This window comes from Massilia putida, from assembly GCF_001941825.1.
GTDB lineage: Bacteria > Pseudomonadota > Gammaproteobacteria > Burkholderiales > Burkholderiaceae_D > Telluria > Telluria putida.
In genome coordinates, this window is the sequence record NZ_CP019038.1 from 516037 (window position 1) to 746722 (window position 230686).

Sequence of the window (230686 nt, forward strand, 5' to 3'; positions counted from 1 at the left end):
CCATGGCGATGGGCGTCGTGGCCGATTTCGGTCCCAGCGAGCGCGCCAGCTCGGGCGATGCGCCCATCAGCACGGCGATGCCGACGGCGCTGACGATCGCGGTCACGCAGCCGGACAGCAGCGCGCACGCGAGGGGAAACAGGCCGCGGCGCAAGCGCGGCACCTGGCGCGCGAGCGGCACCGCGAGGGCGACGGTCGCGGGGCCGAGCAGGAAGTGAACGAACTGCGCGCCGGCGAAATAGCGCTGATACGACATGCCGCTGGCCGCCAGCACGAGGCTCACGAGCGCGATCGCGATGGCGACGGGGTTCGCCAGCGGCGAAAAGCCGCAGCGCGCATACACCCATTGCGCGAACACGTAGGCGCACAACGTGATCGTGAGGCCCAGCAGCGGCGACGCGGACAGGTAGACCCAGAAGTGGGTGAGTTCTTCGAAGTTAAACATCGCCGCCCTCCTTCTTCTCGTGCGCGGGCGTGAGCGCCTGCAGCACGAGCGCCGTGACGGCCAGGGTCAGCACCGTGCTGCCGACGACGGCCGCGCAGATCGCCAGCCAGTGCCCGCTGCCGCTGGCCGCCGCCACGATGATGCCGACGCCGGCCGGCACGAACAGCAGCGACAAATGCTTCAGCAACTCGTTCGCGCCCGCCTCCACCGTCTCGTGCAGGCGCGGGAACGCGACGAGCGCCGCGAGCAGCAACAGCATGCCGGCGACGGGTCCGGGCACCGGCACCCCGAACAGGAACACGAGACCTTCCCCGAGACACTGGAAGACGAGTAATACGGCAAGCGCGAGCAGCAAGAGACCTCCGACGAATGGCATGCGGCCACGAGCGGGCCGCGAGACCGAAGGATAACAGTTATGGCTTGCCCCGCGTCGGCTGCACGAGGGCGTGGGCGGCCGGTACCGGCTCGCCCGGGGCCACGTTCCGGCCGTCAGGCTTTCGTAGCCGCAGCGCTCAAGCCGCCGCCAGGACCTTCAGCGGCGCCGGCGCGGCGATGGCCGGACGCACCGGCGCCGCGGCCGCGCCGTCCAGGCGGAACTGGCCCACGAGGGACACGAGCAGGTCGGCCTGGCGGTGCAGGCTGTCGGCCGCGGCGGCCGCCTCTTCGACGAGGGCGGCGTTCTGCTGCGTCGTTCCGTCCATTTGCGAGATGGTCTGGTTGATCTGGCCGATGCCCGTGCTCTGCTCCACGCTGGCCGCGGTGATCTCGGCCACGATGTCGCTCACGCGGCGCACGCTGGCGACGACGTCGGCCATCGTGCGGCCCGCATCCTGCACGAGCGCGCTGCCCGCCTCCACCTTGCCGGACGCGTCGCCGATCAGGGACTTGATCTCCTTCGCGGCCGCGGCGCTGCGCTGCGCCAGGCCGCGCACCTCGGAAGCGACGACGGCGAAGCCGCGTCCCTGTTCGCCGGCGCGCGCCGCTTCGACGGCCGCGTTGAGCGCGAGGATATTGGTCTGGAACGCGATGCTGTCGATCACGCCGATGATGTCGACGACCTTGCGCGACGCCGTGTCGATCGCGGCCATCGTCTCGACGACTTCGGCCACGACGGTGCCGCCGCGGCGGGCGGTCTCCGACGCGGACAGCGCGAGCTGGTTGGCCTGGCGCGCGTTGTCGGCGTTCTGCCTGACGGTGGACGTCAGTTCCTCCATCGACGCCGCCGTCTCTTCCAGCGAACCGGCCTGCTGCTCCGTGCGGCTCGACAGGTTCATATTGCCGTGGCTGATCTCGACGCTCGCTGCGGCGACGCTGCCCGCGCTCTCGCGCACCTGCACGAGCACGTCCTGGATCTTGGTGACGAAGCCGTTGAAGCCGGCGGCGATCATCGCCAGTTCGTCGCGGCCGCGCGCGTCGAGGCGGGCGTTCAGGTCGGCGTTGCCGCTGGCGAGGTCCGTCATCGCGGCGCCGAGGATGCGCAGCGGACGCGTGAGGCGGCGCTGCACCGCGACCATCACGACGGCCGCGAGGATGGCGCAGATCAGCGACGCGGACAACGAATAGCCGATCAGCTGGCGCGCGCTGGCCGTCGCCACGCTATGCGGGAACGAGAGTTTGACGGCCCACGGCGCGATGTCGGGATGCAGGCGCAGCGGCTGGATCAGGTGTTCGATGCCGGCGGCGTCGACGTATTCATAGGTCTGCCCCGCGCGCACGGCCGCCAGCGCCGCCGGCGGCAGGTCGTCGGCCTTCTTGCCGTTCTTCGCCGCGTCCGGATGGCTCGCATACAGGCCGCCGTTCGAGATCAGCGCCAGCCGGCCGCCGTCGAGCACCTTGATGGCGCCGAGGATCTCGCCCAGGTGCGTCAGCTGGAAGTCGGCGCTGGCCGTGCCGCGGAACTCGCCCTTGACGAGGATGGGCGCGACGAGCGACGCCATCATGATGTCCTTGCCGTTGACGGGATACGAATACGGCTCCGTGAAGAACGCCTTGCGCGTGTTTTTCGGCACGTCGTACCAGTCGTTGGCACCGGGCGTGGTGGGCCACACGATCGGTTCCACGTGCATGGTGCCGTCGGCGTTGCGGGTGTAGTAAGGCATGTAGCGGCCGGTGGCGTCGTACTCCGGCGCCTTGCCGGCATAGTCGGCATCGTTGCCGTCCAGCGCGTTCGGCTCCCACGTCACGGCGCCGCCGATGAAGTCGTTCGACGTACGCACCGTCGCCTGGGTCATGGCGGCGATCTGCGGGCGGGCGGGCGCGATGTCCGCCTCGCGCAGCGCGCTCAGGGCGGCGGCGAGGTTCGTCACGGCGCCGAGCTTCGATCCGAGCTGCGCCTGCACGGCGGCGGCGGCTTCGCGCGCGGACGTGCGCGCCAGGCGCATGCTCGCGTCTTCGGCGTTGGCGCTGCTGCGCACGGCGATGACGCCGGACGTGACCGCGAGGCTCAGCACGACGAGCGTGGTGGCCGTCGCGCAGATCTTCGCCGTCAGGGACAGCGACGACAGGGGGTTACGACTCATGGAAGCTCCTCGGGTCAGAATTTGCGGGTCAGCGACAGCACGACGGCGCGGCGCGCCACGTTGGACACGGCCAGGCGGCCGTCGGCGCGCGGCACGCCCGTCGTGTAGCGGTCGTAGACGCCCGTCGCGCCGATCGCGCGGGTGTAGTTCAGGGCGGCGGTCCAGCCGTCTTCGAGCTGGTGCGTCAGGCCGGCCTTGAGGTCGCGCCAGTCCCAGATGCCGTTGCCGCTGCCGGCGACGCGGCCGTCGCCGGCGTGCAGGTTCAGGGTGAGGCTCCTGGTCAGCGGCTGGTCGGCGCCGACGTCCAGGTAGCCCGTGCCGCGCGCGTCCTGGATGCCGAAGAAGTCGCGGCTGAACGTGTAGTTGTAGCGGGCGTACAGTGTCTTCCAGGTGATGCCGGCGGACAGTTCGCCGTAGTCGAACGCCGTATCCGTCGCGCTGACGCGGGCGCCGGGGTATTTGTACCAGTAGACCATCGTGGACCAGCCGACCGGCCCGGCCGCGCCGGTATAGCCGCCGTACAGATCCCATTCGACGGTGCCGTTCTCGATGAAGCGGTCGCTGACGTTGATGACGGAGGTGCCCGCCGACCAGCCGCTCGGGTGGACATAGTCGATGGCGGCCATCGCGGCCGGCCTGCCCCACGTCTGGCGGATGCCGCGCGAGACGTATTGCGAGCTGACGGACACGGTCTTGCTGAACGGGTTGTCCGCCACGGGCGCCTCCGCCGTCAGCGGTGCGTCGGACACGGCGTCAACGGCATGCGCGAACGGGGCGGCGGCCAGCAGCAGGAGGGGCAACGGGGCAAGGCGCCGGGTCGGCCACACGGCCGGTCGGTGTCGGGTGCTCATGGTCTCAGGAATCGGTTGTAACCGGCGGTCGCCATCGCGCGGATGGGACTGCCCTGGTCGGTGGTTGAATGGCGGTCGGTTTTGATGCCGTACGGAAATTCTAGTGCCGACTCAGCTGCTTTTGGTTACAAATCGAAGGGAAATTCTGCGGGAAACCCGAGAGTGAGACATGCACGCAACACTCGGATATCAGTCTGGAAATGAAGCGCACGGGCGTGCGGGAAAATCTCTTAACACCTTGAAAATAATGAGGTTTCTTCGATGCGCCTGGCGGGCTCGGAGAGCGCGCCCTACGGCGGCGATACGTGGGATGGCCACCGTGCCGGTCACAATCGGGAATGCATAGGGTGGGCACTCTGTGCCCACCATGCCGGTCAAAATTACGCCGCGGTTTTCAGTGCCCCGCGTTTCAACTGGTCACGTTCGATCGACTCGAACAGCGCCTTGAAGTTACCTTCGCCAAAGCCCTCGTCACCCTTGCGCTGGATAAATTCGAAGAACACGGGCCCGAGCTGGGTCTCCGAGAAGATCTGCAGCAGCAGCCGCTGGTTGCCGTCGTCGGTCGTGCCATCGACGAGAATGCCGCGCGCCTTCAGCGCTTCGATGTCCTGGCCGTGGCCCGGGATACGGCCTTCCAGCATCTCGTAGTACGTGGCCGGCGGTGCGCTCATCAGCGGGACGCCGGCGGCGCGCAGGCCGTCGACCGTCGCGAAGATGTCGTCCGTCAGCAGCGCGATGTGCTGGATGCCTTCGCCGTTGTACTTGAGCAGGAATTCCTCGATCTGGCCGCCGCCCGCCTTGCCTTCCTCGTTCAGCGGGATGCGGATCTTGCCGTCCGGCGCCGTCATCGCCTTCGACGTCAGGCCCGTGTACTCGCCCTTGATGTCGAAGTAGCGGATCTCGCGGAAGTTGAACAGCTTCTCGTAGAACCCGGCCCAGTAACTCATGCGGCCGCGGTAGACGTTGTGCGTCAGGTGGTCGATGATCTTCAGGCCGTGGCCCTGCGGATGGCGTTCGGTGCCCTCGATCCATTCGAAGTCGATGTCGTAGATGGACTTGCCGTCCTCGAAACGGTCGATCAGGTACAGCGGCGCGCCGCCGATGCCCTTGATGGCGGGCAGGCGGAGTTCCATGGGACCGGTCGGAATGTCCATCGGCTGGGCGCCCAGTTCCAGCGCGCGCGCATAGGCCTTGTGCGCGTTCTGGACGCGGAAGGCCATGCCGCAGGCCGACGGGCCGTGCTCGGCGGCGAAATAGTAGGCCGCGCTCTTGGGCTCGTTGTTGACGATGAAGTTGATGTCGCCCTGGCGGTACAGTACGACGTCCTTCGAGCGGTGCACGGCCACTTTCGTGAAGCCCAGCGTCTCGAACACGGGTTCCAGCACACCTGGCGTGGGCGATGCGAACTCCACGAATTCGAAGCCCATCAGCCCCATCGGATTGTCAAACAGGTCGGCCATTGTCTATTCCTCTTTTCATTAAAATGTTCGCTCCTCCAGGCGTGCCCGCCTGTCTACTCGGCGAACACGTCGGCAATCAGTCCCCGCAGCCACTGGATGCCGGGATCGTGGTTGAAGCGCCGGTGCCAGAAGACGTTGGTCTGCAACGTCGGCAGGGCGAGCGGCGGCTCGATCCACTTGAGGCCGAAGGGACTTGCTGCGCTTTCGGCCAGTTTCTGCGGCACCGTCACCACCAGCTCGCTCGTGCTGACGATGTAGGGCACCGCGGTGAAATGCGGGACCCTGAACCGGGCACCGGCCGTCACCCCGGCCTTTTCCAGTAATCCATTGATGCGGTCGTAAGGACTCTGGGCCGCATCGACGATCAGGTGCGGCGCCGCCACGAAGCGCGCCAGGTCCACCTTGCCCTTCGCCAGCGGATGGTCCTTGCGGAACATGCTCACGAAGCGCTGCCGGAACAACGCCCTGTGATACAGCGCTTCCGACACATCCTCGAACGCGCCGATGGCGAGATCGACCCTGCCCGTCTCCATGTCGTCCTTCAACGTCAGCCCGTTCGCGCGGATCGAGGCGATTTCCACGTTGGGCGCGTTTGATCGGCAACGCTCGATCAGCACCGGCATGAAATACACCTCGCCCACGTCCGTCATCGCCAAAGTAAAACGGCGGCCGCTCGTGGCCGGGTCGAAACGGCTGCGCTGCGACAAGGCCAGTGCCACCTGGGCCATCGCGGCGCCGATCGGCTCGGCCATCTGCTGCGCGAGCGGCGTGGGCTGCATGCCGTGCGCCGTGCGCACGAACAGCTCGTCGCCGAAGGTGCGCCGCAGGCGCGCCAGCGCATTGCTCACGGCCGATTGCGTCAGGCCCAGACGCCTTGCGGCGGCCGAGATCTGGCGTTCGCGGTAGACCTCCTGAAATACGGACAACAGATTCAGGTCGATGCTAGAGGGTTCGATCATGCACGAGATAGTGTTATTGATACTCTAAATAGTCTACATTTTTGTATTCATCTCGTAAAACTGCACGCACTCCTCTACAGTGTCGTAAACACCACGGATTCTGGAGACACCCTTGACTGCTTCAACTGACGGCTACATGTCCGGCTTCGGCAACGAGTTCGCGACGGAGGCCCTGCCCGGCGCCCTGCCGGCGCACCGCAATTCGCCGCAGCGCGTCGCCTACGGTCTGTATGCCGAGCAACTCTCCGGGACGGCGTTCACGGCCCCGCGCGGCCACAACCGCCGCTCCTGGCTGTACCGCATCCGGCCGGCCGCGATGCACGGCGCGTTCGAACCGATGGGCAACGGCCGCATTGCCGCCGGCTTCGAGGGCGTCGCGCCGTCGCCCAACCAGATGCGGTGGAGCCCGCTACCCATGCCCGACGCGCCCACCGACTTCATCGACGGTCTCGTGACGATGGCGGGCAACGGCGCGCCGGGCGCGATGTCCGGCTGCGCGATCCACGTGTACGCCGCGAACCGGGCCATGCGCGGCCGCTATTTTTACTCCGCCGACGGTGAGATGCTGATCGTGCCGCAGCAGGGGCGCCTGGGCCTGGCGACGGAATTCGGCCGCGTCGACGTGGCGCCGCACGAGATCGCCGTGATCCCGCGCGGCGTGCGTTTCGCCGTCGACCTGCCGGATGGAGAAGCGCGCGGCTATGTCTGCGAAAATTTCGGCGCCCTGCTCCGCCTGCCGGACCTCGGCCCGATCGGCTCGAACGGCCTGGCCAACCCGCGCGATTTCCTCACGCCCGTGGCACGCTATGAAGACGTCGAAGGCGATTTTGAACTGGTCGCGAAATTCGGCGGCAACCTGTGGCGGGCGGGCATTTCGCACTCGCCGCTGGACGTGGTCGCCTGGCACGGCAACTATGCGCCGTACAAATACGACCTGCGCCACTTCAACACGATCGGTTCGATCAGCTACGACCACCCGGACCCGTCGATCTTCCTCGTGTTGCAGGCGCCGTCCGACACACCGGGTGTGGACACGCTCGATTTCGTCATCTTCCCGCCCCGCTGGCTGGTTGGCGAGGATACGTTCCGTCCGCCCTGGTTCCACCGCAATGTCGCGAGCGAATTCATGGGCCTCGTGCATGGTGCCTACGATGCAAAGGCGGAAGGCTTCGTGCCGGGCGGCGCCAGCCTGCACAACTGCATGAGCGGCCACGGCCCGGACGCGGCCACCTTCGACAAGGCCACCAGCGCCGACACGAGCCGGCCGCACAAGGTCACGGACACGATGGCGTTCATGTTCGAGACGCGCACGCCGCTGGTCGCGACGCCGTATGCGCTGCGGTCGCCCCAGCTGCAGGGCGATTACCAGGCGTGCTGGGCGGGGATTGCGAAGCATTTCAATCCGGCACAGCGATAACGTCATTCCCGCGAACGCGGGAATAATGCCCCCGGCATTATTCCCTCCATACTGCGCCGCAGAATTCGGAACAGTTCTGCAACGCTTCACGATATGGGCTTCGGTGAATCGGCATGGGTTCCCGCTTTCGCGGCGACGACGGTGCCTTGTCTCGTGCGACCAACCCCGAATCCCTCATGCGATCATCAACCCGCCGGCTGGCGGCGCGGGCCGTCCCGGCAGAGTCCGGGACACGCATGGTCGACGTCGTCATCATCCTCGCCCTCATCCTGCTCAACGGCGTGTTCGCCATGTCCGAGCTCGCCATCGTCTCGGCCAAGCGGCTGCGGCTGGACAAGATGAAGGCCGAGGGCAGCGCGGGCGCCGGCAGCGCGCTCGACCTGCACGAAGACCCGAGCCGGTTCCTGTCCACGGTGCAGGTCGGCATCACCCTCATCAGCATCTTCAACGGCGCATTCGGCGAGGCGTCGCTGACCGCGCGCCTGACGCCCCGGCTGGCCGCGCTCGGCGTGGCGGGCGGCTATGCGCGGCCCGTGTCGCTTGCCATCGTCGTGTTCGGCATCACCTTCGTCTCGATCGTGCTGGGCGAACTGGTGCCCAAGCGCATCGCGATCCTGTACCCGGAACAGCTGGCGGCGGCGACCGCGCGTCCGCTGCACATCCTGTCGCGCCTCGCGCACCCGTTCGTGCGGCTGCTCGCGGTGACGACGGACGGCATCATGCGCCTGCTCGGCATGCGCCACCAGAAGGACGAGACGCCGACCGAGGAGGAAGTGACGGGCATGATCAAGGAAAGCGCGGACGCCGGCGTGTTCGAGAAGGCGGAATACGACATCGCCGCGCGCGCTCTGCGTCTCGACGACTGGCACCTGCGCGCGCTGATGACGCCGCGCGTCGACCTGGAATTTCTCGACCTCGACCAGCCCCTCGAACGCAATCTGGCGCGCATCGCGGAGTCGCCGTACAGCCGCTTCCCCGTCTACCGGGGCGACCGCTCGCAGGTGCTCGGCATCGTGCGCGCGCGCAATCTGTTCGGCCAGGCCATCCGCGGGCAGTCGCTGGAAGGCATCGACATCGGCGCGGCCGTGGAACCGATCCTGTACGTGCCGGAATCGAGCAGTGCCATCGACCTGCTGGAACAGCTCAAGCAGAGCCGCGCGGAACTGGCCATGATCGTCGACGAATACGGCGACATCCAGGGCATGGTCACGCTGACGGACGTGATGAGCGCCCTCGTCGGCGACGTCACGCCGCCCGTGGACCACGGCCAGCCGGACGCCGTGCGGCGCGAGGACGGCAGCTGGTTCGTGGACGGCGGCATGGTCCTCGACCGCTTCCGCCACCTCACCGGCACCGCCATCCGCTTCCCGGACGAGGACAGCGGCGTCTACCACACGCTGGCCGGCTTCATGCTGTACCAGCTCGCCGTGATCCCCCGTGCGGGCGACCGGCTCGAGTGGGAGGGCTGGCGGTTCGAAGTCGTCGACATGGACGGCAACCGCATAGACCGCCTGCTCGTCAGCCGCGCCTGATGGCGGCGGAACCTCGGGTGCGCGGCGCGTGCCCACCACATCAAAGGAGGAATCATGATCATTCACCGTATCTGCGCCGGCCTCGCCTGCTTCCTGCTGGCCTCGGGCGTCGCCGCCCAGCACACGCGACCGGAAACCACGCCCGCCGGCCAGCCGAAGGCGCCCGACACGCGCGCGCTCGAGGTCGGCGCGAAGATTTTGCAGGGCAATGCGCCGTTGGCCGGCTTCGACATCTACCTGAACGGTTTTCACCCGATGAAAGACCATCCGGACATGCAGGTCGAGGCGCACCACTTCTGCCGTCAGGTCAACGAAGACCTCGCACAATGCGCGCTGTTCGACGGCAATACGCGCACGGCGAACCTGACCGGCATCGAATACATCATCTCGGAAAAGCTGTTCGGCACGCTGCCGGCCGGGGAGCGGCAGTACTGGCACCCGCACAACGGCGAAATCCTCAGCGGCCAGCTGGTCGCGCCGGGCCTGCCCGAAGCGGCGGAACACGCGCTGATGAAGAAAAAGATCAACAGCTACGGCAAGACCTGGCACCTGTGGAACACGGGCTTCAACGGCAAGCCGGGCGACAGCCTGCCGCTGGGCCCGCCGATGCTGGCCTGGTCATTCAGCCGCGACGGCGAGCTGCTGCCCAGCTTGCTGGACGAGCGCGATACCCGCATGAAGGTGCACACGGGCGCCAGGCGCAAGGCGCGGGCCGACCTCAAGCCCCTGACGCATCCCCAGGCCGGCGTCGACGCGCTGAAGGGCAAATTCCCGCAGGCGACGCAAGACATCCCCGGCGTCGTCGACAGCGCTGCGCCATCGCGGTAGATTGGGGGTGCCAAGGAGGACACATCATGCGCATCGACTGGCTCCACTTCACGCCCTGGGCGTCAACCGCGGGCGGCATTCTCATCGGCCTCGCGACGGCCCTGCTGCTGCTCGCGAACGGCCGCGTCGCGGGCATCAGCGGCATCCTCGGCGGCTTGCTGCGGCCCGCGCGCGGCGACGTCGCGTGGCGCGTGGCCTTCATCGCCGGGTTGTTCCTCGCGCCCATCGTCTGGCTGACCATGCGCGCGATGCCGCCGGCGCAGATCGACCATTCGCCCGCGCTGCTCGCCGCCGGCGGCCTGCTCGTCGGGATCGGCACCCGCTTCGGTTCCGGCTGCACGAGCGGCCACGGCGTGTGCGGCATCGCGCGGTTGTCGCCGCGGTCGCTGCTGGCCACGGCATGCTTCATGGCGGCCGGCTTCGTCACCGTCTTCGTCGTGCGCCACGTGCTGGGGAGCGCGCCATGAACGTCGTCACCGCCTTTCTCGCCGGGCTGCTGTTCGGCGCCGGGCTGATCCTGTCCGGCATGAGCAATCCGGCCAAGGTGCTCGCCTTCCTCGACGTGGCCGGCACCTGGGACCCGTCGCTGCTGTTCGTGATGGTGGGCGCGATCGTCATTGCCGCCCTCGCCTTCCGCTTCGCGCGCACGCGCGTGCGGCCCCTGTTCGGCAGTGCGATCCACGTGCCGGGCGCGGGCCGCATCGACATGCCGCTGGTGCTGGGCAGCGTGACGTTCGGCGTGGGCTGGGGACTCGTCGGATATTGCCCCGGCCCGGCGCTGACGGCACTCGCCGTCGGCGGCCGCTCGACGCTGCTGTTCGTTGCGGCAATGGTGGCCGGTATGGCAATATTCGAGGTGGCCGAGCGTATCCGCGCCGGCATCGGGGCACATCGCGGCGCTACCCGCGCCACGACCGGCCCGCCAGGAGACTGAATGCAAACCAATCCGATCCAGCTGTTCGACACGGAATCATCGACCTATACCTACATCGTCGCGGGCCCGGGCAGCGATGCCGCCGTCATCATCGACCCGGTCGACCACCATTGCGAACGCGACCTCGCCCACATCGCGCGCCTGGGACTGCGGCTCGCCTACATCCTCGAGACGCACGTGCACGCCGACCACGTGACGTCGGCCGGGCGCCTGCGCCAGCTGACCGGTGCCCACACGGCCGTGCCGCGCGGATGCGACGTGCCGCCGGCCGAAGTGCAGCTCCAAGATGGCGACGTCATCCGCTTCGGCGACGGCGAGACGATCGCCGTGATGCACACGCCGGGCCACACGGCCGGCCACATGTCCTACGTCTGGCGCGGCAACGTGTTCACGGGCGATACGCTCCTCATCGACGGCTGCGGCCGCACCGATTTCCAGGGCGGCAGTTCGGCCGCGCTGTACGACAGCATCACGCAAAAGCTGTTCGCGCTGCCCGATGCGACGCGCGTATGGCCCGCGCACGACTACAAGGGCCAGGCCGTGTCGACCATCCGCTGGGAAAAGGCGCATAACGCGCGGGTCGTCGGACGCAGCCGGGAGGAATTCATCGCATTGATGGACAACCTGCACCTGCCGCAGCCGAAGCTGATCGACATCGCCGTGCCCGCGAACCGCAATCTCGGCTTGCCGCACGGCGGCTGAGGCGGTCGGATTCGCCGCGCCGCCGTTGCCGGCGCCGTTCCTGACGCAAAGTAAAGTCGCCCGGACGGTCACAGCCACGGCCGTTTCCATTAAAATCCTTGTCTTTTAGCAAGCGGACACCATGGCCTCCGACCAGACCCAACTCCACCGCGGCCTCAAGAGCCGGCACATCCAGCTGATGGCCCTCGGCGGCGCCATCGGCACGGGCCTCTTCCTCGGCGTCGCGGAGACGGTCCGCCTGGCCGGTCCATCCGTGCTGCTCGGTTACGCGATCGCGGGCCTGGTCGCGTTCCTGATCATGCGCCAGCTGTCCGAGATGATGGTCGACGAACCTGTCGCCGGCTCGTTCGGCCATTTCGCCGACAAATATTGCGGCCGCTTCGCCGGCTTCGTCTCCGGCTGGAATTACTGGGTGCTGTACGTGCTCGTCAGCATGGCCGAGCTGTCCGCCGTCGGCATCTATGTGCAGTACTGGTTCCCGAACGTGCCGACGTGGGTGTCGGCGCTCGGCTGCTTCCTGCTCGCGAACGGCATCAGCCTCATCAACGTGCGCGCGTTCGGCGAGAGCGAGTTCTGGTTTTCCGTGATCAAGGTGGCGGCCATCGTCGCGATGATCGTCTACGGCGTGTTCCTGCTCGCGAGCGGCGGCGCGGGACCGCAGGCGTCCGTCGCCAACCTGTGGACGCACGGCGGCTTCTTCGCCCACGGCATCCAGGGCCTCGTGATGTCGATGGCCATCATCATGTTTTCGTTCGGCGGGCTGGAAGTCATCGGCATCACGGCGGCCGAGGCGGCCGATCCGTCCCGGTCGATTCCGCGCGCGACGAACCAGACGCTGTGGCGCATCCTCGTCTTCTACGTCGGCTCGCTGGCCGTGCTGCTGTCGCTGTACCCGTGGGACAAGATCGTGCCCGGCGCGAGCCCGTTCGTCCTGATCTTCAAGGCGCTGGACGCCGGCGTCGTCGCGCACGTGCTGAATCTCGTCGTGCTGACGGCCGCGCTGTCGGTCTACAACAGCTGCGTGTATTCCAACAGCCGCATGCTGTACGGCCTCGCCGTGCAGGGTCATGCGCCGCGCGCGCTGCTGCGCGTGAACGCGCGCGGGGTGCCGCTGGCGTCGCTGGCCGTGTCGGCCGTCGCCACCGCGCTGTGCGTGGGCGTCAACTATGCCGTGCCGGGCAAGGCGCTGGGCCTGTTGATGGGGCTTGCCGTGGCCGGCATGCTGATCAACTGGGCCATGATCAGCTGGTCGCACCTGCGCTTCCGCGCCGCCAAGCAGGCGGGCGGCCAGCCGACGGCCTTCCCGAGCCCGCTTTACCCGCTCACGAACTGGGCCTGCCTGCTGTATCTCGGCGGGATCGTGGCGATCATGTACGCGACGCCGGAGCTGCGCGTGTCCGTGTGGATGATCCCCGCGTGGCTGGTCGTGCTGGCCGTCGGTTACCGCCTGGCCGAGGGCCGGCGCGCGCGCCTCGCCCGCGTCGTTTCCTGACGCCTTTCATGGATGCTACACTCGGCCCATTGCCAAAGCGACGACTTGCGAGCCGAGCATGGAACAACAAGAATTTCTCGACACCCTCAGGGCGGAAGGCTATGCGGAGCCGGTGCTGGTCCGGCGCGAACCGGACGGCCGCCTCGACGACCACGCGCATCCGTTCGAAGCGAAGGCGCTGATCCTGAAAGGCGAGATCCGCATCCACGCGGGCGGCGAAATCAAGATCTACCGCGCCGGCGACGTGTTCCACCTGCGCCGCGACGAACCGCACCGCGAGAGCTACGGGCCGGACGGCGTCGACTATCTGTCCGGCCGCCGCTAGGCGCCGGCACGCCCCTCCGCCAGCACCAGCACGGGTTGCGCGCCGGGCGCGCGGAACACGATGGCGAAGCAGTCGAACCAGTCCTGCGGATCGGGGCAGCCGTCGGTCAGCATGGCGCGGTAGTCGTCTTCCGATTCATAGGAATACAGCACGATGACCTCGCCGGCCACGGGGCCGAACCACGCTTCGTCGTCCGCGCGCGGGCGCACGCCGTCGCCGTGGTGGCCGTTCCAGCCGTGCTGCGCCGGATCGAACAACAGCACCTCGCGCCCGCACACGGGACACGCGGCATGGACGGGCGCGACGGGCGCCGCCACCGTCTTGCGCCCGAACAGGCCGCGCCGTTCCTGGCGCCGCGCGGTGCGCAGCCTCAGTTCCCAACTGCCGCACGGGCAGCCGAGCCGGCGCGCGAGGAAGTCCGGGCCGTGCCGCAGCCCGCGCACGGCGGGTACCGCGACGTTGGCCAGCATGAACGGCGCCAGGTTGGCGGGGATGCGTGCACCGAGCAGGGCGAGCAGGTCGGACACCGCAGCCTCCGGGTTCAGAAGTACTTGGATAGATAGTACACGCCGGAGTCCGGAAACACAGTGGCCACACGCTTGCCCGCGAGCCGCGGCAGCAGCTGCGCGATGCCGGCCGCGACGCAGCCGCTCGATCCGCCGGCCAGGATCCCCTCTTTCGCCGCGAGGCGCCGGCACCAGTCCAGCGCATCGTCGTCCGCGACCTGCACGACATCGTCCACGACGCCCGGGTCGAAGCTGCGCGCCGCCTGGCGCTTGCCCACGCCTTCGACGATGGTCGCGAACGGTCCGTCGGCGGGCTTGTCGGTGACGACCCTGCGATACGCGGAGTTGCGGGGCTCGACGCCCAGCACGATCAGATCCGGCTTCTGCTCCTTGAGGTAGCGGCCGATGCCGGAGATGGTGCCGCCCGAGCCGATGCCGCACACGAACACGTCGATCTGCCCGGCCATCTGCCGCCACAGCTCCGGCCCGGTGTCGCGATAGTGCGCCTCGCGGTTCAGCGCCGAACGGTACTGGTCGAGGTGGTGCACGTTGTCGCCCTGGGCCAGGCGCTCGGCCACGGCGTGGTACCCGTCGGCGGGGTTCAGGCCGTCGTCCGGCGCGCACAGATGCACCTCGGCCCCGTAGGCGCGGATGCGCTTGATCTTTTCGACGCTCGTCGTCCGCGGGACGGTCACATCGCATTGCAGGCCGAGCACGGCGCTGGCCATCGCGAGCGCGGCGCCGGTGTTGCCGGATGAGCTTTCGACGACGCGCGCCGTGTCCGGCGGCAGGCTGTTCAGCATGTACCGCACCATGCGGTCCTTGATGCTGCCGCCCGGGTTCATGTACTCCAGCTTCGCCACCACGTCCATGCCGGGGAAAAGGCGGCCCAGCCTGACCACGGGGGTGTTGCCGATCGCGTCCATCACGGAAGATTTGACTTGGGATTCCACGCCGCTCCTTTCACTGAGATTGCCGCTGAGAAAGACTAGCACAACAATCCATTCGATGGCGTCGGATTGGAGCGTGCTTATGCGGCCCGGGTGAGCTACCTACCTTAACCGGGTAGCGGCCGTTACTGCAAGACATCCCGACGTGCGTGTTGGTTCATGACCGCAACCGTGGTCCTTGTGACAATGTGCGTATTTACCCTGCATACGAGATGGTGCGCAACCGCGCGGCCGCGCCCGAACAGCGCTTCGCCGAAGCCGTCGCCGACGCGCTCTACGAAAGCCATCCGTACGAACTGCGCGCGCCGAACGAGAAAGACCTGAACAAGATCGACCTGGACCGCAGTCTCGCCGTGTACCGCCGGCGCTTCGCCAGCGCCAAGGGCATGACGTTCATCGTCGTCGGCGATTTCGATCCGGCGGTGGCCGACGTGCAGAAGACGGCACGGCGGTATCTCGACAAGGACAACTATGTCCAGGTCGTGCTGGTACCGGAAGCGAAGCTGAAGACGGCCGGCAAGTGAGCCAAAAGCCGTGATAACTGCATTTCAAATGCAGCTTTGGTAGAATGGCGGGCATGTCCTCCCCCGCCATCACCGAATCGTCGATCATCCAGCTGGTCGACACGTTTTATGCGCGCGTGCGCGACGACGCCGTGCTGTCCCCCGTGTTCGAAGCGAAACTCGCGGGCCGCTGGCACGAGCACATGCCGCGCATGTACGCGTTCTGGACCAAGGTCTTGCTGGGCACGGGCGAATTCAACGGCAATGTGTTCGGCAAGCACATGGCGCTGTCGGGCATCGAGACCGAACACTTCATCCGCTGGCTCACGCTGTTCCGGTTGACGGCCGTCGACGTGTTCGGCGTGGACGGCGCGGGCGAAGCGCTGGCGGTCGCGCAGCGCATCGCCTCCAGCCTGCAACTCGGCTTCTTCGGCGATATCCGCGTCTGATTCAAGCCTGCTTTACGTGGTCGCGGCGGTCAGCCACGGCGGCCAGCAGCGCCTGTTTCAGCTGCAGGTCGGTGAACGGCTTCGTCAGCACGCGGGCCGTCACGTCCGCCATGCCCGCCACCAGATTGCCGTAGCCGGACGCGAACACGATGGCGACGTCCGGATGGTCGGCGACGATGCGCCGCGCCAGCGTCAGGCCGTCCTGGTCGGGCAGGCTGTAGTCGACGACGGCGGCGTCATAGCGGTCGCGCGCCAGCATGTCGATCGCGTCGCGTGCCGTCGGGGCCTCGTCGGTCAGGAACCCGGCCGCCACGAGGATCGCGCGATACAGTTCGCGGGCCTGGGCATCGTCTTCCACGAGCAGTACGCGCAGGCCGCCCGTCTGGCGGGCTTCCGGCACGACGACCGCCGGCACGGGCGCCTGCGCGGGCGCCTGTCCGGCGAGTAGTTGGCGCACCTTGCCCGCCAGTTTTTCGCGCCGGTAGGGCTTGGACAGCAGCTCCACGCCCGGATCGAGGCGGCCGCCGTGGATGATCGCGTTCTGCGTGTAGCCGGACGTGTACAGCACCTTCAGGTCGGGCAGCAACGCCTTGGCCTGGCGCACCATCTCCGTGCTTTTGAGTTTGCCGGGCATGACGACGTCCGTGAACAGCAGGTCGCAGCGCACGCCCGCCTTCAGCACGGCCAGCGCCATCTCCGCATTGTCGGCACGCAGCACCTGGTAGCCCAGTTCGGACAGCATGCCGACGACGGTGGCCTGGACGTTCGGGTCGTCCTCGACGACGAGGATCGTCTCCGTGCCGCCGCGGACCTCGCCCGCCACCGGCTCGGGCAGCGTCTGTTCGGCTTCCAGCGTACGCGGGAAATAGGCCTTGATCGTCGTCCCGTGCCCCAGTTCGCTGTAGATGCGGAAATGGCCGCCGCTCTGCTTGACGAAGCCGAACGCCATCGACAGGCCCAGGCCCGTGCCCTGCCCTTCGCCCTTGGTCGTGAAGAACGGCTCGATGGCACGCTCGCGCACCTCGGGCGACATGCCCGTGCCCGTGTCCGAGATCGCGAGCAGCACGTACTGGCCCGGCGGCACCTCGTGCGCCGCGCTCACATACGTATCGTCGAGCATGGTGTTGGACAGTTCGACCGTCAGCTTGCCGCCGCCCGGCATCGCGTCGCGCGCATTGATGGCGAGGTTCAGCACCACGTTTTCCAGCTGGTGCGGATCGAGCGTCGCGTTCCACAGCGAGGCCGAGACGACGGTCTCCACCTCGACGTGCTCGCCGACGGCGCGCCGCACGAGCTCCTCCACGTTGCGCACGATGCGGCCCGGGTTCAGCACGTAGGGCTGCAGCGGCTGGCGGCGCGCGAACGCCAGCAACTGCGACGACAGCTTGGCGCCGCGGTCGACGGCGCCCAGGGCCATCTGCAGATGGCGCTGGGCGGTCGGCATGCCGATGATGGCGCCGCCCAGCAGTTGCAGGCTGCCGCCGATGACCTGCAGGATGTTGTTGAAGTCGTGGGCGACGCCGCCCGTCAGCTTGCCGACGGCTTCCAGCCGCTGCGCGTGCTGCAGCGCGTGGCGCGCCTCTTCCAGTTGCACGCGCTGGGTGACGTCGCGCGTGATTTTCGCAAAGCCGACCAGGCGGCCGTCGGCGTCGCGGATCGCATCCACGACGACGTCGGCGTGGAAGCGCGAGCCGTCCTTGCGCACGCGCACGCCCTCGCCGTGGTAGCGGCCGTGCTCGCGCGCGGTCGCCAGCACGTGGTCCGGCAGGCCGGCGTGCCGGTCTTCCTCGGTATAGAAACGGCTGAAGTGGGTGCCGACCACCTCGTCCGCCGTAAATCCCTTGATGTTGCGCGCCCCCGCGTTCCAGGTGGTGACGAGGCCTTCCGGCGACAGCATGTAGATGGCGTAGTCGATCACGCTGTCGACCAGCATCCGGAATTGCTCCTCGCTGCGCCGCAGCGCTTCGCGCGCGAGCTTCTTGTCGCTGATGTCGCGCGTGATCTTGGCGAAGCCGAGCAGCCGGCCGTCGTCGTCGAGGATCGTGTCGATGACCACCGATGCCCAGAAATGGCTGCCGTCCTTGCGCACGCGCCACCCCTCCGATTCGTACCGTCCGGTTTCCAATGCCGTGGCGAGCGCGCGTTCCGGCAGGCCCGCGGCGCGGTCCGCGGGCGTGTAGAACCGCGAAAAGTGCTCGCCGAGGATCTCGGCTTCCGTGTAACCCTTGAAGCGGCGGGCACCGGCGTTCCAGCTGGCAACGGTGCCGTCCGGGTTGAGCATGTAGATCGCGTAGTCCGCGACGCGCTCGATCAGCAATTGCATCCGGCGCTGGGTGGTGAAATCGGTCATGAGGGCCAAAGGTCAAATTCGGGTTGTGTTCAGTATAACATTGTGGAAATTTTCATGCACCATATGAAACGTTTATAGCTGAGCTGACAACGTTGCATGTCCATCATGACTTGCCGGAGCGGCAATCCCGCGGGTCCGCTACAATCCCGATGTCGACGATCACCATGGAGAACGCTATGTCGGGTTACAGCATCAATATCGAAGAACGTACGCTAGCCGGAAACAATTTCCGTGAAGTGCTTTACACGACACAGCGCAGCCAGCTGGTCATCATGACCCTGCAACCCGGCGAAGAGATCGGCCTCGAGAAGCACGAAGGCCACGATCAGTTCATCCGGGTGGAGGCGGGACAGGGCGTCGCCATCCTGGACGGCGACAAGCACCCGCTCGAAGACGGCGTGGCCGTCGTCATCCCGGCCGGCACGGAGCACAACGTCATCAACACGTCCGCCAGCGAACCCATGCGCCTGTACACGCTGTACACGCCGCCCGAGCATCCCGACGGCATCGTCCACGCGACCAAGGCCGAGGCCGACGAGTACGAACGGCAGCACGGCCACTGACAGCCCGCGCGCTACCCCTTGCAGGCCAGGCCGTAGCGCGTCATCGTACACGCGCGCTCGATACACTGGCGCTCGTCGTAGCCGTGGGCGCGGCATTGCATCAGCGTTTCCTCGCGGCGCTGGCGCGGCGACGGCGTGGCGGCGACGGGTGGCTCCTCCCGCGCCTGCGCGCGGCGGGCCTTCGCCGCGGCGCGCTTGCGCGCGGACGATGCCGGACGGGACGTGCGCCGGGGCGGATTGACGTCGACCGGCACCACGGTCCTGCTGGCGTCGTCGGGCGGTGGCGTCTCCGCGGCCGGCGCGGGCGCGGGCACTGCCGCTGCGGCGATTTCCGGTTCAGGCAGCGGCTTCACGGTCTCGGCCGCGACGGGCGCTGTCGGCGCCGGCGCCGCCGGCACGGCGGCCGCGGAGCCCGTGGGGAATGCCTGCGCGCCGCTCGCCGCAACCGGTGCCGGCGATGTGTTCGCCACGACGACGAGCGCGCCGTCGACACGGTTTTCTTCATACAGCCACAAGCCGCCCGCCGCGATGGCCGCCAGCAGGCCCCCGGCGATACTCCACGTCACGAGGCGGCGTTTCCACACGCTACCCCACGCCGGCGTGCCGTCGCGGGCCGCGTCGTCGCGCAGGCGCGCGGCCAGCCAGTCGGCTTCGGCTTCGGCCTCGGGCCGGCCCGGACGCGGGATCGTACCCGGGCCGGATCCGGGATCGATACGTGACTCGGGGGCGGCAGGGCCGGAAGGACGCGGCGGCGGCACGTGACGGGGGCGCGCCTGCTCGCCGGGCACCGTCGCCTCGTCGGTGGGCGGCGGAGCTGGTGGCCGCTGCTGCGGCGGCGTCGGACGATGTTGCGCCGCCCGCTCGGCCCAGGCTTCGATCGCGACGCCGAGGCCGCGCGCCGGCGTGTCCGGGGCGCGCTGCATGGCGCCCGGATCGGCCCGTTGTACGGCGGCGCCGGCCAGGTCCCGCCGGGCGCCGGGACCATGCCAGACGGCCGGTCGCGGCGGCCGGGCGGGCGCCGGCGGCGGATCCGCTGACTTCGGCGCCGCCTCCGCGGGCTTCGGCGCCGCCTCGGCCGAGCCGCTTTCCTGGAAGTCTTGCAACAGTTGGGTCTTCATGGTGCGGTGCGCAATCCGGGTAACCGGATGGGCAGTGTACCGAATCCCGACCGAGCGCGGAGCGCGCCTGAACCTACAGGGTCACGGCGACCTTCAACTCCGCCTCCCGCACGGCCGGCAGCGGGACGTCCAGCACGCGGCGCTTGGCGTCCCAGCGGAACGCCACCGGCTTGCCGCCGGCCCAAACGGCGCGCGGACGCGCACCGACATTGTGCACCTTGAGGTCGAAGGTGCGGGCCGTGGGCGCCGCGGCGGCGCCCGTCTCGGGCGCGATCGTCAGGTCGAGCCGGCCGTCGGCCAGGCGGCTCGAGAAGCGCACCAGTTCGTACCTGCCCGACTCGTAGGCGTGCGCCGTGCGGCCGTCGTCGTCGTACAGATGGCCTTCCGACCTGGCGACGCCCGCATCGTGCCAGTAGTGCAGATCGAGCTTCGCCGTCGAATAATCGCGCGTGCTCTGCACCGGCTGCGCGAGCGGGATGAAGGCGCCGGCGCGCACGAACGTCGGGATGCGGTCCGGGCGCGTGGCCACCGTCTCGACGATGCCGCCGCGGTGCGGTTCGTCCGTATAAAAATCGAACCAGACGCTGCCCCTGCGGGGGAACACGACTTCCTTGCGCGCGGCGCCCGGCTCCGTGACGGGCGCGACGAGGAAGTCCGGGCCCCACAGATAGGTCGACGCCACGCCGCTCGTGGGCAGCATGTCGTCGTCCGGATCCTCGAACAGGACGGGCCGCATCATCGGCATGCCCGTGCGGCTGTCGTCGAAGGCGGCCGTGTAGTTATACGGCAGCATCGCGTAGCGCAGCCGGATCGCGTCGCGCGCCAGCGCCTTCACGGCCGGCGTGCGGAACACGGCTTCGGACGGCACCTCTTCCTGCGCGTGCGGACGGAAGATGGGCTGGAACACGCCGTACTGCAGCCAGCGCACGTACAACTCGTCGTCCAGCACGGGGCTCGCGAAGCCGCCCAGGTCGGAGTGCATGTACGCCTGGCCCTGCATGCCCATCTGCAGCGCGATCTCCATCTGCGATTGCAGGCCGTCCCACCCGCGGTGCACGTCGCCCGACCACGGGATCATGCCGAAGCGCTGCGACCCCGAGTAGCCCGAGCGCATCAGGATGAACGGCCGCTCCTGCGGATAGTCGCGCGCATAGCCGTCCGCGATCAGGTGCGCCCATTCGTGGCCGTAGATATTGTGGACCTGGTCCGCGGTCCCGGTCGCATGATGCGCGCCGGACGGATGCATTTCCGGCTCGCCCAGATCGCCCCACCAGCCGGCGACGCCGCCCGCCTTGAGGTCCTTGTAGATGTTCCAGAACCAGTCGCGCGCCTGCGGCTTGAAGACATCGACGAGCCCCGTGTTCCCGAAGAAGAAATCGAACGTGAACGGCTTGCCGGCGGCATCGGTCGCGAGCACGCCCTGCTGCACGGCCTCCTGCCAGCGTTTGGACGTCGTCAGTACGAACGGTTCCGTGATCACGACGGTGTTGACGCCCTTCTTTCGAAAGTCGGCCATCATCGCCTCCGGGTGCGGGAAGCTGTCGCGGTCCCACGCGAGATTGCCCATCGTGCCCTTGACCGTCTTGCCGAACCAGTACAGGTCGAGCACGACGGCGTCCAGCGGGATGCCGTCCGCGATGAACTTGTCGACGACGGCCCGCGTCTCGCTTTCCGTGTGGTAGCCGAAGCGGCTGGCGAAATTGCCGAATGCCCAGCGTGGGGGCAGCGGCTGGCGGCCCGTCAGACGGGTCGTCCCGTCCATCACCTGCGCCCAGTCGTCGCCCGCGATCACCTGATAGGTCTTGCGGCCCCCCATCACCTCGTAGCGCAGGGTGCCGTCCTTGCGGCTGTCGAAATCGAGCCAGCCGGCCTGCGGATTATCGAAGTGCAGCGCGTATTTGTGCGACGACAGCGCCATCGGGATGCCGTACCCCATCTGGTCGGCGTGGTTGCCGAAGCCGTACGACGCCTTGTTGTACAGGCGCAGGCGCTGGCCGCGGCGGTTCATGCCGACGGCGCGTGATCCGGCGCCGTACAGCGCTTCATCGCCCTCCAGCGCGAATTCGATACTGTCCAGGTCCCCTACGTGGCCGTAACCGTGCTTTTCCGCGACGAGCGGCTTGCCCTTGTACTCGTAACGGATGCGGAACGGCGACTTCTCGACCGTCACCGTGATGCCGTCCGTGACGAGCCGGATGCGGCCGTCCGCTTCCTGCACCGTGGCTATCACCTGGCCGGGCTTCAGCACGACGGCGTGCGAGGCCGGGTCGAACGACTCGCCGCGCGGCACGAAACTCGTCTCGACGATGTTGGCGTCGTACGGGCGGATGAGGTAGCGGCCGTCGCTGGTGGCGATGTCCAGCGTGCCGTTGTCGTTGCGGTAGCCGAGGAAGGCGCGGTCGGCATTCTGCGCGTGGGCCGGCAAGCCGGCGATCAGACACAGGGCGAGCACGGCGTGGCGGATGGGTTTCATGGTCTCCCGTCGTTGTCATTGTTGGAATGAAGGAATTTTAACCTGTTCACGTAGAAAAGCTACAACCAACCGAACAAAACGCCGGGATGGCCCGATATTGCGTGTAGTTTGACTACTTTGGCACTGCCGTGCGGCGGCCGCGACATTCTGGCGTCAGAATAGCGGGAACGACAACCCATGAGAGACCCCATGCGCATCGCCACCTTCAACGTCAACGGCATCAACAGCCGTCTCCCCGCCCTGCTGCAATGGCTGGAAGAAACGCAGCCGGACGTCGCCTGCCTGCAGGAACTCAAGGCACCGCAGGACAAATTTCCGGAGATGGAGATCCGCGCGGCCGGCTATTGCCCTATTTGGCACGGCCAGAAAAGCTGGAACGGCGTGGCGATCCTCGCGCGCGGCGTGGAGCCGCAGGAGATGCAGCGCGGCCTGCCGGGCGATCCCGACGACGAGCAGAGCCGCTACATCGAAGCGGTGGTGAACGGCATCCTCGTCGTCTGCCTGTATCTGCCGAACGGGAACCCGGCGCCCGGTCCCAAATTCGAGTACAAGCTGCGCTGGTTCGAGCGCCTGCACGTGCGCGCGCAAGCGTTGATCGCGACGGGCGCGCCGGTCGTCATCGCGGGCGACTACAACGTGATGCCGACGGAACTCGACGTCTACAAGCCCGAGCGCTGGCTCGACGACGCGCTGTTCCGCCCGGAGACGCGGGCAGCGTACCGGCGCCTGCTCGACCAGGGCTGGACGGATGCCGTGCGCGCCATGCATCCGGACGAAGTCATCTACACGTTCTGGGATTATTTCCGTGACGCGTACGGCCGCAACGCCGGCCTGCGCATCGACCACCTGCTCTTGAGCCCGGCACTGGCGCCGAAGCTGCGGGCGGCGGGGGTCGACCGCGACGTGCGCGGGCGTCCGAAACCGAGCGACCACGCACCCACGTGGATCGAACTGGACTGGCCGGAACTGGCGTGACCGTCAGGCCGTCTTGCGGCGTACGGGCGCCCGGCCCAGCACCATGCCGAGGCGCAGCGCGCTGTCGGTGACGATCTCGATGTCGGGCGTGTACCCGTCCTCGATCCAGCGCAGCGCGATGTGGATCACCCCGCCGACGATGCCCGCTTCCAGCAACGGATCGGCCGGCACGCCGGGCGGCACGACGAGCTTGCCGACCTGTTCGCCGATGGCGCGCAAGGCGCTGTCGAACGCCTTGTCGACGGCCCGGCTGACGCCGCGTATCTCGACGAGGAACACACGCGCCGAGCGCGGTTCGCGCTGCAGCGCCGCGAAATAGGTGTGCAGCATGGCGCGGGCCCGCGCGACGCGGCTGCGGCCGGCCTGGCGTGCCGCTTCCGTGATCTCGCCCAGCACGCTGTACGTGACGGCGTTGAACGACGCGATCAGCAGTTCTTCGCTGTTGGCGAACGATTCGTAAAAATACCGTTCGGTGAGTCCGGCCGATTCGCAGACGGCCTTGACGGTGGAGTGGCGATAGCCGCGCTCGCCATAGACGGCGACGGCCGCCGCGATCAACTGGGAACGCCGCTGGGCGCGCCGTTCGTCCTGCGGAATACCACGATAGGGTCGGGCAGATTGTAAAGATTCTGGAGGCATTCTTCTATTTTCTCACAGAACATTCCGCACTGAATTGTGACAATATTAGGTGTCAATATTAAATCAAAAACCCGACCCGACACCGAAAAAGCGACCAAGCGATGATCTACGTCCTGTCCATCCTGGCCGTCGTGGCCGTGCTCGTGCTGCTGACTTTCCTGTTCACCGTCTACATGGCGCGCAAGGTCGAAGCGCTGCTGCCGCCGACGGGCCGCTTCGTCGACGTGCCCGGCGCGCGCCTGCACGTGCGCGAATTCGGCAGCGGCGATCCCGGCGCGCCCGCCATCCTGCTCGTGCACGGCCTCGCGGCCCAGCTCGAGCACTTCACGTACGGCGTGACGTGCCGCCTCTCCAGCCGGTACCGGATCGTCGCGGTCGACCGGCCGGGTTCCGGTTTCTCGACGCGCGGGCCGGGCACGGCGGCCGACCTGAATACGCAGGCCCGCATTCTCGCCGCGCTGATCGACCGGCTGCAACTGGAGCGGCCGCTCGTCGTCGGCCATTCGCTGGGCGGCGCGCTGGCCCTCGCGCTCGCGCTGGACCATCCGCACCGCGTAGGCGCACTGGCCCTGATCGCGCCGCTGACGCACATGCAGGAACACGTGCCGCCCGTATTCGAGGGCCTGACGATCCTGTCGCCCGTGTGGCGCAACTTCGTCGCCTGGACCTTGGCGGTTCCCGCCTTGATCAAGAACAGCCGTGCGACGTTGGACCAGGTGTTCGGGCCGGAGCCCGTGCCGCACGATTTCGCCACGCGCGGCGGCGGCCTCCTCGGCCTGCGGCCGGGCGCCTTCCTGTCCGCGTCGGACGATTTGCGCTCCCTGCCCGACTGCCTGCCCGCGCAGCAGGCGCGCTACGGCGAACTGGAGATGCCCGTGACCATCCTGTACGGCAAGGACGACCGCATCCTCGACCCGCGCGCGCACGGCCAGGCGCTCGCCGACAAGGTGCGCGGCGCGCGCCTGGAACTGATCGAGGGCGGCCACATGCTGCCGGTGACGAACCCGGAGGCGACCGCCGCCTTCATCATGGCTCCCGCGGACGGTCAGACGGCCAGCACCGCCATCAGCGCGGCGAGGTCGTAGGGCTTGCGCAGCACGAGGGCGTCGGGCCAGTTGTTGACTTCCCCGCTGCCCGTCGCGAACACGATGCGGATGCCGGGCGCCAGGGTGCGCGCCTGCGCGGCCAGCAGGTCGCCCGACATGCCCGGCAGCTGCACGTCCGTGATGAGCATGTCGGATGCCGCCGAGACCAGCGCCAGCCCCTGCTCCGCGTCGACGGCTTCGAGCACGTCGTGCCCCAGGTGGCGCAGCAGCGCGGCCGTCGAATCGCGGATCTCGTCCTCGTCTTCCACCAGCACGATGCGCAGCCGGCCGCCGTCGCGCGATCCCGCCGGCGCCGGCACGGCCGGCGCGTCGTCGGCGTGGACGCGGTTGCGCTGGTTCGCCAGCACCTGGCGGATGCGCCGCGCGAGGCTTTCGCGCGTGTACGGCTTGCCCAGCAATTCGACGCCGGGATCGAGGCGGCCGCCGTGCACGATGGCGTTTTCCGTGTACCCGGACGTGAACAGCACGGCCAGGTTCGGCAGGCGTTCGCGCGCCATGCGCGCCAGCTCCGGGCTGCGCAACGTGCCGGGCATGACGACGTCCGTGAACAGCACGTCGATAGGCACGCCCGATTCCACGACGGCCAGGGCGCTCGCCGCATCGGACGCCTTCAGCACGCGGTAGCCGAGCGCCGTCAGCATCTCGACGACGGTGGTGCGTACGGCTTCGTCGTCCTCCGCCACCAGGATCGTCTCGGTGCCGCCGACGGCCGGCTGCTGCGCGTCCGTCGGTCCCAGGAATTCCTCGGCCGCCGTCGTGCGCGGCAGGTACAGCTTGACGGTCGTGCCCTGCCCCGGTTCGCTGTAGATCTTGACGTGGCCGCCGGACTGCTTCACGAAGCCGTACACCATCGACAGGCCGAGGCCCGTCCCCTTGCCTTCGGCCTTCGTCGAAAAGAACGGTTCGAACGCCTGGCGCAGCACGTCGGGCGTCATGCCGGCGCCGGTGTCCGTCACGGCCAGCATCACGTACTGGCCCGGCGCCACGTCCGCATGCGTGCGGCAATACAGGTCGTCCAGGATCGCGTTGTGGGCTTCGATCGTCAGCTTGCCCGCGCCATGCATCGCGTCGCGCGCATTGATCGCGAGATTGAGCACCGCGTTCTCGACCTGTGCGACGTCGACGGCGGTGTTCCACAAGCCGCCCGAGATCACGAGCTCCACCTCGATCTCTTCGCCAAGCGCGCGCCGCAGCATGTCTTCCATGCCCGTCACGACGCGGCTGACCTTGACGACTTTCGGCTCCAGCGGCTGGCGGCGGCCGAACGCGAGCAGGTAGCTGGCCAGCTTCGCGCCCTTTTCCACGGCGGAGCGCGCGTTGCCGATCCAGCGTTGCGGTTCCGCGCCGCCGGTGTGCATTTCGAGCAGTTGCAGGTTGCCCGAGATGATCTGCAGGAGATTGTTGAAATCGTGCGCGACGCCGCCCGTCAGCTTGCCGATCGTCTCCATCTTCTGCGACTGCTGCAACGCCAGTTCCGTGCGGCGGATCTGCTCCGCCTGTTCGCGGTCGGCCGTGATGTCGCGCCCGATCGCGTGGATGAACTCGGCGTCCGGCGCGGCCGTCCACGACAACACGCACCAGCTGCCGTCCTTGCGCCGGTAACGGTTCTCGAACTTGTAGACGTAGCAGCCTTCGCCCAGCGACGCCATCTGCGCTTTGGTCGCGGCCTGGTCGTCCGGGTGGACCAGCTGCAGGAAGTTCTTGCCGACGATGTCGTGCTCGGACCAGCCCAGCAGTGACCCGAACGACGGACTCACGGCTTCGATGACGCCGTCGAAACCGGCGACCAGCATGACGTCGCGCGACAGCCGCCACATGCGGTCGCGCTCCTTCGTCCGCCGCGCGACCGTCGATTCCAGGTCGGCGTTGAGGCTCGCGAGGCGCTCGGCGTTGACCTTCTGGTCTTCGATGTCGACGCTGGTACCAATCCAGCGCACGACCTCGCCGTCCGCATCGCGCAGCGGCACCGCGCGCGACAGGTGCCAGCGGTACGCGCCGTCCGCGCGGCGCAGGCGGAATTCCGCATCGTAGCCGGTCCCGGACGCCACGGCGGCGCCCCAGCGCGCCTGCACGGCCGCCAAATCGTCGGGATGCACGGTGGACGTCCACCCGGCACCCGCCAGGCCGTGGTGATCCACGCCGCTGTACGCGTACACGTGGGCGTTGAACCAATCCAGCTGGCCGCACCGCGTGGCCGTCCACACCTGGTTCGGCATCGCCTCGGCGAACGTACGGAATTTTTCCTCGCTGTCGCGCAGCGCGCGCTCGGCCTCGACGCGCTCGGTGACGTCGCTGCCCTGCACGAATATGCCGAACACCGAACCGTCCTCGCGCTTGACGGGCTGGTAGACGAAGTCGACGTAGTGCAGCCTGCGGTCGCCGTCCGCCGCGGCAAGCCACAAGGGACTGGCCGTCGCCGAGTACGCCTTCCCGGTGAGATAGACCTGGTCGAGGATCGCGATCACGCCCTGCGGCACCGTTTCCGGCATCGCCTCGCGGATCGGCTTGCCGATCAGTTCGCGCTGCGCGGCCAGCGTGCGGTAAGCGCCATTCGCGGACTGGATGACGTGATCGAAGCCCGCCAGCTGGGCCATGAAGCCGGGCGCCTGCTCGAACATGGCCTGCAGCCGGCCATGCTCGCCGCTGAGCCAGCGCTCGGCGCGCACCTTGGCGGTCGTCTCGACGACGATGGCGATGACGCCCACGACGACGCCGCCGGCGTCGACGATGGGCGAGTAATCGAGGTTCATCCACACCTGCTCCGGCTTGCCGCTGCGGTGCAGGGTGAGTTCCTGGTCGCGGTACGACAAGGTGCCGCCGGCCAGGCCGACTTTCATCACGTTGTCGTTGAACTCGGCCACCTCGGGCCAGCCTTCGCGCACCCGCGAGCCGAGCAGGCGCGGATGGCGGCCGCCGGCGAAGCCCGAGTAGGCATCGTTGTAGATCATGACGCCGTCCTCGCCCCACAAGGTAACGATGGGTACCGGCGAGCGCAGGATCAGTTCGACGGTCGTGCGCAGCACATCGGGCCAGCGCTCGATGGCGCCGAGGCTCGTGGCGCTCCAGTCGTGGCCGTCGATGATCGCGCCCAGCAGGCCGCCGCCCGCGCTAAATGTCCTGACCGCAGCCGCCTGGTTCAACATCTTGTCAATATGTCCACTTGGGTTATCGAGCCCGCAATTCTAATCGCGTTCGCATTCCTGGTGGAACACGATTCGCGAGGGGCGCCCCGCTTGTCCGAATCGGCCCCCGTTCGCTGCGCCGCATGCTAAGGTCCGGGCCTGATGCGGCAAAGCCCGCGCGCGGCGATCCCGCGCCGGCATGCTGCAAGGCAGCACGAAAATTCCTCGCGCAAGCTGTCGTGCGCTGTCTTGGCGGAATTATCATGTTGCTGCCGCACACACCTTACCAAGGGGGAAGCGTTTATGAGCCAGAGTCAACCTCTGTCGCTGCATGTCCCGGAGCCTACCGGCCGCCCGGGTTGCAAGACCGATTTTTCGTACCTCGACATCCACCCGGCCGGGTCGACGCCCCGGCCACCGGTCGACGTCCGCTACCAGGACACCGCGGAGCTCGCCGCCGGCATGATCCGCGTGCTGGACGACGACGATGACGCCGTGGGTCCCTGGGACCCGGGACTGGGCCGGGACACCCTGCGCTTCGGCCTGCGCACGATGATGAAGACGCGTATCTTCGATGCGCGCATGGTCATCGCGCAGCGCCAGAAGAAGCTCTCGTTCTACATGACGTCGCTCGGTGAGGAAGCCATCGGCAGCGCCCATGCCCTCGCGCTGCGGGATGGCGACATGTGCTTTCCGACCTACCGCCAGCAAAGCCTCCTGATGGCGCGCGAATACCCGCTCGTCGACATGGTGTGCCAGCTGCTGTCGAACGAAGCGGACCCGATGAAGGGACGCCAGCTGCCCGTCATGTATTCCGTGAAGGCGAAGGGGTTCTTCACCATCTCGGGCAACCTGGCCACGCAGATCCCGCAGGCCGTCGGCTGGGCCATGGCGTCCGCGATCAAGGGCGACACGAAGATCGCGTCCGGCTGGATCGGCGACGGCGCCACGGCCGAAAGCGATTTTCACACCGGCCTCACGTTCGCCCACGTGTACCGGGCGCCCGTGATCCTCAACGTCGTGAACAACCAGTGGGCGATCTCCACGTTCCAGGCCATCGCGGGCGGCGAGAGCGTCAGCTTCGCCGCGCGCGGCGTCGGCGCCGGCATCGCGTCGCTGCGCGTGGACGGCAACGACTTCCTCGCGGTGTATGCGGCGTCCTGCTGGGCGGCGGAACGGGCGCGCAACAACCTCGGTCCGACACTCATCGAATGGGTGACGTACCGCGCCGGCCCGCACTCGACGTCGGACGACCCGTCGCGCTACCGCCCCGCCGACGAATGGACCTACTTCCCGCTGGGCGACCCGATCGCGCGCCTGCGCCGCCACCTGACCAAGAAAGGATGGTGGTCGGACGCGGAACACGAGGCCCTGCAGGCCGAGCTGGAAGCGGAAGTCGTGGCCGCGCAGAAGGAGGCGGAACGCCACGGCACGCTGATCGACGGCCGCGTGCCGAGCGCCGCGTCGATGTTCGAGGACGTCTACAAGGAGATGCCCGAACACCTGCGCCGTCAACGCCAACAACTGGGGGTGTAGCGTGAAACGAGACATCGACAACGACATCACCACGACCCCGATGACCATGATCCAGGCCCTCCGTTCGGCCATGGACGTCATGCTCGGGCGCGACGACAACGTCGTCATCTACGGCCAGGACGTCGGCTATTTCGGCGGCGTGTTCCGCGTCACCGACGGCCTGCAGGCGAAGTACGGCACGAACCGCTGCTTCGATGCGCCGATCTCGGAAGGCGGCATCGTGGGCACGGCCGTCGGCATGGCGGCGTACGGCCTGCGGCCCGTCGTCGAAATCCAGTTCGCCGACTACTTTTATCCGGCCACCGACCAGATCGTGTCGGAGGCGGCGCGCCTGCGCTACCGCTCCGCCGGCGATTTCACGGCACCGCTGACGATCCGCATGCCTTGCGGCGGCGGCATCTACGGCGGCCAGACGCACAGCCAGAGCCCGGAAGCGTTCTTCACGCACGTGTGCGGCCTGCGCACGGTGATGCCGTCGAACCCGTACGATGCGAAGGGCCTCTTGATCGCGGCGATCGAGAACGACGACCCGGTCATCTTCCTGGAACCGAAGCGGCTGTACAACGGCCCGTTCGACGGCCGCCACGACCGCCCCGTCGTATCGTGGTCCAAGCATCCGAAGGGCGAAGTCCCGGAAGGCTATTACACGGTCCCGCTGGACAAGGCCGCGGTGTTCCGCGCAGGCAGCGACCTCACGGTGCTCACGTACGGCACCATGGTATGGGTGTCGGAAGCGGCCGCCATGGAAACCGGCATCGACGCCGAGATCATCGACCTGCGCACCCTGTGGCCGCTGGACCTGGAGACGGTGGTGGCATCCGTCAGGAAGACGGGCCGCTGCGTGGTCGTGCACGAGGCGACGCGCACGAGCGGCTTCGGCGCGGAGCTGGCCGCGCTCGTGCAGGAGCACTGCTTCTACCACCTGGAGGCGCCCATCGAACGCGTGACCGGCTGGGACACGCCGTATCCGCACGCGCAGGAATGGGCGTATTTTCCGGGGCCAAGCCGCGTGGGCGCGGCATTCAAGCGAGCGATGGAGGCCTGAGGATGGGACATCATGTGATCAAGATGCCGGACCTGGGCGAAGGCATCGCGGAAGTGGAAGTCGTCGCGTGGCGCGTGCAGCCGGGCGACACCGTCGTCGAGGACCAGGTCCTGGCCGACGTCATGACGGACAAGGCGACCGTCGAGATTCCGTCGCCGGTGCACGGCACGGTCGTGGCCCTCGGCGGCAAGGTCGGCGAATCGCTGGCCGTCGGGGCGGAGCTGATCCGGCTCGACGTCGAAGGCGCGGGCAACGCGCCGGCGGCCGCGCAACCGGCGCCCGCGGCCGACGAACCGGCCGACGTGCCGCACGGCTTCGTGCCGGAGCCGCCGCGCGTGGCGGAAGCGGCGGCGAGCGTCGCGGAGGCGCCGGCCGTCGCGGCGCCCCCGCAGCGCCCCGCACCCGCACCCGCACCCGCACGAACACCGGCGCCTGCCCCGCGTCCGCCCGGTGAAAAACCGCTGGCCGCGCCCGCCGTGCGCAAGCGTGCCTGGGACCTCGGCATCGAACTGCAATACGTGGCCGGCAGCGGTCCGGCGGGACGCATCACGCACGCCGATCTGGATGCGTACCTCGCCGGCCATCGCCGCGGCCACGCGGCGGCCGCGGACGAACGCTATGCGCAACTGGAGGGCGAGGAAGCGATTCCCCTGATCGGCCTGCGCCGCAAGATCGCCGAGAAGATGCAGCTGGCGAAGCGCCGGATACCGCACTTCACGTATGTCGAGGAAGTCGACGTGACGGAGCTGGAGGCCTTGCGCGGCCAGCTGAACGCGCGCTATGGCGAGGAACGGGGCAAGCTCACGTTGCTGCCGCTCTTGATGCGCGCCGTCGTCCTCGCCGTGCGCAAGTTCCCGGAAGTGAACGCGCGCTACGACGACGAGGCGAACGTGGTCACGCGGTATCAACCCGTCCACATCGGCATCGCGACGCAGACGGACGCCGGCCTGATGGTGCCCGTCGTGCACCATGCGGAGGCGCGCGATCCGTGGTCCAGCGCGACCGAGATCGCGCGCCTGGCCGACGCGGCCCGCCACGGCAAGGCGGCGCGCGACGAGCTGTCCGGCTCGACGATCACGATCACGAGCCTCGGCGCGCTGGGCGGCATCGTCAGCACGCCGGTCATCAACCATCCGGAAGTGGCCATCGTGGGCGTGAACCGCATCGTCGACCGGCCCGTCATCCGGAACGGCGGCATGGTGGCGCGCAAGCTGATGAATCTGTCGTCGTCGTTCGACCACCGCGTCATCGACGGGATGGTGGCGGCCGAATTCATCCAGACGATCCGCGGCTACCTCGAGTCGCCGGCTACCCTGTTCGTGGAGTGAACGCATGGCGATCAATATCGAAAACACGACGCTGCTCGTCATCGGCGGCGGCCCGGGCGGCTATGTCGCGGCGATCCGCGCCGGCCAGCTCGGCATTCCGACCGTGCTCGTCGAAGGGGCGGACCTGGGCGGCACGTGCCTGAACATCGGCTGCATCCCGTCCAAGGCCCTGATTCACGCGGCGGACGCGTTCCACCAGGCCGCGAGTCATGCGCACGACTCGCCGCTCGGCATCCGCGCGGGCGCGCCGACCATCGACATCAACCGCACGGTCGCGTGGAAGGACGGCATCGTCAAACGGCTGACGGGCGGCGTCGGCGCGCTGCTGAAAAAGAACGGCGTGAAGGTCGTGCAAGGCTGGGCGCGCATCGTGGACGGCAAGACGGTCGAAGTGGGCGATCTGCGCATCCGCTGCGAGCACCTGCTGCTGGCGACCGGATCGGCGCCCGTGGAACTGCCGTTCCTGCCGTTCGGCGGTCATGTCGTGTCGTCGACGGAAGCGCTGGCCCCGGCGACGCTGCCCGAACACCTGGTGGTCGTCGGTGCGGGCTATATCGGACTGGAACTCGGCATCGCCTACCGCAAGCTGGGCGCGCGCGTGACGGTCGTGGAAGCGGCCGGCCGCGTGCTGCCCGCCTACGACGATGAACTCGTGAAGCCCGTCGCGACGAGCCTCGAGCGTCTGGGCATCGACGTCCACCTGGAGGCCAGCGTGATGGGCCTGACGGACGACGGCAGCGGTGTGCGCATGAAGAACGGCGGCGGTGACGAGGCCGTGCTGGCGGCGGACCGCGTGCTCGTCGCCGTCGGCCGCCGTCCGCGCACGGAAGGGTATGGCCTGGAAAGCCTGCTGCTCGACATGAACGGGCGTTTCGTACGCATCGACAACCAGTGCCGCACGTCGATGCGCAACGTGTGGGCGATCGGCGACCTGACGGGCGAACCGATGCTCGCGCACCGTGCCATGGCCCAGGGCGAGATGGTGGCCGAACTCATTGCCGGCAAGCGCCGCCACTTCGCGCCGGCCGCAATTCCCGCCGTCTGCTTCACGGATCCGGAAGTGGTCGTCGTCGGCATGACGCCGCAGGAGGCCGCCGACCTGGGGAGCGACTGCATCGCGGCGAGCTTCCCGTTCGCCGCGAACGGCCGCGCGATGACGCTCGCGTCGACGGATGGTTTCGTGCGTGTCGTCGCGCGCAAGGACAACCACGTCATCGTCGGCTGGCAGGCCGTGGGCGGCGCCGTGTCCGAGCTGTCGACGGCGTTCGTGCAATCCATCGAGATGGGCGCGCAGCTCGAGGACGTGGCGGGCACCATCCACGCGCATCCGACCTTGGGCGAAGCCGTGCAGGAAGCGGCGCTGCGCGCGCTGGGACAGGCGCTGCACATTTGAATGATGGCACGAGCCCACACGACCTGATGAATAGACGCACGGGCGAAACCGCGTCGCCCCCGACGCGATGCCGCCCGTGCCGCGCACCAGGCCGCTGGCACGCCCCCGATCCCGGACCAGGCCCGGGCCTTGCTACTTCGTTACCTGCGCTTGGTGGCGCCGCCCTGCTCCGCGTCGCTGTCCGACTGGCGGCTGCCCGCGTTGCCGGTGCTTAAGCTGCCGATGCCGCCGAGCCCCGTCTGCAGTTCGCCCGCTTCCTCGCCGACATAGCCTTCGCCGTCGCGTTCCGCGTCGTTGCTCAGCAGGTCGTCCGTGCGGCCTTTTTGCAGATTGCCGCCCGTATCCGATTGCGCATTGGTGCCCGTGCCGCCGACGCCCAGCGTGCCGGCCGCGCTCGAGCCGTCCTTCGTCACCTGATCGTAGTTGCGCCCTTTGGCGTCCTTGCCTTCGCTCTGCATGGACATGGGATTCTCCATTCGTTCGCGTTGACGACCATCTTAATCCTCTGGATCCTCCGGGCTATAGGCATGCACGCGGCTGGCTTGTAGGACATGTCGGGCGAGAATGCGTGCAGGATATGCTATAAAAGTGTGTTGCAATCATTAAAAGACGCATGAACGAACCGAACATCCTGGTGGTCTTCGCCCACCCGGCGCCGCACCGCTCGCCGGTCCACCGAAGCCTGGCCGAGACGGCGCGCGCGCTGCCCGGCGTCGAGTTGCGCGACCTGTACGAGCTGTATCCCGACTTCGACATCGACGGCGAGCGCGAACGCGAATTGCTGCGCGCGGCCCACCTGCTCGTCTTCCTGCACCCGTTCCGCTGGTACGGCATGCCTGCGCTCGTGAAAGAATGGATGGACGTCCTGCTGCAGCCGGGCTGGGCATATAACGACGACAACCACACGGGCGAATGCGCGCTGCGCGGCAAAAGCTTCTGGCTCGTCACGACGACGGGCAGCGGGCCGGACGCTTACCAGCCCGGCGGCCTGCACGGCCGCCCGTTCACGGACTTTCTCGCGCCGTACGAGGCGACGGCCGCGCTGTGCGGCATGGACTGGATCGCGCCGCTCGTCATGCACGGATCGGCCCAGGCGACGCCGGAAGCCGTCGACGCCCTCGCGGCCGAGTTCCGGCGCCGCCTCGAAGGATACGCGGGTCTGGCGAACGCCGCCGCGGAGGAGCGTGCGCATGGAACATAACCTCCTGCAAAACGCGGTCGTCTACCTCGGCGCCGCCGTGCTGGTCGTGCCGCTGGCGAAACGCCTGGGCATGGGCGCCGTGCTGGGCTACCTGGTGGCCGGCATCCTGATCGGGCCCTTCGGCCTGCGCTTCGTCGCGGACGGCGAAGACGCCCTGCACTTCGCCGAATTCGGCGTCGTGCTGCTGCTGTTCCTGATCGGCCTCGAACTGGAGCCGAGCCGGCTGTGGGCGCTGCGGCGCCCGATCTTCGGCTGGGGCGGCGCGCAGGTCGCGGGCGTCGCGGCCGGCCTGTTCGGCGCGGCGCTGCTGGCCGGGATCGATTGGAAAGTCGCGCTGATCGCGGGCCTCGGCCTGTCGTTGTCGTCGACGGCGATCGCCCTCGCCTCGCTGGAGGAACGCAACCTGATGCCGACGCCGGCCGGCCAGGCCGGCTTCGCGATATTGCTGTTCCAGGACATCGCCGCGATCCCGATGATCGCCATCGTGCCGCTGCTGGGCGTGCCGGAATCGGCGGGCGGCGGAGGCAATGCGTGGATCGCCGCGCTGAAAGTCGCGGGCGTCCTCGCAGGCCTCGTCGTCGCGGGCCGGTTCCTCATCCGCCCGCTGCTGCGCATCATCGCGAAGACCGACACGCGCGAGATCTTCACGGCATTCGCGCTGCTGCTCGTCATCGCGATCTCGCTGCTGATGCAGTGGGTGGGCATGTCGATGGCCCTCGGCGCCTTCATGGCCGGCGTGCTGCTCGCCGATTCCGAATACCGCCACGCGCTCGAGACCGACCTGGAACCGTTCAAGGGCCTGCTGCTCGGGCTGTTCTTCATCGCGGTCGGCATGTCGGTCGACTTCGCCGTGTTCCTTGCCCAACCGGGCCTCGTGCTGGGCCTCGTCGCCGCCTTCCTCGTGATCAAGGTCGCGGTGCTGTACGGCCTGTCGCGCGGCCTGGACATCGCGCGCGGCCAGCACCTGCAGTTCGCGCTGCTGCTCGCCCAGGGCGGCGAATTCGCGTTCGTCGTGTTCGGCGCCGCGGCCACCGCGCGCGTCTTCTCGCCGGACGTCGCGTCCATCCTCGTGGTGGTCGTCGCACTGTCGATGGTCGTGACGCCGCTCGCGCTGATGGCCTTCGACCGCCTCGCGGCCGCGCGCGAATGCGCGGGCGGCAAGCGCGAGGCCGACCGCATCGAGCCGAACGAAGACCACGTGATCGTCGCCGGTTTCGGCCGCTTCGGCCAGATCGTCGGCCGCTTCCTGCATGCGAACCACGTGCGTCTGACGGTGCTCGACCACGACCCGGACCAGATCGAGGTGCTGCGCCATTTCGGCTTCAAGGTCTTTTACGGCGACGCGACGCGGCCCGACCTGCTACGCGCGGCGGGCGCCGCGAAGGCGCGCGCCGTCGTCGTCGCCATCGACGATATCGAGGACAGCTTGAAACTCGTCGACGCCGTGCGCCGCGAGTATCCCGACCTGCCCGTGTTTGCCCGCGCCCGCAACGTGACGCATTACTACCAGCTGATGGACCGCGGCGTGGAGCTCATCGAACGCGAGACGTTCGAGGCGGCGCTGCGGCTGGGCCGCTCCGTGATGACGGCGGGCCTCGGCCAGAGCGCGTACGCGACGCGCCAGGCGGCCCTGAAGTTCAGGCGCTACAATAAGCAGACGCTCGACGCGGTCTACCCGTATTACAAGGACCGGGAGGCGTTCGTGTCGATGGCCAAGCGGGCGCGCGAAGAGCTGGAAGCGATGATTTCGCGGGACCGCAAGGCGTTCGACGAAGAAACCGGCAGCGACTGGGATTGATGCAGGGTGGGCGGCTCCGCCGTTCACGCATTCGAACCACGTATGAATCGCCGCGCGGGCTTACATGCGACGCCTGGGCGCGTGGACGGACGAGCCGTCCACCCTACGGGGCTGCCTGATCGGTCCACGTCGGGCCGGGCGTGGATGGCGTGTCGCCGTTCCAATCCAGCCGGTCGATGCACATGCGCCGCGCCGTCTGCGCCAGATCCCAAGCGTGGTACACGATCCACGTCGTGCTGCCGTCGGGCGACACGGTGAACGAGTTATGGCCCGGCCCCAGCAGGGTGCCGCCCTTCGGCGTGCGCATCAGCAGGGCTTCGTGGCCGCCCTCGGGCCGCGCGTACGGTCCCAGCGGATGGTCCGCGACGACCCAGCTGACGCCGTAATTGTCGCGCTCCCACGCGCCGCCGCTGTAGAAGCAGTAGCAGCGGCCGTCGTGCTGCAGCACGGCCGCGCCCTCCACCGTGTGCCAGTCGTACACGGCCCCGTACATGTTGCGGCCCTTGCGGAACACATGCCAGTCCTCGTGCGGGCGCACGACGACGCGCGGCTCGCCCGCGAGGGTCGTCATGTCGACGAGGCGGTCGACGACGATGCCCGTGCCGACGCGGTAATCGCCTTCCGTTTCGAGAAAGTCGACGCAATAGAACAGATACCACTGGCCGTCGTCCGCACGGAACGGGTGGGCGTCGATGGCGAATGGCCGGTCGGGCACGAGCAGCTTGCCGCTGTCGGCGAACGGCCCGGCCGGGTGGTTTGCCACGGCCACGCGCAGCTTCTGGTCCGTGCCCTCCGCGGCCGAGCCGGCCGAGTAATACATGTAGACCCGTCCGTCGTGGCTCGCCACTTCCGGGGCCCAGTAATGGGATTCGCCGATCGGCAGCAGCGCGTGGCCCAGCGGTTCCCAATCGACGAGATCCGCCGAGCGCAGCACCGGCACCTGCAGCCCGTCCGGCGCGCCCGGCCCCGTGCCATACGCGTAGTAGATGCCGTCGTGACGGAGCACGAACGGGTCCGCGAACACGTCGGGATACACCGGGTTGCGGTACGTCTTCATCGTCATAACGAGAACCGCAGGCCGAGACCGTACGTGGTCGGGTTGTAGCGGATGTCGCGCGGGATCATCGGCGACTGCAGGTAGCTCTCGTACTTCTCGTGCGTCAGGTTGATCGCGTCTAACTGCAGCGACACGTTCTTGCTGAAGGCGTACGACACGCTCAGGTCGACATACGTGCTGGCCTTGACGATGCGGTCCATATTGAAGCGCGGCTCGGCGATCTGCTCGACGTAGTCGCCGCGGTGCGTGGCCGTCAAGCGTCCCGTGATGCCGTTCCCCTCGTACAGCAGCGCGAAGTTGTAGTTCTTCTTCGCGACGTTCGTCAGCGCCGTCGTGCGGTATGCGGTGCTCGTGGGCGAAACGAGCGTCTGGTTGTCGCCGTCGATCCAGGTGTAGTTGAACTGGGCGCCGAGATTGCTCCACGGGCCGGGCAGGAAGTCGAAGAATTTCTGGACGCCGAATTCGGCGCCGCGCAAGGTGCCCGTGCCGGAATTTTGCGGACGCGTCACGCGATAATTCTGTCCGCCGATGACTTCGTTCGATTCCATGTTCTGCAGATAGCCATTGATATCGCGGTGGAACAGCGCGATCTGCGCGTAGCCGTTTTTCGGGAAGTAGTATTCGAGCGTGGCGTCCGTGTTGATGGAGCGCGTGGGCCGCAGGTTCGGGTTGCCGGCCGAGCCGGTGCCCGGCGCGTTGACGGTCGGCGGAATCAAGGACAGGGCCGGGTTCAGCGACACGAAGTCGGGCCGCGTGATCGTCTTGCCGACGGAAAGGTGCGATTGCAGGTTCTCGCGCCAGCCGGCGACGGCAGCAAAGCTCGGCAGGAAGTTGTTCTCCGTCGAGCTGACCGCGATCGGTGTCACCACGTCGCCGATGCGGCTGTTGCCGTTCAGGTTGCGGGCCACGCGGACATAGCGCCCGCCGACCGTGCCGGACAGGTCCACGTCGCCCGCCTTCGTCTTCCAGCGCGCGGCCAGGTAGACGGTATTCGTGCTTTCGCGCTGTTCGAAGGTGCGGGTCGGATCGATCGCCACGCGGCCCGGCGCGGCGCCGTAGAACGCGCGCACGGCGTCGGCCTGGTCGATCAGGAAGTCGCGCGACGGCGTGAGCCACGGGCCGCCCAGGCGGTCCAGGCCCGGCACCATCGCTTCGAAACCGGGGCCGAACGCGTCGACGGGATTGGCGCGCACCGCGCCCGAGATATCGCTGTGGCCTTCCGCGCCGTGGAAGCTGGCCAGGTGGTTCGACAGGCGCAGGCCGGCGTCGATGCCCGAGAAGAAACCGTCGCCCAGCCGGTACGACGCGTCGCCGCGCCACTGCACCTGCTCGCCCTTCGAAATGCCCCAGTTCTGCACCATCCCGCGCAGCACGAACGCGCGCGGGTCGCGCAAGGCGTTGGGGCTCGCGGGCGTGCTCACGCTCGCATAGCCGCCGTGGCCGTCGGCGCCATAGGTGTAGACGCCGACGCTGGCGCCCGGGATTTGCTGGTCGACGATCACCGTGTCGTTCACGAAGGTCGACTTCGTCCAGCCGAAGTTTGAGCTGGCCTTCCACGGACCCTCGCGATAATTCAGGCCCAGGTTCAGGAAGTGCGTCGTCGTGTGTTCCTTCACGCCCCACGTCGACGTGGCCGTGTACGGGTCCCAGTCGTACGGCCCGCCGAACTGCTTGGCTTGCGCGTACGCCGACTGGATCGGGCACACCACGCCTTCCGGCGTGTTGCAGTAAGCGCCTTGCGGCGCCATCTGCACGTTGTACAGCGTCGGCGTCCACGTCGTGATGGCGAGGATGTAGTCGACCGCGCTGCGCGCGCGGTAGCCCGTGCCGAGGTATTGCACGTTCGCTTCCAGGGTTGGATTCACCTTCCATTGCAGGGCGCCGTGGATGCTGCCCCGGTCGCGGTCGCCCGCGTTGTAGATGCCGCCGACGTTCGGCAGTTCGCCCAGGCGGGCGCCCGGCGTGAGCGGCGCGAGAGGGCCGTCGTTCAAGCGGGTGCCGACGCCGTTCGCATCGACGGAGTGGACACGGTCGGGCCGGTCCACCCACTGCACCGGATAGCCCCAGTGCTCGCGGTTGAACGCGACGTCGAACAGGGCACCGATCTCGCCATAGCTCGTGTTCCAGCGGTTGCTGACCGAGAAGCCGCCGCCCGGATTGTTCTTCGTGCCCGTCGCACTGGACCCCGTCACCTTCTGGCGGCGGTCTTCCACATAACCCGTCAGGCTCAAGCCCTTCAGGTCGAACGGCTGGCGCAGCCGGACGTCGATGCCGCCCGCGATGCCGCCTTCCAGCTGGTTCGGCGTCGCCGTCTTGTACACGTCCAGGCCGCCGATCGATTGCACCGGCAGGTCCTGGTACTGCAGCCGGCGGCCGTTCCCCGTGAAGTACTCCATGCCGTTCAACGTCGTCGTGACGTCCGGGAGGCCGCGGATGATGACCTGGCTCGTCTCGCCGCGGTCGCGACCGACCTGCACGCCCGCGATGCGCTGCAGGGCGTCGCCAGCGGCGCGGTCCGGGAATTTGCCGATGTCTTCCGCGTTGATCGAGTCGACGACCTGCACGGAATCGCGCTTGATCGCCTCGGCGCTGCGGATGCTGCTGCGCAGGCCGGTGACGGTGACCTGCTGGACCTGGGTCGCCGGCGTTGCCTGATCGTCATTGGTCTGCGCTTGGACGGCGTGTGCGCACAGCGCAAGGATGCCCGCGCACACGGGCCGGAGCTGGAACGTGGTCATGCGTATCTCCTCATTATTAGTAATAAGTTTTATCAGGAAGCTAACGCAAAAAACGGCGGACCGACGCACGCTTGAACCCGCTTTTCGGGGCGTTTCAGATCCGTGGCGGAGCGACGGAATCCCGCGCCACCAGAGGGCATTCCATCTTGATGACGGGTCTGGAGGTGAGATTCGTGCGCACTTGCGCGATGAGAGAATCGGCCGCCCAGCGGCCCATTTCGTAGTTTGGTAACAACACTGTGGTCAGCGGCGGGCGCGTGTAGCGTGCGATATCCTGGTCGTCATAGCCGACGATGGACAGGTCGCGCGGCACCGTCAGGTTGCGTTCCCGGGCGGCATCCAGCGCGCCGATCGCCATCAGGTCGTTGGCGCAGAACAACGCGGTGGGGCGCTGCGGCAAGTCGAGCAGGCCCAGCGCGTGTTCGTAGCCGGCCGCCACCTGCCAGTCGCCGGCGCGGACGAGGACGGGGTCGAACGGGATGTCCGCCGTCGACAGCGCCTGCCGGTACCCCTTCAGGCGCTCGGCCGCCGCCTCGATCCAGTGCTCGCCGTTGATGAAGCCGATGCGGCTGTGGCCGTTTTCGATCAGGTGCATCGTCGCCGTGTAGCCGCCCAGCAGCTCGCTGGGCACGACGGACGCGCGGGCGCGGTCGCGCGTGTGGCAGTTCAGCAGGACGACGGGCGTGCCGGACAGCGCCGCCGGCACCGTCACGGCGCGCGTGAAAATCGTGGAATAGATCACGCCCAGCAGCCCGGGATGGCCGAGCATGCGGGCGAACACGGCCGCTTCCAGCTCGGGATCGCCGCGCGTGGCGAACACGGCGACGAGGCAGTCATGCTCCCAGGCGGCGTCCTTGGCGCCGTCGATGGTCTGCATGGCGTGCGGACTCGTCGTCAATTCGTCCGTCAGGTAGACGATCAGGTTGCGCGTTTGCGCCACGCTTGCTCCCTGGTGCGCGTGGCGCTCGACCGGGTAGCCGAGCTCGCGCGCGATCCGCAGCACGGTGTCCCGCGTGACCTTCGACACCTTCGCGCCGCTCATGTGATTGATGACCAGCGAGACCGTCGACTGCGACACGCCGGCCAGCTTGGCGATGTCGGTCATCGTGGGACGGCGGGTGCGGGGCGGCCGGGTCATGGGCGATCTTGTTGGCAAATTTATATCGACAGCACAACATTATCACTAATTATTACCGGCCGCCAGCACGGCGCGGCCGCTAGTCCGTGACCTCGAAGGCGACGTCGAGCACGTCGAGTTTGTACGGCCGATCGCCGCCGGCCCCGCCATGCCCGGCCGCGCCCTGTTCGAGCCGCGCCCGCACCTGCGCAAGGTAGTCGGCGCGCGCCTTGCGCAAGACGTAATCGCGGAAGTTGGCCTGCTCGAGTTCGCGCCAGGCCGCTTGCCGGGCGGTGTCCGAACGCGCCCGGGCCGCCTCGAACGAGGCATCGGTGATGACGGCGTCCGCCGCCGTCATCAATTCATAGCCATACGTGCGCATGTAGTCGCGCGCCAGCGTTTCGATCACGCGGATGTCGTCGAGGCTCAGCTGCTGCTTGAATTTATCCGCGTTGGCCGGGATCGGCGCGAAGCAGTTCGACGCCCACAGGGCCGACAACCTGGAAATCTTGCGCGCTTCCGGCGAATGCGCCACGTCGAGCATCTCCGGCAGAAACTCGATGCCGATGAAACCGCACACGCTTTTCAAGGTCGCCTCCTGGTCGCCCAGGAAATCCTCATAGCGGATCGTCAGGACCCGGTCCGGATAACGCGCCAGCAGGCTCGCCGCCGCGTCGTGGGCCTGGACCCAGGTACGGGCGTTGAGCGTGCTGTCGAAGTCGTGGATGATCGCGCGGTTCATCGATGCCACCTGGCCGCGCGGATCGCGCACGACGTTCAGGAACAGCATGTCCGGGAACAGGCGCATCAATTCGTCGGCGTAGTGGACGCTGTCGAGCGACTTGTCCATGACGATCTTCGCGCCCGTCCGCTCGCCCGCGCGCAGCAGCAGTTCCCATACGATGCGGTGCACGCTGCGCGGCTCGTGCCGCAGCTGCTCGAAGATCTCGACCGGGTCGTACACCATGTCCGGCCATTTGACCATGCTGACCGCCTGCAGCCCGACCACGTCGACGACCAGCCTGAAATAGGCGCGGTCGTCCTCCAGGTCGCCGTACAGGGGCACCAGCGGCATGAAGTCGACGATGTGCAACGGATACGGCGAGTGAAATTCGGGATTGAAGTTCATCCGCAGCCGCAGCGCGTGGCTGCCGCAGCGGCGCAGCGGCATCATCAGCAGCGGGCGGGGCCGCTTATTCACGTTTGCCGTGTTCGAATCCATGCTATCTCCTCAGAGTAGAAAAAAACCGATCGCGCCGCACAGCGGCACGACCCAGAATGCTTCGATGCGCCAGCGCAGCATCAGCGCGAGCGCCAGCGCGAACAACACGGGCGACAGCCAGACCGGCGCCGCCATCCTCCCGATGGCGAATGCCGCCGCGATCACCATGCCGGCGCCGGCCGCGCGCACGCCGCGCAGCGCCGACCGGACCGCGCCCGACGCGCAGCAGCGCTGCAGCCCGTGTGCGCAACCGACCATCAGCACCGCCGTCGGCGTGAACACGCCCACGGTCGCCGCGACCGCGCCGGCCGGGCCGCCCACCTTCAGGCCGATGAACGCGGCAGCGATCAGCACCGGACCCGGCGTAAGCTGCGTCAGCGCGATCGCGTCGGCGAATTCGCGCGCCGTTACCCAGCCATAGGTGTCGACCACGGCATGCTGCAGGACGGGAATGGAGACGTACCCGCCACCGAACATCAGCAGGCTCATGCCGCCGAAGGCCGCCAGCAACTTGACCGGCACGGCGGCCTGCGCGGCGAACAAGGGCACGAGCACCACCGGCGTCGCGAGCAGGACGCCGGCCCCGCCGCGCGCGCCCGGGGTCGCGGGCGCACCGCCGGCTTCGCGGAACCAGAGGCGCCCGATCAGCGCCGAGGCTACGACCACGGCCAGCGTCGCCGACAGGCCGGGCCACGTCAGCAGCAGGATGAGCGCGCCCGCGGCCAGCAACGCCTCGCGCCAGCCGGCCACCGCGGCGCGGCACATGCGCCAGCCGGCGGCCAGGACGACGGCGGCGACGGCGGGCATGATCCCCATGAACAGCCGGTCCGCCTGCGGCAGCCGGCCCCAGCGAAAATACAAGGTCGCCAGCAACACCATGAACGCGAAGGCCGGCAGCACGGCGGCGCACACGCTGACGCATGCGCCCGCCGCGCCGCGCAGGCGGTAGCCGACATACGCGACCGTGTTGATCGCCACCGGACCGGGCAGGACCGAAGCGAGCGTGACGCCGTCGAGCACGTCCTGGTCCGTCAGCAGGCCGCGTCGTGTCACGACGGCGTGCTGCAGCGCCGACACCATCGACATATAGCCGCCGAAGCTGGTGCAGCCCACCCGCAGGAACAGCGCGCACAAGGACGCGAGCGACGGCGCACCCGCCTCAGCCCGCATGCGCCCGCCGTCCGCAGCCGGCGAAATAATCGGCGAACGCGTGCACGAAACGGTCGACGTCGGCCGCGGGCAGCCGGTTGATGCCGGCGGCCGCGCGGCGCCCGCCGCCGGCGAAACGCTCGCACAGTACGTGCGCCGCGTGCGTCGCCGGCTCGCCCGACCGCACGCTGACGACGTACGTCCCGTCCGGGCATGGCGTCAGCACGGCGAACGCGCTCTCGCCGCCCGTGGCCGCGAGCCGGTTGGCGAAGGTCCCCGACACCCGCCGCGACCAGCAGGCATCGGGCAATACATAGACTGCGCCGCAGGGCCACTGCGCGTATGGCCGCAGGTCGTCCATGCGCGCGGCGTCGTCGCGATAGCCCTCGACCAGCATGCGGTACTGGTCGGAGGCGTCGATGAACTCGAACGGGTCCGCGTATGGGCGCAGCGCCAGGTACAGGGCGTCCGGCGCCAGGTGCAGGTCGTCGACGCACTCCCCGTAGGCGTTATAGTTCAGGACCGTGCCCAGTTCCGCGATGGCCGCGATCTGCGCCTCGCACCAGCCCATGGCCTGTGCCAGGCTGCGCGCCGGCCCCGCCAGGTTGTCGCCGAAAGCGGCGGCGATTGCCCACGGCCGGTAGCGGCCCGCGAGATGGCGGTCGACCAGCAGGCTGGTGCACACGGTCGGCGCGTCGTCCCAATACACGCACAGGCGCGGATGGGCGAACGCCTGGCGGGCGGAGTGGTGGTCGAACCAGGTCACGTGGGCGCCGGCGTCGAGGAGGCGCCGCAGAGGCGCCGCGTTCGCATCGATGGCGATGTCGAACACCGTCACCTCGGCGCCGGCGCCGCAGGCGATCCTCTCCAGCAACGCCACGTCCCGCTTGACGCCGGTGACGAGGGTGCTCTCGCCCGGATGGGCCAGGCGCCATTGATGCTGGGCGCAGATGCCGTCGGCATCGCCGTTGAAAACGTCGAAACGCGCGATCCCCATGGCTACCCCAGGCGCCGGGCAAGGTGGTCGTACAGCGCGCGCGTCGCTTCTTCGATCGACATCCGGCTTGTGTCGACCGTGATATCGGGATGTTCGGGCGGTTCGTAGGGCGCGGACACGCCGGTGAAATTCGCGATCTCGCCGGCGCGCGCGCGCGCATACAGGCCCTTGGGGTCGCGCGCCTCGCACACCGTCATGGAGGTGCTGACGTGGGCCTCCACGAAGCGGTCCGGGCCGATGATCTCGCGCGCCGCCTGGCGGTCCGCGCACAACGGCGAGATGAACGCGGTCACGACGAACAGGCCGGCTTCGTTCATCAGGCGGGCCACCTCGGCCGTACGGCGGATATTCTCGCGCCGGTCGTGGGCCGAAAAGCCCAGGTCGCGGTTGAGACGGTGCCGCACGTTGTCGCCGTCGAGCACGAAACTCGGGTGTCCCCGCTCCAGCAGCAGATGTTCCAGTTCGTAGGCCAGCGTCGACTTGCCTGCCCCGGACAAGCCGGTCAACCAGATCGTCGCCGGCTCCTGGCCGAAATACCGCCGCCGATGCACCGCGGTCACTTTGCCGGGATGCCAGTAAATATGCGGCGTCGCCAGTCCGTGCCCGCCCTTCACTTCTGCCTCGTGTACCGCCACCTCATTGCTCATCACCACTCCTGTGAATTGCCGATCTCAGGCTGCCAGAAACTTCTCAGTCGATCGCCACGCGATGCGCGGCACCGTCCGGCCGGCTTAACCGACCTTCCTGCGCTCGCTGCGCCGCACCGGGTGCACCGCGGCGCCGCGGCTGGACGGCAGTCGCACCACCGGCGCAAGCGGCGGTTCGGCGCGCGTCGTCACGCCATGCGCGGCACCGCGCTCGGCGGCGGAAAGCAGGAATACACTGACCACGTGGGCCAGGTGGTCGGCCTGCTCCGTCATCGACTGGGCGGCGGCGGCCGCCTCTTCGACCAGGGAGGCGTTCTGCTGGGTGACGGTGTCCATCTGCGTGATGGCCTGGTTGACCTGGTCGATGCCCGACGCCTGCTCGTCGCTCGCCGCCACGATCTCGGACATGATGTCGGTCACGCGCTTGATGCTGTCCACCACTTCATGCATGGTCGCGCCGGCCTCCTCGACGAGTTTGTTGCCGGAATCGACCTTGTCGACCGAGTCGGAAATCAGGGCCTTGATTTCCTTGGCGGCCGCCGCGGAACGCTGGGCAAGGTTGCGCACCTCGGTCGCGACGACGGCGAAACCGCGCCCCTGTTCGCCGGCCCGTGCCGCCTCGACGGCGGCATTCAGGGCCAGGATATTGGTCTGGAACGCGATGCCGTCGATGACGCCGATGATTTCGACGATCTTCTGCGCCGACTGGTTGATCGCGCCCATCGTGTGGACCACCTGCGACACGACGTTTCCGCCCTTCTCGGCGACGTGGGATGCCGACACCGCCAGGTTGTTCGCCTGACGCGCATTGTCGGCGTTCTGCTTGACGGCCGACGTCATTTCCTCCATCGACGACGCGGTCTCCTCGAGCGAGCTGGCCTGCTGCTCCGTGCGCGCGGACAGGTCCAAGTTGCCGGCTGCGATCTGGGCCGAGGCGGTCGCGATGGTGTCGGTACCGGTGCGCACCTGGCTGACGATACGCGCCAGGCTGTCGCGCATCGACCGCATGGCATACATGAGGCTGGAGTCATCGTGCGGATGGGTGTCGATCTCGACCGCCAGGTCGCCGGCCGCGATCTGGCCGGCGACCCGCACCGCTTCCGTCGGTTCGCCGCCGAGCTGGCGCAGCAGGCCTCGCGAGATCAGCCAGGCCGCCAGGCCGCCGGTCGCCAATGCCAGCACGCCGAACGTGATCATCAAGGTCCGGGCGGATCGATAGGCATTGTCCGCATCGCTCAACGCCACATCGTTCAGTTGTTGCTCGAACGCGGCCAGCTCGCGCAGCAGCGCCCACCACTTCTTTTGCACGGGGCGGAATTCGAAACGCACCAGTTGGTACGCCTCGTCCTTCTTGCCGTCGAGCGCGAGCTGGACGGCGCGCGGATAAAAGGACGCGGCCAGCGCCGCCTGCTCGCCGATCTGCTTCAGCAGTTCCTTCTCCTTGTCCGTCGTGGAGGGAATCGACGAGAACATGGTGTCCAGGTCCCGCGCGGCGTTGGCGTACTTCTTCGACTGTTCGCCGACGCGATCGATCTCCATCTGGACTTCCTTCTTGTTGGCGCTGTCGAGGAGAATGAGATTGCGCAGCGCGAGCGCCCGTTCCGTGACCGTCAGGTCCATCACCGAAGCCAGGCGGGCCTCGACGTTGTTGATCTTGGTGATATCGTCGGCCTGGGACTTGATGAATGCCATCCGGTTCAGGCCAAGCACCGAGACGACGACGAGCAGGACGGACATCAGGCCGAAACCGATGCCGAGGCGGCTGGAGACGCGCAACTGGTTGATGTTCATGCGGCGCCCGCCTTAAAAAAACCTATCGGAAACGCAGCCCTTCCATTGCCTGAATGTCCCAGCATGTGACCTCCTTATGAGTTTTTCGATTTAGCTGATCATATAATTTAATAGTTCCTTTCGGCAATTATTTTGTTCAGTAACTTTGTAATTATGTTGTCGTTGCATCCATACACTCAGAGGCGCTGCGGTCCGCTCCCCTGCTCCGACAACTGGTCCAGCGGATTGCGCAGCTTGCACGCCTCGATCGACAGGCAGCCGCAGCCGATGCAATCGTCCAACTGGTCGCGCAGGCGCGTCAGCTGCGCGATGCGTTCGTCGAGCTCGCGCCGCCACAGACTGGAGAGCCGGGTCCAGTCGGCCTTGGTGGGCGTGCGTTCTTCCGGCAGCGATGCCAGCGCGTTGCCGATCGCCGCCAGCGGGATGCCGATGCGCTGCGCGACCTTGATGACGGCCACGCGGCGCAGCACGTCGCGCGCATAGCGCCGCTGCCCGCCGCTGCTCCGCACGCTCGCGATCAAGCCTTTCGATTCATAGAAATGGAGAGCCGACACGGCCACGCCCGCGCGCCGTGCGACCTCCCCCACCGTCAGATGCCGCCCGATGTCGGCCGGATCCAGTTTTCCCATTCGCCCCCCTTGACCTCAAGTGAAGTTGAGGTTCTACACTGCTTTCCATCGACACGCAAGTGAACGCAACCACGAGGAGAGCCGCATGAACGACACCCTGAGCACCATCGAGACGAACAAGGCATTGGTGAAAACGTTGTACGAGGATTGCATCAACGGGCGCGACCTGGACCGGCTGGAAACGCTGATCGCGCCCGATTTCCTGGGCGCGCGCGGCGAACGGGGCCCGCGCGAATTCCGCGCGACGATTGAAGCCGTGCTGACCGGTTTTCCCGGCGTGCGTTTCGAGTTGCACGACCTGATCGGCGAAGCGGACCGGGTGGCGGCCCGCTGGACCTTCCGCGCCGTGCACGGCGGCCGCTTCGTCGGCATCAAGCCGAGCCTCGCCGAAGTGACGCAGGAAGGGAATGTGATCTACCAGATCCGCGGCGGGAAGATCGTGCGCGCCTGGCTGCAGGCGGATCGGCTGGGCGTGCTGCAGCAGATCGGCGCGGTGCCGCGCACGTTCGCGGAGGCGAGCGGGCAGCGGCCGATCTGAACGTCGTTCCCGCGGAGGCGGGAACCCATACTGACTACCAGAATTCGGTAAATCTGCAGCGTTACGGCGTGCTTTGCAAAACGACTTCGAGAGCTCAGCATGGGGCCCCGCCAAAGCGGACGGCCAGTCCGGGGACGGCGTCTAGGAAGCCGCCACCCGCTCCCGCAGCGCCGGCAACGCCGCCCCGTGCTCGTCGAACAGCCAGGCCCGCGCCGGATCGAAACGCAGCCGCACGGCCGCCCCCGGTGCCGGCAGCGGCACGTCGGGCGGGCACTTGGCCGACACCATGCCCTCCACGCCGTCGACCTGGACATACGCCAGCGTCACGTCGCCCAGGTATTCGACGAGCGCCAGGCGGCCCGGAATGCCTGTGTCCCCGTCCGTCGCGAGGCGCAGGTGTTCGGGCCGCACACCCAGCGTCAGGCGCGCGTCGGCCGCGGCCTGGCTCGCGTCCGACGCCACCTGGGCCATGCCGCCGCCCGGCACGCGCACGGTCGCGAGGCCGCCCGTGTGGCCCGCCAGGGTCGCGGGAAAGGCGTTCATGCGGGGCGAGCCGAGGAAGCCCGCCACGAACAGGTTGGCCGGCCGCTCGTACAGTTCCAGCGGCGTGCCGACCTGCTCGATGCGCCCGCCGTTGAACACGACGATCTTCTGCCCCAGCGTCATGGCCTCGACCTGGTCGTGCGTCACATAGATCATCGTGGCCTGCAATTCCTTGTGCAGACGCGCCAGTTCGACGCGCGTCTGGGCGCGCAGCGCGGCGTCCAGGTTCGACAGCGGTTCGTCGAACAGGAACACCTCGGGCTTGCGCACGATGGCGCGGCCGATCGCGACACGCTGCCGCTGGCCGCCGGACAGCGCCTTCGGCTTGCGGTCCAGCAGGTGATCGATCTGCAGGATCTGCGCCGCGTGCCGCACGCGCTGGGCGATCTCCGGCTTCGGCACCTTCGCGAGCTTCAGGGCGAACCCCATGTTCTCCGCGACCGTCATGTGCGGATACAGCGCATAGCTCTGGAACACCATCGCGATGCCGCGCCGGGCCGGCTCGACGGTATTGCTGACGACGCCCCCGAGTTCCAGGGTGCCGTCCGTGATGTCTTCCAGGCCCGCGATCATGCGCAGCAGCGTCGACTTGCCGCAGCCGGAGGGCCCGACGAAGACGACGAACTGGCCATCCTCGATGTCCAGGTCGACGCCCTTGATGACGGGGTTGTCGCCATACGTCTTGCGGATGCCGCGCAGCCTCACCGATGCCATAACGTCTCCCTGCTCCTTATCCTTTCAATCCGCTCGCCGCGAGGAAGCCCTGCGTCACGCGGCGCTGGAACAGCACGTACGCGAGGGCAACCGGCAAGGCGCCGAGCACCGCCGCCGCCATCAACTGCGCATAGCGTACACCGAACGCGTCGTAGGTCTGCGTCAGTCCGAGAGGGATCGTCATCATGTCGTTCGACGTGACGATGATGAACGGCCAGAGAAAATTATTCCACGCCGCGATGAACGTCACGATCGCCATCGCCCACACGATGTTGCCGGATATCGGCCGATACACGCTCCACAGTACACGCAGCGGGCCCGCGCCGTCCATCACGGCGGCTTCGCGGAAGTCGGCCGGAATCGCGTCGAAGAACTGCTTGAACACATAGATCACGACCGGCGAGACGACCTGCGGCAGCACGATGCCGGCATACGAGTTGACGAGCCCCAGCTGGTGCATCGTGCGGAACAGCGGCACGAGCAGCGCCTCGAACGGCAGGAGGAAGCCCAGCATGGCGATGCCGAAGACGATGCCGCGGCCGCGAAAGCGCAGCTGCGAGAACGCGTATGCGGAGGTCAGGCTGATCGCCATCGTCACGACCGTCACCAGCAGCGCGACGACGAAGCTGTTGAACAGCCAGCGCACGACGTTGCCGGCGCCCAGCGTCTTGCGGTAGGCGTCCAGCGTCCAGTGCTGCGGCAGCCAGTGGAAGCTGGCGGACACGGTCTCCAGCTCCGGCCGCAGCGACGTGGAGAGCGCCCACAGCAGCGGGAATGCCCACAACGCCGCGAGCAGGATGGCGCACAGCGCGCCGGCAATCGTCCAGAACGAGGCCTTCATGCATCCCTCCCCGCCAGCCACTTGACGATCCACGCCTGCAGCAGCGACAGCAGGATGACGATGGCGACGAACGCCATCGCGACGGCCGCCGCATAGCCGGCATCGCTCTGCGTGAACGCCGTCTCGTACATATAGTGCAGTGCGACGCGGGTCGTGTTGAACGGACCGCCGCTCGTGAGGATATAGGTCTGGCCGAAGACTTTCAACGAGGCGATCAGCTGCAGGATCACGGCGGTCGACACCACGGGCCGCAGCGCTGGCCACGTGATCGTGCGGAACAACGTGAAGCCGCGGGCGCCGTCCAGCGCGGCCGCTTCGTACAGCTCGGCCGGGATATTGCGCAGGCCGGCGAGGAACAACAGCATGTTGAAGCCGACCGTCCACCAGATCGTGCCGATGGCGACGGCCGGCAGCGCCAAGTAGGGGTCGGCGAGCCACGCGCGCTGGCCGCCGAGGATGTGGTTGACGACGCCGGACGACGGCTGCAGCATCCAGTCCGCGATCAGGGTCATCACGGAGATCGGCAGCACGAACGGCAGGAAGAACGTGCCCTGCAGCCAGCCCCGCGCGCCGGTGAACCGGTCGACGAGCATGGCCATCAACAGGCCGAGGGCGCACAGCGGGATCACCGTCAGCAGAGAAAAGTAGAACGTGTTGCCGACCGAGTCCCAGAACGACGGGTCGTGCAGCAGGGTGTGATAGTTGTCCAGGCCGACGAAGGCGCTCGTGCGCGTCAGGCTGCTTTCCGTGAGGCTGAGCCAGAACGTTTCCAGCGCAGGCAGGAAGAAAAACAGGCCGAAGGCCACGAGGAATGGTGCCAGCAACAGCCAGGCCGGGAGCGTGTCGTCCCTCGCCGTCGTGGGACGGGTGTCGGGAGCAAGGATGGTATCGTCGCGCTGCATGCGGGCCTCAATAGCGCGGCGGACGCTTGCGCACGAGGCGCGCCGCCTCCGTCTCGAACCGGTGCACGGCCTGCGCCGGCGTCAGGTAGCCGTACAGCGCGGCCGGCAGGAATTTCGACGCGATCGCTTCCAGCGGCCCCGCCGCCCCCATGTACCAGCCGTCCGGGTCGTACACGACGTCGTTCGCGGCTTGTGCATACATCGCGTTCGGCATCAGGCTGCGCGCCCGCTCGGATTCGGCCACCGGCCGATACGCCGGGATGTGGCCGCCCTCCGCCCACCCCAGCGAATGCTTGCTGACGTACGCCACGAAGCGCAGCACGGCCCGCACTTTTTCCGGCGACGGCTCGTGGCCGGGATTCGCGGGCAGCGCGAATCCGTGCGAATCGGCCCACGTCGACGCGTTCGCGTACAGCCGCGGCAGCGGCACGATGCCGTAGTCGAAACCGAGCGTGCCCGCCTTCGTCGCACGCACCAGTTCCGGCACTTCCCACACGCCGTTCAGCATGAACGCGGCGTTGCCTCCCATGAACTGGCTCGTCGATGCGGGGTAGTCGAGGCCCGATTGCGCGTAACCCTTCGTGAACCAGTCGCCGATCCGCGCCAGCGTGGCGGCGCCGGCCGGGCCGTACGTGAAGCGGCCGTCCCTGATGATCGTGACGTTCTGCTGCGCCAGCATCGACAGCCACAAACGCCAGATCGCGTACGAACTCTGGCTGCTTTCCATCGTCAGGCCGCGCCGGCCCGTGCGTTCCGTGGCGGCGCGGAACGCGTCCGTCAGCGCGTCGACGCCTTCGATGGCTTTCAGTTTGCCGTCGGCGTCGAGCAGCCCCGCCTTGCCGGCGAGCGTCTTGTTGTAATACAGGACGAGCGGGTGCACGTCCAGCGGCACGGCGTACGTCCTGCCCTCGTACTGGGCCTTGGCCCACTGGCGCGGCAGGTAGTCGTCGCCGCGCAGGCCCGCGGTCGCCAGCTCGCCGGGCGAGATCGGCCGCAGCACGCCGCCGCCGGCCAGGTTGACGATGCGCGACAGGTGGATGGTCGCCACGTCCGGCCCGGCCCCCACGACGGAGGCCGTGATCAGCTTCGTATAAAAGGGTTCGCCCCACTTGAGGGTCGTGCTGACCACGCGCATGTCGTGCTGGCTGGCGTTGAAGTCGTCGACCAGCGCCCGCATGCGCGCGCCGTCGCCGCCCGAGAGCAGCGTCCACATCCTGACTTCGACCTGCGCCCGCGCGGGCGCGCCTACGCCCGCCAGCACGAGGAACAGGATCGCGACCAGCGCGGCGGCGCGCGGAAATCCGCGTCGCGCCACGTTGTCTCCTTGTCGTTGTACACAGTGTCAATACCCGCAGGGTGGGCACCCTGTGTCCACCCTACAGCGCGGTCAGGCGGCTTTACGCCGGGCGCGCGCTCCGGGAGCGCCCCGCCCGCGCCGTTCGAAGCCCGGAGGACCCGCGGACGGTCCCGGCTCCGTCGGCGGCACTTCCGGCTCCGTCGCTTGCGGGGGCTGGCGCTCTCCCGGATAGGCTAGCACTTCTGCCGTTTCTCCGACGCGCGTCCACTCGACGGGGAAATCGGGCCCGCGCCTGGCGCGCCAGCGCTGGCTGTGGCCGAGCGGGTCGAGCACCCAATCCTGCAGGTGCGCCTGCGGCCCGCGCGTGGCCTGGGCCAGCGCTTCGATGGGTGCTTTCGGAATGCGGTCTTCCGTCAGCAGGCCGTTCTTTTCGAGGAAGGTGTCGGTGAGCTGCGTGTAGCAGAAGCCGGACAGCGGCCGGCAGGCGTGGACGGCCGCCATCAGCTGCTGGTAACGGGCCAGCAATTCCTTGCCGTCCTTGGCGACGGAATATCCCCAGCCCGCCTCCTCGCCGGGTTTCATCATGGCAATGCCGCCGAATTCGGACAGGAACAGCGGACGGCCCAGCCCCGTGTAGCCGTCGATGACGAGGCGGCGCCGGTCGGGCTGCACATGTTCCAGCGTGTAGGCGACGGCGTCGCGGCTGCCGTAGCGTTCCAGCAGCACGGCCGGGTCCTGCTCGTAGTCGTGCACGCAGACGAGGTCCCCGCACGGCATCTCCCAGCCGTCGTTGCCGACGACGGGCCGCGTGCCGTCCAGCGCCCGCGTCATGTGGTACAGGGCGCGCACGAAGTCGACCTGGCGCCGGTCGTTCATCAGTTCCGGCACGCCCCACGATTCATTGGTCGGCACCCACGCGACGATGCACGGGTGCGAGATGTCGCGTTCGACGAGTTCCTTCCACTCTTCCATCACGCCGTGGATCGTCGCGCTGGAAAAACCGTACGCGGACGGCATCTCGCCCCACACGCACAGGCCCAGCACGTCGCACCAGTACAGCCAGCGCGGGTCCTCGGACTTCTGGTGCTTGCGTACGCCGTTGAAGCCGAGGCGCTTGATGAGCAGGACGTCGTGGCGCAGCTGGTCGCTCGACGCCACCATCAGGCTGTCCGGCCAATAACCCTGGTCGAGCACCATGCGCAGGAAGTAAGGCCGGCTGTTGAGCACGAAGCGGTCGCCCTCCACGCTCACCGTGCGCAGCGCCGTGTAGCTCTGCACGCTGTCGATGAGGGTCCCGTCGGCCGCACGGATCTCGATTTCCGCATCGATCAGCTGCGGACTTTCCGGGCTCCACATCCACAGGCCGCGGGCGTCGTCGATGCCGGGGTCGGGCAGCTGGAAGATGCGCGACAGGCGCGGCCCGGTCAGCAGGCAGCGGTCGTTGACGAGCAGCCGCTCGCCCAGCTTGAGCGTGACGTTGGCCATGCCGCCCGCCGGCACGTGGGCGATGTCGGCATCGAGGCGGATCTGCCAGGCGGCGACGTCGGCCGTCCAGCGCAGCTGCGCCACATGGGCGCGCGCGACTTTTTCGATCCACACGGTGCGCCAGATGCCGCTCGTGCGCGGATACCAGATCTTGTGCGGCTCCGCCTCCCAATCCATCTTGCCGCGCGCCTTGTGCATGTCCTGCGGGTCGTCCTCGGCCTGCACGGCGATCTCCAGGATCGAGCCGTCCAGGTGGCGCGTGACGTCGAGCGAAAACGGGCTGTGGCCGCCGCGGTGCTCGACGGCGAAGCGGCCGTTGACCCAGACGCGGGCGCGGTAGTTGACGGCGCCGAAGTGCAGCATCAGCCGTTCCTCGGGCCCCGGGACGAGGCCGGGGTCCAGCGAAATCTGGCGCTTGTACCAGATGCGCCGGCGGAAGCCGCGGTCGTGCAGGCCGCTGGCGCGCGCTTCGGGTGGATACGGGACGACGATCGTGCGGTCGAATGGCACCTCGGCCGGGTCGACATACGCCGCGGCATCGTCGAGCATGGCCTGCCAGGGGCCGTCGAGGCTGCGCCAGGCGGCGCGCCGCAATTGTGGGCGGGGATATTCCACGTTTGCGCTCCTTCTTCTGCTTACGACCTACTCTATGAGCCGTCGATCGCGCTGGCAAGGGCTTTCACGCGCCGTTACAAAGCGCTTACAAAGGCGTCGCGTCAGTGAGACAAGCGGGACACGGACACCCGCCCGAACACCGCGCGATGTCCGGCGCCGCCCATGGCCACCAGGCCCAGGCGCGCCTCGCGGCCGAGGCGGTGCGTCCACGTCCCGCCGCCGACCCACACCTGGCCGTCGCGGCTCGAATATGCCGTATAACGTTCTTCCCCCCCGACCCGGTGGACATCGAGCCGCAGCCACGTCGTCGCGCCCGGCGTGCCCACGACCGTGTTGCCATAGCGCGGATAGTCCGCCGGCACGGGCGCCAGTTCTTTCGCGAATTCGACCTGGTGCAGGCCGCCGTGCGCCATCTCGACCAGCTTCACGTAATTGTCGTCGTCGCGCATCACCACGAAACCGGCCTGCACGGCGGTGGCGCAGCAATCGTCCGGGACGTCGAGCTTCACCACGGCCTCGATCCGGTAGTCGCCATCGGGCAGCGGCGCCTGCAGGACGCTCGCCGTGTTCGTGTCCACGTGCAGGTCGGCGGCCGCCGTCGCCAGCGTCAGGCCCCGCGGGCCGGGCGACCAGGCGTCCGCGGCGGGCGGGCGCAGCCACGTCCAGCGCTCGTCCAGCTTCGTGCCGGCGAACGTATCCGTCCACAGCGGCCGCGCCGGTTCCGCCGGCGGCGGCGCGAGGGCCGGCAGGCGCGGATGCGCATCCATGGTCGTGGACGGCGCGGGACGCGGCTCGTCGCTGGGGGCCCCGCGGGCCACGGGCCAGCCGTCCACCCAGTCGATGCGGTCAAGCAGCGCGAGGCGCCGCGTCAGCTTGTCGCGCGCGCTGAAGAACGGTTCCTTCACGTCGATGCCGTGGTAGATCGTCCACCACTGCCCGGCCGCGTCGGGAAAGACGGTGTTGTGGCCCACGCCGACCCAGCGGTTGCCGTTCTGGAACAAGACAGGGGTGCCGCCCGCGCGGCTCGCCGCCATGTCCTGGCCGAGGCGGTCGAGGAACGGCCCGGCCGGCGTCCGCGCCCGGCCCGCGTACACGGCGTAACCCGTCAGGGGGCCGTTGCAGCAATCCGTCGTGGAGGCGAACAGATACCACCACCCGCCATGCTTGACGACTTCCGCGCCTTCGTAGCGCCCGGCGGCGCCCACCTTGCGCGGCGTGCCCTCGGCGGCCAGGCCGTCGCGGCGCAACGGCTGCACCCACACGCCGCCGCCGTAGCTGCCGTAATAAATCCATTTGCGGCCGCCGTCCTCGACGACCTTGGGATCGAACGTCCACTGGAAATCGCAGCCCGGCCCGGCGCGGCGCGGCGGCACGACCGGCGTCGCCGCCGGGACCCAAGGCCCGGCCGGACTCTCGGCCACGGCCACGCCGATGGCGCTGTCCTTGTCACAGCCGGCTTGCGGACTGTGCGCGTCGGCCACGTCCGTCACCGTGAAATACAGGAAGTAATGGCCGTCCATGTATTCCGGTTCCGGGGCCCACAGGCCGGATGTCGGCGCCGCCAGGCCGGCCGGGCGGTCGGCGAACGCGTCGCCCACATAGTTCCAGTGCACGAGGTCCGTCGAGCGGTAGATGGCGATCATGTGGAAGTGCCACCGGCCCTTCTCGCCGTCCTGCGGCCGCTCGTTCTTGCTGACGGGGTCGCTCGTACAATACAGATACCACGTCGGTATTTTCGCGCGCGGGTCGCGCAGCACGGCCGGGTCGGCGCAGTTCTGGGCGGGCTCGCCGTTCGCCAGCTGGACGGGCAGCGGGTTACGATAGGTCGGCGCGGCCCATGCCGTCGCGGCCAGCCAGAGCGTGACGGCCAGCGTCCCGAGATTCCGTCGCAATCCCATCGTCCCCTCCTCGATTTTTGGCGCCGAGCTTACCCCAAGCCGCTCCGGCGGGCTGCACGGTTGACGATCAGTGTCCGGCCGTCTTCGAGAACAGATTCATCACGAGCACGCCGGCGAGGATCAGCGCGATGCCGGCCAGCGCGGCCCCGTCGAGTTTTTGCTCGTACAAGATCCAGCCGGCCGCCGTGATCAGGACGATGCCGACGCCCGACCAGACCGCATACGCGACCCCGAGCGGGATCGTGCGCAGCGTGAGCGACAGAAAATAGAACGCGAGGCCGTAGCCGACGACGACGACGGCGGCGGGCCCGGGTCGGGTGAAGCCGGCGCTGGCCTTCAGCGCCGTGGTGGCGACGGTTTCCGACAAAATGGCGATGCCCAAGCAAATCCAGTTATTCATTTGATCTCCTTGCCCCGGATTATGAACATGGCCGTCGCTTCGTGCCAACTGGAACTGCCTGCCCCGGGCACCGGAACGTGCGCTCTGGTATCATGACGCCTGTTTCCGCTTCGAGATCCGCACGCATACGATGCATATCAGGATGTCCATCCGCACGGCCGCAATCCTGGCCAGCGCACTGTTGAGCACGGGCGTGGCCGAAGCGAAGGACGCGACCTTGCGCCCCTGGACCGCAGCCCAACCGACGCCGGCCCTCCAACTCACGGGCCTGGACGGCCAGCCGTGGGCTCTCGCAAGGCTGCGCGGCAAGATCGTCGTCGTGAATTTCTGGGCCACCTGGTGCGGACCCTGCGTCGACGAATTGCCCGTGCTGGGTGCGCTGGCCGGGCGCGACGGCGTCGCGGTCGTCGGCGTGAATTACAAGGAACCGCTGGACACGATCGAACGTTTCACGACCGCCCATCCGCTGCCGTATCCCGTGCTGCGCGATCGCACGGGCGAGGCGTTCAAGCGCTGGACGCCGGGCGTGATGCCGACGACGATCCTCGTCGACCGCGCGGGCCGCGCGCGCTGGCGCACGGTGGGCGAGATTCCGGCCGACGACACCCGGCTGCGCGCCGCCATCGACGGCCTGCTGGCCGAACCGCAGACGAAACGAACGAACAAACGAGACTAGAGACCGAGGGATACACGCCATGCAAGACACCAGCCTGAAAACCGCCCGCCGCGCGCTGCTGAAAGCGGCCGGCGGCCTCGCACTGACTGCCGCCCTGCCCCGCACCTTGCTGGCGGCGGAAGAGCAGGAACGCCATTTCGACCCGCGTCCGGGCGACTGGAAAAGTTACGAGGTGGTGACGAAGGTGGCCCTGCAGCGCGCGGCCGGTCCGTCGACCGTGTGGATTCCGCTGCCGTCCATCGACACCGACTGGCAGCGCAGCCTGTCGAACAACTGGTCCGGCAACGCCACCCGCGCCCACGTCGACAGCGACCCGCACTACGGCGCGCGCTTCCTCGTCGCCGAATTCGACGGCAATGCGCCGCCGGTGCTGGAAGTCGTGTCGCGCATCCAGACCCGCGACCGCGCGGAAAACTGGAAAACCCGCACGCCGGGCAAGGAGGACGCCGACGACCTGCGCGTGTGGCTGCAGCCGACCGACCTGCTGCCGCTGGACGGCATCGTCAAGAAGACGTCGCTGACGATCACCAAGGGCGCGCGCACGGACGAAGAAAAGGTCCAGCGCATCTACGACTGGATCGTACTGAACACGTTCCGCGAGCCGAAAGTGAAAGGCTGCGGCACGGGCGACATCAAGACCATGCTGGAGACGGGTAACTTCGGCGGCAAGTGCGCCGACCTGAACGGCCTGTTCGTGGGCCTGTGCCGCGCGTCAGGCGTGCCGGCGCGCGACGTCTACGGCATCCGCATCGCGCCGAGCAGCTTCGGCTACAAGGAACTGGGCGGCAAGCCGCAATCGCTGCAGGGCGCCCAGCACTGCCGTTCGGAGGTCTACCTGAAGCAGCACGGCTGGGTCGCGATGGACCCGGCGGACGTGGCCAAGGTCATGCGCCAGGAAACGCCGAACTGGATCAAGGACCCGGACAACCCCGTCGTCGCCCCCGTCAAGCGCGCGCTGTTCGGCGGCTGGGAAGGCAACTGGATGGGCTATAACTTCGCCCACGACGTGCGCCTGCCCGGCTCCGTCGCGGGCAAGGTCGGCTTCCTGATGTACCCGCAGGCGCAGTGCCGCGGGGAAGCGTACGATTCGCTCGATCCGGAAGCGTTCAAGTACACCATCACGTCGCGCGCGATCTGACCCTCTATGCCCACGCTCGCCCGTCAACCTCTCGAACCCGCGGAACGCAAGGCCGGCCGGCTGATCGCCGTCGCCGTGCTGGCATCGCTGCTCGCGTCCACGTGCTGCGTGGTGCCGCTCGTGCTCGTGCTGGTCGGCGTGACGGGTGCGTGGATGGCCAATCTGCAGGCCTTGAAACCGGTCACGCCGTATGCGATCGCGCTGACGCTCGGCGCGCTGGCGTGGGCCGGCTGGCTCGTGTTCCGCCCGGCCCGCGCCTGCGACATCGCGGACGGCGACTGCGCCACGACGCGTCCGCTGATGCGCCGCGTGTTCATCGCCTGCGCCCTGTTCGTCGCGCTGTTGCTCGGCTTTCCGCTGATCGCCCCATTGTTCTATTGAGGACCGCCACCATGACACTCACCCGCACCCTCGCCCTTCTTGCAATGGCCGCCGCCGCGCCGCTGGCGTTGGCCAAGCAGCAGACCGTATCGCTCAACGTCCCGACGATGGACTGCGCCACCTGCCCCATCACCATCAAGACGGCGCTGGCCAAGGTGCCGGGCGTGTCGAAGGTGAAGGTCAGCTACGAGAAGCGCGAAGCCGTCATCGTCTACGACGACGCGCAGGCCACCGTCGCCGATCTGAAGAAGGCGACGGAGGACGTCGGCTATCCGGCGATGCTCAAGACCTCGAAGTGCCCCCCCGGGGCTCGGTGAGGAACACCAGCAGCACCGCCCCGATCAATCCCATCCCCACGGCGCACGCGGCATGCCAGCCGCCGTGCGCGAAGCTCCACGCGCCCAGCGCCGACCCCGTCGCGCCGCCCAGGAAGAACGTCGCCATGTACAAGCCGTTGACGCGGCCGCGCACCTCGGCGCCCAGCGCGTAGATCGCCCGCTGGCCCAGCACGAGATTGCCCGACACGGCGAAGTCCAGCGCGATGGCGGCCGCCACCAGCAGGCCCAGACTCAGCTTGCCTCCGCCCGCCGCACCCAGCGTCGGCACGAAGGACAGCAGGCCGAGGAGCATGCAGAACGCCGTCGCGGGGCGGGTCCAGCCGCGGTCCGCCACGCGGCCCGAGATGGGCGCCGCGATCGTGCCCGCGACGCCGGCCAGCGCGAACCAGGCGATGTCGCGCTGGTTCATGCCGTAGGCCGGGCTGGCCAGCAGCAGAGGCACGACGGTCCAGAACACGCTGAACGCGCCGAACATGCCGGCCTGGTAGATCGCGCGGCGGCGCAGCACCGGCAGGTCGCGCACGAGGCCCCGCATCGATGCCAGCAGGGCCACATATCCCAAGGTCGAATGCGGGCGGCGCGTGGGCAGCAGCATGCGCAGCACGATCCCCAGCACCACCATCAGCACGGCAGACAGCGCGTACACGCCCTGCCACGACCACACGTGGGTGATGAAACTGGCGACCGGACGCGCCAGCATGATGCCGAACATCAGGCCGCTGACGATATTGCCGACCACGCGGCCGCGCACGTGTTCGGGCGCCATGTGCGACGCGTACGGCACGAGCACCTGCACGGCGACGGCCGCGAAGCCGATCAGCAGCGAACACGCGAGGAACGCGGGCACCGGATGACCGAGGCCCGGGACGATGGGTGCCGCCACGAGCGCCACCACCAGCACGGCGACGAGCGCCAGCACGAGCCGGCGGTTTTCCAGCAGGTCGCCCAGCGGCACGACGAGCAGCAGGCCGGCGCAATAGCCGAGCTGCGTGAGCGTGACGAGCAGGCCCGCGGCGCCGGCCGGCAAGCCGATGGCCTCGCGGATCGGGCCGACGAGCGGCTGGACGTAATACAGGTTCGCGACGATCAGGCCGCAGGCGGCCGCGATCAGGAGCATCAGCCACGTCGGCATATCGGCATGGGGCGCGCCGTCATGGCGCGCGCCGTCATGCCGCGGACGGTCGCGCACCTGGGTGGGCAAAGGCGGTGGGGTCAAACTCGTGCTCCGGTCAAAGCGACAAGTGTAACGCGCGGCGGCGATCCTTGCCGGACGGGGCTCAGGGTGCATCCATCCAGTCAAATTCCCAGCTCCACGGCATGTCGTCGGGACCGAGCGCCTGCCGCCCCAGCTCCGGATACAGGCGCTCCGCGCGCACGTCGTTCGACAGCATCACGACACAACGCTGGCCGGTCTCCAGGCACAGCACGAAGTCGGCCGTCGTGTCGTCGTGGCCGCCCTTGAACCAGCCGGGGCCCGACCGGTCCTCGAACGTGACGACGCCCAGGCCCGCCGCCAGCTTCTGCGGCCACTCGGTCTCAAAGCCGGCCAGCGTGGGGAACTGGTGGCGCGACGTGATCGGCAGCCAGCCCGTCGAGAACGCGGCGCGCGTGTCCGGACGGAGGCCGTCGCCGCGCATGATGCCGGCCCACAGCTTCGCCTGGTCGGCGATCGTCGTGTCCATCGAGCCGGCCGCGCGCACCCGGTAGCGCCGTTCGTGCGGCTGCATCACGCCGTCGAAGCCATAGCCGTCCGCCACGTTCTCCGCGAACTCGGGGCGCCAGTGCATGCTCGTGTGGCGCATGCCGAAGCGGTCGAACACGCGGCGCTGCATCTCTTCCCCGACATCCAGCCCGAGCCCGCGTTCGACGATCAGCTGCAGCAGCATATAGCCCTCGCCCGAATAGGCGTAGCGCGTGCCCGGATCGAAGTGGATGCGCAGACGGCCGTCCGGTTCCAGCCAGCGGAAGTTGGCGAAGCCGCCGCCATGCGCGAGCAGCATGCGCGGCGTGATCGCCTGCCAGCGCGGATCGCCCGCCAGGTCGGAGAAGTCGAAGGGACGCTCGTGGTACGCGGGCAGCGGATGCGGGAGCAGCCTCGCGACGGGCGCATCCAGGTCCAGTTTTCCTTCATCCGCCAGCTGCAGCAGCATGTAGGCGAACGCCGTCTTCGTGAGCGACGCGCCGGTCATCACCGTGTCGGGCGCCAGCGGCTGGCCGAGGGCGGCGTTGCGCGTGCCGTACACCTTCACTTTCGCGACCTGCCCGTTCTCGATGGTCGCCAGCGCCAGGCCTTGCACCTGTTCGCGCCGCATGATGCGCTGGATCTCGGGATCGGACAGCGACTGCAGCGGCCGCAGCGGCGGCGCGCAGCCCGCCATCGTCAACACCGTCACACCCGCCGCCAACCACGTCCCGAACCGCATGCGTCGCTCCACTCCCTGTCCGGCACCGCCCCGCGCGGCGCCGCAGCCCGCCATCATGCCATGGGAGCGCTAACTTCGTCATGACAATATGTATATGAGGATCAACGCGCGCGCTTGTACACGCGCACGTAGTCGACGAGCATCTGCTGCGGGAACGACGTCGTGGCGTCCGGATTGCCGGGCCAGCCGCCGCCCACGGCCAGGTTGAGGATCACGAAGAACGGATGTTCGAACACCCAGTCGCCGGTGGCGGTGTCGGCCCGCGCCGTGTGGTACAGGATGCCGTCGCGGTACCAGCGGATCTCGCGCGGCTCCCATTCGACGGCGTAAATATGGAAGTCGTCGGCGTAGGTGCCTTTGTCGAGCACCTGCGGCTTGCCGATGGCCTTGTCGCCGCTGTAGCCGGGGCCGTGCAGGGTGCCGTGGACGATAGCCGGCTCGCGGCCGATGTTTTCCATGATGTCGATCTCGCCGCAGCGCGGCCAGCCGACCTGGCCGACGTTCGCGCCGAGCAGCCAGAACGCGGGCCACATGCCCTGCCCGCGCGGTATCCTGATGCGGGCCTCGTAGCGCCCGTACATGCGCTCGATTCTGCCCGCCGTCTTGATGCGCGCGGACGTGTAATGCCGCCCGCCGTAGTCCTCGCGGCGCGCCTCGATGACGAGGTTGCCGCCGTCGACGCGCACGTTTTCCGGCCGCGCCGTATAAAACTCCAGTTCCTGGTTGCCCCAGCCGTTGCCGCCCGTCTCGGCGACCCATTTGGATTTGTCCAGCACGGGGCCGTCGAATTCGTCGCTCCAGTCCAGTACCCAGCCGGGCGGCTGCGTGGGCAGTTGCGTGGGCGCCTGCGCGGCGGCCGGATTCGAGAGGCACAGGCAGGCGGACAGGATTGTCGCGATCCGGAGCATGGCCATCGGTTCTCCTTCGACAAGTGTATGCAGCTTGGAAACGGTTCCAGCCAGTTTCCAATATAGCACCGCCGATTTTTCGATGTCAAACGGGCGCCGCTGCGTAGTGTGCTGTTTCGGCCACGAACTACTGAATATTCCGTTGACAATTGTTTTTCTGAACATAAGATTCCAGCACAATATGGAAACGTTTCCACGCAAATGGAAAACAAGGAGGAGCGACGGATTGGAAGACAGCCAGTGCAGAAGCGGTGAATAACAGAGAGAAAAACAGAGGAGATCCAATGCATTACCCCAAGGCAAACCAAAGACTGATGAGCCTGGCTGTGGCGAGCGCCTGCGCCGCCCTCGTCCCGGCCCATGCCCAGACCACAGCGGCCGACGACACCCGCGGCGGCGACATCCCCACCACGGCCGTCCAGCAAGTCGTCGTGACCGGCCTGCGCCAGTCGCTGGCCTCGTCGCTGAACCTGAAGCGCCAGTCGGACGGTATCGTCGACGGCATCGTCGCCGAGGATATCGGCAAATTCCCCGACACGAACCTGGCCGAATCGCTGCAGCGCATCTCCGGCGTCTCGATCGACCGCGTGAACGGCGAAGGCCAGAAGATCACCGTGCGCGGCGTGGGCCCCGACTTCAACATGGTGCTGCTGAACGGCCGGCAGATGCCGACGTCGAACCTGGGCGACCTGAACGGCCGCTCGTTCGACTTCTCGAACCTGGCGTCGGAAGCGATCTCGCAGCTGCAGGTCTACAAGACGAGCCGCGCCGAGACCCCGACGGGCGGCATCGGCGCCACCGTCAACGTGATCACGGCGCGTCCGCTGGACAAGCTGGGCACGTATTCCAGCATCGGCATCAAGGCCGTGCACGACACGTCCAACAACAACCTGCCGGGCGACGTCAAGGCCAGCAGCTCGACGACGCCGGAATTCTCGGGCATCTATTCGACGACGTCGAAGGACGGCCACTGGGGCCTGGGCGTGTCGGCCAGCTACCAGGAGCGCAATCTGGGCTTCAACCAGGCGTCCGTCGGTAACGGCTGGCGCGGTCCGTTCCGCGGCGACGAGAACAACTGGGGCACGATCCCGAACGCCGGCACCGCGGGCGCGGCCAACGTCGTCAACCACCCGAAGGCCACCGACATCTACGAAGTCCCGCAGAACCTGAACTACAGCATGACGGGCGTGAAGCGCCAGCGCACCAACGGCCAGCTGACCTTGCAGTGGGCGCCGGTCAAGGAACTGACGACCACCCTCGACTACACGTACTCGGAAAACAAGCTGCAGACGAAGCGCAACGACGTCTCGGCATGGTTCAACTTCGGCCCGTCGGCGTCGACGTGGACCAACGGCCCGGTCGCCGCGCCGCTCGTCTACACGGAATTCATCCCCGCCGGGAACAGCGACATCGCGATGGGCGGCGCCAATTTCGCCACCAAGACCCAGAACAAGTCGATCGGGTTCAACACCCAGTGGCGCGCGACGAAGGACCTGAAATTCGAACTGGACGCGCACCATTCGACCGCGGAATCGAAGGCGGACAGCCCGTTCGGCTCCAGCAATACGCTCGGCACCGCGAGCTTTTCCCGCGGCGACACGACGGCCGACTTTTCGCAGGAATTCCCCGTCCTGTCGATCAAGGGCGCGGACTTCGTGAACGCGCCGCAGCAGGTCACGGGCTCCGTGTTCCAGAACGGCTACATGAAGGGTGAAGTGTCGCAGGCCCAGTTCAAGGGCCGCCTGCGCATGCTGGATTCGTCGAACCTGAACTTCGGCCTGGGCGCCATCAACGTCAAGAACCGCTCCGCGTTCTCGACCCAGCAGCGCGACGCGTGGACCGGCGCGACGAAGCCGTCCGACTACCCGAGCAGCCTGTGGCACGCCGACACCGTGCGCCAGTATTTCGACCAGCTGGCCGGCAGCCAGAACCCGAACCTGTTCAACCGCTTCTACACGTTCAACTTCGCCCAGGTGCGGGACGTCGTGTCCAAGGCTTCGGGCATGCCCGAGATGTACCTGCCGAAGAACACGTTCGACACCGACCAGCGCACCGAGGAAAAGTCGAAGAACCTGTACCTGCAGTTCAACACGGACTGGGACACGGCGATGCCGATGCACACCGCGATCGGCGTGCGCTACGAAAAGACGGACGTCGTCTCCACGGCACTCGTGCCCACGGCGACCTCGATCACGATGGTGTCCGCGAACGAATTCCCCGTGCAGTTCGGCGCGCCGTCGTTCACGACGCTGACCGGCAAGTACCACAACCTGCTGCCGTCGATCGACTGGGACATGGACCTGCGCGACGACATGAAGGTGCGCGCGAGCTATGGCGAGACGATCGGCCGTCCGCGCTACGACCAGATCGCCGGCGGCCAGATCCTGAATACGCTGGCGCGCGTCGACGGCGGCACGGGCTCCCAGGGCAACCCGGCGCTGAAGCCCGTCAAGTCGAAGAACTTCGACCTGTCGTGGGAGTGGTACTACGGGAAGGACAGCTTCTTCTCGGTCAACGCCTTCTATAAAGACCTGGAAAACTACGCGGGCCAGTCGAAGCTCGACGCCACGCCGTTCAACCTGCACACGCCCGTCGGCGGCGCGCTGTGGAACGAGGCGGCGGCATCCGGCTGCGGCGCCGACACCGCCTGCATCCGCAACTACATCTTCACGCACCATCCGACGGCGCCGGGCGTGACGGTGACGGGCAAGGACAGCAGCGGCAACCCGACCGGCTCCATCGTCGGCCAGCCGGGCGACCCGATCGCGCACTTCCAGATCACGTCGTTCTCGAACCAGAAGAAGGCGAGCCTGAACGGCCTGGAACTCAACCTCCAGCACATGTTCGGCAGCACCGGCTTCGGCATCTCGGCGAACTATACGTACGTGCACTCGGGTCTGCGCTACGACAACGCCAGCGTGGGCGAGCAGTTCGCACTGGTCGGCCTGTCGAACTCCGCCAACCTCGTCGGCATCTACGAGAACGACAAGTGGAACGTGCGCGCGGCCTACAACTGGCGCGGCGAGTTCCTGTCCTCGACGTTCGACGGGGCCGGTCCGAACCCGAACTACGTGGAGCCGTACGGTCAGCTCGACCTGTCGGTGGGCTACAATCTGACGTCGAAACTGAGCCTGCAGTTCGAAGGCATCAACCTGACGAACGAGACGAGCCGCGTCCACGGCCGCACCTCGCATCAGGCGTTGTATGTGACGCAGTCGGGGCCGCGTTATATGCTGGGCGCGCGCTACAAGTTCTAAAATAACCGTCGTTCCCGCGCAGGCGGGAACCCATGCTGATATATCGAAGCCGACTCGCAGAGACATCGCGGTATCTCCAGAGTACGGAATCTTTGCCTCGGTATGGGTTCCCGCTTTCACGGGAACGACGTACGGCCAGCCTTCCGTAATCGGTTTCAGCGGATAAAAAGTTGTTCCAAATACAGCGCTTCAGGTAGACTCATGCGGCCCACCGGAAAAAAGGAAGCTGTGATGAGTAAACCCATCGAACACGTCGTGGTGGTCGGCGGCGGCTCCGCCGGCTGGCTGACGGCGGCCGTCCTCGCCGCCGAACATCCACGCCTTTCCGTCACCCTCGTCGAATCGCCGGGCGTGCCGCCCATCGGTGTCGGCGAAGGCACGTGGCCGTCCATGCGCGACACCCTGCAGCGCATCGGCGTGTCCGAAGCCGCGTTCTTCCGCGAATGCGACGCCGCCTTCAAGCAGGGTTCGCGCTTCGACCGCTGGGTCGACGGCAGCGACGATGACGTCTATTTCCACCCGTTTTCCCTCCCCCAGGGCTATGGCGAGGCCAATCTGGCGGCGGCGTGGCAGCACGGCCACCATGACATCCCGTTCGCGGATCTCGTGAGCTACCAGCCGCACCTGTGCGTGCAAGGCCGCGCGCCGAAACAGCCGCAGACGCCGGAATACGCGGGCGTGGCCAACTACGGCTACCACCTGGACGCCGGCAAATTCGGCGTCTTTTTGCAAAAACACTGCATCGACAACCTGCGCGTGCGCCACGTGCCGGCCCACGTCGACGACATCGTGGCGACGAGCGACGGCGACATCGCGGCGTTGCGCACGCGCGAGGCCGGCGCGATCGAAGGCGATCTGTTCGTCGATTGCACCGGCATGGCGTCGCTGCTGCTGGGCCGCCACTACGGCGTGCCGTTCGTGTCGCGGCGCGACGTGCTGTTCAACGACCGCGCGCTGGCCGTGCAAGTGCCCTACCCCGCACCCGACACGCCGATCGCGTCGCAGACCACGTCCACGGCGCAGGCCTGCGGCTGGATCTGGGACATCGGCCTGCCGTCGCGGCGCGGCGTCGGCCACGTGTATTCCAGCGCCCATTGCAGCGACGACGAGGCGGAAGCGGCGCTGCGCGCCTACCTGGGCGACACGGAGATCCCGGCGCCGCGCAAGATCGCGTTCGACCCTGGCTACCGCGCCCGCTTCTGGGAACGCAACGTCGTCGCCATCGGGTTGTCCGCGGGGTTCATCGAGCCGCTGGAAGCGTCCGCGCTCGCGCTGGTGGAACTGTCCGCGGCCTGGCTGGCCGACGACCTGCCCGCCACGCGCGCGCAGATGGCCCCGATCGCCGCACGCTTCAACGAGGCCTTTACCTACCGTTGGGAACGCATCATCGACTTCCTCAAGCTGCACTACGTGCTGTCGAAGCGCACCGATTCCGGCTACTGGCTGGATCACCGCGCCGGGCACACGCAGCCGGCGCGCCTGCGCGAACTGCTCGCGCTGTGGCGCACGCGCACGCCGTCGCGGCGCGATTTTCCGCGCATCGAGGAGATCTTCCCGTCGGCCAGCTGGCAGTACGTCCTGTACGGGATGGGCTTCCGGCCCGAATTGACGGCGCGCGCCTCCGATCTGCCTGCGGCTGCGTCCCAATATTTCCGCGAGGCCGCGCGGCTGACCGCCCGCATGCTGCCGCTGCTGCCCGCGAACCGCGAGATGCTCGACCACATCCGCCAGTACGGCATGCCGCGCTGACCGCTGCGCCGGCACGCACCCGACAATAACGACAAACGAGAGACAAGCAAAGATGCCCAACCATGCCCCCCTGAACAACGTCGACCACAAGAACCTGCGCATCGTCACCACCCGCGGCGCGGCCTATGGCGACGCCGTGATGTCCGCACTGACCTTCCCGGCCGAATTCCGGGACCTGGCCGCGTGCTACCCCATCGTCTTCGCGCAGGACGGCAACGGCGGCTACGATGCCATCGCCCTGCTCGGGTTCGAACAAGGCGAGAACCTGTTCCTGGGCCCGGACGGCTGGGACGCGCCGACGATTCCGCTGACCGTCGAGCGCCAGCCCTTCATGATCGGCCGCGGCGGCGAGGAGCTGTCCGTCCACATCGACCTGGACAGCCCGCGCGTGCGCGACGGCGGCATCGAGGGCGAGGCGCTGTTCCTCACCTACGGCGGCACGAGCGAGTACCTGGAGCGCATCACCTCCGTGCTGCGCACCATCCACGAAGGCCTGGCGGCGTCGCGCGCGTTCGTCGCGGCGCTCGTCGAACTGGAACTGATCGAATCGTTCGTGCTCGACGTGGAACTGGACGACGGCTCGCAGAACCGCCTGGCCGGCTTCTACACGATCAATGAAGACCGCCTGGCGCAGCTGTCGGCCGACCAGCTCGCGCGCCTGCACCGCGACGGCTATCTGCAGGCGATCTATATGGCGGTGGCGTCGCTGTCCCAGTTCCGCGGCCTGATCCAACGGAAGAACCGCGCCAATGACAGCCAGCGTTAAATACGTGCGCGAAGTGGCGGCGGTCGACGGCCGCCTGCCGGACGAGATGCTGCGCGCGACGCGCCCTTACATCGTGCGCGGCCTCGCGGCTGGCTGGCCGCTCGTGCGCGCCGGCCGCGCATCGGCGGAAAGCGCGGAAGCCTATCTGCGCGGGTTTTATCGTGACGCGACCGTGAATGCGATGCTTGGTCCGCCGCAGATCGGCGGCCGCTTCTTCTACAACGACACGATCACCGGCTTCAACTTCCACAACGTGCGCGCCCGGCTCGACCAGGTGCTCGACGAACTGGCCGCCCATCGCGCGCGGCCGGACCCCGGCGCGATCTATGTCGGCTCGACGTCGATCGACGGCGCCCTGCCCGGCCTGCGCGCCGCCAACGACGTCGACCTGGACGGCCGCGACGCGCTCGCCAGCATCTGGATCGGCAACCGCACGGTCGTCGCCACGCACTACGACCTGCCGGACAACCTGGCCGTCGTGGCCGTCGGCGAGCGCCGCTTCACGCTGTTCCCGCCGGACCAGCTGAAGAACCTCTACGTCGGCCCGCTCGATTTCAACCCGGCCGGCCAGGCCATCAGCCTCGTCGACGTGCGCAACCCGGACCTCGACCGCTTTCCACGCTATGCCGAAGCGATGCAGCACGCCGAAGTGGCCGAAATGGGGCCGGGCGACGCGCTGTTCATTCCGTCGATGTGGTGGCACCACGTGGAAGCGCTGTCCGCGTTCAACGTGCTCGTGAACTACTGGTGGCGCCAGTCGCCGGACTACATGGACACGCCGACGAACGCGCTGATGCTCGCGATCCTGACGATGCGCGAACTGCCGCCCGAGCAGCGCCGCGCGTGGCAGGAAATCTTCCGCCACTACATCTTCGAGCCGGATCCCGCGAACCTCGCGCACCTGCCGGAGAATGCGCGCTATGCGCTGTCGCCGCTCGACGACGACGGGGCGCGCGTGCTGCGCGGCCAGCTGCTGCGCCGCATTAACAGGTAAATAAGCGATAAAGCCAGGAGGAGACATGGACAACAATAACCAACAGGACCGCGGCCGCCCGATCCGCCGCGTCGTGATCGCCGGCGGCGGCACCGCCGGCTGGATGGCCGCGGCGGCGCTGTCGCGCACCCTCGGCAAGGTCCTCGACATCAAGCTCGTCGAATCCGACGACATCGGCACCGTCGGCGTGGGCGAAGCGACGATTCCCAGCCTCGTGCACTTCCACCGCCTGCTGGACATCGGCGAACAGGAATTCATGGCCGCCACACAGGCCACCTTTAAATTGGGCATCAGCTTCGAAGGCTGGCGCGCGCGCGGCGAGGATTACATCCACTCGTTCGGCATGACGGGCACGGACCACTGGACGGCCGGCTTCCAGCACTTCTGGCTCAAGGGCCGCGACCGCGGCCTGGCCGGCGACTACGGCGACTACTGCCTGGAACTGGTCGCGTCGCGGGAGCATCGCTTCGGCCACCTGCCCAACCAGGGCATCAACTACGCCTACCACCTGGACGCGACGCGCTACGCCCGCTACCTGCGCCGCTTCTCCGAACATTTTGGCACGCAGCGCATCGAAGCGAAGATCGCCAGCGTCGACACCGATCCCGCCACGGGCCACATCACCGCGCTCGTACTGGACTCGGGCACGCGCATCGAGGGCGACCTGTTCATCGACTGCACCGGCTTCCGCTCGCTGCTGCTCGGCCAGACGATGGGCGTCGAGTACGAGGACTGGTCGCAATGGCTGTTCAACGACAGCGCGATCGCCGTGCAGACGGAATCGACCGGTCCGGCCATCCCGCTGACGCGTTCCATGGCCCACGACTGGGGCTGGCAATGGCGCATCCCGCTGCAGCACCGCACCGGCAACGGCATCGTGTTCTCCAGCCGCCACATCGGCGAAGACATGGCGCGCGCGGCGCTGCTCGGCAACGTCGAAGGAAAAGTCCTGACGGAGCCGCGCGTGATCCGCTTCAAGCCCGGCCAGCGCAAGCAGGTCTGGGCCGGCAACTGCATCGGCCTCGGTCTGGCGAGCGGCTTCCTGGAACCGATCGAGTCGACCAGTATCCACCTGATCCAGCGCGGTATCGTGCGCCTCTTGCAGGCGTTCCCGTCGCACGGCATCCAGCAGTCCGACATCGACGAGTTCAACGCCCAGAGCGCGGACGACATCCGCACGATCCGCGACTTCATCATCCTGCACTACAAAGTCACCAACCGCCGCGACTCGCCCTACTGGATCGACGCCGCGTTGATGCCCGTGCCGGACAGCCTGCAGCACCGCATCGACCTGTTCCGCGACGGCGGCCGCGTGTTCCGCGACGGGAACGAGCTGTTCGCGGAGAACTCGTGGGTGCAGGTGATGCTGGGCCAGGGCCTCACGCCCGAGCGCTGGCACCCGAGCGCGGACCTGATGGGCATTGAGGAACTGCGCGGCTTCCTGGACGGCATCCGGAACGGCGTGCGCCGCACTGTGTCGCAGCTGCCGCCGCACCAGCAATACGTGGAGCGCTACTGCCCGGCCGGCAAGCCATAATCCTGCAGGCCCCCGCCGGCCTGGCGCCGGCGGCCGCGCACGAGCGTGCGCAAATCGAATAGATAACGCTCGCAACCTTGCCACTTTGAGAATTTCTTTCTCAAAGGTCTAACCAGACTGTCACAGCCGTTTCACAGATCGTTGCTCGACAGCATCAGTCGGAACCTCGCCGCAGGATTCATCGTGACAACTGCGGAGGCTCGTCGCTAAGATTTAGAACGTTTCCAGCGGGCAAATCGGTCAATCCCGAAGCGCGCTGTGCGTTCCCGGCCGCCCCGTGCGCAACAGTTTCAGGGCCTGAACCTGAGTCTGCCGATGAGCCCGAACGGTTACTTCGTGACGGCCAAGAACCCGAACTCGCAATACCTCGTCGAGGCGAATCGCTGTTCGGCGCCGGCAACAGCTCGGTCGGTTTCGGACTATCTCACCACGCTCCTGAACATTAACCCCGATAAGCAAATCAAGCGCCCGGGCGACGCCAACTACGAGGCGAAACTCGGGCGCGATCCACGCCCGACGTGACGACGGCGGCCGGGCAACCGGCCGCCGTTTCGTTATGCGTCCCGGTATCAGCCGTGCCCCATGTGCTCGTACAGGATCAGGCAACCGATCGCGATCAGCACGACGCCGCCGGCGAGTTCCGCGCGCTTGCCCACCAGCTTGCCCAGGACGCGTCCCACCATCACGCCCAGCGTCACCATGATGAACGTCGAGAAGCCAATGGCGCCGGCGACCGTGAGGATGTTCGCGTCGATGAACGCCAGGCCCACGCCCACGGCCAGCGCATCGATGCTGGGGTAAATAGGGAAATCGGAAAAAATCGGGCGCTAAGCGTGCCACCCGAGTGGATTAAGCGACATGTCCAGTTAGGCTATACCCTAACCTGATGTCAGCTAAACTTACCGATTGACGTCAGGATAGGATGGTTAACTAAATTAGTTGACATATGCCTTCAACGGTCATAGAGTCTTTCCTGACACATCTTTGTTCAGGAGGCTTATTTTGCCAGGTCAACGCATCGGTTATGTCCGGGTCAGTAGTTTCGATCAAAACGCGGAGCGTCAGCTTGATCAGGTCCAGGTCGACAAGCTCTTCACGGACAAAGCCTCGGGCAAGGACACGCATCGGCCGCAACTGGAAGCACTTCTGTCGTTCGCACGCGAAGGCGACACGGTAGTCGTGCATAGCATGGACCGCTTGGCGCGCAACCTGGACGATCTACGCCGGCTAGTACAGACGTTGACCAAGCGCGGAATCCGAATCGAATTCGTCAAAGAATGCCTGAGCTTTACCGGCGAAGACTCCCCGATGGCAAACTTGCTGCTGTCAGTCATGGGAGCGTTTGCGGAGTTCGAGCGCGCCTTGATCGGCGAGCGGCAACGGGAAGGTATCGCTCTAGCCAAGCAACGTGGCGCGTATCGCGGCCGCAAAAAGGCGCTAGCAGCCGAACAGGTTGTCGAGCTGCGTCGTCGCGTCGGCGCCGGCGAGCAAAAAGCAACGGTCGCGCGCGCGTTCGGCATCAGCCGTGAGACGCTGTACCAATATCTGAAAGTGGCAATGCCGCCGGCTTAACCCGGCTCTCCCTGTTCCACTGCACCTCAAACCCAATATTGCAGCCGCCCTTGCTATGACAACACGTTTATCAAATTCCGCACAGGGGGGCAACGCAGGTTCGCCGATCTCTGGCAATGCTGTAATACGGCCCCTCCAGACGTCAGAAGCTCTTTTAGCGTCAGCGCTCGACACAATAGATCTGTGTGTCGCCATCCTCATCGGGCCCGAGTTGCGCTACCTTCACACCAATCAAGCATACCGGCAACTGGCTCCCACAGAAGACATGCTTGGGCGCCAGTTACGTGAAGTATTTGCCGACGTCGTTTCCAACGGTGTAGAGGCGGGAATGCAAGAAGTACTGAAGACCGGAAAGCCGTGGCATATTGCCCAGTTCTCGATGCCGGTGCCCGACGATGCGGATGCGGTTTGGGTCGGCCGCGTGGAGCGACTTCCTTTGCAGCCGGAATTCCCTGCGGCGATCACAGTATGGATGCAAAACGTGACGCGCAGCGTGCAAACAGAAATGGCGTTGCGCCAGGATGTCGCACTGATGCGCGCAATCAGCGAGACATCGACCGATGTGATGTTCGCAAAGGATTGCCATGGACGCATGCGGTTTGCCAACCCCGCCGCGCTGGAGCTGATCGGCAAGCCCCTCGACCGTGTACTGGGCCGAACCGATGCGGAGTTCTTGGAAGACCAGTTCGCCGCGCAGTCGGTCATGAACAATGATCGGCGCGTCATGGATAGCAACATGGCCGAAGAGGTCGAGGAAGAGGTGCCGCTTCCCGATGGTACCAAGCGCGTGTGGCTCTCGCAAAAGCGGCCTTATCACGACGAGTCCGGACGTGTTACCGGGTTGCTGGGAATCTCGCGTGACATCACTGAGCGCAAGCAAGCGGAAGCCAAACTGCAGGAGGCCCACGATACGTTGCAGGGCGTCCTGAACAGCATCAGCGATGGGCTGGCGATTCTGGACCGGAACTGGTGTTACACCTATTTGAGCGAAACTGGCGCCAAAATGCTCGGCATAAAAGCCGAAGACCTGCTGGGCAAATGCCTTTGGAATCTCTACCCGCACGCGGGGAATTCTTTATTCGGCCGGGAATGCCGCCGTGCGATGAACACGGGTGTGGCAACCCATTTCGAAGAGTACTATCCCGAGCCGCTGAACATGTGGGTGGAGTGTCACTGCTATCCCTCGCCCGCCGGCCTGTCCGTCTATTTTCGGGACGTGACGGACCGCCGCCGCGCGCAGGACGCTGCTGCCGAAAGCGAGCGGCGGATCAATGCGCTGTTGGAAGCCAGTCCGGTAGGTTTGGCGTATAGCGCTCCGGGCGGAAAAGTCTTGGTTATGAATAGCGAAGCACAGCGCATCTGGGGTAATCCTCCAATGCCCGAGCGTATCGACGACTATGCACAGTGGAAGGGCTGGTTCGCCGATGACTCAGCGCGCCTCGGAGAGCCGGTGGGGCCACACGAGTGGCCAACCGCGCGGGCGCTGGCAGGCGAGACGGTGATCGATGAAGTGCTGGAGATTGAACCGTTTGACCCGCCCGGTACACGCCGCACGATCATGTTCCGATCGGCGCCGATCCATGGGGTTGACGGCGCAGTGACCGGAGCAGTCACCGCACAAATGGATATCACCGAACAAGTTTCCATTCGCACTGCCGTTGCTGAAGCCGACCGCCGCATACGACAACTGGCAAATACCATTCCCCAGCTGGCATGGATGGCCAACGCAGATGGATACATCCATTGGTACAACGAGCGTTGGTATGCCTATACCGGCACGACCCCGGCCGAGATGGAAGGGTGGGGCTGGCAAAGCGTACACGACCCCGTTGGATTGCCGAAGGTCATCGAACTGTGGACGCACTCCATTGCAACCGGCATACGGTTCGAAATGACGTTTCCGCTCAGAGGTCACGACGGCGTTTACCGGCCGTTCTATACCTTGGTCGAACCGCTGCGGGACGCGAGCGGCACGGTTGTGCAGTGGTTCGGTACGAATACTGACGTCTCGGCGCTGCAAAAAACCCAGGAAGAGCTGCAGGAAGCAAATCGACGCAAAGATGAATTTCTTGCGATGCTGGCACACGAACTGCGCAATCCGCTGGCACCAATCAGCACGGCGGCACAACTACTGCGGCTCAAAGCAGACGATCCCAAGCGCGTCGCCTTATCCTGCGAGATCATCGGGCGACAAGTCCATCACATGACAGAGTTGATTGATGACCTACTTGACGTATCGCGGGTAACTCGAGGATTGATTGAACTGGACAAACAGCCGGTCGATATCAAATCGGTCATCGGTAACGCAGTGGAACAAACGAGACCATTGATCGAGTCGCGCGAACACACACTCTCTATTCAGTTGGGCTCGCTTCATGCGACGGTACTGGGAGACCCCGTTCGTTTGGTCCAGGTGATATCGAATGTCATGAACAACGCGGCCAAGTACACGTCTCAAGGGGGCGGATTGCCCTGAGAGTTGCAGCCAGTGACACGGAAGTCGAGATTACCGTCGAAGATAACGGTATCGGAATAGAACCCCGACTCCTGCCCCAGATCTTTGAGCTGTTTACGCAGGGACAACGTACGCCAGACCGTGCGCAAGGCGGACTCGGCCTGGGCTTGTCCCTTGTCAGAAGTTTGGTCGAGCTGCACGGCGGCCGCGTCACAGCCCACAGCGATGGCCCAGGCTGCGGCAGCACCTTCAAAATTAGACTGCCAATCAGTCATGAAAAAATCGCCCGAAAAGGCGAGCACGTTCCGCATCCGGCAATTGCAAGTCGGCCACTCACCGTCATGATCGTCGACGACAACACCGATGCGGCCCTATTGCTACGTGAAGTGCTCGCCGCGGATGGTCATCAGGTAGCGATGTTTGGGGAGCCAACTACCGCACTGGAGTATGCACTTGTCCATAAACCGAAGGCATGCATTCTAGATATTGGACTGCCTGGAATGGACGGGTATGAGCTGGCGCGACGACTGCGTGCTATTTCCACGATGGCTGGTGCTACGTTGGTCGCGCTGACTGGATATGGCCAGTCGCATGACAAGGTCCTGTCGGAGGCGGCTGGCTTCGACTACCACTTCGTCAAGCCAGTGGATATCAGTGAACTCAAGGCCGTTTTTAGCCGAATTCGATAGTACCCTGCCAAGGTGAGCGGCGTTGTGGAATGGAAAACATACGCCGCTCAGGAGTCGCTATCGATAAGCCGGTGAGGGCGTTATCGTACAGTCGAAATGTCGGAACGGCTTGGTTAAGTTCAGTGCGTCATCCTGAGTTTGGCCACTGCTGCGAGCGGTTTGCGCAATGTTGCAGCGTCGGCCGAGGAGGCGGCCGCCAAATACCCGTGTGCGTAAGCGGCTTGGCGCGCGACCTGAGCATTGCTTCCATTAAACTGGTCGAGCAGATGTTCTGCGACCGCTATGTCGTTGAGTAAACCTAGGCGATCCTGAAGCTTGGAAAGATGCGTCACGTAGGGTTTAACATGTTTTCGAGGTAGCAACTCCTCGAAGAACTCTGCTGCGTAACGTGCCTTCTTGGCAGCGATGCGTGTGCTATGTCGGGCATGCGGGTCCGCTGTGTCCAACGCCTTGATCCGTTTGGCGAGGCGTTTTTCAGCCTTGCGCAGAAGTGGTGAGGCAGCTTTTTTCACGCGCTCACCGAGTGGTGATTCATGAGGAAGCGCGCCCTTGATCCGCCATTGCTGGCCATACAGCCAACCGTTGAGTTCAAGCATAACGCGGGTGAATTGAGGCGAACGCAATGCTTTGACGAGAAGCTTGTGCGCTTCGGTGCTTTTTGTCTTCGCTGCTTCGCGTAGCGCGTCAGCATCGAAACCAGGAATATGGTTCAGTGTCGAGTCCGCCAAAACGTCCCAGTCCCGAGTCGTGCCGAGTTCGCCGGCAAGCCAGTCGACGTCATCACGGAGTGCTGGCGGCAGAGGCGCAAGTTCCTCGAACATGTTCAGGAGCGCCCGCAGGCGCCGCAAACCTACTCGCATCTGATGCAAGCTTTCAACATTCTGTTTCAAAACGCCCGGCAAGTTCGTCTCGATCTGCTGAAGGCAGTTCAAGGCGATGGCTTGGAAGGCATCTTCAAGCGTCATTTTCTGGAACAGGTGTACTGGGGCTGCCTTGTAGATCCGTATTGCTTCGTTGTCGAGCATGGCATAGCCAAGCGCGGCCTTGCTATCGTTCGACATCTGCAATGGCACGTCGTGGTGGAGCTCCAGTGCCAAGTCAAAGAGCCGTGCGGGGTTCCCATCCTTGAGCTCGAGCTCGAGCTCCGAGATGGCCGTATGCTGCTTTCCACAAGCAATATCGCCGGCGTCAAGTGCACACTCCAGTTGTTCCCCGGTCGGCAGCGCAATGTTCCAGGTCGTACGGTGCGTAGTGTTCTGGAACACCGGTTGCAAGTGCTGCGTGACTTCTTTCGACGCCAGCAGTTTCGCGATGCGCGCCTGCTTTATCTGGCGGACAAGAAGACCTGGATTTGGCGCCCCGTCGGGCAGCTCGCATTCCCACTCGCCACGCTCATGCAGAGCGGCCGACGCGGTCGCGGCAGTTTTGACGGTTTGTATCCATTTTTCGTTATCTCTACGTACACGGAGCATCAGTCCGTGCTTCCACAGGTTGCGTTGCGGTGTATCGTAATAGGTATCGATCAGATGATGCTCCACAGGTGCTTCGCGCGAGTGCGCCTGGAGCATCGGGTGACTGCGCAGGCGTTCCAGGTCCGCCGCAGGGACTTTTAGCTTGAGTTCGGTTTCCATCGTAGCTCCTTTCTACTCAATAAAACATAATGAGAGAAGAAACGGCGCACGGTCGGTCTGCGCGCACACAAAAGGGCGCATTTGTTGCTCTATGCCTCGCTACTAATGTACTTTCGAATCGGCGCGAACGAAACTCTTAGTGCCTCAGTTCCGGCGGCTCATTCGAGTCGGCTTGCAGCTGCTGGCTGATCTGCTCAATCGCAGCAATGAGATTGTTATCGATCTGGAAGTGCAGCAAGCCCGACTCTGCGGATAACGCATGGCCATTGAGAAAGCTACCGATAGGAGCCCCTTCCAGGGACGGCATGCGCCAATGTGCCACATCGACTTCTTCCAGCGCGTTCATGACGTCGCGGTCGGACACACCGTGCCAGACCGCGTCTGCCGTTTCGGTGCTCAGCGCACTGATGAGCTCGGAAAGCGGAATCATGGTCGCGTGGCCACGCAGAGCGACAGGTGTCGCCCAAATGAGCGTTACTACCAGATGCCTGGTGCGCGCGGTTAAGCGGGCATCTTCGGCCAGCAGGTGTAACGCGCGCATGCAATACTTGTTTTCCATTGCAGTTTTCCTTCTACGCCGATTGCTGGCGATGCGCCAACGCCAGATCTCTCAGCATCGCCTGTTTTTTCGCTTGATGGGCCTGCATCCGCTTCAAAATATCGTCGAGCGTCCTGAGCGCGGCAACGATATGAGGCCCCTTGTTGAGCATGACGCATTCGGCGCGATCACTCATCGCGGCGTCAGTGATTTCAGCCCGTGACGGCCTGCCTTCCTTCGCCAGGGATTCGAGCACTTGTGTAGCCCAAATGACTGGCACATGGGATGCTTCGGATATCCAAAGTATCTCTTCCTGGATTTCAGCCAAGCGTTCGAAACCGGTCTCCACAGCTAGGTCGCCCCTGGCAATCATCACGCCGCAACTGGACGAATGCATGGCGGTCAGCAGCATGTCCGGCAAGTTCTCGAAGCCACGGCGGGTCTCGATCTTCAGCACAATGGCAGGCTGTCGATCGCCTAGTTTCGCCAGGTGGTTCTGCAGTTCTTCCACATCGCTTGCCCGGTTCGCAAACGACAGCTCGACAATGTCAGCATGCTCTGCAATGAAGGGCAGGTCGTCAATGTCCTTTGACGTCAAGGCCGCAAGCTTCAACTCGCTGTCGGGCAAGTTGATCCCTTTGTCGGCACGCAGCTTTTCTCCACCCGGCCGAGCGCATTTGATGCGCACGACCATGGCGTCCTTTTCGACCTTTTCGATGATCCCGCCGATCTTGCCGTCGTCAAACCAGATCGTCTCTCCAGCTCGTACATCGTCGAAGACCGCCGGCAGCGTGCAGCCGATCCTTGCCGGAACGCTGCATTGTCCCATGCTGTCGACGCTGGCGGGACGCCCGGGGATCAGTTCGCGCGTCAGCATTAGCACGTCGCCGTCGCGCAAGCGAATCACTTGTTCTGTAGAGGGCAATGCGCCGACCCGGGCGGTCTTCGCCTTGCCTTTATGACCCTTGCGGCGGTGTCGCAAGATGGTTTCTGGAACGATATACACCGTCTTGTCTGATTCGAGCCAGCAACCCATGTCGGTAACCTCGGCGACTATCAAGAAACGCCGCGCGCCACGCGCATCGGTTAGCGTGACGTGGTCGTCCTTGTGAAGCCCGGCCAGCCACTTCTCCGGCACGTCCACGCATGCGTCTGCGTCGGCAGGTGCTTTTCGGGCGTCGACATTCGCAGCGATCCAGAGCCGAGCAGGGGCCACGACGCGTCCCAGGACATCGCGTTCCGGACGTATGCGCAGCACCTGCGGCCCGGGCTCCACGGGACCGGTCCGAAGTTTCGGGCCGGCCAAGTCCATCGCAACCTTGCAGGTGCGCCCCAAAGCCTTTTCGGCACGTCGCAGGTTGTCGATGATGCGCGACCAGGTCGCTGTGTCGTCGTATGCGCAGTTAATGCGGATGCAGCCCATGCCCTGCTCGAGCAATTGATGGACAAGTTCAGCGTCGTCCGCCGCCGTGCTGGGCATGGTGACCATGATGCGAACGTTGCGGCCATTCGGACGTGGACCCAGAAGCTGGTCGGCATGTTCGTCGAGGATGCGACTGCCGGCAGAAAATTCAATGTAGTGGTCGCTCTCCGGGACGGGCTCGGCAGAGTGCATGAGACGCCGCAACAAGCTCAGAACGGCGTCGACTGTCGCCAGCACATGCGCTTCCGCCCGGCCCAGGGATGACAGGCCAAGCGTTGCAAGCCGTTGCTGCAGCGGACGCAGGTCGCGCCGGCGCAGAGCCAGGTAATGCAGCAAGTTGCGTGCGCTGGCCTGGTAATGAGGCTGGACTTCGGCGATCCGGTGCTGGGCGTGAAGAGTTTCAGCGACGATGTCCGCGCGGATCGACTCCAGCTCCCTCAGGAGGACGGCGACGGCCTCGCCGCTGCCGGCACGTTCAATATCGTCGTCAGCCAAACCCACCCCCTCTGCCTGTGCGCACCTGGACTACGCGCAAGCCTTCAATATTGGTGCCAGTGCTCGCGCCGACCGGACTATGGCTGTCGCAACACCGTCTTGGCGCTGCAGACGGCAGGTATGCTAGTTCGGCTTTGTGACCTTGGCATGACGCGCTTGTGCGCGTGTATCCAGCCGCTCCGCTAGTGGGAGCACTGTCCCGACACCGGAGATGCACATGCTTCCCGATCCTCTGCACGCACACTTCCGTCTGACAGAACCCGAGTGATGACGGCACCGCTCATGCCTCGTGCTTTGAGGTATTCGATCGCACCGACCGTTCCCAGGGATGTCTGTAAGCGAATGCTTTCTTTAACGATATCTTTTCGTTGTGGTTGCCGCGGCGGGGCCGACGTCGTACGGCGTTCCATTTGCAATGTTTCCATAACACCCTCTCAAGAGTTGAATTTCGCTTGGTGGTAGCTGGGGCAAAGCTTGCGGCGAAGCGCAAGTGTTGCCCGCTAATCTAACAGCAAGCGGAAAGAGTTGAAACAGGGTGCAGCTTGTTGATGGCTAGGAAAAGACCTACGTTTGAATCTGCCAGCGATAGCGCGGCAATAGTAAGCGATCACGCGGCGGCGCGTGTACGTAGCCCGCTAATGTCATGCAGACCAGACCGCAGCGGATCATCCGCAAACATTCCCTTCCAGACCCGTGGCGTGAGCTGATGCACCAATGACGCCGGATGCTGGCCGACACGCTGCAGCACGTCCACGAAATAGTCGTAAGGATTGATATCGTGTAGCCGGCAGGTCGCCAGCAGGCTTTGAACGATGCCGACGTGCTTGGCGCCCAGCTCGGTCCAGCTGAACAGCCAGTTCTTCTTCCCCATCGGGATAACTCTCAGGGCGCGCTCGAGGTGGTTCGTGTCGATCGATACCTCCGGGTCATCCAGGTAGACCGACAGGCCGACCCGGCGCTCACGGATATACGCCAGCGCACCGAGAAAGGGACTGCTCGGCAGGAATCCCTGTTTGTCGAACTGTTCGTCGATCCAGGTGAAGAAGCGCTCGAGGACAGGTTTCGACTGTTTCTGTCGGCGTGTGAGCTTGGCTTGTCCCGTCAGGCCATCGTCGCGAATGTGCTGTTCGACCTTGTAGAGACCGGCGATCGCATGCAGTGCCTGGTCGGCCTGCACCGGCTCGATATCCTTGGCATCAAAGATTTTACGGCGTGCGTGTGCCCAGCACTGCGCGTGTGTGATCCCGGTCTTCTTCGCGTAATGCTCATAGGCGCTGTAGCCATCGCTTTGCAAGACGGCGCCATTTGGCCGCTGCAGGCCAAGCGTGGTCTCGACGTGCTTGGCCGCCCGGCTGGGGTAGTACAGGAAGCAGATTTCATCCTGCTCGCCCACGACGGGCCAGAAATACGCTGCCTTCATCTTTCCTGGGCCGGCACGCCCCGCCTTGATCGGCGTTTCGTCCATCGCGATCACGCGCGAGCGCCGCACCGACTCCAGCTGGGCGTTGAAGATCGGCTCGATCAGCGATACCGCGGCCGGCATCAGCTTCGTGATCCATGCACGGCTGACGTTGATGCCCGAATCCTGCAGTTTGACGTGCTGGCGGTACAGCGGCTGGTGATAGGCGAACTTATCGATGATCATGCCGGCGATGAAGCTGACGTCGGCGCGGCAACCGTCCAGTACGCCGACCGGAGCCAGAGAGCACGACAGCGCTCCATCAGCACGAAGCTTGATGACCGGGCGCACGTACTTGAGGATGACGTAGCTGCCGGGACGCTGGGCCAGGCGGTAGCTGACCTTTTCGCCGATCACCTCGAAGTCTGCCGGGTCCAGTCCTGCCGTCTCGTCATTGGCAACGGCGATGACCTGGACCGGCACCTTCGACTCGTCAAAGAACAGGGCCGCGTCATCGGTGCCATCGATGAGATTGCTGTTCTTCTTCCCGGGTACGCGCTCGTGCGCCGCGATCCTGGTCTTTTTGGCCGGCGCCGCCGCGTCATCGGGAACGACGTCGAACGCCTCTCCCAGAGTGCCCTGGACGCCGTCCGGTTCCGGCATCCGACGCTCGCTCTTCTGCCCGAAGATCTGCCGCTGAAACCACGCCACCTGACGGCGCAGCCGGATGATTTCACGCTCTTTCGCGTCGAGCAAAGCGCTCATCTGCGGCATGGTCAACCCCACTGCTGAACTGGCAGTGTCAGAGGCGGGATGTTGGTCGGAGGGCATAGCAATATTATAAAGTTTTCGCAGGGTGAACTCGCTGGTTTTGGGTGCCGGTGCCAGGCTTTTTGTAGCGCTTACGCACCTGTTTCGGCTCGATCCCTTCGAGCAGTAACTTCAGTCCCGTCCAGTCCATTTCGCAGCTTTTAACGTCGGCCCAGTTGCTGACCAGACGGCCTTGCTCGAGACGCTTGGCCCACACGCACAGGCCGCTGCGGTCGAAGTACAGGACGCGGATCTGGGTCGCTCGGCGGTTGATGAACGCGAACAGGTTTCCGGAGAGCGGATCCTGATGCATGACATGTTTCGCCAGCGCGTAGAGACCGTCGAATGACAGGCGCATGTTGACCGGCTGCCCGTATAGGAATACCCGTACCTGGCCTTCCGGGAAGAACATCAGCGCCTCGTGATCGTTAGGACGGTGCCGCCGCCGAGATCGATTCTGATGTCGATTCCAGCAGTCGGCGTCGACACCGATGCAGGCGGATGTACCATAGCCGTGACACCGGACGTGTTCGCGATGGTACCGAGGTCAATGAATGCTGCTGGCTGTCCGGGAGTGGCCGCGTGCCTGCTGGCGGCGGCCAGCTTTGACCGCCAGATATGGAAGCTGGCCGTCGACACCGATTCATCCCGGCAGAACGCAGCGATGGTCTTGCCGCTTTGCGCATGCCGAAGCAATCGGCTACGCCAGGCGGCTTCCTTCGAGATGTGAGACTCCAGCTTGTCCATGTCCGGCTCCGTGTTGTTGAACTCGGAGGGGATTGTGCCGGCTTGAGAAATCGGAAGATATAACGCCGCTCAGGAACCGCTTACCTGCCAAGTTCCCAAATGCCGACTGTGCGAGATGCGTGAGCGGACGTTCGAGCAACGGCGGTGGCACGTTCGCGGAGTTCGAGCCGGCCCGGCTAGTTCCCAAAGCCAAGCTCGCCCGAGGACTCGACGCCTTTCGGGAGACCGCATATCAGTGTGTTTCAAGGCGGTGGCATTTTCTTAACCCGGGCTTCCGTTCCACTGCACCTCAACCTTCAAATATCGGGCTCTGCGTGACTCCAACTATGAGCAATAGTGCTTAGCGCCCGATTTTTTCCGATTTCCCTAATTACCCCATGCTGGTCGCGACGCCCGTCACGGCGAGCAGCCAGAACGAGTGGGAGGTCGGTTTGTCGTCCTCGTCGTCGTCCGCGCCGGACAAGCCTTCGCGCATCATGCGCAGGCCCAGGAGTCCCAGCAACGTGAACGCGATCCAGTGGTCCCACGCTTCGACGTACGGCGCGGCCCAATGGCCGAGGGCCCAGCCGATCACGGGCGTGATGCCTTCGATGACGCCGAAGATCGCGCCCGTGCGCAGGGCCTCGCGAAGATGGGGACGTTGCAGCGCGGCGCCCTTGCCGACGGCGACGGCGAATGCGTCGGTGGACATGGCAAGTGCGAGTGCGGCGGTGGCGAGGAAATTCATTACGGTTCCAGTCGGGCGGATGACGATGGCATGCCGGCGCGGCCCGATGAACGCGCAGACATACCAAAGGTCTTGCCAACCGAAACGGCTACCCGTACCACGACGGCGAACGGCACCTGGCCGATGATCGTCGAGTGTGTTGATACGGGATCTTCCGCGCGGGCGGAAGCAGGCTACTCCCCAATGGGATGCCGGCATTCTACCGAAAATGTGGCCGGAAGGCCAGCGTCAGGCCGGGCCGCCGGCCTGGCGATGCAGGTTGGCGTATCGGAGCCCGAAGAACAAAATGAAGCCGTAGCACGCGGCCGGCACGAAGAACGACGGCTGGACGCCGATGCGGTCCGCCAGCATGCCCTGCAAGAACGGCACGATCGCGCCGCCCACGATGGCCATGCAGAGGATGCCGGAGCCCTGTCCCGTGTGGCGTCCCAAGCCGTGCAAGGCCATGCTGAAGATCGTGGGGAACATGATCGAGTTGCACAGGCCGACGGCGAGGATCGCCCACATCGCGGCCCGGCCTTCGCCGAGGATGGCCGCCAGCACGAGCACGATGGCGGCGAGCGCATTGAACGCGAGCGCCTTGCCCGGGCTGACGACACGCATCACGCCGAAGCCGATGAAGCGCCCGATCAGCGCTCCGCCCCAGTACACGCTGACGTAGCCGGCCGCCTGCGCCGCCGGCATCCCGGCGACCCGCGCTTCGCCCAGGAAGTTGACGAGGAAGCTGCCGATACTGACTTCTCCGCCCACGTACAGGAAAATCGCAACCGCGCCCAGCACGAGGTGGCGGTAGGCGAGCGCCGAACCGGAGGCCGCAGCCGTGTCGCCCTCCGCATGGTCGATGCGCGGCAGCCGGGCCAGCGCGAACAGCACGGCCAGGATCGCGAGCGCCGCCGCCAGCGCCAGGTAGGGGCCCTGTACCGTGGCCGCTTCTTGCGCGCGGTGCGCGGCCCGTCCGGCCGCGTCCAGCTTTGCCACCTGGTCGGCCGTCAGGCTGCCGGCCCCGGCCAGGATCAACGCGCCGCCGACCAGCGGGCCGACCGTCGTGCCGAGCGAGTTGAGGGCTTGCGTGAACGTCAGGCGGCTCGACGCCGTGGCCGGGGGACCGAGCACCGTCACGTATGGATTCGCGGCCACCTGCAGGATCGTGATGCCGGCCGCGAGCACGAAGAACGCGAACAGGAACAGCCCGTAGCCGCCCTGCGCGGCCGGATAGAACAGCGCGCAGCCGGCGGCCGCGATCAGGAGGCCCGTGACGGCGCCCTTCTGGTAGCCGAGGCGGCGGATCAGCGCGCCGGCCGGCAGCGACACGATGAAATAGGCGCCGAAGAAGCAGAACTGCACGAGCATCGCCTGCAGATAATTCAGCGTATAGATCGCCTTCAGATGCGGGATCAGCACGTCGTTCAGCGATGTGAGCAGGCCCCACATGAAGAACAGGATCGTGACGATGACGAGCGGTCCGGTGTTCGCCGCCGCGGCGGCGGGTGCGGCCGCCAGCGGCGCGGTGCCGGGCGTATTGGGTGCGGATGCCATGGTGTCTCCTCGTTATGGTTGTCGTGTCGCGGCGTCGAGCATGACGGCGCCGCCGCGCAGCGCGGGATAGGGTTCGGTGACGAGCCAGGTCGGAATGCGTGCCAGGTAGGGCCGCAGCCGGCCCTTGCCTTCGAAGCGGGCGCGGAATGCGGACGCGTGGAACAGGGACCCCAGCCGCGGCACGATGCCGCCGCCGATATACATGCCGCCCGTCGCGCCCAACGTCAACGCGACGTTGCCCGCCACGCTGCCCAGCATTGCGCAGAATACGTCGACCGTGGCGCGGCAGGCCGCGCTCGTGCCGTCCAGCGCCCGCGCCGTGATCGCGGCGGCGGCCAGGCGCTCGCCGGACAGGACGCGGTGGATCGCTTCCAGGCCCGGCCCGGACAACAGGCGTTCGGCCGACACATGGCCGTGTTCTTCCCACAACGCGTCCAGGACGTCCACCTCCTGGCGCGTGACGGGCGCGAAGCTGGCGTGGCCGCCCTCGCCCGCCAGCGCGATCCAGCGCGTGCCGCCGGGTCCCGGCGCGGGGACGACGCCGGACACACCGAGACCGGTGCCGGGGCCGATCAGGCCGATGGGCCGGCCGGGCGTCGCGGCGATGTCGCCGCCGATTCGCTCGCGTCCGGCCTCGTCGAGATGCGGCAAAGCCATCGCCAGCGCGGCGAAATCGTTCACGACCAGGAGCGTGTCGAGCGCCCGCGCGTCGCGCAGCGCCGCAATCGAAAAGCACCAGTGGTGATTCGTCATCCGCACGAAGTCGCCTTCGACCGGGTTGGCGATGGCGACGGCCGCATGGCGGATGGCGTCCGTCGCATGGCCGCGTGCCCCGGCCCGGGCCAGGTACGCATCCATCGCGGCGCCGATGTCGTCGTAATCGCGGCACGCCAGGACCTCGACGTCCGCGAAGTCGCTGCCTTCGGCCTGCAGCGCGAAGCGGGCATTGGTGCCGCCGATATCGGCCAGCAGCCGGTAAGCGGTCATTGCAGTTCCTCGCACGCGATGGCGTCGGCCGCGGTCGTCACGTCGATGTTGCCGAAGGCGGCGGCGAACGGAGCGTCGCTCGTCACGCTGAACGGCGTATCGACGTGTGCCAGGTCGGCGCGGAAGCACGCGAGCGGAATCGCCACCGATTGCCGGCCTTTTCCGGCCAGGCGCGCAAACAACCTGGTCGCATCGAGCGGCGTGCCGCACGCATTTGCGCCGCAGGCCAGCGCGATCGTCACCTTGCCGGCGGGTGCCTGCTGAACGACCGTATCGAAACGCAGGCCCCCCTTGACCGCCAGCGCGGCCGGCAGCGCAAGCGGCTTGGCGCCGTGCGCCTCGAACGTCGCGGGGCCCGTCCACGTGACGAGTTTCGCGTCCTGCTGCGTCTTGATCTGGGCGGTGCCGACCGCGATCCCGGGCAGCCGCGTCGTCGCATTCAGGTCGGCGCCGAGCGGCTGCACCGCCGTGCCGCTGCGGATGCGCATGGGGAAGCTGGCCCGGTCCGCGTGCCCGAAGATGGGGACAATGCGCGGGACCGTGTCGGCGGCGCTGCAGCCGCCGGCGGGGTAACTCGCGTCCAGCAGGCCGATGTGCGAACGCTCGCCGCGCCTGAGGCCATAGCCGTAGGCGAACAGCGGCGCATAACCGGCGTCCCCCACGTTCAGCGGCGTCTGGCACACGGACTTCGGCCACGAGAACGACAGCTTGCCCGTGAAGTCATAGGGCTTTGCTCCCTCGCCGGCGACGAGCAGGTCGGACACGCCCTTCCCTTCCGTGCCCGGCAGCCAGGCCGCGATGAACGTGTCGGACAGGTTCAGCAAATCGTTGACCCACAGCGGGCGACCGGACAGGAACACGGTCACGACCGGCTTGCCCTTGCCGTGCACTTTCTGCAGCACGGCGAGGTCCTCCGGGTAGCGGCTGGAATGACGCAACGTCCCCGATGGCACGATATCGCCGTCCCCTTCCGCATACGGGCCCTCGCCGATCACGGCGATCACGATATCGAATTGGGACGGATCGACATGCGCCGCGTCCGCGCTGTACGTGACGTTCGCGCCGGCCGCCTTCAGGCCCGCGAGGATCGTGTCGGCCTTCGGAAAATCGGCATTCGTGTTCGCGGTGCCCTGCCACGTCAGCGCCCAGCCGCCCGTCTGGTTGGCCATGCTGTCGGCGGCCTTGCCGACGACCAGAATGCGTCGGGGCGCGCCCGCCTTGGACACCGCCAGCGGCAGCGCCGGCCCCTCGTTCTTGAGCAGCACGAGCGATTCGCGCACGGCCCGGCGTCCAAGTTCTTTCGCCAGCAGCGCGTCGTCCTTGCCGGCCCACGCGGACTGCGACAGCCGCTTGCCGAACACGCCGGCCCGCAGCTTCACGCGCACGATGCGGCTGACGGCATCGTCGATGCGCGCCATCGGAATCCGGCCCGCTTCGACGTCCTGGATCGTGTTGGCGATGAACGCCTTCCAATCGTTCGGCACCATCACCATGTCGATGCCGGCATTGATGGCCTGGGCGCAGGCGTCGTTGCGGCAGCCCGGCACTTCGCCGATGCCGTTCCAGTCCGTGACGACGAAGCCGTCGAAGCCCATCTTGTCCTTGAGGATATCGGTGAGCATGTACCGGCTGCCGTGCACCTTGCCGTAGTCGCGGCCTGCCGCGACGTCGTTCCAGGAATTGAACGATGCCATGACGGTCTGCGCGCCGGCCTCGATCCCGGCGTAGTACCCCTGCGCGTGGATGTTCATCATGTCGCGCTCGCCGACCTTCGCGACGCCCGTGTTGACGCCGAATTCCGTGCCGCCGTCCGCCATGTAGTGCTTGATGCTGGCGATGACGTTGGCGTCGTCCGTAAGCTGCCCCTGCAGCCCCGTCACGTACGGCCCGGCCAGGCGTTTCACCAGTTGCGGGTCCTCCGAAAAGCTTTCGTAGGTGCGGCCCCAGCGATCGTCGCGCACGACGGCGACGGTGGGCCCGAACACCCACGCGATGCCGGTCGCACGTACGGCCTTGCCCGTCGCCGCGCCGATGGCTTGCACCAGTCCCGCATCGCGCGTGGCGCCCAGGCCGATATTGTGCGGGAACATGGTGGCGCCGTAGACGTTGTTGTGACCGTGGACGGCGTCCGTGCCCCAGATCATCGGCACCTTGATCGCCATGTCGGTCGCCATCGACGCGTCGTAGAACTCGTCCACCAGCTTCAGCCAGTCCGCAGCATGCGCGTGCTTGTCGTTGTGCGGCCAGCTGCCGCCGCCGTTCAGCACGGAGCCGAGGTAGTACGACCGTACGTCGTCGGGCGTCACCGATTTGATTTCGGCCTGCGTCATCTGGCCGATCTTTTGCGCGAGCGTCATCTTGCCGACGATCTCGCGCACGCGCGCCTCGAGCACGGGATCCGGCGCGATCGCGCTTCGCAGGTGTGGCCACGATTCCAGTTGCGGTGCGTCCGGTGCCGCTGCGGTGCCGCCGGCGGCCAGCGCCAACGCGCAGGCGACGGCCAGGCGCATGGTGCGGTTGATGTTCATGCGGGTGTCTCCAGGGGTCATGTCGTTATGGTGAAAGTGCGATTGGAAAGGTTTCCAATCGCGTCCGCAGATATTGAATGCAAACGACCGCGCTGTCAATCACCCGTTTGCGTTCAGGCGCCGTGCAGGAACTTCCGATACCATTTCGCGCTGTCCTTCAGCCGCCGCTGCTGCGTGGCGTAGTCCACGTGCACGAGGCCGAAGCGGCGCAGATAGCCTTCCGCCCATTCGAAATTGTCCAGCAGGCTCCACGCGAAATAGCCTTTCACCGGCACGCCGTCGTCCACGGCCTGGCGCAGTGCGGCCAGGTGGCGCATCAGGTAGCGGCGCCGTTCGACGTCGCGCACCTCGCCATCGCCTTCTACGACGTCGTCGTAGCACGAGCCGTTCTCCGTCACGTACAACGGCCCCGGGCGGTAATCGCCGGCGATCCGCGCGAGCAGCTCCGACAGGCCCTGCGGCGCCACCGGCCAGCCCATCGCCGTCGTCTCGCCTCGCGCCGGCAGGATGCGCGTGCCGAGCGGCCCGTGGCCGGGGTCGTCCGCGACGGTCTCCGGGAAGTAGTAATTCACGCCGAGGAAGTCGGTCGGCGCGGCGATGGCCTCGAGGTCGCCCGGCAGCACGACGGGCGCCGCATTTCCCACCTGCGCCAGCGTGGCCGCCGGATACCCGCGGCCATACAGCGGATCGAGGAACCAGCGGTAGCGCAGGCCGTCGTGGCGCTCCATCGCGGCGACGTCGCGCGCCGCATCGCTGGCGGGCCGCAGCGGGTGCAGGCTGAGGGATATGCCGACCTGCGCATCCGGCACGTTGGCGCGGATGACGGGCACCGCCTTGCCGTGCGACAGCAGCACGTGGTGCGCCACCTGCAGCGCGGTGCCCAGGTCCTGGATGCCCGGCGCGTGCCAGCCTTCGTAATTGCCGATGATGGCCGTACACCACGGCTCGTTATGGGTGATCCAGTGCTTCACGCGGTCGCCCAGGCGGCGCGTCATCGCGTCGGCCAGTTCGAGGAAGGCGTCGACCGTGCCGCGGTCGGCCCAGCCGCCGCGGTCCTGCAGCCATTGCGGCAGGTCCCAGTGGTAGAGCGTGGCCCACGGCTGCAGGCCCCTTTCCAGCATGCCGTCGACAAGGCGCGTATAAAAGTCGAGCCCCTTCTCGTTCGGCCGCTTGCCCGTGCCGTCGAAGATGCGCGGCCACGCGATCGAGAAGCGGTAGGCGTTCAGGCCCAGGTCGCGGCCGATGTCCAGGTCTTCCGGCCAGCGGTGGTAATGGTCGCAGGCCACCTGCCCTGACGAGCCGTCGCGGATCTTGCCGGGCGTGGCGGCGAAACGGTCCCAGATCGACTCGACCCGGCCGTCGGCGCTGCCGGCGCCCTCGATCTGGTACGACGAGGTGGCACAGCCCCACAGGAAATCGGGGCCGAAGTCGGCGCGCTTCGGTGCATGCGGCTCGGGGCCGTCGCCGGCCGGTGAAAAGTCGTTGGTGGTCATTGTCCTCTGTCTCGTTCTCAGTGAAATTGGAAAGCTTTCCAGCGTCGCCGCAAAAAAAGGCGCGCAAACGGCGGCGCGCCGGTCGTCATCGGTTCGGTGTCATGCGGCCTTGCGCCTCCTGCCGGAGGCCGTCGCCAGCGACGCGCGCAAGGTGACGCTGACGGGGAATTCGCGCGTGACGGGACGGCGCATGTCGTAGCACAGATTGAGCAAGGCATTGATGCCGTTCTGCGTCATCTCGCGCCACGGCATGTGCACGGACGTCAGGCGCGGCGCGGAGAAGGCGGCGCTGGGCGTATCGTCGTAGCCGAGCACGGACAGGTCGTGCGGCACGCGGATGCCCGCCTCCTGGAAGTACGACAGCGCGCCGACCGCCATCTCGTCGTTCGCGCAGAACAGCGCCGTGCACGGATGGCTTGAATCGAGCAGCTGCTTGGCCGCGGCCCAGCCGCCCGCGGGCGAAAAGTCGCTCTCCAGCCGCCACACTTTCGCGGGATCGATGCCGTTGTCGCGCAGCTCGCTCATGAAGCCGTCGATGCGGGCGCGGTTGTCCTCCAGCTGGCGCGGGCCTTCGACGACGGCGATCTTGCGATGCTTGTGGTCCAGCAGCGCGCGCGCCGCGAGACGGCCGCCGAGCGTATGGTCGACGGTGAAGCACTGGTCCGGCATCGATTCGAAATGGTGGTTCAGCGCGACCAGCTGTCCCGCCTTGGCACCCAGCGCGGCGAGGTCGTCCTCCAGCAACGCGCTCGTCATCACGACGAGGCCGTCGCACCCGCGCTCGACGAGGAAGTCGATGCCCTCGATGGCCTGGCGGCGCTCGTCGCCGAGGCCCACGCCGAACGCGAGCACCATGTGCACGCCGGCGGCGCGCAGTTCCGTGTCGATGATCTGCAGGATGGGCGTGTAGAACGTCCCGCTCAGCACGGGGATGTACACGCCGACCATGCGGCTCGTGCCGGACAGCAGCGCGCGCGCCGCATGCGACGGCCGGAAACCCAGCTCGTCGATCGCCTTTTTCACGCGCGCCAGCGTCGCCGGGGACACCGAGCCCTTCCCGCTCACCACGCGCGATGCGGTGCCGAGGCCCACGCCGGCCAGCTTCGCTACGTCCTTGATAGTCGCCACAACCTCTTCCTCAATACTTAGTGAACGTCGAAAAACCTACTGCGCGTTGCGGATTTGACTTGCGCCGCTCGCTGTACGCCCGTACAGCTGCGTTTCCCGATCAAATCTGCTGCCGTTCGCGACGGTTTTTCGAGGCCACTGATGTTTCGCCGGTGCCGCCGGAGCGGCGCGGCCTAAGGATACTGTATTTGCGCCCGTCACAGGCGATTTCCCGACTGCGGGTCGAACAGCGACACCCGCGCCGCGTCGATGGCGAACGACACCCGGTCGCCGGGCGCCCAGCGGCGCGCGTCGTGCACGAGGCTGGCCAGCAGCGCCTTCCCGCAGCGCAGCCAGACCACCTGGTGGTTGCCCATCGGTTCGACGAGCGTCACCTCGCCCGCCAGGCCGCCGTCCGCGCGGATGTCGATGTGCTCGGGCCGTACGCCCAGCACCGCCGGCTGCGCGGCCGGACGCGCCTCGTGCGCGGGCGCGAGCTCGATGCCGTCGGCGCGGAAGCGCCCGTCCGCATCGAGTACACCGTCCACGAACGCCATCGCCGGCGCGCCCAGGAAGCCCGCGACGAAACGATTCGCCGGGCGCTCGTACACGTCCAGCGGCGTGCCGATCTGCTGGATCGTGCCTTTCTCCATCACGACGATGCGGCTCGCGAGCGTCATCGCCTCCACCTGGTCGTGCGTCACGTAGATCATCGTCGACCCGAGGGTCTGGTGCAGCAGTTTCAGTTCGCGCCTCAGCTCCGCGCGCAGCTTGGCGTCCAGGTTCGACAGCGGTTCGTCGAACAGGAACACCTGCGCTTCGCGCACGAGCGCTCGCCCGATCGCGACGCGCTGGCGCTGCCCGCCGGACAGCTGCGCGGGCTTGCGGCGCAGGAGCGCATCCAGCTGCAGCATGGCGGCGGCACGGTCCACGCGGCGGCGGATTTCCGCTTTCGGCGTGCCGGCGATACGCAGGCCGAACGACATATTGTCCTCGACCGTCATCGTCGGATACAGCGCGTACGACTGGAACACCATGCCGATGCCGCGCTCGCTCGGATCGAGATCCGTCATGTCGCGCCCGCCGATCTCGATGGCGCCGGACTCGCTGTCGACGAGGCCCGCGATGCTGTGCAACAGCGTGGACTTGCCGCAGCCCGAGGGCCCGAGCAGGACCAGGAATTCGCCCGGCTCAACGCACAGGTCGAGGTCGCGGATGATGGGCTTGCCGCCCAGGACGATGTTCAGTTTGCGCAGCGAGACGTTGGCCATCCCTTATCCTTTCACGGCGCCGGCAGCGATGCCGCGCACGAACCAGCGGCCCGAGAAAAAGTACAGTGCAAGCGGCACGAGCGCCGTCAGGATCGTCGCCGCCATGTTCACGTTGTACTGCCGGGTGCCGGTCGTCGTGTTGATCACGTTGTTCAGCTGGACCATCATCGGCATGTTGTCGCGTCCCGCGAACACGAGGCCGAGGATGTAGTCGTTCCACACGCCCGTCACCTGCATGATCGCGGCGACGACGAGCACCGGCAGCGACATCGGCAGCATCACCTGCAAAAAGATGCGCCAGAACCCGCCGCCGTCGATGCGCGCGGCCTGGAACAGCTCGTGCGGCACGTTGCAGTAGTAATTCCGGAACAGCAGCGTCATGACGGGCATGCCGAAGACCAGGTGCACGAGCACGATCGCGGGAAGCGAGCCGAAGATGCCGGCCAGCGCCATCACGCGCACGAGCGGGTAGATCATCACCTGGACGGGAACGAACGCGCCGGCCATCAGGATCCCGAACAGGACGTTCGCGCCGCGCGGGCGCCAGAACGACAGCGCGTAACCGTTCACGGCGCCCAGCAGGATGGGCAGCACGGTCGAAGGCACGGTGATCGCGACGGAATTCCAGAAGCCCGTGCGCACGCCGTCGCACGCGGCGCCCGTGCACACGCCGCTCCACGCGAGGCGCCACGGTTCGAGCGTGAGCGCATGCGGCAGCGCGAAGATGCCGCCCTGGCGGATCTCGTCCATCGTCTTCAGCGACGTCACGATCATCACGTACAGCGGCAGCAGGAAGAACAGCGCGGCACCGAGCAGGAACACGTACAAACCGATGCGCGCGGGCGTCGAACGGCGGCGCGCGCGCCGGGCCGACGCCGGGTGCGCGGCGGCGGGCGTGGTGGCCGGGAGCGGCGGGACGATCGTCTGCGGATTCATGCGGCCTCCTTGCGGCTGCGGGCATAGGCATACGGCGCCAGCAGCGCCAGCACCGGGACGAGCAGCACGATCGCGCCCGCCGAAGCGAGGCCCACGTTCGAGCGCAGGAACAGGTGATCCATGATGAACTTGGCCGGCACTTCGCTGGCGATGCCGGGACCGCCCTGCGTCATCGCGACGACGGCGTCGTACAGCTTCGCCACGGCGGTCGCGAGCAGCAGCAGGACGGTGGCAACGGTCGGCCACAGCATCGGCAGGATGATCTGGGCGTACACGCGCCACGCGGGAATGCCGTCCAGCCGGGCCGCCTTCCAGATCTCCGGGTCGACGCCGCGCAGGCCGGCCAGCATCAGCGCCATGACGAGCCCGGAGGCCTGCCACACGGTGGCGATGACGACCGTGTAGATCGCATGGTCCTGTGACACGATCCAGTCGAGGCGGAAGTGTTCGAAGCCGAGCGCGCGGATGGCGCCATCGAGGCCGTCGCCCGGTGTGAGCAGCCATTGCCAGACGAGGCCCGTCGCGACGAACGACATCGCGTAGGGGTACAGGAAAATCGTGCGGAACACGCCCTCGCCTTTCACATGCTGGTCGATGAACACGGCCAGCAGAAAGCCGATCGCGAGGCTCGCGAGCACGAACAAGGCACCGTACGCCGCCAGGTTGTGCAGCGACAGCATCCAGCGCTCGTTGTCGAACAGGCGGTGGTATTGCGCGAGGCCGATGAAATGCCCGGACGGGAACGTGCGCGAACCGGTCAGCGAGATATAAAACGTCCACAGGCCGGCGCCGAGATAGCCGAGGCTTGCTACGACCGCCATCGGCAGCAGCGCGGCATATGGTGTGACCCTGGATCGGGAGCGGATCGTCATGTCAGTAGCGCAGCGCCGATGCGATGCTGTTCTGTGCCCGTTCGACAGGCATGTTCGTGTTCCAGAAGGCGGTCAGCACGTCCTGCAGCGCGCCGTTCTGGTCCGGCGTGAGATAGACCTCGGCGACGCCGACCGGCCGTTGCGGATCGCGCAGGATCGCCATGCCCTTACGCGCGCACGCGTCGAAGCGGCTGTCGTCCGCATCCAGCCGCACGGGAATCGATCCTTTCAGCTTGTTGAACGCGAGCTGCACGGCGGACCGGTCGACGACGTCGGCCAGCAGCTTCTGGGCGCGCAGCGCCGCCGGGTCGTCCGTTTTCGGGAACACGAAGACGTCGCCCTGGATCAGGTAAGGACTGTCGGCACCGAGTCCCGGCAGGCAGCCGAACTGGCGGCCCGGGGACTGCCCGGCCGCGATGAATTCTCCCTTGGCCCAGTCGCCCATGATCTGCACGCCCGCCTTGCCGCTGATGACCAGCGCCGTCGCGTCGTTCCAGTTGCGGCCCGGCGACGCCGGGTCGACGTAAGCCTGCAGGCGCTTGTATGCGACCAGCACCTTGCGGAACGAGTCGGAGCGGATGGCGCCCTGGTCGCGGTCGCGGATCACTTTCAAGTACAGGTCCCGGCCGCCGACGTTCGACAGCACCATCGAGAACAGCAGGATCTCCTGCCACGCCTGGCCGCCGTGCGCGAGCGGGATCAGTCCCGCCGCCTTGAGCTTGTCGAGGTCGGCGAACAGCTCGTCCATGCTGGCCGGCTCGCGCGCGATGCCGGCCTTGGCGAAGGCGGATTTCGAGTACCAGATCCACGTCTGCATGTGGATGTTCATCGGCACGGCGTACCAGTGGCCGCGCACCTTGATCACGTCGATGATGGGCGCCGGCAGCACCTGGTCCCAGTGGTCGCGCCGGGCGATGTCGTCGACGGGATTGAGCAGGTCTTCCTCGATGATGTCGAGGAACTGCTTGGACGTGTTGAACTGCGCCGCGGTGGGCGGATTGCCGCCGATGATGCGGTTGATGGTGACGGCGCGCGACTGGTCGCCGCCGGCGATCGCGGAGTCGACCCAGGTGCCGCCGGCGGCGCGGTAGGCCTGCTCGACCTGCTTCACGGCGGCCGATTCGCCGCCGGACGTCCACCAGTGGATCACCTCGGCCCTGGGACCGGCGTGCGCGGCTACCGCGGACGCGCACAACCAGGCGCCGAGCAGCCACCTGCGGGTTCCGTACATGCTGTCTCCGTTATGGCGTCCTGGCGGGGCCGGCGCCTGTTTTATACGGTCATGCCTTCGTGTGGAAACGTTCCCATGGCCGTTGCCCGACTATAGCACCCGGGAAAAATCACTGTCAAACACAACGCGAGAATTGTCCTACAGGCGCGGGGTCCCGGCGAGGGGATTTGTAATAAAACAACGCGCGTTCAGCTGCCGTCCTCGCACCGGACCAACGCTTCCCTCAGCATCTCGAACAATGTGCGCGCCGCCGGCGCCATGCTGTGATTGCGCTTGCTGATCAGGCCCAGGGTCCGGTGAATGGCCGGGTTCACGAGCGGCACGCCGACGATCGTGTCCGGCCGTCCGGGCAGCACGGACAATCCCGGCACTGCCGCCACGCCCATGCCCGCCTCGACGAGAGCAAGGACGCCGGACACGTGGTTCACCTCGCACAGGATGGCCGGATGCTTTTCGACGCCGGCCAGCGCGGCGTCGATGACGCTGCGGTTGCCGCTCGACTTGGCCACCGAGATATAGCGTTCGTTGATCGTCTCTTTCCAGCTCAGTGACGCGCGCCCCGCCAGCGGATGGTCGCTCCGCATCGCCAGCACGTAGTTCTCAACGTAGATCGGTTCGAACACGATGTCCGGGTCGGCCGCGCCCGTGAAATTGATGCCGAAGTCCGCCTCCCCGGCCAGCACCAGGTTCAGCACGTCCTGCGCGCTCTCGTCGTGCACGCGCACGCGGATGCGCGGGAAGCGTTCGCTGAAGCGGGTCAGCACCTCGGGCAGGAAATGCCAGACGGCGGACGGCACGCAGGCCAGCGTCACCGAGCCGGTGCGCAGCAGGGCGAGGTCGGCGACACCCAGCACGGCGTCTTCCAGGCCGTCGAGCGCCGTGCGGACATTCACGAGGAACGCCTGCCCCACGTTGGTCAGCTGCACGCGGCGCGTGGTGCGCTCGAACAGTTTGACGCCCAGGCCCTCTTCCAGCTTGTCGATGCGGCGGCTCAGCGCCGATTGGGACAGGAACAGGTCGGCGGCCGCCTGGCGGAAACTGGCGCGTTCGGCGACGGCGACGAACGCCTGCAAGTCGTGCAGGTCGTAATTGATGCGCATCGTGCATTAATACGCTGGAAAATTGCAATTATCAAATTATGCCATTTGTTGGATCATGCATCCACTTCACCCATTGCCTCGTCAAGAAGGCATCCCATAAGGAGACAACGTGCGCCATTCCTGCGCCCTCACCGCATTGCTCGTCGCGAGCGGCACCTGCCCGGCCCAGACCGGCATCGACCTGTACGGCATCGTCGACGTCGGCCTGCGCGCCGCCGGCGGCCTCAACGCCAACAACGCACCAACCCCATCGGGCCACACCATCGCCGTCAACAGCGGCATCGACCAGACCAGCCGCTGGGGCATCAAGGGCCAGGAATCGCTGGGCGGGGCATGGCGCGCCGTGTTCCGGCTCGAAGGCGGCATCAACGCGGATACCGGCGCCCAGGCCAAGAGCGACCGCCTGTTCGACCGCCTGGCCTGGGCCGGCCTTGATTCCCCGTACGGCCAGCTCGCGCTCGGCCGCCAGCCCAACCTCCTGTCCGACGCGCTCATCACCGTCGACCCGCTCGGCAAACGCTTCGCGTCCTTCAACCCGAACATCAACGTCGCGGGATTGAGCAACACCGCGTTCGGCACGCATGCATTCGGACGGCAATACGGCCCGAGCGGCTACGCGGACAATTTCTACCGCCTCGACAACACGGTCAAGTACACCGCGAACGCCGGCCCCTGGCAGGCACGCGCCGCGTACTCGGCGGGCGAAGTGGCGGGCGATTCGTCGGCCTCGAGCAGCCACGGCGTCGCGCTGGCCTACCAGCAGCCCGACTGGGTCGTCTCGGGCGCGACCTCGCAGTTCCGCAGCCGCGACGGCCTGCCGCTCGATGCGTGGACGCTCGGCGCGGCTGCGAAGGCGGGCGCCTGGCAGTTCAAGGCCAACGCGGCCCGCAACAAGGCCGACACGGGGCCCGGCAAGACGGTCACCCAGCGCGTGCTGTCCGCCGGCGTGAGCCGCCAGGCCGCGCGCGACGTGCTCGTCACCACCGCGTTGTACAGCGTGCGGCGCGAGGCGACGGGTTTCGTCGACGACGGCTTCGACCGCGCCTTCCTGTTCGTCGAAAAGATGCTGGCGCCGCGCACGACCGCCTATGCCGAAGCCGATGTCACGGCCTGGCGCGGCGACGCCGCCGGCAAGACCGCGTCCCGCGCGAACGACCGCCACGGCACCGGCCTCACGCTCGGCCTGATGCAAAAATTCTGACTACACAAGGAGACCACATGCGACCACTTCCCCCGAACATCAAGGCACTGGCGGCCTGCGCCGCCCTCATGCTGGCCGCCTCGGCCCACGCCGCCGACCTGCGGGTCGTCAGCTCGGGCGGCTTCGCCCAGGCCTACAAGGACCTGTCCGGCCAATACGAACGCGCCAGCGGCGACCACCTGGTTTCCGCATGGGGCCCGTCGATGGGCGCCACGAAGAACGCCATTCCCGCCCGCCTTGCGCGCGGCGAACCGATCGACGTCGTCATCATGGTGGGCGACGCGCTCGACAAGCTGATGGCCGAGGGGCGCCTGGAACCGGGCAGCAAGGTGGTCCTCGCCAACTCCCCGATCGCCTGCGCCGTCCGCCACGGGGCCCCGCTGCCCGACATCAGCACCGTCGACGGCCTGCGCCAGGCCTTCCTGCACGCGAACCACGTGGCGTATTCGGACAGCGCAAGCGGCGAATACATCCGGCGCCAGCTGCTGGACAAACTCGGCATCCGCCAGCAGATGGAAGGCAAGGCGGCGCAGATCCCCGCGACGCCGGTGGGCGAGATCATCGCGCACGGGGAAGCCGATTTCGGCTGCCAGCAACGGAGCGAACTGAAACCGGTGCGGGGCATCGACATCGTCGGCCTGATCCCGCAGGAAGTCCAGCTCAAGACGCAGTTTTCCGGCGCCGTCGTACGCGGCGCCGCCCACGCGGACGCGGGACGCGCGCTGCTGCGTTTCCTGGCGGCGCCCGCCAACGCGGCCGCCATCGAGGCGACCGGCCTGGAACCGGTCACGGCTCCGCACTGATCCACATACTCCCTTGAGGTCATCATGACTATTCACTCCACCGCCTCCGCGGCCCCCGCGACGCCCGCCGCCTCCCCGGCAGGACGCGCCCAGTCCAAGCTCGGCACCGTCATCCGTGTCACGAGCGGGAACTTCATCGAAATGTATGATTTTTTCCTGTTCGGCTTTTACGCCCACCAGATCGCGGCCGCGTTCTTCCCGACGACGAGCGAATACGCCGCGCTGATGATGACCTTTGCGACCTTCGGCGCCGGCTTTTTCATGCGGCCGCTGGGCGCCATCTTTCTGGGCAGCTATATCGACCGCATCGGCCGCCGCAAGGGCCTCGTGCTGACGCTGGGGATCATGGCGTCGGGCACGGCGCTGATCGCGTTCGTGCCCGGCTATGCGACCATCGGCCTCGCGGCACCGCTGCTCGTGCTGATCGGCCGCTTGCTGCAGGGCTTTTCCGCGGGCGTGGAACTGGGCGGCGTCTCGGTCTACCTGTCTGAGATGGCCACGCCGGGCAACAAGGGGTTTTACGTGAGCTGGCAATCGGCCAGCCAGCAGCTCGCCGTCATCTTCTCCGCGGCGCTCGGCTATGGCCTCAATCACGCGATGTCCAAGGACGTCATCGCCGACTGGGGCTGGCGCATCCCGTTCTTCATCGGCTGCTCGATCATTCCCGTGGTGTTCTACATCCGCCGCTCGCTGCAGGAGACGCAAGCGTACCTGGCGCAGAAGTCCCACCCGACGTTCCGCCAGATGATGCGCACGATGGCCGCGAACTGGCCCCTCGTCGTGGTCGGCGCGATGCTGGTGGTGATGACGACGGTCGCGTTCTACCTGATCACGGTGTACACGCCCACGTTCGGCAAGAGCGTGCTCAAACTGAGCACCGAGGACAGCCTGCTCGTCACCTTGATCATCGGACTGTCGAACTTCATCTGGCTGCCCGTCATGGGCGCCGTCTCTGACCGCATCGGCCGCTGGCCCGTGATGGCCGTCTGCTCGGCGCTGGCGGCGGTGACGGCGTATCCGGCCCTGTCCTGGCTGATCGCGCATCCGAGCTTCGGCAACATGGTGCTGATCGAGCTGTGGCTGTCCTTCCTGTACGGCAGCTATAACGGCGCCACCATCGTCGCGCTGACGGAGATCATTCCGGTCCAGGTGCGCACCACCGGGTTCTCGCTGGCCTACAGCCTCGCGACCGCGCTGTTCGGCGGCATGACGCCCCTGCTGTCCACGTGGCTCATCGAGGCCACCGGCGACAAGGCGGCCCCCGGCTACTGGATGGCCTGTGCCGGCGCGATCAGCCTCGTGGCCACATTCCTGGTGTACCGCGGCATCGTCAAGGAGCGTGTCCCGGCCGGCGCCTGAACGTATAATGCCGCGGTGATCCCTACCGCAACCCCCTCTCCCGCGCCGGCGGCACAGCCGGACGACCGTGCACGGAAAGCCGCCGCCGTGCGCGGCGTCGCGTCGGTCGCCGCGATGCGCGACGCGATCCGTGACGCGTCACGGAAACTGACAATCCCATCCGCCGTCGCGCGATTCAAGACGCTCGACCGCGCCGCATTCCGGGCACAGGCTGAACGCGGCCTGCCGTTCATGATCACGGGGCTGGTCGGCCGCTGGCCCCTTTGCACCGTCACCCCGGGCATGCTGCGCGAGCGCTTCGGCGACGTCGGCGTGCGCGCCCGCGTGGGCGACTACATCAACACGGCATTCGCTCCCGACCGCGCGATGCGCGACATGGCGATGCGCGACTATCTCGACCTGGTGGCGGCCGGCACGGACGCGCTGCCGCCCTACGTCGGCAACCTGGAAATCAACGAGTTGAACGGGATGTGCCACTGGCCCGGCTATTTCAGCAAGATGGGCCCGCCCCGCTTCTGGCTCGGTCCCGCGGGCACGGTGACGCCTCTGCATTGCGACTACGACGACAATATCTTCGCGCAGGTGTGGGGCGCGAAGCGGATCTTCCTGGCGCCGGCCCACCACGACGAATTCCTGTACACGCGCGAGGCCAACCCGGTGCTGCATGGCTCGCCGTTCGACCCCGAGCACCCGGATTTCGACACCTACCCCCTCGCGCGCCGGGCGACGCTCATCGAATGCACCGTGAACCCGGGCGAGATGCTGTATGTGCCCGCCGGCTGGTATCACCAGGTGCGGGCGCTGACGTTTTCCTTGTCCGTCAACCGCTGGGCCAGGGCGATGCCGCTCGCCTTGAAGGGCGATCCGGGGCTCAGGGCTGCAGGCGATACCCCACCGCCGTCTCCGTGAGCAGGTGGCGCGGCTGCGCCGGATCGTCTTCCAGCTTCTGGCGCAGATGCCCCATGTAGATGCGCACGTAATGGCCGTTGTCCGCGTTCGACGGCCCCCACACTTCGCGCAGCAGCTGCGGCGCCGTGACGACGCGGCCCAGGTTCGCGAGCAGCACCGACAGTAGCTTGTATTCCGTCGGCGTCAGGTGCACGGCCTGGCCGTCGCGCTGGACCGTGCGCTTGTGCAGGTCCACTTCGACCTTCCCGAACACGATGCGCGCCGACGGCTCGCCGCCGGCCTTGTGCTGGCGCCGCAGCGCCGCGCGCACGCGCGCGAGCAGTTCGCCGATGCCGAACGGCTTCGTCAGGTAGTCGTCGGCGCCGGCGTCCAGCGCCGTGATCTTGTCCGCCTCGTCGATGCGCGCGGACAGCACGATGATCGGGACCGGGCTCCAGCCGCGCACGTCGCGAATCAGCTGCAGGCCGTCGCCGTCGGGCAGGCCGAGGTCGAGGATGATGAGGTCGGGCGTGCGCGTGCCGGCGTCGATCAGGCCGCGCTTGAGGGTCTCGGACTGGTGCACTTGCCAGCCCTCGCCTTCCAGGGCCATGCGGACGAAGCGGCGGATTTGCGGTTCGTCCTCGACGATGAGGGCGACGGGTGCGGCGGATTCAATGCTCATGCTGGCGGGTAGGGGTGTCGTGGGATTCGGGGTCGAGATGTTCGAGCTCGCCTTCAAGCAGCGGCGGCGGTTCGCCCAGCGGCAGGCTGAATTCGAAGCAGGCGCCGGCGTGTTCCTGGTTCCAGGCCCGCATCCGGCCGCCGTGGGCGTCGACGATGGCGCGGCAGATGGCCAGGCCCAGGCCGACGCCGGAGATCGACGATTCCTGCTGGCCGCGCACGAATTTTTCGAACAGCGCGTCCTCCTGCCCGGCCGGCAGACCGGGGCCGTCGTCGCACACCGCGACGCGCAGCTCGCCGTCTTCCGTGCGCGCCGCGATCGTCACCGTCGCATGCGGCGCCGTGTACTTGCCCGCGTTTTCCAGCAGATTGCACAGCACGCGTTCGAGCAGCGTGGCGTCGAAGCGGACCAGCGGCAGGCCGCGCGGGATGCGCGTCTCGACCGTGCGCGTCCCCAGCTGCCAGCGGCAGGCGCGCAGCGCGCTGCCGATCGTCTCCTCGACGAGCTGCCACTGCAGATTGAGCTTCACGCCGCCGCTCTGGATGCGCGCCATGTCGAGCAGGTTGGCCACGAGGGTGCTCATGCGCCTGGCCTCGTCGCGCAAGGCATTCGCGAGTTCCATCTGCGCGGCGCCCAAGGACGGGCGGGACAGCGTCAGCGATTCGGACAGGCCCACGAGCCCCGTCAACGGCGTGCGCAGGTCGTGCGACAGCGCGGCCAGCAGCGAGTTGCGCAGGCGTTCGCCCTCCATGCGCACGACGGCGTCCTGCGCCACGTCCACATAATGCACACGCTCCAGTGCGATGGCGGCCAACGCCGCGAACGCGTCCAGCAGCTCGCGCCGCTCCGGCACGAGCAGCGCTGCGACGTCGGGCACCCGCACGGCCAGCACGCCGCGCGAACGCATCGGCGCCAGCAGCGGCAGGTAGAGGAATGGATTGCTGGGCAGCGTGGCCGTGCCCACGCCGGCGGGCGCCGCATGATCGAACGCCCACTGCGCCGCCGCCATGTCCAGCACGCTCAACACGGGCGCGCGCGGTTCCTCGCCGGCGGGAGGCTCGGGCCAGCGCAGGCGCCCGGCGTCGTCCGGCAGCAGGATCGCGGCGCGGGCGTCGAAGCTGCGCGCGAGGAAACGGCGGGTGATCTCGAACACCTGCTCCGTCTGCAGCGCGACGGACAGCGCACGGGCGAATTCGTACAGCGCGCGGGTACGGGCCTCGCGCCCGATGGCGGCCTGCGCCTGCTCGCGCAGGTCCGACGTCAGGCGCGCCGTGATCCAGCCGACAGCCAGCATCACGGTCAACGCGACGGTGTATTTGAATTCGCTGACGTCGTATTGGCGGCGCGGCGCCGCCAATACGAGGGCGCAAAAACCGACGAGCGTCGCCGTGATCGCCGGTCCGCGTCCGAGCCGGATGGCGACGAGCACCACCGTCAGCAGGAACAACATCGCGACGTTGGCGACGTCCAGCAGCGGCAGCAACGGCAGCGCGACGAGCGCCGTGCCCAGGCTGGCGCCGGCGGCGGCCAGGTAGCGGCGCGGCGCCGGCGCGCCGTCCGGGTGCACATCCGGAACGGGGCCCGCGGACGGTGCGGCCGAGCCTGACGCCGGCACCGCGACGTCGACGAGATCCAATCGAGGGGCCGCCTGCGTCAAGCGGCGCGCATAAGCGGCGACGGCGATGGCCGCGTCGCGCCCTTCCAGCACGGCCGTGACGGCGCCCTGGGCGTGCGCCTGGCGCAGCAATTCGAGCGTGCGCAGACGCGCCGACTCGCCGCGGCGCCGCGTCTGCGCGTTTTCGACGAGCACAGCGTGCCATGGCGCCTTGGCGAGCGCCGCCAGCCGCGCCGCCGCGGCGACGGTGCGCTCGTCGGAGGCATCAGCGCGGAGCACGGCGCACATGGCGCCACAGCCGGATGATGTCGTCGATTCGGAACTCTGCATGCCTGGATGGTAAGCGATCGCCCGTAAAAGCGGCATAAAAATCGAACGCATTTACGCCGCGTTTACACGGGCCGGGGGAGCATTTACGACAATTTTCGGTGCGCCGGCCTATCGTGACAACCTCGTTCCACCACCTGCACGCATCCATGGCATCCACACTTTCGAACTTGCGCACCGCCCTGCTCGGCCGGCCCCTCGACCCGCTGCGCCAGGACACCCGCCACTCCCTCACGCTCGCCGCCTTCCTCGCCTGGGTCGGCCTCGGTGCCGACGGCCTGTCGTCGTCGGCGTACGGCCCGGAGGAAGCCTTCAAGGCGCTGGGCGGCCACGCCCACTTCGGCCTGTATCTCGCGCTGGCCACGGCGGCCACCGTGTTCGTCATCGCGTTCGCCTACAACCAGGTGATCGAACTGTTCCCGACCGGTGGCGGCGGCTACCGCATCGCCACCGTCCTGCTCGGACCGCATGCCGGCCTCGTTTCCGGCGCCGCCCTCGTCGTCGACTACGTGCTGACGGTCGCGATCTCCATCGCGGGCGGCGTCGACGCGCTGTTTTCGCTGCTGCCGCTGGCGTTCCAGGGCTGGAAGCTGGGGACGGAGCTGGGCCTCGTCGTCGTCCTGCTGTGGCTGAACCTGCGCGGCGTGAAGGAATCGATCCGGGTGCTGCTGCCGATCTTCCTCGGCTTCGTCGCCACGCACTTCATCTTGATCGTGTACGGCGTGGGCGTGCAGTCCGGGCATATCCCGGTCCTGCTGCCGGACACGCTGCACGAGACGACGAGCCTCGCCGGCCAGACGTCGTGGGTCTTCACGCTGGCCCTCCTGCTGAAGGCGTATTCGCTGGGCGGCGGGACGTACACGGGCATCGAAGCCGTGTCGAACAACGTGAACTCGCTCGCCGAGCCGCGCGTGCGCACGGGCCGCATGACGATGCTGTACATGGCGTGCAGCCTGGCCTTCACGGCCGGCGGCATCATCCTGCTGTACCTGTTGTGGAACGCGACGCCGCAGGACGGCCAGACGCTGAACGCCGTCGCGTTCCGCGCCATCCTCCAGCATGCCGGCCTCGATGGCACCGCGCTCGGCGTGGTGCTGGGCGCGACCCTGGCCTGCGAGGCGGGCCTGCTCCTCGTCGCCGCGAACACCGGCTTCCTGGGCGGCCCGGCCGTGCTGGCCAACATGGCGCAGGATTCGTGGGTGCCGCACCAGTTCCGTTACCTGTCCAGCCGCCTCGTCACGCAGAACGGCGTGCTGCTGCTCGGCGTGGCGGCCGCGCTCGTGCTGCTGGCCAGCGGCGGCCGGGTGGACCTGATCGTCGTCCTGTACAGCATCAACGTGTTCCTCACGTTCAGCCTGTCGCTGCTGGGCCTGTGCCGCTACTGGCTGCGCCACCGCGGCGACACGGGCTGGCTGCGCCGCCTGCTGCTGTCGCTGTGCGGCCTCGCCGTCACCGCCAGCATCCTGATCGTCACGATCGTCGAAAAATTCACGGAAGGCGGCTGGGTGACGATCGTGCTCACCGGCCTGGTCGTCGCGCTGTGCCTCGCCGTGCGCGGCCATTACGCGGACACGCGCAAGCGCATCGACGACGTCGACCGCGTGTTCGCCGCCCAGCCGCAGGGCTCGTGCACTGACACGCCGGCGCCGCACCCGGCGGCGCCGACGGCCGTGTTCATCGTCGGCAGTTCGCGCGGCGGCGGCCTGCATGCGCTGCTGTGGGTGCAACGCATGTTCCCCGGCCATTTCAAGAACGTCGTGTTCGTGTCGGCCCGCACCGTCGACGCGCACGCCTACGGCGGCGACGGCGAGATCGACATCCTGAAAGCGAAGGCCGAGGCCACCCTCGACGATTTCGTGGCGTTCTGCCGCAGCCACGGCATCCCGGCCACGTCGCGCGTCGGTTTCGGGACGGACGCCGTCGCGACGTTGACGGACATGTGCCGCGACCTGGCCCGCGAATTCCCGCACGCCGTGTTCTTCACGAGCCGCCTGGTGTTCCAGCGCGATAACCTGTTCACCAGGCTGCTGCACAACCAGGCGGCACTGGCCATCCAGCGCCGCCTGCATTTCGACGGCCTGCAGATGATCATCCTGCCGATGAAAGTGTAGGGCGGGCACCGTCATTCAGGCCCCGGCCCGAATGAACCCGCGCCTCACGCCGGCGCCGGGTTGGCGTCTCAGCCGAACAGCTTCAGCGCCGTCTTCGCCACCAGCTCGCCCTGGTGGCGCGCGCCGTCCAGCTCATTCTTGCTGGGCTGGCGCTGGCCCTGGCCGCCCGCGATCGTGCTGGCGCCGTACGGGCTGCAGCCGGTGATCTCGTCCAGGGTCATCTGGCCCGCGAAGCTGTACGGCAGGCCCACGACGACCATCCCGAAGTGCAGCAGGTTCGTGACGATCGAGAACAGGGTCGTCTCCTGGCCGCCGTGCTGCGTGGCCGACGACGTGAACGCGGCGCCCACCTTGCCGTTCAACGCGCCCTTCGCCCACAGCCCGCCCGTCTGGTCGAGGAACGCCGCCATCTGCGACGGCATGCGGCCGTAGCGCGTGGGCGCGCCGATCACGATGGCGTCGTAGTCCGCCAGTTCGTTCACGGTGGCGACGGGAGCCGGCTGGTCCAGTTTGAAGTGACCGTTGCGCGCGACCTCGTCCGGCACCGTCTCCGGCACCCGCTTGACGTCGACGGTCGCGCCGGCCGCGCGCGCGCCCTCCGCCAGTGCGTTCGCCATCTGTTCGATGTGTCCATACGTCGAGTAATACAGCACGAGTACTTTTGCCATGCCCGCTCCTTCCGTGGTCAAACGCGGCGCCAACGGCTGGCGCCCTGCCGTCCCTTGCCGGTCCGGCAAGGACCCGGACATGCTACCGCAACACGGCCGATCGCGCGCTTCATGCGCACGCGTGCTCGTCCAGCAGGCGGTAGGGCGACGCGCGCGCCCAGTCGAGCAGCTGGGCGGCCGGCATCGGCGCGGCCACATAAAAGCCTTGCGCCTCGTCGCAGCCCAGCGCCTGCAGCGCATCCCAGATGCGGGCATTGCTGACGCCTTCCGCCACGACGCGCATCCCGAGGTCGTGCGCCAGGTGCACGGTGGACTTGACGATGGACGCCGCGCGGCCGTCCTCGATCATCTGCATCGTGAAGCCGTGGTCGATCTTGATGACGTCCACGGGCAAACGGCTCAGGTAACTCAGCGACGAATAGCCGGTGCCGAAATCGTCGATGTAGAGCTTGAAACCCATGCCGGACAGGCGTTCCAGTTCGGCGATGCTCTCGGCCGGATTCTGCATCAGGCTGCTCTCCGTCATTTCCAGTCCGATCAGCCCCGCGCACGAGCCGTGCAGCTCGAGCAGCTCGCGCAGGTGTTCGGACAGCGACAGCGCCGCGATGTCGCGCGCCGACAGGTTCACGGCGATGGGCAGCCGTACGCCCAGCGCGCGCCACGCCTCGCACTGCGTGACCGCGGTCGCCAACATGTGCTGGGTCAGCAAGTGGATCAGGTCCGTGGCCTCGATCAGCGGCATGAAGGTCTCCGGCCCGATGCACCCCTTCTCCGGGTGGACCCAGCGCACGAGCGCCTCCGCGCCGACGATCTCGCCCCCGTCCATCGTCACCTTCGGCTGGCAGAACAGCTGGATCTGGCCGGACTCGATGGCGGCGCGGAAGTCGCCGATCAGCGACAGGCGGTCGGGCGTGTGCGGGTCGTCCTCGGCCACGTACACGGCCACGTTGCGCGCCATGCCGGCCGCCTGGTACAGCGCGATATCGGCCTTGCGCAACAGCGTGTGGTAGTCGAGCCCTTGCAGCGGCGCGAACGCGATGCCGATGCGCGCGCCGATCTCGTACGAGATGCCGGCGACGGCGAACGGCGCCTCCAGCGCGCGCAACAGGTGCTGCGCCCAGCGCCGCGCCTCTTCCTCGTCCGCGCCGTCCAGCACGATCGGGAAGCGCGAATCGCAGCGCGCCACGACTCCCGCCTGGCCGATGACGGCGGCCAGGCGGTCCGCGACGAGCGCCAGCAGCACGTCGCCATACATATGCGTGAGCGCGTAATTGACGTCCCTGAAGCGCACGAGGTCGACGATCAGGCAGGCCAGCCGCGCCGGGCTGCGCCCGCGTCCGGCGCCGCGCCGCAGCTGGACCAGCCGATCCTCGACCTCGCTCTCGAACAGATTCATGTTGGGCAGGCCCGTCACCGTGTCGTAATAGGCCAGGCGCCGCACATTGTCCTCGGCGCGGCGGCGCTCCGTGACGTCCTGCACGAGGCCCAGCATCTTGACGGCGCGCCCGCACGCGTCGCGCCGCACCTCGGCGACGGAGTGCAGCCAGCGCACCTCGCCGTCGGGGCGAATCAGCCGGAACTCGACGTCGTACTTGTAGCCAGGATCGTGTAGCGCCCGTTCGCGCGCCTGCTCGGCCAAGGCGCGGTCGTCGGGGTGGATGCGCGCGTAGATCTCGGCCGTCGACACGGGCGCCTCCTCCGGCCGGAAGCCCAGGATACGGCAGCCTTCCGGCGACGTCGACACGTGCGAATCGCTGGCGGCGTCCCAGATCCAGTTGCCGATCATGGCCAGCGCCTGGGCGCGGTGCAGCTCGTTCTGGGTCTCGCGCAGCTGGACCTCGGCTTCGACATGGCGCGTGACGTCCTGCAGGACGACGAGCACGGCATCGCGTCCGCCGTATTCGATGGCGGTGCGCTGCAGGATCGCATGGTGGTCGTTTCCATCGGCGCCGGCGACGCGCCGCACATGCGAGTGCAGCTGGCACGTCTCGGGGCCGAGGCCGTCGTCGCGTTCCTGTCCGCCGCGCGCGTACAGGTCGGGCAGGCGCATGCTCAGCATCTGGTCGCGCGTGTAGCCGAGCAGGTGGAGGATGGCGTCGTTGACGTCGAGGATTTCCTGCGACACCGGGTCGCAGACCAGCATCGACAACTGGGTCCCTTCGAACAGGGGCCGGCACCAGGCGCTCTCATCCGCGCGCGGGGACTCTGCAGCCATGGCTCACCCTTTCTTGCAATAAAGGACCACTTCGAAGTATAACGCAATCATCGATAGCAAAATGTTATCAATGACCTGTCAATATAGACAGGTGGCCCGCTTTTCGGTCACCCTCCGGAATGGCCGGTCCCGGCTTTGCCCTCACCCTTTTTCGATGGAGATCACATGACCAACACCGTACGCTGGGGTATCCTCGGCACCGGCAGGATCGCCCGCGATTTCGCGAAGGCCCTGCGCGCCACGCCCGGCGCCGCGATCGCCGCCGTCGCCTCGCGCGAACGCGCGACGGCCGTCGAATTCGCCGACGAGTTCAACATCCCGCTGCGCCTGGCCGGCTACGACGGCCTTGCCGCATGCGACGACGTCGACCTCGTCTACATCGGCACCCCGCACGCCATGCATGCGGAAAACGCGCTCGCGATGCTCGCCGGCGGCAAGGGCGTGCTGTGCGAAAAACCGTTCGCGCTGAACCGTCCCCAGGCCGAGCAGGTCGTCGCGCTCGCGCGCAGCCGCCGCGTCTTCCTGATGGAAGCGATGTGGACGCGCTTCATGCCCGCCTTCGATGAAGTCAGGCGCATCCTCGCATCGGGCGTGCTGGGGGAAGTGTCGCAAGCCAGCGCCGATTTCGGCTTCGCGGCGACGGGTGGCCCGGAAGCCCGCCTGTTCAATCCGGCCCTCGGCGGCGGCGCGCTGCTCGACGTCGGCATCTATCCGCTGTCGATCACCGCCTACCTGCTGGGCGATGTGGAAGCCGTGCGCGCGCAGGCGGAACTGGGGCCGACCGGCGTCGACCTGCAGACCGTGTTCACGCTGCGCCACGCGGGCGGCGCGCTGTCCACGTGCGCCTGCTCGCTGAAGGCGCGCACGCCGGGCCTGTTGACCTTGTCCGGCCGCCACGGCCAGCTGCGCCTGGACGCGCCGTTCCACCGCCCGCCCACCCTCACCCTGATGCTGGCCGACGAAGCGCCGCGCACGATCCCGACGCCCTATCTCGGCAACGGTTATGTGCACGAGGCGATCGAAGCGCAGCGCTGCTGGAACGACGGCCTCATCGAAAGCCCGTTCATGACACACGAGCAGACGCTGCACCTGATGGGCGTGCTGGACGAGATCCGCAAGCAGACCGGTGTGAAGTACCCGGGCGACTGATCTTTTGGACGTGACCGCACCATGCGCAAACGCGTTTCGCTCGATCGATGGTCCGGCATCGATCGTCGGGCGGTTGACATGATTTCGCGACGGCGGCATACTCGCCGCTGTTAGCGCTATCAACCCAGGCAGGCGAAGAACTGTCCCTAACAATCACCGGAGACGCAGATGGCCTGCCCGACCGCTTTCCCTCATCCTGCCGCGCCGGACGGAGCGGACCGATGACGGCCGCCCTCCCCCGCACCGCCGTCGGCGCCGGCGCCGCGCACGCACCGTTGCCTTGGCGCGAAAAGCTCGCGTACGGCGTGGCGGACATGGGGTTCAATTTTTACTGGACCAATGTCGCCACCTTCTTGCTGATCTTCTATACCGACACCTTCGGGATCTCGGCCGCCGCCGCGGCCACGATGATGTCCGCCATCAAAATCGTCAATGCGTTCAGCGACCCGCTGATCGGCGCGGCCGCCGACCGCACGGACACGCGCTTCGGCAAATTCCGTCCCTGGCTCGTGTGGATGTGCGTCCCGCTGGGCGGTGCCGCCGTGCTCACGTACACGACCCCTGGCCTCGCGGGCGATGCGAAACTCGCGTGGGCCTATGGCACGTACCTGTCGATGATGGTGTGCTACACGTGCGTGAACATCCCGTACAACGCGTTATCCGGCGTGATGTCGGCCGATCCGCAGCAGCGCTCCACGATCAACGGCCTGCGCTTCATCTTCGCGTTCGCCGGCAGCACGCTCGTGACGGCCGCCACGCCCGACATGGTGCGCTGGCTCGGCGGCGGGAACGATGCGCGCGGCTGGCAGTTGACGATGCTGGCCTGGGCAGTCGCGGCGTCGCTGCTGTTCACGCTGACGTTCGCGGGTACGCGCGAACGCATCGCGCCGCCGCCGGGCCAAAAGAACGCGGTGTGGCGCGACGTGCGCGACCTGGCCGGCAACCGGCCCTGGATGGTGCTGTTCTTCCTCGCCTTGATCATCATGGTGACGATCACGCTGCGTACGGCCAGCGCGGCGTACTACTTCAAGTACGTCGTCGGCCGCCCCGACCTGATGCGCACGTTCGTACCGACCTATATGATCGCGGCCGCCGTCGGCGCCGCGCTCACGCCGCTGCTGACGCGCCTGGCCGACAAGAAGACGCTGATGATCGTGCTGATGAGCGCGACCGCCGCGCTGTCGGCCGCGTTCTACGTCGTGCCCCCTGGACAGGTGGGGCTGATGTTCGCACTGCAGGCGGGGCTCGGGCTCGTGCTCGGACCGAAATCGCCGCTGGCGTTCTCGATGTATGCCGACACCGCCGACTACAACGAATGGCGCACGGGCCGGCGCGCCACGGCGATGACGTTCGCCGCGGCGACCTTCTCGCAAAAGCTGGGCACCGCGGTCGCGGTCGCGGTGATCGGCTCCGTGTTCACATCGCTCGGCTACGTGCCGAACGCCGTGCAGGCCAGCGGGTCGCGCGAAGGCATCGTCTGGCTCATGTCGTTCATCCCGGCGGCATTCGCCGTGGCCGCCGTGGCCGTCATGTGCTTCTACAACCTGAATGCCAAGCAGTTGGCGCGCATCCAGGCAGACCTGGCGGCGCGCAAGGCCGCCCCCTGAAACAACGATAAGGAAACACCATGCTGCAACCGACCGAGAACGGCGCACGCTACGATCTCGCCAGCCCGACCGCCATGCCGAACGCCGGCGCCTTCCTGTGGAACCGCCGGATGATGATCCAGGTGACGTGCCGCGGCTACGCCACTGCCCAGTTCATGCAGCCGGAACCGGCCAAGTATTCGCACGCGCCCAATCTCGAAGCGAAGACCTTCATGCAGCCGGAGCAGGCGTATTACGCGCACCACCCCGGCCGCTTCTTCTACGTGAAGGACGAGGAGACGGGCGAGATCTTCTCGGCCCCGCACGAACCCGTGCGCGCGGCGCCGGACCGTTTTACCTTCTCCGTCGGCCGCGACGATATCGCGTGGACCGTGGAAAAGCTGGGCATCCGCATCGACCTGCGCCTCGGCCTCCCGGTCGACGACGTGGCCGAACTGTGGACGCTCACCGTCACCAACGTGAGCGGGCGCCCGCGCAGGATCAGCGTGTATCCCTATTTCACCATCGGCTACATGTCGTGGATGAACCAGTCGGCCGAATACCGCGCGGACCTGCAAGGCATCGTCGCGTCGAGCGTGACGCCTTACCAGAAGCTGCAGGACTACTTCAAGAACAAGAATTTCAAGGACAAGACGTTCCTCGCGTGCGAGACGGCGCCGGACGCGTGGGAGACGAACCAGGGCCAGTTCGAAGGCGAAGGCGGCCTGCATGCGCCGGATGCGCTGCGCGCGGACCGGCTCGCGGGCGGCGACGCACGCTACGAGACGCCGGTGGGCGCCGTGCAATACCGCCTCGCGCTCGCCGCCGATGCGACCGTCACGCGCCGTTTCCTGTTCGGGCCCGCGCGCGACGACGCCGAGATCGTGGCGCTGCGCACGCGCTACCTGAGTGCGGAAGGCTTCGCGGTGGCCGCGCGCGACTACGCGGCGTATGCCGACCAGGGCGCCGGCTGCGTGCAGGTCGAGACGCCGGACGCGGACTTCGACAACTTCGTCAACCGCTGGCTCGCGCGCCAGGTGTTTTATCACGGCGACGTGAATCGCCTCAGCACCGACCCGCAGACCCGCAACTACCTGCAGGACAATATGGGCATGGCCTTCGTCAAGCCCGCCGTGGCGCGCGCCGCCTTCCTGCACGCGCTGTCGCAGCAGGGGTCGAACGGCGCGATGCCGGACGGGATCCTGCTGTTCGAAGGCGCGGAACTCAAGTACATCAACCAGGTGCCGCACACTGACCACTGCGTGTGGCTGCCCGTCTGCCTGCAGGCTTATCTCGACGAGACGGGCGACCTTGCCATCCTGGACGAACCGGTCGCTGGCATGGATGGCATGGTACTCACCGCCTACGAACGCATCTCGCTCGCGATGGACTGGCTGCTGCACAAGCGCGACCACCGCGGCCTGTCATACATCGAGCAGGGCGACTGGTGCGATCCGATGAACATGGTGGGCTACAAGGGGCGCGGCGTGTCCGGCTGGCTGACGGTGGCCGCCGCGTACGCGCTGCACCTGTGGGCCGATGTATGCGCGGCGCGCGGCGACGACTGGCGGACGGACCACTTCCGGGCCGGCGCCGACGACATGAACACGTCCGCCAACCTGTACCTGTGGGACGGCGCCTGGTACGCGCGCGGCATCACGGACGACAACGTCAGCTTCGGCGTGAGCGACGACGCCGAGGGCCGCATCTACCTGAATCCGCAAAGCTGGGCATTCCTGAGCGGCGCCCCGGACGCGCGCCAGCGCGGCGCGATGCTGGCCGAGATCGACGCCCAGCTCGACACCCCGTATGGCGTGCAGATGTTCGCCCCGCCGTACAGCGCCATGCGCGAGGATGTGGGACGCGTCACGCAAAAGCACCCGGGATCGGCCGAGAACGGCGCCGTCTACAATCACGCGTCCGTGTTCTACATCTACAGCCTGTACACGATCGCCGAACCGGACCGCGCCTGGGACGCGCTGCGCAAGATGATTCCCGGGCCGGGCGAGGACGACTATCTGCGGCGCGGCCAGCTGCCCGTGTTCATCCCGAATTACTATCGCGGCGCATGGAAGGAATACCCGCGCACGGCCGGCCGTTCGAGCCAGTTGTTCAATACCGGCACCGTGTCGTGGGTCTACCGGTCCATCGTGGAGGGCCTGTGCGGCCTCAAGGGCGATGCGACGGGCCTCGTCGTGCATCCGCAACTGCCGTCGCACTGGCCGTCGATGCGCGTGCGCCGGGTCTTCCGGGGCGCCACGTTCGACGTCAGCTTGACGCGCGGCGGGGTCGCGCGCACGACGGTTGTCTGCGATGGAAAGCGGCTGGCGGACGCGCACATTGCCGGCATCGAGGCCGGCCGCACGTATCGCGTCGAGGTGACGGTGCCCTGACCGGGCGCGCTCAGCCCGGGAAACCCGGAAGGCTGCTGCGCGCGAACGGAAATGCCGGTTTGCGCAGCAGCGGATGGATGTCCTTCTTGAGGAAGCCGGCCGCGATCGGATCGGCTTCGAAACGCAGTTTTTCATAAAAACCGCGCGAGTCGTCGCGCGATTGCAGCACGACCCGGGCGATGCCGCGTGCGAGGCAGAAGCGCTCGATCTGCTCCATGAACCACTCTCCCACGCCCTGGCCGCGGTGCTCGCCCAGGATCACCAGTTCCGACAGATAGCAGAATTGCGGCGGCGCGAGCTCGAGGCGCACGATCCCGATCGTCTTCTTGCCGGACAGGACGGCGGCCCACTGCACGGCGCTGCCGGGCGCGAAGGCACCGTTCAACGCGGCATCGCCGGCTTCGCGCCACCCTGCGTCCTTGCGGAACGACTTCAGCACTTTCGGCGTCGGGGCGACGGGGAGCGGGACGAACGTCAGGATGGAATGCATTGGTAGGAATCTTTGTGCCAACTTCAGGAGCTTAGCGAGTCGGCGACCGGGAGGCCAGCGCGGATACGTAACGAAACACGTCCTAATGTAACAATTTGTATCCGAAGTTGATTGGTAGGAGCGTTGGGCGATCAAGGACTGATCGAAAGACTGGGGGTTCGAGCGAACACAGTTAAAAAAAATGAGCCGGGAGCACAGCTGCGCCCAGCTCTAAGAGGAGATATATGAAGAGTGCGCAGCCCCCCGCGCACCCGCACTACTGTCGGCGCATCCGGTTGGTAGCGCTAACAAGCAATACGGTAAGTGTAACGTTTCCACAGAAAATGTAAAGGTCAACCGGATGATTATTTCGCGGCCGTCAGGCCGCGGCAGATCACGTGCTCTCGCGCTCGCGCAACGTGAACCCCAGGTCGATACGGCGCTCGCGGGGCTCCTTCCCGGCGATCACGTCCAGCAGCAGCGACGCCGCCTCGTAGCCGATGCGGTAGCGCGGCGTGTCGATGGTCGTCAGCGACGGCACCATCCACGCCGAAGCCGGCAGGTCGTTGAAGCCGGCGATGGCGACGTCCTGCGGCACGCGGATGCTGTGGCGCTGGCAGTAATAAATGGCGCCGTGCGCAAGGTCGTCGTTGCAGAAGAACACGGCGTCGCAGTCCGGCAACGTCTCCAGCGCCTGGCGCATCAATTCGGCACCGAGGGCGATGGTGGACGGGTCGGATACCATGATCTCGAGCCGCGGGTCCGCGAGCCCGGCCGCCTGCATCGCCTGCCGGTAGCCATCGGCGCGGCGCAAGGTGCGCTCGTCCAGCTGGGCGCCCACGAAGGCGATGCGCCGGTAGCCGCGCTCGAGCAGGTGGCTCGTGATGGCGTTGCCCGCGTCGTGCTGCGAAAAGCCGACCGACAACTCGCCCGGGCCGTCGGCGAGGTCCATCATCGACACGACCGGCATGCGCGATCCCGCCAACATGCGCTCGACTTGCGGACTGTGCGTGAGGCCGGACAGCAGGATGCCGTCCGGATTCGACTGCAGATAGGTGCGCAGCAGCTTTTCTTCCTCGGCGTCGGAATAGCGCGTGTTGCCGATGAGGAGTTGGTATTGCCCATGCTCGATCGCATCGTGGATGCCGTCCAGCACGGCCGTGAACACGACGTTCGACAACGACGGCACCAGAGCCACGATCACGCGCGACTGCGCCGACGCGAGCGCGCGGGCGGCGCGATTGGGCACATAACCCAGCTCGGCCACGGCCTGTTCCACCTTGGTCCGCGTCGACTCCGACACCAGTTGCGGCTGGCTGAGCGCGCGCGATGCCGTCATCGTCGATACGCCCGCATGCGCCGCCACCTCTTCCAGCGTAGTCCGCCCGGTGCCCCTTACCTTACCTGTACTGCTTCTGCTCATTGTCTTTTTTGTATTTACTGGCCGCCGCGCGTGCCGACCCTGGATTCCGCCACGGATTGAATATTTTGTCAATGTTTGACATGCTTTCTTGCCTGTCTTGTGCGACTGGTCCTACAGCCTTTTGACCCGTATTCCGATTGCCGGCTCCGTCAAGCGGCCTACCATGGGGACTCATATATCGATCAAGGAGACGATTATGGCTAGCAACCAGGGGGCCAAGGGCAAGGGCAGGAAAGACCAGGGCAATCAGAAAAACGCCGACCTGGCGAGCGGTCCGGGCGACAACGCGCAGCGCGGCGATTGGGCCAGCCAGCAGAGCGGCAGGCAAAGCCAGGGCAGCCAGTCGCAATCCGACCTGGCCAGCGGTCCGGGTGATCATTCCCAGCGCAGCGATCAAGGACAAAGCCGCCAAAGCGGCAATCTGAACCGGAGCCGGCAGGGCGGCAACCTGAACCAGAACGAGCAGAGCGACAACCAGGCCGGCAACATGCAGAGCGGCGGCCAGGGCAGCCGCACCAGCCGGAACCAGTTGGACCGGGACGGCCTCGACTCGGACGATACGCTGGAACCCTGACGCGGGCTGAACAGCGCGCCCGATCTTCCACTTCAACCGGCCTGCCGCCCGTGCGGCGGGCCGGGAGGCAGCGCGGCCGCGGCGGCGCCTGCCGGCGCCACCTCTTCCTCCTGATCCGGCACGAGCAGCGCGAGCCGGCCATCGAGGGCCTCGAACCGCAGCGGCAAGGCCATCCGGCAAACCTCCCCGTCCGTCGCGACCTTGAGCCGCCGCCGGCCCGACAGCAGCGGTCGGCGCACCGTCATGCGGCGGAACGCGAACGCATCGACATCCGGCGCCGCGCCCAGCCGCCCGAGCGCGCCGCGCACGAGCAATCCCAGCATCCGCAGCCGACCGACCGGACGCGGCGCGATCGCCACCAGGCGGCCCGCGTCCAGCGCGTGGTCGAGCGGCCGCATGCCCACCTGTTCCATCTGCAGACGGTTGTTGCCGACGAAAAGCGTGGGCGTGCGCAGGTGCCGCGTCCGGCCGTCCAGTTCCAGCGCGATGCGCAGGCTGCGATGGCCGCGCAGCGCCGTCTTCGCGGCCGACAGCAGGGCCACGATGCGCGAACGGCCATACCGGCGCTCGTCGTACTCACGCTCTTCCAGCAGTCGCGGATACATGCCCACGCTCGCGTTGACGAGGAAGATGCGGTCGTTCACCAGCCCGATCTGCACGGGCCGCACGCGCGCGTGCAGCAGCGCGCGCACGGCGTCGGCCAGGTCTTCCGGGATGCCGTGCGTCCGGGCGAAATAATTAAAAGTCCCTTGCGGCAGGACGCCGAACACGCAGCCATACATGACGGCCGCATGCGCCACCGTGTTCAGGGTGCCGTCGCCGCCGGCCGCGACGAGGATCGCGCCGTCGCGCGCGGCCCGCTCGGCCATGCGCCGCGCCGTGTCGTCGAGGTGCGCGGCGTCGTGCACGACGGCGAGCTCGCAGTCGCGGCCCGCCGCGTTCAACACGTTGCGTATCGTCGCGCAGCGGAGGTTGGCCTCGACGCGGCCGGCGCTCGCGTTGAGCACGATGTAGAACGGCGCATCCATGGCGCGCAGGATAGCAGCATTCGAAAAACGGGGCCGTCAGCGGCAAACGCAATGTAACTTCGAGTCGCATGCACCAGGTTGGCGCAGCCCCGTCCGGTCGCAGCGCGCGTGGCATTGTCAACAATATTGCGACCCGCAACAGGGGGGCTAACGCGTTATACTCACAATCATAATTCCATCATACGGAAACGCGACGACCGCCAGGCACCGCGCTCCTGGCACGATTAGTACAGCATGAGAATCAGCAAAGAGAAGGCAGCCGACAACCGCACTGCACTGATACGCGCAGCGAGCAAGCTGTTTCGCGAACGCGGCATCGACGGCGTCGGCGTGGCGGAGATCAGCAAGGAAGCGGGTCTCACGCACGGTGCCCTGTATGCCCATTTCCGCTCGAAGGAAGAGCTGGCCCTGGAAGCCCTGTCGTATGGCCTCGACCAGGCCAATTCACGCATGTACTCGGCGACGTCGAACGGCATGCCCGACCTGTCGCGCTTCCTCGACCGCTACCTGGCGCTGGAGACGCGCGACGACTACGGCGACCGCTGCGCGATGGCGGCGTCGGCCAGCGAGATCGGCCGCCAGGACAAGGCCATCAGCGCCCGCTTCGCGGAAGGCTATATGGTGATGGTGCGCGCGTTCGAACGCCAGATCGCGCAGAACGAGCCCGGCAGCGATGCGCTGGGCCGGGCGATGGTCGTCGTGGCCACCATGATCGGCAGCCTCGCCGTCGCCCGCGGCGCAGCGAAAGGTAACCCGGCCGTCTCCGAACAGGTGCTGCAGGCCGCGCGCCGCCACCTCGACGAGCTCATGCTCGAGCCCGCGCCGTCGCGCGTGGACGACCGGCCCGCGGCGTGATGCGACGTCATCCCCGCCTGCGCGGGGACGACGAATCGTACTTGATCGTACTTACTTGGTGACGCCGATCGGCGTGCGGTGGCCACCCTTGAAGGTGTACAGCGTGAGCACGCCGTCGCGGATGTCGCCGTGGGCATCGAACGCGATGGTGCCGGTGACGCCGGGATAGCGCACCTTCGCCAGCTCGGGCAGGTATTTGGCCGGCGCGCTGGAACCCGCCTTGTCCATTGCCGCCGCGATCGCCAGCACGGCGTCGTACGAATACGGCGCGATGATCTGCACGTCGATGCCGTAGCGCTTCTTGTAGTCGGCGCGGAACTTGTCCATGCCGGCCTTGCCCTTCTCTTCCACGCCGCCCGCCTCCGCGCACACGACCTGGCCGTCCGTCATCGTATTGCCCGACAGCGGCTGCATCGCGTCCGAGCAGATGCCGTCGCCGCCCATCATCTTCGCGTTGATGCCGAGCTGCTTCATCTGGCGCAGCATCGGGCCGGCCACCGCGTTCATGCCGCCGAAGAACACGAGGTCAGGATTGCTGGCGCGGATGCGCGTCAGGATCGCGGCGAAGTCCGTCGCCTTGTCGTTCGTGAATTCGCGCGCGACCGGATTCACGCCCTGCTGGCGCAGGCTGTTCGCGAATTCCGTCACGAGGCCCTGGCCGTACGCGGTGCGGTCGTCGATGACGGCGATGCGCTTGGCACCCATCGTCTTGACGGCGTAGCGGCCCAGTGCGCGCCCAAGCTGGATGTCGTTCGCGACGACGCGGAACGCCGTGTTGTAGCCCAGCTGCGTGTATTTCGGATTCGTGGCCGACGGCGAGATCTGCGGGATGCCCGCGTCGTTATAGATCTTCGCCGCGGGAATCGTCGTGCCCGACGTCTCGTGGCCGATCACGGCGTTCACTTTCGCGTCCGCCAGCTTTTGCGCCGCGGCCGTCGCTTCCTTCGGGTCGCCGCCGTCGTCTTCCGGCACGAGCACCCATTTGACCTTCTTGCCGCCGATGGTCGCGCCGCGCGCGTTCAGCGCGTCGATCGCCATGCGCGCGCCGTTTTCGCTGTCCTTGCCGAAATGGGCCACCGGGCCCGTGATGGCGGCCGCATGGCCGATCTTCACGGTCTCCTGGGCCGTGGCGACACCTGCGGCGGACAACGCCAACATCAACAACGCTTGCTTCTTCATTCCATCCTCATCTAAAACTTCGGCTCTTTATACCAAATCAATAGGGTAACGCGGATGAGCCGAATTCACAAGTCCCCCGAACCCAGGCACAATGGGGTTTTGGACTTCGAAGTTCCTGATGAACGCCGACTCTCCGTCACCGCTTCCCCGGCTGGGCGCCGCCATGCTCCTGCGCGCCCTGTTCAAACACCCGCGCCGCCTGAATGGCGTACCGACACCCCGCACCGCCTACATCCTCGACCGCATCGACCCCAACCAGCTGCGGCGCTACCGCCAGGCCCTGGGGTTCGGCGACGAGGGGATCCCCCTCACCTATTACTATCTGCTGGCTCAGCGCGCCCACGTGGCGACCATGCTGGACGATGCCTTCCCGTTCCGCCTGCCCGGCACGGTTCACACGGAAAACGCGCTGCGCGCGCGGGCCGAGCCGCGCCGCGACGTGCCGCTGGTCCTGTCGACGACGGTGACCATCCGCCCCCCGGCCGAGAACGGCGCCGTCGTGGCCGAACTGGACACGGTCGCCCGCCAGGAAGGCGTCGACATCTTCACGTGCCGCAGCACCTATCTCGTCGTGCGCGGCCAGAAAGGTCCGCGGCGCGGCCGCCAGGATGCGAAAGACCTGCCCGTGCTGACGGGCTGGCGCCTCCCGCGCAACACCGGACGGGCCTATGCCCGCATCTCGGGCGACTGGAATCCGATCCACCTGTGGACGTGGTCTGCGCGCCTGATGGGCATGAAGCGGCCGATCATCCACGGCATGCACACGCTCGCGCGCGCCTGCGCCGAGCTGGAACAGGCGTGCGGCCGGCGCGTCCTCGCGCTGGAAGGCCGTTTTCGGGCCCCCGCCCCGCTCGGCAGCGAACTGGTGCTGGGGGCCGACCTGTCGGCGGGCAGCTTCGCCGTCGGCGGCGGCGGGCGCGTCGTGGCCGAAGGCAGCTTCCGCACGGTTTGATCTAGATCAAAGAATTCACATCGCATAGTGGCCATCCTGGGACCGTCCACCGGACGCTCAGGAGAACGCCATGTATGACCGCATCCTCGTGCCCACGGACGGCTCCGATACCTCCGCCGCCGCCGAACGGGCCGCCATCGACTTCGCGCGCGCGCACGGCAGCGAGATCGTCGTGCTCGCCGTCGGGCAGCCGCAACCGCCCATCGCCACCGCGGAAGCGGCGATGGCCGTCGCCCCGGGCATCGACGACGAGACGCTGCTCGCCGCCGCCAACGAGCACGCGCGCCGCGTGGCCGCCGCCGCGCATGCGGCCGGCGTGCGCTGCTCCGCCCACGCCGTGCTCGATTATTCGCCCGCCGACGCGATCGTCGCGACGGCCGAGAGCCGCGACTGCGACCTCATCTTCATGGGCTCGCACGGCCGGCGCGGGCTGTCGCGGCTGCTCGCCGGCAGCGTCACGCAAAAGGTGCTGGCGGACGCGCAGGTGCCGGTGCTCGTGATGCGGCCGAAGGCGAAGTGATCATGTACCAGCGTATCCTCGTGCCCGTCGACGGCACGGAGCGGTCGGCCAGCGCGCTCGGCGCCGCGCTGGGCCTGGCCAAGCTGGCCGGCGGCACGATCGTCGGCGTGCACGTGGCCGGCGAAACGCCGGTGCTGGCGACGGGCGACGTGGGCGGCCCGTTCTACGACGCCTGGCGCGACGAGGCCGACCGTCTCGGCCGCGAGGCGCTCGACTACGTCGTCCGGCGCGCCACGGAAGCGGGCGTGCCGTGCGAAACGGTGCTCGCGCCGCCCGGCCCGGCGTGGGACGGCATCATCGCGACCGCGCGCGAGCGCGGCTGCGACCTGATCGTGATGGCGTCGCACGGCCGCCACGGCCTGGCCGCGCGGCTGCTGGGCAGCGAGACGCAGCGGGTGCTGCTCCACTGCGACCTCCCCGTGCTCGTCGTGCGCTGAACCGCACGGCGCAGCCTCAGCCCGGCAGCAGCCGCAGGTCGAACAGGCGCTCGCCGAGCTCGTCGTGCGCTGAACCGCACGGCGCAGCCTCAGCCCGGCAGCAGCCGCAGGTCGAACAGGCGCTCGCCGAGCCACGCGGCGGCGACGAGCATGATCAGGCTGGAACCGCCCACGAGCACGACGCGCTGATAAAACCACGACGCCCGCAAGGCCCAGGCGACCGGCATGACGGCGAACACGATGGCCAGCTGGCCGAGTTCCACGCCGACGTTGAATCCGACGAGCGACCGCGCGAGCGCGCCCGGCTGCAGTCCCAGGTCGGCGAGCACGTTGGCGAAACCGAATCCGTGCACGAGCCCGAACAGGAACGCGGCCGCCCAGCGCCGTCGGTGCGCCACCGGCAGCACGTTGTTCAACGCCGCGAGCAGGACCGACAACGCGATCGCCGCCTCCACCCAGCGCGACGGCAAGGTGACGATGCCCAGCGCGGCCGCCGACAGCGTGATCGAATGCGCCAGCGAGAACGCGGTGACGATCCGGAGCACGTCGGCGAGCGCTGGCCCCGGACGCGCCACCGCCCGCCACCCGGCGCCGGCGCGCGCCAGCACCGCCGGCAGCAGCAGCGACAGCAGGAACAGGATGTGGTCGTAGCCGATCCAGATGTGCCGGATGCCATCGCGCACGAAGCTGGCGAATCCCTGGCCCGCGCCCTCCTCGAACACGGCGGACGGCCGGTCGGCGCCGAGGACCAGCGTGCGGGTCGTGCCGGCCGACCGCAGCCCGATGAGCCCCTTGTGCTGCGGGTCGACGTCGGCGAACAGCCGGTAGCCGACCTGCAACGGACCGGCGGCCGGACAGTCGGCGGCAAAGCGCAGCACGGTGTACGTGCCGTCCGTGTGGCGGTCGACGAGTTGCTCGCCCGCGCGCAGCGTGCACGCCCGGCCGCCGCGCGCGAGCGTCAGGCGCGCGAGCGCGTAGGCAGCAATCGCTCCGTGGCGCGCGCGCACCTCGGCCCAGGTCAGGCGACCGTCGCCGTCGGCGTCCAGGCCGATCGCGTAGTCCAGGTCGCGCAGGGCGATGTCCCACCGGCCCGTCAGGCGAGCGCCGCCGGCGTCCTCGATGTTCAGGTAGCTGTCGCTGGGCTTGTGCGCCTGCGCCGGCAGCGTGCAGCCGAGCAGCAGCAGCGCGGCCAGGAAGACCCTGCGCAGGCCGTTCATGGCTGCGCTCCCGGACGGACGAGCGCCCCGGCCAGGCGGGCGAGCGCCACGTCCTCGACGCCGGCGGTGCGCATCCAGTCCAGGACGGGGCGAGCGGCCGCCGCGGCGCGCGCGGCCCCCGCCGCTTCCAGCAGGATGCGGGCGTCGGCCGGCTCCTTCTGCGCGTCCCAGTTACGGCGCGCGAGGTCCAGGGCGCGCCCGGCGTCGCCGCGCAGCGCGAGCTCGAAACGGGCTTGTTCGCGCAGATGCACGCCGTCCCCGCGTCGCTCCGCGGCCGCGAAGCGCGCGTCGAGCTCGGCGACCGCGGCCGCCAGCGCATCGCGCTGCCCGGCCTGGCGCAACGCCAGCGCGCGGCGCAACAACAGCCCATCCACGCGGTCGTGGCCGGCGAGCAGGTCCGCCACCTCCGGCGTGCGGTCCCGGTCGAGCAGGAAATCCGCGTAGGCGCCCAGCAGATATACGTCGCGCGGGGCTTGCCCGAGGGCGCGCCGGAACCATGCGTCGGCGCGCGCCGCATCGCCGCGCCGCGCCGCCATCTCGGCCAGGCTCGTCATGGCCCACGCGTCGACGTCCGGCGCGACGCCCGCGTCGCGCGCCACGACACGCTCGAGCAGCCGCTCGCTCGCGGCCAGGCGGCCGTTGACCGCGCCGACGTTGGCGATGCATGTCGCCGTCACGAGTTCGTCGGCCACGTTCGACAGCCGTCCGCAACTGCGCGTCGCGGCCAGGTAGTCGGCACGGACCGTCTCGATGCCGGCGCGGGTCAGCCACGCCTGCGCATTGCCGGGATCGCGCGCCGTGACGGCATCGAGGTCGGCCAGCGCCTCGGGAAAGCGGTGCACGCTCTGCAGCAACGTCGCCCGCAGCAGGCGCACCCGGGGCGGCGGGTCGGCCTGCCGCCACCACGGCGCCAGCGCGGCCTGGGCGTAGCCGAAGTAGCGCGGGTCGGCTTCGCGCCGGCCCGCCTCGATGTAGCGCCGGGCGACGTCGGTGGCCCGGTCGAGGTCACCGGGTGCGCGGGCCAGCTCGGCCCGCAGGCCGCGCAGTTCGGCCTGGCGCGGATCGGCGCGCCAGGGCAGGACTTCGAGCACCTCGGCGCCGTCGGCCGGGATGCGCGGCGCGGCCTGCGCGTGGGCGCACGCGGCCAGGGCCAGCGCCGCCGTCCAGGCATGCAAGACGACGGCGCACTTCATGGCGTCACCGGTCCGGGCTCGGTGTCGTCGGGCACGGAGGGCGGACCGTCGTCGAGCAGCGCCGCTTCCGCGTCGTCGGACGAGGTCGCGACGACGCTCGCCACCTGCGCGGCGAACTTGTCGGGGCCGGCGCTGCCGCCGGGCGTGGGCATGGGCGCGGGCGCCTGCGCCGCGACGGGAGGCTGCGCGTCGTCGTGGCCGCCGCCGCAGGCCGACACGAGGCCCAGCACCAGGCTCATGGTAAATATGCGTTTCATGTCGGCCTCCTCATTGCTGCGGCGAACCCGCCAGCGGGGTCTTCAGGTAGGGGAAGGCGTTCGTGAAAAAGCTGTCGTCCAGATACGCCCCATCCGTGAAATGGATACCGCCGGCCGGCGCGTCGGACGGGGCGCAGCCGAGATTCAACGTGCACAGCTTGCCCATCACGACCCGCAGCGCGATGTCGACGACGTCGTCGCCCGGGCGGCGCCCGTTCGGAAAGCCGGCATTGTCCCCGTCGATCACGCCGAGCCGCTTCTGCGCGCCCATCGCCACCGGTACGATGGACGTGTTCAACCTCAGCATCTCGGACGGCGTGACCTTGGCCGGCTGGTTCAGGCCCTTCACACCGGTCAGGAAGGCGGCGACGAGGTCGTTGCGCGGGAAATTGGTCGGCGCCTTCGCGCCGGCATTGCCATACAGGACTTCGATGAGCGCGGGCAGCGTCGGATTGGTCACGTAGTCCGCGAACTGGGCATCGGCCGACGGCTTGCCGTGGTTGAAGCGGTCCTTGTCCTTCAGGCCGATCACGACCTCGTTCACGAGCGGCATGCCGAGGCGCGACACCTGCGTCCATGGACCGCCCTCTTTCGACGCGCCGACGCCCGTTCCGCTGCCCGGCAGCGGATTCAGCAGGCGGCCCTGGCGCAGGCTCGCCGTCGTCCAGCCGCCGATCACGGGATCGTTGCCGGCCGTGAGGCACGATGCCGCCACCTCGAGTTCGATGCTCGTCACGTTCTTGCCCGCCAGGTCGTCGCGCGCCGCCTTCTCGGCGCCCGCCGCGAACTCGGTCGCCGGCACCTTGATGTTGATGAGGTCGAAGGTTTCGCCCAGGTTGACGACGAACGGATCCTTGCGCTGGCCCACGAACATGCGCGCCGGCGTACCGCAGCCCGGGATGTTCACGTCGTAGACATGCTTGGCGGCATAGGCGGCGTAGTTCGGGATGCTCTTGTTGCCGATATTGTCGAGCGGCTTGTCGAACGTCGTCCCGCCGCCCGCGGCGTTCGTCACGGCCGCGCGCTGGCCGCCCCGCCGGTCGCCGCGCACGACGCTGACCGTGTAGGTCTCGCGTACGTTGGCGCCGGGCGCGTTCGGGTCGGCGATGGCGCCGCCGTTGATCACGAGCGGGATCGACACCTTCTTGCCCCCGACCGTCAGCTGGGCATCCTTGTTCGCGTTCTGGAACCGGAACTGGAAGGTGATGTCTTCCTTCGCATCGCCGTTGTTGTCGATGTGGATTTCATACAAGGCGTCCGGGTCCATCTCGAAATAGTTGGGGCCGGCCTGCGGATCCTGCAGCGGCACGTAGTTCGCAATCAACGTCACGAAACCCGCGCGGCCCGGCTCGTAGCTGCGGAACATATAGAAGTCGGTCGCATCGACCTTGGGCTGGCGCGTGATGAAGGGCGCCTCGCGGTGGCTCGACGCCACGGCCGGCTGCACCAGGGTGCCAAGGGACAGCGCGGCGGCCATCAGACGCAGCTTGGTACCCTTCGATAGATTTTGTTTGTAAGACATTTCTCCCTCCTGTATCGAGCGTCAATATTGATCGGAATGCATGGTCTGCATCGCTTATACGGAGGGTGGGATGAAACGGATTCAAAAAAATCCGATATTTTTTTAGAAGGTCAGTCGAGTCCGGGCCTGCGCCCGGCGCGTCGGCGCCTACCAGCGGCGGTACAGCGCGAACGTCATGCCGCGCTGGTCGGCGGCGCCGGCGGCGCGCGAGAAGGTCGCGCCGACACGGGTGCCCCATGCCGGCGTCCAATAGCGCACCCATGTGGCGCTGCCGCCGCCGGAACGGCTGCGGCCGCCGACGAGACTCAACGGATCGTCGCTGCGGCCGCTGTTGACGGCGACCTCGGCATACGTGTCGGCGTCGCCCGCGTAATACCAGCGCGCCAGCAGACGTTCGCCCGTGCCGCGGGAGCCGGCGGAGACGATGTTCTGGTGACGCAGCTGCAGATACCAGTCGCCCGTGTACTTCGCGATGGCGACCCCGTAGATGTTCACGCGCGCCGCGTAGCCGAGAACGTCGTCGCTGACGGACGCCTCCCAGCCGTTGCCCAGCGACTGGTACAACTCGGCGCGGCCGGCATTCTCCGGGAACAGCCGCGCCGCGGCGGCGCGCTGGTAACGCATATTGGCGTAGGCGCCGGACCACAGGTTGACGTAGCCGTCCAGCGCCCAGGCACGATCCTGCCGGCCGAAGCGGTGCGCGCGCAGCGTCTCGAACGCGAGCGAGCCTGACTTCGTGTAATGGCGCACGCTGATGGTCTGATCGTTCCAGCGCGGGCCGGCGCCGGCGTCCGTCCAACTGGACGACAGCCCCGCGGCCCAGGAGTAGCCGGCCGCGATCGCCGCGTCGGGATTGCCGGGGCGGGGTTGCAGCGCCGTGGACAACGCATCGAATGCGTCGCCCGCGGCGCCGAGGGCGCGCGCCTGGTCCAGGTCGGCGCGCGCCTCGGCATTGCGGCCCAAGGCGCGCAAGGCCCGCCCGCGCCCGACGTACGCGGCGGCGTCGCCCGGCCGCAGCGCGATCAGGCGGCGATAGGCATCGGCGGCTTTGTCCGGCCGGTCGCTCCACAGATACATGTCGCCGAGGGCCGACCACACGTCCGCGTACGTGGGCGACGCGGCGGCGGCGGCGCGCAGGTCGCGCTCGGACTCTTGCCAGCGGCCCAGGCGGGCGTGGACGATGCCGCGGCCGAGCAGCACATCGACGTTGCCCGGCGAACGGGCCAGCAAGGCGTCGTAGGCGGACAGCGCCAGGTCGGGCTGGCCCGCGTTGGCGAGGGCGCGCGCGCTGGCATAGGCGTCATCGAAAGTGGGCGCGGCGGCCGCCTGGGCCGGGACGGAAACGGAAGGTGGCGAGGGAGGCAGCTGGGCAGCGACGGGCATCGGAAAGCGGAAAAGTGGCGGAATCGGGCGCATTGTTAAATGCTGCCCTGCCGAAACTTTGCCGTGTCCGGCCGGGTGCGTCAAGGAGAGCACGACTGCCGCCGGTTCAGGCGGCCGACCCTCCCAGGCGGCACAGGTGGTCGCGCCACATCGCGACCCGCTCCGCCGACAATGCGTGGGCGCGCCCGATCAGGGTCGTGCGCACGGGCCGGATGCCGGCCCGGCCGAGGATCTGGCGCCGCATCATCCGCACGCCATAGCCGCCATACCCCCACCGGTAGATGACGGCCGGCATCCCCATGCTGACGACCAGCCGCGCGCTGCGCCCGCCGAGCAGGCCGGCGCCGAACGACCGCTGAGGGTCGTCCATGAAGACGCCGGGCCGCGTCACGTGCTCCATGAAACCGCGCATCAACGCCGGCATGTCACCCATCCACAGGGGATAGACGAACACGAGGTGGTCCGCGTGCTGGATTGCATCCTGGACGGCCGCGAGTTGAGGCGGGGGCGAACCATGCCACCATTCCGACGGACAGGTGAGCAGTGGAAAACTCATCCGCGCCGGTTCCACGACCTCGACCTCATGGCCGGCGGCGTGCGCACCGTCCACATAGGCCTGGGCAAGCGCATGGCACAGATGCGGGCGATGGCAATCCGGATGGCCCTGGATCAATAGTATGCGTGCCCCCATCAATGGCCGCCATGCTCACGTTCGACTTGTCCGACACTCATTTCTCTCTTTCAATATGTATTCCGTCAACTAGGCTAACTGAACACAACGGTGCTACGTTGCGAGATATCAAAGGTCAGGGATTTTTTCGTGCTACCGAAAGTCTAAGAATATTCCGACTTTTGGACGACACCACAGCAAGAGGACTGAATGCCTTCCAGCCGTGCCAGCCCGCACCGCCCGCGCGCCATTTGCGCCGCGCTGCGGCACGGGCGCAAGATGCTATGCCGGCGCATCGCCGAGATCGCGGCCGGTCCCGACGACATGGTCGCCCACGGCTTCGCCACGCTGGTGGCGGCCGTCGAGGCGGCGTTCCGCCATGAAGAACTGATCATGGAAACGCTGGGCTACGCGCACCTGCACGAACACCGCGAGGAGAACGCCGTCGTGCTGTCGGCCCTGCACCGCGTGCTGCCGGACGTCGAGCAGGGCGACCACGTGCTGGGCCGCCAGGTGCTCGCCGCACTGGACGAGGTGCTCGCGCTGCACCGGCTCAGCGGCGAGCTGGCGCTGACCGTGGCGGCCGAACCGCCGGAGCCGAGGGGCGCGCGGGGTCGCGCGGCGCGCGCCACGCTGCACGTCGCCACGCGCCGCGCGCGCGCCGGCGGCGCCGGTTGAGGGGCCGGGTTCGCGTCACAGGCGCCGCGTCATGTAGAGGGCCTCCGGCGGATACGTCGCCAGGACGCCGGCAGCGCCGGGCGCACACGCATAGCCGAGGCTTTCCCAGAACCGCCGCGAATCCTGCACGGACACGAGCGCGGAGTGAAGCAGCCCGCGGCCGGTCGCATGCGCCAGCAGACGGGCGACGAGGCGGCGCGCGACACCCCGCCCGGCCGCACGCGGCGCCACGGCCAGGTCGTGCAGGTACAGCGTGTCGGGTTCGGGAGGCGGCGCGAACGCACCGCCGAGGGGCGTCACCGTGCCGAGCCGCGACGGGTACGCGAACAGATAGGCGCACACGCCCTGCGCATCGCGCGCGACCAGCGCCGTGTCGGGACTGGCGCGAAGGCGCGCCAGCACGACCCCGGCCGCTTCCCGCATCGCGGGCGGATAGCATGCCGCTTGCACGTCCAGCACGGCGGCGAGGTCGCCCTCTTCCATCGGTTGCAGACGCATCAGGCACCTGCCGGCGCGGCGGTCGGGATCATGCGTTGGGGGCGTATCGGTCATCGTGTTTAGTCGTGGTAGGGCCGGGTGGGCATTATGCAGGAAACACGCATACGCTCCGGTTGCCGTTTTCAAAAGTTTCGCGTTATGGTTCGGGTTCGCAAGACCGGGCCATCCCCGGCACACCTGGAGACACTATGCGTTCCCGCTTCATCGGCAAGGCTACCCTGCCCCTTGCCATCGCCGCGCTGTGCGCGGGTTCCTCCGCCCACGCGGCCAGCCGCACCGACAACGTCGACGTCTTCATCGGCACGGGCGGCGACGGCCACACCTTCCCCGGCGCGACCCGCCCCTTCGGGATGGTGCAACTGAGTCCCGACACGCAGGTCCGCCACTTCCGCCAGAGCTATCCGTGGGCGGCGGGCTACCGCTACGAAGACGACTCCATCCTCGGCTTCTCGCACACGCATTTCTCCGGCGCCGGCCACTCGGACCTGGGCGACGTCCTCCTGATGCCGACGAGCGGCGAAGTGAAACTGGAACCGGGCTATCCCGAGCGCCCGTTCAGCGGCTACCGCTCGCGCTTCTCGCACAAGGACGAGCATGCGGAACCGGGCTATTACGCCGTCAAGCTGCTCGATAACGACGTCGACGTCGAACTGACGGCCGGCGAGCGCGTGGGCCTGCACCGCTACCGCTTCAAGCCGGGGCTCGCTGCGAACGTCATTCTCGACCTGCGCTCGAGCATCTACGACTGGTCCGGCAAGAACCTGTGGTCGCGCCTGCGCCTGCGCGGCGACGATACCGTCACGGGCATGCGCGAGACGCGCGGCTGGGCGCCCGGCCGCCAGCTGTACTTCGCGATCCGGTTCTCGCGCCCCATCGTCGACCACCAGTTGTTGAATCGCGAGGAAGGCGTCGAATACAAGGGCTTCGCGGCGCCGGGCAAGACCTCGGCCGAGAAAGTCCTCGTCGAGGGCAAGGCACTGGAAGGGACGTTCGGCTTCGGGCAGCCTGCCGACGGCACCGTGCTCGTGAAGGTGGCCGTGTCGGCCGTCAGCGAGGATGGCGCGCTGGCCAACCTCGCCGAGTTGCCGGGCTGGGACTTCGACGCCGAGCGCCGGCGCGCGCACGACGCGTGGGAGAACGCGCTGGCCGCCGTCGACGTCGACGCGCCGCGGCCGATGAAGCGCATGGTCTACACCAGCCTGTACCACGCCATGCTGGCCCCGAGCCTGTTCATGGACGCGGACGGCAAGTACCGCGGCCCGGACAACCAGGTGCACGAAGCGAAAGGCTTCCACTTCCACTCCACGTTCTCGCTGTGGGACACGTACCGCGCGCTGCATCCGCTGCTGACCCTCATCCAGCCGGAACGGCGCAACGTCGACTTCGTGCGCTCGCTGATCGAATCGCAGAAGGCCAGCCCCTACGGCATCCTGCCCGTGTGGCAGTTCGCCGGCCAGGAGACGTGGTGCATGATCGGCTACCACGCGGTGCCCGTGATCGCCGACGCGTACCTGAAGGGCTTGAAGGGATTCGACGCCGACGAGGCGCTGCGCGCGATGACGGCCAGCGCCGAGTACGGGCAGTACGGCGGACTGCAACACTATATGAAGCTGGGCTATGTGCCGATCGACCTGGAGCCGGAAGCGGCGTCGAAGACCGTCGAATACGCGTTCGACGACTGGACCATCGCGCGCATGGCGGAACGCATGGGCCGGAAGGATGTCGCGCAGCGTTACTACGAGCGCGCGCAGAACTGGCGCAACGTGTTCGATCCGCAGACGGGCTTCGTGCGCGCGAAAAAATCGGACGGCCAATTCCGCACGCCGTTCGATCCGGTGCGGTCGAACTTCGGCAGCGATTACACCGAGGGCAGCGCGTGGCAGTACTCGTGGTATATGCCGCACGATAACGCGGGCCTCGTGAAGATGCTGGGCGGCGACGCGGGCCTCGTCGGCAAGATCGACCAGGTGTTCGACGCGCAGGTCGACCCGGCCGTCTATGCGCACATGGAAGACATCTCGGGCCTGATCGGCCACTACGCCCACGGCAACGAGCCGTCGCACCATGTGGCGTACCTGTACAACTTCGCGGGCGCGCCGTGGAAGACGCAGGCGCGCCTCGCGCAGATCGTCGCGAGCCAGTACCGCGATGCGCCCGACGGCCTCGCGGGCAACGACGATCTGGGCCAGATGTCGGCCTGGCTCGCGTTCACGGCGCTGGGCTTTTATCCGGTGGCACCAGGCAGCAACGAGTACGTGATCGGCCGGCCGTTCGTCGAACGGGCGACCTTGAACCTGCCGAACGGCAAGCGCTTCACGGTGCGCACCGAAGGGCTGGCGGATGCGAACCCGTACGTCGGCAGCGTGACGTTGAACGGCAAGCCGCTCGCGCGCAGCGTGCTGCGGCACGAGGAGATCGTGGCGGGCGGCGAGCTCGTGTTCCGGATGCAGGCGACGCCGAACAAGGAATGGGGCAAGGCGGCAAGCGCCCGTCCCTACACGCAGACGGCGTATTGATTATAGAGTGGACAGCTTGCTGTCCACGCGTTCAGCCGGCGCATGTCGAACGCGTGGACCGCAAAGCCCTCCACCCTGCCTGTCAACGCCGGCGCATGCTGGCGACGGCGACGCCGCCGAGGATGATCGCGAACCCCGCCGCATGGTACGGATGCGGCGGCTCCTTCAGCAACGGCCACGCCGCCAGGGTCGCGAACAGCGGAATCAGGTACACGGTCAGGCTCGCGCGCGCCGGACCGGCCGCCGCCACGAGGCGGTCGAAGAAGAAGTAGGCGCCCAGGCTCGGCACGACGGCGAGGAAGGCCAGCGCCGCGTACAGGCGGCCGTCCGCGAAGTCCGCCACGTTGCCGGTGGCCGCTTCGAGCGCGGCGAACGGTGCCAGCACGAGCGCACCGCCGCCGATCAGGGCGGCCAGTTTGATGGGGCCCGGCAGCGGTGGCAGCGGCAGGCGCTTGTTGAAGACCGTATAGAACGACCAGCCGCAAGCCGCCAGCACGACCCACAGATCGCCGCGGCCGAATTCCAGCTGTCCCAGCGCGGCGACGTTCCCCTTCGACAGCACGACGAGCACGCCGAGGATCGCGAGGAACAGGCCGCCCGCCTGACGGCGCGACAACGGCGCCTTCCAGACGAGCGTTTCGATCATCGTCACGAGCGCCGGACACGCGGCGAAGATGATGCCCACGTTCGCCGCGCTCGTGTGGCGCGCGCCGACGTATTGCGGCGCGGTCGCGAGACCCATGCCCAGGCCGGCCAGCAGCAGGATGCGCCGCCAGTTCGCGCGCAGCGTGTGACGCAGGGCCCACAGGCGCGGACCGCACGACGGCATCAGGATCAGGAACGCCAGCATCCAGCGCCCGAATGCGAGGAAGACCGGGGGGATACCGGCGCCCTGCGCCCAGCGGGCGACGACGAGGTTGGCCGCGAACAGCGCGGGGGTGATCAGCATGAGCGGCAGTTCGGCTGCGAAGGGACCTTCCCGGTAGCCGGCGCCGGCCCGTGATACTGCATTCGACACGAGGACTCCTGAACGAAAGGCGGCTGGCGCAGCACGCCCGGGTCGGGAATGGTGCGCCGCAAAAAAGCTGGTAAGCGAGCCGCAATGTTAAGGGAGCACGCGCAGAATGTGCTTCTATTCGATAGCGATAACACAGCCACTTTTAGAAGAATCCTCTGGCTCTCCATCGAAAGGGCGATAGAATCTCCACGCTCACATGGAAACCACGAAGGAAGCCCTGCAATGAAAGACGGCCAGCTGGACGAGATCGACCGCCAGATCCTGCGCACCCTCAGCCGCGACGGACGCATCAGCAACCAGAAACTGGCGGAAACGGTGCATTTGTCGCCGACGCCATGCTGGCACCGTGTCAAGACGCTGGAGGAAGCCGGCTTCATCACGGGCTACGTCGCGATGCTGGACCAGCGCGCGCTGGGGATGCCGGACACGGTGATCATCGAGGTGACGGTCGACCGCCACGACGACGAGATCTTCACGGCGTTCCAGGACGCGCTGGCCGACCTGCCGGAAGTGATGGAGGCGTATCTGCTGTCGGGGGAATACGACTACCTGATCAAGGTGGCCGTATCGGGGACGGAAGGGTATGAGCGCTTTTTGCGCCAGAAGCTGTACAAGCTGCCGGGGGTGACGCGCACGCGCTCGACGTTCACGTTGCGTTGCCTGAAACGCGCGCCGTCCGTCACCCCTTGACGGGGAGGTTTACTTCTTCGATTTCAGCTCGGTCAGTTCGGCGCGCAGCTTGCTGCGCTCCGCCGCCGACTTGTCCAGCTTCGCGCGCAGGTCGTCCAATTCGGCGGAGAGGCTGTCGCGCGCCGTCGTGGCGCCCACCAGCTCCATCTCGGCGCGCAGGCGCGCATCCGATTCGGCCGCCATGTCCGCCACCTTGCGCTCCAGTTCCTGGCGCAGCTGCGCCAGCTGCTGTTCCTTGCCGTCGATGGCCAGCTGGTCCTTCGCCTTGCTGACGAGGGCATCCATCGCGACCTGGCGCGCGTTCTTCAATTCCGCATTCAGGCGTTCGATGGTTTCGTCGCGCTCGGCGATGGCTTCTTCCGACGCCGCCGTGACGCTGGCCACCTCTTCGCGCAGGGCGTCGCGTTCGCCTTCGAGGGCTTCGCCCGCTTCGCGCAGGGCTTCGATGTCCGCTTCGTTACGCGCCAGCGCTTCACGGTCGCCGGCGCCGGACTGTTCCGCGAATTTCAGTGCCCAGTCGGCCAGACCGGCCAGCAATTCCTGCGGCAGCTCGGCCTTCGGGGGCACGGGCGGCTTGACGTTCGCCGCACGCCACGCGGCCAGATGCTTGAAGATGGCGTTCGGCGAACCTTCGCCGAGGAAGTCCTGCACCGCTTCGATGGTGACCGCTTCGCCATCCTCCTGCAAACTCTCGGCTGCGCGCGCAACGTCGTCGAATGTGACTTCTTGGCCTGCCATAAACGCTTTACCCCTGGATCAAAGAAATTTCGGAGTGCGTATGATACTTCCCGTAGAGAAATTTCGCAGGCTTCCCAGCGCAAGTGTTGCGCGCCGGACGCGTCGCAGGCCGTTTCATTTCACGATTGATCACATCAGCCCGTTTGCGCAACCCGTTCGGGCAGCGGCCGGATCTGGTTGCGGCCGCCTTCTTTCGCTTCGTATAACATGGCATCGGCCCGCAGGAACAACTCGTTTTCGCTGCGGTAGGCCGGATACGCGGCCAGGCCGCCGCTGAACGAGAAGTGGCGCACCTCCCCCGGCTTGACTTCGAACGCGTTGGCGCCGAACGCCTGGCGCATCCCATCCAGCCGGCGCCAGCCCTCCTCCAGCGTGCAATCCCAGAACACCACGACGAATTCCTCGCCGCCGAAGCGGCTCAGCAGGTCGCCTTCTTCCATGCGCGGCACCAGCGTCAGCGACAGGCGCTTGATGACGATGTCGCCGAAGTAATGGCCCCAGGTATCGTTGATCGTCTTGAACTTGTCGATGTCGATGACGCCCAGGCACAGCGGCTTGCCCTCCAGCGCGGCGCGGCAGATAAGCGATTGGGTCTTTTGCTGCAGGCCGATCTTGTTCAGCAGGCCCGTCGCGCGGTCCTTGCCGATCAGGTCGCGGCTGATGCGGATCTTGTCGGCCCGGTTGAGCAATTGACGGGCAAGCAAATCCGGGTCGTCCATCGTGAGCAGCGCGTCGAAGCCGCTGTCGAGCGCGCGCCGGGCCTGCGCCGCGTCGGGACCGCGTTGCAGCAGCGTGATCTCGCGCACCGGGTCCGCTTCAATATTGCGCTTGAGCACACGCACGACCGCTTCCGTCCGCTCGTATTCCACGTCCGTGACGAGGACGATGTCGGGTTGCAGGTCCCTGACGCGCAGATGCAGCGTCTGTGGGTCGGTGTGATAAACGATGTCCAGGCGCTGCGCCTGCAGCGCGGCCTCGTCCCAGCCGGGCGGCGCGCCGAGCATGACCACGCGCACGAGGTCGCCGCGCTTCTGTTGCGCAAACAGGTTGAACAGCTTGTCGACGAGGACGTCGTTCGCGATCGGCTTTTCCGCATACGCCAGACAATTGTTGTCGACGAGACGCTGTTGCAGCAGGAACCGGCTGCCCTGGCGCACCGTTTGCAGATAGACATAACGGTGGTTGGCCGGCAGGCGCTGCAGCAACTCGCGCAGCAGCAAGGTCTTGCGCGCCGCCTGCATGTCGGACTGCATGTTGTACAGCGCGTCGAGGTCGATCAGGTACAGGCTGTCGGCGCTGTCACGCTCGACGGCGGCCACGAAATCGCTGACCTCGTGGAAAAAATCGATCTCGAAGTCGTATTTATGGGCGTGCAACCGCAATTCGTCCTGGTTGTCCTTGATGAAGAAGCGTTGCGACAAGAACAACACATGATTTTTATACAAAGCAAAATCACCTGCCATGTGTTACACGCCTTCCAAGTAGTTGACCGTCGATCGCATTGCGACAACCGCCAGCATACCTTTGTTTGCGCCATGCATAAGCACGAATAATGGTTTTTTTTCACCAAGGCGCCACGATGTGCGTGTTATCAGGAAAATATGTTGCGCCGGGACAAAATATTAACGTTCAGGACATGGACCGGGGCCGGAGGCGGGCCAGACCGCCGAGCTTGTCGGGGTTGCGCACGACATAAATGGCGGCGATGCGGCCGTCCTCGATATGGATCGACGTGATCGCATCGGGCACGCCATTGCGCCACGTCAAGATACCCGGGGCGCCGTTGACGGCGACGATGTCGTGGCGGGTGTCGCTGCCCGACCACTTGCGTTCGATGCCCGCGACCAGACGGCCGACCCGGTCGGCGCCGCAGACGCGCCTGACGGCCGTCTTGGCCTTGCCGCCGCCATCGCCCGTGAACGTGGCGTCGGGCGCCAGCAGCGCCTGCACCTGGGCCGGATCGGCCGAGCGCGACGCCTGCACGAAACGCCCCAGCAATGCCAGATGCAGTTCGCGGTCGACGGCGAACCGGGACCGCTCCGCACGCACGCGTTCGCGCGCCCGCTGCAACACCTTGCGGCAGGCCGCTTCCGTCTTGCCGACCATCGCGGCGACCTCGTCGTAACCGAAGTCGAAAACCTGGTGCAGCAGGAACACGGCGCGCTCCTCGGGCGCCAGCCGCTCCAGCATCAACAGGAAGGCCGTCGAAATGTCGCCGGCCGCTTCCAGCGCGCTCTCCGGTGACGCCACCGTGTCTTCCACGAGCGGTTCAGGCAGCCACGGACCGACATACTGTTCCCGTTCCGTCATCGCGCCGCGCAGGCGGTCGATCGACAGGCGCGTGACGACGGTGACGAGCCAGGCCTCCGGCGTGCGCGCGTCAAGGCTGCCGCCGTTCTGCCAGCGCAGCCACGCTTCCTGGACGAAGTCCTCGGCGTCGGCGCGGATGCCGAGCATGCGGTAGGCGATCCCGAACAGGCGCGGGCGCAGGCGGACGAAGGTGTCGAGCGACGGGTCGGGGGCGGTCAGGGTATCCATATCCATTAGACGGACGGGCGCCGTGTCTTGTGACAGCCCCCTCCACGGATTGTACGCCGTGCCGGACGGTGCGCTACCTGGCAGGACGGACGTCTTGGGATGGCCCCGTCAGCTGGTCCCGCACGCGGCGTCCGAGCGCGCGCGGGCATGCGACTTTCCCGGCCGCACCCGCATCGGCGCCCGCGGCGCGTCGAGCCGCACCGGCGTGAGCTTGCCGGCATAGGGCGGCATATCGGGCTCGATCTCGACCGTGCTGCCATCCACCGGCGCGCCCGCGAGGAAGGCGCCGATGGCGATGCGGACGATCATCCGGTTGCCCGGCTCCGCCTTCAGACTCAGCTTTTTATTGAAGTAGAGGAAGGTACACGACACGCCCTCGGCTGTCGTAATGTCGACTTTCTTCGGCAGGGAAAACCCGTAGCGGCCCGTCGCCCACAGCTTGACGACACAGGTCCCGTGCTCCGATGACGAAAAAGTAAAGTTCATACGGCAATCCTAAACGCCGTAGGTCATCCGTACGTTTCAAATTTGTGCCAAACCGTAACGACCGGAACACTTCTTTCCGCATCACATCTTCATCTCGACGTTCACACCGACCCGCGTCGCGCCCTGCTGCCAGCTGGCCTGGCGCGACAGGCCGTTCGCATCCTCATAAGCGTTTTCCGACGCATTGTCCATGCCGAGGATATTGTTGAGCGTGAAACGCAGCTGCAGATGCTCGTCCAGCTTCCACGCCGCATAGGCATCGACGTCGCGCCGCGTATGCTGGCGGCGGCTCTGCGCGTCGGATATGCGCACCCAGCCCCCCTCCTGGTACGCCATGCTGGCGCCGACGCTGAGCTTGTCCTTGCGGTAGTCGAGGCCCACGTTCGCCGACATCGGCGTCTGGCCGTCGAGACGGTTGCCGGGACCGGGCACGGTGGTCACTTCCGACCAGTTGCGCGTGACGCTGGCGCGCATGTCGAAGCCCGCCGCCGCGGTGCTCACCATGCGCAGCGGGAGCTTGAGCTCGGCCTCGAGCGAACGCACGCGCGCGCCGCCGTCGTTCAGCGGCCGGTAGATCCAGCGGCCGTCCGGATCGAGGTCCAGGCGCGTGCGGATATAGTCTGTGACGAGGCGCTGCGTGCCGCTCACGGCCACCATCCCACCTTCGGGCCAGTACTGTTCGAACGCGACGTCGATCCCGTTCGCCAGTTCCGGCTTCAACGCCGGGTTGCCGCTGGAATCAGGGCTGAAGCGCGTGTTCAGGGCCGCCAGGTATCGGCGCGCCGTCAGCTGGTCGACCGTCGGCGCCTTGTACGTGCGCGTGAGCGCCAGGCGCACCTGGCGACCGCTCTTGTCCGGGAATTTGTACAAGGTCTGGGCGACGGGACTCAGCACGTGGCTGCGCGACGTGGTCTCCGCCATGCCCGTGGCGCCGCTACCCGTGCGGACGCCTTCCCACCGGCCGCCCAGGTAGACGGACAGCTGCTTGTCGATGCTCCACTCGTCCTGCACGAAGGCGGCGAGGCGCGCGACTTCCGGCTGGTAGCCCTCGACGACATGGGTTTCCGGCGCGTCGTCCTGCTGGTCGCGGCGGTCGCGCGTGTCGTCGTTGCGCTGGCGGCTGGCGTCGACGCCCGTCACGAGCGAATGGCCGTCGAACAGCGTGCGCGCGAACTTGCCGCGGAACGACGCCCGGCGCGGACGATACACCGTGTCCCAGTCGCGCAGCAGGTGATGCGCGCGGCCGGCCGAAAAATAGTCGCTGGCGTTGTCGTTGTCGTCGCGGCTGCGCTCGCCCGACAGGCTCACATCGAGCTTGCCGCCGCCGACCTTCGCGATCCAGCCGATCTCGCCCCGCATCATCCACTGCTCGCCCGACGACCGCCCCGGCATGTCGATCCAGTCCGGCGCGCCGAACGCGCCCACGAGGTTGTCGTTGTGCGAGAAGCCCGACCACGCGTGGCTGCTGGCCTGCATGCCGGCCGACAGATTCAGTTCGTTCGCGTCGTCGATCTTCCAGTTCAGGCGCGGGAACACGACGATGCCGCGGTACGCCCCGCCGCCCCGGTAATTCGACGTGCGCGCTTGCGAGACCGTCCCGTCGGGCAGCGTGAGCCGGTCGGCGCCGCGCGAATGAAATTCGTTGTGGCCGCCGAACGCCGATCCGTTCACGAAGTACGACAGATCGCCCACCTTCTCGCCCCACGTGCCGCCCACCGTGCAGCCGTGCTGCAGCGGGGAGCGTGTCGCGTTCAGGCGCAGGTCGCGTTGCGGTTTACTGACGACCTTGCGCAGCACGATATTGATGGTGCCCGCGATGGCCTGCATCGAATACTCGGCGCTGGCCGCGCGGATCACCTCGATGCGCTCGATCTGGTCCGGCGTCAGCGCATCCAGCGAAAACCCCGGCGGCGGGCGGTCCCCGTTCACGAGGATCTGCGTATAGCCCGCGCCCAGGCCGCGCATACGGATCGTCTTGTCCGTGACGGTGACGCCGGGCGCGCGTTTCAGCACGTCGAAGATGTTGTCGTCGCCGTATTTGCGGATCTCTTCCGCGGAGAGGACGGTCTTGCCGGCCGTATCGTCACGGCGCGGATCGTAGTTGGCGGCCGCGCCCTTCACTTCCACGCGCTGGATGGTCTTGTCCTTGCCCTTGTCCGCCGGCTTCGCATCCGTCTGCGGCGTGGATTGGGCGGACACGGCGGCGGGTACCATGAACGCGGCGGCGATGGCGAGGCGGAGTGCGGTGGAAGGCATCGTGATGGTGGAAGGATTGCGTCAATACGCCGTGCGTTGGCAGCGGATGCGGTTATTAGTGCGTTGTGCGGACAAATTATGCTGAACCATGCCGGTCCCCGTCAAACGAATCCGGCCGGCCGCCGCCCCGCGCACTCTTGATTTAGCGAAATATCCGTTCCACCAAGATATAATCGGGCGGCCATGCTCCTGCGCCGCTTTCACTATTTATTGCTTGCCCTGATGCTGTTCGCGGCAGGCGGCGCCGCATCCGCCGCCACCACCTACACGTTCGGCGGCGGTACGATCGCCGGCTGCACGCTGTCGGGCACCACGTACACGTGCGCCAGCCTGCCGCTGACGGGCGGGAACGACAGTATGGTGATCGCCAGCGGCTTCACGGTGAAGATCACGTCGAACGTGAGTTTCGGCAATAACCAAAGTCTCACAATGAGCGGCAACGCGGTCCTCGCGAGCACCGGCGACATCGATATCGGCGTCGGCAACGGAAGCAGCGTGCAGATCAACGGGGGTACGCTGGTCGCCGCGAACATCGTCAGCGTGGGCCAAAAGCAGCCGCTGACGGCCAATATACAGGCCGCTACCGTGAACGCGGACCAGTTCGCGGAAGTGTACGGCGACATCGTCGCGACAAAGTCATTCACACTCGGCGACCATGGCATGGTCAAGGGCAACGTCACCGCGCCCATCGTCAGCCTGTCCAACCAGTCGGACGTGATGGGCAACGTCACCGCCAAGGTGTCGGCGGAACTCGGTAACCACGTGTCCGTCACGGGCAACGTCGCCGCCGGCACGCTCACCCTGGATAACGCGTTTGCCATCATCGACGGCAGTGCGACCGTCGACAGCGCCGTGCTGGGCACGAAAGGGCGCGTCACCAACACCATCCACTGCAACGGCGGCACGACGGCCGGCAAGTGCGACTGCGTGACCAACAACAGCGGCTACGCGGTGAACACGAACAACGGGCCGCACTGCACGGGCAACACGACGGCGCTGGACCACTTCCTGATCCGCTACGACCCGACAGGCAGTGTCTGCGCGCCGTCGACCGTGACGATCACCGCGTGCGCCAATGCCGACTGCACGAGCACGTACGGCGGCGGCGCGGCCGTCACCCTCGCGCCGACCGGCCAGTCGGTGCCGATTCCGTCCTCCGGATCCGTGCAGGCGAGCGTGACCTGGCCGCAAAGCGGCACGAACACGCTCGGCGTGTCCGGCGCGACGACGGTCGGCCCGACGGCATGCTGGAGCAACAGCGACGCCGGCCCGGGCGCCAGCTGCCAGGTCAAGGTGGCGAGTGCCGCCTATACGCTGAGCCTCGGCACGGCGGCCGGATTCACGTCCGACACGCCGCAGACCCTCACGATCAATGCCCTGCAGCAGACCGGCAACGGCAGCTGTGTCCCCTTGTTCAAAAACGTCAAGCGCACCGCGTCGTTTTCGTGCTCGTACTCGAACCCCTCGGCCGGTACCGCCCCCGTGCTCCTGAACGGCGCCGTCCTGCGCGGCCAATCCACCGGTTCGGCATGCGATGGGGGCGGTCCTTCGATGTCGGTGTCGTTCGACGCCAACGGCACGGCCACGCTGCCGCTGCAGTACGCCGACGCCGGCCAGGTGAAGGTGACAATCAACGACACCGGCACCGGCAGCCCCGGCACGGCCAGCGTCACGCCGACGTTCGTGCCCGCGAAATTCCAGATCGCGCTGCCGGGCGGCCCCTATGTGGCGGGCAACGATTTCTATCCGAAAGTCACGGCCCTGAACAGCAATAACAACCCGACGCCCAATTTCGGCCGGGAGTCGCCGGCCCAGAGCGCCAGCCTGTCCCCCGTCCCCTGCCAGCCGAACAATAACAACGGCCTGCTCACGTCCGCCGTGTCGTCGCTCGCCAACGGCGTGCAGACGTTCAAGGCGTCGTGGAGCGAAGTCGGGAACATCGACCTGGTCGCCAGCCTCACGGGCGCGAATTATCTCGGCACCCAGATGGCGCCCGCCGCGGCGACGACCAACGCCGCCACTCCCGGCTGCTCCGGCGCGGCCGGCCCGTTCAGCCCCGCGTATTTCACGTTCGACGTGGATGCCGCCTGGAAGCGCACGGCGACCACCCCGGCCGGCACGACGCTGCAATACTATTCGGGCGAACCCGCGATCCAGCTGACGGTCACGGCGCGCAACGCGCAGAACGGCGTGACGCAGAACTACGCCGGCGCGATCGCGCACGACCTGGTGTTCAGCGCCATCGACCCGACCGGCGCTGCGCTCACGGGCGCCGGCGGCAAATTCAGCCGCTCGACGGGTTATCCGGCCTCGGACCTCACCGGCACCGCGCAGATCCGCGCCCTCGACTTCGGCGCCAACAACGCGGCGCCAGGCACGGCCAGGTGGACCGGCAGCTACACGTTCGCAGCAATGCCGACGGCGCCGACGCTCCTGCGCGTGCGCGTGTCCGAACTGCCCTCCCTTCCGAACCCGGCCAGTTCGGCCGCGATTCCGGCCACGGTGACCGCCGGCGTCGAGCCCACGCTGATGATCCGCAGCGGCCGCGTGCGCATGCCCAGCCGCTTCGGCAGCGCCGCCACGCTGCTCAAGATTCCCGTCTCGCTCGAATACTACACGGGCCAGACCTGGGTATTGAACGCCGAGGACTCGACGACGCTCATTCCCGCCGGCGCCGTGTCGGTCGGGACAAGCATGGGCGCGGTCACGACCGGGCTCGGCGCGTTCGCGAAAGGCACCGCGACACTCAGCCTGACGCCGCCGGCAACGTCCGGCCGCGGCAGCATTCCGTTCGCGCTCAACCTGGGCACGGCGACCGCCAACACGTCGTGCTTCGGCGCGAAGCAGGCCATGACGCCCACCACGGGCGCCGGCCTGGCGTTCCTGCGCAGCGCCGATCCGTCGTGTTCCGCGGCGGGCGCCGTGGATCCCTCCGCCATGGCCACCTTCGGCGTCTACGCGCCAGAAAACAAGCGCATCATCCACGTCCGCGAGGTGTTCCGATGACGATGCGTCCCGGCGCGGCCGGCTTCACGATGGTCGAACTGGTGGTCGTCATGATCCTCATCGGCGTGCTGGCCGCCATCGGCATCCCGCGCCTGATGGGCGACAAGAACATGGAGGCTGCCGTGTTCGGCGACCAGGTCGTCAGCGGCCTGCGGCGCGCGCAAAAGATCGCGACGGGACATCGGCGCGTCGTGTGCGCGAGCGTCGGTCCCAAGGCCGTGATCGTGCGGCTGAACGCCTGCGGCGGCGCCGGCCTTGCGGTGACCGGTCTCGGCGACGGCGACTACGCGACGACGGACAGCGTCCTGACGGTCAAGACGACGACCCTGTTCTTCCAGCCGGACGGCCGCATCACGACGGACGCCGCGGGTACGACGGCCGTCGCCAACGGCGCCATCGACATCACCGGCAACGTCAACGGCCAGAACACGACGTTCCGCACCATCCGCGTCGAAGGGACCACCGGCTATGTTGAATAGGTTCAGGCGCGGCGCCGGCGTCACGCTGGTCGAACTGATCGTCGCCCTCGTCATCATGGGCGTCGCGCTGGCGGGCATGGTCGCGGTGTACACGGCCACGACGCGTGCCAGCGTCGATCCCGTCATCGTGCAGCAGATGCAGGCCATTGCCGACAATATGATGGAGGAGATCTTGATGAAGCCGTTCTCGCCGCCGGCCGGATCGACGGTGACGGTGGCGTCGGGACGGGTCAACTTCGACCAGGTGGCCCTCTACAATGACTACGGCAAGAACGTCACCGGCATCCGCGACGTCGAGGGCAACCCGATTCCGGGCCTGGAGCGGTACACGGTCCTCGTGAAGGTCGAGCCGGTCGCGCTGGGCGGCATCACGAACCCGGACCCGCTGCGCCCGAATGCGCTGCGCATCACCGTCACCGTCGCCATCTCCGGCAACAACCCGGCCTACCCGCCACCCATCGTCCTGACCGGCTGGAGGACCAACCCATCATGACGCGCCAACGCGGCTTCACCCTCGTCGAACTGATCGTCGTGATGGTCCTGGTCGGCATCATCGCCGGCATCCTCGTCCTGCAGATCCGGCCGGCCATGCAGTCCTACCTCGCGATCCGCCAGCGCGCCAATCTCACGAGCCAGGCCGACGCGGCGCTGCGGCGCATCATCGCGGAGGTGCACGCGGCCGTGCCGAATTCGCTGCGCTACACCTGGGCGTCGGCGCAGGCCCAATGCATCGAATTCGTGCCGACCAAAGACGGCGGGCGGTTCAGGACGGACATCGATCCCACGAACGGAAAAGGCAACCCGCTGGTGCCCGGCGCGGCCACGCTGTCGTTCGACGTGCTGACGGACCTGGACCCGGCCGACGCCACGGGCGACTTCATCGTCGTCGGCAACGTCAACCGGGACGACGCCTACGACCCGACGAAGGTCGGCATCATCAACAAGATCGACGCCGCGGACCCGGTCGTGGCCACGAAGACGATCACCCTGGCGGCGGCGACCGCTTTCCCCGCCGGCTACGAAGGCGGCCGCTTCGTCGTCGTCCCCTCGAACGAACGGGCCGTGACCTACACGTGCACGAATGCCGGCACGGACACCTCGGGCGCGGGCACCGGCACGATCTATCGCGTGACCGGCTACACGCCCGGCGCCGCGCCCTGGCCGAGTTGCCCGACCGGGCCGGCCGTTCTCGTCACCAAGGTCAGCGACTGCAATATCCTGTATCACGAAAACGAAGGCGCCACGCAGCAGAGCGGCTACCTGCAACTGCGCCTCGGCCTCTCGGACGGCGGCGAATCCGCCAAGCTGACCATGGGCGCCCACGTGGAGAACGCGCCATGACGGCCCGGCGCGCGGGCGGGTTCGCGTACATCGCGGCCATCGTGTTCCTCGTCGTGCTGGCGGGTTTCGCGCTCGCGGCGCTGCGCTTGTCCGGAACGGCGCAGGCCACGGTCGACCAGGCCTTGCTGGGCGCGCGCGCCGGCCAGGCGGCGCGCGCGGGTCTCGAATGGGCATTCTTCCGCCTCAAGACCCCGGACGCCGACTGCGCGGTCGTGACGAGCGGCCCGGACTTCGTCGCCGAAACCGGCTACCGGGTGAAACTGACATGCAAGAAGACGCCGTATGGCGAAGGCCAGACACCCACCGGCGACCCGCTGGTGAAGAACATCTACCAGATCACCGCGACGGCCTGCAACGGCGCCACGTGCCCGGCCACCGACAACGCCACCGTCGCGGGTCCGGACTACATCGAGCGTGTGCGCAGCGCCTCGATCTGCATCACCAAGGCCGGCGACGCCTGCTACTGACGGGGATCCCGTGACCGGCCCGACCTCGCCCGATCCGCGCCGCATGATCTTCTCGCTGAGCGCATTCGACGCCCTGCTGACGGACGGCCGTTCGCGCCGCATCGAAGGCTGGCGCCGCGGCGCCGTGGAATTCCTGTGGTTCGGCATCAAGGAAGCGCGGGCGTGCCTGTTCGCCGGGCTGTTTTTCGCGAGCGTCCTGCTGGTGCCGCGCGCGGGCCTGCTGGGCGTGCCCCGCTACGACGTGCTGCTGGTGGCGGCGCTGGCGATCCAGCTGTGGATGATCAAAAGCGGCCTGGAGACGCGCGACGAGTTGATGGCCATCTGCCTGTTCCACGCGCTCGGCTTCGCGCTTGAAGCGTACAAGACGTCCAGCGGCGTGCGGTCGTGGAGCTATCCCGATTTCGCGTACACGAAAGTCGCGGGCGTGCCGCTGTTCTCGGGTTTCATGTACGCGGCCGTGGGCAGCTACATCATCCAGGCATGGCGCCTGCTCGATCTGCGCGTGCGCCATCATCCGCCGTACTGGATGGCGGCGCTCGTGGCGGTGCTGATTTATCTGAATTTTTTCACGCACCACGCGCTGGGCGACGCGCGCTGGTACCTGGCGGCCGTCGCGCTCGGGCTCTACGCGCGCACGACGGTCAGCTTCCGCCCGCTGGACCGCGAGCGGCGCATGCCGTTATTGCTGGGGTTCGTGCTGACCGGATTCTTCATCTGGCTCGCAGAGAACGTCAGCACGTTCTGGGGTTTATGGCGTTATCCGAACCAGCTGGGGGCCTGGTCGGCGGTCCACGTGAGCAAGTGGAGTTCGTGGTCGTTGCTGGTGATTATGACGTTCACCATCGTGGCGAACCTCAAGCACGTCAAAGCGCGGATACATGTACCAGAGTCGTGACCCCGGTCTTGGCCAGCGCCATCGCGACGGGCAAGGCGCACAGCACGATCATGACACCGATACGAACGCGACGGGCGCGCTGCCTTTGTTCCTCAAGCCGGGAAACGCGGAATCCTGCATCTTTGCTCATGGAAGTCCTTTCATTCGATATGAATTAGCCAATCATAATATGGAGCTTGGGAAACCCGCGACACGAATGGATTTCCTGTCGTAACCGATGCCACCGACACAAGCTAAATTGCGTGTGGGTAAAAGATCAGATTACACCCCTTGGCTATGCAAATCTATGAGCCAGATCTAGACAAACGCAAATTCCGCAAAATCGTCTGATTTTTCCCACGGTCGCGACGTCAAGCACACCGTCGCGCCGCCAGGCCCTCCCGACGCACCGGCAGCGCGGGGATGGCGTTACGTGGCGATCACACAACCGCCCAGCAGCGCGGCACGGCACGCGGTTTTCCAGTCTCCCGGCGTCATCGAACATTGCAGGAGGTAAAACTCTTACCGTACCCCGGCGGGCGGGCCGTATTTCTCGCGAATGGTCACGCGGTCAGCTGCGGTCGACGACGAGCGCCAGCTGCCCGTCGCGCACGACGAACTCCGATTCACCGCGCAGCGCCAGCCGGGTCCCGGCCGCGGGACCGCCGGGGACGTCGACCGCGAGCTGGCCGCGCCAGGCGATTGCCGCGACGAGCGTGTCGCCGCGGGGCGCGAGCGCCGTCACGCGCTGCTCACGTTCGGCGAACATCGTCTTCGCCTGTTCGGCCAGCACACGAAAGGCGTCGCGGCCGTCGCTCGACGCCGTCAGCTGGCCGCCCGACCAGTTCTCGAAGCGGACGTCCGGGCTCAAGGTCTCGAGCATGCCGTCGACGTCGAAGGCGTTGTAGGCGGCCACGTAGCGCTCGATCAGGGCCAGGGCTGCGGGGGCGATGGTCTGGTGGGGCATGCGGGTCTCCTTGTCGTGGTTCAGGCGAAGCGCCAGGCGATGGCGGAAGCGTCGTCGGCCGACTTGGCCGCGAGTCCGGCGGCCTCCTTGCCGGCCTCGAAGGCGCGCAATTCGTCGAGCAGCGCATCCAGCCCGCGCGCGCGGCAGGCATCGAGCAGGCTGGCGTCGCCGTGCAGGCCGTACGTGTCGACGAGGCGATATAAACCGTCGCTGAGGAGCAGCAGCAGCGCACCCGGCGGCGCGGCGGCCCGCGCGGTGCGCGCCTGGAACGGGCCGCGCGGATCGAGGCACAGGACGGCCGGCCGGTCCGCCGTGTTCTGTTCGTGGCGGCGCGCGCGCAGCATGGGCAGGAGCCGCGTCCAGCGCTCGGCCGGATCATTGACCCCTTCCGAGACGAGCGCGGCGACGGCCGCCTGGGTCGCCTGTTCCTGCGGATTCTCGAACGGATCGAGATCGCGCACGGCGCCGTCGGGGCACAGCAAGAGGACCTTGCTGTCGCCCAGGCAGAACAGGTCCAGCGCGTGGTTGCCTTCGGCGTCGGGATCGTACACGCGCACCCAGGCGAGCGTCGCGATGGGCCAAGCGTACGGCGGCACGTCCGCGCTGCCGCCGGCGGCGCGGAATGCGGCGCGCGTGTGGTCCAGCGCTTCGAGCACGAGCGCTTCCTGGCTGGCGCCGGCGCGCAGCACGCGGCCCAGGTCCTGCGCGAAGCGGCGCACGAACCACGCCGGATCGCTGGCGCCGGCCGCCACGCAGCGGTCGCCCGTGAGCGGCGTCGCGCCATCCATCAGCACGAGGTCCGTCCAGCCGTCACGCTCATACACGACGGCGAGGTCTTCGTTGATCCGGCCCTTGCCGGCCGAGGACACGAGGCTGTACCGCATGCGTTCTCCAGAAGTGTTGTCGTCGTTACTATAAGCGATCCCGGTGACACACGGATGACGTTGCGTGAGGTGTCGGCTTACAGCAACCGGATCCCCGGCAAGTTCCGCAACGACGTCTCGCGCATCACCTGCACGAAATCCTCCAGGTAGGCGTCGTCGCGGCCCGCGTCCGTTCGCGCCTGGCGCGTGACCGCGTACAAGCGTCCCGTCAGCCCGCTTTGCCCGATACGCTGCTGGGCCACGTAGCCGCGCTGGAGGTAGGTCTGCACCGCCCACAGCGGCAGCGCCGCGAAGCCCCGTCCGCTCGCCACCAGCTGCAGCATCGCCACCGTCAGCTCGGTCGTACGCCGCGGCGGCTCCACGCCCGCCGGACGCAGCACCTGGCGCACGAGGTCGAGCATCTCGTCCGGCACCGGGTACGTGATCAGCGTCTGGCCCGCGAAATCCCGCGCCTCCAGATGATCGCGCTCCAGCAGCGGGTGCCCCAGCGGCAGGATGGCGACGATGTCGAACTCGAACAACGGGTGAACCGCGACGTCGCGCTCGTCGGCGTCGACCTCGGACACGATCGCGACGTCGGCCCGGTCCTGGTGCAGCAGGCCGACGGGGTCGGACTGGAAGCCGGACACGATGTCCTGCTCGACCTCCGGCCAGCGCAGCCGCAGCGCGTCCATCGACGGCATCAGCCAGTCGAAGCACGTATGGCATTCGACGGCGATGCGCAATTTGCCGGCGCCGTGGCCACCGAGACGGGCGATGTCGCGCTCGGCCTTTTCCACGGCCGGGATCACGGCTTCCGCCAGTTCCAGCAGGCGCCGCCCGGCCGGCGTGAACGCGACGGGCGCCGACTTGCGCTCGAACAGCGTCAATCCGTAAAACTCTTCCAGCGCCTTGAGCTGGTGCGACAGCGCGGATTGCGTGACGTTCTGCAGCGCCGCCGCGCGCGACACGCTCCCCGATTCAAGCAGGGCCAGCAGGGTGCGCAGGTGGCGCAGGTCGAGGATCGAGGTCGGCATGAGCGGAATTCATCTGGACAGAAAAATAATTCGTTTGAATTATGCCCCTTGCTCATCGATGATGACAAGACTTATTCATCCAGATTGGGCAACAACATGATCAAAACTCATATTCTCGGTTATCCCCGCATCGGCGCCCGGCGCGAACTGAAATTCGCCCTGGAGCGCCACTGGCGCGGCGAGATCGGCGAGGCGGCCCTGGAAACCGTCGCCGCCGAGCTGCGCGCCCGTCACTGGGCCGAGCAGCGCGCGGCCGGGCTGGACTACGTCAGCGCGGGCGATTTCGCGTTCTACGACCAGGTGCTTGAGCACGTGCTGCTGTTCGGCTGCGCGCCCGCCCGCTTCGGTTTCACCGGCACGGAGACGCCGCTGCAGCAACTGTTCACCCTGGCGCGCGGCGTGGCGACGGAAGCGCATGACGATTGCGGCTGCGGGCACGGGAACGAAATGGCGGGCAAGCCCGCGCTGGAAATGACCAAGTGGTTCGACACGAACTACCACTACCTCGTGCCGGAATTCGACGCCGCCACCCGCTTCGCCCTCGCGCCCGAGCGCCTGCTGGACCAGGTGGCGCAGGCACGCGCGCTGGGCCATCCCGTCAAGGTGACGCTGACCGGGCCCCTGTCCTTCCTGTGGCTCGGCAAGGCGAAGGACGGCATCGACCGCCTTTCGCTGTTGGACACCCTGCTGCCGCATTACTGCGACCTGCTGTGCCGCCTGAAAGCGGCCGGCGCCGAATGGGTGCAGCTGGACGAACCGATCCTCGGCCTCGACCTGCCGGGCGCCTGGTCGCTCGCGTTCGAACGCGCCTACCACCTGCTGCACGGCGCCGGCGTGCCGCTGCTACTGGCCACCTATTTCTCGCCGCTGCAGGAAAATCTCAGCCTCGCGTGCAAGCTGCCGGTCGCGGGCCTGCACGTGGACGGCGTGCGCGCGCCGGAAGAGCTGCGTCCCGTCGCGGACTGGCTGCCGGCGCACAAGGTGCTGTCGGTAGGCATCGTCGACGGCCGCAACATCTGGCGCGCCGATCTCGACGACTGCCTCGCGCGCCTGCAGCCCGTGTTCGAGCGCCGCGCCGGCCACCTGTGGCTCGCGCCATCGTGTTCGCTCCTGCATGTGCCGTTCACGCTGGCGCAGGACGCGGCCCTCGATGCCGAATTGCGCACATGGCTCGCCGGCGCCCGCGAAAAACTGGACGAACTACGCATCCTGAAGCTGGCGCTGGCCGGGCAGGATCCCGCCACGGAACTGGCCGCCGCACGCGCCGCGCTGGCCGCCCGCCGCGCCAGCCCGCGCGTCTCGCGGCCGATTGTGGCCGCCGCGCTGGCCGCCTTGCCGGCCGACGCGGACCGCCGCACCTCCCCGTTCGCGCAGCGCCGGGCCGTGCAGCGCGCCCGCTTCGGCCTGCCCGCCTATCCGACGACGACGATCGGCTCGTTCCCGCAGACCGCGGCGATCCGCGCGGCCCGTGCCGCCTGGCGCCGCGGCGACCTTCCGGACGCCGAGTATGACGCCGCCATGCGCACCGAGATCGCCCATGCCGTGCGCGTGCAGGAAGACCTCGGCCTGGACGTGCTCGTGCACGGGGAGGCGGAGCGCAACGACATGGTCGAGTACTTCGGCGAGCAGCTGGACGGCTTCGCGTTCAGCGCCAACGGCTGGGTGCAGTCGTACGGCTCGCGCTGCGTGAAGCCGCCCGTCCTGTACGGCGACGTGGCCCGCCCCGCAGCGATGACGGTGGCGTGGACGGCGTACGCGCAAAGCCTCACCAGGCGGCCGATGAAGGGCATGCTGACCGGGCCGGTCACGATCCTGCAATGGTCGTTCGTGCGCGACGACCAGCCGCGCGCCCTCACCTGCGCCCAGATCGCACTGGCGATCCGCGCCGAAGTCGCCGACCTGGAACGCGCCGGCATCGGCATCGTGCAGATCGACGAGCCGGCGCTGCGCGAAGGCCTGCCGCTGCGCCGCGCGGCCCGCGACGCGTACTTGGCCTGGGCCGGCCGCGCATTCCGCATCGCCGCGGGCGGCGCCGGGGATGCGACGCAGATCCACACCCATATGTGCTATGCGGAGTTCAACGACATCCTGCCGGCCATCGCCGCGCTGGACGCGGACGTCATCACGATCGAGACGAGCCGCTCGGACATGGAACTGCTCGACGGCTTCGGCGCGTTCGCGTACCCGAACGAGATCGGGCCGGGCGTGTACGACATCCACTCGCCGCGCGTGCCGGCGACGGGCGACATGATGCGCCTGCTGCGCAAGGCGGGCGCCGTCGTCCCGGCCGACCGGCTGTGGGTGAACCCGGACTGCGGCCTTAAGACGCGGGCCTGGGCGGAGACGGAAGCGGCGCTGCGCAATATGGTGGCGGCCGCGCGACAACTGAGGGCCGCGTAGGGTGGGCACCATGCCCACGCGTAACGCCGCGTAGACGCAAACGTCACGCGTGGGCGGAGGGCCGCCCACCCTACGCCGGATGAATGCCGCGCGTCGTGAAATACGCCTCCAGCGTGTCGCGATCGCCCGCGCGGTCCACCAGTGCCACGTAGGTGTCCGGCCGGATGAGGTAGGCCGCGTCGCGCGCGAGGCCGGCCGCCTGGCAGGCGTCGCACCAGTCGTAGCGGTACAGCGCGATGCCGCGCCCGGCGCACCACGCTTCCAACGCCGGCCGCACGTTGCCGTACACGTGCACCTGCCACGCGATCGCCGACAACGGCGCATGGTTGTCCGGGCCGCCGTAGCCCGTCCACGGCAACCGGTCGCCGCCGCGCACGTGCCCCACGTGGCCCGACGACAGCGGACTGTCGGGATAATGGATGCCCATCTGCGACAGTACGCGGAACATGAAGGAACGGACCGGGTCGATGCCGTACGCGGCCGACGCGAACAACGGCGCGATGTGCGTGCGCACGAAGTCGGCGAACCTGCCCTCGGCGACGACGAACGAGAACGCGCGGTCCGTCGTCTCGACCAGCTTGCGGGCGAACGCCTTGCGCTCGGCCTCATAGCTGTCGATCAGGGTGTCCGGCGCGTGGCCCCGCAGCACGTGCGCGAGTTTCCACGCCAGGTTCACGGCATCGCCGATCCCCGTGTTCATGCCCTGGCCGCCGGCCGGACTGTGCACATGGGCCGCGTCGCCCAGGAGCAGTGCGCGGCCGACACGGTAATGGCCCGTGACGCGGTGGTGCACGCGGTAGGTGGAGAACCAGTTGACGCGCTCGATCCTCAAGCCCAGGCTGGAAATGGCGCGCTGGCGCACGTCGTCGAACACGAGTTCGTGCCCTTCCCTGAGCGCCTCGTCGCGCACGGCCCCGATCAGGCGCGCGCTGCCGTGCTGGTCGTACGCGAACAGGGCGGCGAAATCGCCGTCTTCCAGCGACACGTGGATCTCGCCGTTCGCCGACGGCCCGGTCACGTCGACGTCGGCCACATAGAAGGTATGTTCGTACGTGCCGCCTTCGAAGCCGGTGCCCAGTTGGTGCCGCACGATGGAATGGGCGCCGTCGCAGCCGGCCAGCCAGGCGGCCTTGCACGCCGTCTCGCCCGCGGGCCCGCGCAGGCGCGCGACGACGCCGTCGGCGGCCTGCTCGAAGCCGAGCAGTTCGGTATTGCGCTCGACCCGCACGCCCGCCTCTTCCAGCCGGCGCACGAGCACCCGTTCATGGCGGTCCTGCGGATAGATCAGCACGAACGGATACGGCGTCAGCTCGCGCCCCGCGTCGCGGAACGACAGGCGCGCGCGCTTTTCTCCCTTCACCCACATGTTGATGGCCGGGTTGCGCAGGCCACCCGCCACGATCTCGTCCACGAGGTCGAGCTGGCGGTACAGCTCCAGCGTGCGCGCCTGCACGGCCATCGCCCGGGAACTCGTGCCGGGTGCCGCGCTGCGGTCCACGATGCGCACCTTGATCCCCTGGCGCACGAGCCACAGGGCCAGCACGAGGCCGGTCGGTCCCGCGCCCGCGATCAATACTTCGGTCTCGTCCACAATCACCCCCGTATCACAGAGTTGAAGACAGGAAAGCGCCACAGGAACGTGTCACGACATGCGGCGCACGGCAACGATACAGTATGTTACGCGGGTCCCGCTTGAACGCGCTTATCGGGCCCGGTTAGCGCAAGAGAGCCTCGGCCAAATTGACGCAAGCCGGCGCACGGGTTCGCGGGCGAGCCGCGACCGGGCTGGTCCCCGGGCGCACGCGTCATTTGCGCGAAAGTGGGAATAGTGCCACCGGCACTATTCCCACCATATGAAGCAACAGAATTCGGTATATAAATTATCCCGTCGGTCTTCCTGGAGGCTGACTGCGGCGCGCCAGCATGGGTTCCCGCCTGCGCGGGAACGACGTCTGGCACTGCGGGACTTCAGCCGCCCGCCTTCAACCGCGCCGACAGCTTGCGCACGTCGTCCGCCTGGGCGAAGCGCATGTCGCCCGCCAGCAGGCTGTCCAGCTCCTTGCGGGCCCCGTCCTTGTCGCCGCTGGCCGCGAGCGTGGCCGCCAGGTGGTAGCGGATGTCGCGCGCCTTCGGTGCCAGCGCGTGCGCCTCGCGCAGCAAGGTCAAGGCGCGCGCGGCGTCGCCCTTGCCGACGAGGATCCAGGCCAGCGTATCCATCACATCCGGGCGTTTCGGCGCTTGTTTCAGCGCCGCTTCGGCCGTGGCCTGGGCGCGCGCGTCGCCCAGCGCCTGGTAGCTCAGGGCGAGGTTGTTCAGCACAGCCACGTTGTCCGGCTGGCGCCGCGCGACCGCTTCCAGCTGCGCCGCGGCGCGCTTGTAGTCGCCCGCGCCGATCCACGTCTGGGCGCGGTAGGCCTGCGCGCGCAGGTCGTCCGGATGCGCCGCCAGCCATTTGGTCAGGCGCGCTTCCGCGTCCGCCACGCGGCCGGCCTCGCGCAGCGCGTTGTCGATCTTGATCGCGAGTTCGTTCGTCGCATGGAAGCCATAAGCGCGCTCGAACGCGGCCAACGCCGGCACCGGCTGGTGCTTGGCCATCAGGATGTCGCCCTGCAGCTGGAAGCCGGCCGCGCCCTGCGGATGCTGGCGCTGCATGCGGTCGGCGATCATGAGCGCCAGGTCGGGCGACCCCTTGCGCACGTACAGCGCGGCCAGTTCCAGCTGGGCCGACGGGAAGTCGGGCTGGATCGCGAGGACGCTCTTCAGGTCGTCCTCGGCCTGGGTCGTGTTGTTCGACATGAGGCGCAGTGCCGCCACCTGCATCCGCGCGGGGGCGGAGCGCGGCAGCGCCTGCGCCAGCTGCTTGTACGATTCCAGCGCGGCCGGCAGGTCGCCGCCCGCCAGCTGCGCCTTGCCCAGCAGGTCGAGCAGGTCAGGATCTTCCGGATGGCTGACCTGCAGGCGGCGCGCCAGCTCCAGCGCCTTGTCGGTCTGGCGCGTGCGCAGGTATTGCGCGCACAGCTCGACGCCGGGACCGATCGCATGTGGATCGACGGCCGCGGCCTGCTCGAGCCAGTGCGTGACCTGGGCCGCGTCGTGCGTCCGGTCGGCCAGCGCCGCGAGGCCGGCCATGGCGTCGACGCTGGTCTTGTTCCGGCCGAGGAAATCCACCAGGACCTGGCGCGCCTGCGCCGGCTGTCGCGCGTCGAGCGCCAGCTGCGACAGGCCGGCCGCGGCGCGGTAGTAGGCCGGATCGAGCTGCAGCGCGCGCGCGAAGCTGGCGCGGGATGCGTCAAGCTTGCCCTGCGCCGCCAGCACCTGGCCCTTGAGCGCGTGCGCCAGCGGTTTGTCGGGCTGGGCACGTTCCAGCGCCAACGCCGCGTCGAGGGCGGCGTCGCGCCGGCCCAGCCTGAGGTTGGCCTGCACCAGCGCCTCGGTGGCCTCGGGCGCATTCTTGTTCAGCGTGGTCGCGGCCTGCAGCTGACGCACGGCGTCGTCCGTCGCGCCTTCGCCGAGGCGCGACAGGCCCAGTCCCGTGCGCAGCGACGCCGACGTCGCATCGAGCGCCGTGGCGCGGGCGAACAACTCGGCAGCCTGGCCGAAGCGGCGCGCCTGCAGATTGGCGTCGGCGGCCAGGCCGAGCACCTGGGCGTCGGCCTGGCGCGCGTCCAGGATCGGTTCCAGCACCGTGCGCGCCTCGTCCGCGTGGCCCGAGCCGATCAACGCCTGCGCCAGCATCTTGCGCGCGTACACATTGGCGGGATTGCGCTCGAGATAGCGGCGGAAATACTGCTCGCTCTGGTAATACGATCCGAGCCGCAGATTGACGGCGCCGGCCAGCAGCACGCTGGGCATGTGGTCGGGCACCGCCTTCAGCACTTTATACAGCACGTCGCGCGCGGCATCCGGCTTGTCCGTCGAATAATCGAGCAGCGCCTGCGTATAGCCCACCAGCAGGCTGCCCGGCGCCCCCTTCGCAGCGAGGTCCAGTTCCGCCTGCGCCAGATCCATCCGGTGCAGTCCGATCGCCAGATAGGCTTTTTCCACGTGCGCCGTGCGGTGCTGCGGGCTCACGGCCAGCACGCGGTCGTACAACGCCAGCGCGTCGTCCGGGTGCTCGCCGGCGCGCACCAGGTCGGCCTTGAACATCAGCGCGTCGAGATTGCGCGGATCGCGCGCCAGAACCCGGTCCGCGTAACCGTGCGCGACGTCGGCATGGCCCTCGACGATCGCGAGCCGGCCCAGGCCCACGAGCGCCGCCGGATCGTCCGGATGCCGTGCCAGCGCGTGCTCGTAGGCCGCGCGCGCCTCGTCGTTCCTGCCCAGCGCCAGCCAGGCATCGCCGCGCGCGGCGGCAAGCAGCGGCTCGTCCGGTCCGCCCTTCGTGTCCTCCAGCGCTTTCTGATGCTGGCCTTCCATCACGAGTGCCGCCGCCAGCGCCGCCAGGGCGGGACCGCGCGCATAACCGCGGTCCAGCGCCTGCCGGGCTTCCTTTTCCGCCGTGGTGCTGTCGCCCAGGTCGAGATAGGTCCGGGCCAGCAGGTAGCGCGTCTCCGCGCTGGACGGTTCCGCATCCAGCGCATTCTTGAGATTGAAGAGCGCGCCCTTGAAATCCCCCTGGCTCCGCATTTGCACGGCCTGGGCGCGCTGCTGGGCGGCCGTCGGCCGGTCGCAGGCGGCCAGCGAAGTAGCAACGGCGGCAACCACCAGGACGGTACGCAAGACTGCGGAAGATCGAGTCGGCATCGGTGATCTTGTTATAGATTAAACGGCTATTTTCGTGGTGCAAGCCGGGATTAGGCAAGCAAAAACCGCCTCGCATGGCCGCGATACCACGGCGCGACTTTTGGTTGTAAAAAGATCACGCCCTTTATTGATATTAAATAATTTATTTACAAGTTAAGTTTATCTGTGGCATGATCCTGTCTGATACTGGTGAACGTGCGAATATTCGAGGAGAGTCTGTGAAAAAACCGATCAAGCTGGCCGTTGCGGCCGCGTGTGTCCTTGGCATCGGCCAGGTCGGCGCGGCGACGATCCTCGATTCCGGGACGACCGCCTACTACGGCGCGGACAACAAAGGCCCCGCCGACGTCATCGGCGGCAGCACGTACGATATTTCGCAGGCCGCGATCGCGCGCGCCGGCAACGTCCTGACCATCACGATCACCACCGCCTTCGCCGGCAACGCCGGCATGAACGCGTCGTGGGGCAAGGATCCGCTCACGGGCGCGACCGGCAAGGGCATCGGCTACGGCGACGTCTTCCTGTCGGATACGTGGAACGCGGCCGGCGACGCCACGAACCACTACGCCACCGACAGCGCGACCACCGGCACCGTGTGGGATTACGGCTTCTCGCTCAACAACCGCTGGAACAACGGGGGCGGCACGTTCAAGCTGTACGCGCTGAACGGGGCGACCAATGCCCAGAACATTCTCAACTCCGACAGCTACATCAGTTGCGGCATCTCGTGCAACTACCGCGAGAACCAGGAAACGGCGGTCAATACCAAATCGGCCACGGTCAAGGACACCGGACTCGCCGGCACCTGGTCCGTCACCGTCAACAAGACCGTGCCGGCGCAGAGCTACCTCACCTTCAAGATCGACCTGAGCGGCTCCGAACTGCTGGACTACAGCTCGTTCGCGATGCACTGGGGCGAAACCTGCCAGAACGACGTCATCGAAGGATTGGCCAAGGGCGTGCACGTGCCGCTGCCGGGCACCGCCGCACTGCTGTTCCTCGGCCTGGGCGCCTTGGGCGTCGCGCGCCGCCGCCGCGGCCACCCGTCCCTGCCGTCCGCCGCCTGACCCTCCGCCGTCTCAGCCGGCGCTGCCGGCGATCCGGTTGCGCCCGGCCGCCTTGGCGCGGTACAGGCGCGCATCCGCCAGGTCGATCAACGCCCCCGGCGTGTCCTGGCTGCCCGGCACGATCGTCGCGACTCCCATACTGCACGTCACCACCTCGGCCACGTTGGATGCCGCATGCGGCAACGCCGCTCGTGCCAGTTGCTGGGCGCAGCGCCGCGCCACGGCCAGCGCCGCCGCTTCGTCCGTCGCAGGCAGCACCAGCGCGAATTCTTCGCCGCCAAGGCGCGCGCACAGATCGCGGGTGCGCGCCGCCGCGCGATCGAGCACGCGCGCGACCTCCTTCAGGCAGGCGTCGCCCTGGGGATGGCCGTAGCGGTCGTTGTACTGCTTGAAGAAGTCGATGTCCACGATCACGAGCGACAGCGGCTGGGCCAGCGCACGCGCCTTGCCCCATTCGACGTCGAGGATGCGGTCGAACATGCGGCGGTTCGCGACGCCGGTGAGCGCATCGCGGTACGACAGCGCTTCCAGTTCCTTCTGCAGCTGCAGGATCTTGTCCTCGGCGCGTTTGCGCTCGCTGATGTCGAACATGAAGCCGACCAGGCAATCGACGCTGCCGTCGGCATGGCGGATCACGTGCACGACGTCGCGGATCCACACATAGTCGCCGTCGGCCGTCAGTGCGCGGTAGTCCGCCTCGTGGTCGACGCCCTCGAGCGACTGGCTCACGCAGCAGTCGACCGTCTTCTGGCGGTCTTCCGGGTGGATGCGCGTGGCCCAGTCGTCCACCGTCTGCCAGCTGCCCTGGGGCCAGCCCAGCACCCGCTCGATCTGCGGGCCGATATAGGTGAAGCGCGCCGACGCCCAGTCGATCCGCCACGGGATCGCCTGCGTGGATTCGAGCAAGGTGCGGTAGACGCCGGCGTCGTCGTGGTCGGGCTGGAGTGTGCTGGACATCCCGCCATATTAGCGGAACGGCGCGGCCGTGGGCAATCATCCTGGTCTTTGGATCAGTACGCCACCCGCATCTGGGTCACGCTGGAGTATGCGCGGCGCGCGCCGGTGCTGTGCATGGCCGACGACGGCGGCCGCGTCCCGGAACCCGTGCGGCGCGACGGCGCGCGCAACGGACACCGGGGCCTCGTCGGCATGCGCGAACGGGCCGCGCGCACCGGCGCCCGGCTGGACATCGCGAGCGGCCCGCGCGAGGGCACGGCGGTCACGCTCGCCGTGCCGGGCGCGCACGCCTACGGCGCGCACTGAGTCCGCAGATAGTCTTCGAGCCCGGCCACGAGCGCATCGAACGCGATGCGGCAGCGCGGGCTGGCGCGCAGGTCCTCGTGCATCGTGACCCACGTGTCGAGCCGGAACGTGAACGCGTCCGCCAGCACGCGCACGAGTGTCGGCGCGCGGGCCGCGAGCGGTACCTGGCACACGCCGATCCCGGCGCCGGCGCGGATCAGCGCCAGCTGGGCCACGTCGCTGTCGGTGCGCAGCGTGAAGCGGTCGCGCGCATAGGCCGGCAGCCCCTTCGCGGCCTGGCGCACGAACGGCGTGGGCCGGTCGTAGCCGATCAGCGCGTGCGACGCCAAGTCATCCAGCGTGGCGGGCGTGCCGCGCCGTTCGAGATAACCGGGGTGCGCATGAAATCCCAGTTCGATCGCGCCGACGCGGCGCGCCACCAGCTGTTCCTGGCGCGGCGCGGTCATGCGGACGGCGATGTCGGCCTCGCGCTGCAACAGGTCGTGCACGCGGTTCGACAGCACCAGTTCGACCTTCAGCGCCGGATGGGCCGCGGCCAAGCCGGCCACGACGGCCGGCATCACTTCCACGCCCACGACCTCGCTGACGCTGATCCGGACCGTGCCGGCCGCCGCTTCCAAGCCGTCGCGCAGGCCGGAGGCCGCCCGTTCCAGCGCGGCGGCCGTGCTTTCCATCGCTTCCGCGTGCGGGCGCAGCGCGAACGCGGCTTCCGTCGGCAGCAGGCCCGTTTGCGAGCGGGTGAACAGCACGAGCCCGAGCGCCGCCTCCAGCGCCGCCACATGGCGCCCGACCGTGGGCTGCGCGACGCCCAGCGCCCGCGCAGCCCCGGACAGCGAGCCTTCACGCAATACGCCGAGCAAGGCCCGGTACAGTTCCCATTCGATGTCCGACCCCATGGTGTTCTACAAAAATGTATAGCAGTTGGTATATGTGATGCAATTCCATTGAGCCAGACGTGACGTTACGCTGTCAACACTTTCAACACGCGGAGGACGGCATGAACGGATCGAACGAACGGAATACGGCATTGGTACTGGGCGCCAGCGGCGGCATCGGCGGCGAGGTGGCGCGGCGGCTCACGCGGGAAGGCTGGCGCGTGCGCGGCCTCAAGCGTGGCCTGGCCGCGGAAACGGTCGACGCCGACGGCATCGCATGGATGGCCGGCGATGCACTCGAGCGTGCGGACGTGATGCGCGCGGCGCAGGGCTGCGCCGTCATCGTGCACGCGGTGAACCCGCCCGGCTACCGCGACTGGGGCCAGCTCGTGCTGCCCATGCTGGACAACACCATCGCGGCGGCGACCGCCAACAATGCGCTCGTCGTGCTGCCGGGCACCGTGTACAACTACGGGCAGGGGGCATTTCCCGTCATCGCCGAAGACGCGCCCCAGCATCCGGCCACGCGCAAGGGCGGGCTACGCGTGCAAATGGAAGCGGCGCTGGAGGCGCACGCGGCGCGCGGCGGCCGCGTGCTGATCGTGCGCGCCGGCGATTTTTTCGGTCCCCGCGCCGGCAACAACTGGTTCGCGCAAGGCCTCGTCAAACCGGGCAAGCCGGTCGGTCGCATCGCCAACCCGTCCGCTCCCGGCGTCGGCCACCAGTGGGCCTATTTGCCCGACGTGGCCGCGACGATGGTCGCGCTGATCGGACGCCGCGCCGCGCTCGAACCGTTCGCGCGCTTCCACATGGAAGGCCACTGGGATCCGGACGGCACCGTCCTGTGCGACACCATCCGCCGGGTCGTCGCGCGCCGCGGCGGCGCAGCATCCGTCGGCGCGTTCCCGTGGTGGCTCGTGCGGCTGGCGACGCCGTTCAACGAAACGCTGCGCGAGCTGTGGGAAATGCGTTACCTGTGGCGGCAGCCGGTACGCCTGGATAACCGCCGTCTCGTGGACCTGCTGGGCGCGGAACCGCGCACGCCGCTCGATCAAGCCGTCGAGCGCACGCTGGAGGGCCTCGGCTGTGTGCCGGCTACGCGCCCAGCCGCTGCCCCTTCCCGTACATCCGGCACTCGGCCGCCAGCGCCAGCAGATTGGGATCGCGCTCGCGGCTCTTCGAGATGAGCAGGCTGATGGTCTGGTGCGACGCATAGCGCGCATCGAGCGGAATGAGCTGGATCCGCGTGCTGAATTCGGCCACCCGGCCCGGCAGCAGGCTGTAGCCCATGCCGCCGCTCACCAGATTGATGAGCGAGAAAATGTCGGAAACGCGCATGATCGTCTCCGGGGTGAAGCCGGCCTGGCGGAACGCGTGGTCGAAGCTGTCGGACGTGACGAAGCCGCCGCCCAGGGTAATGAATTTTTCCCCTTGCAGGTCGCGCAGGTCGACGTGGGCGCGGCCGGCGTACGGGGAGCCGAGCGGCGCGGCCAGGTGCACCTCGTCCTCGAACAGCGGGACGGCCAACAGCTGCGCATCGTCGATGGGCGCCTGCAGGCCGATGACGATGGCGTCCAGCCGCCCCTCGTCGAGGCCGCGCAGCAATTCCTGGTTCGAGCCCAGCGTCAGGTCGATCTGCAGCTCCGGCCGGCGCAGCTTCACGCCCATCAGCAGTTGCGGGATGCAGCGCAAGGTCAGCGAATACAGCGATCCGATCTTCAGTCGGCCGCCCGCGAATCCGGCCAGTTCGCGCACCTTGCGCACGCCCTCCTCAGTTTCGCTGACGGCGCGCTGCGCGTGCTTGGCAAACGCATAGGCGGCCGGCAGCGGCGCCAGGTTGCGGCCTTCGCGCCGGAACAGCGGGCAGCGCAAGCCCTCTTCGAGCGAGTGCAGCGCACGGTGGACGCTGACCGTACTGCTCCCCAGCTCTTCCGACACGCGCGCCAGGCTGTGCAGCCGCATGAAGGCCAGGAAAACCTCTAGTTTCTTTAAAGTAATCTCTTCATCGATCATCGCGCCGCTCCTGGGCGGAGCATACCTGAATCATTAACCTGAGAGTAAACAATCGCGCGCCGCGTTGATTGAAGGCCACCCGTCTCCTTTCTATGCTGACCCTACCTTCCATACAAAGGAGACAACATGGAAAGCAACACGCCCGCCCCGCGCCAGTGGGACACCCGGCGCCGCGAAAAAGCGCGCCGGATGGCGGCGGCCAGCCACCTGGCCGACGGTCCCGTGCTGGAGCCCGAGCGCATCGTCGAGGCACTGCAGCTGCTGCTGGCCAGCGGCGACCGCATCGTCCTCGAGGGGAATAACCAGAAACAGGCGGACTTCCTCGCCCGCTCGCTCGTGCAGGTCGACCCGGACCGGGTGAATCACCTGCACATGATCATGCCCAGCGTGAGCCTGCCGGAGCACCTCGACCTGTTCGAACGCGGCATCGCCAGCAAACTCGATTTCGCCTACGCCGGCGCGCAAAGCCTGCGCATCTCGCAGTTCCTGCAGGAGGGCACCCTGCAAGTGGGCGCCCTGCACACCTATATCGAGCTGTACGCCCGCCTGTACGTGGACCTGGCGCCGAACGTCGTGATGGTGGCCGGCTACAAGGCCGACCGCCAGGGCAATCTGTACACGGGGCCGAGCACGGAAGACACGCCGGCCCTCGTCGAGGCGGCCGCCTTCCGCGACGGCATCGTGATCGCCCAGGTGAACGAGATCGTCGACGACCCGAAAGACCTGCCTCGCGTGGACATTCCCGGCTCGTGGGTCGATTACGTGGTCCGCTCCGACAAGCCGTTCTACATCGAACCGCTGTTCACGCGCGACCCACGCCTCGTCAAGCCCGTCCACATCCTGATGGGGATGATGGCGATCCGCGGCGTGTACGAGCGCCACAACGTGCAGTCGCTGAACCACGGCATCGGCTTCAACACGGCCGCCATCGAACTGCTGCTGCCGACCTACGGCGAACAGCTCGGCCTGAAAGGCAAGATCTGCCGCAACTGGACCTTGAACCCGCATCCGACCTTGATCCCCGCGATCGAATCGGGCTGGGTCGAGAGCGTGCACTGCTTCGGCGCCGAGCTGGGCATGGAAAAGTACACGGCCGCGCGTCCCGACGTGTTCTTCATCGGCCGCGACGGCTCCATGCGCTCGAACCGCGCGTTCTGCCAGCTCGCGGGCCAGTACGCCGTCGACCTGTTCATCGGCTCGACCTTGCAGATGGATGGCCTGGCCAATTCGTCGACCGTCACCCACGGCCGCCTGACCGGCTTCGGCGGCGCGCCGAACATGGGACACGATCCGCACGGCCGCCGCCACCCGACGCCCGCCTGGCTCGACCTCGTCGAGACCGAAGACCCTCTGGCACGCGGCAAGAAGCTCGTCGTGCAGATGGTCGAGACCTTCCAGGACGGCAGCCAGCCGACCATCGTCGAATCGCTGGACGCCGTCGACGTGGGCAAGGCGTCCGGCATGCCGCTGGCACCCGTGATGATCTACGGCGACGACGTCACCCACGTGCTGACCGAGGAAGGCATCGCCTACCTGTACAAGGCGAAGTCGCTGGAAGAACGGAAAGCCATGCTGGCGGCCGTGGCCGGCGTCACGCCGATCGGCCTCACGCACGACCCGAAGCAGACCGCGCGCATGCGTTCGGAAGGCTTGATCGCGCTGCCGGAAGACATGGGCGTGCGCCGCGCCGACGCCACCCGCTCGCTGCTGGCCGCCAAGAGCATCGCGGAGCTGGTCGACTGGTCCGGCGGCCTGTACGAACCGCCCGCCAAATTCAGGAGCTGGTGATGACGGCGCGCGACCCCATCCTCATCCCCGCCTTTGCCGCACCCGCCCTGGCCCAGGGTGTAGCGACCGAGCTCGCGGATCACGCCGTCGCGGCACTGGTCGACGAAGCGATGTTGACGCCGAAGCCGGGCCTCGTCGACCTGCGCGGCGGCGGCAGCCACCGCGACCTCTCCTGGCCGCTGATGTGCGCGTCGGCGTGCGCGCTGCGGCCGGCGTTCATCCGGATGGCGTTGGCCGGCCTGCTCATCGCCGACGACGACGCACTGCTGCGCCGGCGCATCGGCGCCATCGGCCGCGAAGGCGAAGCGGCGATGATGGCGGTGTCCAAAGGCGTCAACACGCACCGCGGCGCGATCTGGGCCCTCGGCCTGCTCGTTACGGCGGCCGCAGTGGCGCCCGAACGCGACGCCCCGAGCATCGCCGCCCGCGCCGGCCGCCTGGCCCGCATCGCCGACCCCGGCGCGCCTGTGCTGACGGGCCACAAGGGCGAGCGCGCGTGCATCGAGCACGGCGTCGGCGGCGCGCGCGGCCAGGCAGGTGCCGGCTTCCCGCACGTGATCGAGCACGCGCTGCCGATGCTGAAGCTGGCCCGCGCCCGCGGCGACGCCGAACACCTCGCGCGTGTAAACGCCCTGCTGGCCGTGATGGCGACGCTGGACGACACCTGCCTGCTGGCGCGCGGCGGCCGCAAGGCCTTGAGTGCCGCGCAGCAGGGTGCGCGCCGCGTGCTGGCGGCGGGCGGCATCGCCACGCCGAACGGCAGGCGCGCCTTCGACGAACTGGAAGAGCGCCTGCGCCGGCTGCACGTCTCGCCCGGCGGCGCCGCCGACCTGCTGGCGGCCGCGCTGCTGCTGGACCGAATCGAACGAGGAGAGTAAGACAATGGAGAGACTGGACTACACATTCGCCGCCGGCCAACCGGCGCCGGGTCGCACCGTCAGCGGTGTCGTGAGCTCCGGCGACCTGGAAGTGCTGCTGGAGCCGGCCGCCGCCGGCCGCACGACGGTCGCCGTGCAGACATCGGTCGACGGCTATGGCGCGACGTGGAAGGCGTTGCTTACGCGCGTGTTCGGCGCCGGCGACCTGCCCGCGGCGCGCATCGAGATCAACGACAACGGCGCCACGCCCGGCGTCGTGCGCATGCGCATCGAGCAGGCGTACGAGCAGGCGGCCAACAACGGAGGCACACCATGAGTATCGACAGCCTGTTGAAGCGCGACAGCTTCATCGAACGGGGCGCCCGCAGCCGCGCCCAGGCGCTGCTCGACCCGGGCACGTTCCGCGAACTGGCGGGGCCGTTCGAGCGCCTGCACTCGCCGTGGCTCGCGATGCAGAACCTCGTGACGCAGGCCGACGACGGCGTGGTCGTCGCCAAGGGCAAGCTGGCGGGCCGGCCCACCGTCGTGCTCGCGATCGAGGGCGCGTTCCAGGGCGGCAGCATGGGCGAAATCGGCAGCGCCAAGATCGCCGGCGCGCTGGAACTGGCGGTCAGCGACAACGAACGGGGCATCCCGACGCAGGCCGTGATCGTGTTCGAGACGGGCGGCGTGCGCCTGCAGGAAGCGAATCTGGGCCTGGCGGGCATCGCCGAGATCCAGTCCGCCATCGTCGCCCTGCGCCGCCACCGTCCCGTCATCGGCATCAGCGCCGGTACGGTGGGCTGCTACGGCGGCATGTCGATCGCGGCCGGGTTGTGCTCATACTTCGTGATGACGCGCGAGGCGCGCCTGGGCCTCAACGGCCCGCAGGTGATCGAGCAGGAAGCCGGCGTCGCGGAATTCGATGCGCGCCAGCGCGCCCTCATCTGGGGCCTGACGGGCGGCGAGCAGCGCGCGGCCACGCACCTGGCCGACGCCTGCGTGGACGACGACACGGCGGCAATGCGCGATACCGTGATCGCCCTGTTCGCGCAGGGCGTTCCGCTTGTTCCCCGCAGCGACCGGGCGCAAGACTTCCTCACCGGCCTGGAACGGGTCGACACGTCCCGCCAGGCGACGCCGCAGGACGTGCGCCGGATTTATTCGAAAGGACTGGCACAATGAGCCCCCACACCAACCACGCATCGCGCGGCGCCATGTGGCTGCGCCTGCTCACGGGCGGCGCGCATCCCGTCCACGACTGGACCACGGTGCACGCCTGCGACGCCATCCTCGCCGGCCGGCCCGCGCGCTACGTCGCCGTCGTGCCCGACCCCGACAACGCCTTTCCCCGCGCCCGCAACGGCGAAGTGGGTCTCGTCGAAGGCTGGCGGCTGGCGCAAGCCGTGCGCGAGGTCATCGACATGGACCGCGACTCGGCCGCCAAGCGCCCGATTATCGCCGTCATCGACGTGCCGAGCCAGGCCTACGGCCGGCGCGAGGAAGCCTACGGCATCCACCAGGCCTTGGCCGGTGCCGTGGCCGCGTATGCCGATGCGCGCCAGGCGGGCCATCCGGTCATCGGCCTGATCGTCGGCCTCGCGATGTCCGGCGCCTTCCTCGCCCACGGCTACCAGGCCAACCGCCTGATCGCGCTGGACGATCCCGCTGTCGCGGTGCACGCGATGGGCAAGGCGTCCGCCGCGCGCGTCACGCTGCGCTCCGTCGAAGCGCTGGAAAAGCTGGCGGCCAGCGTGCCGCCGATGGCTTACGACATCAAGAGCTTCGCGTCGCTCGGCATCCTGCACGAGGTGCTGCAGTTGACGAACCTCGCGTTGCCGGACGAGCAGGACATCGCCCTCGTCCACGGCGCGCTGGAGGCGGCGCTGGCCGACATCCTGGAAGACCCGCGGCGCGATCTTTCCAGCCGTCTGCGTGGCGAACACCGTGGCGCATCGCGTAAAGTGCGTGCGCTGCTCGCATCGGAATGGGAGGCCGCCGACTGAACACCCGCAGCAGCACCCGGCCGCCAACAATAATACCCACGGCCGGTCCACCTTTTTTTGGACGAAGAGGAGACACACATGATTATCTATGGAACCGCATTGCTGGCTGTTTGCCACCTGCTCGGCATCTTTCTGGGCGACCTGCTTGGGGCATTGCTGGGCGCTAAGACCAATGTCGGCGGGGTCGGCATTGCCATGATCCTGCTGATTTGCGCCCGCCTGTGGCTGCACAAGCGCGGCCTGATGCCCGCGCAGACCGAGATGGGCGTCGGTTTCTGGGGCGCGATGTACATCCCCGTCGTCGTCGCCATGGCTGCGCAGCAGAACGTCGTCTCGGCCTTGCGCGGCGGCCCCGTCGCCCTGCTCGCCGCCTTCGCCTCGGTCCTCGTGTGCGCCGGCTGCGTCTCCCTGATCAACCGCGGCGAGCGCCCGGCCCCGGAATCGGATGCCGACGCAGAAGCCCGCGTCGCCACCCAACGCGCCTGAAGAGGATCATCATGCTCGAACTGCTGGAAAAGACCGCAAAACATAATGGCCTCGTGCTGGCCTTCGCCCTCGTGGGCCTCGTGATGATCGTGTCGATGCAGCTGTCGCGCCGCGTCACGTTCGGCCGCGTGCACGGTTCCGCCATCGCCATCCTCATCGGCCTGGGCCTCGCCTACTGGGGCGGCATCCAGACGGGCGGCCAGAAAGGCCTCGCGGACGTGACGCTGTTCGCCGGCGTCGGCCTGATGGGCGGGGCCATGCTGCGCGACTTCGCCATCGTCGCCACCGCGTTCGAAGTGCAGGTCGTCGAAGCGAAGAAGGCGGGCCTCGTGGGCGTCGTCGCGCTGATGCTCGGCACGGTGCTGCCGTTCATCGTCGGCGCCTGCGTGGCGTGGGCGTTCGGCTACCGCGACGCCGTCAGCATCACGACCATCGGCGCGGGTGCCGTCACCTACATCGTCGGTCCGGTGACGGGCGCCGCGATCGGTGCCAGTTCGGAGGTCATGGCGCTCTCCATCGCCACGGGCCTCGTCAAGGCGATCATGGTGATGGTCGGCACGCCGATGGCCGCGCGTTTCCTGCGCCTGTCCACGCCGCGCTCGGCGATGGTGTTCGGCGGTCTGGCGGGCACCGTCAGCGGCGTCTCGGCGGGCCTGGCCGCCACCGACCGCAGGCTCGTGCCGTACGGCGCCCTCGTCGCGACGTTCCACACGGGCCTCGGCTGCCTCCTCGGGCCGTCGCTGCTGTTCTTCACCACCCGCGCGCTGGTGGGCTGACATGACGGCGCCCCGTCCGCACGACCTGCTGTTCGCGCTCCGCCCCGACGCGTTCGCGGTCGACGGTGCGCGGCCGGACTGGCTGGATGCGCGGGCGCCGCTGGTCGTGCGGCGGGAGTCCACCGCAGCCGGCATCGTCCCCGTCGGCGCGCGCGGGCTGCAACGCAACGAGCGCTGCAAGGGCTATCTCACGCTCGACGCGGTCGCTTCCGTCATCACGCTGCGCATACTGGCGACACGCGCACACGGGGCCGACGGCGCCCTGCCCTGCATCGCCGCCCTGCGTGGACTGGCCCCGCGGCTCGACGCGCTCGATATCGAATGGGGCCCGGTGGGCGGCGCCGGCTACTGGCTCGCCTGCGGCCTGCCGGTGCTGCGCGCGACGAGCGACCTCGATCTGCTCGTGCGCCTGCCGCGCCGTCCCGCGGCCGGCGTACTGAAGACATTGACGGCGCTGCACGACGGCCAGCCATGCCGCATCGATATCCAGATCGACACCGGCGTGGGCGGCTTCGCGCTGGCGGAATTCGCGCGGGGCGGCCGCGTGCTGCTCAAGACGGACGCCGGCCCGCGCCTCGTCGACGATCCCTGGGAGGCCGCATGAGCGTCCTGTTCACCTTCCCCGGCCAGGGGGCGCAAAAGCCCGGCATGCTGCGCACGCTGCCGGCACATCCGGAGACGACACGCACGCTCGACGAGTCGGCCGAGGCGCTGGGGCGCGACGTCCTCGCGCTGGACAGCGCCGACGCGCTGCGCTCCACGGTTGCCCTGCAGCTGGCGCTGCTGGTCGCGGGCGTCGCGATGGCGCGTGTGCTGGCGGCGCATGGCGCGGTGCCGCGGATGGTGGCCGGTTTGTCGATCGGCGCGTGGCCGGCGGCCGTCATCGCCGGCGTGCTCGATCTTGCCGACGCCGTGCGCCTGGTCGAATTGCGGGCCCGGCTGATGGAGGATGCCTACCCTTCCGGCTACGGCATGACGGCGGTCGGCGGCCTCACGCGCCGGCAGCTGGAACCGTTGCTCGCGCAAGTCCACAAGCCGGACACGCCTGTTTACCTGGCCAACCTGAACGCGCCGCGCCAACTCGTCGTCGCGGGCCGCGACACCGCGCTGGACGCCGTCGCCGCGCTCGCGCTGGCCAATGGCGCCACCCGGGCTGAACGCCTGGCCGTGCCGGTGCCGTCGCACTGCCCGCTGCTGGACGAGCAGGCACGCACGCTCGCCCGCGCCGCCGCGCGCGTGCAAAGCCGGCGTCCCCATATCACCTACATCAGCGGGAGCGCGGCCCGGGCATTATTCGACGGCGGGCGCATCGTCGCCGACCTCGCCGCGAACATGGCGCGCCCCGTGCTGTGGGCCGACACGCTGCGCCACGCCTGGGAACGGGGCGCCCGCGTGGCGCTGGAGATGCCCAGCGGGTCCGTGCTGACGCGGCTCGCGCAGGACGCGGACTTCGGCGCCGGCATCGCGCTGTGCGCCGACGGCAACCGGCTCGACACGCTCGTGCAGGCCGCACGCGAGGGTCAGTAGCCGGCGCAGTCCAGCGCCTCGTTGACGGCGTCGACGACGGCCTGCGGCTTGTCGGCCTGGATGATGTGGGCGGCGCCCGCGACCACGTGCAGGCTGGAGCGGATCGACAACGCGGCCATCTCCTTCTGGATCGCCAGGTTTTCCGCTTCCACCGCCTTGTTCAAGGCACTCTGCGGCTTGCCCGGCACGGCATACGGACTCACACCGCGCACGAGCACGACGAGCGGCAGGTCGCCGAAGCTGCGGCGCGCGGCGCGCAGTTCCGCGTCGCCGGCATCGCTGGCCTTGATGCCGGCGACCAGGCCGTCCCAGTACGCCGGCTGGCTGACCATCGCCAGGCGCGCCGCCGCCAGTTCGCGGCCGTACTCTTCGCCCGTGCCGCCCGTGCAGGCCGCGAACAGGTCGCTGCCCAGCGCGAACCCTTTGTGCGCGGCCTCGGCGCATTGGCCGATGAATTGTTCCTGCCCCGCGTTCAACTGTTTCAGCTTGCCCTGCGACGCCTTGTTGATCCGTTCCTCCTCGTCCTCGTGGCCCGCTTCGACGAGCACGAGCGCCTTCACATCCTGCGGATAGCGGTACGCATACAGCTGGGTGACCGCCCCGCCGAACGAATTCCCGACGAGGACATACGGCGGCGCGATGCCGGCCTTGGCGAGCAGCGCATGCAGGTCGGTCGCGGCGTTGCCGACGGTGGGCGGCAGCGGCGACGGATCGCTGAAGCCGCGCGCCGCGCGGTCGTACACGCAGGCGCGCGTGCGCATGGCCACTTTCGGCTGCACGCCGTGCCACGTCCAACCACCGTCGCCCGACGGCGCGTCGAACACGACGGTCACCGGCCCGCTTCCGCTGCAATACAGGTTCAGACGGCGCCCGCCGATGTCGACCATCTGGTGCGGCCGGGCGAATTCCCGGTCCGCATCATTGACGGCAGCAGCGGCGGCGCCGGCCGACACGCCGGCCAGCAACAGGGAAAGCAGGATGGGACGTGGCATGGGATCTCCGAGGTGACAAGGAAACCGCCATGCTAACGCACGCCGGCGCCGTCAATACTCTCAAATTTCCACTACATCACTGCGGCAGCGAATTCACGTCCACCGCCGGCGGCGTACCCGTCGCCGGCCGCGTGAAGGTCTGGTTGATGTTCACGTAGTCCGCAAAGAAGCCGCCGTTACGCAGATAGAACTGGCCGCCGTCGACGCCGCCCGCGTAGTCCATGCGCTGGCCGTTCGCGGCCGTCGCATCGCCCGTGAAGCGCGCGGTCGCGATCTCGGTCCACTTGCCGGCCGTGTCGCGGGCCCACTGGTTGCCGAAGCGGACGCTCCGTCCCAGATAACCGTTCGTGTCGATGAAGTTCTCGAGGAACGAGTACACACCGACCTGGTACGTGGTCGTCTGCGGCCGCTTCCACGTCGCGATCAGGCGCCATTTGCCGCCGCCCTCCGGTGCCTGGAACCAGGCGCTGAAGTCCGTGTTACCGGCACCGTCGGGACGGGCGCGCATCAGGAAGCGGTAGGTGTGGCCCGCGATCCAGTTGTAGACGAGGTACGATTGGCCTCCGGTGCCTTCGCCGCCGAAGCCGTTGTCGACGACCTCCGGCCCCTTGCTCACAAGCGTCGTCTTTGCGCCGCCGGGCGCATCCCACACGGAGAACAGCACGCGGCGTTCGTGGGCACCGTTGACCTGGATGCCGAGATAGCCGGCATTGAAGCCGTTCGCCATGAAGTAGGAACCGATCTTGTCCTGGCCCGGCGCCACGGTCACCTCGTTGTAGAAGTACTCCGTATTCGCCGGCACCCTGTAGCCCAGGTGGACCGAGGGCCCGCGCCGCGACCAGTAGTAATTCTCCGCGTCGTTCGCATAATGCAGCGGCGCGTCCGTCGACACGCGCAGCGCGGACACGTCGCCGAAATAGCCGCCGTCCTTGTTCACGCCCTTCAGGTCGACGCGCACATAGCCCGGCGCCGCCACCGCGATGGTGCCGATCGGGTAGGTCTTCGCATCGGCGCCGGACAGCGTCAGGTCGTAGTCCTTGCCGGCCACCGTCGCGCGGACGCGGCTCGTGGAACTGCCGGCCAGGCGCGCGTCGAGCGCCAGCGCCGCGCTGCCGGCGGCATCCATGCGGAACCAGATGCTCGTCACGGTCGCGGGACTCGTCCAGTTGGCGAGGCCGTTGTCGTTGATCTCTTCCGTCGCGTTGGCGGGCGCCTGCGTGACGAACGCATTGCCCGCGAGTGCGACGCGGTAGTCCGCGGCGCCGGCCGCCCCGGGCACGGCGGCGGTCGCGGCCAGCACGGCGAGGGTGCGCAGCATGAAGCTTCTTCGTTTCATCGTCGATTCCTTCATCATCTTGATCAGCCGGCTGGTGGATCGCGGCCGCGCGCCGGCACGGCGGCCGCGGGACGTCAGAAGTTGTACTCGGCCGTCAGGCGCACGGAACGCGGCGCGGCGCGATTGGCGACCTGCAGGTAGTAACGGTTGATGGCGCCGGCATCCTCGCGCGTCTCGTTGTAGCGCGTGACGGTCTGGCGGTCGAACACATTGAACACGTCGGCACGGAACGTCAGCCCTTTGACGCGCGCCGGGCTCCAGGCCGCGTTCAGGTCCAGCTGCATCTGCCAGGGCAGGCGGCCCTGGCTGCCGCGCGGCGCGCTCTGGCCGTTGCAGTAGAAGTAGGCGTCGCCGTAGTCGCCATCGAAGCGCAGGTTGTCCGGGAGCGCGCCGATGCAGTTGCGCGGCGCGCCCGAAATCAGCGCCAGGTTGCCGCCCACCGTCACCTCCGGCAGCACCTGGGCGAAGCCGTAGGCCTTGATCTGGTGACGGTGGTCGCTCGGCAGGTAGCCGTAGGCGTTGTACATCAGTTCCTTGTGGTCGTCGCTGACGGTCAGCGCCACGTCGCCGCCGCCGATCGTGTCCGTCTGGCCTTCCATATTGCCCTTCAGCGCCGACAGCGTGTACGTGACCTTGCCATACCAGCCGTTGCCATACGGGTGCTCGAGGAACAAGGTGACTGCCTTGTACGTGCGCTCCGGCAGCGGATTGCCCCACTCGGCGGCCGTGATGTCGACGCGGCGCAGACCCTTGCCGTCGTTGAAGTCGATCATCAGGCTGTTGTCGCGGCCCGGATTCATGATGGCGCATTGGAAGCCGCCCCAGTGGCTCTCGTCGACATGGTTGCGCGCCGCCCACGCGTCGATGGGACGCTGGTCGCAGGTGTCGTCGTTCGTGTCGTTCAGCCGCCGGTACAGCAGGCTCCCGCCGACGACGATCTGGCGGGTCAGCGCCTTTTCGAAGCCGAACGAGAACTCGTCCTGCGACAGCGGCTTCAGGCCGATGGCCGTCACTTCGCGCGCGTTGCGGCCCTTGCCGTAGAAGTTGTTGGCCGAGTACGCATTGCTGATCGGGTGCAGCCCCGTCGGCGCGCCCGTGGCCGGGTCGACACCCGTGTAGGTGTAGAACTGGCTCGTCGACAGCAGCGGGCTCGCCATATTGCTGGACAGGTTGGACGGTACCGGAAGGTGGTAGCGACCGGCGTTGGCGAACACCTTGAGCGAGCTGTCGCTGTTCACGTCCCACGTCGCGCCGACGCGAGGCGCAATCATGTTCCGCTGCGAGATGAAGGCGTCGCCGTTCGTCGTATAGTTGGTAAACTGCTCGCGGCGCAGGCCCAGGTCGAGCAGCACGCGCTCCGCCACCTGCCAGTGGTCCTGGAGGTACTGCGCCGACTGCACGCTCGTCGGGCGGGCGAGGTTGTCGTTGATATCGCGGCTGACGTAATAGCCTCGCGGGCCGTAGCCGCCGCCCTGCGCCGGGGTCTCGAACGCGCCGTTGATCGGGCGGTTCGGATCGCTGGCCTTGCGATACGTCCAGCGGTATCCGCCCGCCAGCGTCTGGCCGACGAGCGATGCGACCTCGATCCGGTCTATACCGCCGCGCAGGCCGTGGTTCCCCAATTTGTACTCGACGTCCAGGCGCAGCGCCTTCTGGCGGTCTTCCGAACGCGGGTCGACGAGGCTGCCCGTCACGGTCTGCGGGTTGTTGTAGACGAGGCCCGGCACCTGCGTGGACACCGTCGACGACGTCTGCGCGAGCGCGGGATTGTAGCCGTCCGGGATGCGCTGGTGCGTCGTGCGCGAATCGCCGTACAGCGCGGTCACCGTCAGGTCGTCGCGCAGATAGCCCGTGTACTTGACGATGTCCGCGTTCGCGCCCGGTGCAGAGCCGGCGCCGCAGCAGTTGATCGTCTCCTGCCCCGCACCGCGCGGCACATGGTTGCGGCTCAGCGTCGCATAATCGAAACCGGACGCCTGGCTGCGGCTCACGGTGCGGTCGTACAGCTTCGTGTATTCGAAGTGGTGGTCGTCCGTCAGGTTGTAATCCAGCTTCGCCAGGTAGCGGTTGACGGTCGTGTGCGCGCTGCTCCATCCGGTCGGCGACGACGTCCCGGCGCTACTGGCGGCGGCGATCGCTTCGCTGTCCGTCACGGTGCGCTCCAGCGCGACGAAGGCGAACAGTTTGTTGCGGATGAGCGGACCGCCGCCGTACAGGCCCGCCACCCGGCTGCGCGTCGTATTGTCGTGGTTCCAGTACAGCAGCTTGCCGTCCGTGTCCGGGTAGGCGCCCGTCTGCGGATAGGAGGTGTTCTCGGGCGCAGCGCGCAGGCGGGCCGGCAGGTATTGCAGCTTGCCGCCGAATTCGAACTTGTTCCCGCCGCTCTTCGTCGTCACGTTGATGACGCCACCCGTCGACCGGCCGAACTCCGCGCCGTACCCGCCCGACAGCACCTGCATGTTGGCGATGGCGCCGAACGGCAGCTCGGACGCGCCCACCTGCGTGAGGATGTTCGTGACGGGGAAGCCGTTCACGTAGAACGCGTTCTCGGATTGGCCGGATCCGGAGATCTGCGGCGCGTTGCCGTACTGGCTGTTGGTGCCGCGGTTGACGCCCGGCGTCAGCTGCACGACGGACGCCACGTCGTTCGCCACCGGCAGCGCCTTGAGCTCCTTCGCCGTGAACACCACGCCGTTGTTCGTGTTGGAGACGTCGATAGTGTTCCGGCTCGCCGACACGACCACGGTCTGCATGGCCGCCGTCCCGAAACTGGCTTCCACGCCCGAGCCGACGACCGCTTCCACTTCGCGGCTCGCCTCGACGGCGCCGCCGCGCAGCACCTTCACCGCGTAGCGCCCCGGCGGCATCGACGTCGCGGCATAGCGGCCCGACGCATCCGGGCTTACCGTGCGCTGCACGCCCGTGGCCAGGTTCTCGATGACGACGGTCGTTCCCGCCGGCGCGCGCACCTCGCCGAAGATCGTCGTGGTGGCATTCGACTGCGCCCAGGCCTGGCCGCCGCTCGCGGCCAAGGCGATCAGGACGGCGGTGGCATGCCGGATGGCGTCGTGCCGCAGTGTGAAGCGCTTGCTGTTCATGCTTGTCTCCTTGTTGACGGATGCAGCAGTCCCTCCCTGTTCGGGACAGGGGCCGTGCTTCCTTGTTGTGATGGGTATGGGTGGCGCGGTCAGCGCGGCGCGGCGGTGGCCCCTGGACTGCCCGTCAGGCGCGCATTGGCCCAGTTGGCGCAGACCTTGCCCGGACTCGCGCCGCGCGCCCCCAGCGTGCGCAGGCTCAGTTCGCGCAGGCCGCGCACGTCGATCTCGGGCTTCACGACGGCGGGCGGCGTCACGAGCCCGCTGTCGTACAGCAGCCTGGTGCCGCTCCACACCTGGAACTGCAGGCCGCCGTTGCCCCGGCAACTGTCGTCGACGCCAAGGTCGGCACGCAGCAGATCCCAGTCGCCGCCGAGCGCCAGGTCGATGCGGCTGGCCGGACCGACGCCGACGCCCTTGCGGAACCTGAGGCCGTTCATGCGCATCTCGGCCGCCTTGCCGGCCGGCTTGTCGCGCGCCGCCGACTTGGGCAGCGCGAGATCGGACAGATAGACCTGTTTCTCGGGACCTTCGGCGATGCGGTGTTCGAGCACGTGGAATTCCGACACCGTGATCGGCGGGACATCGGCCGGCAGCGCCGCGTCGTAAGCCTTTGCCGGCGCCGGTCCTTGCGCGGCCGTCACCATGGGATCGAGCGCGCTGGCGCCGTCGCCGTCGGGGTTATGCACGCTCAGTACGCGGAAGCGCAGCAGGCGGCCGGCCGTGGCCGGGAAGGTGATCGTCTGCGTGCCCTGCATCAGTTGCAGCCGGCCGCGCGCCACCGGCTGGCCCCAGTCGCCGTTGGTGTCGCCGACATAGACTTCGTAATCGCGCACCTGGCCGCTCTTCCAGTGCTGGTCGTTGCGCGGCGCGATCTCGATGCCGTCGACCAGCCGGCGCTCCGCGAACCCCAGAACCCATTCATGCGGACCGCTGCGCACGGCCTGGCTGCGCACGGTGCGAAACCACGTATCCGGCTTGCCATCGAACGCGCGCTCCAGGCCCTGGCCCGGCTCTTCCGCCGGACGGTTGACGACGACGATGGCGTCAGCCGGAATTGCCCGACCGGTCTCCGGCGCGGCCGGGAAGGCGTCGTCCGCCCGCGCCGCCAGCCCGCCCAGCACGGCGATCCGCAACGGCGTACGGATGTCACGCGCGGCCGTCTTCACGTGCAGCGTGCCGCGCCGGTCGGCGGTGTCGAAGAACCAGCCGTCGTCGCTGGCGTCAAGCGCCGCCAGACTGGCGCGGACCGGCAGCGCGCGGCCATCGGCCTGTACCGCATCCGGCGCCTTCGCGGTCAGCATGCGCAGGCTGTAGGCCCGCTTGTCCAACTGGCCGCCATAGATGCCGTCTACCGCACCGATATCGACGATCGCATCGCCACCGCTCGCCGTCATGCGGATCGTCTGGCGGCTCGACTCGCCCTGTTGATAACGGCGCGTGTTGCCGTCGTCCTCGTACAGCGTGAAGCCGGACTCGCCGCTGACGGGATACACGTCGAACGTCACGCGGTCCTTCGGCTTCTGGCCGTCGTACAGCACTTCCGGATACATCGGCAGGATCGCGCCGGCCCGCACGAACACCGGCAGCTTGTCCAGCGCGACCTGCAGGTCGACGTCGCGTCCGTCCGCGCCGGCCGTGGCCTGGTGGCCGTCCCAGTAGTCGAACCACGTGCCCTGAGGCAGGTGGATGCCCTTGCGCCAGCCGCCGCTCGCCGCCTGGCTGCGGTACACGGGCGCCACGAGCAGGTCGCGGCCCAGCAGGAACTGGTATTTATATTTCTCGGTCCACGCGGACGGATCGCGCGGATAGTCCCACATCAGGCCGCGCACGAGCGGCGCGCCGCTGTCTTCGGCCTCGCGCGCCAGCGTGTACATGTACGGCGTAAGGCGCAGCTTGAGTTTCAGGTAGCGGCGGTTGATGTCGCGGTAAGGTTCGTCGAACCACCACGGATGCTTGCGCTCCGCCGCCGACCAGCCGGACATCCCCATCAGCACGGGCGTGAAACTCTTCCACTGCAGGTCGCGGGTGTAGGTCTCCGGACTGCCGCCGAAGATGCCGTCGACGTCGCCCGTGGCATACGCCTGGCCGGACAGGCCGGATCCGATGAGGGTCGGCACGTGCCAGCGGATATAGTCCCAGCTGGCGCTCTGGTCGCCCGTCCACGTGACGGCGTAGCGCTGCGTGCCGGCCCAGCCCATCACGGTCCAGATGAAGGGACGGCTGTCGGAATTTTTCAGGATGCCATCGTACGCGGCCTTGTTCGCATCGAGCGAGAACTGATAGCCCTTGCCCGTCCACGCGACGTCCAGCTTTTGCACGCGGGTGCCGGCCTGGCCGACTTCCCACGCGATCTTGTCGACGCCGTTTTCCGTCCACAGCCCCGTGCGGAAGCCGTAGCCCGCCAGGCCCTTCACCGTCTCCGGCAAATTGGTGTAGCCGCAGCCGTAGCCGTCGTTCGGCAGGATCCAGCCGCCGGGCATGTCGTGCTCGCGGTAGCGCTTCGCCACGGTGGTGGCGACGTCCGGCGTCTTGCCGGTCGGGCCGTCGCTCCATCCCGGCGGCACCGTGCCCGGCTTCTTGACGTTGTCGCCGTCGTTGTAGCAGTCGGCGTCGCCGAATTCCAGCGCCCAGCGGGGCAGCAGGCGCGCGCGGCCCGTCCATTCGGTGTAACGGGCCAGCGCGCCGCGCATGTCCGGCGCGACGAAATAATAGGCGTCGAAGCGACCTTCCGCATGCTGCAGCGCGATCTGATCGTCGCCGCGCAGGTCGTAGCTCCCGTCCGACCACGTGTTGCGCAGCATGGCCCAGCCCTTGGAACTGAGGAGGAACGGCGCCGGGTTCGGACGGTCGCCCTCTTCCCAGCCGCCCGAATACGACACCGCCAGTTCGCGCCCCTTGAATTCATAGCGCCCGTTCTGCTGGCCGCCGCCGTAGAAACGCTCGGCCGCATCTGTCGACAGCACCTGGACGGCCTGCTTCGCCTCGATGTCCAGCGGCTGCAGTTCGCGCCACAGCGGCGCCGCCTCTCCCGCGCGGTACAGCGTGAAGCGCAGCGGCTTGCGGTCGATGCGCAGCGCCAGGGCCGCCGTCTTCAACAGGATATGGTCGGGCTGCTCCTCCAGCTTGTAGACGGCGCTGTCCGGCGTGCCGACGACGATGGGCGCGGCCTTGTCGCCCGGCCCCGTCAGCTGCGCGGTGGGGCCGGCCAGGATGTGCAGCACGTCGGGACGCGGCAGGCCGATTTGCACGTGGGCGCCGCGGTCGGTCACGATATCCCAGGTGTGGCCGTCCGCGGCGGCACTGATGGAGCGCAACTGGCCCAGCGGCGCGGCGCCGGCAGGGACTGCGGCACACATCCAGGTCAGGGCCAGGGCGGCGGCGACGGGACGAAAACGAAAAGGTCTCTTTGTCATGGTAGCGATCGAAAATTACGTTTTTGTTTCGCTTACTGTAGAAACAAAAACAAGCAAGGTCAACAAAAAGTCGACGAAACGATCGAAAACCACCGCGAAAGACCTACCTCGGGCGTCATATTCTTTCGTTTGCCATTTTGCGCACGCCATTAACTTTCGATGTGTGGCGAAATTTGCACACGCACCGCGGATTTCGCCGCCCCTCTCCATCGTTGTCTGGAAAAATGGCGGCATGCCTGCGGTTGTGCTTTCGTTTTAACTTTCGTGTTTGACATTTCGAAAAATATTCTCTAATCTTGACCTACCCGAACCTTTCGAACACCACGATGACCACCTTACTCGAACGCGATGCGCAATCCTGGCGCGACCTCGGCGGCCTGGCCACCGCGGAGGAAATCGTCCACCAGCCCGCCGTCTGGCGCGCCCTTGGCGGCGTGCTGGCCAGCGAGGGCGCGCGCGTCGCGGACTTCCTGGGCGCGTGCCTCGACGATCCGCGCCAGCGCGTGATCCTGACGGGCGCCGGCAGCTCGGCCTACGTGGGCGAGATCGCCGCGGCCGAACTGAACGCGGGCTGCGCCGCCGACGTGCGCGCGCTCGCCACCACCAGCCTGCTCACGCACCACGAACTCTATCTCGACCCGGCCGCGCCGACGCTGCTCGTGTCGTTCGCCCGCAGCGGCGACAGCCCGGAGAGCCTCGCTGCCGTCAACCTCGTGCGCCAGGTCGTGCCGGGCGCGCGCTTCCTCCATATCACCTGCAACGCGGCCGGCAGCCTGGCGACGCAGGCCGCCGGCGATCCCGCGGCCTGCGTGCTGCTGATGCCGCCCGCAAGCTGCGACCGCGGCTTCGCGATGACCAGCAGCTTCACCAGCATGCTGCTGGCCGCCTTGTCCGTGCTCGGCCGCCAGCTCGAGCCCGCCGCACGGCTGGCTCGCCTTGCGCAACTGGGCGAACGGGCCCTCGCCGACTGGTCCGCGCCGGTGGCGCGGCTCGCGCAGCGGCCCGCGCAGCGCGTCGTCTACCTGGGCAGTGGGCCGCTCGAAGCGCTGGCGAAAGAAGCCGCGCTGAAGATCCTGGAACTGACGGGCGGCCGCATCCTGGCCCTGGCCGAATCGCCGCTGGGCTTCCGCCACGGCCCCAAATCCGTGCTGGACGAGACCTCGCAAGTGATCGTGTTCGCCAGCAGCAAGCCGCTGGCGCGCCGCTACGACAACGATCTGCTGGACGAACTGCGCCGCGACGGCATCGCCGCCGACGTGCTGACGGTGGGTGCCGGCGGCGACTTCGCCGCCGATGCGCCGGCATGGTCCGACGCGTGGCTCGCCCCGCTGTGGCTCCTGATGGCCCAGCAATACGCGCTGCAGCAATCGATCCGCTTGCAGCTGCGGCCCGACAATCCGTTCGCCAGCGGCACCGTGAACCGCGTCGTCCAGGGAGTGACCATCTATGACCACGCTGCCTGACGGCTGCCACGGCATCGACATCGGCGGCACGAAGATCGAGATCGTCTCGTTCGACGCCGCCATGTGCGAAGTGCACCGCGAGCGCGTGGCCACGCCCGGCCAGGACATCGTCGCGTTTTCCCAGGCCATCCATACGCTCGTGCGCAACGCCGATGCCGCCCTCGGCGCGCGCGCGCCCGTGGGCATTGGCCTGCCGGGCATCACGGACACGTTCACGGGTCGCCAGCTCAGCACCAACGTGCCGGCATTGAACGGGCGCCAGGCGCACCGGCTGCTGCAGCACACGCTCGAACGCCCGCTCGTCATCGGTAACGACTGCCAGTGTTTCGCGCTGTGCGAAGCGGCCGGCGGCGCGGCGGACGGCTTGCCGACCATGTTCGGCGCCATCCTCGGCACCGGCGCCGGCGGCGGCTATTGCGCGGACGGCAAGTTGATGCGGGGCCTGAACGGCATCGCCGGCGAATGGGGCCACTGGTCCCTGCCCGCGGCGCTGCTCGCGCGCCACGCCCTGCCGCTGATCGACTGCCCGTGCGGCAAGGTCGGCTGCACGGAGCGCTATGTGTCCGGCCCCGGCATGAGCGCGCTGCACCGCCACTTCGGCGGCGACGCCGCCGAGCCGATCGCGCTGGCCGCCCGCGCGAACGCCGGCGACGTCCTCGCGGCGCGCACGCTGGCCGTCCACCTGGACCTGCTCGGCCATGCGCTGGCGAACATCGTCCTCGCCTTCGATCCGCACGCGATCGTGCTGGGCGGCGGCCTGTCGAATCTTCCGCACCTGTACGAGCGTCTGCCGGAAGCCGTCCAGCGCCACCTGCTGCGCGGCGTCCAGGCGCCCGCTATCCTGCCTCCGCGCTTCGGCGACGCAGGGGGCGCCCGCGGCGCGGCGTTGCTGCTGCGCCAGCAACTCGACACGATCCCGCATCCATGAACACGCAACCTTCTCCGATCCAGCAAGTGATCCAGGCGCACCGGCGCGGCGAACGCGTCGGCCTGGCCAGCATCTGCTGCAGCCACCCGGCCGTGCTGCGCGCCGCCATGCGCGTGGCGCTAGCCCACGGCAGCCTCCTGCTGGTGGAAGCGACGTCCAACCAGGTCGACCAGTCCGGCGGCTACACGGGCATGACGCCGGCCGTCTACCGCGACTACGTCCTGCACCTGGCGCGCGAACTCGGCTTCCCGGTGGAGCGCCTCGTGCTGGGCGGCGACCATCTCGGCCCCAACGCGTGGCAACACCTGGACGCGGCCACCGCGATGGCGCACGCGGAGACGCTGGTCGCCGCGTATGCCGGCGCCGGCTTCCACAAGATCCACCTCGATTGCAGCATGCGCTGCGCCGACGACCCGCCCGTGCTGCCGGACGAGATCGTGGCCGAGCGTTCGGCGCGTCTCGCCCGCGTGGCCGAGGATGCGGCGTATGCAGCCGGCTTGCCGCCGCCCGTGTATGTGATCGGGACCGAGGTGCCGGTGCCCGGCGGCGAGGCCGCACTGGAAGACGCAGGCGCCCCCACGTCGCCCGCCGCCGCGCAGCGCACGCTGGACGTGCATTGCCGCGCCTTCCTCGGCGCGGGCCTGCATGCCGCGTGGCGCCGCGTCGTGGCGATGGTCGTGCAGCCCGGCGTCGACTTCGACACGAGCCGCATCCTCCATTACGACGCCCCTCGCGCCGCCGCGCTGTCCGCCTTCATCGCCGGCCACCCGGGCCTCGTGTTCGAAGCGCATTCCACGGACTACCAGCGCGAAGCGGCCCTGCACGAGATGGTGCGCGATCACTTCGCGATCCTGAAAGTCGGCCCGGCCGCCACGTTCGCCCTGCGCGAGGCGCTGCTCGCGCTGTGCCAGATCGAGGACGAGCTGGTCCCGGCAACCCAGGCGTCGCACCTGATGCGGGTGCTGGACGACGTGATGCTCGCGAAGCCCGACCACTGGCGCCGCCATTACCGCGGCAGCAGCGACGAACAGCGCCTGCTGCGCCGCTATGCCTTGAGCGACCGGTGCCGCTATTACTGGGGCGAGCCGCCCGTGGCGGCCGCGCTGGAACGGCTGTATGCGAACCTGGAAGCCGTCGCGATTCCGCTGCCTTTACTCAGCCAGCACCTGCCGGACCAGTATGCGGACGTCGTGGACGGCAAGCTCGAGCCGAAGCCGCGCTCGCTCGTGGAACACAAGATCGCGCGCCTGCTGTCTCAGTATACAAGGGCTTGTTCGCGCAACACGGCGGAACCGGTCGGCAACGCGGCCGCGATCTGTTAAGCTCGGCCTTTTCCGACCGACCGCACCGCTCGACCATGCGAAACACCAGCCAACGCCGCGAAACGATCCTGCAAACGCTCGCCCGCCAGGGTTCGGTCCAGGTGACCGACTTGGTCGACCAACTCGGCGTCTCCGCCGTCACCATCCGCAGCGACCTGTCCGCGCTGGAGAGCCAGGGCCTGGTCACGCGCAGTCATGGCGGCGCGGTCCTCGTGCGCACGCCGCCGCCGGAACAGAGCATCCGCCAGAAGGACGCGCTGCATCACGAAGAGAAGGAGCGCATCGGCGCGTTCGCCGCATCGCTCGTCGAACCGGGCGACAACATCGTCATCGACTCGGGCACGACGACGATCTCGCTGGCGCGCCATCTGCGCGACGCGCAGGACGTGACGGTGGCGACGAATGGCCTCAACATCGCGTGGGAACTCGCGGATTCGCCGGGCGTGGACCTGATCCTCACGGGCGGCCTGCTGCGTAAGCAGTCGCTGTCGTTCCAGGGCAGCCAGGCCGAGGCCTGCCTGCAGGTCTACAACTTCGACAAGCTGTTCCTCGGCGTCGACGGCCTGGACCTGCAGTTCGGCGTGACGACGCACAACGAGGCCGAAGCGAGTCTGAACCGCAAGATGGTCGAGCGGGCCAAGCGCATCATCGTGCTGACCGACGCGTCCAAGTTCGGCCGCGTGAGCCTGCACCGCATCGCGCAGCTCGACCGCGTCCACACCGTCATCACCGACGCCGGCATCAGCCCCGAGTACCGCGAGGGCCTGCAAAAGCTGGGCGTCGAAGTCCTCGTCGCGGATTGACATGCTCGCCGGCCGGATCCTCGCACCCGACGGCTGGATCGCCGGACGCCTGACGTTCGGCCGGCGCATCGAGGCCATCGAGGCCGATCCCGCCGCCGCGGCCGGCCCGCTGATCGTGCCCGGCTTCGTCGACCTGCACGTGCACGGCGCGGCCGGCGTCGACATCATGCAGGGTGGCGGCGCCGGCGCCAAGGTGGCGCGGGCGCACGCCCGCCACGGCACGACGAGCATGCTGGGCACGACGATGACGGCGCATCCGGACGCCATCGAGCGTGCCCTGGCGGGACTGGCGCCGTGCATCGCCGAACGGCCGCAAGGCGCCGCGCGCATGCTGGGCGTGCACCTAGAAGGGCCGTTCATCAGCCCGCACAAGCTGGGGGCCCAGCCGCCCGAGACGCTGCCCGCGAGCCTGGACCTCGTGCGCGCCTGGCAGCTGCTTGCTCCGGTGCGCGTGCTGACGCTGGCGCCGGAAATCCCGGGCCACCTGGACCTGATCCCGCAACTGGCGGCGCTCGGCATCCGCGTGCAACTGGGCCACAGCGCCGGCACGTACGACGACGGCGTGGTGGCGCTGAACGCCGGCGCGGCGGGCTTCACGCACCTGTTCAACGGCATGAGCGGCTTTGCCCACCGCGCACCCGGCATCGCGGGCGCCGCCCTCGCCCACGCCGAATACGCCGAGATCATCCCCGATCTCGAACACGTGGCGCCGGGCGCGATCCATGCGGCGCTGCGCGCCATCCCGAAACTGTACGGCGTCACGGATGCGACGGCCGCCACCGGCATGCCGGACGGCGAATATGCCCTCGGCAGCCAGCGCGTCTACAAATGCCTCGGGTGCGTGCGCCTCGCCACGGGGTCGCTCGCGGGCAGCGCCCTCACGATGGACCAGGCGCTGCGCAACTTCGTCGCCATCGGGCTGTCCGTGGCCGACGCGTCGCGCCGCCTGTCGCAGTATCCCGCCAACTACCTCGGCGAGCGGGAACGCGGCCGCATCACACCCGGCGCCTGGGCCGACCTCGTCGTGCTGGATGCGGAACTGCGTCCGAGCGCGGTGTACGTCGAAGGCGAACCGATAGTCCTATAAAAAATCGCAAGGAGACGACATGACAGCAGCCCTACCACGATCCCCCGCCTGGTCCACCCGCTACCTGCTGTTCATTGCCGGCATGGGCGGGCTGCTGTACGGGATCGACGTCGGCATCATCGCCGGCGCCCTGCCGTACCTGGAATCGACGGCCGCGCTGGCGTGGAAGCTGAATGCCCAGCAGCTGTCGTTCGTCGTGGCCGCCGTGCTGCTCGGCTCCGTGCTGTCGTCGCTGTTCGCCGGGCTGCTCGCCGACATCGTCGGGCGGCGCCCCGCAATGGTGATCTCGGGCGCCCTGTTCGTCGCCAGCATCCCGCTGATCGCGCTCGCCGACGGCTATGTCCCGCTGCTCGCCGGGCGCCTGCTGCAGGGCGTCAGCGGAGGCCTCATCGGCGTGATCGTGCCCCTGTACCTGGCCGAATGCCTGGACGCGCGCCGGCGCGGACGGGGCGCCGCCCTGTTCCAGCTGCTGCTGACGGTGGGCCTCGTCGCCGCCGCGCTGATCGGCCTCGTGCAGGCGCGCAGCGTGCAGACCGCGACCGATGCCGCTAGCGCCCTCCCGGAAGCGGCCCGCGCCGCCGCCGTCCTCGCGGCCAAGGACCGCGCATGGCGGGGCATCTTCTGGATGTGCCTCACGCCGGGCGTCGTCTTCACCCTGGGGTCCCTGCTGCTGGCGGAATCGCCCCGCTGGCTCGCCCGGCGCGGCCGCCTCGACGCCGCGCGCGCCGTGCTGCTGCGCACCCGTAGCCCCGACGTCGCGGCGCGCGAACTGGACGAGATTGCGCGGCCGCAGGCCGCCGCCGCCCGCGCGGCGGACCCGCTGCTGTCGCGCCGCTACGTGCTGCCGTTCCTGCTCGCCTGCCTGATCCTCGCGTGCAACCAGGCCACGGGCATCAATTCCGTGCTGGCCTACGTCGTCAACATCCTGAACCGGGCGGGCCTGTCGGGCGCCAGCGCCAACCTGGCGGACGTGCTGCTGAAAGTGCTGAACGCCCTGATGACGATCGTCGCCGTACTGCTCGTCGACCGCAAGGGCCGCCGGTTCCTGCTGATGGTGGGCACCGCGGGCATCGTCGTCTCGCTGTTCGCGGTCGGCCTGCTGTTCCGCGCCAACGAAACCCAGCAGCGCGACGTGCTCGCGCAGGTGACGCAACGCGCGCACGACGACGGCCTGTCCGTACGCCTCGATGCGCCCACCTTGCGCGCGCTCGGCGCCGATCCGGACGGTCCGCCGCAAGTGCTGACGGTCGCCTATGCGTACGGTCCGTTCACGAACGTGGCCAGCATACGCAGCGACGATCCCGCGCTGACGCCCCTGGTCGCGAACCGCGCCGACACCGTCCAGCCGGACAGCGTGATCGGCGCCGCGTTCCGCCGCGCGCACCTGAACCCGTTCCCCGATCCGGCCTCGGGCGCAGGCAGTCCGCTCGTCGTCGAGACGGCGCAGGTCGGACCGCTGCCGACGGCCAGCCACGGCTGGCTCGTGGCGCTGGCGATCTGCCTGTTCGTCGCCAGCTTCGCCGTCGGGCCGGGCGTGTGCGTGTGGCTCGCGTTGTCGGAACTGATGCCGACGCGCATACGCTCGAACGGCATGAGCATCGCCCTGTTGATCAACCAGTTCGTGTCGACGTCGATCGCGGCCGTGTTCCTGCCGACGGTCGGCCGCCACGGCTATTCCACGATCTTCTTCTTCGGCGCCGCCTGCACCGTCGTATACTTCCTCGCCTCGGCCTTCCTGCTGCCCGAGACGCGCGGCAAGACGCTGGAAGAGATCGAAGCGTTTTTTGCGCGGCCGGCGACGAAATGAACCGGCGCCGGACCTGATCCGGCAGATTGGCCACGTCCCGCAAAACCGTCGTTCCCGGCACTGCCGGAAACGACTTCCCGCGCGGGCGCGGCAGCCGATTTGCGCGCGTTATCGCAATACAAACACTGCTCGGGTTCCCGTCTGCGCGGGAACCATGTAATGCCTATGAAGCGCCCGCCCGGCGCGCGATCTGCGCATCGAGCACCGCGAGGATGTCGGCTGCCATCACCGGCTTGACGAAATGCCGGTCGAAGCCGGCGGCCAGCGCACGGTCGCGGTCGTGCGCCTGGCCGTAGCCGCTGACCGCCACCAGCGGCACGTCCGCCATGCCCGGCAGCGCGCGCAGCCGGCGCGCCAGCTCGTGGCCGTCGAATTCCGGCAGGCCGATGTCGAGCACGCACACGTCGGGCCGGTTGCCGGCCGCGTACGCGAGCGCCTTGCCCGGGCTGTGCCAGACCGTGGCGCGGTGGCCGACCGCCTCGATGTACATGGCGAGGATCTGGGCCGCGTCGACATTGTCGTCCACGATCAGCACGTCCAGCGCCTCCGCCGGCGCCGCTGTCCCCGTCGCCACCGGCTCGTCGAGTCCCTCGTCGCCCACGCTGCGCAGGCGCGGCAACACGACGGTGAAGCGGCTGCCCAGTCCCGGGCCGCCGCTGTGCGCCGCTACACTGCCGTCGTGCAGTTCCACGAGGCTCTTCACGAGCGCGAGCCCGATCCCCAGGCCGCCCTGCGACCGGTCGGCGCTGCGCTCGGCCTGCGAAAACAGGTCGAACGCGCGCGCCGCCAGGTCTTGTGTCATGCCGATGCCGTTGTCCACCACGTCGACGACCGCGCTGTCCGGCTCCAGGCGGACATGCAGGTCGATGCGTCCGCCGTCCGCCGTATATTTGGCCGCGTTGCCGAGGATGTTGGCGAACACCTGCACGAGCCGCTTGCGGTCGCCCTCCACCTGCGCGTCGTCGGACGGCAGGTGCAGTTCCAGATGGTGGTTCTTCGCCTTGACCTGCGGCCGCACCTGTTCGACGGCTTCGACGATCACCCCCGCCAGCGCGACGGATGTGCGCTCCAGGGTGATCAGGCCGCGCGTGACGCGCGAGACGTCGAGCAAGTCGTCGATCAGCCCCGTCATGTGGCGCGCCTGGCGGCCGATGATCGTCGTCACCTGGCGCACCCGGTCCTCGTCCGGCCGGCCGACCTTGAGGAAATCGGCGGCCGCCGTGATCGGCGCGAGCGGATTGCGCAGCTCGTGCGCCAGCATCGCCAGGAATTCGTCCTTGCGCCGGTCGGCCTCGTGCAGCACGCGCTGCGCTTCCTTGATCGGCGTGACGTCGACCATCACGGCAAGGCCCTCCGTGGGCGGGTCGTCCAGCGTGACGGCGCCGATCTGGACGCTCACGCGGCTGCCGTCCTTGCGGAAGTATTCCTTGACGAGGTTTTCCATGCGCCCCGTCGTGCGCAGCCGATCCATCGCGCCGGCCGTGGCGCCCGCCCACTCGGGCGGCGTCATCGTGCTCGAACGGAGGCCGTCGCGCTCGAATTCCTCGCGGGTATAGCCGAGCATGTCGAGGAAGGCCTGGTTGGCGTCGATGACGGAGCCGTCCATGCGGTAGCGCACGATGCCGACGACGTTCGACTCGGCCAGGCGCACGAACCGCGTCTCGCTCGCGCGCAGCGCTTCCTCGGCGCGCTTCTGGCGGCTGATGTCGAGGACGACGCCCGGCAGCCACGCGGGACGGCCCGCCGCATCGCGCGTCACCTTGCCGCGCGCGAGCACATGGCGCCACGCACCGTCCGCGCCGCGCACGCGGTAGGTGCACTCGAAGCCGCTGCAGGCGCCGATGGCTTCGGCGATGCAGCAGCGGGCACGCGCGATGTCGTCCGGGTGCACGGCCGCGAGGAAGTCGGCCAGCGGCGCGCCGACCGCGGCGCCCGCGTCCACGCCGTAGATGTCGGCCAGGTTGCGGTCGGCGTACACGCGGTCGTGCTCGAGGTCATAGGTCCACGTACCGATGTCGGCCGCCGCGAGCGCCGCCGACAGCCGCATGCGCGCGTCCTGCAGGGCTTCCTCGTTGCGCTTTTGCTGGTGGATATCCGTGCATGTGCCCATCCAGCGCACGATGCGTCCGTGCGCGTCGCGCACCGGCAGCGCGCGTCCCAGCAGCCAGCGGTACTCGCCGCTGTGGTGGCGCAGCCGGTATTCGATCTCGTACGGGATGCCGGTCTCCAGCGACGCCTGCCACGTCTCCCAGGTGCGCACGCGGTCGTCCGGATGCAGCATCTCGCTCCAGCCCACGCCATCCGTTCCGCCCACGGCAACGCCGGTGAAGTCGTACCAGCGCTGGTTATAGTATTCGTGATAGCCGTCGGGCCGCGTCATCCATACCATCTGCGGCATGGCGTCGGTGAACACGCGGAAGGCGGCCTCGGTCGCGCGCTGCCGGGTCGTCTCGACGACCGCGCAGGAAAAGCCGTGGACGGCGCCCTCGAGATCGCGCAGCGGCGCGAACGACAGGTTGAGCCACGGCGGCGCATCCGGGTCGTCGGCCAGCGCGTGCGCCGGCAGCTCGACCTGGAACGCCGCGCCCGCCAGCACCCGCGCGACATGGGGCTGCAGTTCGGCCCACGCTTCCGGCCACTCGTGCAGGCTGGCGCCGAAAATCGACGGATGACGTCCGCGCAGGACTGGAATCGACGCATCGTTGTACAGCATGCCCAACGCATCGCCCCAGGCCAGGAACGTCGGCGCGGCGGCGTCGAGCATGAAGCGCGCCGCATGGGCCAGCGCGGGCGGCCAGGCGGACGGCGCGCCCAGGGGTGAATCGGACCAGTCCCGCTCGCGCAGGCACTGCTCGGCGCCGGCCACGTGGGCGCCGCCGGAAAAGTCGTTCATGATATCCAGTCAAGGGCGGGCGGAAAGCCGCATCCGCCATTCTAACGCGTCATACGACCATGGGCATGCCCGGCAGGAGTTTGTCGAGCGTGACGGGATAATCGCGCACGCGCACGCCGGTGGCGTTGTAGATCGCGTTCGCCACCGCCGCCGCCACGCCGCAGATGCCCAGCTCCCCGACCCCTTTCGCCTTCATCGGCGACGACATCGGGTCGGTCTCCTCGAGGAAGATCACGTCCTGGTGCGGGATGTCGGCGTGGACGGGTCGTCGCCTTGTTGCGCAGCTGGGCCGACGCGCCCGCGAGCAGCGCGCGCGACAGCACAGCGTAGTTCCGCCGCACGCGCATGTCGGCCGCCAGGTCCGTGTTGCGCACGAGGGCGCCCACGCGCAGGCCGCCGTCAGGCAATGGTTCGATCTTGTCGAGGCCCAGGCCGTTGACATCGACGAGGTGGGCCGGCGTCTCGATCTCCAGCTTCATCAAGTCCAGCAGATTCGTGCCGCCGGCGATGAAGCGCGATCCCGGATGCTGGAGCGCGGCCGCCGCCGCTTCGGCCGGGGTACGGGCGCGCTGGTAGGTGAACGCTTTCATGCGTTCGCTCCTTTGCCGGCGGTACCGGCAACTTCCGTGATCGCGTCGATGATGTTGGAATAGGCCCCGCAGCGGCAAATGTTCCCGCTCATGCGCTCGCGCAGCTCGGCCGCCGACGGCAGCGGCTGCGCGGTCAAGTCGCCGCTCACGTGGCTCGGGACGCCGCGCCGGATCTCGTCCAGCGCCGCGACGGCCGAACAGGTCTGGCCCGGCGTGCAGTAGCCGCACTGGTAGCCGTCGTGCTTCGCGAATGCCGCCTGCAGCGGATGCAGCTTCTCCGGCGTACCGAGGCCTTCGATGGTCGTGATGTCGGCGCCTTCGTGCATGACGGCGAGGCTGAGGCAGGAATTGATGCGGCGGCCGTCGACGATCACCGTGCAGGCGCCGCACTGGCCCTGGTCGCAGCCCTTCTTGGTGCCCGTCAGGCGCAGGTGCTCGCGCAGCATGTCGAGCAAGGTCGTGCGCGTGTCCAGGTCCATCTCGTAGCGCTGGCCGTTGACGCGCAGCGCCACGTTCGCCGTCACCGGCGCGGGCGTCGTCGCGGCCTGGCCGGTGTCGGGGCCCTGCGCGCAGGCCATCGGGGGCAGCGCCGCGGCCGTGGCGGTCAGCGCGCCGCCGATCAGCAGTTCGCGCCTGGTCTGGTTGATGTCGCTGGAGTCGATCATTGCGCTTCCTCCTGTGGGTCGACGTCGACGAGCGCTCCTCGTCGTCAGATTGCGCATATTAAAACTGTTTCGGCGCGGACCCGTGCACGGTACGCACGAGCGCGGGCCGCCACGAGTATCGCAACACGCTACCGTACGGCGCACGTCGCGCACCCGCCGCGGGACGGCATTGGCCCGGCGCGGCCCGGGGTGCATGATGGCGCCACATGTCAACCACGGAGCCACCATGAAACACCTGCTGCTTGCAACCCTGCTCGGCCTGGCCTGCGCCAGCGCCTCCGCCGCCGACGCGTCGGCCCCGTCGAAGGCCATCAGCGAAGCCACGGGCAGCGTCGTGCTCGGATCGATCGCGGTCGTCGGCGTGACCGGCAGCGTCGTCGTCGACAGCGTCAGCGCCGTCGGCGACGGCATCGACGTCGTGCTGGAGGGCGCCGGCCAGGCCAGCCGGGCGACCGTGCGCCTGTCGGGCGAGGCCGCGCGCGGCCTGTCCATCGGCGCCGGCACCGTGCTGCAGGTCGTCGCCATGTCCGCCGGCCATGCGCTCGTCCTGTCGGGCAAGGTGATCGCCTTCATCCCGAACGAAATCGGCCAGGCGTTGCTGCACCATGCGCGCGCGTCCTGAGCACCTCGTCGCCGCGCTGGCCCTGGCCGCCGCGCTGCCCGCGCACGCGGGCCAGGGCTGCCGCGACGAGCCGCTGAGCGTGGACGAAGTGCGCCGGTCGATGGCGCTCGCCCAGCGTACGTACGCGGCCCTCGACGCGAGCGGCGCCGCCGTCGCCATCGTCGCGCGCGCCGGCCAGGACCTCAGCCGATACGGGCTGGACTACTCGCACATGGGGATCGTGGTGCGCGACCACCCGGCCGGCCGCTGGACCGTCGTGCACGAACTGAACACGTGCGGCACGGCGGACTCCGACCTGTATACGGACGGCGTCGGCGACTTCTTCCTCACGGATCTGTACCGCTACCGCGCCCAGGTCGTGATCCCCGGGCCGGACGTGCAGTCGCGCGTGGCCGCGCTGCTCGCAGGCCGCACCGCGCGCAGGCTGCACGAACCGCACTACAATATGCTGAGTTACGTGTATTCGACGCGCTACCAGAACTCGAACCAATGGGTGCTGGAGACCCTGGCCGCTGCCAGCGCGCCGCCGGGCGCCGTCGAGACCCGGACGGAGGCCCAGTCGTGGCTGAGAAGCCAGGGCTACCGCGTGCCGACGGTGCAGATCCCGGCCGTCGTGCGTCTCGGCGCGCGCATGTTCCGCGCCAACGTGGCGTTCGACGACCATCCGTTCGACCGGCGCATGGCCGGGCAGATCGATACCGTGTCGACGGAGGCCGTCGTCGATTTCGTGCGCGGGCCGGATGGGCGGGCGCGGGTGCTCGTCGTCGAATGAAGGTAGTCCACCACCATGGAGAATCGTCGCATGTTTCAGTTCCGCCGCTTTCTTGCCGTCGTCGCCGTCGCCATCCACATCGCGGCCCCCGCACATGCCGAGGACAGCGGGCCATCGCCATCCGTCACCGCATTCGTGCACGTCAATGTCGTGACGATGGACGACCAGGAGGTCTTGCGCGACCGGACCGTGCTCGTGCAGGACGGAACGATCGCGGCGATCGGCACGGCGCTCCCGGTGCCTGCCGGCGCCCGCGTCGTCGACGGCGGCGGCACCGCCTACCTGTCGCCCGGACTGGCCGACATGCACACGCATTCGACGACGAAGCAGGACATGGCGGTGTACCTCGCGAACGGCGTGACGACGGTGCTCAACATGGGGGATGCCACGCAGGAGTTCGTCGCACAGATCCGGCCGGCGATCGAAAGCGGCCGCATCCCCGGTCCGCACGTGGTGGTGGCGTGGCGCGTCGACGGTACGCAGCGCTACGGAGGTCTGGTGCTGACGACACCCGACGACGCGCGGGCGCTGGTCCGCTTGGCGCAGACGAACGGCTATGCCTTCGTCAAGGTCTACAACGACCTGTCGAAGGACGTGTTCGAAGCGCTCATCGACGAAGGCCGGCGCCGGCACGTGCCCGTGGTCGGCCATGGCGTCACCAGCGTCGGCATCCTGCGCCAGCTCGCGGACGGCCAGGTGCTGGTCGCGCATACCGAAGAGTTCCTGTATACCGCCTTTTCGCAGGCGCCCGCGGCACACCCGAACCAGGCCCCTGCCGATGCCGAGATTCCGGCCATGGTCCGCAGCGTCCTCGCCACGCATGCCTACGTGACGGCGGACCTGAATACGTACGCGACCATCGCCCGCCAGTGGGGGAAGCCGGCGGTCATCGACGCCTTTCTTGCGGCGCCGACGACGCGCTACCTGTCGCCGGACCGCCGGCTCGGTTGGCGCAACGACGATTACATCCGGCGCAAGGGCGAACTGGATACGCGCCTGGCCTTCCTGGCCCGCTTCACAAAGGCGCTGGCCGACGGCGGCGTACCGCTCGTCGTCGGCACGGATGCGCCGAGCATTCCCGGCCTCGCGCCGGGATTCTCGGTGCACGATGCGCTCGACCGGCTCGTCGCCGCGGGCTTGACGCGCCGGCAGGCATTGGCGGCAGCGACGCGCACGCCCGGCGAATTTTTTGCCAGGTATGTGCCCGGCACGCAGCCGGCCGGCGTGCTACGGGCGGGCAACCGCGCCGACATGCTGCTCAGCAGCGGCAATCCGCTCGACGATCTGGCCACCTTGCGCAAGCCGCTCGGCGTCATGGTGTCGGGCCGGTGGTATGCGCGGCCGGAACTGGATGCGCTGCTCGCCAACGTTGCCGCGCAATACGACAGCGTCAGCGGCATGCCTGCCCGGTGATCTGCCCGCACCTTGTGACAAAGGTTGAATATTCGACCACGTATCGCCTGCTATCCTTGCTCACATCAAATGTTACATGCAAGGACTCGCCATGTTCACACCATCCCATCCACGCCGGCGTGGCGGCGCCGCCCTGATCACCCTCGCGTTTGCCCTGGCCGCCTGCGGCGGCGGTGGTGGCGGGAACACGCCTGTCGCCGGCGCCGGCAACACCGGCGGGTCGGCGCCGACGCCGCCCGCCGCGGCCGGCCCGGCGATCACGGCACAGCCCGTGTCGCAGACGGTCGTCGCGGGCCAGGCCGTCACGTTCGCCGTCGCGGCCGACAGCACGACGCTGAGCTACCAGTGGCAGCGCGACGGCAAGGATATTCCGGGCGCGACCGGCCTGACCTACACGCTGGCCAATCCGAAGCCTGCGGACAACGGCAGCAAGTTCACGGCCGTCGCGACCGGCGCGCGGGGCAGCACGACGAGCAGCGCGGCCGTCCTCAACGTATCGGTGCCGAAAGGCCTCGCGCTGGTGGCCGGCACGCCCGGCGGACCCGGCAACCTGGACGGCACGGACGGCGAGGTCGCGCTGTACGGCCTGCTCGCCCTCCAGCCGTCGGGGGCGCTGTTTCTCGTCGACGGCGTGGACGGTTTCCGATTCGCGTCCGGCCTGCGCGCCATCGACCTGGCCACGGGCGCCCTCACGACCGTGGAGCGCGACCCGGCGCTTCACGACGTGGCGGCCATCGCCGTCGACCCGGCCGGCAATCTCTACGACGCGCCGCAGGCGCCGGCGACGGCCGTGTACCGCACGCCGCCGGGCGGCAAGCGCGCGGTGTTCGCCGGCGCGGCCGACCAGGCAGGCAGCGCGGACGGCGCGGCGGCGACGGCGCGGTTCACCAGCGTGAACGGCTTCGCCATGGACGCCGCGGGCAACCTGTACGTCAACGACGGCCGCAAGAAGATCCGCAAGGTGGCACGGGACGGCAGCGTCGTCACCCTGGCCGGCGGCGGCGCCGGCGACATGGTGGACGGCACCGGCACCCAGGCGGCATTCCGGCAGATCGGCGCCATGGCGGCCGGCCGCGACGGCAGCCTGACGGTGATCGACGACGGGGTACTGCGCAGCGTGTCGCAGGCCGGCGTCGTGACGACCCGCAAGGTCGGCACCGTGGACGGCGGCCCGCTGTACCTGGCCGGCTTGAGCCTCACCGTTGACGGTGCCGGCAACGCCTATGTGCAGGATTGGTCGTACCCGCCCAAGATCCGCCGGATCGCCCCGGACGGCACGGTGACGGCCGTGGCCACCCTGCCCGCGTCCGGATCGAGCGGCACCCGTTACACCAACCTCGTGGCCGATGCCGCCGGCAACCTGTACGTGGGCGACGACAGCAGCCAGGTCATCCGCCGCATCACGCCGGCCGGCGTCGTGACCGATTTCGCCGGACGCGCCGTCAACCAGAGCAATGTCGACGGGACCGGACCGGCGGCGCGGTTTTCGCTGGCCGATACGCGCGCGTACGACACCCACTACGACCTCGCCACCGATGCCCAGGGCAACGTCTATGTGGGCCAGATCGACCGCATCCGCAAGGTGACCCCGGCCGGCGTGGTCGCCACGTTGCCCCTGCCACTCGGGAACCTCACGACCAGTTACTACCCGGCCAGCGAGGCCATCGACGGCAGCGTGCTGGCGGTGTCGAACGGCGTCATCTCGCGCATCGACGCCGCGGGCGTGTCCCATTTCATCGCCGGCCAGGCCGGGGTGAAAGGCGTCGCGGACGGCGTGGGTGCGAAGGCGACCTTCTCGAGTCCGACGCGGCTGATCGTGGACGGACTCGGCAACATCTACCTCAGCGATACCGTGACCGGTTCGATGACGGACGTGGGCGTCAAGACCTATCTGCGCAAGATCGCGCCGGACGGCACGGTCACCACGCTCCCCGACAGCATGTCGGGGCAACTCATCAGCAACTGCGCGCCGGACAAGGACGGCAAGTTCTGGAGCCTCGATACCCAATCGAATGTGCTGAGAATCGGTCCCGACGGCACGCGCACCGTCGTCCGGCCGGCGCACGACATCGCCGAGGGCGTGGACGGCGCCACCTGCGACCGCGCCGGCAACCTGTTCCTGGCCATGCACAGCGGGGCAAGCCTGTATTCGGTGCACAAGATCACGCCGGCGGGCACCGAGAGCGTCATCGCGGGCAATCCGGGCACCGAAGGCGTGCGCGCGGGCACGCCGGGCAGCCTCGCGCCCATCAACGCCGTCACGGTCGCACCCGACGGCACGGTGTACGTGATGAGCCAGGACGCGCTGGTGCGCATCCTGCAGTAGCGCCGCCGACCGCTCAGGAAGCCGGGCCGAGGTCCATCTCCCACGTCTCGTTGACCATGTCCTGGCCGAAGGCGTGCACGGGCTCCTCGGCCACCAGCGCATAGCCCTTGTTGCAGTAGATCCGGCGCGCTTCCTTCTGCTGGTCCGTGGTCCACAGGCGCATCTTGCGATAGCCGGCCGCGCGGGCGAAGCGGTGGCATTCGTCCACGAGGCGCGAACCGAGGCCGTAGCCGCGCGCCCGTTCCTCCACCAGCAGCAGGCGCAGCTTCCCCACACCCTCTTCGCCGTCGCGTGCCAGCGCGATGGAGCCGACCCGCTGGCCGTCCATCTCGGCGATCCAGCAATGTTCGCGGGCCGGATCGAAGTCGCGCTCGAACGCCGCACAGATCTCGCCGACCAGCGTTTCGAAGGAATCGTCCCAGCCGTTCTGCTGCGCATACAGGGCACCGTGGCGGCGCACGATCCAGTCCATGTCGCCGGCGCGGTGGGAACGCAGGACGAACGGCTGCGCGTACTTCATGCCGGCCTGGCCGTCGAGGAGTGAGCGGATGGTGTCCATCGCCGCCAGCATGCGCAGCTGGTCGCGTTCGTCGAAGCGCACCAGCATGTCGCCCACTTCGTCGCGCGAGCGGCGGTCGAGCGGTTCGTAGACGGCCCGGCCGTGCGCCGTCATGCGCAGTACCTTGGCCCGGCCGTCCGTGGCCGACGCCACCTTGGCGACCAGTCCCGCGCCCTCGAACCGGGCGACGATGCGGCTCAGGTACCCCCGGTCGAGGCCGAGATTGCGGCACAGCGCGGCCGGCTGCTGGTCGCCGTGGTGGGCCAGCTCGTACAGCACGCGCATTTCCGTCAGCGTGAATTCGCTGTGCAGCAGTCCTTCGCGCAGGACGCCGATCTGGCGCGTGAAAAAGCGGTTGAACGAACGGACGGCCGCGACGCGGTCGTCGGGAACAGGGGCAGCCATGGACGCTCCGGCAATCAGGATCGCCGGATTGTGCGCCAGATTGCTGACTAAGTCAACGATCTCGTATCCGCGCCCGGTCCAGCGGCAGGTCGCGCAGCCGCAAGCCGCACGCATCGAAGATGGCATTCGCGAGCGCCGCCGCGGCAGGGCCCTGCGCCGCCTCGCCCGTGCCGAGGAAAGGCTGACCCGGCCGGTCGAGCAGGCGCACGTCGAGCCGCTCGGGCACCTGGTCGAAGCGCAGGATCGGATAGCCGGCCCAGTCGCGCGTGAGGATGTCGCGCGCGTCGTACCGTACGCGTTCCAGCAAGGTCCAGCTGGCCGACTGGATGATGCCGCCCTCGATCTGGTTGCGCACGCCGTCCGGATTGACGATCTCGCCGCAATCGACTGCGGCCTGCACGCACACGATGCGTACGAAGCCGGTCTCGCGCGCCACCTCGACCTCCACCGCCAGGGCGCAATACGCGGCCAGGTTCTTGTAGCGGGCGAACGCGAACCCGCGCCCGTGCCGGGCCCGCGGCCGCCACGCGTTCCAGCCGAAGCCCTGCGCGGCCGCGCGCACGACGTCGGCCGCGCGCGGGTCGTCCAGATGGCGCAGGCGGAACGCGACCGGGTCCGTGCCGTCCGCGCGCGCCAGCTCATCCATGAAGCTCTCGATGGCGAACACGTTGCAGTACGCGCCCAGCGCGCGCAGGGCCGACGTGCGCAGCGGGGCCGCGCTCTGGAAGTGGTGAACGACGTGCGCATCCGGCAGCGCATAATAGGGAATCGCATTGCGGTCGCCGCCGCCCTCCGGTTGCGGGATCGGCTTCGCCGGCGGCGGCGCGAACGGCCGCGCGAGATGCGTGGCCGCCAGCAGGTTGCCGGCCTTGCCCGGCCGCGCATTGTGCGGCGGGCTCCAGACGTCGTAGCGCCAGCGCGCGATCTTCCCGTCCGCATCGAGCGCGGCCTCGACCTCGGCCAGCATCGGCGGTCCGAAGGGCTCCCAGCCATGTTCGTCCTCGCGCATCCATTGCACGCGCACGGGACGGCCGGGATAGGCGCGCGCCAGCAGCGCCGCGTCGGCCGCCACGTCGTCGGCCGCGTTGTGGCCATAGCAGCCGGCGCCCTCCACGTGGATGCAATGGACGGCGTCCTCCGCCACGCCCAGCATTTCCGCCAGCGCCGCGCGCAGCGGGTACACGCCTTGCGAGTGGGTCCAGACCGTGTAGCGCCCGTCGTCCAGGCGCGCGACGGCGCACGACGGTCCGATCGACGCGTGCAGCTGGAACGGCCGCGAATACGCCGCGCGCAGCGTCCGGCCGCCAGTGCTGCCGGCCCCCCGGTCGAGGATCGTCGTGGACTGCGCCGGCAGGCGGCGCACGAGATCGGCCGGTGTCAGGTCCGCCGGCAGATCGGCCGGCAGGGTCCAGCGCGCATTCTGCGCCAGCGCGGCGGCCGCCTTCACGGCGCGGTATTCGCGGTCGGCAATCACGGCCAGGAAGCGGCCGTCGCGCACCACCTTCAACACGCCCGGCAGATCCGTGAGTGGCCCCTCGTCGACGCCGTCCAGCCGCGCGCTGGGCGATGGCGGACGCACGACGCGGCCATGCACCATGCCGGGCAGGCGCAGGTCCTGGACGTAGGCGGGCCCGCCGGCGACCTTGGCCGGAATATCCACGCGCGCCAGGTTCCGTCCCGAGATGGTGTGCGAGGCCGGATCGCGCGGCGCCGCCTGGCCGTCCGCGCGCAGGTGCAAGGTCTGGCCGGCCAGCAGTGCGCCGTAGGTGGCGCTGCGGCCGTCCGGTGCGCGCATCGCGCCGTCGGCCGCGGTGATGGCCGAGACATCGGTGCCGAAACGGCGCGCGGCCAGCCCGGCCAGGATCGTGCGCACCTGCGCGGCCGCGTGGCGCAGCGCCGTGCCGCTGTCCTGCATCGAGTGGCTGCCGGCCGTGTAGCCCTCGTTGGGCGTGCGCGCCGTGTCGGCGGTCACCATCGCGATGCGCGCGGGGCTGACGACGAGTTCCTCCGCCGCCACCTGCAGCAGGGCCGTGCGGATGCCCTGCCCCAGTTCCGCCTTGCCGGTGAAGACCGTGATGCGGTTGCCGGCGTCGATGCGGATCCAGGCGTCCAGCCACGGCGTCTTGTCCAGGCTTCCCGGCAGCTTGTCCGCGCTCCACGCGGGACGGAACGCGAACGCCAGCGTGAGCGAACCGCCGGCGGCGAGGAAGCGCCGGCGCGCCACGCTGTGCGGCATGGCCCGCGTCACGGCTTGCCCTTCGCCAGCATGGCGGCCGCGCGCCGCACGGCACGCAGGATGCGCATATGCGTGCCGCAGCGGCACAGGTTGGGCATCATGTGGCGGCGGATCTCGGCTTCGGACGGCGCCGGCGTGTGCGCGAGCAGGCTGCTGGCCCGCATGATCATCCCGGCGATGCAGTAGCCGCATTGCGCGGCCTGCTCGTCGATGAAGGCTTGCTGCAACACGCCCGGCGCGTCCGGCCGCCCCAGGCCCTCGACGGTGCCGACGACGCGCCCGCCGACGGCCGACACGGGCACGAGGCAGGACATGACGGCAGCCCCGCCGAGCGTCACGGTGCAGGCGCCGCACTGACCGAGGCCGCAGCCGAACTTGGCGCCGCACAGGCCCAGGTCGTCGCGCAGCACGTACAGCAGCGGCGTGTCCGGCTCGGTGTCCACCGTATGCGTGCGGCCATTGACGTGCAGTCGATAGGTGGTCATGGCTGCCGCGCTTTCCGGACGCTGTCCTCGAGGTCGGGCCACGCCGGCCTGGCCGCACCGTAGCGGCGCAGGTAGGCGGCCAGCGCCGCGGCCTGGCCGTCGTCCAGGATCCCAGCGAACGCGGGCATCCAGCGCGCCGGTGCGCCGCCCGGCGGCGCGATCCCGTCGCGCACGATGTGCAGCAGGCTGCGCGGATCGGGATCGTACAGCGCCACGGCCTGCTGCAGCGGCAGCGCGGTGCCGGACGTGGCCGCGCGGCCGGCCTCGTGGCAGCGCGCGCAGGCGCCGGCGTACACGTCGTAGCCCTGCTTCAGCTGGTCGGGGTCGGCGGCGGCCGGCGCAGGCAACGCGCCCGGCCGCGCCGCGTTCGTCGCGCGCGCCGGCGCCTGCTGCAAATAGCTGTGGAGCCAGGTGGCCAGCGCGTCGACGTCGGCCGGATCCGCGCGGCCCAGATTCTCCACCACGCCCTGCATCGGACCGCCGGCGACGGCGTGCTCCGGAGCGATCCCGGTGCGCAGGTAGGCGACCAGCTGTTCGTGCGTCCACGGCAGCGGCGACGGCGAGTTCGCGTTCAGCGAGGGCGCATACCAGTCCTCGGCCTCGCCACCGTCCAGGAAGCGCATGCGGTCCTCGCCGCCCAGCCGCGTGCGCGGCGAATGGCACGCGCTGCAATGGGCCAGCGCGTCCGCCACGTAGGCCCCGCGGTTCCACGCGGCGCTTCGGCGCGGGTCCGGCATCCAGGGTTCGCGCTTCAGGTACAGCGTGTTCCAGACACCGACGAGAGGCCGGAAATTGAACGGGAACCGCAAGTCGTTGGGATGCGCGGGCGCGTCCAGCGGCGGGCGCGTCATGAAGTAGGCGTACAGCGCGCGGATGTCGTCCTGGGTCAGGCGCGTGTAGTGGTCGTACGGGAAGGCGGGATACAGCAGGTGTCCGTCGCGGGCCACGCCCTCGCGCAGCGCGCGCGTGAACGCGGCCTCGCTGTAGCGGCCGATGCCCGTGTCGGCGGCCGGCGTGATGTTGGTGCTGTAGACGGTGCCGAACGGCGTCGCAACGCCCACGCCGCCGGCATAGGGCCGCGCCGGATCGGCCGTGTGGCAGGCCGCGCAATTGCCGAGCGCCGCCAGCCGTTCGCCGCTCGCGACCGTGGCGGCATCGAACACGGGCACATGCGCCTGCGGTTCGAGCGCCGGCCGCCACATCGTTGCGCATCCGGCCACCGCGGACGCAGCCAGCAGCGCGCCCGCGCCGGCGGCGAACCGGCGGCGGCCTGCCTGCGTGCGGCGGGATGGCTCGAGCATGCGTACTCCCCGATGATGCCGTGATGATGCAGGACGCCATCGTCGGCTTCTGTACGCCAGCGCTCATAAGACATGTTAAGTTTTTCCCAACAGATTTATACTGCACATTTGCTCACCCATCACCAAGGAAGTCATGACCCGTCACTCCCTGCCCGCACGCCTGCCCCTGCTTACCCTGCTGGTGGCGCTCGCGTGCTCCGCCCTGCCCCCAACCCCCGCGCAAGCGGCGGAAGACGCCAAGCTCGCGCCGCGCGACCTGCGCGAGACGTACACGAAGTACGAATACCGCATCCCGATGCGCGACGGGACGAAGCTCTTCACCGTCGTGTACGTACCGAAGGATGCCTCGAAGTCCTACCCGTTCCTGGTCAACCGCACGCCGTACGGCGCGGGCGTCCAGGCCGAGGGCGAGCTGCACTACGGCGAGGACTGGTATCCGAAGCAGATTGGACCGTCGAAGGAATTCGAGGACGCGGGCTATATCTTCGTCAAGCAGGACGTGCGCGGCCGCTATATGTCCGAGGGCAAGTGGCAGGAGATGACGCCGCACGTGAACCCGCAGCGCGCGGCCGGCGAAGGCCAGGAAAGCCAGGACATGTACGACACGATGGAATGGCTCCTCAAGAACGTCCCGAACAACAACGGCAAGGCCGGCATCCTCGGCATCAGCTACCCCGGCTTCTACACGTCGGCCAGCATCATCGATTCGCACCCGGCCATCAAGGCCGCGTCACCGCAGGCGCCCGTGACGGATCTGTACATGGGCGACGACTCCTACCACGGCGGCGCCTTCATGCTGGCCGCGAACTTCGGCTTCTACGCCTCGTTCACCGAGCAGCAGAACCCGACGCCGCTGCCCAAGACCTGGGCCGACTTCGACTACGGCGCGGCCGACGCCTACGACTTCTTCCTCAAGCACCGCACGCTGGCGAACATCCTCGGCACGCTGACGGACAAGCAGCGTGCCCTGCTCGCACCCACGATCGAACACGACACGTACGATGCGTTCTGGCAGACGCGCGCCATCGCGCCGCACTTGAAAAACGTGAAGGCGGCCGTGCTCACCGTCGGCGGCTGGTTCGACGCCGAAGACCCGCAAGGGCCGTTCACGACCTACCACGCCATCAAAAAGTACAACCCGAACACCTTCAACGGCCTGGTGATCGGCCCGTGGGTGCACGGCGGGTGGGCGCGCTACGACGGCAAGCAGTTGGGGCGCGTATCGTTCGACAGCAAGACGGGCGAATACTTCCGCCAGCACATCCAGTTCCCGTTCTTCGAGCAGCACCTCAAGGGCGTGAAGCCCGCGCAGCCCATCGCGGAAGTGACGGCCTTCGAGACGGGCAGCAACGTCTGGCGCCGCTACACCGCATGGCCGCCCGTGCAGGCGAAGGCACGCACCTTGTATTTCGGTCCGCACGGCACGCTGTCGTGGCAGCAGCCGGCGCCGGGGGCCGGGTACGACGAGTACGTGTCCGATCCGAACAAGCCCGTGCCTTACGTCGGCTACCCGGCGACGTCGGTGCCGCAGGAATACATGGTGTCGGACCAGCGTTTCGCGGCCACGCGACCCGACGTGCTGGTGTACCAGAGCGACGTGCTGGAAGAGGACGTCACCGTCGCCGGCCCCGTGACGCCCAAGCTGTTCGTGTCGACGACGGGCACGGATTCGGACTGGGTCGTGAAGCTCATCGACGTCTACCCGGCCGACTATCCCGCGGGCGAGCAACCGGCGCGGGGCAACGACGTGGCGCCCCCGCGCGGCGCCATGGCCGGCTACCAGCAACTCGTGCGCGGCAATCCGCTGCGCGGCAAATTCCGCAACGGATTCGAGAAGCCGGAGCCTTTCGTGCCGGGCAAGGTGGAGGCGATCGGCTACCACCTGGGCGATGTCGACCACACGTTCCGCCGCGGCCACCGCATCATGGTCCAGGTGCAGAGCTCCTGGTTCCCGCTGGTGGACCTGAATCCGCAGACCTTCGTCACCATCCCGAAAGCGAAGCCGGAAGACTTCAAGGCCGCCACGCAGCGCGTCTACCACGCGGCGCAGACGCCCTCCGGCGTGCAGCTGCTCGTGATGCCGGCGCACTGACGCCGGGCAGGGCGGGCATCCCGTGCCCACGCGTAACGCCGACTGATGGCGAACGTCCGCGTGGGCTCGGTGAGCCCACTCTACCGATTACCGATGATCAGGCACCGGCCGGCACGATACGCGCGCTGCGCGTGACGCTGCCCGTGCAGTCCGCCGCGTCCAGATAGGCGCAGCGGCGGCCGTCCTGCTTGCCCCGGTACAGGGCCTGGTCGGCCAGCGCCAGCGCGTGCTGCCAGTCGATCGCGGCATCGCTGCCGGCAGGGACCGACAGCGCGCCCGCCGTGATCGTGACCTGGATCCGCCGCCCCTCCGCCGTCGTCACGGGATCGCGCGCGACGGCGGCCAGCAGCGCGCGCACGAGCTCCGCGTGGTCCGCGGGATCGCCCCCGTCCGCGTGGACGAGGAATTCCTCGCCGCCCCAGCGCAGCAGCAGCCCGCGCGTGCCCACGCAGACGCGCAGCCGGCGCGCGACCTCCACGAGCACCTCGTCGCCGGCCGCGTGGCCGAGACGGTCGTTGATCGACTTGAAGTGGTCGATGTCGAGCAGGATGAAGCAGCGGCTGCCGCCGGGCGTGCGGGCCGCCATCGCGTCGCGGAACGACCGGCGGTTCAGGAGGCCGGTCAGCGCGTCGTGCGTGGAATGGAATGCCAGTTCCTCGTTCAATTCGCGCAACCGGCGGCTCGTGCGCATGGAACGGCGGTACAGCACCCAGACGAAGCCGCACAGCAGCAGGGCCACGGCGGCGCCGGTCGAGGCGATCAGCTGCCACACGCGGCGCTTGCGGATCTGCGCATCCTTCAAGCCGTTCTCACGGCGCAGGCTTTCGATCTGGATCGCGCGGCGCTGGGCCTCGAACTGCTCCTGCAGCACGCGGGCCGTGTTCTCGTGTTCCGCCGCGACGAGCTTCGCCGCGACCTCCCGCTGTTCCTGCAATGCCTGCAGCGCCTGGCGCACGAGGCCCGCCTTGTCCAGCATGCGGCTTTTTTCGAGCAGCACGTTCGCCAGGTCCGGCAGCGCGCCGTCCGCGCGCAGCTCGGCCAACATGAGGTCGATATGCGCGAGGCCTTCCGTCACATGCCCTTGTCCGGCCAGCGCGAACCCGAGGTTGACTTCGGCGATGCGCCGCGTGGCCGGGTCGGCCGCCTTGGCCGCCAGCGGCAACGCCGCCCGCGCGGCGCGCTCGGCCTCGACGTAGTTGCCGTCCTCCAGCCAGCTGTCGGCGATGTTGCCGAGGGCGTTCGCTTCGAACAGCGAAAGGCCGTGCGCATGCGCGACGGCGAGGCCCTTGTAATACGCGACGCGCCCCTGGTCCGGGTGGCCCTGCATGACGTGGGCAATGCCTTCGAGGACATAGCGGCGCACGGCCGACGGCGGCGACAGCGTGCCGCCGTCCGGACCGACCGTGGCCAGCGTGGCAAGCACCTTGTCCGGCGCGCGGGTGTACACGTAGACCTTCGCGACCGCCAGCCGCAACTCGTTCACGGTCGGTTCGTGGAACTCGGGATACCGGCGCGCGATCTCGAGCGCTTTCAGGTAATGGCTGTGCGCGAAGTCGAACTGGCCCAGCTGCAGGTAGGCATCCCCATACGCCTGCTGCAGCGCGGCCATGAATGCCGGGTCGCGCAGGTCGGCGTGGCGGACGTCGATGTCGTTCACCGCGGCGAGCGCCGCGGTCTTCCCGTGGCCGGCCGCCCCGCCGAGCCGCGCCAGCATGCCGAGCGCGGTATCCAGCGCGTCGCCCTGCGCCCGCGCGGTCCGCACGATCCGCTCCGCGGCCTGCTCCGCGCCAACCGTGTCGCCGTGGTCGGCATAGGCGCGGCGCAGCAGCTTGAGGTAGGCGATGCGGTCGGCGTAATCACCGGCCATGACCTCGTTCTGCGCTGCCAGCAGAGCCGGAAGCGCGCCCGCGTCCGCCGTCCGCACCAGGCCCTCGAGCCGCTCCAGCGTCGTGCCGTCGTTGTCCGCGCGCGCACCGGCCGCCGCGAGACAACACGCCAGCAGCGCGGCCCTGCCGGCCGCAGCGCGCTTCATGCGCCCTCCTCCGGCGGCACGTCCACGGTGAAGTGCGCGTCGAGCGGACACTCCGCGGCCGCGACGGGCCGGCCGAAATGAAATCCCTGCATCTCGAAGCAGCCGTCGGCCATGAGCAGGCGCGCCTGGCCGGGCTGCTCGATGCCTTCGGCGATCACGTCCAGGCCCAGGCAGCGCACTGCCGTCACGATGGCGCGCACGATGGCGCGCACGATGGCGCGCGACTCCGCGCTCTGTTCCAGGTCGGAGACGAACGCACGGTCGATCTTGACCTTGTCGATCGGCAGGCGCTTCAGATAGGCGAGGCTCGAATAGCCGGTGCCGAAGTCGTCGATGCTGAGCACGACGCCCGCGTCCTTGAGCTCCTTCATGATCGTGATACTGCGCCCGACATCGTGCATCGACGTCGACTCCGTCAGTTCCAGCTCCAGCGCGCCGCGCGGCACGCCGTGGCGCTCCAGCGTGCGCACGACGCGCGCCGCGACCTCGTCGTCGAGGAACTGGCGCGCCGACAGGTTCACCGCGACGCTCAAGCCCGCATGGCCCGCGTCGTGCCAGGCGCGCAGCTGGGCGCAGGCCTGGTCCAGCACCCACTGGCCGATCGGGATGATCAAGCCGCTTTCTTCGGCCACCGGGATGAAGTCGCACGGCGGCACCATGCCGAACACGGGATGCTGCCAGCGCAGCAGGGCCTCGACGCCGACGACGCGGCCGCTGCGCAGGTCGACCTTGGGCTGGTACGCCAGCGCCAGCTCGTCGCGTGCGAGCGCGCCGCGCAGGTCGTGCTCCAGGACGCGCGGTTCGGTACGGCGGTGCGCCGGCTCGAACGCGCGCGCAAGGCCGTGGCCCTGCGACTTGGCATGGCGCAGCGCGGCCTGGGCGCGCACGAGCAGCGTCTCGGCATCGAGGCCGTCCGGCCCGAAACGGCTGTGGCCCATCGTCACGCTGCCATGGATCACCCGGCCGGCCACCTGGACGGGACCATTCAGGGCACGGTGCAGCGCCTCGGCACGTGCGGCGCAATCGTCGGCGTCGGACTGGAGCCACACCAGGAAAGTGCTGCCGCCGATGCGGGCCGCCACGTCGCCGGGGCCGGCCTGGTGCCGCAGGCGGCGGGCCATCGCCACGAGCACCGCGTCGCCGTCCGCGTGGCTGCCCGCCTCATTGACGGCGGCGAGATTGTCGACGTCGACGACGGCCAGCACCGCGCAAGCGCCCGCCGGCCCCCGTACCGCGTGGCGCGCGATCGCGTCTTCCACGACCAGGCGGTTCGGCAAGCCCGTCAGCGGATCGCGCAGGAATTGCTGGCGCAGCCGCGCGCCCGTCCCACCGTCCAGCAACGGCCGGCCGCCCCAGTCGTTCAGGCTTTGCACGGCGCCCAGCGCGGCCGAGCGCAGTTCGATCAGGTCCTCGACCATGCGCGCCAGCTGTTTCAAGACCAGCAGGTCCTGCGGCGTCAGCGTGCGCGGCATGTGGTCGATGGCGCACAGCGACCCGATGCGCCGCCCGCCACTGCGCAGCGGCACCCCGGCATAGAAGCGCATGAACGGCGCTCCGCTGACGAGGGGGTTGTCCGCGAAGCGCGGGTCCAGCAGAGCGTCGCCGACGACGAGCGGCTCGTCGTCCAGCACGGCCCACGCGCAGAACGACACGTTGCGCGCCGTCTCGCCCGCTTCCATGCCGCAGCGGGCCTTGAACCACTGCCGGTCGCTGTCGACGAGGGAGACGAGGCTGATCGGCACGTTCAAGCTCGTGCAGACGATGCGCACGATGCGGTCGAACAGCTCGTCGGGTTCGCTGTCGAGCAGCTGCGTCGCGCGCAAGGCCTCGACGCGCGCCGTCTCGTCCGGCGGCAGCGGCGCCCCGGCTGGGCCGGGTTCGTCCGGGACCGGCGCCGCGCCGCCATCGAAGAACACGGCCGTGTTGGCGCCCTGCCTGCGCGCCGCGTGCATGGCCGTTTGCGCCCGCGCCAGCAGCGCGTCGCCGCCATTGACGCCCTCGGCGAACGCGATGCCGACGCTGGCGCGCGCGTCCGCGGCCAGCACCTTGGCGGCGAGCGCCGGCACGACGGCGACCGGGTCGGCGAGGTGCGTCAACAGCACGCCGAACACACCGTCGCCGAGCACGCCCGTCACGTCGGTGCGGCGCACGGACGCGCGCAGCCGGGTGGCGAACGCACGCAGCGCGCCGTCCTCCCCGGCGCCGTCGAGGCCGACGCACAGCAGCGCGGTGCCCGCGCCCGTGCGGCCGGCCGCGGCCAGGGCGCGTTCGAGGCGGCTCATGAATTCGTCGTGGTTCGGCAGCCCGGTGGCGGCATCGTGCGTCGCCTCGCGATGCATGCGCCGGGCGCGGGCGCGCGCCGCGGCGACCGCGTTCGCGCGGCGGACGACGGCGTGGTTCGGATGGGATGAGCTCATGATCGTTCGGTCTGGACGGGTGCGCGCGGGTAGGCCGCTGCTTGCTGGCGGGATTGGGCCCGAAAATCGTGTGCGGGGCTGGGCCATCCCACTATAGCACCGGCACCGTACGATGCTTTACGCATGGAAACTTTTTTTCACCTTTTGTCGGCGAATCCAACACATTATTGCCAAACATGCATGCACGAACGTGCAATTAGCATGCAACAGTCATCATTTTCGTCACTTAACGCTTGAGCGCCGCGATTTCATTGAGGCAAAATGACGTCACCGCGGCGCCCGCCGCACGCTGCCGAGGAGCGCCAGTGCTGGTGACCGACACCCTTCCATCCCACCCTCCCTCCGGTGCGGCCGATCCCGGCCTGCGCTGGCTTGCCGTCGTCATCCTGCTGATCGTGGCCGGCCTGGCCGCGCTGCCCTTCAACAGCGGCCGCGAGGCCGACGCCACGGTGACTGCATTGAAGGTCGTGTCGGACAAGGCGCGCGCCTACGACCACCTGCTCGACCTGCTCAAGGATGCGGAGACCGGCCAGCGCGGCTATATCATCACCGGCGACGCGGCCTACCTCGCGCCATACGACGCGGCCGTGGCCGAGCTGCCGGACGCCTTGCGCAAGCTGAAACCGCTGGTCGCGGACGCGGAAGAGCGGGCGACGCTGAACGACATCGAGCGGATCTCGCGGCTGAAGCTGGACGAACTGGCCGCCACCATCCGGCTGCGCCGCGACGCCGGCTTCGGCCCCGCCGCCGCCGTCGTCGCGGATCACAGCGGCAAGCAGCAGATGGACCGGCTGCGCGCCCTCATCGGCGACCGCGTGGATGCGATGGAGCGCGACCGCCACACGCTGCGCGACCGCCTGCGCACGACGCTCGGCTACAACACGGTGCTCGGCGTCGCGGCCAGCGCCGCGAGCGCCCTCATCATCGGCATCGCGCTGTATGCGGTGACGCGCAGCCTGCGCGAGCGGTCCCGGGCCGCCGAACAGGCGCACCAGATGGCCGAGGCCCAGGCCGACCAGGCCCGCCAAAGCCACGCGCGCAGCCGGCGCCTGGCCGTCACCGCGCAGATGCTGCAGGCGATGGACAGCCTGACCCGCGCCGACGAACTGCGCGACGTGCTGCCGGCCTTCCTCCCCAAGCTGCTGCCCGGCAGCGATGGCGCCGTCTACCTGTACCGCCATTCGCGCGATTTCCTGCAGCGGGCCGCCACGTGGGGCGGGGCCGACCACCACCCCGACCTCATCGGCACCGGCCAATGCTGGGGCCTGCGCTTCGGCCGCACCCACGCGGCCCAGGCCGGCGACGGCATGCATTGCGCCCACTGCGGTCCGCCGCCGGCACCCGACCGCACCAACGTGTGCGTGCCGATGATTTCGCAGGGCGAGGTCCTGGGCCTGCTGGTGACGAGCCTCCCCGCCGGTCCGGAGGCGGCGCTCGACGAGGCGACCGCCGCCGCGATCAGCGAACAGCTGGCGCTCGGCACCAGCAACATCAACCTGCGCGAAGTCTTGCGGCGCCAGTCCACCATCGACGAGCTCACGGGCCTGTACAACCGCCGCTACTTCGACGAGACCCTGCGCCGCGAACTGTTCCGCGCCGAACGCAAGCGCGCCGCGCTGGCCGTCGTGATGATCGACCTGGACCACTTCAAGCACATGAACGACACGTACGGCCACGAAGCGGGCGACTTCGTGCTGCGCGCGGTCGGACGCGCCCTGCGCGACGGCGTGCGCCGCAGCGACGTCGCCTGCCGCTACGGCGGCGAGGAACTCGTGCTCGTGCTGCCCGAATGCGACAGCGCGGCGGCCGTACGCTGCGCCGAGACGATCCGCGCGTCCATCGCCGCCCTCGAACTGAACCTCGGCGACGTCCTGCTGCCGGAGGTGACGGCGTCGTTCGGCGTCGCCGTGTGGCCGGCCCACGGCCTCGACGCCACGACGCTGCTGCAGGCGGCCGACCGCGCGCTGTACGCGGCCAAGCATGGGGGCCGCAACCGGGTTTGCACGGCGTGACCGGGCCGTGCTAGGCTTGTCGCTTCGTTATCGATGAAGAGGCCCGCCTTGAAAAGCACCGTCGTTGCCACCCTCCTGCTGGCGCTCGCCGGCACCGCCGCCGCCCAATCCGCGGCCCCGCTCAAGACCCAGGTCGCCGGCCGCGTCGACGGCATGTACCCGTGGCTGGATGGCGTCTACAAGGATCTGCACGCGCATCCCGAGATCGCGTTCCAGGAAACGCGCACCGCCGGCAAGCTGGCGGCCGAGATGCGCAAGCTGGGCTTCGAGGTGACGGAAAAGGTCGGGCGCACGGGCCTCGTCGCCATCCTGCGCAACGGCGCCGGGCCGACGGTCCTCGTGCGCACGGAGCTGGACGGGCTGCCGATGGAAGAAAAGACCGGCCTGCCCTACGCCAGCCACGAGCGCACGCACGACGGCGCGACGTTCACCACGCACAGCTGCGGCCACGACGTCCACATGGCCGCGTGGCTCGGCGCCGCGCGCACGCTCGCCGAGCTGAAATCCCAGTGGCAGGGCACGCTGATGTTCATCGCCCAGCCGGCCGAGGAAACGGTGTCGGGCGCGCGCGCCATGCTGGACGACGGTCTCTTCAAACGCTTTCCGAAACCGGATGTCGCGTTCGGCCTCCATTCGTGGCCGCTCGCGTACGGCACCGTCGGTTACGAAAGCGGCCCGGTGTCGTCCAACTCGGACGCGCTGGACATCCAGTTCAAGGGCCGCGGCGGCCACGGCTCCGCGCCGGACAAGGCCATCGACCCCATCGCCATCGCCGCCCGCTTCATCGTCGACGTGCAGACCGTCGTCAGCCGCGAGAAGGATCCCAAGGAATTCGGCGTGGTGACGATCGGCGCGATCCAGGGCGGGACGGTCGGGAACATCATCCCGGACACCGTGCAGGTGCGCGGCACGATCCGCTCGTACAGTCCGGAAGTGCGGGCGAAGCTGCTGGACGGCGTGCGCCGCGTGGCGAACGCCTCGGCCGCGATGGCCGACGCGCCGGCGCCGGACGTGCGATTGACCCCGGGCGGCGCCGCCATCGTCAACGACGACGCGCTCGTGCGCCGCACCGAAGCCGTGTTCCGCGACGCGTTCGGCCCGCAGAACGCGCACCGCATGCCCGCCATGACAGCCAGCGAAGACTTTTCCGCTTACGCCAACGAGGGCATTCCATCGATGTTCTTCTTCACGGGCGTGTACGCGCCCGAGGAAGTGGCGGCGGCGCAGCGCCCCGGCGGCAAGCCGCTCGCGTTCAACCACTCGCCGTTCTATGCGCCCGTGCCGGAACCGTCGATCAAGACGGCCGCGCAGGCCATGAGCCTCGCGGTGCTGGGCGTGCTGGCGAAGCGCTGAGCCGCCGCCGTCCGCGCGCGGACGGGAACGGCGTACGATTCTTGGCCCTAGCGCTTCGCAAGCGTCGCGCGCGCCTGCTGCCACGGCGTGCCGGCGAGCGCTTTATCGCATTCGGCGCAGGGCTCGAACGGGTTGCAGGCGTGGGCCAGATCGATATAGTTGGCGCCGACGACGAGCTTTGCCGCCGCCGAGTCGACGCGGCCGCCGCCGCCACTGCCGCCCTCCTTGAGCCACTTCTGGAAGGGTTCAAGCGCGACCCCGTCCGGCACATACCAGCGCTTGCGGCCGGGATTCCAGCGTGCGCCGAGGGCGCGGGCTTCGTCTTTTTCTGCGTAGGGAACGTTCAGGAAAGTCATCGTGCGTCTTCATGAGGCCGCGCGCGGCGGGCGCCGGCGCGGGATGCCGATCCTAACCGATCCCGCGCGCGCGCGCAAACGGGCGTCACGCCAGGCGTGCCAGCAGCGCGCGCAGATCGTCGAGCCGGTACGGCTTGGCCACGACCTCGTACGCGAACCCGAGCGCGCCGCGGTCCGGCGCGCCGTAGCCGGACGCGAACACGACGTGCAGCTGCGGCAGCAATGCGCGCGCCTGCCGCGCCAGGTCGATGCCGGACCGGCCGGCCAGGTCGATGTCGGTGAACAGCACGTCGCATGCGCTCTCGTTCAACAGCGCCAGGGCGCCATCCACGCTGGCGGCGCCGCGGGTTTCCTGGCCCAGCGCGTCGAACAGGCTGCACGCCATCTCGAGCAATTCGGGATTGTCTTCCGCGATCAGGATGCGCGCACGCCGCGGTGCCGAGGGCACGGCGGCCGGCGGCGGCGTCACCTGGCCGGGCCGGTTGGCCAGCAGGTGCCGCACCTTGCGCGCCAGCTGGTCGCGGCCATAGGGCTTCGACAGCAGCTCGACGCCCGGGTCGAGCCGGCCGCCGTGCACGATGGCGTTCTGGGTGTAGCCCGACGTGAACAGGACGGCGAGGTTCGGCAGCAGCGTCTTGGCCTGGCGCGCCAGTTCCGGGCTGCGCATCGGCCCCGGCATCACGACATCGGTGAACAGCAGGTCGATCGGCAGGCCGCTCTTGATGATGCCGTACGCGTCGGTCGCATTGTCGGCCTTCAGCACGCGGTACCCGAGGCTGCCCAGCATCTCGACGACGGTGCCCTGCACGGCCGGATCGTCCTCGACGACCAGGATCGTCTCGCTGCCGCCCTGCGGGGCGACGTCGGACAGGCGCGTCGTCGCATCCTCGACCTCGAACGTGCGCGGGAAATACATCCTCACCGTCGTGCCCTCCCCGACCTCGCTGTAGATGCGGAAGTGGCCGCCCGTCTGCTTGACGAAGCCGTAGGCCATCGACAGGCCCAGGCCCGTGCCCACGCCTTCCGGTTTCGTCGTGAAGAACGGTTCGCACGCGCGTTCGAGCACGTCGCGCGGCATGCCGCAGCCGGTGTCCGACACGGCGATCATCACGTACTGGCCCGGCCTGACGTCCGGCTCGGCCGCCACGCAGTCGTCGTCCAGCATGGCATTGGCGATCTCGATGGTGAGGCGGCCGCCCCCGGACATCGCGTCGCGCGCATTGATGGCGAGATTCAGGATCACGTTTTCCAGCTGGTTGGGGTCGACCACCGTGTTCCACAGGCCGCCCGCGCGCACGGTCTCGATCTGGATCGTCTCGCCGAGCGCGCGCCGCAGCAGGTCGTCCATGTCCGCCACGACGCGGGCCGGGTTCACGACGACGGGCTGCAGCGGCTGGCGGCGCGCGAACGCGAGCAGCTGCGAACACAGCTTGCCGCCGCGCTGGACGGCGTGCAGCGCCACCTGCAGGATGTTCTGCACGGCGGCGTCGCCGCCACGGCGCTGCAGCAGTTCCAGATTGCCGCCGACGACCTGCAGGATGTTGTTGAAGTCGTGCGCCACGCCGCCCGTCAGCTTGCCGATGGCTTCCAGCTTCTGCGAGCGCTGCAGCGCTTCCTGCGCCACCGTCAGTTCGGCCGTGCGTTCGGAGACGAGCGATTCCAGCTCGGTCTGATGGCGGCTCAGCGCATCCTGCGCGTGCTTCTGCTCCGTCACGTCGCTGCCCTGCACGAAGATGCCGATCACCTGGCCCGTCGGATCGACGACCGGCTGGTAGATGAAATCGAGGTAGCGCAGCTCCGGCCCCTGCGCGGGATCGTTGTTCAGCTCCACCGGCGCGGCGCGCCCGACATACGACCTGCCGGTGCGGTACACGGTGTCGAGCAGGTCGCCGAAGCCCTGGCGCTCGACTTCCGGCAGCACGGCGCGCAGCGGCATGCCGATCAGTTCACGACCGCCGATCAGGCGCCGGTACGCGGCGTTCGCCAGTTCGTACACGTGGTCCGGCCCGCGCAGCACGCAGATGAAGCCGGGCGCCTGCTCGAACAGGCGCTGCAGGTGCATCTTGTCGCCTTGCAGTTCGTTGGCCAGCTTGAGGGCGGCGTGCGCATCGGCCAAAGCGCGCGTGCGTTCCTCGACCATGCGTTCCAGTTCTTCCTGCTTGCGCCGCAGCTGTTCCTCGGCCTGCACGCGCTCGGTGACGTCGTTCCCCTGCGAGAAAATCCCGAGCACGACGCCGCCGTCGTCGACGATCGGCTGGTACACGAAGTCGATGTAGCGCAGCGTCGCCGCGCCCCCGCTGGCCGGCGCCACGGAAAGCGGCAGCGCCTGGCCGACGAACGCCTGGCCGCTGGCGAACACCTGGTCGAGCAGCTCGAAGAATTGCTGGCCCTCGAGCTCCGGCAACGCCTCGCGCACCGGCTTGCCGATGATGTCGCGGAAGCCGGCCAGCCGGTGATGCGCGTGGTTCTGCAATTCGTAGACGTGCTGCGGGCCGCGGAAGAAACACACGAAGCCCGGCGCCTGCTCGAACAAGCGCAACAACTCGCGGTACGGACGGCTCGACTTGACCTGCTCGACCGAGGACAGGTCGGACGCGTTCGGGGATGGGTTCATGCGGGTGGGAGCGCAGGGGGAAACGCGAAATCTTACCCTCCGCCCCGGCACATTGACAACATGTTTACGCTTATCGTGCGCGACCGTTGTCAGCGTTGCATGCCCCAGCGCCTTACCGTCAGGCGTTCCGCCGACTGGAACACGAGGTGTTCGAACAGGAGACCGATCGCGATGACGGCCGCGAGTCCCGCGAACACACGGTCCGTGAACAACTCGTTACGGCTCTGGTAGATGTACCAGCCGAGGCCTCCCTTGCCGGACGTCGTGCCGAACACGAGTTCCGCCGCGATCAGCGTGCGCCATGCGAACGCCCAGCCGATCTTGAGTCCGGACAGGATCGCCGGCAGCGCGGCCGGGACGAGGATCTGCGCGACCAGCGCGAGCGGTCCGAGACCGTAATTGCGGCCCGCCATGCGCAGCGTTTCCGGCACGGCGCGGAAGCCCGCATACGTCGCCAGCGCCAATGGCCACAGCACCGAGTGCATCAGCACGAACACGAGACTGCCCTGCCCCAGCCCGAACCACAGCAACGCGAGGGGCAGCAGCGCGATCGCGGGCAAGGGATTCAGCATGGCCGTCAAGGTCTCCAGCACGTCGCGGCCGATGCGGGTGGACATCGCCAGGGTCGTGAGATGGGCTGGCCGTTCTCGCGGATGTTCGACACGACGAGCACCTCCGGCTGCGACGGCAGCTGGAATTGGCGCAGCACGTGGATCTGCAGCGGGCCCCAGAGGCGGCTGAACGCCACCTGCCGGGCGGGCGTGATGTGCTGTTCGCGGAATACGAGGACGTGGTGCGCGAGATGCGCCCTGTGCAGGTGGGCGAAATCGCCGGCGGCTAGCGGCAGGGACAGGTCGAGGCCGACGACTTCGGCGCCCAGCGGCGCGTCGAACGGATGGATGTCGAATTGCTGGCGGGTTTGCAGTACTGCGGACATGAGATGCATCCCTGAGTTGGCGATGCCCCAAGCTTAGGGCCGCACGCGGGACGCGGCAACGAAGCTTTTCGAGCTTGCTCATGCGGAAATCCATTATGATCGTCGTTCCCCATCACCGGACCACGCCATGCCCGCTATCCGCACTCTGCACCCCGACGACTGGCCCGTCTACCGCGACCTGCGCCTGCGCGCGCTGGCCGAGGCGCCCTACGCCTTCTGCAGCACCTTTGCCGAGGAATCGCAACGCACGGACGATGCCTGGGCCGCGCGCCTCGCCGCGCCCGCGCTGGGCGCGTACCAGCAAGGCTGGCCGTTCGCCGCCGAGCTGGACGGCACGCCGGTCGGCCTGTCGTGGGTGAAGATGGAAGGCGCCGGCGCCAGCCTGTATCAGGTATGGGTGGCGCCCGAAGCACGCGGCCGGGGTGTCGGCGCAGCGTTGCTCGACGCCGCCATCGCGTGGGCGCGTGCACGACGCGCGCAAGCGCTGCACCTGGGGGTGACAGCGGGCGACGGCGCGGCCGCGCGGCTGTACCGGCGCGCCGGCTTCGTCGACGTGGGCGCGCCGGAGCCGCGGCCGGGCACCGCGTTGTTCGAGCAGGCGATGGTGCTGACGCTGCTGGACTAGTCCTTCTGCCGGCGCCCGACCGTCCCTGGCGACAGCTCCCGCAGGCCGTCGTCAACCACGGCGGCCTTCCGGCGCTTCGCGCAGCGCGGGTTCGGCGCTGGCCGTTTCATCCTTCAATTCGCGGCTGAGGAAGTAGTTCAGCGCCGTCCGGATCACGGCGATGGCGGCCAGCTTGCCGATGCGGTCCCACGTGGGCGCGATCGACGTCGACAGGATGTCCGCCGCCAGCTGCAGTTCCAGCGCGAGGGTCAGGTAGCGGGCGAACGCGAGCCGGATGGGCACGAAACTCCCGCCGCCGCCGGACGCCACATAGCGCACCAGCGCGACGATCACGATGACGATGCCCGCCGCGATCACGAGCGCACCCAGCGCTTCCACCAGCAGGCGCAGCCACTCGACCCACGCTCGGACTTGTTGCTCCGTCTGTTCGAACACACTTTTCCTTTCTTATTGGCTGTACAGATAGGCGGCCATGTCGCGCGCCTCGGCCTCGCTCACGCCCAGTTCCGGCATCGCCGTGCCCGGGACGACCTGGCGCGGATGCCGGATCCATTTGATGAGGTTATCCGTGTCGTGCGGCAGGACGCCGGCGATGTAGCCGCGCGAGCGGATCGCGTCGAGCGGCGGGCCGACCTGGCTGTCCGCATGGGCGATGCCCTTGATCTTGTGGCAGCTCGCGCAGCCGTAACGGGCCAGAAGCGCGCGGCCGGCGCGCGGGTCGCCGCCCGTGATCGGCTCCGGCGTCGAAGGCGTCTTCGAGCAGGCGGCCAGCGCCAACGCGCACATCAGCATGATGGACAGGCGACCGGTCATGGCCGCAGCTCCGCAACGCGCGTGGCCGGCCCCGGGCGCAGCCAGCGCGCACACAGGACGAGGCCCGCGACGAGGTAGGCCAGGCCGCCGGGAATCCACATGATCAGGCCGCCCAGCTGCTGGTCCTCCAGCGGCGTCAAGCCGAACAGCTGCGCGCGGTTGGCGTACAGCGGATACCAGACCGTGCCCGACATCGTGAACAATGCGCCGAGCGCGCCCGTGTGCATCATCGTCGTGAACAGGTAGACGATGGCGCCGCCGCGGCCGTGCGCCCCGCCCTCGCGCCCCAGCACGGCCCACCAGAACAGCAGCGCGCTGGCGAGGAAGCTCGTGTGCTGCAGCGCGTGCATGGCATTGTCCGCCAGCGCCAGCTGGAAGCACGCCGGCACATGCCACATCCACAGCGCGGCGAAATGCAGCAGCCATGCATTCAGCGGCGCCGTCAGCGCGCCCCATGCGGCGCGCACGCCCGGCCTGCGCGTGCCGTCCGCGATCGCGAGGCGCGCGTGGCGACCGAACGCCCACAACCACAGTGCGAGCGGGCGGCCCAGCACGAGCAGCGGCGCCGCGACGATCATCAGCATCTCGTGCTGCACCATGTGCGCGGAAAACGCATAGGCGCCGGCACCGTCCAGCGGCGACGCCAGCGCCAGCACGAGCATCGCCCAGCCCGCGCCGAACCAGGCGGCCTGGCGCGCCAGTGGCCGGCGGGCTCCCCGGGCGCGCGGCCACAGGCGCGCCAGGCCCGCCGCGTACAAGATCAGGGACGACGCCAGCAGCGCCAGCACCCACCATTCGGCGCCCCAGCCGAGGATTGGTCCGGCCGCCAGCTCGGCCTCCACGTCGTGCGCGCGGGCCGCCGCGGGCACCAGCATCGGTGCGATGAGGATCAGTTTGCGCATGGCGACAGCACCCATTGCGGAAACCATTGCGCCAGCACGGCGAGGCAGGACAGCGCGCCGACCATGCTTGCCACGAGTGCGACGAACGGCGGCCGGTCCGGCACGTGGTCGCGCGCGGCCTCACGGCCCATGCTGCGGCCGGCCTTCCAGTTGCGCCACGCGGCCCAGCTCATCCAGGCGCACACGATCAGCACGACGGCCGACACGACGTTCGGCGCCGCCATCGACTGGCGCGAGCACGCGGGCGTCACGAGCGCATACGTGATGGACAGATTGGTCAGCGCCAGCGTGGGCGCGAGCAGCAAAGCCGGCCAGTTTCCCATGGATTCTCCCGCTAGACGCGCGCTCCCCAATAAATGACGGCATAGATCGGGAGCCAGCTGAGCACGACGAAATACCAGTAGCCCGCGTTTTCGCTGACGTCCACGAAGCGCTTGCCTTCCAGCGGCCCCGTGAACATCAGCGCCGTCAGCACGAGCGAATCGTAGGCGTCCGTGATGAGGTGCGTCGTGTGCAGGCCGAGCAGCATCCAGACGACGGAGCCGTAGGCGTCGCTGTCCCAGCGCGTGTTCAGCGCGCCGAACTCGAATGCGCGCACGGCCAGGAAAGCCACCGAGAACAGCATGCACACCGTCATCCACAGACGCACGCCGTGGATGTCCAGCCGTTCGGCCGCCTGCTTGGCCTTCTGGTTCGGCCACAGGCTGGCCAGCAGGATGACCGTGTTCAGACTGCCCCACAGGAGGTCGGGCGGGAAGCGGCTCATCGGCCACACGTTCGCGTGGCTGCGCAGGTAGAAATAGGTCATCACCGTCAGCGCGAACACCGTGCTCTCGACAGCGACGAGGCCCATCGTGCCCCACCACATGGGGCTGCGCGTGCCGAACGCGAACGTGGGCATGCCGGACACGTCGAGCGCCGCGCCGCACGGCTTCCTTGCCCGACGCGCGGTTTTCGCGCGTGGCGCTCACGGCCGGACCTCCGAACGGACACGCTCCCGAACGATGGCGCGCCTGGGCCAGAACCACAGCGTGGCCGTCACGGCGACGGGCGCGGCGGCCCACACGACGGCCCACGGCGTGAAGATGGAGCCGATGAACAGGACCGTCGTCGCCAGCGCCGACAGGAACGGCCAGATCGACGGCGACGGCATCGACAGGCGGTGGTCCGGCTCCGCATCGGCCACGGTCGTGACCAGGACTTCGCGCCAGTCGTTCGACATGCCCTCCACGTGCGTGGGCTCGAGCTGCGGTTGCCACAGCGGATAGCGGCCGTGCACGACCGGGATCACCTCGAAATTGCCCATCGGCGGCGGCGACGCGACGCTCCATTCCAACGTACCGGCGCCCCACGGATCGGGCCCCGCGACTCTGCCTGCGCGCAGGCTGCGCGCCACGTTCACGAGGAACAGCAGCACGCTCAGCCCGATCATCGCCGCGCCGATGCTCGCCACCAGGTTCATGTCGCCCCATCCCATCTCGGCCGGATACGTGTAGACGCGGCGCGGCATGCCCCACAACCCGAGCAGGTGCATCGGGAAGAACGTGACGTTGAAGCCGATGAAGAACAGCCAGAAATTCCAGCGGCCCAGGCGCTCGCCCAGCATGCGTCCCGTGAATTTGGGGAACCAGAAATAGAACGCCCCGAACAGGGGAAACACGGCGCCGCCCATCAGCACATAGTGCAGGTGCGCGACGACGAAGAAGCTGTCGTGCAGCTGCGTGTCGAGCGACACCGACGCCAGCATCAGGCCCGTCAGCCCGCCCATCACGAGGATGAAGAAGAACGCCAGCACGAACAGCAGCGGCGTCTTGAAGTGGATGCGGCCGCTGCCCAGGGTCGCGATCCAGCAGAAGATCTGCACGGCGGTGGGCACGGCGATGATCAGGCTCGCGGCCGTGAAAAACGTCTTGCCCAGGTCCGGCAGGTTGGTCGCGAACATATGGTGCACCCAGAGGCCGAACGCAAGGAACGCCGTGGTCACGAGCGCGAGGATCATCGCGGGATAGCCGACGACGGGCCGGCGCGCGAACGCGGCGACGATGCTGGAGATGAAGCCCAGCGGCGGGATGAAGATCAGGTAGACCTCGGGGTGGCCGAAGAACCAGAACAGGTGTTGCCACAGCAAAGCGTCGCCGCCTTTGTCCGGGTTGTAGAACTGCGTATCGACGAGGCGGTCCGTGATCAGCGCGGTACTGGCCAGCATGACGGCGGGCAGCGCGAACAGCACCATGAACGACGTCACGAGCATGGCCCACACGTACAGCCGCATGCGGTTCAGGCTCATGCCGGGCGCGCGCAGCTTCAGGATCGTCGTGATGATGACGATCGCCTCCATCAGGCCGGACAGCTCCGTGAACGTGATCATCTGTGCCCAGAAGTCCACGCGCTTGCCGGGCGAGTACTGGGGGCCGGACAGCGGCACGTAGGCGAACCAGCCGGCATCCGGCCCGGCGTTCACGAAGAACGCGGCGTACAGCATGATGCCGCCCATCGTGAAGATCCAGTACGCGTACGCGTTCAGCCGTGGGAACGCGAGGGTGCGCGCGCCGACCATCAGGGGGATCAGGTACGCGGCGACGGCCTGCATGATGGGCACGGCGAACAGGAACATCATCGTCGAGCCGTGCATCGTGAAGATCTGGTTGTACATGTCCGGCCCGATGATGCCGGCGTTCGGCTGCGCCAGCTGCAGGCGGATCAGCAGGGCCAGCACGCCGCCGGCCAGGAAGAACAGCATCGTCGTGACGATGAAGCGGATGCTGATCGTCTTGTGGTTGATCGCGGCGAACCAGCCGTAGACGCCCGGCGGGTCGCGCCACGTGCGCTCGAGCGCCGTGGCGGCGGCCGGCTCGGCGCGCGGCGTCAGGCGCTCCGTCGTGTCGTGACGTGGGTCGGATACTGTCATCGCAGGGTCTCCAGGTAGGTCAGCAGCGCCTGCAGGTCGTCGGGGGGCAAGGTGTTGGCCGGCATGTTCACCCCGGGCTTGAGCGCCTGCGGATCGGCGATCCAGCCCGCGAGGTGGCCACGGTTGTTGGGGAAGATGCCGGCGGCGATCGTCCGGCGCGACGCCAGGTGCGTGAGGTCCGGCCCCATGCGCCCCTGCGCGGGCGTGCCGGCCACCGCGTGGCACTTCGCGCAGCTCGCGCCGAGGAACACGTCGCGGCCGCGGCGCGCGGCGGCGTCCGCGGGATCGCGCGCGTTCCCCCGTTGGTTCGCGGCCCAGGCCTCGTAGTCGGAGGTCGGCACGGCATGCACGAGCAGCGCCATCAGCGCGTGTTCCAGGCCGCAGAATTCGGCGCACTGGCCGCGGTAGGTGCCGGCGCGGTCCGCGCGCAGTTGCAGGGTCGCCGTGCGGCCCGGGATCAGGTCCTTCTTGCCCCCCAGATTCGGCACCCACAGCGAGTGGATCACGTCATCGGCGCGCAAGGTGACGATGACGGGCCGGCCGACGGGAATCGTCAGCTCGTTCGCCGTCGTGAATTCGCGCGACGCGTCGGCGTCGAGATAGCGCGCCTCCCACCACCACTGGTGCCCGACCAGTTCGATGTTGACGGCGTCCCGCAGCGGCAGGCGGGCCAGCGCGCGGCTCGTGAACACGTCGCCGGCGAGCAGCACGAGCAGACCGGCAACGGAGGTCCCCGTCGCCCAGCCGATGCGGCACCAGATCCGGTGCTCAGGGCCATCCAGCGACGATGTGTCGGGCCGCGTCGCGGCATCGGCCCGCGGGGCGCACCAGACGGCGATGATCGTCGCGACAACGATAGCCACGAACACGAACGTGCACAGGGCCAGCGTGCCGTTCCACAGGTCGCCGATGTGCCCGGCCTGGGCGCCGGCGGCGCGCAGGGCATCCTGCATGCTGGTGACGCCCGGCACCCGCGCGTGTTCCATGTCCCCCCTCGCAAAACCAGTCGACGGCCTGAAGTGCCAGAATTGAAACTATATGGTAGGTATAGCTCATTTTCGGCCATGCCGACGCACGACAGGGGGACCGCCGCTAGCGCATCAGCGGCACAGCGCGTCCAGATTCCCGACCGGTTCGACCTCCGGGAGCCCGGACAGGTCGATGCCCGCGTCCTGTGCGCGGCGCTCCATCAGCGCGCCGTTGCCCGCGCGCGGGCCGGGCATGCGGTACGCCGCGTCCGACTGCGCGCGGTCCAGCGTCACGTAATGCGCGCCCGCCGCATCCATGCGCTTCATCACCTCTGGCAAGGTCACGGTGCTCCACCCGCCCATGTGCGTGAGCAGCACCTGCGGAATCATGCGGCCGTACACGCGCTGCGACATGGCCTTCGTGCGCGCCAGCTGCTGGTCGACGCGGCGGTAGTAGCTCGCCTTCATGCCGTCGATCGCGGCCTGGTCCCCTTTCGCGACGCAGCGCGCATACGTGTCCGTGTACGCCCAGTCGTCGAAGCCGAGGCTGACGTCGGCGATGCGGTAGCCGCGCTTCGTCAGCCAGTCCAATGCGCCGTCGTGGCGCGCGCCGACGCCGCCCGCGTCGAGGAAGGGGTAGCGCAGCACGTGCCAGTCATGGCCGGCCATATGCTTTTCCAGCGCGGGCTCGTTCGCGCGCACATCCGCTTCCCAGGCCTCCAGCGACGGCGCCTGCGACAGCCCCATGTGGGTGTAGGCATGGTTGCCGAGCGGGTAGCCGGCGCGGCGCCAGACGTCCAGCGCCGCCTCGCTGTCCGCTTCCTTGCCGAGGGCCGCGGCATTGACGAAGCCCCATGCTTCCGGCACGCCGTGTGTCTTCAGCGTGTCGACGTGCGCCTGGGCGATGCCGACCCGGGTCATGCCGGCCGGCAGTGCGCCATGGGACGGCAGGTCGTCGGCCGTGAAGGCGACGTCGAAACGATCGCCAGCGAAGGCGCCGGATGCGCCGGCGAACAGCAGAGCGCACAACAAGATACGTGGTTTCAAGGAGTCCTCTCGGTGGCGATCCCGCCAATTAGTTCGACGGATGCAATTATTGACCGGATCGCGGGCCGAGGCAATGGGCGCGGAACGTTTTATGATGGCGGCGTTCGACGACCACGCCATGAAAGGAACCCGCATGCAGATACGCTTCGATGCCGCCCTCCTCGCCGCCGTCCTTGCCGCCCCGGCCTTCGCCGCGGCGCCGCCCACGCCACCGATACCACGCGCCGTCGTCGCCGATCCGCCGCGCTATGCCGCCCACCCGGCGCGCAACCGCCAGGTGCTGATCCTCTCGCACGGCGAAGGCATGAATGCACTGTTCATGCTGGCCGCGGGCGCCGGGCCGAAGCCGACGATGCTGCTGCTGCACGGCCTGCCCGGCAACGAACAGAACCTCGACCTCGCCCAGGCCGCGCGCCGCGCCGGCTGGAACGTCCTGACCCTGCACTACCGCGGCAGTTGGGGATCGCCCGGCCGCTTCACCCTCGCCGGCGCCGGCGAGGACGTCGACGCCGCGATGGCTTTCCTGCGCCAGCCCGGCACGGTCGCGCAGTACGGCATCGATACGCGCCGCGTCGTCATCGCGGGCCACAGCATGGGCGCCTTCTTCGCCGCGCGCTACGCGGCCGCGCACGACGACGTCGCGGGCGTCGTGCTGATCGATCCGTGGAACGTGGGCGCGTCCGGCAAGCAGGTGGCGGCGCACCCGGAAACGCGCCAGGACGCCATCGCGGCCATGGGGGACGATTTCGGCAACAGCCTGGCCGGCACCGATGCCGCCCGCCTGATGACGGAAGTGGAACGCCATGCGAACGACTGGGAGCTGGCCGACGCGGTGCCCGCGCTGGCACGCAAGCCCGTACTGATCGTCGCCGCGGAATACGGCAACGCGGCCCAGGTGGCGCCGCTCACGGCCGCGCTCAAGGCGCAGCGTGGCGCCCGGGTGCGGGCCGTCACGCTGCCCAGCGATCACGCGTTCGCCGACCGGCGCATCGGCCTGGCCGGCGTCGCCGTCGACTGGCTCGACCGACTGCGCGCGGCATCGCCGAAATGAACGGCGCCCGTATTGACGGGCGTTCTTCGACGCAGCGATTGACGCCGCGTGCGCCGGCGCGGTACTATGAAATCGATTACAACACATACCACCACTGGAGACCTCATGTATCGTCCCACCCTGCTCGCCGGCGCCGCATTCCTCGCGGCCGGCGCCGCGCACGCCGCCGCCGGCATCGAAGTGAATCAGTTGGGCTTCCTGCCCGCGGCGCAGAAGCTGGCCGTCGTCCCGGCCGGCGCGAACGACCGCTTCAAAGTCGTCGACGCGGCGAGCGGCAAGGCCGTGTTCGAGGGCACGCTCGGTCCCGCCGCGACCTGGGACGCGTCCGGCGAAGCCGTGCGCATTGCCGATTTTTCCGGGCTGCGCACGGCGGGCGCCTACCGCGTCGCCGTGTCCGGCCAGCCGGATTCGCCCGTGTTCACGATCGGTGCGGACGCGTATCGCGCGCTGGACGTGGGCGCCATCCGCGCATACACGCTGCAGCGCGCCAGCATCGCGCTGGACGCGCGCATCGCCGGCCCGTACGCGCGGCCGCTGGGCCATCCGGACGACAAGGTGCTCGTGCACGAATCGGCGGCATCGGGTACGCGCCCGGCCGGCACCGTGATCAAGAGCCCGAAAGGCTGGTACGACGCGGGCGACTACAACAAATACATCGTCAACTCCGGCATCAGCACCTACACGCTGCTGGCCGCGTACGAACACTTCCCGGCATGGTTCGACAAACTCGCGTTGAACGTGCCGGAAACGGGGAACGGGGTGCCGGACATCCTCAACGAGGTGCTGTGGAACCTCGACTGGATGGCCACGATGCAGGACCCGGAGGACGGCGGCGTATACCATAAGCTGACGAACAAGAGTTTCGACGGAATGGTGATGCCGGACCGCGCGACCGCGCCGCGCTACGTCGTGCAGAAGACAACGGCGGCGGCCCTCGATTTCGCGGCCGTGATGGCGACCGCCAGCCGCGTGCTGGCACCGTTCGACACGAAGGCGCCAGGCCGCTCGCAGCGCTACCTGGCAGCAAGCGAACGGGCGTGGCGCTGGGCGGTGAACAATCCGGCCGCGTTGTACCGCCAGCCGGCCGACATCCGGACGGGTACCTATGGCGACGAGAAGGTCGACGACGAGTTTTCCTGGGCCGCTTCGGAACTGTATATCGCGACCGGCAAGGACGAATACCGTACCCGCGCCCTCGCCGCCGCGCCTGGCGTGCAGACGGAACCCGGCTGGGCCGATGTCCGTCCGCTCGGCTGGATCTCGCTCGCGCAACAGCGCGCGCGTTTGAAGAAGCCCGACGACGCCGACGAAGCCCGCCGCCAGATCCTCGCCGCGGCCGACAAGCTGCTGGCGCGCTGGCAGGCATCGCCGGCCCGCCTGTCCCTGGCGAAGTCCGACTTCGTCTGGGGCAGCAACGCCGTGGTGCTGAACCAGGCCATGATGCTCGTGCAGGCCTACCGGCTCACGCACAAGGCCGACTATCTGAACGCGGCGCAATCGGCGCTCGACTACACGCTGGGCCGCAATCCGCTCGGCATGAGTTATGTGACGGGCTTCGGCGCGCACCCGGCCATGCATCCGCACCACCGGCCGTCGGAAGCGGACGGCATTGCCGCGCCGGTGCCGGGCTGGCTCGTGGGCGGACCGAACCCGGGCCAGCAGGACGCCAAGGATTGCCGCGTCGCGTACGCGTCGAAGCTGCCGGCCCTGTCCTACCTCGACATTGCGTGCAGCTACGCCAGCAACGAAGTCGCCATCAACTGGAACGCGCCGCTCGTGTATGTGGCGGCGGCGCTGCAGTCGCTGGAGCGCTGAGTACACCGGCGCTTCGGTAACAGCACGGGCAACAAACAACGTCATCTCCGCGAAGGCGGGGATCCAAGTACAGCCAGCGTTACGTCAGAGGACGCGAAATCGGGGGGATAGCGCCAGTAGCGCTATCCCCGCCACCGCGGGAACGACACTACCAGTTCATCTTCTTCCTGATGAACGCCGTCAGAATCTCGGCATTGTCGCGCTGGTGCTTCAGGCGCGGATGCTGGCCATAGCCGGTGAACGGAAAGAACACGGTATCGATGCGCGCGTCCCCATTCTTGCGCATGTCCGCCACGGCCGACTTGATATAGCCCGGCCACTGCGAACCCGGCTTCGTCGCATCCATGCTGCCCAGCGCGCAGACGATATAGGCCTTGGGGTACAGCTGGCGGATGCGCTTGACGAAGGTTTCGTAAGCCGCCACGCGACCGGCGTCGTCCGGTTCCGGCTGCAGCTGGTGCCGGTCGCCGATCAGCCAGCGGTCGTTCTGCAGCAGGTTGATGACGACGACGTCCGGCGTCCAGCTGGCGAAATCCCAGTGCGTGTCGTTGTTGCCGACGGCGCTCAGCTGGTCGTAGAAGTCCGGCATCGTGAACGGGAACCAGCTGATCATGACGCCGATGCCGCTCTGCGACGTCTGGTGCAGTTCCGCATGCAGGTTGCGCGCCGTGATGCCGGCATAGGACAGATAGCTGTTCTTGTCGCGGCCCACGTCGTCGCGGCCGTTCATCGGCGCCTCGTCACCCATCCCGCTTGTGATGGAATCGCCGAAGAATTCGATGCGGCGCCTGGGGCGGGCCGGCGGCGCCAGCATCTTGCCGCCGTCCGCGAGCTCGAGCCCCTGGAACACGGTCGCGCCCTCTTCGCCTTCCGTGCGCTTGGTGATCAGGAAGCTGTGCTTGCCCGGCGCGAGGCCGGCCGCCACGTCGTAGGTCTTCGCACCCTGGGCCGCTTCGATGATCAAGGGACTCGCGGTGTCGCCGTCGAGGAAAACGTTGAAGTAGTTCTTGCCCTTCTCGTCGTCGAGCGTCACGGACAGCGACGTGCCCGTGAAGTTGCCCGCGATCGCCGTGTTGGGCCAGGTGATGACGGGTGCGTCGGGCTTGGAAAAATCGATGCGGCCCGTATAGAGGAGGTGCTTGTCGCTTGGCGCGACGGCCACGCCGGCGCATGCGAGGCCGGCTTGCAGCAGGCCGGTGAGAAGCAAGGTCGTAGTAAGTCGTTTCATCGGGGAGCTTTCAGGAATGCGGGCAGTTTGTCGAGGGTGATCACGTCCGGGTGGTGATACACCTCCGCCTTGTGCGCCGCCGTGTTGTAATAATCGCCGGTCCAGAAATTGTCCTTGTCGGCCGTGCCGGGCGGTGCGCGGCCGTCGTTCCACGTCAGGAACCACAGCCAGTGCGCACCGTCCCGCCGTATCTTGTCCGGATCGGGGATGTAGCTGTTCTCGCTCATCGCCACCGGCTTCATCGCCGGGCCGATGGCGACCATGCGGCGGTACGTGTCGATCTGCGACTTGTACGTCCGGGCGTCGCTGTCGTCGTACACATCGTAGCCGACGATGTCGACGACGTCGTCGCCCGGATACCAGGCCGCGTCCTGGCCGTTCCACACCCAGATCAGATTGTGCAGGCCGTGCCCGTTCACGAGGCGATCGAACAGATGGCGGTACAGCAGCACGTATGCCTCGGCGTTCGGCACGCCGTCCGTGCGCTTGCGGCCCCACCAGAACCAGCCGTCGCCGCCGCTGCCCGACGCTTCGTGCAGCGGCCGCCACAGCACCGTCACGCCGGCCGCCTGCAGCTTCGCGAGTTCCAGCGCGAGGCGGTCGATGTCCGCGTCGATCTGCCGTCCCGCGCCGCTGGCTGTGTCGAGCCGGCCGTCGCGCACGGGAATCGTGAACGCCGTGTTCTTGCGCGCATCCGGCTCGCGCGCATAAAAATTGCCCTGCACGCCCGGCGGCGCGGACGGATCGCGCCAGTGCCAGCAGAACGTCACGAGGCCGCCGCGGCGCGCCCACGCGATCGCTTCGTCGACCTGGTGCGCGCCGTCGCCCTTCGTCCACGTGTTCATGAAGTCGAAGCTCATCAGCGCGGGATACTTGCCCGTGTCGTCGAACACGCGCTGCGCCATGTCCACGCCGTCGTTCCACGTCAGGTCCTGCTGGCCGGCGATCGTCTGCCGGCCCCAGGTCTGCAGCAGCCACGCGTATTCCGCGCGGGTGCGCGGATCCGCCTGCGCGTCCACGGGTGCCGTGCGCAGGGGCGCCGCGCCGCTCGACGCGGCCAGCGCCAGCAGCAGCACCGCCGCGATGCGCCGCTTCACAGCTTCACGGTGACGGGCTGGCCGTCGTAGGTCACGGTCTTATCGAACGCGTCCATGTTGGCGCTCGTCGCGACGCCGGCACGCAGCACGCGCACCTTGATCTGGCGCGTCTGCGGCATGCCCTTGTACCGGCCGCTGCGCGCGCCGATGGTGACGGTGCCGGTCTTGTCGTCGTACGTGAACGGGATGCGGCTGAACTCACCGCGCTCGTACGCGTTCGTCACGCCGTCGTCCTCGTACAGGCTCGCCTGGCCATCGGCGCCTGCGTACACTTGCAGCACGAGCGGTGCGTCCGGCTTCTCGTCGACGTATTGCGTGACCGGTCCGGTCGGGACCACGGCACCCGCGCGCACGAACACGGGAATGCGGTTCAGCGGTGCGGGAACCGTCGCGCTGGTGCCGCCCGCGTAGCGCTTGCCGGTATCGAAGTCGTACCAGTCGGCGCCCGCCGGGAAATAGACGGTCCGCTCGCGCGCGCCATACGACGTGACCGGTGCCACCATCAGCGCGTGGCCGAACAGGTACTGGTCGCGGATATTCTTGACCTTGTCGTCCCTCGGGAAGTCCATGACGAGGCCGCGCATCATCGTGCCGCTGGCGTAGTGCGTGTCGGCCGCCATCGAGTAAATATACGGCATCAGGCGGTAGCGCAGCTTCAGGTAGCCCACCATCGAGTCGCGCATCGCGTCGTCGCCGGCCGTGATGTTGTAGATCTCGCGCTTGACCACTTCGCCGTGCGAACGGAACAGCGGCGAGAACGCGCCGAACTGGAACCAGCGCAGGTTCAGCTCGCGCCATTCCTTCATGTCTTCCGGCTTGGCCTGATGGCCGGACGTGGTACGGTTTTCCTGCGCCGAGCCCACGTCGCCGTACTGGAAGCGGTTCTCTTGCGCATAGCCGCCGATATCGTGCGTCCAGTTCGGGATGCCCGACATCGAGAAGTTCACGCCCGCCGCGATCTGGTCGTACAGATTGTTCCAGCGGCCCGCCGTATCGCCGCTCCACACCGCGACCGAATTGCGCTGGATGCCAGCGAAGCCCGATCGCGACAGGATGAACTGGCGCTTGTCCGGCTGGTCGCGGCGCAGGCCCTCCACCATGCCGCCGGAGTGCACGAGGCTGTACGGATTGAACGTGATCTCACCGGGACCGTAGACGGTCGGGCCGATCAGCTTCTTGAAATCCTCCAGGCGCGAGTTCGACAGGACATCCGGCTCCGTGTTGTCCATCCACCAGGCGTCGAAGCCCTTGTCGACCAGCTTGTGCTGCATCTGGCGGTAATAGATGTCGCGCGCTTCCTGCGTGTACGGGTCGTAGTGGCTGTTCTTGTAGCCCTTGCCGACCCAGTCCAGCGCGCCGTCCTCGACGTTCTTGGTCCACATATGGCCCTTCGACGCCAGCTCCTTGTAGTTGTCGGTATTCGAATAGAACTTGCCCCAGATGGAGATCATGATGTGCGCGTGCTGCTTGTGCACCGCGTCGACCATGCCCTGCGGATCGGGGAAGCGGACCTTGTCGAAGTCGTGCGAACCCCAGCCGTCTTCCGGCCAGTAGAACCAGTCCTGCACGATGTTATCGAGCGGCCAGCCGCGCTTGCGATATGCCGCGACGGTGTCCAGCAATTGCTGCTGCGTCTCGTAGCGCTGGCGCGATTGCCAGAAGCCGTACGCCCACTTCGGCATCATCGGCTGCTGGCCCGTCAACGTGCGATAACCGCCGATGACGTTGTCCATGCTGTCGCCGCTGATAACGTAATAGTTCACGGCTTCCGCGATCTCCGACGACATCGTGAGCGAATGGCGGGCCAAGGCGGGCAGCGGATCGTTGTGCGTCATCGCGACCATGCCGCCCGACGGCTTCCATTCCAGGTGCAGCTTGACCGGCTTGTTCGCCGCGAACTTCACCTCGAAATTGTGATACCACGGATTCCAGCCCTGGCGCCACACGTCCATGACCTGCTGGTCATCCACCGTCAACGTCGCGTAATCCGACGCGTACAGCTGCATCTTGTGCACGCCCACTTTCGGGCTCGCCATCGCGCCATCCCATACGACCTTGACGACCTTGCCGGCCAACGCCTTCATCGGCGGAAGTTCTTTCGGCCAGTTCTCGGCAACGTCCTTCAGGTATTGGTAGGCGATGTCCTTTTCCTGGCGGGTCAGCGCCAGCTTGCCGTCGATGTAGTAGCGGGCCGTGAGGCCGCCCGGCTTGCCCTGTTCGTCGGTCAGCTTGAGGTCGCGCGACAGCCATGCGTACGGCCTCGCATCGCCGAAGCGCGTGATCGCATTGTTATCCCACAGCAGGCCATAGTTCTTGTCCGAGACGACGAACGGCACCGACGCGATCATATTGTGCTGCTGCAGCACGACGTCTTCGCCGTTATAGTTCATCTGCGCGTTCTGGTGCTGGCCCAGGCCATAGAACGCGTCCTTCGTCCCGTAGTTGAAGCCTTCCTTGATCGCGAGGAAGGGCTTGCCGCCGACCTGGATCGGCGTGATGGTTTCCGCGGCCTGCGTCAGGAAAGGCTTGCCGGCGGCGTCGAAGAAGCGGACCTGGCCATCCTTCAGCGATACCTGCGCCGAGATCTTTTGCGCCTTCAACGTGACGGCATCCTTGCCGTCGGCGACCGTGAAGCTGCAGCCGCACGGCTTCGCGACCGTCATCAGCGACGGCGTGAGTCGTTTGTCCGCGGTGTCCAGCTTGACGACGTGGACGATGTTGTCGGCCATGAGCTCCAGGCGCACGAGCTTCGCCGGCCCCGCGTCCGGACGCACGTCGATGCCGGCGGCGGTCTGCTGGACGGTGCCCGCTCCGGCCTGGGTGCCGGTCGCGAGCAGCAGGGCCGCGGCGGCGATTCGGGTGAATTGCATGGTTGTCTCCTAGTTATCAGGCACATGTGCCCTGTTCCGTCGTTCCCGCGTGCGCGGGAAGTCATTCGCGGCAGTGCCGCGGATGACGTGGCGGCTTCAATACGTCCCCATCCTCACCTTCAACACGGTCGGCACAGCGGGCAGATTCAGCCCGTAGTCGGTCTGGTCGCCATTCCAGTTGCGTTCCATGACCCATTTGCCGTCGGCGTCGAAGTGCCCCTCTTCGACCCGGGCGAACATCGCGGGCTTGCCGGCGTTGGCGCCGTTGCCGGACAGCTTGACGCGGATCTGCTGGCCCACGATGACGAATTCATCGGGTCCGATCTGGGCGATCGCCGCGCCGCCGGACGGCTGCTCGGTGCCATCGGCATACTCGACCTTGTCTTTCATCCATTCGCGCTCGCCGAACTGGAGTTCGCGGAACGACAGGCGCGCATCCCAGCCGTTCATCGCGACGGTCTGCGGCTTGCGGTCGTCGCCTTCCGCGACGCCGTACGTGCGGCCCTCGAACGCCCACTTGGCCCACACGCGCTGCATCGGCGCGAACACGTCGTAGACCTTGGCGAACGGCTCGATCATGCGGCGGTCGGTGAATTTCGAACCGAGCGGGTAATTGCTGTACATGGCGTAGTCGAGCCCGAACGGCGCCACACCCAGCGCACCCTTGCCGATGATCTGGTAGACGTAGCGCGCATAGCCGGCCGCATTGCCCATCTCCGGTACCATCAACGGATTGTCCGGACGCTGGAACAGTTGCAAGGTCGCGGCGACCTTGTCCGACTCCGGCATATAAATGTCCGGACCGGCGAAATCGATGTGCGGCGCGGCCGCCTTGTAGATGCCGATCACGTCGTAGGTCGGCCCGCCGCTGGCGAAATCGGCCTTCCACGGCGGCGCCGGTTCGTTGACGTGCGGCTCGCGCAGGGCGTTGTTCACGTACATCGGCAGGTCGTACACGGCGCGGCCGGCCCTGGCGATGTCTTCGATATAGCTGGCGATGGCCCACGTGTGGAAATACTGCTCGGCGTAGTCGCCGTACACTTCGCTCCACGTGCCCTGCTTCGGACGGCCCGCGGGCGGCGGCTGGTGCGCGAGGACGGCGGCCGGCACCGGCTGCTGGAACGCGGCCTGGGCGCGCGCCGCGTAGTCGCGCGCGACGCCATAGGTGCCTACTTCGTTCTCGACCTGCACCATGATCACGGTACGCTTGTCAAAGTCGATCTTCCTGATGTGCTCCATCAGGGCCACGAAAGCCCGCTTGTCCGCCGCCAGCGTGGCTTCGCCGAACGGCGACAGACAATAGCTCGTCTTGCCGTCTTTATCGATCATGCGCGGGAAGCGCCCGTTGTCAAACTTGACCCATTCCGGCGCATAGGCCGGGCCGGTATTCTTCCAGGTGCCGAACCACAGCAGCACGAGCCGCATCTTGTGCTCGCGCGCCTGCGCCACCAGCTTGTCGACGTAGCCGAAGTCGAACGTGCCTTCCTTCGGCTCGATCTGTTCCCACGCGACGGGGATCTCCAGCGTGTTCGCATGCGCATCCTTGAGCGCGGCCCAGACCTTGGGCAACGCGGCCGGGTAGTTGCTGGAATTCTGGGCCTGCCCGCCCAGCACGAGGAACGGCGCGCCGTCCACCATCAAGGCGTAGCGGCCGCCCTTGCTCACGATGCGGGGCAGTTCGGGGGCGGGCGCCGCCGCATGGGCGGTGTGAAAGGCAAGCAGCAGGCTTGTCGCCAGCAGGCGGAAGGATACGGTTTTCATGCGCGAACGGGTCTCCAGTCGTTGGTATCGTTAAAAAACGGGCGGGTCGTCAGGCCGGTCGATTGCCGCATCGGCCGTCGATATGTGGCGTTGGTCGGATGTCGTGCGTCCACGTCCAGCGACGGGTTCTCGCTGACATCGTAGAAGACGAAGTGCGGTCGATTGCGATGCCGCCTCCAGCTTGCAGCTCTCGCCGGGCCGCAGCTTCACCGCGACGGTGCCCTCGCCGTAGCGCACGTTCGCGGCGCCGCCGCCGGCCATCGCCCGCACGGTCGCATCGACAAGGCGGCCGCGCGCCCAGCGCATGTCCACCTCGAATCCGCCGCGCGCGCGCAAGCCTTGCACCTCCCCGTCGGGCCACGCGGACGGGAGCGCCGGCAGCAGGTGGATCGTGCCGGCCTGCGACTGCAGCAGCATTTCCGCGATGCCGGCCGTGGCGCCGAAATTGCCGTCGATCTGGAACGGCGGGTGCGCGTCGAGCAGGTTCGGATACGTGCCGCCGGCATTGTTGTGCTCCGAGCCGGGACCGGCCTGCTGGGCCGCGCGCGCGCCGGGGCTGGCCAGCACGCCGCGCAGCATGCGGTAGGCGTGATCGCCGTCGTACAGGCGGGCCCAGAACGCCATCTTCCACGCCATCGACCAGCCCGTGCCCGCGTCGCCGCGCGCCTCGAGCGTGCGCTTCGCGGCCGCTGCCAGCAGAGGCGTGCGCGCGGGGCTGATCTGGCGGCCCGGGTACAACGCGAACAGGTGGGAGACATGGCGGTGCGTGTCGCCCGGCGTGTCGAGTACCGGATCCTTTTTCTCCTCCAGCCACTCGAGCAGCTGGCCCCAGCTGCCGACCTTGGGCGCCGCGAGCTTGTCGCGCATCGTCGCGAGCTTGGCGCGCAGCGGCTTGTCGACGCCGAGGATGCTGGCCGCTTCCACCGTATTGTTGAACAGGTCCCAGACGATCTCCTGGTCGTACGTGACGCCATCCTCGACGGGGCCATGCTCGGGCGACCAGCCCTGCGGCGCGACGAGGCGTCCGTCCGGCAGCGCCTTCAGATAGTCCTGCCAGAACGCGCTCGCCTCCTTCATCACCGGATAGGCCACGTCACGCAGGAAGGTCTTGTCCTGCGTGAACGCGTAGTGTTCCCAGAAATGCTGGGCGTACCAGGCGTTCGCCGTCTTGTTCCACGTGTAGCCCATGCCGCCGAACGGATTGGACTCCGTGCGCAGGGTCCAGCCCCGTACCGGCCTGCCGCTGCTCGTCTTGAATTCGAGCGCCGTCGCCTGGCGCCACACGGGCGCCGCGCTGGTCACGAAGACGAAGAACGGCCTGGCCATCTCGGACAGGTTCGTCACCTCGGCCGGCCAGTAATTCATCTGGACGTTGATGTTCGTGTGGTAGTCGGAGCGCCACGGCGGCGTGAGGCTGTTGTTCCACAGGCCCTGCAGGTTGGCGGGCAGCGCACCGCGCGAGCTGGACGCCAGCAGGTAGCGCCCGTACTGGAAGTACTGCGCTTCCAGTTCCGGGTCGTCGCCATCCTT

General features: G+C 68.0%; 190 protein-coding genes, 6 pseudogenes and 1 riboswitch (2 of these 197 running past the window's edge). Of the genes and pseudogenes, 84 read left to right on the forward strand and 112 right to left on the reverse strand.

Features of this window, described 5'->3' with window-relative positions:
• The 6 genes from BVG12_RS04780 to BVG12_RS04805 form a co-directional block, all read right to left on the reverse strand.
• Positions 1-445 carry the 5' portion of an LrgB family protein gene (locus tag BVG12_RS04780; protein ID WP_075791414.1) on the reverse strand. Its footprint begins 296 nt before the window's first position, so the window shows 445 of its 741 coding nt (coding positions 1-445); the start codon lies at positions 443-445; the stop codon falls past the left edge of the window.
• Complete coding sequence (locus BVG12_RS04785) at positions 438-800, reverse strand: CidA/LrgA family protein (protein WP_075791415.1); 363 nt, start codon at positions 798-800, stop codon at positions 438-440. The genes BVG12_RS04780 and BVG12_RS04785 overlap by 8 nt, the downstream gene beginning before the upstream one ends.
• 157 nt (positions 801-957) lie before the next feature.
• The gene (locus tag BVG12_RS04790) at positions 958-2964 is read right to left on the reverse strand and encodes a methyl-accepting chemotaxis protein (RefSeq protein ID WP_075791416.1); all 2007 of its coding nucleotides are present in this window, start codon (positions 2962-2964) and stop codon (positions 958-960) included.
• A gap of 14 nt (positions 2965-2978) precedes the next feature.
• A complete protein-coding gene (locus tag BVG12_RS04795) occupies positions 2979-3815 on the reverse strand; it encodes a TorF family putative porin (protein WP_075791417.1) in 837 nt (278 codons plus the stop codon).
• Between the two features lie 380 nt (positions 3816-4195).
• Positions 4196-5275: a 4-hydroxyphenylpyruvate dioxygenase gene (gene hppD, locus BVG12_RS04800; protein ID WP_075791418.1), complete on the reverse strand. Its 1080-nt coding sequence runs from the start codon at positions 5273-5275 to the stop codon at positions 4196-4198.
• A 53-nt stretch (positions 5276-5328) separates the two neighbouring features.
• Positions 5329-6234, reverse strand: coding sequence for a LysR family transcriptional regulator (locus BVG12_RS04805; protein WP_075791419.1), 906 nt, complete (start codon positions 6232-6234; stop codon positions 5329-5331).
• A 136-nt stretch (positions 6235-6370) separates the two neighbouring features.
• Between BVG12_RS04805 and hmgA the strand changes: the two genes are divergently transcribed.
• From hmgA to BVG12_RS04845, 8 genes are all read left to right on the forward strand, one after another.
• Complete coding sequence (gene hmgA, locus BVG12_RS04810; protein WP_083684572.1) at positions 6371-7651, forward strand: homogentisate 1,2-dioxygenase; 1281 nt, start codon at positions 6371-6373, stop codon at positions 7649-7651.
• Between the two features lie 176 nt (positions 7652-7827).
• Positions 7828-9183: a hemolysin family protein gene (locus tag BVG12_RS04815; protein ID WP_229503804.1), complete on the forward strand. Its 1356-nt coding sequence runs from the start codon at positions 7828-7830 to the stop codon at positions 9181-9183.
• A 54-nt stretch (positions 9184-9237) separates the two neighbouring features.
• Positions 9238-10011 carry an OBAP family protein gene (locus BVG12_RS04820; RefSeq protein ID WP_075791422.1) on the forward strand — a complete coding sequence of 258 codons (774 nt, stop codon included), beginning with the start codon at positions 9238-9240 and terminating at the stop codon, positions 10009-10011.
• 26 nt (positions 10012-10037) lie between these two features.
• A complete protein-coding gene (locus BVG12_RS04825; protein ID WP_075791423.1) occupies positions 10038-10478 on the forward strand; it encodes a YeeE/YedE family protein in 441 nt (146 codons plus the stop codon).
• On the forward strand, positions 10475-10945 hold the full coding sequence (locus BVG12_RS04830; protein ID WP_075791424.1) for a DUF6691 family protein: 471 nt from the start codon (positions 10475-10477) through the stop codon (positions 10943-10945). The genes BVG12_RS04825 and BVG12_RS04830 overlap by 4 nt, the downstream gene beginning before the upstream one ends.
• Positions 10946-11647, forward strand: coding sequence for an MBL fold metallo-hydrolase (locus BVG12_RS04835; protein WP_075791425.1), 702 nt, complete (start codon positions 10946-10948; stop codon positions 11645-11647).
• A gap of 121 nt (positions 11648-11768) precedes the next feature.
• Entirely contained in the window at positions 11769-13139 is a 1371-nt protein-coding gene (locus tag BVG12_RS04840; protein WP_075791426.1) for an amino acid permease, read from the forward strand.
• Between the two features lie 58 nt (positions 13140-13197).
• The gene (locus tag BVG12_RS04845) at positions 13198-13464 is read left to right on the forward strand and encodes a cupin domain-containing protein (protein WP_075791427.1); all 267 of its coding nucleotides are present in this window, start codon (positions 13198-13200) and stop codon (positions 13462-13464) included.
• Here the strand turns inward: BVG12_RS04845 and BVG12_RS04850 are convergent.
• Together BVG12_RS04850 and BVG12_RS04855 are read right to left on the reverse strand one after the other, a co-directional pair.
• Positions 13461-13991, reverse strand: a complete 531-nt coding sequence (locus BVG12_RS04850; protein ID WP_075791428.1) for a hypothetical protein — start codon at positions 13989-13991, stop codon at positions 13461-13463. The genes BVG12_RS04845 and BVG12_RS04850 overlap by 4 nt on opposite strands.
• Before the next feature lie 14 nt (positions 13992-14005).
• On the reverse strand, positions 14006-14923 hold the full coding sequence (locus tag BVG12_RS04855; RefSeq protein ID WP_229503805.1) for a PLP-dependent cysteine synthase family protein: 918 nt from the start codon (positions 14921-14923) through the stop codon (positions 14006-14008).
• A 185-nt stretch (positions 14924-15108) separates the two neighbouring features.
• On the opposite strand from BVG12_RS04855, the gene BVG12_RS04860 reads away from it, so the two are divergent.
• Positions 15109-15444 carry a hypothetical protein gene (locus BVG12_RS04860; protein WP_156895550.1) on the forward strand — a complete coding sequence of 112 codons (336 nt, stop codon included), beginning with the start codon at positions 15109-15111 and terminating at the stop codon, positions 15442-15444.
• A 53-nt stretch (positions 15445-15497) separates the two neighbouring features.
• A complete protein-coding gene (locus BVG12_RS04865; RefSeq protein WP_075796201.1) occupies positions 15498-15872 on the forward strand; it encodes a group III truncated hemoglobin in 375 nt (124 codons plus the stop codon).
• A gap of 1 nt (position 15873) precedes the next feature.
• On the opposite strand, the gene BVG12_RS04870 is transcribed toward BVG12_RS04865, so the two are convergent.
• The gene (locus BVG12_RS04870) at positions 15874-18222 is read right to left on the reverse strand and encodes a hybrid sensor histidine kinase/response regulator (protein WP_075791431.1); all 2349 of its coding nucleotides are present in this window, start codon (positions 18220-18222) and stop codon (positions 15874-15876) included.
• A 176-nt stretch (positions 18223-18398) separates the two neighbouring features.
• Here BVG12_RS04870 and BVG12_RS04875 point away from each other — a divergent pair, with 176 nt between their 5' ends.
• A complete protein-coding gene (locus BVG12_RS04875; protein ID WP_075791432.1) occupies positions 18399-18785 on the forward strand; it encodes a cupin domain-containing protein in 387 nt (128 codons plus the stop codon).
• An 11-nt stretch (positions 18786-18796) separates the two neighbouring features.
• Here BVG12_RS04875 and BVG12_RS04880 read toward each other — a convergent pair whose 3' ends face one another.
• Both BVG12_RS04880 and BVG12_RS04885 read right to left on the reverse strand, forming a co-directional pair.
• Positions 18797-19903 (reverse strand): hypothetical protein, encoded by a 1107-nt coding sequence (locus BVG12_RS04880; RefSeq protein WP_075791433.1) that lies wholly within the window; start codon positions 19901-19903, stop codon positions 18797-18799.
• A gap of 73 nt (positions 19904-19976) precedes the next feature.
• Positions 19977-22376 carry a glycoside hydrolase family 31 protein gene (locus BVG12_RS04885; protein WP_075791434.1) on the reverse strand — a complete coding sequence of 800 codons (2400 nt, stop codon included), beginning with the start codon at positions 22374-22376 and terminating at the stop codon, positions 19977-19979.
• A 189-nt stretch (positions 22377-22565) separates the two neighbouring features.
• Here BVG12_RS04885 and xth point away from each other — a divergent pair, with 189 nt between their 5' ends.
• The gene (gene xth / locus BVG12_RS04890) at positions 22566-23351 is read left to right on the forward strand and encodes an exodeoxyribonuclease III (protein WP_075791435.1); all 786 of its coding nucleotides are present in this window, start codon (positions 22566-22568) and stop codon (positions 23349-23351) included.
• A 3-nt stretch (positions 23352-23354) separates the two neighbouring features.
• Here the strand turns inward: xth and BVG12_RS04895 are convergent, their stop codons facing one another.
• Positions 23355-23990, reverse strand: a complete 636-nt coding sequence (locus BVG12_RS04895; RefSeq protein ID WP_075791436.1) for a TetR/AcrR family transcriptional regulator — start codon at positions 23988-23990, stop codon at positions 23355-23357.
• A 101-nt stretch (positions 23991-24091) separates the two neighbouring features.
• On the opposite strand from BVG12_RS04895, the gene BVG12_RS04900 reads away from it, so the two are divergent.
• Entirely contained in the window at positions 24092-25075 is a 984-nt protein-coding gene (locus tag BVG12_RS04900; protein ID WP_075791437.1) for an alpha/beta fold hydrolase, read from the forward strand.
• Here the strand turns inward: BVG12_RS04900 and BVG12_RS04905 are convergent.
• Entirely contained in the window at positions 25036-28239 is a 3204-nt protein-coding gene (locus BVG12_RS04905; RefSeq protein ID WP_075791438.1) for a PAS domain S-box protein, read from the reverse strand. The genes BVG12_RS04900 and BVG12_RS04905 overlap by 40 nt on opposite strands.
• 282 nt (positions 28240-28521) lie before the next feature.
• Between BVG12_RS04905 and BVG12_RS04910 the strand changes: the two genes are divergently transcribed.
• The 4 genes from BVG12_RS04910 to lpdA are packed head-to-tail and all read left to right on the forward strand — an operon-like array spanning position 28522 to position 33520.
• The gene (locus BVG12_RS04910; RefSeq protein WP_075791439.1) at positions 28522-29754 is read left to right on the forward strand and encodes a 3-methyl-2-oxobutanoate dehydrogenase (2-methylpropanoyl-transferring) subunit alpha; all 1233 of its coding nucleotides are present in this window, start codon (positions 28522-28524) and stop codon (positions 29752-29754) included.
• Positions 29755-29794: 40 nt separating this feature from the next.
• Positions 29795-30799 (forward strand): alpha-ketoacid dehydrogenase subunit beta, encoded by a 1005-nt coding sequence (locus BVG12_RS04915; protein ID WP_075791440.1) that lies wholly within the window; start codon positions 29795-29797, stop codon positions 30797-30799.
• Between the two features lie 2 nt (positions 30800-30801).
• Positions 30802-32127 carry a dihydrolipoamide acetyltransferase family protein gene (locus BVG12_RS04920; RefSeq protein ID WP_075791441.1) on the forward strand — a complete coding sequence of 442 codons (1326 nt, stop codon included), beginning with the start codon at positions 30802-30804 and terminating at the stop codon, positions 32125-32127.
• A 4-nt stretch (positions 32128-32131) separates the two neighbouring features.
• Positions 32132-33520: a dihydrolipoyl dehydrogenase gene (gene lpdA / locus BVG12_RS04925; protein ID WP_075791442.1), complete on the forward strand. Its 1389-nt coding sequence runs from the start codon at positions 32132-32134 to the stop codon at positions 33518-33520.
• 140 nt (positions 33521-33660) lie between these two features.
• Here the strand turns inward: lpdA and BVG12_RS04930 are convergent, their stop codons facing one another.
• Positions 33661-33984, reverse strand: coding sequence for a hypothetical protein (locus BVG12_RS04930; protein ID WP_075791443.1), 324 nt, complete (start codon positions 33982-33984; stop codon positions 33661-33663).
• Positions 33985-34133: 149 nt separating this feature from the next.
• Between BVG12_RS04930 and kefF the strand changes: the two genes are divergently transcribed.
• Together kefF and kefC are read left to right on the forward strand one after the other, a co-directional pair.
• Positions 34134-34721 (forward strand): glutathione-regulated potassium-efflux system oxidoreductase KefF, encoded by a 588-nt coding sequence (kefF, locus tag BVG12_RS04935; protein ID WP_075791444.1) that lies wholly within the window; start codon positions 34134-34136, stop codon positions 34719-34721.
• A complete protein-coding gene (kefC, locus tag BVG12_RS04940; RefSeq protein ID WP_075791445.1) occupies positions 34711-36519 on the forward strand; it encodes a glutathione-regulated potassium-efflux system protein KefC in 1809 nt (602 codons plus the stop codon). Before kefF ends, kefC begins: the two co-directional genes overlap by 11 nt.
• 103 nt (positions 36520-36622) lie before the next feature.
• Here kefC and BVG12_RS04945 read toward each other — a convergent pair whose 3' ends face one another.
• The 9 genes from BVG12_RS04945 to soxR all read right to left on the reverse strand — a co-directional run bounded on the left by BVG12_RS04945 (position 36623) and on the right by soxR (position 47866).
• Positions 36623-37582: a glycoside hydrolase family 43 protein gene (locus BVG12_RS04945; RefSeq protein WP_075791446.1), complete on the reverse strand. Its 960-nt coding sequence runs from the start codon at positions 37580-37582 to the stop codon at positions 36623-36625.
• A complete protein-coding gene (locus BVG12_RS04950; RefSeq protein WP_075791447.1) occupies positions 37579-40314 on the reverse strand; it encodes a TonB-dependent receptor in 2736 nt (911 codons plus the stop codon). The genes BVG12_RS04945 and BVG12_RS04950 overlap by 4 nt, the downstream gene beginning before the upstream one ends.
• 94 nt (positions 40315-40408) lie before the next feature.
• The gene (locus BVG12_RS04955; RefSeq protein WP_075791448.1) at positions 40409-41452 is read right to left on the reverse strand and encodes a LacI family DNA-binding transcriptional regulator; all 1044 of its coding nucleotides are present in this window, start codon (positions 41450-41452) and stop codon (positions 40409-40411) included.
• A gap of 79 nt (positions 41453-41531) precedes the next feature.
• On the reverse strand, positions 41532-42653 hold the full coding sequence (locus BVG12_RS04960; RefSeq protein WP_075791449.1) for a sulfotransferase family protein: 1122 nt from the start codon (positions 42651-42653) through the stop codon (positions 41532-41534).
• A 9-nt stretch (positions 42654-42662) separates the two neighbouring features.
• Entirely contained in the window at positions 42663-43823 is a 1161-nt protein-coding gene (gene chrA / locus BVG12_RS04965; protein ID WP_075791450.1) for a chromate efflux transporter, read from the reverse strand.
• The gene (locus BVG12_RS04970; RefSeq protein ID WP_083684579.1) at positions 43813-44799 is read right to left on the reverse strand and encodes a hypothetical protein; all 987 of its coding nucleotides are present in this window, start codon (positions 44797-44799) and stop codon (positions 43813-43815) included. Before BVG12_RS04970 ends, chrA begins: the two co-directional genes overlap by 11 nt.
• A gap of 2 nt (positions 44800-44801) precedes the next feature.
• Complete coding sequence (gene cysC / locus BVG12_RS04975) at positions 44802-45446, reverse strand: adenylyl-sulfate kinase (protein WP_075791451.1); 645 nt, start codon at positions 45444-45446, stop codon at positions 44802-44804.
• Between the two features lie 84 nt (positions 45447-45530).
• Positions 45531-47237, reverse strand: coding sequence for a methyl-accepting chemotaxis protein (locus BVG12_RS04980; RefSeq protein WP_075791452.1), 1707 nt, complete (start codon positions 47235-47237; stop codon positions 45531-45533).
• Between the two features lie 176 nt (positions 47238-47413).
• On the reverse strand, positions 47414-47866 hold the full coding sequence (gene soxR / locus BVG12_RS04985) for a redox-sensitive transcriptional activator SoxR (RefSeq protein WP_075791453.1): 453 nt from the start codon (positions 47864-47866) through the stop codon (positions 47414-47416).
• An 85-nt stretch (positions 47867-47951) separates the two neighbouring features.
• Between soxR and BVG12_RS04990 the strand changes: the two genes are divergently transcribed.
• Positions 47952-48404, forward strand: coding sequence for an ester cyclase (locus BVG12_RS04990; RefSeq protein ID WP_075791454.1), 453 nt, complete (start codon positions 47952-47954; stop codon positions 48402-48404).
• Between the two features lie 141 nt (positions 48405-48545).
• Here BVG12_RS04990 and BVG12_RS04995 read toward each other — a convergent pair whose 3' ends face one another.
• From BVG12_RS04995 to BVG12_RS05025, 7 genes are all read right to left on the reverse strand, one after another.
• Positions 48546-49661, reverse strand: coding sequence for an ABC transporter ATP-binding protein (locus BVG12_RS04995; RefSeq protein ID WP_075791455.1), 1116 nt, complete (start codon positions 49659-49661; stop codon positions 48546-48548).
• 16 nt (positions 49662-49677) lie between these two features.
• The gene (locus tag BVG12_RS05000; protein ID WP_075791456.1) at positions 49678-50502 is read right to left on the reverse strand and encodes a carbohydrate ABC transporter permease; all 825 of its coding nucleotides are present in this window, start codon (positions 50500-50502) and stop codon (positions 49678-49680) included.
• Positions 50499-51404, reverse strand: a complete 906-nt coding sequence (locus BVG12_RS05005; RefSeq protein ID WP_075791457.1) for a carbohydrate ABC transporter permease — start codon at positions 51402-51404, stop codon at positions 50499-50501. The genes BVG12_RS05000 and BVG12_RS05005 overlap by 4 nt, the downstream gene beginning before the upstream one ends.
• 7 nt (positions 51405-51411) lie before the next feature.
• The gene (locus BVG12_RS05010) at positions 51412-52719 is read right to left on the reverse strand and encodes an extracellular solute-binding protein (protein WP_229503806.1); all 1308 of its coding nucleotides are present in this window, start codon (positions 52717-52719) and stop codon (positions 51412-51414) included.
• A gap of 72 nt (positions 52720-52791) precedes the next feature.
• Positions 52792-54801, reverse strand: coding sequence for a glycoside hydrolase family 2 protein (locus BVG12_RS05015; protein ID WP_229503807.1), 2010 nt, complete (start codon positions 54799-54801; stop codon positions 52792-52794).
• A gap of 101 nt (positions 54802-54902) precedes the next feature.
• Positions 54903-56699: a family 43 glycosylhydrolase gene (locus BVG12_RS05020; protein ID WP_083684582.1), complete on the reverse strand. Its 1797-nt coding sequence runs from the start codon at positions 56697-56699 to the stop codon at positions 54903-54905.
• Between the two features lie 67 nt (positions 56700-56766).
• Positions 56767-57099 carry a DMT family transporter gene (locus tag BVG12_RS05025; protein WP_075791459.1) on the reverse strand — a complete coding sequence of 111 codons (333 nt, stop codon included), beginning with the start codon at positions 57097-57099 and terminating at the stop codon, positions 56767-56769.
• Between the two features lie 142 nt (positions 57100-57241).
• Here BVG12_RS05025 and BVG12_RS05030 point away from each other — a divergent pair, with 142 nt between their 5' ends.
• From BVG12_RS05030 to merP, 4 genes are read left to right on the forward strand one after another with little or no spacing between them, the layout of a single operon-like run.
• Positions 57242-57775: a TlpA family protein disulfide reductase gene (locus BVG12_RS05030; protein WP_075791460.1), complete on the forward strand. Its 534-nt coding sequence runs from the start codon at positions 57242-57244 to the stop codon at positions 57773-57775.
• 19 nt (positions 57776-57794) lie between these two features.
• On the forward strand, positions 57795-58913 hold the full coding sequence (locus BVG12_RS05035) for a transglutaminase-like domain-containing protein (protein WP_075791461.1): 1119 nt from the start codon (positions 57795-57797) through the stop codon (positions 58911-58913).
• 6 nt (positions 58914-58919) lie between these two features.
• Positions 58920-59294, forward strand: a complete 375-nt coding sequence (locus BVG12_RS05040) for a mercuric transporter MerT family protein (protein ID WP_075791462.1) — start codon at positions 58920-58922, stop codon at positions 59292-59294.
• A gap of 11 nt (positions 59295-59305) precedes the next feature.
• Complete coding sequence (merP, locus tag BVG12_RS05045) at positions 59306-59611, forward strand: mercury resistance system periplasmic binding protein MerP (RefSeq protein ID WP_075791463.1); 306 nt, start codon at positions 59306-59308, stop codon at positions 59609-59611.
• On the opposite strand, the gene BVG12_RS05050 is transcribed toward merP, so the two are convergent.
• The 3 genes from BVG12_RS05050 to BVG12_RS05060 form a co-directional block, all read right to left on the reverse strand.
• The gene (locus BVG12_RS05050) at positions 59577-60848 is read right to left on the reverse strand and encodes an MFS transporter (RefSeq protein WP_229503808.1); all 1272 of its coding nucleotides are present in this window, start codon (positions 60846-60848) and stop codon (positions 59577-59579) included. The genes merP and BVG12_RS05050 overlap by 35 nt on opposite strands.
• A gap of 61 nt (positions 60849-60909) precedes the next feature.
• Positions 60910-62055: a serine hydrolase domain-containing protein gene (locus BVG12_RS05055; RefSeq protein ID WP_075791464.1), complete on the reverse strand. Its 1146-nt coding sequence runs from the start codon at positions 62053-62055 to the stop codon at positions 60910-60912.
• A gap of 101 nt (positions 62056-62156) precedes the next feature.
• Complete coding sequence (locus tag BVG12_RS05060; RefSeq protein WP_075791465.1) at positions 62157-62969, reverse strand: glycoside hydrolase family 16 protein; 813 nt, start codon at positions 62967-62969, stop codon at positions 62157-62159.
• Positions 62970-63277: 308 nt separating this feature from the next.
• Here BVG12_RS05060 and BVG12_RS05065 point away from each other — a divergent pair, with 308 nt between their 5' ends.
• The 6 genes from BVG12_RS05065 to BVG12_RS05090 all read left to right on the forward strand — a co-directional run bounded on the left by BVG12_RS05065 (position 63278) and on the right by BVG12_RS05090 (position 71788).
• On the forward strand, positions 63278-66220 hold the full coding sequence (locus BVG12_RS05065) for a TonB-dependent receptor (protein WP_075791466.1): 2943 nt from the start codon (positions 63278-63280) through the stop codon (positions 66218-66220).
• 231 nt (positions 66221-66451) lie between these two features.
• Positions 66452-67969, forward strand: coding sequence for a tryptophan halogenase family protein (locus BVG12_RS05070; protein WP_075791467.1), 1518 nt, complete (start codon positions 66452-66454; stop codon positions 67967-67969).
• 52 nt (positions 67970-68021) lie between these two features.
• Positions 68022-68735: a SapC family protein gene (locus tag BVG12_RS05075; RefSeq protein ID WP_075791468.1), complete on the forward strand. Its 714-nt coding sequence runs from the start codon at positions 68022-68024 to the stop codon at positions 68733-68735.
• Positions 68719-69729 carry a cupin-like domain-containing protein gene (locus BVG12_RS05080; RefSeq protein ID WP_075791469.1) on the forward strand — a complete coding sequence of 337 codons (1011 nt, stop codon included), beginning with the start codon at positions 68719-68721 and terminating at the stop codon, positions 69727-69729. Before BVG12_RS05075 ends, BVG12_RS05080 begins: the two co-directional genes overlap by 17 nt.
• A 25-nt stretch (positions 69730-69754) precedes the next feature.
• Complete coding sequence (locus BVG12_RS05085) at positions 69755-71266, forward strand: tryptophan halogenase family protein (RefSeq protein WP_075791470.1); 1512 nt, start codon at positions 69755-69757, stop codon at positions 71264-71266.
• Between the two features lie 315 nt (positions 71267-71581).
• On the forward strand, positions 71582-71788 hold the full coding sequence (locus tag BVG12_RS05090) for a hypothetical protein (protein WP_075791471.1): 207 nt from the start codon (positions 71582-71584) through the stop codon (positions 71786-71788).
• Between the two features lie 47 nt (positions 71789-71835).
• Here BVG12_RS05090 and BVG12_RS05095 read toward each other — a convergent pair.
• Positions 71836-72060: pseudogene (locus tag BVG12_RS05095) on the reverse strand (manganese efflux pump); the annotation flags it as partial.
• A 208-nt stretch (positions 72061-72268) separates the two neighbouring features.
• Here BVG12_RS05095 and BVG12_RS05100 point away from each other — a divergent pair.
• Genes BVG12_RS05100 through BVG12_RS36005 form a run of 3 tightly spaced genes read left to right on the forward strand, consistent with a single transcriptional unit; the run spans position 72269 to position 75982 of the window.
• Positions 72269-72838, forward strand: coding sequence for a recombinase family protein (locus BVG12_RS05100; protein WP_075791472.1), 570 nt, complete (start codon positions 72269-72271; stop codon positions 72836-72838).
• Positions 72839-72893: 55 nt separating this feature from the next.
• A complete protein-coding gene (locus tag BVG12_RS05105; protein WP_075791473.1) occupies positions 72894-75314 on the forward strand; it encodes a PAS domain-containing protein in 2421 nt (806 codons plus the stop codon).
• A gap of 29 nt (positions 75315-75343) precedes the next feature.
• Complete coding sequence (locus BVG12_RS36005) at positions 75344-75982, forward strand: response regulator (RefSeq protein WP_502519704.1); 639 nt, start codon at positions 75344-75346, stop codon at positions 75980-75982.
• 119 nt (positions 75983-76101) lie between these two features.
• On the opposite strand, the gene BVG12_RS05120 is transcribed toward BVG12_RS36005, so the two are convergent.
• From BVG12_RS05120 to BVG12_RS05200, 17 genes and pseudogenes are all read right to left on the reverse strand, one after another.
• Complete coding sequence (locus BVG12_RS05120) at positions 76102-77613, reverse strand: CYTH and CHAD domain-containing protein (RefSeq protein ID WP_075791474.1); 1512 nt, start codon at positions 77611-77613, stop codon at positions 76102-76104.
• A 136-nt stretch (positions 77614-77749) separates the two neighbouring features.
• Positions 77750-78172, reverse strand: a complete 423-nt coding sequence (locus BVG12_RS05125) for a hypothetical protein (RefSeq protein ID WP_075791475.1) — start codon at positions 78170-78172, stop codon at positions 77750-77752.
• A gap of 13 nt (positions 78173-78185) precedes the next feature.
• A complete protein-coding gene (locus BVG12_RS05130; protein ID WP_075796206.1) occupies positions 78186-80069 on the reverse strand; it encodes a pyruvate kinase in 1884 nt (627 codons plus the stop codon).
• 607 nt (positions 80070-80676) lie between these two features.
• Positions 80677-82299: an IS66 family transposase gene (gene tnpC, locus BVG12_RS05135; protein WP_156895552.1), complete on the reverse strand. Its 1623-nt coding sequence runs from the start codon at positions 82297-82299 to the stop codon at positions 80677-80679.
• A 7-nt stretch (positions 82300-82306) separates the two neighbouring features.
• Positions 82307-82690 carry an IS66 family insertion sequence element accessory protein TnpB gene (gene tnpB / locus BVG12_RS05140; RefSeq protein WP_083684601.1) on the reverse strand — a complete coding sequence of 128 codons (384 nt, stop codon included), beginning with the start codon at positions 82688-82690 and terminating at the stop codon, positions 82307-82309.
• Positions 82690-83025 (reverse strand): IS66 family insertion sequence element accessory protein TnpA, encoded by a 336-nt coding sequence (tnpA, locus tag BVG12_RS05145; protein ID WP_075791477.1) that lies wholly within the window; start codon positions 83023-83025, stop codon positions 82690-82692. Before tnpA ends, tnpB begins: the two co-directional genes overlap by 1 nt.
• A gap of 376 nt (positions 83026-83401) precedes the next feature.
• Positions 83402-83752, reverse strand: a pseudogene (locus BVG12_RS05150) (manganese efflux pump); the annotation flags it as partial.
• A 6-nt stretch (positions 83753-83758) separates the two neighbouring features.
• A riboswitch (yybP-ykoY riboswitch) is annotated at positions 83759-83947 on the reverse strand.
• A 33-nt stretch (positions 83948-83980) separates the two neighbouring features.
• Positions 83981-85288 (reverse strand): sugar MFS transporter, encoded by a 1308-nt coding sequence (locus BVG12_RS05155; protein ID WP_083684605.1) that lies wholly within the window; start codon positions 85286-85288, stop codon positions 83981-83983.
• A 12-nt stretch (positions 85289-85300) separates the two neighbouring features.
• On the reverse strand, positions 85301-86275 hold the full coding sequence (locus BVG12_RS05160; RefSeq protein WP_075791478.1) for a glucokinase: 975 nt from the start codon (positions 86273-86275) through the stop codon (positions 85301-85303).
• The gene (locus BVG12_RS05165; protein WP_075791479.1) at positions 86272-88803 is read right to left on the reverse strand and encodes a glycoside hydrolase family 3 protein; all 2532 of its coding nucleotides are present in this window, start codon (positions 88801-88803) and stop codon (positions 86272-86274) included. The genes BVG12_RS05160 and BVG12_RS05165 overlap by 4 nt, the downstream gene beginning before the upstream one ends.
• 113 nt (positions 88804-88916) lie before the next feature.
• Positions 88917-90296, reverse strand: a complete 1380-nt coding sequence (locus BVG12_RS05170; protein ID WP_075791480.1) for a GH1 family beta-glucosidase — start codon at positions 90294-90296, stop codon at positions 88917-88919.
• A 99-nt stretch (positions 90297-90395) separates the two neighbouring features.
• Positions 90396-91424, reverse strand: a complete 1029-nt coding sequence (locus BVG12_RS05175) for a LacI family DNA-binding transcriptional regulator (RefSeq protein ID WP_075791481.1) — start codon at positions 91422-91424, stop codon at positions 90396-90398.
• Positions 91425-91621: 197 nt separating this feature from the next.
• Complete coding sequence (locus tag BVG12_RS05180; RefSeq protein WP_075791482.1) at positions 91622-92674, reverse strand: ABC transporter ATP-binding protein; 1053 nt, start codon at positions 92672-92674, stop codon at positions 91622-91624.
• A 3-nt stretch (positions 92675-92677) separates the two neighbouring features.
• On the reverse strand, positions 92678-93610 hold the full coding sequence (locus BVG12_RS05185) for a carbohydrate ABC transporter permease (RefSeq protein ID WP_075791483.1): 933 nt from the start codon (positions 93608-93610) through the stop codon (positions 92678-92680).
• The gene (locus tag BVG12_RS05190) at positions 93607-94482 is read right to left on the reverse strand and encodes a carbohydrate ABC transporter permease (RefSeq protein WP_075791484.1); all 876 of its coding nucleotides are present in this window, start codon (positions 94480-94482) and stop codon (positions 93607-93609) included. The genes BVG12_RS05185 and BVG12_RS05190 overlap by 4 nt, the downstream gene beginning before the upstream one ends.
• A gap of 1 nt (position 94483) precedes the next feature.
• Positions 94484-95713: an ABC transporter substrate-binding protein gene (locus BVG12_RS05195; protein ID WP_075791485.1), complete on the reverse strand. Its 1230-nt coding sequence runs from the start codon at positions 95711-95713 to the stop codon at positions 94484-94486.
• Positions 95714-95901: 188 nt separating this feature from the next.
• On the reverse strand, positions 95902-96813 hold the full coding sequence (locus BVG12_RS05200; protein ID WP_075791486.1) for a LysR family transcriptional regulator: 912 nt from the start codon (positions 96811-96813) through the stop codon (positions 95902-95904).
• A gap of 109 nt (positions 96814-96922) precedes the next feature.
• On the opposite strand from BVG12_RS05200, the gene BVG12_RS05205 reads away from it, so the two are divergent.
• The 4 genes from BVG12_RS05205 to BVG12_RS05220 are packed head-to-tail and all read left to right on the forward strand — an operon-like array spanning position 96923 to position 101085.
• The gene (locus BVG12_RS05205; RefSeq protein WP_075791487.1) at positions 96923-98014 is read left to right on the forward strand and encodes a porin; all 1092 of its coding nucleotides are present in this window, start codon (positions 96923-96925) and stop codon (positions 98012-98014) included.
• Positions 98015-98031: 17 nt separating this feature from the next.
• Entirely contained in the window at positions 98032-98817 is a 786-nt protein-coding gene (locus tag BVG12_RS05210) for a substrate-binding domain-containing protein (protein ID WP_075791488.1), read from the forward strand.
• 24 nt (positions 98818-98841) lie between these two features.
• Positions 98842-100176: an MFS transporter gene (locus BVG12_RS05215; RefSeq protein WP_075791489.1), complete on the forward strand. Its 1335-nt coding sequence runs from the start codon at positions 98842-98844 to the stop codon at positions 100174-100176.
• Between the two features lie 15 nt (positions 100177-100191).
• Entirely contained in the window at positions 100192-101085 is an 894-nt protein-coding gene (locus BVG12_RS05220) for a cupin-like domain-containing protein (RefSeq protein ID WP_075791490.1), read from the forward strand.
• On the opposite strand, the gene kdpE is transcribed toward BVG12_RS05220, so the two are convergent.
• Positions 101048-101746 carry a two-component system response regulator KdpE gene (gene kdpE, locus BVG12_RS05225; protein ID WP_075791491.1) on the reverse strand — a complete coding sequence of 233 codons (699 nt, stop codon included), beginning with the start codon at positions 101744-101746 and terminating at the stop codon, positions 101048-101050. The genes BVG12_RS05220 and kdpE overlap by 38 nt on opposite strands.
• Positions 101736-103640 carry an ATP-binding protein gene (locus tag BVG12_RS05230; RefSeq protein WP_229503809.1) on the reverse strand — a complete coding sequence of 635 codons (1905 nt, stop codon included), beginning with the start codon at positions 103638-103640 and terminating at the stop codon, positions 101736-101738. Before BVG12_RS05230 ends, kdpE begins: the two co-directional genes overlap by 11 nt.
• Positions 103641-103837: 197 nt before the next feature.
• Here BVG12_RS05230 and BVG12_RS05235 point away from each other — a divergent pair, with 197 nt between their 5' ends.
• A complete protein-coding gene (locus BVG12_RS05235) occupies positions 103838-105799 on the forward strand; it encodes an APC family permease (protein WP_075791493.1) in 1962 nt (653 codons plus the stop codon).
• Between the two features lie 68 nt (positions 105800-105867).
• Here the strand turns inward: BVG12_RS05235 and wrbA are convergent, their stop codons facing one another.
• Positions 105868-106467, reverse strand: a complete 600-nt coding sequence (wrbA, locus tag BVG12_RS05240; RefSeq protein ID WP_075791494.1) for an NAD(P)H:quinone oxidoreductase — start codon at positions 106465-106467, stop codon at positions 105868-105870.
• A 109-nt stretch (positions 106468-106576) separates the two neighbouring features.
• Positions 106577-108682, reverse strand: coding sequence for a putative bifunctional diguanylate cyclase/phosphodiesterase (locus BVG12_RS05245; protein ID WP_075791495.1), 2106 nt, complete (start codon positions 108680-108682; stop codon positions 106577-106579).
• Between the two features lie 165 nt (positions 108683-108847).
• Between BVG12_RS05245 and BVG12_RS05250 the strand changes: the two genes are divergently transcribed.
• From BVG12_RS05250 to BVG12_RS05260, 3 genes are all read left to right on the forward strand, one after another.
• Complete coding sequence (locus BVG12_RS05250) at positions 108848-109831, forward strand: Gfo/Idh/MocA family protein (RefSeq protein ID WP_075791496.1); 984 nt, start codon at positions 108848-108850, stop codon at positions 109829-109831.
• 221 nt (positions 109832-110052) lie between these two features.
• Positions 110053-111438, forward strand: a complete 1386-nt coding sequence (locus tag BVG12_RS05255; RefSeq protein WP_075791497.1) for an MFS transporter — start codon at positions 110053-110055, stop codon at positions 111436-111438.
• Positions 111439-111458: 20 nt separating this feature from the next.
• Entirely contained in the window at positions 111459-113810 is a 2352-nt protein-coding gene (locus tag BVG12_RS05260) for a GH36-type glycosyl hydrolase domain-containing protein (protein WP_075791498.1), read from the forward strand.
• A 10-nt stretch (positions 113811-113820) separates the two neighbouring features.
• On the opposite strand, the gene BVG12_RS05265 is transcribed toward BVG12_RS05260, so the two are convergent.
• Both BVG12_RS05265 and gntR read right to left on the reverse strand, forming a co-directional pair.
• Positions 113821-114300 carry a GNAT family N-acetyltransferase gene (locus BVG12_RS05265; protein ID WP_075791499.1) on the reverse strand — a complete coding sequence of 160 codons (480 nt, stop codon included), beginning with the start codon at positions 114298-114300 and terminating at the stop codon, positions 113821-113823.
• A 373-nt stretch (positions 114301-114673) separates the two neighbouring features.
• Entirely contained in the window at positions 114674-115702 is a 1029-nt protein-coding gene (gntR, locus tag BVG12_RS05270; protein WP_075791500.1) for an HTH-type transcriptional regulator GntR, read from the reverse strand.
• Positions 115703-115898: 196 nt separating this feature from the next.
• Between gntR and BVG12_RS05275 the strand changes: the two genes are divergently transcribed.
• The gene (locus tag BVG12_RS05275) at positions 115899-116276 is read left to right on the forward strand and encodes a hypothetical protein (RefSeq protein WP_075791501.1); all 378 of its coding nucleotides are present in this window, start codon (positions 115899-115901) and stop codon (positions 116274-116276) included.
• A gap of 32 nt (positions 116277-116308) precedes the next feature.
• Here BVG12_RS05275 and BVG12_RS05280 read toward each other — a convergent pair whose 3' ends face one another.
• Positions 116309-117304: a diacylglycerol/lipid kinase family protein gene (locus BVG12_RS05280; RefSeq protein ID WP_075791502.1), complete on the reverse strand. Its 996-nt coding sequence runs from the start codon at positions 117302-117304 to the stop codon at positions 116309-116311.
• A gap of 234 nt (positions 117305-117538) precedes the next feature.
• Between BVG12_RS05280 and BVG12_RS05285 the strand changes: the two genes are divergently transcribed.
• Positions 117539-118159 carry a TetR/AcrR family transcriptional regulator gene (locus BVG12_RS05285; protein WP_075791503.1) on the forward strand — a complete coding sequence of 207 codons (621 nt, stop codon included), beginning with the start codon at positions 117539-117541 and terminating at the stop codon, positions 118157-118159.
• A gap of 51 nt (positions 118160-118210) precedes the next feature.
• Here the strand turns inward: BVG12_RS05285 and BVG12_RS05290 are convergent, their stop codons facing one another.
• Positions 118211-119338, reverse strand: coding sequence for a branched-chain amino acid ABC transporter substrate-binding protein (locus tag BVG12_RS05290; RefSeq protein WP_075791504.1), 1128 nt, complete (start codon positions 119336-119338; stop codon positions 118211-118213).
• Positions 119339-119456: 118 nt separating this feature from the next.
• Here BVG12_RS05290 and BVG12_RS05295 point away from each other — a divergent pair, with 118 nt between their 5' ends.
• From BVG12_RS05295 to BVG12_RS05305, 3 genes are all read left to right on the forward strand, one after another.
• On the forward strand, positions 119457-120290 hold the full coding sequence (locus BVG12_RS05295) for a MaoC family dehydratase (RefSeq protein ID WP_229503810.1): 834 nt from the start codon (positions 119457-119459) through the stop codon (positions 120288-120290).
• Between the two features lie 70 nt (positions 120291-120360).
• On the forward strand, positions 120361-120810 hold the full coding sequence (locus BVG12_RS05300) for a universal stress protein (RefSeq protein ID WP_075791505.1): 450 nt from the start codon (positions 120361-120363) through the stop codon (positions 120808-120810).
• Between the two features lie 2 nt (positions 120811-120812).
• Positions 120813-121247, forward strand: a complete 435-nt coding sequence (locus BVG12_RS05305) for a universal stress protein (RefSeq protein WP_075791506.1) — start codon at positions 120813-120815, stop codon at positions 121245-121247.
• A gap of 89 nt (positions 121248-121336) precedes the next feature.
• Here the strand turns inward: BVG12_RS05305 and BVG12_RS05310 are convergent, their stop codons facing one another.
• The 6 genes from BVG12_RS05310 to BVG12_RS05335 all read right to left on the reverse strand — a co-directional run bounded on the left by BVG12_RS05310 (position 121337) and on the right by BVG12_RS05335 (position 127510).
• Complete coding sequence (locus BVG12_RS05310; RefSeq protein ID WP_075791507.1) at positions 121337-122464, reverse strand: HupE/UreJ family protein; 1128 nt, start codon at positions 122462-122464, stop codon at positions 121337-121339.
• The gene (locus BVG12_RS05315) at positions 122461-123657 is read right to left on the reverse strand and encodes a tetratricopeptide repeat protein (protein WP_075791508.1); all 1197 of its coding nucleotides are present in this window, start codon (positions 123655-123657) and stop codon (positions 122461-122463) included. The genes BVG12_RS05310 and BVG12_RS05315 overlap by 4 nt, the downstream gene beginning before the upstream one ends.
• On the reverse strand, positions 123654-123914 hold the full coding sequence (locus BVG12_RS05320; RefSeq protein ID WP_156895553.1) for a hypothetical protein: 261 nt from the start codon (positions 123912-123914) through the stop codon (positions 123654-123656). The genes BVG12_RS05315 and BVG12_RS05320 overlap by 4 nt, the downstream gene beginning before the upstream one ends.
• Before the next feature lie 10 nt (positions 123915-123924).
• A complete protein-coding gene (locus BVG12_RS05325) occupies positions 123925-125391 on the reverse strand; it encodes a DUF4331 domain-containing protein (protein WP_156895825.1) in 1467 nt (488 codons plus the stop codon).
• Positions 125392-125583: 192 nt separating this feature from the next.
• A complete protein-coding gene (locus BVG12_RS05330; RefSeq protein WP_075791511.1) occupies positions 125584-126819 on the reverse strand; it encodes a YaiO family outer membrane beta-barrel protein in 1236 nt (411 codons plus the stop codon).
• A 106-nt stretch (positions 126820-126925) separates the two neighbouring features.
• Entirely contained in the window at positions 126926-127510 is a 585-nt protein-coding gene (locus tag BVG12_RS05335) for an NAD(P)H-dependent oxidoreductase (RefSeq protein ID WP_075791512.1), read from the reverse strand.
• Positions 127511-127699: 189 nt separating this feature from the next.
• Between BVG12_RS05335 and BVG12_RS05340 the strand changes: the two genes are divergently transcribed.
• The gene (locus BVG12_RS05340; protein WP_075791513.1) at positions 127700-128167 is read left to right on the forward strand and encodes a bacteriohemerythrin; all 468 of its coding nucleotides are present in this window, start codon (positions 127700-127702) and stop codon (positions 128165-128167) included.
• A 15-nt stretch (positions 128168-128182) separates the two neighbouring features.
• Here BVG12_RS05340 and BVG12_RS05345 read toward each other — a convergent pair whose 3' ends face one another.
• The gene (locus BVG12_RS05345) at positions 128183-128665 is read right to left on the reverse strand and encodes a GNAT family N-acetyltransferase (RefSeq protein WP_218921045.1); all 483 of its coding nucleotides are present in this window, start codon (positions 128663-128665) and stop codon (positions 128183-128185) included.
• Between the two features lie 188 nt (positions 128666-128853).
• On the opposite strand from BVG12_RS05345, the gene BVG12_RS05350 reads away from it, so the two are divergent.
• Positions 128854-131181, forward strand: coding sequence for a GH92 family glycosyl hydrolase (locus BVG12_RS05350; RefSeq protein ID WP_075791514.1), 2328 nt, complete (start codon positions 128854-128856; stop codon positions 131179-131181).
• Positions 131182-131263: 82 nt separating this feature from the next.
• Here BVG12_RS05350 and BVG12_RS05355 read toward each other — a convergent pair whose 3' ends face one another.
• Positions 131264-132199, reverse strand: coding sequence for a DMT family transporter (locus tag BVG12_RS05355; RefSeq protein WP_229503811.1), 936 nt, complete (start codon positions 132197-132199; stop codon positions 131264-131266).
• Between the two features lie 222 nt (positions 132200-132421).
• Here BVG12_RS05355 and BVG12_RS05360 point away from each other — a divergent pair, with 222 nt between their 5' ends.
• Positions 132422-132889 carry an Lrp/AsnC family transcriptional regulator gene (locus BVG12_RS05360; RefSeq protein ID WP_075791515.1) on the forward strand — a complete coding sequence of 156 codons (468 nt, stop codon included), beginning with the start codon at positions 132422-132424 and terminating at the stop codon, positions 132887-132889.
• Positions 132890-132898: 9 nt separating this feature from the next.
• Here BVG12_RS05360 and BVG12_RS05365 read toward each other — a convergent pair whose 3' ends face one another.
• The 5 genes from BVG12_RS05365 to BVG12_RS05385 form a co-directional block, all read right to left on the reverse strand.
• A complete protein-coding gene (locus BVG12_RS05365) occupies positions 132899-133627 on the reverse strand; it encodes a DNA-binding protein (RefSeq protein ID WP_075791516.1) in 729 nt (242 codons plus the stop codon).
• 134 nt (positions 133628-133761) lie between these two features.
• On the reverse strand, positions 133762-135057 hold the full coding sequence (locus tag BVG12_RS05370) for a GGDEF domain-containing protein (protein WP_229503973.1): 1296 nt from the start codon (positions 135055-135057) through the stop codon (positions 133762-133764).
• Between the two features lie 199 nt (positions 135058-135256).
• A complete protein-coding gene (sigJ, locus tag BVG12_RS05375; RefSeq protein WP_229503812.1) occupies positions 135257-136165 on the reverse strand; it encodes an RNA polymerase sigma factor SigJ in 909 nt (302 codons plus the stop codon).
• A gap of 108 nt (positions 136166-136273) precedes the next feature.
• A complete protein-coding gene (locus tag BVG12_RS05380; protein WP_075791519.1) occupies positions 136274-136651 on the reverse strand; it encodes a hypothetical protein in 378 nt (125 codons plus the stop codon).
• 81 nt (positions 136652-136732) lie between these two features.
• Complete coding sequence (locus tag BVG12_RS05385; RefSeq protein WP_075791520.1) at positions 136733-138907, reverse strand: TonB-dependent receptor plug domain-containing protein; 2175 nt, start codon at positions 138905-138907, stop codon at positions 136733-136735.
• A 183-nt stretch (positions 138908-139090) separates the two neighbouring features.
• On the opposite strand from BVG12_RS05385, the gene BVG12_RS05390 reads away from it, so the two are divergent.
• The 6 genes from BVG12_RS05390 to BVG12_RS05410 are packed head-to-tail and all read left to right on the forward strand — an operon-like array spanning position 139091 to position 145095.
• Positions 139091-141913, forward strand: coding sequence for a polymer-forming cytoskeletal protein (locus BVG12_RS05390; protein ID WP_075791521.1), 2823 nt, complete (start codon positions 139091-139093; stop codon positions 141911-141913).
• On the forward strand, positions 141910-142392 hold the full coding sequence (locus BVG12_RS33385; protein WP_083684613.1) for a pilus assembly FimT family protein: 483 nt from the start codon (positions 141910-141912) through the stop codon (positions 142390-142392). The genes BVG12_RS05390 and BVG12_RS33385 overlap by 4 nt, the downstream gene beginning before the upstream one ends.
• On the forward strand, positions 142382-142885 hold the full coding sequence (locus BVG12_RS05395; RefSeq protein ID WP_075791522.1) for a type IV pilus modification PilV family protein: 504 nt from the start codon (positions 142382-142384) through the stop codon (positions 142883-142885). The genes BVG12_RS33385 and BVG12_RS05395 overlap by 11 nt, the downstream gene beginning before the upstream one ends.
• Entirely contained in the window at positions 142882-143733 is an 852-nt protein-coding gene (locus BVG12_RS05400) for a type II secretion system protein (RefSeq protein ID WP_075791523.1), read from the forward strand. Before BVG12_RS05395 ends, BVG12_RS05400 begins: the two co-directional genes overlap by 4 nt.
• Complete coding sequence (locus BVG12_RS05405; RefSeq protein WP_075791524.1) at positions 143730-144200, forward strand: hypothetical protein; 471 nt, start codon at positions 143730-143732, stop codon at positions 144198-144200. Before BVG12_RS05400 ends, BVG12_RS05405 begins: the two co-directional genes overlap by 4 nt.
• A 43-nt stretch (positions 144201-144243) precedes the next feature.
• Entirely contained in the window at positions 144244-145095 is an 852-nt protein-coding gene (locus BVG12_RS05410; protein WP_083685654.1) for a DUF817 domain-containing protein, read from the forward strand.
• Here BVG12_RS05410 and BVG12_RS33865 read toward each other — a convergent pair.
• From BVG12_RS33865 to BVG12_RS05425, 4 genes are all read right to left on the reverse strand, one after another.
• A complete protein-coding gene (locus tag BVG12_RS33865) occupies positions 145064-145225 on the reverse strand; it encodes a hypothetical protein (protein ID WP_156895554.1) in 162 nt (53 codons plus the stop codon). The genes BVG12_RS05410 and BVG12_RS33865 overlap by 32 nt on opposite strands.
• Positions 145226-145645: 420 nt before the next feature.
• Entirely contained in the window at positions 145646-146041 is a 396-nt protein-coding gene (locus BVG12_RS05415; RefSeq protein ID WP_075791525.1) for a nuclear transport factor 2 family protein, read from the reverse strand.
• Positions 146042-146061: 20 nt separating this feature from the next.
• The gene (locus BVG12_RS05420; RefSeq protein ID WP_075791526.1) at positions 146062-146925 is read right to left on the reverse strand and encodes a SpoIIE family protein phosphatase; all 864 of its coding nucleotides are present in this window, start codon (positions 146923-146925) and stop codon (positions 146062-146064) included.
• A 77-nt stretch (positions 146926-147002) separates the two neighbouring features.
• On the reverse strand, positions 147003-147941 hold the full coding sequence (locus BVG12_RS05425; protein ID WP_075791527.1) for a LysR family transcriptional regulator: 939 nt from the start codon (positions 147939-147941) through the stop codon (positions 147003-147005).
• A gap of 96 nt (positions 147942-148037) precedes the next feature.
• On the opposite strand from BVG12_RS05425, the gene metE reads away from it, so the two are divergent.
• Positions 148038-150341, forward strand: coding sequence for a 5-methyltetrahydropteroyltriglutamate--homocysteine S-methyltransferase (gene metE, locus BVG12_RS05430; RefSeq protein WP_075796213.1), 2304 nt, complete (start codon positions 148038-148040; stop codon positions 150339-150341).
• 70 nt (positions 150342-150411) lie between these two features.
• Here the strand turns inward: metE and BVG12_RS05435 are convergent, their stop codons facing one another.
• Together BVG12_RS05435 and prsT are read right to left on the reverse strand one after the other, a co-directional pair.
• Complete coding sequence (locus tag BVG12_RS05435) at positions 150412-151932, reverse strand: FAD-dependent monooxygenase (protein WP_075796214.1); 1521 nt, start codon at positions 151930-151932, stop codon at positions 150412-150414.
• Between the two features lie 377 nt (positions 151933-152309).
• Entirely contained in the window at positions 152310-155084 is a 2775-nt protein-coding gene (prsT, locus tag BVG12_RS05440) for an XrtA/PEP-CTERM system TPR-repeat protein PrsT (RefSeq protein WP_075791528.1), read from the reverse strand.
• Between the two features lie 218 nt (positions 155085-155302).
• On the opposite strand from prsT, the gene BVG12_RS05445 reads away from it, so the two are divergent.
• On the forward strand, positions 155303-156151 hold the full coding sequence (locus BVG12_RS05445; protein ID WP_075791529.1) for a PEP-CTERM sorting domain-containing protein: 849 nt from the start codon (positions 155303-155305) through the stop codon (positions 156149-156151).
• Positions 156152-156163: 12 nt separating this feature from the next.
• Here BVG12_RS05445 and BVG12_RS05450 read toward each other — a convergent pair whose 3' ends face one another.
• A complete protein-coding gene (locus BVG12_RS05450) occupies positions 156164-157108 on the reverse strand; it encodes a sensor domain-containing diguanylate cyclase (protein ID WP_075791530.1) in 945 nt (314 codons plus the stop codon).
• 48 nt (positions 157109-157156) lie between these two features.
• Here BVG12_RS05450 and BVG12_RS05455 point away from each other — a divergent pair, with 48 nt between their 5' ends.
• Positions 157157-157414 (forward strand): ATP-binding protein, encoded by a 258-nt coding sequence (locus tag BVG12_RS05455; RefSeq protein ID WP_075791531.1) that lies wholly within the window; start codon positions 157157-157159, stop codon positions 157412-157414.
• Here the strand turns inward: BVG12_RS05455 and BVG12_RS05460 are convergent.
• Complete coding sequence (locus tag BVG12_RS05460) at positions 157399-158310, reverse strand: LysR family transcriptional regulator (RefSeq protein WP_075791532.1); 912 nt, start codon at positions 158308-158310, stop codon at positions 157399-157401. The two genes, BVG12_RS05455 and BVG12_RS05460, sit on opposite strands and share 16 nt — an antisense overlap.
• A 101-nt stretch (positions 158311-158411) precedes the next feature.
• On the opposite strand from BVG12_RS05460, the gene BVG12_RS05465 reads away from it, so the two are divergent.
• The gene (locus tag BVG12_RS05465; RefSeq protein ID WP_075791533.1) at positions 158412-159476 is read left to right on the forward strand and encodes an NAD-dependent epimerase/dehydratase family protein; all 1065 of its coding nucleotides are present in this window, start codon (positions 158412-158414) and stop codon (positions 159474-159476) included.
• Here BVG12_RS05465 and BVG12_RS05470 read toward each other — a convergent pair.
• Positions 159385-160302, reverse strand: a complete 918-nt coding sequence (locus BVG12_RS05470) for a LysR family transcriptional regulator (RefSeq protein ID WP_075791534.1) — start codon at positions 160300-160302, stop codon at positions 159385-159387. The genes BVG12_RS05465 and BVG12_RS05470 overlap by 92 nt on opposite strands.
• Positions 160303-160428: 126 nt before the next feature.
• On the opposite strand from BVG12_RS05470, the gene mdcA reads away from it, so the two are divergent.
• From mdcA to mdcH, 9 genes are all read left to right on the forward strand, one after another.
• The gene (gene mdcA, locus BVG12_RS05475) at positions 160429-162090 is read left to right on the forward strand and encodes a malonate decarboxylase subunit alpha (RefSeq protein ID WP_075791535.1); all 1662 of its coding nucleotides are present in this window, start codon (positions 160429-160431) and stop codon (positions 162088-162090) included.
• Positions 162090-162968: a triphosphoribosyl-dephospho-CoA synthase gene (locus BVG12_RS05480; protein ID WP_075791536.1), complete on the forward strand. Its 879-nt coding sequence runs from the start codon at positions 162090-162092 to the stop codon at positions 162966-162968. Before mdcA ends, BVG12_RS05480 begins: the two co-directional genes overlap by 1 nt.
• 4 nt (positions 162969-162972) lie before the next feature.
• Positions 162973-163284, forward strand: coding sequence for a malonate decarboxylase subunit delta (locus BVG12_RS05485; RefSeq protein WP_075791537.1), 312 nt, complete (start codon positions 162973-162975; stop codon positions 163282-163284).
• Entirely contained in the window at positions 163281-164132 is an 852-nt protein-coding gene (locus BVG12_RS05490) for a biotin-independent malonate decarboxylase subunit beta (protein WP_075791538.1), read from the forward strand. Before BVG12_RS05485 ends, BVG12_RS05490 begins: the two co-directional genes overlap by 4 nt.
• Positions 164129-164953 (forward strand): biotin-independent malonate decarboxylase subunit gamma, encoded by an 825-nt coding sequence (mdcE, locus tag BVG12_RS05495; RefSeq protein ID WP_075791539.1) that lies wholly within the window; start codon positions 164129-164131, stop codon positions 164951-164953. Before BVG12_RS05490 ends, mdcE begins: the two co-directional genes overlap by 4 nt.
• A 78-nt stretch (positions 164954-165031) precedes the next feature.
• Entirely contained in the window at positions 165032-165439 is a 408-nt protein-coding gene (gene madL / locus BVG12_RS05500; protein WP_075791540.1) for a malonate transporter subunit MadL, read from the forward strand.
• Positions 165440-165450: 11 nt separating this feature from the next.
• Positions 165451-166215, forward strand: coding sequence for a malonate transporter subunit MadM (madM, locus tag BVG12_RS05505; RefSeq protein WP_075791541.1), 765 nt, complete (start codon positions 165451-165453; stop codon positions 166213-166215).
• A 1-nt stretch (position 166216) separates the two neighbouring features.
• Positions 166217-166819, forward strand: a complete 603-nt coding sequence (locus tag BVG12_RS05510) for a malonate decarboxylase holo-ACP synthase (protein WP_075791542.1) — start codon at positions 166217-166219, stop codon at positions 166817-166819.
• A complete protein-coding gene (gene mdcH / locus BVG12_RS05515; RefSeq protein ID WP_075791543.1) occupies positions 166816-167742 on the forward strand; it encodes a malonate decarboxylase subunit epsilon in 927 nt (308 codons plus the stop codon). Before BVG12_RS05510 ends, mdcH begins: the two co-directional genes overlap by 4 nt.
• Here mdcH and BVG12_RS05520 read toward each other — a convergent pair.
• The 4 genes from BVG12_RS05520 to BVG12_RS05535 form a co-directional block, all read right to left on the reverse strand.
• Entirely contained in the window at positions 167736-168734 is a 999-nt protein-coding gene (locus BVG12_RS05520; protein WP_075791544.1) for an alpha/beta fold hydrolase, read from the reverse strand. The two genes, mdcH and BVG12_RS05520, sit on opposite strands and share 7 nt — an antisense overlap.
• A 76-nt stretch (positions 168735-168810) precedes the next feature.
• On the reverse strand, positions 168811-170070 hold the full coding sequence (locus BVG12_RS05525; RefSeq protein WP_229503814.1) for a DUF3472 domain-containing protein: 1260 nt from the start codon (positions 170068-170070) through the stop codon (positions 168811-168813).
• Between the two features lie 74 nt (positions 170071-170144).
• Positions 170145-173168, reverse strand: coding sequence for a TonB-dependent receptor (locus BVG12_RS05530; RefSeq protein WP_075791546.1), 3024 nt, complete (start codon positions 173166-173168; stop codon positions 170145-170147).
• An 89-nt stretch (positions 173169-173257) separates the two neighbouring features.
• Complete coding sequence (locus tag BVG12_RS05535; protein ID WP_075791547.1) at positions 173258-176581, reverse strand: TIM-barrel domain-containing protein; 3324 nt, start codon at positions 176579-176581, stop codon at positions 173258-173260.
• A 326-nt stretch (positions 176582-176907) separates the two neighbouring features.
• Between BVG12_RS05535 and BVG12_RS05540 the strand changes: the two genes are divergently transcribed.
• The 6 genes from BVG12_RS05540 to BVG12_RS05565 are packed head-to-tail and all read left to right on the forward strand — an operon-like array spanning position 176908 to position 183991.
• A complete protein-coding gene (locus BVG12_RS05540; protein ID WP_075791548.1) occupies positions 176908-178044 on the forward strand; it encodes an SIS domain-containing protein in 1137 nt (378 codons plus the stop codon).
• Positions 178028-178972 carry an ROK family protein gene (locus BVG12_RS05545; RefSeq protein WP_075791549.1) on the forward strand — a complete coding sequence of 315 codons (945 nt, stop codon included), beginning with the start codon at positions 178028-178030 and terminating at the stop codon, positions 178970-178972. The genes BVG12_RS05540 and BVG12_RS05545 overlap by 17 nt, the downstream gene beginning before the upstream one ends.
• Complete coding sequence (locus BVG12_RS05550; protein WP_075791550.1) at positions 178969-180294, forward strand: D-tagatose-bisphosphate aldolase, class II, non-catalytic subunit; 1326 nt, start codon at positions 178969-178971, stop codon at positions 180292-180294. Before BVG12_RS05545 ends, BVG12_RS05550 begins: the two co-directional genes overlap by 4 nt.
• Before the next feature lie 35 nt (positions 180295-180329).
• A complete protein-coding gene (locus BVG12_RS05555; protein ID WP_075791551.1) occupies positions 180330-181097 on the forward strand; it encodes a DeoR family transcriptional regulator in 768 nt (255 codons plus the stop codon).
• A 1-nt stretch (position 181098) separates the two neighbouring features.
• Positions 181099-182184 (forward strand): N-acetylglucosamine-6-phosphate deacetylase, encoded by a 1086-nt coding sequence (locus BVG12_RS05560; protein ID WP_075791552.1) that lies wholly within the window; start codon positions 181099-181101, stop codon positions 182182-182184.
• 19 nt (positions 182185-182203) lie between these two features.
• A complete protein-coding gene (locus BVG12_RS05565) occupies positions 182204-183991 on the forward strand; it encodes an MFS transporter (protein WP_075791553.1) in 1788 nt (595 codons plus the stop codon).
• Positions 183992-184154: 163 nt separating this feature from the next.
• Here the strand turns inward: BVG12_RS05565 and BVG12_RS05570 are convergent, their stop codons facing one another.
• The 4 genes and pseudogenes from BVG12_RS05570 to paoA all read right to left on the reverse strand — a co-directional run bounded on the left by BVG12_RS05570 (position 184155) and on the right by paoA (position 188139).
• Positions 184155-186884: a PAS domain-containing protein gene (locus tag BVG12_RS05570; protein WP_075791554.1), complete on the reverse strand. Its 2730-nt coding sequence runs from the start codon at positions 186882-186884 to the stop codon at positions 184155-184157.
• A 49-nt stretch (positions 186885-186933) separates the two neighbouring features.
• A pseudogene (locus BVG12_RS34955) lies at positions 186934-187149 on the reverse strand (hypothetical protein); the annotation flags it as partial.
• Positions 187148-187474 (reverse strand): annotated as a pseudogene (locus tag BVG12_RS05580) (FAD binding domain-containing protein); the annotation flags it as partial. The pseudogenes BVG12_RS34955 and BVG12_RS05580, both read right to left, overlap by 2 nt.
• Complete coding sequence (gene paoA, locus BVG12_RS05585) at positions 187471-188139, reverse strand: aldehyde dehydrogenase iron-sulfur subunit PaoA (RefSeq protein WP_156895555.1); 669 nt, start codon at positions 188137-188139, stop codon at positions 187471-187473. The pseudogene BVG12_RS05580 and the gene paoA, both read right to left, overlap by 4 nt.
• A gap of 226 nt (positions 188140-188365) precedes the next feature.
• Between paoA and BVG12_RS05590 the strand changes: the two genes are divergently transcribed.
• The 4 genes from BVG12_RS05590 (at position 188366) to BVG12_RS05605 (ending at position 193272) form a co-directional block, all read left to right on the forward strand.
• On the forward strand, positions 188366-188761 hold the full coding sequence (locus BVG12_RS05590; protein WP_075791555.1) for a hypothetical protein: 396 nt from the start codon (positions 188366-188368) through the stop codon (positions 188759-188761).
• A complete protein-coding gene (locus tag BVG12_RS05595) occupies positions 188745-189533 on the forward strand; it encodes a DUF2145 domain-containing protein (protein ID WP_075791556.1) in 789 nt (262 codons plus the stop codon). Before BVG12_RS05590 ends, BVG12_RS05595 begins: the two co-directional genes overlap by 17 nt.
• 30 nt (positions 189534-189563) lie before the next feature.
• Positions 189564-190946 carry an amidohydrolase family protein gene (locus BVG12_RS05600; protein ID WP_169926797.1) on the forward strand — a complete coding sequence of 461 codons (1383 nt, stop codon included), beginning with the start codon at positions 189564-189566 and terminating at the stop codon, positions 190944-190946.
• Positions 190947-191037: 91 nt separating this feature from the next.
• Positions 191038-193272: an NHL domain-containing protein gene (locus BVG12_RS05605; RefSeq protein ID WP_075791558.1), complete on the forward strand. Its 2235-nt coding sequence runs from the start codon at positions 191038-191040 to the stop codon at positions 193270-193272.
• Between the two features lie 13 nt (positions 193273-193285).
• Here BVG12_RS05605 and BVG12_RS05610 read toward each other — a convergent pair whose 3' ends face one another.
• The 4 genes from BVG12_RS05610 to BVG12_RS05625 are packed head-to-tail and all read right to left on the reverse strand — an operon-like array spanning position 193286 to position 198258.
• Positions 193286-194236, reverse strand: a complete 951-nt coding sequence (locus BVG12_RS05610; RefSeq protein WP_075791559.1) for a bifunctional helix-turn-helix transcriptional regulator/GNAT family N-acetyltransferase — start codon at positions 194234-194236, stop codon at positions 193286-193288.
• Positions 194237-194288: 52 nt separating this feature from the next.
• Positions 194289-196484, reverse strand: coding sequence for a molybdopterin cofactor-binding domain-containing protein (locus tag BVG12_RS05615; protein WP_307189105.1), 2196 nt, complete (start codon positions 196482-196484; stop codon positions 194289-194291).
• A complete protein-coding gene (locus BVG12_RS05620; RefSeq protein ID WP_075791561.1) occupies positions 196481-196957 on the reverse strand; it encodes a (2Fe-2S)-binding protein in 477 nt (158 codons plus the stop codon). Before BVG12_RS05620 ends, BVG12_RS05615 begins: the two co-directional genes overlap by 4 nt.
• Positions 196954-198258: a cytochrome c gene (locus tag BVG12_RS05625; protein WP_075791562.1), complete on the reverse strand. Its 1305-nt coding sequence runs from the start codon at positions 198256-198258 to the stop codon at positions 196954-196956. The genes BVG12_RS05620 and BVG12_RS05625 overlap by 4 nt, the downstream gene beginning before the upstream one ends.
• Positions 198259-198391: 133 nt before the next feature.
• Between BVG12_RS05625 and BVG12_RS05630 the strand changes: the two genes are divergently transcribed.
• The gene (locus tag BVG12_RS05630; protein WP_075791563.1) at positions 198392-200350 is read left to right on the forward strand and encodes a CocE/NonD family hydrolase; all 1959 of its coding nucleotides are present in this window, start codon (positions 198392-198394) and stop codon (positions 200348-200350) included.
• 97 nt (positions 200351-200447) lie between these two features.
• Here the strand turns inward: BVG12_RS05630 and BVG12_RS05635 are convergent, their stop codons facing one another.
• Together BVG12_RS05635 and BVG12_RS05640 are read right to left on the reverse strand one after the other, a co-directional pair.
• A complete protein-coding gene (locus tag BVG12_RS05635; protein WP_083684618.1) occupies positions 200448-202382 on the reverse strand; it encodes a GGDEF domain-containing protein in 1935 nt (644 codons plus the stop codon).
• A complete protein-coding gene (locus tag BVG12_RS05640) occupies positions 202379-204799 on the reverse strand; it encodes an EAL domain-containing protein (RefSeq protein WP_075791564.1) in 2421 nt (806 codons plus the stop codon). The genes BVG12_RS05635 and BVG12_RS05640 overlap by 4 nt, the downstream gene beginning before the upstream one ends.
• A gap of 311 nt (positions 204800-205110) precedes the next feature.
• Between BVG12_RS05640 and BVG12_RS05645 the strand changes: the two genes are divergently transcribed.
• Both BVG12_RS05645 and BVG12_RS05650 read left to right on the forward strand, forming a co-directional pair.
• A complete protein-coding gene (locus BVG12_RS05645) occupies positions 205111-206811 on the forward strand; it encodes a sensor domain-containing diguanylate cyclase (protein WP_169926798.1) in 1701 nt (566 codons plus the stop codon).
• A 33-nt stretch (positions 206812-206844) separates the two neighbouring features.
• Positions 206845-208164 (forward strand): amidohydrolase, encoded by a 1320-nt coding sequence (locus tag BVG12_RS05650; protein ID WP_075791566.1) that lies wholly within the window; start codon positions 206845-206847, stop codon positions 208162-208164.
• Between the two features lie 47 nt (positions 208165-208211).
• Here the strand turns inward: BVG12_RS05650 and BVG12_RS05655 are convergent, their stop codons facing one another.
• The 4 genes and pseudogenes from BVG12_RS05655 to BVG12_RS05670 all read right to left on the reverse strand — a co-directional run.
• Positions 208212-208520 (reverse strand): DUF5710 domain-containing protein, encoded by a 309-nt coding sequence (locus BVG12_RS05655; RefSeq protein WP_075791567.1) that lies wholly within the window; start codon positions 208518-208520, stop codon positions 208212-208214.
• A gap of 85 nt (positions 208521-208605) precedes the next feature.
• A complete protein-coding gene (locus tag BVG12_RS05660) occupies positions 208606-211134 on the reverse strand; it encodes a response regulator (RefSeq protein WP_075791568.1) in 2529 nt (842 codons plus the stop codon).
• 89 nt (positions 211135-211223) lie between these two features.
• Positions 211224-211766 (reverse strand): annotated as a pseudogene (locus BVG12_RS05665) (ABC transporter permease); the annotation flags it as partial.
• Positions 211766-212080, reverse strand: a pseudogene (locus BVG12_RS05670) (TauD/TfdA dioxygenase family protein); the annotation flags it as partial. The pseudogenes BVG12_RS05665 and BVG12_RS05670, both read right to left, overlap by 1 nt.
• 118 nt (positions 212081-212198) lie before the next feature.
• On the opposite strand from BVG12_RS05670, the gene BVG12_RS05675 reads away from it, so the two are divergent.
• On the forward strand, positions 212199-212696 hold the full coding sequence (locus tag BVG12_RS05675; protein WP_075791569.1) for a GNAT family N-acetyltransferase: 498 nt from the start codon (positions 212199-212201) through the stop codon (positions 212694-212696).
• Between the two features lie 51 nt (positions 212697-212747).
• Here BVG12_RS05675 and BVG12_RS05680 read toward each other — a convergent pair whose 3' ends face one another.
• The 8 genes from BVG12_RS05680 to BVG12_RS05715 form a co-directional block, all read right to left on the reverse strand.
• On the reverse strand, positions 212748-213131 hold the full coding sequence (locus BVG12_RS05680; RefSeq protein WP_075791570.1) for a DUF1622 domain-containing protein: 384 nt from the start codon (positions 213129-213131) through the stop codon (positions 212748-212750).
• Positions 213132-213143: 12 nt separating this feature from the next.
• Complete coding sequence (locus tag BVG12_RS05685; protein WP_229503816.1) at positions 213144-213509, reverse strand: c-type cytochrome; 366 nt, start codon at positions 213507-213509, stop codon at positions 213144-213146.
• On the reverse strand, positions 213506-214411 hold the full coding sequence (locus BVG12_RS05690; protein WP_229503817.1) for a cytochrome c oxidase assembly protein: 906 nt from the start codon (positions 214409-214411) through the stop codon (positions 213506-213508). The genes BVG12_RS05685 and BVG12_RS05690 overlap by 4 nt, the downstream gene beginning before the upstream one ends.
• Entirely contained in the window at positions 214399-214734 is a 336-nt protein-coding gene (locus BVG12_RS05695) for a hypothetical protein (protein ID WP_075791572.1), read from the reverse strand. Before BVG12_RS05695 ends, BVG12_RS05690 begins: the two co-directional genes overlap by 13 nt.
• A gap of 11 nt (positions 214735-214745) precedes the next feature.
• Positions 214746-215312 (reverse strand): cytochrome c oxidase subunit 3, encoded by a 567-nt coding sequence (locus BVG12_RS34680; protein WP_075791573.1) that lies wholly within the window; start codon positions 215310-215312, stop codon positions 214746-214748.
• A gap of 66 nt (positions 215313-215378) precedes the next feature.
• Positions 215379-217319: a cytochrome c oxidase subunit I gene (gene ctaD / locus BVG12_RS05705; RefSeq protein ID WP_075791574.1), complete on the reverse strand. Its 1941-nt coding sequence runs from the start codon at positions 217317-217319 to the stop codon at positions 215379-215381.
• Positions 217316-218305, reverse strand: a complete 990-nt coding sequence (locus BVG12_RS05710) for a cytochrome c oxidase subunit II (protein ID WP_229503818.1) — start codon at positions 218303-218305, stop codon at positions 217316-217318. Before BVG12_RS05710 ends, ctaD begins: the two co-directional genes overlap by 4 nt.
• 114 nt (positions 218306-218419) lie before the next feature.
• Positions 218420-219334: a polysaccharide deacetylase family protein gene (locus tag BVG12_RS05715; RefSeq protein WP_218921046.1), complete on the reverse strand. Its 915-nt coding sequence runs from the start codon at positions 219332-219334 to the stop codon at positions 218420-218422.
• Positions 219335-219467: 133 nt separating this feature from the next.
• Between BVG12_RS05715 and BVG12_RS05720 the strand changes: the two genes are divergently transcribed.
• Complete coding sequence (locus tag BVG12_RS05720) at positions 219468-220385, forward strand: alpha/beta hydrolase family protein (protein ID WP_075796220.1); 918 nt, start codon at positions 219468-219470, stop codon at positions 220383-220385.
• 105 nt (positions 220386-220490) lie between these two features.
• Positions 220491-222200: a glycoside hydrolase family 9 protein gene (locus tag BVG12_RS05725; protein WP_075791575.1), complete on the forward strand. Its 1710-nt coding sequence runs from the start codon at positions 220491-220493 to the stop codon at positions 222198-222200.
• A gap of 148 nt (positions 222201-222348) precedes the next feature.
• On the opposite strand, the gene BVG12_RS05730 is transcribed toward BVG12_RS05725, so the two are convergent.
• From BVG12_RS05730 to BVG12_RS05750, 5 genes are all read right to left on the reverse strand, one after another.
• A complete protein-coding gene (locus BVG12_RS05730; protein ID WP_083684635.1) occupies positions 222349-223428 on the reverse strand; it encodes an SGNH/GDSL hydrolase family protein in 1080 nt (359 codons plus the stop codon).
• Entirely contained in the window at positions 223425-224525 is a 1101-nt protein-coding gene (locus tag BVG12_RS05735; protein WP_075791576.1) for a glycosyl hydrolase, read from the reverse strand. The genes BVG12_RS05730 and BVG12_RS05735 overlap by 4 nt, the downstream gene beginning before the upstream one ends.
• On the reverse strand, positions 224522-227395 hold the full coding sequence (locus BVG12_RS05740; protein ID WP_075791577.1) for a glycoside hydrolase family 31 protein: 2874 nt from the start codon (positions 227393-227395) through the stop codon (positions 224522-224524). The genes BVG12_RS05735 and BVG12_RS05740 overlap by 4 nt, the downstream gene beginning before the upstream one ends.
• A gap of 96 nt (positions 227396-227491) precedes the next feature.
• Entirely contained in the window at positions 227492-229156 is a 1665-nt protein-coding gene (locus BVG12_RS05745) for a GH35 family beta-galactosidase (RefSeq protein ID WP_075791578.1), read from the reverse strand.
• Between the two features lie 30 nt (positions 229157-229186).
• On the reverse strand, positions 229187-230686 hold the 3' portion of the coding sequence (locus BVG12_RS05750; RefSeq protein ID WP_229503819.1) for a glycoside hydrolase family 95 protein. Its footprint extends 930 nt past the window's final position; the window shows 1500 of its 2430 coding nt (coding positions 931-2430); its start codon lies beyond the right edge, outside the window — the gene reads right to left on this strand; the stop codon is at positions 229187-229189.

Bases quoted from the DNA above. Each gene is read 5' to 3' on its own strand.
- BVG12_RS05390 (WP_075791521.1), top strand. From the start codon at position 139,091: ATGCTCCTGCGCCGCTTTCACTATTTATTGCTTGCCCTGATGCTGTTC.
- BVG12_RS05075 (WP_075791468.1), top strand. From the start codon at position 68,022: ATGCCCAACCATGCCCCCCTGAACAACGTCGACCACAAGAACCTGCGC.
- BVG12_RS05405 (WP_075791524.1), top strand. From the start codon at position 143,730: ATGACGGCCCGGCGCGCGGGCGGGTTCGCGTACATCGCGGCCATCGTG.
- BVG12_RS04990 (WP_075791454.1), top strand. From the start codon at position 47,952: ATGAACGACACCCTGAGCACCATCGAGACGAACAAGGCATTGGTGAAA.
- gntR (WP_075791500.1), bottom strand. From the start codon at position 115,702: ATGAGCAGAAGCAGTACAGGTAAGGTAAGGGGCACCGGGCGGACTACG.
- BVG12_RS04830 (WP_075791424.1), top strand. From the start codon at position 10,475: ATGAACGTCGTCACCGCCTTTCTCGCCGGGCTGCTGTTCGGCGCCGGG.
- BVG12_RS05565 (WP_075791553.1), top strand. From the start codon at position 182,204: ATGACAGCAGCCCTACCACGATCCCCCGCCTGGTCCACCCGCTACCTG.
- BVG12_RS05005 (WP_075791457.1), bottom strand. From the start codon at position 51,404: ATGCAGCGCGACGATACCATCCTTGCTCCCGACACCCGTCCCACGACG.
- BVG12_RS05485 (WP_075791537.1), top strand. From the start codon at position 162,973: ATGGAGAGACTGGACTACACATTCGCCGCCGGCCAACCGGCGCCGGGT.
- BVG12_RS05165 (WP_075791479.1), bottom strand. From the start codon at position 88,803: ATGAACATCAACCGCACCATGCGCCTGGCCGTCGCCTGCGCGTTGGCG.
- BVG12_RS05070 (WP_075791467.1), top strand. From the start codon at position 66,452: ATGAGTAAACCCATCGAACACGTCGTGGTGGTCGGCGGCGGCTCCGCC.
- BVG12_RS05250 (WP_075791496.1), top strand. From the start codon at position 108,848: ATGACCAACACCGTACGCTGGGGTATCCTCGGCACCGGCAGGATCGCC.
- BVG12_RS05085 (WP_075791470.1), top strand. From the start codon at position 69,755: ATGGACAACAATAACCAACAGGACCGCGGCCGCCCGATCCGCCGCGTC.
- BVG12_RS05630 (WP_075791563.1), top strand. From the start codon at position 198,392: ATGACCCGTCACTCCCTGCCCGCACGCCTGCCCCTGCTTACCCTGCTG.
- BVG12_RS04895 (WP_075791436.1), bottom strand. From the start codon at position 23,990: ATGCCTCCAGAATCTTTACAATCTGCCCGACCCTATCGTGGTATTCCG.
- BVG12_RS05285 (WP_075791503.1), top strand. From the start codon at position 117,539: ATGAGAATCAGCAAAGAGAAGGCAGCCGACAACCGCACTGCACTGATA.
- BVG12_RS05360 (WP_075791515.1), top strand. From the start codon at position 132,422: ATGAAAGACGGCCAGCTGGACGAGATCGACCGCCAGATCCTGCGCACC.
- BVG12_RS04845 (WP_075791427.1), top strand. From the start codon at position 13,198: ATGGAACAACAAGAATTTCTCGACACCCTCAGGGCGGAAGGCTATGCG.
- BVG12_RS04980 (WP_075791452.1), bottom strand. From the start codon at position 47,237: ATGAACATCAACCAGTTGCGCGTCTCCAGCCGCCTCGGCATCGGTTTC.
- BVG12_RS05545 (WP_075791549.1), top strand. From the start codon at position 178,028: ATGACCACGCTGCCTGACGGCTGCCACGGCATCGACATCGGCGGCACG.
- BVG12_RS04905 (WP_075791438.1), bottom strand. From the start codon at position 28,239: ATGTTGAACCAGGCGGCTGCGGTCAGGACATTTAGCGCGGGCGGCGGC.
- BVG12_RS05310 (WP_075791507.1), bottom strand. From the start codon at position 122,464: ATGAACGGCCTGCGCAGGGTCTTCCTGGCCGCGCTGCTGCTGCTCGGC.
- cysC (WP_075791451.1), bottom strand. From the start codon at position 45,446: ATGAGCAATGAGGTGGCGGTACACGAGGCAGAAGTGAAGGGCGGGCAC.
- BVG12_RS05570 (WP_075791554.1), bottom strand. From the start codon at position 186,884: ATGAACGACTTTTCCGGCGGCGCCCACGTGGCCGGCGCCGAGCAGTGC.
- BVG12_RS05155 (WP_083684605.1), bottom strand. From the start codon at position 85,288: ATGGCATCCGCACCCAATACGCCCGGCACCGCGCCGCTGGCGGCCGCA.
- paoA (WP_156895555.1), bottom strand. From the start codon at position 188,139: ATGATCGACTCCAGCGACATCAACCAGACCAGGCGCGAACTGCTGATC.
- BVG12_RS05685 (WP_229503816.1), bottom strand. From the start codon at position 213,509: ATGACCGGTCGCCTGTCCATCATGCTGATGTGCGCGTTGGCGCTGGCC.
- BVG12_RS05745 (WP_075791578.1), bottom strand. From the start codon at position 229,156: ATGAAAACCGTATCCTTCCGCCTGCTGGCGACAAGCCTGCTGCTTGCC.
- xth (WP_075791435.1), top strand. From the start codon at position 22,566: ATGCGCATCGCCACCTTCAACGTCAACGGCATCAACAGCCGTCTCCCC.
- BVG12_RS04970 (WP_083684579.1), bottom strand. From the start codon at position 44,799: ATGGGGATCGCGCGTTTCGACGTTTTCAACGGCGATGCCGACGGCATC.
- BVG12_RS05315 (WP_075791508.1), bottom strand. From the start codon at position 123,657: ATGAAGTGCGCCGTCGTCTTGCATGCCTGGACGGCGGCGCTGGCCCTG.
- BVG12_RS05345 (WP_218921045.1), bottom strand. From the start codon at position 128,665: ATGCGTCTGCAACCGATGGAAGAGGGCGACCTCGCCGCCGTGCTGGAC.
- BVG12_RS05365 (WP_075791516.1), bottom strand. From the start codon at position 133,627: ATGGCAGGCCAAGAAGTCACATTCGACGACGTTGCGCGCGCAGCCGAG.
- BVG12_RS05740 (WP_075791577.1), bottom strand. From the start codon at position 227,395: ATGCAATTCACCCGAATCGCCGCCGCGGCCCTGCTGCTCGCGACCGGC.
- BVG12_RS05235 (WP_075791493.1), top strand. From the start codon at position 103,838: ATGGCATCCACACTTTCGAACTTGCGCACCGCCCTGCTCGGCCGGCCC.
- BVG12_RS33865 (WP_156895554.1), bottom strand. From the start codon at position 145,225: ATGAGCAAAGATGCAGGATTCCGCGTTTCCCGGCTTGAGGAACAAAGG.
- BVG12_RS05125 (WP_075791475.1), bottom strand. From the start codon at position 78,172: ATGGAAAACAAGTATTGCATGCGCGCGTTACACCTGCTGGCCGAAGAT.
- BVG12_RS05450 (WP_075791530.1), bottom strand. From the start codon at position 157,108: ATGTCCAGCACACTCCAGCCCGACCACGACGACGCCGGCGTCTACCGC.
- BVG12_RS05275 (WP_075791501.1), top strand. From the start codon at position 115,899: ATGGCTAGCAACCAGGGGGCCAAGGGCAAGGGCAGGAAAGACCAGGGC.
- BVG12_RS05635 (WP_083684618.1), bottom strand. From the start codon at position 202,382: ATGAAGCGCGCTGCGGCCGGCAGGGCCGCGCTGCTGGCGTGTTGTCTC.
- BVG12_RS05170 (WP_075791480.1), bottom strand. From the start codon at position 90,296: ATGACCACCAACGACTTTTCACCGGCCGGCGACGGCCCCGAGCCGCAT.
- BVG12_RS05320 (WP_156895553.1), bottom strand. From the start codon at position 123,914: ATGAAACGCATATTTACCATGAGCCTGGTGCTGGGCCTCGTGTCGGCC.
- BVG12_RS04815 (WP_229503804.1), top strand. From the start codon at position 7,828: ATGCGATCATCAACCCGCCGGCTGGCGGCGCGGGCCGTCCCGGCAGAG.
- BVG12_RS05460 (WP_075791532.1), bottom strand. From the start codon at position 158,310: ATGGGGTCGGACATCGAATGGGAACTGTACCGGGCCTTGCTCGGCGTA.
- madL (WP_075791540.1), top strand. From the start codon at position 165,032: ATGATTATCTATGGAACCGCATTGCTGGCTGTTTGCCACCTGCTCGGC.
- BVG12_RS04910 (WP_075791439.1), top strand. From the start codon at position 28,522: ATGAGCCAGAGTCAACCTCTGTCGCTGCATGTCCCGGAGCCTACCGGC.
- BVG12_RS05600 (WP_169926797.1), top strand. From the start codon at position 189,564: ATGTTTCAGTTCCGCCGCTTTCTTGCCGTCGTCGCCGTCGCCATCCAC.
- BVG12_RS05055 (WP_075791464.1), bottom strand. From the start codon at position 62,055: ATGCGGTTCGGGACGTGGTTGGCGGCGGGTGTGACGGTGTTGACGATG.
- BVG12_RS05210 (WP_075791488.1), top strand. From the start codon at position 98,032: ATGCGACCACTTCCCCCGAACATCAAGGCACTGGCGGCCTGCGCCGCC.
- BVG12_RS05330 (WP_075791511.1), bottom strand. From the start codon at position 126,819: ATGCCCGTCGCTGCCCAGCTGCCTCCCTCGCCACCTTCCGTTTCCGTC.
- metE (WP_075796213.1), top strand. From the start codon at position 148,038: ATGATCAAAACTCATATTCTCGGTTATCCCCGCATCGGCGCCCGGCGC.
- BVG12_RS04790 (WP_075791416.1), bottom strand. From the start codon at position 2,964: ATGAGTCGTAACCCCCTGTCGTCGCTGTCCCTGACGGCGAAGATCTGC.
- soxR (WP_075791453.1), bottom strand. From the start codon at position 47,866: ATGGGAAAACTGGATCCGGCCGACATCGGGCGGCATCTGACGGTGGGG.
- BVG12_RS05060 (WP_075791465.1), bottom strand. From the start codon at position 62,969: ATGGCCATGCTCCGGATCGCGACAATCCTGTCCGCCTGCCTGTGCCTC.
- kefC (WP_075791445.1), top strand. From the start codon at position 34,711: ATGGAACATAACCTCCTGCAAAACGCGGTCGTCTACCTCGGCGCCGCC.
- BVG12_RS05490 (WP_075791538.1), top strand. From the start codon at position 163,281: ATGAGTATCGACAGCCTGTTGAAGCGCGACAGCTTCATCGAACGGGGC.
- BVG12_RS05730 (WP_083684635.1), bottom strand. From the start codon at position 223,428: ATGAAACGACTTACTACGACCTTGCTTCTCACCGGCCTGCTGCAAGCC.
- BVG12_RS05660 (WP_075791568.1), bottom strand. From the start codon at position 211,134: ATGAACCCATCCCCGAACGCGTCCGACCTGTCCTCGGTCGAGCAGGTC.
- BVG12_RS33385 (WP_083684613.1), top strand. From the start codon at position 141,910: ATGACGATGCGTCCCGGCGCGGCCGGCTTCACGATGGTCGAACTGGTG.
- BVG12_RS05350 (WP_075791514.1), top strand. From the start codon at position 128,854: ATGCGTTCCCGCTTCATCGGCAAGGCTACCCTGCCCCTTGCCATCGCC.
- BVG12_RS05620 (WP_075791561.1), bottom strand. From the start codon at position 196,957: ATGACCACCTATCGACTGCACGTCAATGGCCGCACGCATACGGTGGAC.
- hppD (WP_075791418.1), bottom strand. From the start codon at position 5,275: ATGGCCGACCTGTTTGACAATCCGATGGGGCTGATGGGCTTCGAATTC.
- BVG12_RS05385 (WP_075791520.1), bottom strand. From the start codon at position 138,907: ATGCCTTCCACCGCACTCCGCCTCGCCATCGCCGCCGCGTTCATGGTA.
- BVG12_RS04825 (WP_075791423.1), top strand. From the start codon at position 10,038: ATGCGCATCGACTGGCTCCACTTCACGCCCTGGGCGTCAACCGCGGGC.
- BVG12_RS05425 (WP_075791527.1), bottom strand. From the start codon at position 147,941: ATGCCGACCTCGATCCTCGACCTGCGCCACCTGCGCACCCTGCTGGCC.
- BVG12_RS05215 (WP_075791489.1), top strand. From the start codon at position 98,842: ATGACTATTCACTCCACCGCCTCCGCGGCCCCCGCGACGCCCGCCGCC.
- BVG12_RS05710 (WP_229503818.1), bottom strand. From the start codon at position 218,305: ATGGAACACGCGCGGGTGCCGGGCGTCACCAGCATGCAGGATGCCCTG.
- BVG12_RS05605 (WP_075791558.1), top strand. From the start codon at position 191,038: ATGTTCACACCATCCCATCCACGCCGGCGTGGCGGCGCCGCCCTGATC.
- merP (WP_075791463.1), top strand. From the start codon at position 59,306: ATGACACTCACCCGCACCCTCGCCCTTCTTGCAATGGCCGCCGCCGCG.
- BVG12_RS05415 (WP_075791525.1), bottom strand. From the start codon at position 146,041: ATGCCCCACCAGACCATCGCCCCCGCAGCCCTGGCCCTGATCGAGCGC.
- BVG12_RS05555 (WP_075791551.1), top strand. From the start codon at position 180,330: ATGCGAAACACCAGCCAACGCCGCGAAACGATCCTGCAAACGCTCGCC.
- BVG12_RS05325 (WP_156895825.1), bottom strand. From the start codon at position 125,391: ATGGCCGCCGCGCTGTCCCTTGGCACCCTGGTGCAGCCGGCCGTGGCG.
- wrbA (WP_075791494.1), bottom strand. From the start codon at position 106,467: ATGGCAAAAGTACTCGTGCTGTATTACTCGACGTATGGACACATCGAA.
- BVG12_RS05255 (WP_075791497.1), top strand. From the start codon at position 110,053: ATGACGGCCGCCCTCCCCCGCACCGCCGTCGGCGCCGGCGCCGCGCAC.
- BVG12_RS05260 (WP_075791498.1), top strand. From the start codon at position 111,459: ATGCTGCAACCGACCGAGAACGGCGCACGCTACGATCTCGCCAGCCCG.
- BVG12_RS05655 (WP_075791567.1), bottom strand. From the start codon at position 208,520: ATGACTTTCCTGAACGTTCCCTACGCAGAAAAAGACGAAGCCCGCGCC.
- BVG12_RS05470 (WP_075791534.1), bottom strand. From the start codon at position 160,302: ATGATCGATGAAGAGATTACTTTAAAGAAACTAGAGGTTTTCCTGGCC.
- BVG12_RS04920 (WP_075791441.1), top strand. From the start codon at position 30,802: ATGGGACATCATGTGATCAAGATGCCGGACCTGGGCGAAGGCATCGCG.
- BVG12_RS05065 (WP_075791466.1), top strand. From the start codon at position 63,278: ATGAGCCTGGCTGTGGCGAGCGCCTGCGCCGCCCTCGTCCCGGCCCAT.
- BVG12_RS05305 (WP_075791506.1), top strand. From the start codon at position 120,813: ATGTACCAGCGTATCCTCGTGCCCGTCGACGGCACGGAGCGGTCGGCC.
- kefF (WP_075791444.1), top strand. From the start codon at position 34,134: ATGAACGAACCGAACATCCTGGTGGTCTTCGCCCACCCGGCGCCGCAC.
- BVG12_RS05725 (WP_075791575.1), top strand. From the start codon at position 220,491: ATGTATCGTCCCACCCTGCTCGCCGGCGCCGCATTCCTCGCGGCCGGC.
- BVG12_RS04805 (WP_075791419.1), bottom strand. From the start codon at position 6,234: ATGATCGAACCCTCTAGCATCGACCTGAATCTGTTGTCCGTATTTCAG.
- mdcH (WP_075791543.1), top strand. From the start codon at position 166,816: ATGAGCGTCCTGTTCACCTTCCCCGGCCAGGGGGCGCAAAAGCCCGGC.
- BVG12_RS04950 (WP_075791447.1), bottom strand. From the start codon at position 40,314: ATGACCACGTTCCAGCTCCGGCCCGTGTGCGCGGGCATCCTTGCGCTG.
- BVG12_RS05625 (WP_075791562.1), bottom strand. From the start codon at position 198,258: ATGCTCGAGCCATCCCGCCGCACGCAGGCAGGCCGCCGCCGGTTCGCC.
- BVG12_RS05035 (WP_075791461.1), top strand. From the start codon at position 57,795: ATGCAAGACACCAGCCTGAAAACCGCCCGCCGCGCGCTGCTGAAAGCG.
- hmgA (WP_083684572.1), top strand. From the start codon at position 6,371: ATGTCCGGCTTCGGCAACGAGTTCGCGACGGAGGCCCTGCCCGGCGCC.
- chrA (WP_075791450.1), bottom strand. From the start codon at position 43,823: ATGCGGGCTGAGGCGGGTGCGCCGTCGCTCGCGTCCTTGTGCGCGCTG.
- BVG12_RS04870 (WP_075791431.1), bottom strand. From the start codon at position 18,222: ATGACCGATTTCACCACCCAGCGCCGGATGCAATTGCTGATCGAGCGC.
- BVG12_RS05610 (WP_075791559.1), bottom strand. From the start codon at position 194,236: ATGGCTGCCCCTGTTCCCGACGACCGCGTCGCGGCCGTCCGTTCGTTC.
- BVG12_RS05180 (WP_075791482.1), bottom strand. From the start codon at position 92,674: ATGGCCAACGTCTCGCTGCGCAAACTGAACATCGTCCTGGGCGGCAAG.
- BVG12_RS04915 (WP_075791440.1), top strand. From the start codon at position 29,795: ATGACCATGATCCAGGCCCTCCGTTCGGCCATGGACGTCATGCTCGGG.
- BVG12_RS05030 (WP_075791460.1), top strand. From the start codon at position 57,242: ATGTCCATCCGCACGGCCGCAATCCTGGCCAGCGCACTGTTGAGCACG.
- BVG12_RS05465 (WP_075791533.1), top strand. From the start codon at position 158,412: ATGAACGGATCGAACGAACGGAATACGGCATTGGTACTGGGCGCCAGC.
- BVG12_RS05690 (WP_229503817.1), bottom strand. From the start codon at position 214,411: ATGCGCAAACTGATCCTCATCGCACCGATGCTGGTGCCCGCGGCGGCC.
- BVG12_RS05520 (WP_075791544.1), bottom strand. From the start codon at position 168,734: ATGCCACGTCCCATCCTGCTTTCCCTGTTGCTGGCCGGCGTGTCGGCC.
- BVG12_RS05650 (WP_075791566.1), top strand. From the start codon at position 206,845: ATGAAGAGGCCCGCCTTGAAAAGCACCGTCGTTGCCACCCTCCTGCTG.
- BVG12_RS04795 (WP_075791417.1), bottom strand. From the start codon at position 3,815: ATGAGCACCCGACACCGACCGGCCGTGTGGCCGACCCGGCGCCTTGCC.
- BVG12_RS04955 (WP_075791448.1), bottom strand. From the start codon at position 41,452: ATGACCCGGCCGCCCCGCACCCGCCGTCCCACGATGACCGACATCGCC.
- BVG12_RS34680 (WP_075791573.1), bottom strand. From the start codon at position 215,312: ATGCCCACGTTCGCGTTCGGCACGCGCAGCCCCATGTGGTGGGGCACG.
- madM (WP_075791541.1), top strand. From the start codon at position 165,451: ATGCTCGAACTGCTGGAAAAGACCGCAAAACATAATGGCCTCGTGCTG.
- BVG12_RS05590 (WP_075791555.1), top strand. From the start codon at position 188,366: ATGAAACACCTGCTGCTTGCAACCCTGCTCGGCCTGGCCTGCGCCAGC.
- BVG12_RS05120 (WP_075791474.1), bottom strand. From the start codon at position 77,613: ATGGAAACCGAACTCAAGCTAAAAGTCCCTGCGGCGGACCTGGAACGC.
- BVG12_RS05190 (WP_075791484.1), bottom strand. From the start codon at position 94,482: ATGACGATCCGCTCCCGATCCAGGGTCACACCATATGCCGCGCTGCTG.
- tnpC (WP_156895552.1), bottom strand. From the start codon at position 82,299: ATGCCCTCCGACCAACATCCCGCCTCTGACACTGCCAGTTCAGCAGTG.
- BVG12_RS05535 (WP_075791547.1), bottom strand. From the start codon at position 176,581: ATGACAAAGAGACCTTTTCGTTTTCGTCCCGTCGCCGCCGCCCTGGCC.
- BVG12_RS05295 (WP_229503810.1), top strand. From the start codon at position 119,457: ATGAACGCCGACTCTCCGTCACCGCTTCCCCGGCTGGGCGCCGCCATG.
- BVG12_RS05595 (WP_075791556.1), top strand. From the start codon at position 188,745: ATGCGCGCGCGTCCTGAGCACCTCGTCGCCGCGCTGGCCCTGGCCGCC.
- BVG12_RS04875 (WP_075791432.1), top strand. From the start codon at position 18,399: ATGTCGGGTTACAGCATCAATATCGAAGAACGTACGCTAGCCGGAAAC.
- BVG12_RS05335 (WP_075791512.1), bottom strand. From the start codon at position 127,510: ATGGGGGCACGCATACTATTGATCCAGGGCCATCCGGATTGCCATCGC.
- BVG12_RS05675 (WP_075791569.1), top strand. From the start codon at position 212,199: ATGCCCGCTATCCGCACTCTGCACCCCGACGACTGGCCCGTCTACCGC.
- kdpE (WP_075791491.1), bottom strand. From the start codon at position 101,746: ATGAGCATTGAATCCGCCGCACCCGTCGCCCTCATCGTCGAGGACGAA.
- BVG12_RS04880 (WP_075791433.1), bottom strand. From the start codon at position 19,903: ATGAAGACCCAACTGTTGCAAGACTTCCAGGAAAGCGGCTCGGCCGAG.
- BVG12_RS04820 (WP_075791422.1), top strand. From the start codon at position 9,238: ATGATCATTCACCGTATCTGCGCCGGCCTCGCCTGCTTCCTGCTGGCC.
- BVG12_RS05550 (WP_075791550.1), top strand. From the start codon at position 178,969: ATGAACACGCAACCTTCTCCGATCCAGCAAGTGATCCAGGCGCACCGG.
- BVG12_RS05525 (WP_229503814.1), bottom strand. From the start codon at position 170,070: ATGAAACGAAGAAGCTTCATGCTGCGCACCCTCGCCGTGCTGGCCGCG.
- BVG12_RS05000 (WP_075791456.1), bottom strand. From the start codon at position 50,502: ATGAAGGCCTCGTTCTGGACGATTGCCGGCGCGCTGTGCGCCATCCTG.
- BVG12_RS05105 (WP_075791473.1), top strand. From the start codon at position 72,894: ATGACAACACGTTTATCAAATTCCGCACAGGGGGGCAACGCAGGTTCG.
- mdcA (WP_075791535.1), top strand. From the start codon at position 160,429: ATGGAAAGCAACACGCCCGCCCCGCGCCAGTGGGACACCCGGCGCCGC.
- BVG12_RS05265 (WP_075791499.1), bottom strand. From the start codon at position 114,300: ATGCATTCCATCCTGACGTTCGTCCCGCTCCCCGTCGCCCCGACGCCG.
- BVG12_RS05395 (WP_075791522.1), top strand. From the start codon at position 142,382: ATGTTGAATAGGTTCAGGCGCGGCGCCGGCGTCACGCTGGTCGAACTG.
- BVG12_RS04865 (WP_075796201.1), top strand. From the start codon at position 15,498: ATGTCCTCCCCCGCCATCACCGAATCGTCGATCATCCAGCTGGTCGAC.
- BVG12_RS05040 (WP_075791462.1), top strand. From the start codon at position 58,920: ATGCCCACGCTCGCCCGTCAACCTCTCGAACCCGCGGAACGCAAGGCC.
- BVG12_RS05090 (WP_075791471.1), top strand. From the start codon at position 71,582: ATGAGCCCGAACGGTTACTTCGTGACGGCCAAGAACCCGAACTCGCAA.
- BVG12_RS05480 (WP_075791536.1), top strand. From the start codon at position 162,090: ATGACGGCGCGCGACCCCATCCTCATCCCCGCCTTTGCCGCACCCGCC.
- mdcE (WP_075791539.1), top strand. From the start codon at position 164,129: ATGAGCCCCCACACCAACCACGCATCGCGCGGCGCCATGTGGCTGCGC.
- BVG12_RS05540 (WP_075791548.1), top strand. From the start codon at position 176,908: ATGACCACCTTACTCGAACGCGATGCGCAATCCTGGCGCGACCTCGGC.
- BVG12_RS04900 (WP_075791437.1), top strand. From the start codon at position 24,092: ATGATCTACGTCCTGTCCATCCTGGCCGTCGTGGCCGTGCTCGTGCTG.
- BVG12_RS05410 (WP_083685654.1), top strand. From the start codon at position 144,244: ATGATCTTCTCGCTGAGCGCATTCGACGCCCTGCTGACGGACGGCCGT.
- BVG12_RS05400 (WP_075791523.1), top strand. From the start codon at position 142,882: ATGACGCGCCAACGCGGCTTCACCCTCGTCGAACTGATCGTCGTGATG.
- BVG12_RS05640 (WP_075791564.1), bottom strand. From the start codon at position 204,799: ATGAGCTCATCCCATCCGAACCACGCCGTCGTCCGCCGCGCGAACGCG.
- BVG12_RS05380 (WP_075791519.1), bottom strand. From the start codon at position 136,651: ATGAACTTTACTTTTTCGTCATCGGAGCACGGGACCTGTGTCGTCAAG.
- BVG12_RS05195 (WP_075791485.1), bottom strand. From the start codon at position 95,713: ATGTACGGAACCCGCAGGTGGCTGCTCGGCGCCTGGTTGTGCGCGTCC.
- tnpA (WP_075791477.1), bottom strand. From the start codon at position 83,025: ATGGACAAGCTGGAGTCTCACATCTCGAAGGAAGCCGCCTGGCGTAGC.
- BVG12_RS05200 (WP_075791486.1), bottom strand. From the start codon at position 96,813: ATGCGCATCAATTACGACCTGCACGACTTGCAGGCGTTCGTCGCCGTC.
- BVG12_RS04995 (WP_075791455.1), bottom strand. From the start codon at position 49,661: ATGGCATCGGTGAGGCTGCGCGGCATCCGCAAGACGTATGGCGACAAC.
- sigJ (WP_229503812.1), bottom strand. From the start codon at position 136,165: ATGGATACCCTGACCGCCCCCGACCCGTCGCTCGACACCTTCGTCCGC.
- BVG12_RS05720 (WP_075796220.1), top strand. From the start codon at position 219,468: ATGCAGATACGCTTCGATGCCGCCCTCCTCGCCGCCGTCCTTGCCGCC.
- BVG12_RS05080 (WP_075791469.1), top strand. From the start codon at position 68,719: ATGACAGCCAGCGTTAAATACGTGCGCGAAGTGGCGGCGGTCGACGGC.
- BVG12_RS05280 (WP_075791502.1), bottom strand. From the start codon at position 117,304: ATGGATGCGCCGTTCTACATCGTGCTCAACGCGAGCGCCGGCCGCGTC.
- BVG12_RS04930 (WP_075791443.1), bottom strand. From the start codon at position 33,984: ATGTCCATGCAGAGCGAAGGCAAGGACGCCAAAGGGCGCAACTACGAT.
- BVG12_RS05530 (WP_075791546.1), bottom strand. From the start codon at position 173,168: ATGAACAGCAAGCGCTTCACACTGCGGCACGACGCCATCCGGCATGCC.
- prsT (WP_075791528.1), bottom strand. From the start codon at position 155,084: ATGCCGACTCGATCTTCCGCAGTCTTGCGTACCGTCCTGGTGGTTGCC.
- BVG12_RS05510 (WP_075791542.1), top strand. From the start codon at position 166,217: ATGACGGCGCCCCGTCCGCACGACCTGCTGTTCGCGCTCCGCCCCGAC.
- BVG12_RS05420 (WP_075791526.1), bottom strand. From the start codon at position 146,925: ATGCGGTACAGCCTCGTGTCCTCGGCCGGCAAGGGCCGGATCAACGAA.
- BVG12_RS05560 (WP_075791552.1), top strand. From the start codon at position 181,099: ATGCTCGCCGGCCGGATCCTCGCACCCGACGGCTGGATCGCCGGACGC.
- BVG12_RS04835 (WP_075791425.1), top strand. From the start codon at position 10,946: ATGCAAACCAATCCGATCCAGCTGTTCGACACGGAATCATCGACCTAT.
- ctaD (WP_075791574.1), bottom strand. From the start codon at position 217,319: ATGACAGTATCCGACCCACGTCACGACACGACGGAGCGCCTGACGCCG.
- BVG12_RS04945 (WP_075791446.1), bottom strand. From the start codon at position 37,582: ATGACGATGAAGACGTACCGCAACCCGGTGTATCCCGACGTGTTCGCG.
- lpdA (WP_075791442.1), top strand. From the start codon at position 32,132: ATGGCGATCAATATCGAAAACACGACGCTGCTCGTCATCGGCGGCGGC.
- BVG12_RS05290 (WP_075791504.1), bottom strand. From the start codon at position 119,338: ATGAAGAAGCAAGCGTTGTTGATGTTGGCGTTGTCCGCCGCAGGTGTC.
- BVG12_RS04960 (WP_075791449.1), bottom strand. From the start codon at position 42,653: ATGGATTCGAACACGGCAAACGTGAATAAGCGGCCCCGCCCGCTGCTG.
- BVG12_RS04885 (WP_075791434.1), bottom strand. From the start codon at position 22,376: ATGAAACCCATCCGCCACGCCGTGCTCGCCCTGTGTCTGATCGCCGGC.
- BVG12_RS05300 (WP_075791505.1), top strand. From the start codon at position 120,361: ATGTATGACCGCATCCTCGTGCCCACGGACGGCTCCGATACCTCCGCC.
- BVG12_RS05025 (WP_075791459.1), bottom strand. From the start codon at position 57,099: ATGAATAACTGGATTTGCTTGGGCATCGCCATTTTGTCGGAAACCGTC.
- BVG12_RS05020 (WP_083684582.1), bottom strand. From the start codon at position 56,699: ATGGGATTGCGACGGAATCTCGGGACGCTGGCCGTCACGCTCTGGCTG.
- BVG12_RS05695 (WP_075791572.1), bottom strand. From the start codon at position 214,734: ATGGGAAACTGGCCGGCTTTGCTGCTCGCGCCCACGCTGGCGCTGACC.
- BVG12_RS05245 (WP_075791495.1), bottom strand. From the start codon at position 108,682: ATGGCTGCAGAGTCCCCGCGCGCGGATGAGAGCGCCTGGTGCCGGCCC.
- BVG12_RS05340 (WP_075791513.1), top strand. From the start codon at position 127,700: ATGCCTTCCAGCCGTGCCAGCCCGCACCGCCCGCGCGCCATTTGCGCC.
- BVG12_RS04840 (WP_075791426.1), top strand. From the start codon at position 11,769: ATGGCCTCCGACCAGACCCAACTCCACCGCGGCCTCAAGAGCCGGCAC.
- tnpB (WP_083684601.1), bottom strand. From the start codon at position 82,690: ATGTTCTTCCCGGAAGGCCAGGTACGGGTATTCCTATACGGGCAGCCG.
- BVG12_RS05185 (WP_075791483.1), bottom strand. From the start codon at position 93,610: ATGAATCCGCAGACGATCGTCCCGCCGCTCCCGGCCACCACGCCCGCC.
- BVG12_RS05160 (WP_075791478.1), bottom strand. From the start codon at position 86,275: ATGACCGCTTACCGGCTGCTGGCCGATATCGGCGGCACCAATGCCCGC.